The sequence below is a fragment of the Streptomyces griseoruber genome, from assembly GCF_001514205.1.
Classification (GTDB): domain Bacteria; phylum Actinomycetota; class Actinomycetes; order Streptomycetales; family Streptomycetaceae; genus Streptomyces; species Streptomyces griseoruber.
Map to the genome: position 1 here is coordinate 1 of NZ_KQ948775.1, position 201,463 is coordinate 201,463.

General features: G+C 71.3%; 179 protein-coding genes, 3 tRNA genes and 4 pseudogenes. 121 read left to right on the forward strand and 65 right to left on the reverse strand.

The annotated features are described in order from the left end of the window. Positions 1-93: 93 nt before the first annotated feature. Entirely contained in the window at positions 94-1,188 is a 1,095-nt protein-coding gene (locus AQJ64_RS29005; protein WP_079062010.1) for a DUF1152 domain-containing protein, read from the reverse strand. A gap of 81 nt (positions 1,189-1,269) precedes the next feature. Here AQJ64_RS29005 and AQJ64_RS29010 point away from each other — a divergent pair, with 81 nt between their 5' ends. From AQJ64_RS29010 to AQJ64_RS29020, 3 genes are all read left to right on the forward strand, one after another. Next, complete coding sequence (locus tag AQJ64_RS29010; RefSeq protein WP_055633151.1) at positions 1,270-2,010, forward strand: GntR family transcriptional regulator; 741 nt, start codon at positions 1,270-1,272, stop codon at positions 2,008-2,010. Positions 2,011-2,289: 279 nt separating this feature from the next. Beyond that, positions 2,290-2,727, forward strand: a complete 438-nt coding sequence (locus AQJ64_RS29015; RefSeq protein WP_055633154.1) for an ATP-binding protein — start codon at positions 2,290-2,292, stop codon at positions 2,725-2,727. Positions 2,728-2,819: 92 nt separating this feature from the next. Beyond that, the gene (locus tag AQJ64_RS29020; protein WP_055633150.1) at positions 2,820-3,548 is read left to right on the forward strand and encodes a GntR family transcriptional regulator; all 729 of its coding nucleotides are present in this window, start codon (positions 2,820-2,822) and stop codon (positions 3,546-3,548) included. Between the two features lie 5 nt (positions 3,549-3,553). Here the strand turns inward: AQJ64_RS29020 and AQJ64_RS29025 are convergent, their stop codons facing one another. Then, on the reverse strand, positions 3,554-3,769 hold the full coding sequence (locus AQJ64_RS29025) for a hypothetical protein (protein WP_157880894.1): 216 nt from the start codon (positions 3,767-3,769) through the stop codon (positions 3,554-3,556). 372 nt (positions 3,770-4,141) lie between these two features. Between AQJ64_RS29025 and AQJ64_RS29030 the strand changes: the two genes are divergently transcribed. The 11 genes from AQJ64_RS29030 to AQJ64_RS29080 all read left to right on the forward strand — a co-directional run bounded on the left by AQJ64_RS29030 (position 4,142) and on the right by AQJ64_RS29080 (position 10,522). Beyond that, on the forward strand, positions 4,142-4,492 hold the full coding sequence (locus tag AQJ64_RS29030; protein WP_055633148.1) for an SCO3933 family regulatory protein: 351 nt from the start codon (positions 4,142-4,144) through the stop codon (positions 4,490-4,492). Positions 4,493-4,497: 5 nt separating this feature from the next. After that, positions 4,498-5,871, forward strand: coding sequence for an FtsK/SpoIIIE domain-containing protein (locus tag AQJ64_RS29035; RefSeq protein WP_055633147.1), 1,374 nt, complete (start codon positions 4,498-4,500; stop codon positions 5,869-5,871). 83 nt (positions 5,872-5,954) lie between these two features. Continuing rightward, complete coding sequence (locus AQJ64_RS29040; RefSeq protein ID WP_055633146.1) at positions 5,955-6,215, forward strand: hypothetical protein; 261 nt, start codon at positions 5,955-5,957, stop codon at positions 6,213-6,215. Beyond that, positions 6,215-6,808 (forward strand): DUF2637 domain-containing protein, encoded by a 594-nt coding sequence (locus AQJ64_RS29045; RefSeq protein ID WP_059203131.1) that lies wholly within the window; start codon positions 6,215-6,217, stop codon positions 6,806-6,808. Before AQJ64_RS29040 ends, AQJ64_RS29045 begins: the two co-directional genes overlap by 1 nt. Before the next feature lie 92 nt (positions 6,809-6,900). Further along, on the forward strand, positions 6,901-7,029 hold the full coding sequence (locus AQJ64_RS51815) for a hypothetical protein (RefSeq protein ID WP_276206749.1): 129 nt from the start codon (positions 6,901-6,903) through the stop codon (positions 7,027-7,029). Beyond that, positions 7,029-7,220 (forward strand): mobile element transfer protein, encoded by a 192-nt coding sequence (locus AQJ64_RS29055; protein WP_055638780.1) that lies wholly within the window; start codon positions 7,029-7,031, stop codon positions 7,218-7,220. Before AQJ64_RS51815 ends, AQJ64_RS29055 begins: the two co-directional genes overlap by 1 nt. Before the next feature lie 10 nt (positions 7,221-7,230). After that, positions 7,231-7,425, forward strand: coding sequence for a hypothetical protein (locus AQJ64_RS29060; RefSeq protein WP_055638779.1), 195 nt, complete (start codon positions 7,231-7,233; stop codon positions 7,423-7,425). A gap of 17 nt (positions 7,426-7,442) precedes the next feature. Next, entirely contained in the window at positions 7,443-7,688 is a 246-nt protein-coding gene (locus tag AQJ64_RS29065) for a hypothetical protein (protein WP_055638781.1), read from the forward strand. Between the two features lie 151 nt (positions 7,689-7,839). Then, entirely contained in the window at positions 7,840-9,120 is a 1,281-nt protein-coding gene (locus tag AQJ64_RS29070; protein WP_055638778.1) for a replication initiator, read from the forward strand. Then, positions 9,117-9,332, forward strand: coding sequence for an excisionase family DNA-binding protein (locus tag AQJ64_RS29075; protein WP_055638777.1), 216 nt, complete (start codon positions 9,117-9,119; stop codon positions 9,330-9,332). The genes AQJ64_RS29070 and AQJ64_RS29075 overlap by 4 nt, the downstream gene beginning before the upstream one ends. After that, positions 9,332-10,522: a tyrosine-type recombinase/integrase gene (locus AQJ64_RS29080; RefSeq protein WP_055638776.1), complete on the forward strand. Its 1,191-nt coding sequence runs from the start codon at positions 9,332-9,334 to the stop codon at positions 10,520-10,522. The genes AQJ64_RS29075 and AQJ64_RS29080 overlap by 1 nt, the downstream gene beginning before the upstream one ends. 49 nt (positions 10,523-10,571) lie before the next feature. On the opposite strand, the gene AQJ64_RS29085 is transcribed toward AQJ64_RS29080, so the two are convergent. Further along, positions 10,572-10,645: transfer RNA gene (locus AQJ64_RS29085), tRNA-Gly, on the reverse strand. 522 nt (positions 10,646-11,167) lie between these two features. On the opposite strand from AQJ64_RS29085, the gene dcd reads away from it, so the two are divergent. Together dcd and AQJ64_RS29095 are read left to right on the forward strand one after the other, a co-directional pair. After that, the gene (dcd, locus tag AQJ64_RS29090; RefSeq protein ID WP_055638896.1) at positions 11,168-11,743 is read left to right on the forward strand and encodes a dCTP deaminase; all 576 of its coding nucleotides are present in this window, start codon (positions 11,168-11,170) and stop codon (positions 11,741-11,743) included. Positions 11,744-11,755: 12 nt separating this feature from the next. Beyond that, a complete protein-coding gene (locus AQJ64_RS29095; RefSeq protein WP_059203132.1) occupies positions 11,756-12,280 on the forward strand; it encodes a phosphoribosyltransferase in 525 nt (174 codons plus the stop codon). 422 nt (positions 12,281-12,702) lie between these two features. Here the strand turns inward: AQJ64_RS29095 and AQJ64_RS29100 are convergent, their stop codons facing one another. From AQJ64_RS29100 to AQJ64_RS29130, 6 genes are all read right to left on the reverse strand, one after another. Further along, positions 12,703-12,900 (reverse strand): hypothetical protein, encoded by a 198-nt coding sequence (locus AQJ64_RS29100; protein ID WP_059203133.1) that lies wholly within the window; start codon positions 12,898-12,900, stop codon positions 12,703-12,705. A 40-nt stretch (positions 12,901-12,940) separates the two neighbouring features. Next, complete coding sequence (locus AQJ64_RS29105; protein WP_159060313.1) at positions 12,941-13,123, reverse strand: hypothetical protein; 183 nt, start codon at positions 13,121-13,123, stop codon at positions 12,941-12,943. 513 nt (positions 13,124-13,636) lie between these two features. Next, on the reverse strand, positions 13,637-14,653 hold the full coding sequence (locus AQJ64_RS29115) for a Yip1 family protein (protein WP_055637060.1): 1,017 nt from the start codon (positions 14,651-14,653) through the stop codon (positions 13,637-13,639). Positions 14,654-14,886: 233 nt separating this feature from the next. Beyond that, positions 14,887-16,302, reverse strand: a complete 1,416-nt coding sequence (locus AQJ64_RS29120; RefSeq protein ID WP_055637059.1) for an FG-GAP and VCBS repeat-containing protein — start codon at positions 16,300-16,302, stop codon at positions 14,887-14,889. A gap of 46 nt (positions 16,303-16,348) precedes the next feature. Then, positions 16,349-17,716, reverse strand: coding sequence for an FG-GAP repeat domain-containing protein (locus AQJ64_RS29125; RefSeq protein ID WP_055637058.1), 1,368 nt, complete (start codon positions 17,714-17,716; stop codon positions 16,349-16,351). 156 nt (positions 17,717-17,872) lie between these two features. After that, positions 17,873-20,167, reverse strand: coding sequence for a heterodisulfide reductase-related iron-sulfur binding cluster (locus tag AQJ64_RS29130; RefSeq protein WP_055637057.1), 2,295 nt, complete (start codon positions 20,165-20,167; stop codon positions 17,873-17,875). Between the two features lie 188 nt (positions 20,168-20,355). Between AQJ64_RS29130 and AQJ64_RS29135 the strand changes: the two genes are divergently transcribed. From AQJ64_RS29135 to AQJ64_RS29155, 5 genes are all read left to right on the forward strand, one after another. Beyond that, entirely contained in the window at positions 20,356-21,507 is a 1,152-nt protein-coding gene (locus AQJ64_RS29135; RefSeq protein WP_059203136.1) for an MraY family glycosyltransferase, read from the forward strand. A gap of 95 nt (positions 21,508-21,602) precedes the next feature. Next, the gene (gene dnaK, locus AQJ64_RS29140) at positions 21,603-23,438 is read left to right on the forward strand and encodes a molecular chaperone DnaK (RefSeq protein WP_055636255.1); all 1,836 of its coding nucleotides are present in this window, start codon (positions 21,603-21,605) and stop codon (positions 23,436-23,438) included. Beyond that, the gene (grpE, locus tag AQJ64_RS29145; protein ID WP_055636256.1) at positions 23,435-24,094 is read left to right on the forward strand and encodes a nucleotide exchange factor GrpE; all 660 of its coding nucleotides are present in this window, start codon (positions 23,435-23,437) and stop codon (positions 24,092-24,094) included. Before dnaK ends, grpE begins: the two co-directional genes overlap by 4 nt. Before the next feature lie 42 nt (positions 24,095-24,136). After that, a complete protein-coding gene (dnaJ, locus tag AQJ64_RS29150) occupies positions 24,137-25,309 on the forward strand; it encodes a molecular chaperone DnaJ (RefSeq protein WP_055636257.1) in 1,173 nt (390 codons plus the stop codon). Between the two features lie 5 nt (positions 25,310-25,314). After that, positions 25,315-25,761 carry a heat shock protein transcriptional repressor HspR gene (locus tag AQJ64_RS29155; protein WP_055636258.1) on the forward strand — a complete coding sequence of 149 codons (447 nt, stop codon included), beginning with the start codon at positions 25,315-25,317 and terminating at the stop codon, positions 25,759-25,761. A gap of 61 nt (positions 25,762-25,822) precedes the next feature. Here the strand turns inward: AQJ64_RS29155 and AQJ64_RS29160 are convergent, their stop codons facing one another. After that, entirely contained in the window at positions 25,823-27,526 is a 1,704-nt protein-coding gene (locus tag AQJ64_RS29160) for a PA14 domain-containing protein (RefSeq protein ID WP_055636259.1), read from the reverse strand. Positions 27,527-27,837: 311 nt separating this feature from the next. Between AQJ64_RS29160 and AQJ64_RS29165 the strand changes: the two genes are divergently transcribed. Then, complete coding sequence (locus AQJ64_RS29165) at positions 27,838-28,947, forward strand: sugar ABC transporter substrate-binding protein (RefSeq protein ID WP_055636260.1); 1,110 nt, start codon at positions 27,838-27,840, stop codon at positions 28,945-28,947. 54 nt (positions 28,948-29,001) lie between these two features. On the opposite strand, the gene AQJ64_RS29170 is transcribed toward AQJ64_RS29165, so the two are convergent. The 3 genes from AQJ64_RS29170 to AQJ64_RS29180 are packed head-to-tail and all read right to left on the reverse strand — an operon-like array spanning position 29,002 to position 32,323. Continuing rightward, entirely contained in the window at positions 29,002-29,844 is an 843-nt protein-coding gene (locus AQJ64_RS29170) for a transglutaminase family protein (protein WP_055636261.1), read from the reverse strand. A 2-nt stretch (positions 29,845-29,846) separates the two neighbouring features. Next, complete coding sequence (locus tag AQJ64_RS29175; protein WP_055636262.1) at positions 29,847-30,779, reverse strand: alpha-E domain-containing protein; 933 nt, start codon at positions 30,777-30,779, stop codon at positions 29,847-29,849. After that, the gene (locus AQJ64_RS29180; protein WP_055636263.1) at positions 30,776-32,323 is read right to left on the reverse strand and encodes a circularly permuted type 2 ATP-grasp protein; all 1,548 of its coding nucleotides are present in this window, start codon (positions 32,321-32,323) and stop codon (positions 30,776-30,778) included. Before AQJ64_RS29180 ends, AQJ64_RS29175 begins: the two co-directional genes overlap by 4 nt. Positions 32,324-32,674: 351 nt before the next feature. Between AQJ64_RS29180 and AQJ64_RS29185 the strand changes: the two genes are divergently transcribed. Then, a complete protein-coding gene (locus AQJ64_RS29185; protein ID WP_055636264.1) occupies positions 32,675-33,799 on the forward strand; it encodes a helix-turn-helix transcriptional regulator in 1,125 nt (374 codons plus the stop codon). Here the strand turns inward: AQJ64_RS29185 and AQJ64_RS29190 are convergent. The 3 genes from AQJ64_RS29190 to AQJ64_RS29200 are packed head-to-tail and all read right to left on the reverse strand — an operon-like array spanning position 33,744 to position 36,709. Further along, on the reverse strand, positions 33,744-34,751 hold the full coding sequence (locus AQJ64_RS29190; RefSeq protein ID WP_055636265.1) for a helix-turn-helix transcriptional regulator: 1,008 nt from the start codon (positions 34,749-34,751) through the stop codon (positions 33,744-33,746). The genes AQJ64_RS29185 and AQJ64_RS29190 overlap by 56 nt on opposite strands. Further along, a complete protein-coding gene (locus tag AQJ64_RS29195) occupies positions 34,748-35,737 on the reverse strand; it encodes a helix-turn-helix transcriptional regulator (RefSeq protein ID WP_055636266.1) in 990 nt (329 codons plus the stop codon). The genes AQJ64_RS29190 and AQJ64_RS29195 overlap by 4 nt, the downstream gene beginning before the upstream one ends. Positions 35,738-35,764: 27 nt before the next feature. After that, on the reverse strand, positions 35,765-36,709 hold the full coding sequence (locus AQJ64_RS29200) for a helix-turn-helix domain-containing protein (protein WP_055636267.1): 945 nt from the start codon (positions 36,707-36,709) through the stop codon (positions 35,765-35,767). 350 nt (positions 36,710-37,059) lie between these two features. On the opposite strand from AQJ64_RS29200, the gene AQJ64_RS29205 reads away from it, so the two are divergent. From AQJ64_RS29205 to AQJ64_RS29220, 4 genes are all read left to right on the forward strand, one after another. Continuing rightward, on the forward strand, positions 37,060-37,398 hold the full coding sequence (locus tag AQJ64_RS29205; RefSeq protein ID WP_055636268.1) for a Rieske (2Fe-2S) protein: 339 nt from the start codon (positions 37,060-37,062) through the stop codon (positions 37,396-37,398). Positions 37,399-37,570: 172 nt separating this feature from the next. Then, positions 37,571-37,873 carry a hypothetical protein gene (locus AQJ64_RS49220; RefSeq protein ID WP_159060314.1) on the forward strand — a complete coding sequence of 101 codons (303 nt, stop codon included), beginning with the start codon at positions 37,571-37,573 and terminating at the stop codon, positions 37,871-37,873. 77 nt (positions 37,874-37,950) lie between these two features. Continuing rightward, the gene (gene clpB / locus AQJ64_RS29215) at positions 37,951-40,572 is read left to right on the forward strand and encodes an ATP-dependent chaperone ClpB (protein WP_055635544.1); all 2,622 of its coding nucleotides are present in this window, start codon (positions 37,951-37,953) and stop codon (positions 40,570-40,572) included. A 124-nt stretch (positions 40,573-40,696) separates the two neighbouring features. After that, positions 40,697-41,227, forward strand: a complete 531-nt coding sequence (locus tag AQJ64_RS29220) for a YbjN domain-containing protein (RefSeq protein ID WP_055635545.1) — start codon at positions 40,697-40,699, stop codon at positions 41,225-41,227. An 89-nt stretch (positions 41,228-41,316) separates the two neighbouring features. On the opposite strand, the pseudogene AQJ64_RS51165 reads toward AQJ64_RS29220, so the two are convergent. The 4 genes and pseudogenes from AQJ64_RS51165 to AQJ64_RS51170 all read right to left on the reverse strand — a co-directional run. Beyond that, positions 41,317-41,442 (reverse strand): annotated as a pseudogene (locus AQJ64_RS51165) (aminotransferase); the annotation flags it as partial. A gap of 161 nt (positions 41,443-41,603) precedes the next feature. Then, positions 41,604-42,368: a malonate transporter subunit MadM gene (gene madM / locus AQJ64_RS29225; RefSeq protein ID WP_055635546.1), complete on the reverse strand. Its 765-nt coding sequence runs from the start codon at positions 42,366-42,368 to the stop codon at positions 41,604-41,606. A gap of 3 nt (positions 42,369-42,371) precedes the next feature. Next, positions 42,372-42,806, reverse strand: coding sequence for a malonate transporter subunit MadL (madL, locus tag AQJ64_RS29230; RefSeq protein ID WP_240512719.1), 435 nt, complete (start codon positions 42,804-42,806; stop codon positions 42,372-42,374). Between the two features lie 84 nt (positions 42,807-42,890). After that, positions 42,891-45,812, reverse strand: coding sequence for an AMP-binding protein (locus tag AQJ64_RS51170; RefSeq protein ID WP_055635547.1), 2,922 nt, complete (start codon positions 45,810-45,812; stop codon positions 42,891-42,893). Positions 45,813-45,944: 132 nt separating this feature from the next. On the opposite strand from AQJ64_RS51170, the gene AQJ64_RS29240 reads away from it, so the two are divergent. Continuing rightward, the gene (locus AQJ64_RS29240; RefSeq protein WP_055635551.1) at positions 45,945-46,622 is read left to right on the forward strand and encodes a GntR family transcriptional regulator; all 678 of its coding nucleotides are present in this window, start codon (positions 45,945-45,947) and stop codon (positions 46,620-46,622) included. Positions 46,623-47,419: 797 nt separating this feature from the next. Here AQJ64_RS29240 and AQJ64_RS29245 read toward each other — a convergent pair. Continuing rightward, positions 47,420-48,616 (reverse strand): pyridoxal phosphate-dependent aminotransferase, encoded by a 1,197-nt coding sequence (locus AQJ64_RS29245; RefSeq protein WP_055635548.1) that lies wholly within the window; start codon positions 48,614-48,616, stop codon positions 47,420-47,422. Between the two features lie 141 nt (positions 48,617-48,757). Here AQJ64_RS29245 and AQJ64_RS29250 point away from each other — a divergent pair, with 141 nt between their 5' ends. The 23 genes from AQJ64_RS29250 to AQJ64_RS29360 all read left to right on the forward strand — a co-directional run bounded on the left by AQJ64_RS29250 (position 48,758) and on the right by AQJ64_RS29360 (position 73,935). After that, complete coding sequence (locus tag AQJ64_RS29250; RefSeq protein ID WP_059203138.1) at positions 48,758-49,159, forward strand: hypothetical protein; 402 nt, start codon at positions 48,758-48,760, stop codon at positions 49,157-49,159. A 348-nt stretch (positions 49,160-49,507) separates the two neighbouring features. Then, positions 49,508-50,065: a DUF2617 family protein gene (locus AQJ64_RS29255; RefSeq protein ID WP_059203139.1), complete on the forward strand. Its 558-nt coding sequence runs from the start codon at positions 49,508-49,510 to the stop codon at positions 50,063-50,065. 68 nt (positions 50,066-50,133) lie between these two features. Then, positions 50,134-51,738 carry a polyamine aminopropyltransferase gene (locus AQJ64_RS29260; RefSeq protein WP_059203140.1) on the forward strand — a complete coding sequence of 535 codons (1,605 nt, stop codon included), beginning with the start codon at positions 50,134-50,136 and terminating at the stop codon, positions 51,736-51,738. Positions 51,739-51,808: 70 nt separating this feature from the next. Beyond that, positions 51,809-53,392 (forward strand): SRPBCC domain-containing protein, encoded by a 1,584-nt coding sequence (locus AQJ64_RS52480; protein WP_059203141.1) that lies wholly within the window; start codon positions 51,809-51,811, stop codon positions 53,390-53,392. A 38-nt stretch (positions 53,393-53,430) separates the two neighbouring features. Continuing rightward, positions 53,431-54,219 (forward strand): aldose epimerase family protein, encoded by a 789-nt coding sequence (locus AQJ64_RS29270; RefSeq protein WP_055637162.1) that lies wholly within the window; start codon positions 53,431-53,433, stop codon positions 54,217-54,219. Positions 54,220-54,229: 10 nt separating this feature from the next. Next, complete coding sequence (gene pyrE / locus AQJ64_RS29275; protein ID WP_055637161.1) at positions 54,230-54,784, forward strand: orotate phosphoribosyltransferase; 555 nt, start codon at positions 54,230-54,232, stop codon at positions 54,782-54,784. A gap of 174 nt (positions 54,785-54,958) precedes the next feature. Beyond that, positions 54,959-55,981 carry a class II fructose-bisphosphate aldolase gene (gene fbaA / locus AQJ64_RS29280; protein ID WP_055637160.1) on the forward strand — a complete coding sequence of 341 codons (1,023 nt, stop codon included), beginning with the start codon at positions 54,959-54,961 and terminating at the stop codon, positions 55,979-55,981. Between the two features lie 60 nt (positions 55,982-56,041). Beyond that, the gene (locus tag AQJ64_RS29285) at positions 56,042-57,511 is read left to right on the forward strand and encodes an MFS transporter (RefSeq protein ID WP_059203142.1); all 1,470 of its coding nucleotides are present in this window, start codon (positions 56,042-56,044) and stop codon (positions 57,509-57,511) included. Positions 57,512-57,526: 15 nt separating this feature from the next. Continuing rightward, on the forward strand, positions 57,527-57,940 hold the full coding sequence (locus tag AQJ64_RS29290) for a DUF3151 domain-containing protein (protein ID WP_055638910.1): 414 nt from the start codon (positions 57,527-57,529) through the stop codon (positions 57,938-57,940). Positions 57,941-58,119: 179 nt separating this feature from the next. Next, the gene (locus AQJ64_RS29295; protein ID WP_055638911.1) at positions 58,120-58,959 is read left to right on the forward strand and encodes a tryptophan 2,3-dioxygenase family protein; all 840 of its coding nucleotides are present in this window, start codon (positions 58,120-58,122) and stop codon (positions 58,957-58,959) included. Continuing rightward, on the forward strand, positions 58,952-60,136 hold the full coding sequence (gene kynU / locus AQJ64_RS29300) for a kynureninase (protein ID WP_055638912.1): 1,185 nt from the start codon (positions 58,952-58,954) through the stop codon (positions 60,134-60,136). Before AQJ64_RS29295 ends, kynU begins: the two co-directional genes overlap by 8 nt. Positions 60,137-60,393: 257 nt before the next feature. After that, a complete protein-coding gene (locus AQJ64_RS29305) occupies positions 60,394-61,278 on the forward strand; it encodes an alpha/beta hydrolase (RefSeq protein ID WP_055638913.1) in 885 nt (294 codons plus the stop codon). Positions 61,279-61,437: 159 nt separating this feature from the next. Continuing rightward, on the forward strand, positions 61,438-62,496 hold the full coding sequence (locus tag AQJ64_RS29310) for an alpha/beta hydrolase (RefSeq protein ID WP_079062012.1): 1,059 nt from the start codon (positions 61,438-61,440) through the stop codon (positions 62,494-62,496). Further along, a complete protein-coding gene (locus AQJ64_RS29315; RefSeq protein ID WP_055636703.1) occupies positions 62,489-63,748 on the forward strand; it encodes an acyltransferase family protein in 1,260 nt (419 codons plus the stop codon). The genes AQJ64_RS29310 and AQJ64_RS29315 overlap by 8 nt, the downstream gene beginning before the upstream one ends. Before the next feature lie 21 nt (positions 63,749-63,769). Further along, a complete protein-coding gene (locus AQJ64_RS29320) occupies positions 63,770-65,272 on the forward strand; it encodes a sensor histidine kinase (RefSeq protein WP_079062013.1) in 1,503 nt (500 codons plus the stop codon). Then, a complete protein-coding gene (locus AQJ64_RS29325) occupies positions 65,269-66,003 on the forward strand; it encodes a response regulator (protein WP_055636704.1) in 735 nt (244 codons plus the stop codon). The genes AQJ64_RS29320 and AQJ64_RS29325 overlap by 4 nt, the downstream gene beginning before the upstream one ends. A gap of 68 nt (positions 66,004-66,071) precedes the next feature. Then, positions 66,072-67,424 (forward strand): sensor histidine kinase, encoded by a 1,353-nt coding sequence (locus AQJ64_RS29330; protein WP_055636705.1) that lies wholly within the window; start codon positions 66,072-66,074, stop codon positions 67,422-67,424. Then, on the forward strand, positions 67,421-68,089 hold the full coding sequence (locus AQJ64_RS29335; RefSeq protein ID WP_055636706.1) for a response regulator: 669 nt from the start codon (positions 67,421-67,423) through the stop codon (positions 68,087-68,089). The genes AQJ64_RS29330 and AQJ64_RS29335 overlap by 4 nt, the downstream gene beginning before the upstream one ends. Before the next feature lie 64 nt (positions 68,090-68,153). Next, complete coding sequence (locus AQJ64_RS29340) at positions 68,154-68,879, forward strand: response regulator transcription factor (protein WP_055636707.1); 726 nt, start codon at positions 68,154-68,156, stop codon at positions 68,877-68,879. Then, entirely contained in the window at positions 68,876-70,372 is a 1,497-nt protein-coding gene (locus AQJ64_RS29345) for a sensor histidine kinase (RefSeq protein ID WP_055636708.1), read from the forward strand. Before AQJ64_RS29340 ends, AQJ64_RS29345 begins: the two co-directional genes overlap by 4 nt. A 167-nt stretch (positions 70,373-70,539) precedes the next feature. Next, entirely contained in the window at positions 70,540-71,874 is a 1,335-nt protein-coding gene (locus AQJ64_RS29350) for a DUF3500 domain-containing protein (RefSeq protein ID WP_055636709.1), read from the forward strand. A 94-nt stretch (positions 71,875-71,968) separates the two neighbouring features. Further along, on the forward strand, positions 71,969-72,667 hold the full coding sequence (locus AQJ64_RS29355; protein ID WP_240512816.1) for a leucine-rich repeat domain-containing protein: 699 nt from the start codon (positions 71,969-71,971) through the stop codon (positions 72,665-72,667). Between the two features lie 44 nt (positions 72,668-72,711). Continuing rightward, positions 72,712-73,935: a cytochrome P450 gene (locus AQJ64_RS29360; RefSeq protein ID WP_055636710.1), complete on the forward strand. Its 1,224-nt coding sequence runs from the start codon at positions 72,712-72,714 to the stop codon at positions 73,933-73,935. An 87-nt stretch (positions 73,936-74,022) separates the two neighbouring features. On the opposite strand, the gene AQJ64_RS29365 is transcribed toward AQJ64_RS29360, so the two are convergent. Both AQJ64_RS29365 and AQJ64_RS29370 read right to left on the reverse strand, forming a co-directional pair. After that, positions 74,023-75,591 (reverse strand): ABC transporter permease, encoded by a 1,569-nt coding sequence (locus AQJ64_RS29365; protein WP_059203144.1) that lies wholly within the window; start codon positions 75,589-75,591, stop codon positions 74,023-74,025. Next, positions 75,588-76,478, reverse strand: coding sequence for an ABC transporter ATP-binding protein (locus tag AQJ64_RS29370; protein WP_059203145.1), 891 nt, complete (start codon positions 76,476-76,478; stop codon positions 75,588-75,590). Before AQJ64_RS29370 ends, AQJ64_RS29365 begins: the two co-directional genes overlap by 4 nt. An 82-nt stretch (positions 76,479-76,560) precedes the next feature. On the opposite strand from AQJ64_RS29370, the gene AQJ64_RS29375 reads away from it, so the two are divergent. After that, positions 76,561-77,091, forward strand: a complete 531-nt coding sequence (locus AQJ64_RS29375) for a GbsR/MarR family transcriptional regulator (RefSeq protein WP_055637790.1) — start codon at positions 76,561-76,563, stop codon at positions 77,089-77,091. Here the strand turns inward: AQJ64_RS29375 and AQJ64_RS29380 are convergent. Beyond that, the gene (locus tag AQJ64_RS29380; RefSeq protein ID WP_055637789.1) at positions 77,088-78,596 is read right to left on the reverse strand and encodes an APC family permease; all 1,509 of its coding nucleotides are present in this window, start codon (positions 78,594-78,596) and stop codon (positions 77,088-77,090) included. The two genes, AQJ64_RS29375 and AQJ64_RS29380, sit on opposite strands and share 4 nt — an antisense overlap. 149 nt (positions 78,597-78,745) lie before the next feature. Between AQJ64_RS29380 and AQJ64_RS29385 the strand changes: the two genes are divergently transcribed. After that, positions 78,746-80,140, forward strand: coding sequence for an ethanolamine ammonia-lyase subunit EutB (locus AQJ64_RS29385; RefSeq protein WP_055637788.1), 1,395 nt, complete (start codon positions 78,746-78,748; stop codon positions 80,138-80,140). Next, the gene (gene eutC, locus AQJ64_RS29390; protein ID WP_079062014.1) at positions 80,137-80,991 is read left to right on the forward strand and encodes an ethanolamine ammonia-lyase subunit EutC; all 855 of its coding nucleotides are present in this window, start codon (positions 80,137-80,139) and stop codon (positions 80,989-80,991) included. The genes AQJ64_RS29385 and eutC overlap by 4 nt, the downstream gene beginning before the upstream one ends. A gap of 1 nt (position 80,992) precedes the next feature. On the opposite strand, the gene AQJ64_RS29395 is transcribed toward eutC, so the two are convergent. Further along, on the reverse strand, positions 80,993-81,847 hold the full coding sequence (locus AQJ64_RS29395; protein ID WP_059203146.1) for a diacylglycerol kinase family protein: 855 nt from the start codon (positions 81,845-81,847) through the stop codon (positions 80,993-80,995). 224 nt (positions 81,848-82,071) lie between these two features. On the opposite strand from AQJ64_RS29395, the gene AQJ64_RS29400 reads away from it, so the two are divergent. Together AQJ64_RS29400 and AQJ64_RS29405 are read left to right on the forward strand one after the other, a co-directional pair. Then, positions 82,072-83,355, forward strand: coding sequence for an adenylosuccinate synthase (locus AQJ64_RS29400; protein ID WP_055639015.1), 1,284 nt, complete (start codon positions 82,072-82,074; stop codon positions 83,353-83,355). A gap of 183 nt (positions 83,356-83,538) precedes the next feature. Further along, on the forward strand, positions 83,539-85,326 hold the full coding sequence (locus AQJ64_RS29405; protein WP_055639014.1) for a bifunctional metallophosphatase/5'-nucleotidase: 1,788 nt from the start codon (positions 83,539-83,541) through the stop codon (positions 85,324-85,326). On the opposite strand, the gene AQJ64_RS52100 is transcribed toward AQJ64_RS29405, so the two are convergent. Both AQJ64_RS52100 and AQJ64_RS49225 read right to left on the reverse strand, forming a co-directional pair. Beyond that, on the reverse strand, positions 85,323-85,817 hold the full coding sequence (locus AQJ64_RS52100) for an SCO4225 family membrane protein (RefSeq protein ID WP_338060027.1): 495 nt from the start codon (positions 85,815-85,817) through the stop codon (positions 85,323-85,325). The two genes, AQJ64_RS29405 and AQJ64_RS52100, sit on opposite strands and share 4 nt — an antisense overlap. After that, entirely contained in the window at positions 85,814-85,966 is a 153-nt protein-coding gene (locus tag AQJ64_RS49225; protein WP_157881215.1) for a hypothetical protein, read from the reverse strand. The genes AQJ64_RS52100 and AQJ64_RS49225 overlap by 4 nt, the downstream gene beginning before the upstream one ends. 45 nt (positions 85,967-86,011) lie before the next feature. Between AQJ64_RS49225 and AQJ64_RS29420 the strand changes: the two genes are divergently transcribed. Both AQJ64_RS29420 and AQJ64_RS29425 read left to right on the forward strand, forming a co-directional pair. Beyond that, positions 86,012-86,260 carry a PIN domain-containing protein gene (locus tag AQJ64_RS29420; RefSeq protein ID WP_055639013.1) on the forward strand — a complete coding sequence of 83 codons (249 nt, stop codon included), beginning with the start codon at positions 86,012-86,014 and terminating at the stop codon, positions 86,258-86,260. Between the two features lie 117 nt (positions 86,261-86,377). Then, on the forward strand, positions 86,378-86,671 hold the full coding sequence (locus AQJ64_RS29425; protein WP_055639012.1) for a hypothetical protein: 294 nt from the start codon (positions 86,378-86,380) through the stop codon (positions 86,669-86,671). A gap of 9 nt (positions 86,672-86,680) precedes the next feature. Here the strand turns inward: AQJ64_RS29425 and AQJ64_RS29430 are convergent, their stop codons facing one another. From AQJ64_RS29430 to AQJ64_RS29445, 4 genes are all read right to left on the reverse strand, one after another. Continuing rightward, positions 86,681-87,331, reverse strand: coding sequence for a hypothetical protein (locus tag AQJ64_RS29430; RefSeq protein ID WP_055639011.1), 651 nt, complete (start codon positions 87,329-87,331; stop codon positions 86,681-86,683). An 18-nt stretch (positions 87,332-87,349) separates the two neighbouring features. Further along, complete coding sequence (locus AQJ64_RS29435) at positions 87,350-89,743, reverse strand: dolichyl-phosphate beta-glucosyltransferase (RefSeq protein ID WP_055639010.1); 2,394 nt, start codon at positions 89,741-89,743, stop codon at positions 87,350-87,352. Next, entirely contained in the window at positions 89,740-90,444 is a 705-nt protein-coding gene (locus AQJ64_RS29440; RefSeq protein WP_055639009.1) for a GntR family transcriptional regulator, read from the reverse strand. The genes AQJ64_RS29435 and AQJ64_RS29440 overlap by 4 nt, the downstream gene beginning before the upstream one ends. A 135-nt stretch (positions 90,445-90,579) precedes the next feature. After that, positions 90,580-91,935: an aspartate aminotransferase family protein gene (locus AQJ64_RS29445; RefSeq protein WP_055639008.1), complete on the reverse strand. Its 1,356-nt coding sequence runs from the start codon at positions 91,933-91,935 to the stop codon at positions 90,580-90,582. A gap of 157 nt (positions 91,936-92,092) precedes the next feature. On the opposite strand from AQJ64_RS29445, the gene AQJ64_RS29450 reads away from it, so the two are divergent. The 4 genes from AQJ64_RS29450 to AQJ64_RS29465 all read left to right on the forward strand — a co-directional run bounded on the left by AQJ64_RS29450 (position 92,093) and on the right by AQJ64_RS29465 (position 96,761). Further along, positions 92,093-92,704, forward strand: coding sequence for a DJ-1/PfpI family protein (locus AQJ64_RS29450; protein WP_059203147.1), 612 nt, complete (start codon positions 92,093-92,095; stop codon positions 92,702-92,704). After that, entirely contained in the window at positions 92,701-93,159 is a 459-nt protein-coding gene (locus tag AQJ64_RS29455; RefSeq protein ID WP_055638487.1) for a MarR family winged helix-turn-helix transcriptional regulator, read from the forward strand. Before AQJ64_RS29450 ends, AQJ64_RS29455 begins: the two co-directional genes overlap by 4 nt. Positions 93,160-93,237: 78 nt before the next feature. After that, positions 93,238-95,127 (forward strand): serine/threonine-protein kinase, encoded by a 1,890-nt coding sequence (locus AQJ64_RS29460; protein ID WP_059203148.1) that lies wholly within the window; start codon positions 93,238-93,240, stop codon positions 95,125-95,127. A 98-nt stretch (positions 95,128-95,225) separates the two neighbouring features. After that, entirely contained in the window at positions 95,226-96,761 is a 1,536-nt protein-coding gene (locus tag AQJ64_RS29465; protein WP_055633065.1) for a substrate-binding domain-containing protein, read from the forward strand. Positions 96,762-96,780: 19 nt separating this feature from the next. Here the strand turns inward: AQJ64_RS29465 and AQJ64_RS29470 are convergent, their stop codons facing one another. Continuing rightward, on the reverse strand, positions 96,781-97,524 hold the full coding sequence (locus tag AQJ64_RS29470; RefSeq protein ID WP_055633066.1) for an SLATT domain-containing protein: 744 nt from the start codon (positions 97,522-97,524) through the stop codon (positions 96,781-96,783). Positions 97,525-97,756: 232 nt separating this feature from the next. Here AQJ64_RS29470 and AQJ64_RS29475 point away from each other — a divergent pair, with 232 nt between their 5' ends. From AQJ64_RS29475 to AQJ64_RS29485, 3 genes are read left to right on the forward strand one after another with little or no spacing between them, the layout of a single operon-like run. Further along, positions 97,757-98,101 carry a YbaB/EbfC family nucleoid-associated protein gene (locus AQJ64_RS29475; RefSeq protein ID WP_055633067.1) on the forward strand — a complete coding sequence of 115 codons (345 nt, stop codon included), beginning with the start codon at positions 97,757-97,759 and terminating at the stop codon, positions 98,099-98,101. A gap of 60 nt (positions 98,102-98,161) precedes the next feature. Continuing rightward, on the forward strand, positions 98,162-98,761 hold the full coding sequence (gene recR / locus AQJ64_RS29480) for a recombination mediator RecR (RefSeq protein ID WP_055633068.1): 600 nt from the start codon (positions 98,162-98,164) through the stop codon (positions 98,759-98,761). After that, positions 98,754-99,407, forward strand: a complete 654-nt coding sequence (locus tag AQJ64_RS29485; RefSeq protein ID WP_055633069.1) for a DUF5063 domain-containing protein — start codon at positions 98,754-98,756, stop codon at positions 99,405-99,407. The genes recR and AQJ64_RS29485 overlap by 8 nt, the downstream gene beginning before the upstream one ends. On the opposite strand, the gene AQJ64_RS29490 is transcribed toward AQJ64_RS29485, so the two are convergent. After that, positions 99,400-103,518 carry a wHTH domain-containing protein gene (locus tag AQJ64_RS29490; RefSeq protein WP_055633070.1) on the reverse strand — a complete coding sequence of 1,373 codons (4,119 nt, stop codon included), beginning with the start codon at positions 103,516-103,518 and terminating at the stop codon, positions 99,400-99,402. The two genes, AQJ64_RS29485 and AQJ64_RS29490, sit on opposite strands and share 8 nt — an antisense overlap. A gap of 173 nt (positions 103,519-103,691) precedes the next feature. On the opposite strand from AQJ64_RS29490, the gene AQJ64_RS29495 reads away from it, so the two are divergent. Together AQJ64_RS29495 and AQJ64_RS29500 are read left to right on the forward strand one after the other, a co-directional pair. Further along, positions 103,692-103,874 (forward strand): hypothetical protein, encoded by a 183-nt coding sequence (locus AQJ64_RS29495; protein ID WP_055633071.1) that lies wholly within the window; start codon positions 103,692-103,694, stop codon positions 103,872-103,874. A 121-nt stretch (positions 103,875-103,995) separates the two neighbouring features. After that, positions 103,996-104,502: an SgcJ/EcaC family oxidoreductase gene (locus AQJ64_RS29500; RefSeq protein WP_055633072.1), complete on the forward strand. Its 507-nt coding sequence runs from the start codon at positions 103,996-103,998 to the stop codon at positions 104,500-104,502. Positions 104,503-104,680: 178 nt separating this feature from the next. Here the strand turns inward: AQJ64_RS29500 and AQJ64_RS29505 are convergent, their stop codons facing one another. Then, positions 104,681-106,042, reverse strand: coding sequence for a sensor histidine kinase (locus AQJ64_RS29505; protein WP_055633073.1), 1,362 nt, complete (start codon positions 106,040-106,042; stop codon positions 104,681-104,683). Continuing rightward, a complete protein-coding gene (locus AQJ64_RS29510; RefSeq protein WP_055633074.1) occupies positions 106,039-106,716 on the reverse strand; it encodes a response regulator transcription factor in 678 nt (225 codons plus the stop codon). Before AQJ64_RS29510 ends, AQJ64_RS29505 begins: the two co-directional genes overlap by 4 nt. A 178-nt stretch (positions 106,717-106,894) precedes the next feature. On the opposite strand from AQJ64_RS29510, the gene AQJ64_RS29515 reads away from it, so the two are divergent. The 4 genes from AQJ64_RS29515 (at position 106,895) to AQJ64_RS29530 (ending at position 111,360) form a co-directional block, all read left to right on the forward strand. Continuing rightward, the gene (locus tag AQJ64_RS29515) at positions 106,895-108,166 is read left to right on the forward strand and encodes an aspartate kinase (RefSeq protein ID WP_055633075.1); all 1,272 of its coding nucleotides are present in this window, start codon (positions 106,895-106,897) and stop codon (positions 108,164-108,166) included. Further along, positions 108,166-109,224, forward strand: a complete 1,059-nt coding sequence (locus tag AQJ64_RS29520) for an aspartate-semialdehyde dehydrogenase (RefSeq protein WP_055633076.1) — start codon at positions 108,166-108,168, stop codon at positions 109,222-109,224. The genes AQJ64_RS29515 and AQJ64_RS29520 overlap by 1 nt, the downstream gene beginning before the upstream one ends. A 400-nt stretch (positions 109,225-109,624) precedes the next feature. Continuing rightward, positions 109,625-110,218 (forward strand): SigE family RNA polymerase sigma factor, encoded by a 594-nt coding sequence (locus AQJ64_RS29525; RefSeq protein ID WP_055633089.1) that lies wholly within the window; start codon positions 109,625-109,627, stop codon positions 110,216-110,218. Further along, positions 110,215-111,360, forward strand: a complete 1,146-nt coding sequence (locus AQJ64_RS29530; RefSeq protein WP_079062015.1) for a hypothetical protein — start codon at positions 110,215-110,217, stop codon at positions 111,358-111,360. Before AQJ64_RS29525 ends, AQJ64_RS29530 begins: the two co-directional genes overlap by 4 nt. Here AQJ64_RS29530 and AQJ64_RS29535 read toward each other — a convergent pair. After that, positions 111,330-112,139 (reverse strand): SURF1 family protein, encoded by an 810-nt coding sequence (locus AQJ64_RS29535; RefSeq protein WP_055633077.1) that lies wholly within the window; start codon positions 112,137-112,139, stop codon positions 111,330-111,332. The two genes, AQJ64_RS29530 and AQJ64_RS29535, sit on opposite strands and share 31 nt — an antisense overlap. Before the next feature lie 161 nt (positions 112,140-112,300). Here AQJ64_RS29535 and AQJ64_RS29540 point away from each other — a divergent pair, with 161 nt between their 5' ends. Next, entirely contained in the window at positions 112,301-114,115 is a 1,815-nt protein-coding gene (locus AQJ64_RS29540; RefSeq protein WP_055633078.1) for a S9 family peptidase, read from the forward strand. Positions 114,116-114,190: 75 nt separating this feature from the next. Here the strand turns inward: AQJ64_RS29540 and AQJ64_RS29545 are convergent, their stop codons facing one another. Continuing rightward, positions 114,191-116,050, reverse strand: a complete 1,860-nt coding sequence (locus tag AQJ64_RS29545) for an NAD-binding protein (RefSeq protein WP_055633079.1) — start codon at positions 116,048-116,050, stop codon at positions 114,191-114,193. Positions 116,051-116,248: 198 nt separating this feature from the next. Here AQJ64_RS29545 and AQJ64_RS29550 point away from each other — a divergent pair, with 198 nt between their 5' ends. Continuing rightward, the gene (locus AQJ64_RS29550; RefSeq protein ID WP_055633080.1) at positions 116,249-117,274 is read left to right on the forward strand and encodes a permease; all 1,026 of its coding nucleotides are present in this window, start codon (positions 116,249-116,251) and stop codon (positions 117,272-117,274) included. Beyond that, complete coding sequence (locus AQJ64_RS29555; RefSeq protein ID WP_055633081.1) at positions 117,271-118,011, forward strand: TIGR03943 family putative permease subunit; 741 nt, start codon at positions 117,271-117,273, stop codon at positions 118,009-118,011. The genes AQJ64_RS29550 and AQJ64_RS29555 overlap by 4 nt, the downstream gene beginning before the upstream one ends. A gap of 24 nt (positions 118,012-118,035) precedes the next feature. Here the strand turns inward: AQJ64_RS29555 and AQJ64_RS29560 are convergent, their stop codons facing one another. The 3 genes from AQJ64_RS29560 to AQJ64_RS29570 all read right to left on the reverse strand — a co-directional run bounded on the left by AQJ64_RS29560 (position 118,036) and on the right by AQJ64_RS29570 (position 119,465). Further along, the gene (locus AQJ64_RS29560; RefSeq protein WP_055633082.1) at positions 118,036-118,377 is read right to left on the reverse strand and encodes a hypothetical protein; all 342 of its coding nucleotides are present in this window, start codon (positions 118,375-118,377) and stop codon (positions 118,036-118,038) included. After that, the gene (locus AQJ64_RS29565) at positions 118,374-118,874 is read right to left on the reverse strand and encodes a DUF6232 family protein (protein ID WP_240512558.1); all 501 of its coding nucleotides are present in this window, start codon (positions 118,872-118,874) and stop codon (positions 118,374-118,376) included. The genes AQJ64_RS29560 and AQJ64_RS29565 overlap by 4 nt, the downstream gene beginning before the upstream one ends. Positions 118,875-119,003: 129 nt before the next feature. Further along, positions 119,004-119,465 (reverse strand): hypothetical protein, encoded by a 462-nt coding sequence (locus AQJ64_RS29570; RefSeq protein WP_055633083.1) that lies wholly within the window; start codon positions 119,463-119,465, stop codon positions 119,004-119,006. Between the two features lie 276 nt (positions 119,466-119,741). Between AQJ64_RS29570 and AQJ64_RS29575 the strand changes: the two genes are divergently transcribed. Further along, a complete protein-coding gene (locus AQJ64_RS29575; RefSeq protein WP_055633084.1) occupies positions 119,742-120,131 on the forward strand; it encodes a luciferase domain-containing protein in 390 nt (129 codons plus the stop codon). A gap of 14 nt (positions 120,132-120,145) precedes the next feature. On the opposite strand, the gene AQJ64_RS29580 is transcribed toward AQJ64_RS29575, so the two are convergent. From AQJ64_RS29580 to AQJ64_RS29595, 4 genes and pseudogenes are all read right to left on the reverse strand, one after another. After that, positions 120,146-121,105 (reverse strand): sporulation protein, encoded by a 960-nt coding sequence (locus AQJ64_RS29580; RefSeq protein WP_055633085.1) that lies wholly within the window; start codon positions 121,103-121,105, stop codon positions 120,146-120,148. 146 nt (positions 121,106-121,251) lie between these two features. Continuing rightward, complete coding sequence (locus AQJ64_RS29585) at positions 121,252-122,541, reverse strand: sugar ABC transporter permease (protein ID WP_055633086.1); 1,290 nt, start codon at positions 122,539-122,541, stop codon at positions 121,252-121,254. Further along, positions 122,532-123,228: pseudogene (locus AQJ64_RS29590) on the reverse strand (sugar ABC transporter ATP-binding protein). The gene AQJ64_RS29585 and the pseudogene AQJ64_RS29590 overlap by 10 nt, the downstream one beginning before the upstream one ends. 24 nt (positions 123,229-123,252) lie before the next feature. After that, entirely contained in the window at positions 123,253-124,332 is a 1,080-nt protein-coding gene (locus AQJ64_RS29595; protein ID WP_055633087.1) for a sugar ABC transporter substrate-binding protein, read from the reverse strand. A gap of 227 nt (positions 124,333-124,559) precedes the next feature. Between AQJ64_RS29595 and AQJ64_RS29600 the strand changes: the two genes are divergently transcribed. The 3 genes from AQJ64_RS29600 to AQJ64_RS29610 all read left to right on the forward strand — a co-directional run bounded on the left by AQJ64_RS29600 (position 124,560) and on the right by AQJ64_RS29610 (position 127,019). Beyond that, complete coding sequence (locus AQJ64_RS29600) at positions 124,560-125,717, forward strand: hypothetical protein (protein WP_055633088.1); 1,158 nt, start codon at positions 124,560-124,562, stop codon at positions 125,715-125,717. A 57-nt stretch (positions 125,718-125,774) separates the two neighbouring features. After that, complete coding sequence (locus AQJ64_RS29605; RefSeq protein WP_159060315.1) at positions 125,775-126,176, forward strand: hypothetical protein; 402 nt, start codon at positions 125,775-125,777, stop codon at positions 126,174-126,176. Positions 126,177-126,371: 195 nt separating this feature from the next. Next, positions 126,372-127,019 (forward strand): thioredoxin-like domain-containing protein, encoded by a 648-nt coding sequence (locus AQJ64_RS29610; protein ID WP_055634512.1) that lies wholly within the window; start codon positions 126,372-126,374, stop codon positions 127,017-127,019. Between the two features lie 567 nt (positions 127,020-127,586). Here AQJ64_RS29610 and AQJ64_RS29615 read toward each other — a convergent pair. The 4 genes from AQJ64_RS29615 to AQJ64_RS29630 form a co-directional block, all read right to left on the reverse strand. Next, positions 127,587-127,808: a hypothetical protein gene (locus AQJ64_RS29615; protein WP_055634515.1), complete on the reverse strand. Its 222-nt coding sequence runs from the start codon at positions 127,806-127,808 to the stop codon at positions 127,587-127,589. A gap of 274 nt (positions 127,809-128,082) precedes the next feature. Continuing rightward, positions 128,083-128,156: transfer RNA gene (locus AQJ64_RS29620), tRNA-Pro, on the reverse strand. 42 nt (positions 128,157-128,198) lie between these two features. Next, a complete protein-coding gene (locus tag AQJ64_RS29625) occupies positions 128,199-128,987 on the reverse strand; it encodes a Pr6Pr family membrane protein (protein WP_055634511.1) in 789 nt (262 codons plus the stop codon). Between the two features lie 183 nt (positions 128,988-129,170). After that, a complete protein-coding gene (locus AQJ64_RS29630) occupies positions 129,171-130,097 on the reverse strand; it encodes a metallophosphoesterase (protein ID WP_055634510.1) in 927 nt (308 codons plus the stop codon). Between the two features lie 103 nt (positions 130,098-130,200). On the opposite strand from AQJ64_RS29630, the gene AQJ64_RS29635 reads away from it, so the two are divergent. Continuing rightward, a complete protein-coding gene (locus AQJ64_RS29635; RefSeq protein ID WP_055634509.1) occupies positions 130,201-130,665 on the forward strand; it encodes a GatB/YqeY domain-containing protein in 465 nt (154 codons plus the stop codon). 154 nt (positions 130,666-130,819) lie between these two features. On the opposite strand, the gene AQJ64_RS29640 is transcribed toward AQJ64_RS29635, so the two are convergent. Next, entirely contained in the window at positions 130,820-133,114 is a 2,295-nt protein-coding gene (locus AQJ64_RS29640) for a transglycosylase domain-containing protein (RefSeq protein WP_055634508.1), read from the reverse strand. A gap of 407 nt (positions 133,115-133,521) precedes the next feature. On the opposite strand from AQJ64_RS29640, the gene wblA reads away from it, so the two are divergent. Continuing rightward, positions 133,522-133,860 (forward strand): transcriptional regulator WblA, encoded by a 339-nt coding sequence (wblA, locus tag AQJ64_RS29645; protein WP_055634507.1) that lies wholly within the window; start codon positions 133,522-133,524, stop codon positions 133,858-133,860. A 32-nt stretch (positions 133,861-133,892) separates the two neighbouring features. On the opposite strand, the gene bagB is transcribed toward wblA, so the two are convergent. Together bagB and bagA are read right to left on the reverse strand one after the other, a co-directional pair. Beyond that, on the reverse strand, positions 133,893-135,284 hold the full coding sequence (gene bagB, locus AQJ64_RS29650; RefSeq protein ID WP_055634506.1) for an ATPase BagB: 1,392 nt from the start codon (positions 135,282-135,284) through the stop codon (positions 133,893-133,895). A 10-nt stretch (positions 135,285-135,294) separates the two neighbouring features. Further along, positions 135,295-136,272 carry an ATPase BagA gene (bagA, locus tag AQJ64_RS29655; protein WP_055634505.1) on the reverse strand — a complete coding sequence of 326 codons (978 nt, stop codon included), beginning with the start codon at positions 136,270-136,272 and terminating at the stop codon, positions 135,295-135,297. A gap of 152 nt (positions 136,273-136,424) precedes the next feature. Here bagA and sp36 point away from each other — a divergent pair, with 152 nt between their 5' ends. The 4 genes from sp36 (at position 136,425) to AQJ64_RS29670 (ending at position 138,819) form a co-directional block, all read left to right on the forward strand. Then, a complete protein-coding gene (sp36, locus tag AQJ64_RS48355) occupies positions 136,425-136,583 on the forward strand; it encodes a Sp36 family protein (RefSeq protein WP_020129281.1) in 159 nt (52 codons plus the stop codon). Continuing rightward, the gene (locus AQJ64_RS29660; RefSeq protein ID WP_055634504.1) at positions 136,580-137,044 is read left to right on the forward strand and encodes a RidA family protein; all 465 of its coding nucleotides are present in this window, start codon (positions 136,580-136,582) and stop codon (positions 137,042-137,044) included. The genes sp36 and AQJ64_RS29660 overlap by 4 nt, the downstream gene beginning before the upstream one ends. A gap of 72 nt (positions 137,045-137,116) precedes the next feature. After that, positions 137,117-137,992, forward strand: coding sequence for an NUDIX hydrolase (locus AQJ64_RS29665; RefSeq protein WP_055634503.1), 876 nt, complete (start codon positions 137,117-137,119; stop codon positions 137,990-137,992). Then, the gene (locus tag AQJ64_RS29670) at positions 137,989-138,819 is read left to right on the forward strand and encodes an MBL fold metallo-hydrolase (protein ID WP_055634502.1); all 831 of its coding nucleotides are present in this window, start codon (positions 137,989-137,991) and stop codon (positions 138,817-138,819) included. The genes AQJ64_RS29665 and AQJ64_RS29670 overlap by 4 nt, the downstream gene beginning before the upstream one ends. A gap of 22 nt (positions 138,820-138,841) precedes the next feature. Here AQJ64_RS29670 and AQJ64_RS29675 read toward each other — a convergent pair whose 3' ends face one another. Together AQJ64_RS29675 and AQJ64_RS29680 are read right to left on the reverse strand one after the other, a co-directional pair. Next, positions 138,842-139,690, reverse strand: coding sequence for a nucleotidyltransferase domain-containing protein (locus AQJ64_RS29675; protein ID WP_055634501.1), 849 nt, complete (start codon positions 139,688-139,690; stop codon positions 138,842-138,844). A 54-nt stretch (positions 139,691-139,744) separates the two neighbouring features. Further along, on the reverse strand, positions 139,745-140,419 hold the full coding sequence (locus tag AQJ64_RS29680) for a Crp/Fnr family transcriptional regulator (RefSeq protein ID WP_029382547.1): 675 nt from the start codon (positions 140,417-140,419) through the stop codon (positions 139,745-139,747). A gap of 315 nt (positions 140,420-140,734) precedes the next feature. Here AQJ64_RS29680 and nth point away from each other — a divergent pair, with 315 nt between their 5' ends. From nth to AQJ64_RS29695, 3 genes are all read left to right on the forward strand, one after another. Further along, entirely contained in the window at positions 140,735-141,547 is an 813-nt protein-coding gene (gene nth, locus AQJ64_RS29685) for an endonuclease III (RefSeq protein WP_055634500.1), read from the forward strand. A gap of 106 nt (positions 141,548-141,653) precedes the next feature. Continuing rightward, complete coding sequence (locus tag AQJ64_RS29690; RefSeq protein ID WP_240512656.1) at positions 141,654-142,463, forward strand: NUDIX hydrolase; 810 nt, start codon at positions 141,654-141,656, stop codon at positions 142,461-142,463. Between the two features lie 13 nt (positions 142,464-142,476). Beyond that, positions 142,477-143,676 carry a MarP family serine protease gene (locus tag AQJ64_RS29695; RefSeq protein ID WP_055634513.1) on the forward strand — a complete coding sequence of 400 codons (1,200 nt, stop codon included), beginning with the start codon at positions 142,477-142,479 and terminating at the stop codon, positions 143,674-143,676. A 49-nt stretch (positions 143,677-143,725) separates the two neighbouring features. On the opposite strand, the gene AQJ64_RS51180 is transcribed toward AQJ64_RS29695, so the two are convergent. The 6 genes from AQJ64_RS51180 to AQJ64_RS29720 all read right to left on the reverse strand — a co-directional run bounded on the left by AQJ64_RS51180 (position 143,726) and on the right by AQJ64_RS29720 (position 151,820). Then, positions 143,726-143,908, reverse strand: coding sequence for a hypothetical protein (locus AQJ64_RS51180; protein ID WP_079062021.1), 183 nt, complete (start codon positions 143,906-143,908; stop codon positions 143,726-143,728). Positions 143,909-144,048: 140 nt separating this feature from the next. Further along, positions 144,049-144,999 (reverse strand): alpha/beta fold hydrolase, encoded by a 951-nt coding sequence (locus tag AQJ64_RS29700; RefSeq protein WP_055634499.1) that lies wholly within the window; start codon positions 144,997-144,999, stop codon positions 144,049-144,051. Next, entirely contained in the window at positions 144,996-145,484 is a 489-nt protein-coding gene (locus AQJ64_RS29705; RefSeq protein WP_055634498.1) for a phage holin family protein, read from the reverse strand. Before AQJ64_RS29705 ends, AQJ64_RS29700 begins: the two co-directional genes overlap by 4 nt. Positions 145,485-145,552: 68 nt before the next feature. Then, positions 145,553-147,022, reverse strand: a complete 1,470-nt coding sequence (nhaA, locus tag AQJ64_RS29710; protein WP_055634497.1) for a Na+/H+ antiporter NhaA — start codon at positions 147,020-147,022, stop codon at positions 145,553-145,555. Between the two features lie 179 nt (positions 147,023-147,201). After that, a complete protein-coding gene (acs, locus tag AQJ64_RS29715) occupies positions 147,202-149,157 on the reverse strand; it encodes an acetate--CoA ligase (RefSeq protein WP_055634496.1) in 1,956 nt (651 codons plus the stop codon). Between the two features lie 197 nt (positions 149,158-149,354). Then, the gene (locus AQJ64_RS29720; protein ID WP_059203150.1) at positions 149,355-151,820 is read right to left on the reverse strand and encodes a SulP family inorganic anion transporter; all 2,466 of its coding nucleotides are present in this window, start codon (positions 151,818-151,820) and stop codon (positions 149,355-149,357) included. A gap of 336 nt (positions 151,821-152,156) precedes the next feature. Here AQJ64_RS29720 and AQJ64_RS29725 point away from each other — a divergent pair, with 336 nt between their 5' ends. After that, the gene (locus AQJ64_RS29725; protein WP_055638310.1) at positions 152,157-153,422 is read left to right on the forward strand and encodes a polysaccharide deacetylase family protein; all 1,266 of its coding nucleotides are present in this window, start codon (positions 152,157-152,159) and stop codon (positions 153,420-153,422) included. Positions 153,423-153,438: 16 nt separating this feature from the next. On the opposite strand, the gene AQJ64_RS29730 is transcribed toward AQJ64_RS29725, so the two are convergent. After that, a complete protein-coding gene (locus tag AQJ64_RS29730; protein WP_055638309.1) occupies positions 153,439-154,419 on the reverse strand; it encodes an ATP-binding protein in 981 nt (326 codons plus the stop codon). A gap of 101 nt (positions 154,420-154,520) precedes the next feature. Between AQJ64_RS29730 and AQJ64_RS29735 the strand changes: the two genes are divergently transcribed. Then, positions 154,521-155,345 (forward strand): Fic family protein, encoded by an 825-nt coding sequence (locus AQJ64_RS29735; protein ID WP_055638308.1) that lies wholly within the window; start codon positions 154,521-154,523, stop codon positions 155,343-155,345. A gap of 344 nt (positions 155,346-155,689) precedes the next feature. Here the strand turns inward: AQJ64_RS29735 and AQJ64_RS29740 are convergent, their stop codons facing one another. Continuing rightward, on the reverse strand, positions 155,690-156,520 hold the full coding sequence (locus AQJ64_RS29740; protein ID WP_055638307.1) for an HAD family hydrolase: 831 nt from the start codon (positions 156,518-156,520) through the stop codon (positions 155,690-155,692). A gap of 581 nt (positions 156,521-157,101) precedes the next feature. Here AQJ64_RS29740 and ssd point away from each other — a divergent pair. The 7 genes from ssd to AQJ64_RS46590 all read left to right on the forward strand — a co-directional run bounded on the left by ssd (position 157,102) and on the right by AQJ64_RS46590 (position 162,237). Next, positions 157,102-158,205, forward strand: coding sequence for a septum site-determining protein Ssd (gene ssd / locus AQJ64_RS29745; RefSeq protein WP_059203151.1), 1,104 nt, complete (start codon positions 157,102-157,104; stop codon positions 158,203-158,205). Then, a complete protein-coding gene (locus tag AQJ64_RS29750; protein ID WP_055637745.1) occupies positions 158,202-159,416 on the forward strand; it encodes a TadA family conjugal transfer-associated ATPase in 1,215 nt (404 codons plus the stop codon). Before ssd ends, AQJ64_RS29750 begins: the two co-directional genes overlap by 4 nt. Then, positions 159,409-160,269 (forward strand): type II secretion system F family protein, encoded by an 861-nt coding sequence (locus AQJ64_RS29755; protein ID WP_059203152.1) that lies wholly within the window; start codon positions 159,409-159,411, stop codon positions 160,267-160,269. Before AQJ64_RS29750 ends, AQJ64_RS29755 begins: the two co-directional genes overlap by 8 nt. A gap of 47 nt (positions 160,270-160,316) precedes the next feature. Further along, the gene (locus tag AQJ64_RS29760) at positions 160,317-161,102 is read left to right on the forward strand and encodes a type II secretion system F family protein (RefSeq protein WP_059203169.1); all 786 of its coding nucleotides are present in this window, start codon (positions 160,317-160,319) and stop codon (positions 161,100-161,102) included. Positions 161,103-161,199: 97 nt separating this feature from the next. Then, positions 161,200-161,409, forward strand: a complete 210-nt coding sequence (locus AQJ64_RS46585) for a DUF4244 domain-containing protein (protein ID WP_079062022.1) — start codon at positions 161,200-161,202, stop codon at positions 161,407-161,409. Positions 161,410-161,440: 31 nt separating this feature from the next. Further along, entirely contained in the window at positions 161,441-161,788 is a 348-nt protein-coding gene (locus AQJ64_RS29765) for a TadE family type IV pilus minor pilin (RefSeq protein WP_059203153.1), read from the forward strand. Between the two features lie 20 nt (positions 161,789-161,808). Then, the gene (locus AQJ64_RS46590) at positions 161,809-162,237 is read left to right on the forward strand and encodes an Rv3654c family TadE-like protein (RefSeq protein WP_425315619.1); all 429 of its coding nucleotides are present in this window, start codon (positions 161,809-161,811) and stop codon (positions 162,235-162,237) included. On the opposite strand, the gene AQJ64_RS29770 is transcribed toward AQJ64_RS46590, so the two are convergent. Beyond that, entirely contained in the window at positions 162,122-164,656 is a 2,535-nt protein-coding gene (locus tag AQJ64_RS29770) for a DEAD/DEAH box helicase (protein ID WP_079062023.1), read from the reverse strand. The genes AQJ64_RS46590 and AQJ64_RS29770 overlap by 116 nt on opposite strands. A gap of 80 nt (positions 164,657-164,736) precedes the next feature. Here AQJ64_RS29770 and bldG point away from each other — a divergent pair, with 80 nt between their 5' ends. From bldG to AQJ64_RS29850, 17 genes are all read left to right on the forward strand, one after another. Further along, the gene (gene bldG / locus AQJ64_RS29775; protein WP_055636390.1) at positions 164,737-165,078 is read left to right on the forward strand and encodes an anti-sigma factor antagonist BldG; all 342 of its coding nucleotides are present in this window, start codon (positions 164,737-164,739) and stop codon (positions 165,076-165,078) included. Positions 165,079-165,185: 107 nt separating this feature from the next. After that, positions 165,186-165,617, forward strand: coding sequence for an ATP-binding protein (locus AQJ64_RS29780; RefSeq protein ID WP_055636391.1), 432 nt, complete (start codon positions 165,186-165,188; stop codon positions 165,615-165,617). A gap of 308 nt (positions 165,618-165,925) precedes the next feature. Then, a complete protein-coding gene (locus AQJ64_RS29785; protein ID WP_055636392.1) occupies positions 165,926-168,331 on the forward strand; it encodes a sodium-translocating pyrophosphatase in 2,406 nt (801 codons plus the stop codon). Between the two features lie 193 nt (positions 168,332-168,524). After that, positions 168,525-169,124: a hypothetical protein gene (locus AQJ64_RS29790; RefSeq protein ID WP_055636393.1), complete on the forward strand. Its 600-nt coding sequence runs from the start codon at positions 168,525-168,527 to the stop codon at positions 169,122-169,124. Positions 169,125-169,413: 289 nt separating this feature from the next. Next, positions 169,414-170,943, forward strand: a complete 1,530-nt coding sequence (locus AQJ64_RS29795) for a DUF7059 domain-containing protein (protein ID WP_211286517.1) — start codon at positions 169,414-169,416, stop codon at positions 170,941-170,943. 397 nt (positions 170,944-171,340) lie between these two features. Then, positions 171,341-171,538 (forward strand): hypothetical protein, encoded by a 198-nt coding sequence (locus tag AQJ64_RS29800; RefSeq protein WP_055633809.1) that lies wholly within the window; start codon positions 171,341-171,343, stop codon positions 171,536-171,538. 292 nt (positions 171,539-171,830) lie between these two features. Continuing rightward, positions 171,831-174,674: a type I DNA topoisomerase gene (gene topA, locus AQJ64_RS29805; RefSeq protein ID WP_055633808.1), complete on the forward strand. Its 2,844-nt coding sequence runs from the start codon at positions 171,831-171,833 to the stop codon at positions 174,672-174,674. A 208-nt stretch (positions 174,675-174,882) separates the two neighbouring features. After that, entirely contained in the window at positions 174,883-178,224 is a 3,342-nt protein-coding gene (gene tmk, locus AQJ64_RS29810) for a dTMP kinase (RefSeq protein WP_055633807.1), read from the forward strand. 123 nt (positions 178,225-178,347) lie between these two features. Next, complete coding sequence (locus AQJ64_RS29815) at positions 178,348-179,553, forward strand: DNA polymerase III subunit delta' (RefSeq protein WP_055633806.1); 1,206 nt, start codon at positions 178,348-178,350, stop codon at positions 179,551-179,553. A gap of 135 nt (positions 179,554-179,688) precedes the next feature. Then, positions 179,689-181,290, forward strand: a complete 1,602-nt coding sequence (locus tag AQJ64_RS29820) for an alpha/beta hydrolase (RefSeq protein ID WP_055633805.1) — start codon at positions 179,689-179,691, stop codon at positions 181,288-181,290. Positions 181,291-181,397: 107 nt separating this feature from the next. Then, a tRNA-Thr gene (locus AQJ64_RS29825) sits at positions 181,398-181,474 on the forward strand. A 438-nt stretch (positions 181,475-181,912) separates the two neighbouring features. After that, on the forward strand, positions 181,913-183,199 hold the full coding sequence (locus AQJ64_RS29830; protein WP_059203155.1) for a CHAT domain-containing protein: 1,287 nt from the start codon (positions 181,913-181,915) through the stop codon (positions 183,197-183,199). Positions 183,200-183,234: 35 nt separating this feature from the next. Continuing rightward, positions 183,235-183,555 (forward strand): hypothetical protein, encoded by a 321-nt coding sequence (locus tag AQJ64_RS29835; RefSeq protein ID WP_055633803.1) that lies wholly within the window; start codon positions 183,235-183,237, stop codon positions 183,553-183,555. 74 nt (positions 183,556-183,629) lie between these two features. Next, positions 183,630-184,181: a hypothetical protein gene (locus AQJ64_RS29840; RefSeq protein ID WP_055633802.1), complete on the forward strand. Its 552-nt coding sequence runs from the start codon at positions 183,630-183,632 to the stop codon at positions 184,179-184,181. Positions 184,182-184,192: 11 nt separating this feature from the next. Further along, the gene (locus tag AQJ64_RS29845; protein ID WP_157880917.1) at positions 184,193-186,454 is read left to right on the forward strand and encodes a tetratricopeptide repeat protein; all 2,262 of its coding nucleotides are present in this window, start codon (positions 184,193-184,195) and stop codon (positions 186,452-186,454) included. A gap of 254 nt (positions 186,455-186,708) precedes the next feature. Then, positions 186,709-188,058, forward strand: coding sequence for a S8 family peptidase (locus AQJ64_RS46600; RefSeq protein ID WP_079062025.1), 1,350 nt, complete (start codon positions 186,709-186,711; stop codon positions 188,056-188,058). Between the two features lie 14 nt (positions 188,059-188,072). Then, entirely contained in the window at positions 188,073-188,327 is a 255-nt protein-coding gene (locus tag AQJ64_RS29850) for a hypothetical protein (RefSeq protein WP_055633800.1), read from the forward strand. Between the two features lie 179 nt (positions 188,328-188,506). Here the strand turns inward: AQJ64_RS29850 and AQJ64_RS29855 are convergent, their stop codons facing one another. Beyond that, entirely contained in the window at positions 188,507-189,067 is a 561-nt protein-coding gene (locus AQJ64_RS29855) for a VapC50 family PIN domain-containing toxin (RefSeq protein ID WP_055633799.1), read from the reverse strand. Positions 189,068-189,070: 3 nt separating this feature from the next. After that, the gene (locus tag AQJ64_RS29860) at positions 189,071-189,532 is read right to left on the reverse strand and encodes a helix-turn-helix domain-containing protein (RefSeq protein WP_055633798.1); all 462 of its coding nucleotides are present in this window, start codon (positions 189,530-189,532) and stop codon (positions 189,071-189,073) included. Between the two features lie 1,486 nt (positions 189,533-191,018). Between AQJ64_RS29860 and AQJ64_RS29870 the strand changes: the two genes are divergently transcribed. The 5 genes and pseudogenes from AQJ64_RS29870 (at position 191,019) to AQJ64_RS29885 (ending at position 195,044) form a co-directional block, all read left to right on the forward strand. Next, a complete protein-coding gene (locus tag AQJ64_RS29870; protein ID WP_055633796.1) occupies positions 191,019-191,360 on the forward strand; it encodes a PadR family transcriptional regulator in 342 nt (113 codons plus the stop codon). Beyond that, a complete protein-coding gene (locus AQJ64_RS29875; RefSeq protein WP_055633795.1) occupies positions 191,357-192,313 on the forward strand; it encodes a hypothetical protein in 957 nt (318 codons plus the stop codon). The genes AQJ64_RS29870 and AQJ64_RS29875 overlap by 4 nt, the downstream gene beginning before the upstream one ends. A gap of 94 nt (positions 192,314-192,407) precedes the next feature. Beyond that, positions 192,408-193,328 (forward strand): phosphatase PAP2 family protein, encoded by a 921-nt coding sequence (locus AQJ64_RS29880; protein ID WP_055633794.1) that lies wholly within the window; start codon positions 192,408-192,410, stop codon positions 193,326-193,328. A 734-nt stretch (positions 193,329-194,062) separates the two neighbouring features. Next, positions 194,063-194,317: pseudogene (locus tag AQJ64_RS51185) on the forward strand (GNAT family N-acetyltransferase); the annotation flags it as partial. 157 nt (positions 194,318-194,474) lie between these two features. Beyond that, positions 194,475-195,044 (forward strand): DUF4232 domain-containing protein, encoded by a 570-nt coding sequence (locus tag AQJ64_RS29885; protein WP_055633793.1) that lies wholly within the window; start codon positions 194,475-194,477, stop codon positions 195,042-195,044. A gap of 138 nt (positions 195,045-195,182) precedes the next feature. On the opposite strand, the pseudogene AQJ64_RS29890 reads toward AQJ64_RS29885, so the two are convergent. After that, positions 195,183-196,320, reverse strand: a pseudogene (locus AQJ64_RS29890) (IS30 family transposase). Positions 196,321-197,038: 718 nt separating this feature from the next. On the opposite strand from AQJ64_RS29890, the gene AQJ64_RS29895 reads away from it, so the two are divergent. The 3 genes from AQJ64_RS29895 to pstA form a co-directional block, all read left to right on the forward strand. Next, positions 197,039-199,102 carry an Ig-like domain repeat protein gene (locus AQJ64_RS29895; protein WP_055633792.1) on the forward strand — a complete coding sequence of 688 codons (2,064 nt, stop codon included), beginning with the start codon at positions 197,039-197,041 and terminating at the stop codon, positions 199,100-199,102. Positions 199,103-199,205: 103 nt separating this feature from the next. Further along, positions 199,206-200,216 carry a phosphate ABC transporter permease subunit PstC gene (pstC, locus tag AQJ64_RS29900; RefSeq protein ID WP_055633791.1) on the forward strand — a complete coding sequence of 337 codons (1,011 nt, stop codon included), beginning with the start codon at positions 199,206-199,208 and terminating at the stop codon, positions 200,214-200,216. A gap of 4 nt (positions 200,217-200,220) precedes the next feature. Continuing rightward, positions 200,221-201,463: phosphate ABC transporter permease PstA (gene pstA / locus AQJ64_RS29905; RefSeq protein ID WP_063808094.1), on the forward strand; the 1,243-nt coding region annotated here is incomplete at its 3' end.

A 201,463-nucleotide genomic window follows, 5' to 3' on the forward strand; every position in this document is an offset into this window, starting at 1 on the left:
CCAGGCTTGTTCTGACCTCATGCCCTGTGTGCCTAGCCCGCCCGGAGGAGCGAAGCGACGACGGGTGCTTGAACCCGTAAGGAAGGTTGTTACTCAGGTGGCGATTGGGATGTGCCACAGTGGGGCTGTGTACTGGTCCGGTCGGCTGTTGATGAGCAATCGACGCAGGTCATCACGCTGTGAGCCGTCGAGGTTCAGAATCTCGGTGAGGTGGCGGAACGTTGTGTGGGTGACTCCGCGGCTTCGGGCCTCTGCCTCGAACTGGGTGAGCTGCGGGAGTACCGATCCGGCGTCGAGCTTGGCCGGCCGTTGTTCCTTGAGCCAAAGGGCCTTGTTGCGCTCGTAGTCGATTTCGGAGAAGCCGCAGATCTCGCGACTCAGGTCCTCCACCTGGTCCAGGGTGGTAGTCGACATGATGGCGCGGGCCAGCTCGTTGCGGCTCAGGGCCTCGTCAAGATCGACCTTGTGGACCTTCGGACTCTCGTCGGTGAGGGGGACGGGGAGGCCGGCGTCACGGATTTCGCACGTGCCGCGTACGCCTCGGGCTGTCGCAGCGAGCATTCCGGTTGCTTCAGAAGGGTGCCAATCCAGGACCGAGCTGACTGGTTCGGTGTCCTTCGCCTTGAAGGTATGGACGACTGGGCCGAGCGTGCCTCGCAGGTCTTCGTGCGACAGTTCGCCGTCCAGGCCAGGGCCTGCGATCAACAGGCGGATGGGTGCGTTAACTTGGCCGCACGCTGCCAGCGTCAGGGAGTCTGCCAGCGGGCTCTTCAAGGTCGGTTCGTCGCCTCGGGCCAGTACATCGCCGCCGACGTCGAGGAGATCGATCGAGGTCGGCTCAAGGTGAGTGACCAGGTCTTCGAGTTGGCCCGTGACGCCCTCGGCGCCGTGCCTTGGGTCGATCAGTGCGAACGTGTGCGGGAGCTCCGCGGCGAGTCGGGGGAGCGTAGAGCCTGCCGGTGCGATCGGGCGGGCTTCCGCCGGCACCTTCCATACGATCGGGGTGAGCGGTTCGAGGCCGGTGAAGTCGTCGGTTCCTCGGGGGCCTGGTAGTGGGTCGATCAGCAAGCGGTCCCACGCATACGTGAGGATCACCGCCTGGTCCTCGTCGCCGTACAAGGCGGCGTCAAGCATTGCGGCGGCGACTGCGTCGCCCCCTCCTCCTGCTGCGACGATCAACCGCGTCATGGTCCCAAGACTACGGGGTAGGCCATTGACCACTCACCCTATAGTGGCTAGAGGCTATAGCCACTTGGACGAGGAGGGGACATGCCTCAGATCGAGGAGACGCAGCCGAAGTATCTCCAGATCGCTCACTTCATCCGCGATCAGATCCTGCGGGGTGATCTTCGGCCGGGGGACGAGGTTCCCTCGGAGAGGCAGTTGGCGGCGGACTGGAAGGTGTCCCGGCCGACGGCGGCGCGGTCGTTGGAGGCGCTGAGTCATCAGGGGCTCGTCGAGAAGCGGCAGGGGTCCGGCACGTACGTGCGGAGCCTCGAAGTGAATCGGCGGGCGCGGGAGTTGTACGGGCGGGCCCGGCAGACCGGGAAGATTTACACGCCTGGTGAGTACGCGGTGATCACGTCGGCCGGGTGGTTGGATGCTCCGGATCACGTTGCTGAGGCGTTGGGCTTGGTCAAGGATCGTCGGGCGGTGCATCGCCGACGGGTGACCAACAACCAGGACGGGCCGATCACGCTGTCTACCTCGTGGTTCGCGCCAGAGATCGGGCAGCGGGCGCCCAAGCTTCTGGAGCCTGAGCGGATTCAAGAGGGCACCTTGATGTACGTCGAGAACATGACCGGGCGGCAGGGGAGTTACGCCGAAGACCGCATGTGTGCCCGGCAGGCGACCGACGAGGAGGCGGCCGACCTCCAGCTTGAGGCGGGGTCTGCGGTGCTGATCGTGCATCACGTCGTCTTCGACCTCCAAGACCGGCCGTTGGAGTTCGCCGAAGCCACCTACCCGCCGCAGCGCTGGGCGTTCGAGCAGGGATATCCGCTCACCTGATGGGTCGTCACTTCAGAGAACCGCTTGCGCGTCGTGAGTGGCTAATGCCACTATCCAGTAAGTGGCTAAGGCCACTTGATCGGAAGGGGGCACGGGGTGACGAGTCAGCGGCCGGATCAGGGAGCGCACTTACCTTGCCGGGGTTGCCGGGGACGCGGCTGGAAGCGTGTCGGTTCGCGTACGTCCTTGGCGCTGGCCGCCGCCGCTGACCGCACCCGTGCCACATCGAAGCGGCGCTGTCTCGACTGCGATGGCAGCGGCAAGGAGTGAGCGCGAATGGTGGCTTACACGATCGACCGCTACCCCTCTGAGGACTCACCGCGGCTCGGAGCAATGACCTTGCATCCGACTCCGGAGTCCGTACCTCGGGCTCGACGCTGGTTCCGCAAGTTCATCACCCCGTACGACCCGGCCTGCTCGGTCGAGGACTGCGTGCTGATGATCTCGGAGCTCGTGACCAACGCGATCCGTTACGGGCAGGCTGATGACCCGTGGGTCGTACGGGTGGAGTGGTTCCGCGAGAAGACTTCGCTCCGGGTCGAGGTGCACAACCCCGGCTTCCCCGCGAACGTGCGGCTGCGGAAGCCGGATGCCAACGACGCGCACGGACGCGGTCTGCTGCTCGTCGACTCCATCGCCGAGTCGTGGCACTCGGGGCCCAGTCGGTTCGGCGGCACGCTGGTTTCCTTCGTGGTCGCCGATGCCTGGCCGGAGTGAGGGCAATACTCTCCGTTGGTACTGCGTCGGCGGATTCGTCGTTAGTCTGGTTGACCGGTTGACTTGGCCAATCTCGACAGGCGGCGGCGTTCATGGCGTATGAAGTGGAGGCACCGAAGTACGTACGCCTCGCCCAGATCATTCAGCAGCGCATCGAGGACGGGACGTACGCGCCCGGTACCCGCGTGCCCAGTGAGAATCAGCTGGTGCAGGCGTTCGGGATGTCCCGTCCGACCGTCGTCCGGGCGCTGGAGCTGCTGAAGCGTGACGGTTGGCTGGAGTCCCGGCAGGGGTTCGGCACGATCGTGCGCGGGCGTCCGGCCGTCGTCGAGCACAAGGACCGCCGGGGGAGCGAGGTACTCGCGCGTGACGAGTCGCAGGCCCCGGGGCGCGTGGTCGAGGTTGGTCATGTGACGGTTCCGGCGCGGGTCGCGTCCGTGCTCGGTTTGTCGAAGCGGGCGAAGGTTCTCGTGCGTCGATTCCTGGTCGAGGACGACGGGGAACCTGCTGAGCTGGTCTCGTCGTACTTCCCCGCCGGCCTGGTCGAGGGCACCGAACTGGAGAGTGCCGATCCTTTGAGCGGTGGCACTCGTGCACACCTTGAGGCACGCAAGAAGGTCCGGTTCGATCACGTGACGGAGCGGGTTTCGGCTCGACTGCCTGAGCGCGGTGAGGCTGAGCTGCTGGAGTTGCCGGACGGCGTACCCGTTCTCAGTGTCCTGGTCGTCGCGTGCGACGCGTCGGGCCAAGCGTTGCAGGTGTCTGACGTGCTGCTTCCTGCTGATCGGCAAGAGCTGGAAGATACCTATCGCCTGAGCTGACAGCTCTATGCGCGCTGCGGTCTCGTGGCCAGGCGGTAGATCAGGTACGTGAGGGCCAGGATGAAGTCGGCGGCCACCCAGAACCCGACGACGAGACCCACCCCGATCGTGGTTCCGATGTCGCCGGCGTCCTGGCACACCTTCAGGCTGTCGCCGGTCAGTCCATTGCAGGAGTCGGGGTTGTCGTCGTTGCTTGCGATGCCCGCGATCACCCAGATCAAGAACAAGATCTGGACGCCCAGGAAGAACCACAAGAAGACGCGACGGCGCTTCTTCGGTCGAGGTGGATGCGCACCATCTGCGGCGTGGTCGCTTACTGGTGGGCCTTGAGGTGGTGTTGGCCAGGCATCCGGCGTCGGCGCGGCTCCTTGCGGGTTCCGAGGGCCCCATGGCTGCGGTTCCTGAGCGCGGTGTCGTCTGCCCATGTCGCGCCCTCCTCTGTGCTGGTCGCTTCATGGTGCGCTTGCCTGGTTGGTTGTGCTCGGTGGAGCAAACCCAAGTCACTTGACAAGTCAACCTGGCATCCCTAACTTCGAACTTGCTAAGTCAACTTGTCAGGTGGCGAGTTGATCGACTCAGAAGGAGAAATCTCTGTGCGTGTTATCCGCGTTGACGCCTCGACCGCGACGATCCTCCTCACCGAAGCGCCGGCACCGAAGGTGCGCGACCGGCAGACCGGTGAGATCGCCAAGGACGCCGTGAGCGGTGAGGCGCTGATGACCATCGGCGTCGTCTACATCGACGAAGGTGAGTCGTCGCTGATCCAGGTCACCATCCCGGAGAGCGGTGTGACGGACGGCCTGACCGTCGGTGCTCCGGTCTCGCTGCCGGGGCTGGTTGCCCGGCCCTGGCAGTCCGTGTTCAACGGGCGTGAGCGGCACGGCATCGCTTACCGGGCGACGGCCGTCATGCCCGGTGTCTTCCAGATGGCTCAGGCGGGCTGATCGACGTGACCGAACTGGTGACGTTGGCCGAGCTGGGCGGACCGCTCGCCGTGATAGGCGGCGCGGCCTACGCCCGGCACGCCCACCCGGCGGCGTACTGGTCCACGGTCGGGCTGCCGCTCTCGGTGGCCCGGCTGCTGGCCTCGTACTCCTCGACCATGGACGCGTGCGGGCTCACCGTCGAGCCGTCCCGGTGGCGGGCCCTGGCCGTCCGGGCCACTACTCGGCGGGAGGTTCGGCCGGTTCCCCCGCGTCGCGGAGTGATCCGGCCCAACTCGACCGGTTTCCGGGTACGGCTGCGACTCGCTCCCGGGCAGGAACCGGCGGACGTCGCCGCCTCGGCTGAACGGCTGCGGCACGCCTGGGGCGTTCACGCTGTGTACGTGCGGGACGTGAAGCCCGGTGTCGTCGAACTCCGGCTCGTCGGCTACGACGTCTTACGCAAGGTGCGCATGCCGCGTCGTGTCGACAGCGGGCTTCTGCGCGTGCCGGTGGCCCTGCGGGAGGACGCGACCGCGTTCGTCCGCGACTACCGCGCCGTACCGCATGAACTCGTCCTCGGTGCCACGCTGTCCGGCAAGTCCATGTACCTGCGACATGTCGTCTCCGGCCTCGCACCACAACCCGTCGCCCTGGTCGGAATCGACTGCAAGCGCGGTGTCGAGCTGGCGCCGTTCGCCTCACGGCTCTCCGCGCTGGCGACCGACCCCGGTGAAGCGGCCGAGCTGCTGCCGGTGCTGGTCAAGGAAATGGAGGACCGATACGACCTGATCAAGGCCCGGCAGGGCATCGCCCCCGGCACCCCGGACGAGGAGATTACCTCGGACATCTGGGGACTGCCCGACAGCGAACGGCCCGTGCCTGTCGTCCTGTTCGTCGACGAGGTGGCCGAACTCTTCCTCGTCGCCACCCGCAAGGACGAGGAACGGCGGGATGAGATGGTCACTCAGCTCATCCGCCTCGCCCAGCTCGGCCGCGCAGCCGGCATCTACCTGGAAGTCTGCGGGCAGCGCTTCGGCGCCGAACTCGGCAGGGGCGCCACCATGCTCCGGGCCCAGCTCACCGGCCGCGTCTGCCACCGCGTCAACGACGAAGCCTCCGCGAAAATGGCGCTCGGCGACATCGCGCCCGAAGCGGTCTACGCGGCCTGCTCCATCGCCCCCGAACTGCCCGGCCTCGCCGTCGTCGGCGACACCTCCGGCGGCTGGTCCCGCATCCGCACCTCCTACCTCTCCCTCGCTGATGCTGCGGCCACGTGCCGTGAGTCGGCGCACCTGGCCCCGGAAGTTCCGGCGCTCACTCCCTTCCGGCCGTACGCCCCACCCCTACCCGTGGCGGCCCCCGGCACGGCGACCACTACCCGGCCCGTCACCGAGTAGCCCTACGCGATCCATCGGCTGGCGCGGCCGTCCCGCGCCACGTCCCTACCCGATCCATGTCTGAAACCAGGAGGGCAACCCCCGTGACCGCCTCGATGGCCTTCTACGCCGACACCCGGACGACCGTCCGCCTCAGCCAGTACGGCACGGATCGCGCGCCGATTCTGGCGCTCGACGGTGCGGACCACTCCTTGACCCTCTCGGCCTTCGACACGTTGCCCATGGCGGCTCACCTGGCCTTCGCCCGAGACCTGGCCGCCGCTTGCGCGGACTACGTCAAGGCGCTGGAGGTCTACGCCGCCACCGTGGCGGACAACGGGCAGGAATCGATCGAGGGGCCGTGATGCGGTTGCCCGTCCGCCTCGACGCCGTACTCGTCCAAGCCCTGATCGCTGCCGCGTTGTCCTTCGCCCACCTTCACGACCTGGCCGCGGCTGCTGGGCAGGACGGGTGGAAGGCGTGGGCCTATCCCGTCTCCGTCGACCTGCTGTTGGTGGCGGCCTGGCGGCGACTGCGGTCCGGCGGGTCGAAAGCGGCCGGGTGGTGCTGGTTTCTCGTTGCGCTGATTGCGTCGCTTGGCGCCAACATCGCCACGGCCGGCCTGCTCGACCTGGACGCCGTACCGGCCTGGCTGCGGATCCTCGTCGCCGGATGGCCCGCGGTCGCCTTCCTCGGCGGCACGCTCCTCGCCCACGGCTCGACGGAAGAGCCGGAAGCGGTGCCGACCCCGACGACGGAACTGGTCGCCGTAGAGGCTGCGCCGGAATCGGCTCCGCCTTCCGTCACCCCGGTCCCGCCCGCCCTCGTCACCCACGCCCGCAAGGTCGCCGACGAACACCACGCCCGGACCGGAACACCCATCGACACCCCGACCCTCCGCGCCCGGCTCGGAGTCCCGATGCCGCTCGCCGAAGCCATCGCCACCCAACTCACCTGAAATAAGGAGCACTTCAGCACATGCAGCCGTCCACGCTCCGCGCTCTCAACCGCGCCGCCGAGCTGACCCGTTAGAACCGCCTCACCGAAGCAATGCTCATCGCCGAACCCGTGATCCTCACCGCCGACGCGGTCGAGGGCGACGAGATCCGGCGCTGGCTGCTCGACCACGTCGCCGACTTCACCGGCGAGAACCACGACGAACCGAAGGGGCTGCCCTGATGCCCGCCAACCGCCGCTTCCGCCGCGTCGTCCGCATCGGCCCCGTCCAGGTCGGCACCTACTACGACGGCCGGGGCCGCGAGAAGCACGCCGCCGTCTGCACGGCTCCGCGCTGCGGCTTCTCCGCCGACTACGACAGCCGCACCGCCGCCGAGCTGGCCGCCCGCACCCACCGCTGCCGCGTCCGCTGAGGAGAACACCGTGACCGTCTCGCTCCCGCTCGTCTTCGTCCTGGGCGTCATCGCCTGGGCCGCGATCAAGTTCCTCGGCGTCCGCATCTGGGTCGCCGTCGTGATCGCACTGTTCGGCTTCTGGCTCTCGCACACCTTCCTCGCCCCCGCCATCGAAACCGGCACCCGTACCGGCGTCGGCGTCGTCAACGGCGACAACAAGTGACAAGGAGGTCCGCCGTGTTGTTCCGTCCGCAGCTGCCCGACACTCCGCACTCGCCCACGACCATCACCACGCACCACCAGGTGCAGGCTCCGGCGCCCTCCGCCGGCCTTCCCCTCACCCCCTACGTGGGCGCGGTCGCCGCCGTGGTCGTCGTCGGCATCGTCCTCACCGCGCTCCTGGCGGCCGTCGCCGTCACGGCCATTTCGGTCGCCATCGCTGCCGTGGTCCTGCGCTCCCTCGTCACGGGCGCCAACAGGCGCTGACCGGCCACCGGGGCGGCAAACGCCGCCAAGCATCCCGCCGCCCCGGGGCCGTCCCTCCCAACCACCGAAACAGCCGAAAGGGACTCCCATCCTTACCCACTCGACCCCGCCCCCGCTGGCGGAGCTGAGCACCCTCGCCGCCCTCGGCACCATGCCCGCCCTCGCACGGCAACTCTCGGGCCTGGGCGGCTGCACCAATCCCGTACGCCTCGACGGACACCGCACCGAGTACGACGTCGACACCCGCACGGGCGAGATCGGCCACGTCCTTCGCCGCCTCGACTCGGCCCCCCTTCCCGCCGGTCACCTTCTGGTCCGCTGCAACAACCGCCGGGCAACCCGCTGTGCGGCCTGTGCAGAGGTCTACCGCCGAGACACGTACCAACTGATCACCGCTGGGCTGCGGGGCGGCAAGGGCACCCCTGACCGGGTCGCCACCCACCCTCGCGTCTTCGCCACGTTCACCGCTCCCGGCTTCGGGCCCGTTCACAACCGCCGCACGGACGGCCGTCCCTGCCGCTGCGGCATCCATCACGACCAGGAGGACGCCGTACTCGGCACCCCGCTCGACCTCGACACCTACGACTACGAAGCAGCCGTTCTCTGGAACGCCCACGCTGGCGCTCTCTGGCGGCGCTTCTCGATCTACCTCCGCCGGGAAGTCGCCAAGCGCGCCGGCCTCACTCAACGCACCTTCCGCGACCACGCCCGCGTCTCCTTCGCGAAGGTCGCCGAGTATCAGAAGCGCGGAGAGGTCCACTTCCATGCGGTGATCCGCCTCGACGGCCCGGAAGGCGGTGACACCGCGCCCCCGGCCTGGGCGACAGCCGAGCTGCTGACCGACGCCATCCAGGCGGCCGCGGCTGCCGCACGCATCGACGGTCCGGAGATCGACGGACGGACCCATGCCTTCGCCTTCGGGCGTCAACTCGACGTCCGCCCGATCCGTTCCGCCGACCTCGACGGCGGCCAGGAGCTGACCGAGCGAGCCGTAGCGGCCTACATCGCCAAGTACGCCACCAAAGGCGCCGAGACGGCGACAGGCACCCTCGACCGACCGATCCGCTTCCTTGCAGAGCTGGCACAGGCCCGGCTCACCGAGCACGCCCGCCGCATGATCCGTACTGCCTGGGCTCTCGGCGCTCGCAAGGATCTGGAACACCTCCGGCTGCGGGCCTGGGCTCACATGCTCGGCTTCCGCGGCCACTTCTCCACCAAGTCCCGCCGCTACTCGACCACCCTCGGCGCCCTCCGCACCGCCCGCGCCGACTGGCGCCGTGCGCAGGCGGCTCCGGCTGTCCCGCAGGACGGCGAAACCACGCTCGTCCTCTCCCACTGGGTGTTTGCCGGAACCGGCCTCAGCGCTGCCGAGAGCTGGCTTGCCGCAACCCTCGAACCCGCCCCCGGAACGGAAGGAGAGCCGACCGCATGACGACCGACCGCTATCTGTCTGTCGACCAGGTCGCCGAGCTGCTTGGCACGACCGCCCGCTTCCCCCGGCGGCTGATCGAGGAACGGCGCATCCGGTACGTGAAGGTCGGCCGGCACGTCCGCATCCCTGAGAGCGCGGTCGCGGAGTTCATCCGGTCTCGGACGGTGGAGCCGTTGAGGCGTCCCCGTGCCCGCTTCGGGAGGGCTGCCTGATGGCCAACAACAGGGGTAGGCGTCGCCGCTTCGGCGCTATTAGGAAGCTCCCCTCGGGCCGCTATCAGGCGCGCTATCCGGGCCCGGACGGCGTCATGCGTCCCGCCCCGGAAACCTTCGCGACAACGGCGGACGCCGATGACTGGCTCGCCGAGAAGCAGACCGAGATCCGGCGCGGTGACTGGCGGGACCCTGAGGCGGGGGCCGTGCGCTTTCGGGCCTACGCCGACAAGTGGGTCGAGGAACGCGAACTGGCACCGCTGACGGCGGACCTTTACCGATACCTCCTCGACAAGCACCTGACCGCCTTCGAGGACGACGATCTCGACGAGATCACCGCACCCCGCGTGCGTGAATGGCGGGCCGAACGGCTGCGGGTGACCGGAGCCAAGACGATCACGGCAAAGGCGTACCGCTTCCTCAAGGCCGTCATGGAAACGGCCGTTGATGACGAACTGATCCAGCGCAACCCGTGCCGTATCAAGGGCGCCGGTAAGGAGAAGGCGGCTGAACGTCGTATCGCAACCGTCGTCCAGGTCGACGCCCTCGCCGAAGCCGTCGGGATGCGGTGGCGGCTCATGGTCTACCTCGGCGCCTACGGTCCGATGCGGCCTGAAGAGCTGGCCGGGCTTCGGCGTCGGGACGTCGACCTCGACAACCTGAGGATCCGGGTGCGCCTCGCCGAGCCGGAGCGGATGAACGGGCGCCGCGTCCAGGGCGACACCAAGAGCGAGGCTGGAACGCGGACTGTGATTCTTCCCGCGTTCCTCCGCCGGGAGCTCCGCTGGCACCTGGAGTCGTACGCCAAGCCGGGCCCGGACGGGTTGCTCTTCGTGGGGGAGAAGGGGGCGCCCTTCCGGCGGAGCACCTTCGGCCGGAAGTGGCGTAGGGCGCGGGAGATCGTCGGCATGCCCGAGGGCTTCCGGTTCTACGACCTCCGCCACACCGGACACACCCTGTCCACCCGATCGGGTGCCACCCTCAAGGACACGATGGTCCGCGCCGGCCAGTCCTCCGAGAAAGCCGCGCTGATCTATCAGCACTCCGACGACGACCGACAGCAGGAAGTCGCAGCCGGTCTTGACGCCACGGTGCGGAAGGCTCGGCAGGAAGCTGCGGCCGTGCCAGAACAGGAGAGACCCGCCCCGGACGATCAACGTTCTGGCACGAATCTGGCACGCGGCGAGTGATCACAGAAGACAGCAAAAAGGCCCGGGTCACTGACCTGGGCCTTCTCCATGGAGCGGGTGACGAGAATCGAACTCGCGCTCTCAGCTTGGGAAGCTGATGTTCTACCATTAAACTACACCCGCGTAAGACGCCGGCCGAGCCGGTGTCCGATTGCCTCGTCACTGTACAACATTCCGGGCCCCCGGCGCTGAAGCCGCGGGGTCCGGGTGCGTTTCGTGGGGTGGGATCCGGCTGCGGGGGGCGGGAGTTGGGGCGTACGGTGGGGGTGCCGAAGAGGGGTCGGGCGGGGTCGGAGTGCCGCCTGGAGGGTCTTCCCGTTCGTCCCGTAATGTGGCTTTCGTTGTCCGGCGAGCAGCAGCCGGACGCGGTTCTTTGGGGAAGGGACTCTAGGACTTGATGGAGCGCACCGTCGTCCGTTGTGCCGATGGGCACGTGTTCAGCACCGCTTCGTTCCCGATGCAGCAGGCCGAGCGGCTCGGTCCCGGGCGGCTCGTCCGGTGTCCCCGGTGCGCGCGGCTCCGCAGTGCCGTGCCGGTGACGCTCGAGAGGCGGTAGGGGCCGTACAGCGGTAGCCGCGCCAGCGGGCTGACGCGCGGGGTCGTCCTGATTACAGGGGCTCCGCGCGTCTTGCGTATCCTCGGGGCGTGCTTCTCTCAGACAAGGACATCCGGGCCGAGATCGACGCCGGGCGGGTGCGGATCGATCCGTATGACGAATCCATGGTGCAGCCGTCGAGCATCGACGTGCGGCTGGACCGCTTCTTCCGGGTGTTCGAGAACCACCGGTACCCCCATATCGATCCGTCCGTCGAGCAGGCGGATCTGACCCGGCTGGTCGAGCCGGAGGGGGACGAGCCGTTCATCCTGCACCCCGGTGAGTTCGTGCTCGCGTCGACGTACGAGGTCATCACCCTGCCCGACGACCTCGCCTCCCGGCTGGAGGGCAAGAGTTCCCTCGGGCGGCTGGGACTGGTCACGCACTCCACCGCCGGCTTCATCGACCCCGGCTTCTCCGGGCATGTCACCCTCGAGCTGTCCAACCTCGCCACGCTCCCCATCAAGCTCTGGCCCGGCATGAAGATCGGGCAGCTGTGCATGTTCCGGCTCAGCTCGCCCGCGGAGCACCCGTACGGCAGTGAGCAGTACGGTTCCCGGTACCAGGGCCAGCGTGGGCCCACCGCCTCGCGGTCCTTCCTCAACTTCCACCGGACCCAGGTCTGACGGGGGCAGGGGATGAGTGACGTGATGGCCCGGGAGAACCTCAGTTACGAGCAGTTCGGCGTCGCCGTCCGTGAACTCGCGCAGGCCGTCGCCGACGACGGGTACGTCCCCGATGTCGTCCTCAGCATCGCCCGCGGGGGTGTCTTCGTCGCCGGAGGGCTCGCCTATGCCCTCGACTGCAAGAACCTCCACCTGGTGAACGTCGAGTTCTACACCGGTGTGGGGCAGACGCTCGACATGCCCGTCATGCTGGCACCCGTCCCCAACGCGATCGACTTCACCGACAAGAAGGTGCTGATCGCCGACGACGTCGCCGACACCGGGAAGACGCTGAAACTCGTCCACGACTTCTGCCTCGACCATGTCGCCGAGGTCCGCTCCGCCGTCATCTACGAGAAGTCGCAGTCCCTGGTGAAGTGCGAGTACGTCTGGAAGCGCACCGACGACTGGATCAACTTCCCGTGGAGTGTTCTGCCGGTGGTGCGTAAGTCGGGCGAGCCGATCACTCCCTCGACCGAGGCACTCCGACCCGACTGACCTCTGTCGCGGGTACGTCCGGTCGCACCGCTGGTCGCAGGAGCAGCCGGCGGCCGGCGGGGCCTCCTCGGTGGACTCGCGCCGGCTGATGCAGCAGGCGTTGCCGGGGCGTGGAGGCGGCGCTCTCGGCGAGGGTGGCGGTGGCCTCCTTGCCTGTCGGAGCCGTCCCGTCGGCCACCGGCCACCGGCCCCCGCCCCGCCCGCTCCGAGCCGGCCCCCTCCGAGCCCAGCCCCTCCACGAACGCCGACGCCCCATCCCCCGGCCCCGCCGACGTCGGTGTCTTCTCGTCGGGGCTGCCTTTGGCGTCGTACTCGGGCTCTCGGTCGGTGGGTGGTTCGTGCTCGATGCGGGGAGGGATTCCCGGGCTGGACGGTGTGGTGCTCCCCGCACCCTCCGCGAGCCTCGGCACCCCTGCCTCCCCCTACCAGGACCAGGCCATCTGGTCCGCCAACACCGGCCACTGACCGGGCAGCCGGTCCGCCCGCCACGCGGCGAGTACCGCGGCCCGCGTCTCCTCGACCGACTCGACATCGACGCCCATACCGACGCCCACGCCGACGCCCACGCCGACGCCCACGCCGATTCCGTACTCCTGCTCGGCTTCCTTCTCGTCCGTCACGTCCCGCTCCCTTTCTCCCGACCCGTTCGACCCGTCACGATCACTCCGAGCGGCCGTCCCACCGGCCCCCGGCCCAGCCGGTCCCGCCCCGGGGCAGCCGATCCCGCTCGCACACCGTGCTCTCGTCCAGCCTTGAACACGTATCCGTGCCGCCGCCCCACGCCGGTTCCTGCGGGAACAACTCCCGCATCAGGACCAGCGGACCGAGGCCTCCATCCGTCACCCGCAGCACCTTGAACCGCGTACCCGGCAGAAACACCAGCCGGTCCGGCCGGTACGGATCGACGGCTCGGTACGACGCCCGGTCAGCGACCACACCAGGAACACCGGCGCCCCATCCGCCGCCCCCGCACCGGCCACCCGACATGGCAGCCGCTCCCGCCACGGCCGGTGACCAGGCCGCCGCTCTCGACGCCCTGCTGCTGGCGGTCCGCCCGGGGGTGCTGCGCCACTGCGGCCGTCTCCTGCCCTGCCGCGAGGACGCCGAGGCTGCACTCCGCGGTCGCCGACCGCGCCCGGCAAAGCCCCGCGAGCTGAAGCGCCGTTCCGCCGAGCAGCCGCACCAGCGTGATCGCGGGCTCGCGCGTCCACCTCTTGGAGGCACGGGAATGCCGGGAGCTCGCCCCCCGCGCCGACGGTCACATCCCATACGCCCATACGCACATACGCACATACGCCAATGGCCGGCCCCCACGCCCTGAACGGACGAGAAAGGCCAGCCACGGGTGCCGGAAGGCTAGAACGTGCCCAGCTTCACGATCGACAGCAGTGCGATCAGCTGGATCGCCGACGCGCCCAGCGCCTTCGGCCACGGCAGGTCGTGCGACTTGCTCACCATCAGGGTCAGCAGCGCGCCCGCCGCGACCCAGGTCACCCACCCCAGCAGCTGTACGAACGCCGCGTCGCCGCCCGCGAACATCGCGACCAGCAGCCGCGGCGCGTCGGTCAGCGACATGATCAGCATCGACAGCCCGACCGTCGGCTGCCACGCGCCGTTCCCGCCGAGCTGGCGGGCCAGTGTGTGCGTGACGGCGCCCAGGACGAAGGAGCTGATCACCAGCGCGACGGCCGTCGTCAGGACGATCGGGATCGCGTTGGAGATGGTGGCCTTTATGGCGTCGTCACGGGTGTCGTCGAACCCGAAGACCGCGAGCAGGCCGTAGAGGAAGGTCACGACGAGGGCGGGGCCCCACACCGTGTAGTCCCGCATCTGGAGGAAGGTCCGGTTGGGGGACAGGACGATCCCGCGCAGCAGGTCCTTCCAGGGCAGCCGGGGCCCGACCGGCCCGGCGGGTGCGGGCGCACCCGCGTGGTACGTGTCGCCCTGGCTGTACTGCTGGTGGTCGTCGACCGAGAACGCCTGGGTGTGCCCCGGGTTGTTCGCCGCGTACGGGTCGTGCGGGGCGCCGCCGCCGAAGTACTCCGGTTCGTCGCTGCCGCCGCCGTTGCCGTGCGGCGGCCACTGACCGCTGCCGCCACCGCCGTGCGGCGGCTGCTGTCCGCCGCGGAACTGCGGCGGGTACGGCTGCTGCGCCGGCGGCGCGTAGCCGTACGACGGCCCCGCGGGGCCCTGTCGGCCCTGCGGCGCCTGCTGCCCGTACGGAGGGTGTTGCGGTCGCGCTTGGGGGGCACGGTTGTCCCGGCCGCCACGTCCGATCCTGAATCCAGCCACGTCATCGAACGTACCCGGTCCGACTGACAGACGTGCCGGAGCCGGCCTCCGCGACCGCCCTTTGCGGCCGAGCTGTGACATCCCCTAAGGGATGTCATGGTGCTGTGTCAGTGGTTCGTCAGGGGCGGCCGGGCAACCCTGAGTGGGGTACGGGAGTCCGGGCGGGGGCGGCGCGCCCACGCCGGGCCGCCCGCCGGGCCGCCCGCCGCGACGCAGGGCGCCCGGACGGGGATCGGCCGACCGGGCGAGAAGCGCCGAAGTCCGGATGTCGGTCCCTCATGACGGTCCCTCAGAGGCGCCCCGGCGAAAGGGCGTCAGTCCGCCAGCGCCGCTCCGAAGTACGGCAGGCTGCCCAGACCCAGCCCTGCCGCGGTCAGGGTCGTGGAGCCCGTGCCGGTCGGGCCCGACGAGGTGCCGGGGAGCAGATGGAGGAGGCCCACCTCGGGTGAGGAGGCGACGAGCTCGGCGCGGCCGTCGCGGTTGTGGTCGCGCAGCAGCACCGACGCGCCGAACCAGGTGTCGCCCTGGTCGAAGGGGCCCTCGACGCCTGGGGTCGTGTAGTCGTACTGGCGGGAGCCCGTGCCGGTGAGGCCCGAGGCGCCGCCGCGCAGCACCGTGACGGCGCCGGAGCTCGCCGGACGGGTGCCGAGGACCTCCGTCGGCGCGCCCACGGCCAGGTCCGGGTAGCCGTCGCCGTTGACGTCGCCGGCCGAGACGTCGTAGCCGAAGTAGTCGTTGGCCTCGCGGGTGCCGGGGACGCCGGAGGTGTTCTGGCTGAGCGACGTCACGGTGGACGAGAATCCCGTGGAGGTGCCCTTCAGGACGTGCACGGCGCCGCCCAGGCCCGAGCGGGAGACGCCGACGGCCAGGTCGCCGTAGCCGTTCCGGTCGAAGTCGGCGATCGTGGCGCCCGAACCGACCAGGTCGGGGGAGGCGGGCAGGGCGACCTTCTTCGGCGGGCGGACCGGGCCGCTCGCCGAGCCCTTGTAGAACCAGACGCGGGTGCCGCGGGTGTCGGCGTCGTAGCCGATCACCGCGAAGTCCGCCGTGCCGTCCTTGGTGACCTTGCCGGAGACCACCAGCGAGGCGTCCATGTCCTCGCCGTGGACCGGGTCGAGGTTGGTGACCGTGCCGCGTGCGCCGGACTTGGTGAACGGGCCGCGCTGGTACCAGATCGCGTCGTCGTCCACCGAGACGACGTCCGGTCTGCCGTCGGCGTTGAAGTCGCCCACGGCGAGATCGGCGGCGAAGTTGCAGGTACGGCAGCTCGTGCCCGGGCTCGTGTACTGGCTTCCGCCGCTCACGCCGGCCCGCGAGCCCCACAGGACGGTGAAGGTGCCGGTCCGGGAGCCGACGCGTTCGCCGAGGGCGGTGACCAGGATGTCGGCGTAGCCGTCGGTGTTCAGGTCGGCGGTGGTGATCTTCGAGCCGAAGCGGTCGTTCGTCTCCGCCCCGCCCGCGACGTTCGGGCTGTTCTGGGTGATCACGGTCCGCCGGGCCGGGTCCGGGCCGCTCGCGGTGCCCCAGACGACCAGGACCGCCCCCGCCTGCTTCCTGCCGGCCACGGTGGCGAGGCTGTCGCCGAGGGCCAGGTCCGGGTAGCCGTCGCCGTTGAAGTCGTCCGCGTACCTCGCGGCCGCGGCGTCGGCCGGGGCGGACACGGCCAGTGGGGTGAGACCGGCCGCGAGGAGGGCGGCGGCCAGGAGGCTCGTGCGCTTGCGCGGGGGCATGGGGTGGGGATCCGTTCGGGAGAGGAACAGAAACGGGGGTGCCGGGTCAGTCGATGAGGTTCGAGCCGAACTCGGGCAGCACGGTCGCGCCGGTCGCCGTCGGGACCGTGCTCGTGCCGGGCAGCAGAACGCCGCCCTCGTTCGAGCCGATCGTCAGGTCCGCCCTGCCGTCCCGGTTCAGGTCGCGCAGCCGGACGGCGTAGCCGAAGTAGGCCTCGGCGGCGGCGGGACCCTGGACGGTCTGCGGGATCCAGGAGGAACGGGCGCCCGAGAGGCCGCCGGAGCCGCCGCGGAAGACGGTGACCCCGCCCTGGCTGTTGCGCCCGCCGCCGCCGTCCTCGCCGGGTACCCCGACCGCGAGGTCCGCGTAGCCGTCGCCGTTGGCGTCGGCCGCCGACAGGCTCCGCCCAAAGAGGTCCCCGGCCGCGGCGGTGCCGGGGACACCGGAGGTGTTCTGGGTGTACGTCGTCGAGCCGCTCGGTCCGGCGGAGGTGCCGCGCCACACCGTCACCGCGCCCTTGTCGCCGTTCAGGCCCGGCAGGCCGAGGGCGATGTCGCCGTAGCCGTTCTTGTCGAAGTCGCCGATGACGGCCTCCGGGTCGAGGCCCTTGTTCGCGTCGCCGAGGGTCTTGGCGGGGCCCGGGGCAAGACCGGAGGCGGTGCCCTTGAGGAACCAGGCACGTTCCTTGATCCTGCTGCCGTAGAACTGCACGCCGAGGACCACCAGGTCGGTCCTGCCGTCGCCGTCGACCTTGCCCGCGGCGAGCGCGGCCGAGTTCCAGGCGGGCTTGTCGATCTTGCTCACCGTGCCGGTGCGGCCGGTCTTCGTGAACGGGCCGCGGTACAGCCAGGCCTCGGAGCCGCCGATCACGGCGAGGTCGGGCGAGCCGTCGCCGGTGAAGTCGCCGACGGCCAGGTCGGAGCCGAAGTACATGCGGGCGCCGCTCTTCGGCGCGAGGTCGGTGCCGCCGGACAGGCCGGTGCGCGAGCCCCAGACGACGGTGACCGTGCCGCGGTACGCGCTGCTGCCCACCTTCTCGGAGTTGTTGCCCACGACGAGGTCGGCGTAGCCGTCCTTGTTGAGGTCGCCGCTCGCCAGGGAGGAGCCGAACTGGTCGTCGTCCTCGCCCGTTCCCGGCACCCCGGCGCTGTCCTGGTGGACCAGCCGGGTGCGGGAGGTGTCCAGGCCCTGCGCGGTGCCGTAGACGACCCTGACGGCGCCGCCCCAGAAGTCCTCGCCCTCCCCGCGGGAGCCCGAGATCATGTTGGAGTACGCCAGATCCCGGTACCCGTCGCCGTTGAAGTCGTCGTAGTGCTTGGCGAGGGCTGCCGAGGCGGGCGCGCTCAGCACCAGCGGGCTGAGGCCGGCCGCCAGCAGGGCGGCGGTGAGGGCGGCCGGGGTGGTTCTGCGCAACGGGTTCTCCTGCGGGCGGCGGCGGTCGACGAACGGAAGACCCGCTCCAACAGGTAAGGGTTGTACGGGAGTTCGGTAAATCTTCGCGCAGGGGAACGGCGGTGCCCCCAGGTCCGGGAAGGACCTGGGGGCACCGGGCGGGCGTGGCCGCCGTGGCTACTTCACCGGCTCCGGCTCCGGCTCGCTCTCCGTCTCCGTCCCGCCCGCCGGGGGCTCGTCGTCGGTGACGGGGGTCTTGACCGACTCCAGGAGGAGCTGGGCGACGTCCACGACCGTGATCGACTCCTTGGCCTTGCCGTCGTTCTTCTTGCCGTTGACCGAGTCGGTCAGCATGACGAGGCAGAACGGGCAGGCGGTCGAGACGATGTCGGGGTTGAGGGAGAGGGCCTCGTCGACGCGCTCGTTGTTGATGCGCTTGCCGATCCGCTCCTCCATCCACATGCGGGCGCCGCCGGCGCCGCAGCAGAAGCCGCGTTCCTTGTGGCGGTGCATCTCCTGCTGGCGCAGGCCGGGGACGGCGGTCATGATCTCGCGCGGGGGCGTGTAGATCTTGTTGTGGCGGCCCAGGTAGCAGGGGTCGTGGTAGGTGATGAGGCCCTCGACCGGGGTCACCGGGATCAGCTTGCCCTCGTCGACGAGGTGCTGGAGGAGCTGGGTGTGGTGGACGACCTCGTAGTCGCCGCCGAGCTGCGGGTACTCGTTGCCGATGGTGTTGAGGCAGTGCGGGCAGGTGGCGACGATCTTCTTGGCCGACCGGGGCTTGGCCGACTCGGGGACGACCTTGCCGTCGTCGTCCGTCTCCTCGCCGAACGCCATGTTCAGCGCCATGACGTTCTCCATGCCGAGCTCCTGGAAGAGGGGCTCGTTGCCGAGGCGGCGCGCGGAGTCACCGGTGCACTTCTCGTCGCCGCCCATGATCGCGAACTTGACGCCCGCGATGTGCAGCAGCTCGGCGAAGGCCTTGGTGGTCTTCTTGGCGCGGTCCTCCAGGGCGCCGGCGCAGCCGACCCAGTAGAGGTACTCGACCTCGGAGAGGTCCTCGATGTCCTGGCCGACGACCGGGATCTCGAAGTCGACCTCCTTCGTCCACTCCAGGCGCTGCTTCTTGGCCAGGCCCCAGGGGTTGCCCTTCTTCTCCAGGTTCTTGAGCATCGTGCCCGCCTCGGAGGGGAAGCTGGACTCGATCATGACCTGGTAGCGGCGCATGTCGACGATGTGGTCGACGTGCTCGATGTCGACGGGGCACTGCTCGACGCAGGCGCCGCAGGTGGTGCAGGACCACAGGACGTCGGGGTCGATGACGCCGTTGTCCTCGGCGGTGCCGATCAGCGGGCGCTCGGCCTCGGCGAGGGCCGCCGCCGGGACGTCCTTGAGAGCCTCCTCGGACGCTTTCTCCTCGCCCTCCATGGTCTTGCCGCCGCCCGCGAGCAGGTAGGGCGCCTTGGCGTGGGCGTGGTCCCGCAGGGACATGATCAGCAGCTTGGGGGAGAGCGGCTTGCCGGTGTTCCAGGCGGGGCACTGCGACTGGCAGCGGCCGCACTCGGTGCAGGTGGAGAAGTCGAGCAGGCCCTTCCAGGAGAACTGCTCGACCTGGGAGACGCCGAAGACGTCGTCGTCACCGGGGTCGGTGAAGTCGATCGGCTTGCCGCCGGACGTCATCGGCTGGAGACCGCCCAGGGCCGTCCCGCCGGTCGCCTCGCGCTTGAACCAGATGTTCGGGAACGCCAGGAAGCGGTGCCAGGCCACGCCCATGTTGGTGTTGAGCGAGACCACGATCATCCAGATGAACGAGGTGCTGATCTTCACCATCGCGGTGAAGTAGATCAGGTTCTGCAGGGCGCCGACGCCGAGGCCCTTGAAGGCCAGGACCAGGGGGTACGAGGCGAAGTACGCGGCCTCGTAGTGCTCCACGTGGTGGATCGCGCCCTCGAGGCCCCGCAGGGTGTAGATGGCGAGGCCGATGGTGAGGATGACGTACTCGACGAAGTACGCCTGGCCGGCCTTGGAGCCCGCGAAGCGGGACTTGCGGCCCGGGCGCGAGGGCAGGTTCAGCAGCCGGATCGCGATCAGGACGGCGATGCCGAGGATCGTCATCACGCCGATGAACTCGATGTAGAGCTCGAACGGCAGGAAGCCGCCGATGACCGGCAGTGTCCAGTCGGCCTGGAAGAGCTGGCCGAAGGCCTGCGCCAGGGTCGGCGGCAGCGTCAGGAAGCCGATCGCCACGAACCAGTGGGCGAAGCCCACGATGCCCCAGCGGTTCATCCGCGTGTGGCCGAGGAACTCCTTCACGAGCGTCACGCTGCGCGCGTAGGGGTTGTCGGTCCGGGTGCCGGCCGGAACCGGCTGGCCCAGTTTGAAATACCGGACGAACTGACCGATGGCGCGTGCCAGCAGCGCGACGCCGACCACGGTCAGGACCAGCGACACGATGATCGCGGCGAGTTGCATGAGGGGGCTCCTCGGGCCTGCGAGGGGTCGAAATTACTAAGCGGTAACTTATGCGGTCCGTCTGAGACTACCCCTATCCTCCGCCGCACTGTAGCTGGCAGTGAGGTGATCTGGATCGCTGAGGGTCACCTCAGAGTCTGACCGTGTTATTCGTACCAAATTGGTACATTTGTTACTAACTTATACGCGTGCTCTACGGGATCGCCGCCGCCACCACCGCCCTTCTGCTCTCCGCCGTCCTCGCCGGACTGCTGCGCGTGCCCGCCCTGCGTCTCGGGCTGGTCGAGCGGCGGCAGCGGCAGCGGCGGGTACCGCTGTCCGGGGGCCTCGCCGTCGTCCTCACCACCTGCCTCGTCGCGATCGCCGGGGACCGCTGGGGGTACGCCCCGCTCGGCGACGGCGTCGGGGCGCTGCTGCCCGCCGCGGGCGCCCTGGCCGGGCTGGGGCTGATCGCGGACGTGTGGCGGCTCAAGGCCCGCTTCCTCGTGCTCGGTACGGCGGTGGCGGCCGCCTTCGTCGTGCCCTACGGCGACACCGGCCCCTGGGCGGGGGCGCTCGCCGTCGCCTGGATCACCTTCGTGGCGCTCGCCTTCCGGTCCCTCGACCACGCGGACGGGGTGGCCGGCACGGTCGGGGTCGTCACCGCGTTCGGCGCGGCCGCGTGCGCCGCGCTGGAGGTGCTGGACGGGGTGGCCGTCCTGCTGAGCGTCCTCGCCGCCGCGCTCACCGGCTTCCTGATGCACAACTGGCCCCCCGCGCGTGTGGCGCTCGGTGCCTGCGGCTCGCTGTTCGCCGGGTTCCTGCTCGCCGCCGCCGCGGTCACCGTGCGCGCGGGCGGCGGCGCGGGCGAGGGGGCGGGCGTGCTGTTCGCCCTCACGGCGGTCGCCGCCGCGGACGCCGTCCTCGTCGCCGTGGCGCGGCGGCTGGCCGGGCGGCCCCTGCTGCGCGGCGGCCCCGACCATCTCGCGCACCGGCTGCGCCGGCTCGGGCTCACCCCGCAGGGGGCGGTCGTGCTGCTCGGGGCGGCGGCCTTCGCGGGGGTGGCCGTCGGGACGCTCGTGCACACCGGCTGGGCGGGGCCGCGGGCGGTGTGGTGGGTGGCGGGCGGCGCCCTGGCCGTCGTCCTCGGACTGCTGCGGGTCCCGGTGTACGGGCCGCCCCGCGCGCGGGGGAGCGCGTACGACGCCTCACGCGCGCGGGCCGCACGGCGTGACCCCCGGATGTACGGCCCCCGGCGTCAATCCGAGTCCCTGGGAGTACGCCCTGGATCGGGTGATCGCCGGGTCGGCCGGGATGAATCCGCGCAGGTCAACGGCTTCTTGCGTGTAAGGAACGGATAAGAGTTGAGCGGGTGTGACTCAGGTCTGTTGACCCAGCGGTGAGGGTCGTGCACACTTGAGTCCGTTCCACTCAAGTCAGCTGGAGGAAGATCACCATGGCACGTGCGGTCGGCATCGACCTGGGCACGACTAACTCCGTCGTCAGCGTTCTTGAAGGCGGCGAGCCCACCGTCATCACCAACGCAGAGGGCGCCAGGACCACGCCGTCCGTCGTCGCCTTCGCCAAGAACGGCGAGGTCCTCGTCGGCGAGGTCGCCAAGCGTCAGGCGGTCACCAACGTGGACCGCACCATCCGCTCGGTCAAGCGCCACATGGGCACCGACTGGAAGATCGAGCTGGACGGCAAGCCGTTCAACCCGCAGCAGATCTCCGCGTTCATCCTGCAGAAGCTGAAGCGCGACGCCGAGGCCTACCTGGGCGAGAAGGTGACCGACGCGGTCATCACCGTCCCGGCGTACTTCAACGACTCCGAGCGCCAGGCGACGAAGGAGGCCGGCGAGATCGCCGGTCTGAACGTCCTTCGCATCGTCAACGAGCCCACCGCGGCCGCGCTCGCCTACGGCCTCGACAAGGACGAGCAGATCATCCTCGTCTTCGACCTCGGCGGCGGCACCTTCGACGTGTCCCTCCTGGAGATCGGCGACGGCGTCGTCGAGGTGAAGGCCACCAACGGTGACAACCACCTCGGTGGTGACGACTGGGACCAGCGGGTCGTCGACTACCTGGTCAAGCAGTTCGCCGCCGGCCACGGTGTGGACCTCGGCAAGGACAAGATGGCGCTCCAGCGTCTGCGCGAGGCCGCCGAGAAGGCGAAGATCGAGCTGTCCTCCTCCACCGAGACCTCGATCAACCTGCCGTACATCACGGCGTCCGCCGAGGGCCCGCTGCACCTGGACGAGAAGCTCACCCGCGCCCAGTTCCAGCAGCTCACCGCGGACCTGCTCGAGCGCTGCAAGACCCCGTTCCACAACGTCATCAAGGACGCCGGCATCTCGCTCGCCGAGATCGACCACGTCGTCCTCGTCGGCGGCTCGACCCGTATGCCCGCCGTCGCCGAGCTCGTCAAGGAGCTGACCGGCGGCAAGGACGCCAACAAGGGCGTGAACCCGGACGAGGTCGTCGCCATCGGCGCGTCCCTCCAGGCCGGTGTCCTCAAGGGCGAGGTCAAGGACGTCCTGCTGCTCGACGTCACCCCGCTGTCCCTCGGCATCGAGACCAAGGGCGGCATCATGACCAAGCTCATCGAGCGCAACACCACGATCCCGACCAAGCGGTCCGAGATCTTCACCACGGCCGAGGACAACCAGCCGTCCGTGCAGATCCAGGTCTACCAGGGCGAGCGCGAGATCGCGGCGTACAACAAGAAGCTCGGCATGTTCGAGCTGACCGGTCTGCCCCCGGCGCCGCGCGGCGTCCCGCAGATCGAGGTCTCCTTCGACATCGACGCCAACGGCATCATGCACGTGACCGCCAAGGACCTGGGCACGGGCAAGGAGCAGAAGATGACCGTCACCGGCGGCTCCTCGCTGCCGAAGGACGAGGTCGACCGCATGCGCCAGGAGGCCGAGCAGTACGCGGACGAGGACCACCGCCGCCGCGAGGCCGCCGAGGCCCGCAACCAGGGCGAGCAGCTCGTCTACCAGACCGAGAAGTTCCTCAAGGACAACGAGGACAAGGTCCCCGGCGAGATCAAGACCGAGGTCGAGGGCGCCGTCGCCGAGCTGAAGGAGAAGCTCAAGGGCGAGGACACCGCCGAGATCCGCACCGCCACCGAGAAGGTCGCGGCCGTCTCGCAGAAGCTCGGCCAGGCCATGTACGCCGACGCCCAGGGCGCGCAGGCCACCGCCGGCGGCGCCGGTGAGTCCAAGGCCGACGACGACGTCGTGGACGCCGAGATCGTGGACGACGAGCGCAAGGACGGTGCCGCGTGACGGAGGAGACCCCGGGCTTCGAGGAGAAGCCCGACGTCCCCTCCGGCGCCACCTCCGACGACGCCGAGCCGAAGGCCGCCGCCTCCGAGGAGGGGGCGGCCCCGGCCGGGGACGCGAACCAGACTGCCGGGCTGGTGGCCCAGCTGGACCAGGTGCGCACCGCGCTCGGCGAGCGCACCGCGGACCTCCAGCGGCTCCAGGCCGAGTACCAGAACTACCGCCGCCGGGTCGAGCGCGACCGGATCGCGGTCAAGGAGATCGCCATCGCGAACCTCCTGACCGAGCTCCTGCCCGTGCTCGACGACATCGGCCGCGCGCGGGAACACGGCGAGTTCGTCGGCGGCTTCAAGTCGGTCGGCGAGTCGCTGGAGACCGTCGCGGCGAAGATGGGCCTCCAGCAGTTCGGCAAGGAGGGCGAGCCCTTCGACCCGACGATCCACGAGGCCCTGATGCACTCGTACGCGCCGGATGTCACCGAGACGACGTGCGTGGCGATTCTGCAGCCCGGGTATCGGATCGGCGAGCGCACCATCCGCCCCGCGCGGGTGGCCGTCGCCGAGCCCCAGCCCGGTGCCCAGGCGGTCAAGGCCGAGTCCTCGGACACGGCTCCCGCCGAGGCGGCGGACGAGAAGGACAACGGCCCTGAGGAGGGCTGACGTAGACAGCCAGCGGATCACCGGAGAGGGGGCGCGTCGAGGATGAGCACCAAGGACTTCATCGAGAAGGACTTCTACAAGGTCCTCGGCGTCCCCAAGGACGCCACCGAGGCCGAGATCAAGAAGGCGTACCGGAAGCTCGCCCGCGAGTTCCACCCGGACGCCAACAAGGGCAACGCCAAGGCGGAGGAGCGCTTCAAGGAGATCTCCGAGGCGAACGACGTCCTCGGCGACCCCAAGAAGCGCAAGGAGTACGACGAGGCGCGCGCCCTGTTCGGCAACGGGGGCTTCCGTCCCGGGCCGGGCGCCGGCGGCAACTTCAACTTCGACCTGGGCGACCTCTTCGGAGGCGGCGCCCAGGGCGGGGGCTCCGGCGGCTTCGGCGGCGGCATCGGCGACGTGTTCGGGGGCCTGTTCAACCGGGGCGGCGGCGGGACCACCCGTACCCAGCCCCGGCGCGGGCAGGACATCGACACCGAGGTCACCCTGACCTTCACGGAGGCCATCGAGGGCGCGACGGTACCGCTGCGCATGTCCTCGCAGTCCCCGTGCAAGGCCTGCTCCGGCACCGGCGACAAGAACGGCACACCGCGCGTGTGCCCGACCTGCGTCGGCACCGGCCAGGTGGCGCGGGGCTCCGGCGGAGGGTTCTCCCTCACCGACCCCTGCCCGGACTGCAAGGGCCGCGGTCTGATCGCCGAGCACCCCTGCCTGGACTGCAAGGGCAGCGGCCGCGCCAAGTCGTCCAGGACCATGCAGGTCCGCATCCCGGCCGGGGTCACGGACAACCAGCGCATCCGGCTGCGCGGCAAGGGCGCGCCGGGCGAGCGGGGAGGTCCGGCCGGCGACCTCTACGTCGTCGTCCATGTCGGTGCCCACCCGGTGTTCGGCCGCAAGGACGACAACCTGACGGTGACGGTGCCGGTGACGTTCGCCGAGGCGGCCCTGGGCGGGGAGATCAAGGTCCCCACCCTCGGCGGCCCGTCCCTGACCCTGAAGCTGCCGCCCGGCACCCCCAACGGCCGCACCATGCGGGCGCGGGGCAAGGGCGCGGTCCGCAAGGACGGCACCCGCGGTGATCTGCTGGTCACCGTCGAGGTGAGTGTGCCCAAGGACCTGCCGGGGAAGGCTCGTGAGGCGCTGGAGGCGTATCGCGAGGCGACCGCGGAGGAGGATCCGCGGGCAGAGCTGTTCGAGGCCGCGAAGGGAGCCTGACAGAGATGGACGGCCGTCGGCGTAACCCCTATGAACTGACCCAGGAGACCCCGGTCTACGTCATCTCGGTGGCGGCCCAGCTCTCCGGCCTGCACCCGCAGACACTGCGTCAGTACGACCGGCTGGGCCTGGTCTCCCCCGACCGCACCGCCGGCCGGGGCCGCCGCTACTCGGCCCGCGACATCGAACTGCTGCGCACCGTCCAGCAGTTGTCGCAGGACGAGGGCATCAACCTGGCCGGCATCAAGCGGATCATCGAGCTGGAGAACCAGGTCGCCGCCCTCCAGTCCCGGGTCGCGGAACTCCAGGACGCCCTGGAGGGCGCGGCGACGGCGATGCAGCAGCGCGAGGCAGCGGTCCACGCCTCCTACCGCCGGGACCTGGTCCCGTACCAGGAGGTCCAGCAGACCAGCGCGCTGGTGGTGTGGCGCCCGAAGAAGCCCAAGGACTAGTCATCCGCCCGAAGGGGCCCGGAGTTCTGACTCCGGGCCCCTTCGGCGTGCACCGCGTCCCCTACGGCGCGGTGACCGTCCAGTCGGCCGCCGGGACGGACTCCGTGCCGTCCGCCGAGACCGCGGTGACCCGGTAGAAGGACGCGGTTCCGCGCGGGGCGCCGGTGTCGACGTACTCCGCGGCGCCGCTGGGGAGTTCGGCGATCAGCTCGTAGGCGGAGGTCTGCGGGTTCCAGCGGTGGACGCGGTAGCCGCCCGCCTGGTCCGGGTCGGACGCGTCGAGGCCGTGCCAGGTCAGCCGGTTGCCCTCGTCGCCCTCGGCCGCCTCCGCGGTGAGGGTCAGCGGCGAACCCTCGGGGGTTGCCACGGTCGGTGTCATGTCGAGCTCGGTGGCCGTCACGATCTGGGCCTCGCCGGTCCACGCGAACGACGAGTTCCCGGCGTCGTCGAGGGCGTCGACGACGAAGCAGGACTCCTCACCGTCGGGGAGGGTGGTGTACGCGTACGAGGTGGTGCCGGCGGGCACGGAGTAGCCCGGGTACAGGGAGCACACCTGCTCGTCCCCCTCGTCGCCCCAGAGCTCACCGCGGCGGACCGTGTAACTCTCCAGGTCCGGGGTGGGGTTGGCGTCCCAGTGCACCTCGAAGCCGTACGTGGTGGGAGTGACCGTCACTCCGGTGACGGCGGACGGCGGGGTGACGTCCCGGAGCGTGCCGACCACGCCGGTGGACTGCGCGGACTCGTTGCCCGCCGCGTCCAGCGCGGTGACCCGGTAGTAGTGGCTGGTGCCCTCCACGGCGGTGGAGTCCAGGTAGGAGGTCCGGTCGCTGCTGCCGATGCGGGTGTAGGTGCCGCTCATGCTCGACGCCCGGTACACGTCGTACGACGCCGCCCCCGCGACCTCGCTCCAGGAGACCCGCAGCCCCTCCGGTTCGCTGGCGGTGGGGCGCAGGACGGGCGTGGCGGGGGCGGTCCGGTCGGCCGTGGTGACGGTCCGGGGGGCGGTGCCCGCCGACTCGTTCCCCGCCGTGTCGTAGGCGCGCAGCTCGTAGACGTAGGCCGCGCCGGTCACCGGGAGCGTGGTGTCGGTGTACGTGGTGGAGGCGGTCGAGACCAGCCGGGTCCAGGTGGAGCCGTCGGCGGGGCGCCGGTAGACCCGGTGGCCGGCCAGGTCCATCTCCTTGTTCTTCGTCCAGCTCAGCTTCGCCCGGCCGGTCGCGCCGTCGTAGGCGACCGCGAGGCCGGCCGGGGTGAGGGGTGCGACCTTGTCGACCGCCGCCGAGGTGCGGGGCGTGTAGGCGAACTTGACGTTCGCGCCGCCGGTCCAGTTCACGTAGTCCACGCGGACGGTGTGTCTGCCCTGGGGGACCGTGAGGTTCAGGCTCTTCGTCACCGTCGTGGAGACGTTCCGCCAGACGTCGACCTTGCGGACGCCGTCGAGATAGACGCGGACGCCGTCCTGGGCCGATACCGAGAAGGTGAAGGGGCCGCCGGAGCCGAAGTCGCGGGTCACCGTCCAGCGCACGCCGAAGTTGTTCGTGGGCAGGCCGGAGGCGGGGGCCTTCGCGCCCCAGTTCTCGCTGACCGCCGAGTCGCAGTCGGTCTTCTTCGGAGTGCCCGAAAAGGTGGTGTTCGCGAAGAACTGACGCTTGTACACCGGGGAGGTGCAGCTCGTCGCGGCCGAAGCGGGCGCGGCGGCGAGGGCGGTGAGGAGGCCGCCGGTCGTGGTGAGCACCACAGCCGTCGCGAGTCTGGCTGGCTTCATTCGATCCTCTGGTCGGGAAGGGCAGGCGTGTACGGGAAACCGCCTGTCGTGATCACGACTCGCGAGAACCGGCCTTGGTTGTACGGCTCTTTGCCTGCTGGTGACGTCCGCTTGGGGAGAGACCGTAAAGGGAGGTCCGTACCCTCTTCGCTCCGTCTCCATGCGTCTTCACCCGCTGAGCGGAGGGTGATGTTGTTACTTCGTTAAGCAGTTCGGCTTGACTCCGGTGGCCGCCGCCGCGTTGGCTTTTGGGACAACTGGGTCAACATGTCGCACCCAGGCACCGGAACGCACCTGAAGTGAGCCCCTCCATGCGTCGTATCGCCATAGCTGTGGTCGCCTCCACGATGTCCCTCTCGCTCGCCGGATGCGGGATGCTGGGGGCCTCGGAGGACAGCAGCTCAGCGACACCGACCCGTACGAACGACATCACCATCGGTGTGCTGATGCCGGAGACGACGAACACCCGGTACGCGGAGTTCGACTACCCGATCATCAAGAGGAAGGTCGCCGCCCTCACGAGCAACAAGGGCAAGACCGTGTACGCGAACGCGGAAGCCAGCGTCAAGAAGCAGAACGCCCAGATGCAGAAGATGATCGACGACAAGGTCGACTGCATCCTGCTCGACGCCGTCGACTCCCACAAGATCGCTCCCATGGTGAAGAAGGCCAAGGAGGCGAACATCCCGGTCATCGCCTACGACCGGCTCGCCGAGGGCCCGATCGACGCGTACGTCTCCTTCGACAACGAACTCGTCGGCGAGGTGCAGGGCCGTGCCATCACCGAGGCGCTCGGCTCGGCCGACACCTCCGACCAGATCGTCATGATCAACGGCTCGCCCACCGACCCGAACGCCGCCCAGTTCAAGGCGGGGGCGATGGACGAGCTCAGCGGCCGGGTGACCATCGCCGCGACCTACGACACCGCGGGCTGGAAGCCGGACATCGCCCAGGCCAGCATGACCAAGGCGATCCAGAAGATCGGCAAGGACAACATCGCGGCCGTCTACTCCGCCAACGACGCCATGGCCGGCGGCGTCATCAAGGCCCTGGAGGCCGCGGGCGTCAGCGACAGCAACCTGCCCCCCATCACCGGCCAGGACGCCGAGCTGCCGGCCGTGCAGCGGATCGTCAGCGGCGAGCAGTACATGACCGTCTACAAGCCGTACGCCGGTGAGGCGGAGGCCGCGGCCGAGGCGGCCGTCGCCAAGGTCCAGGGCCGTGAGCTCCAGTTCGAGGCGCTCACCCGCGACAAGGTCAGCAGCCCGACCGACAAGGACATCCCGGCCAAGCTGGTGACGGTGGTCGCGCTCACCAAGAGCAACATCAAGACGACCGTCATCGCGGACGGCATCTACAAGGTCTCCGACATCTGCACCGCGAAGTACAAGACGGCCTGCGACGCCATCAACCTGAAGTAGGCGGCGGGGCCCGGCGGGCGCCCCCCGCACAGGGGGGACCCCGCCGTGGGCCCGTCACCCCACCCGCGTGAACTCCACCGTCACCTCCGGCGGGCCGCCGGCCACGCCCCGGTAGATCCCCTTGTGCGGGGTGACGTCGTCGTAGTCGCGGCCCCGGCCGACCACCACGTGGGACTCGTCGGCGCGGGTCCGGTTGGTCGGGTCGTAGCCGTACCAGTCGCCCGCCCAGTACTCGATCCAGGCATGGCTCTGCCCGGCCACCGGGCGGTGCAGCTCCGCCTCCCGCTCGGGGTGGAGATAGCCGGAGACGTACCGGGCGGGCAGCCCCAGACCGCGCAGCAGCGCGATCGACACATGCGCGATGTCCTGGCAGACGCCCGCGCCCTGCTCCCAGGCCTCCGCCGCCGAGGTGTTCACACCGGTGGTGCCGGGGAGGTACGCCACCCGGTCGGCGACCAGGCCGGAGACGGTCACCGCCGTCGCGTGCGGGTCCAGGCCCGCCGCGGCCTTCCGCGCCTTCTTCACCAGCTTCGGCGGGACGGTCGTACGGACCGTCGGGGCGGCGAACTCCAGCAGCCGGGAGCCGGCGACCCGGCCGGCGATCTCCGGCCAGCCGGGGGCCGGGGGCAGCTCGCCCGGCGGTGCCGTCTCGACCAGGCTGGAGGCCGTGATCGTGAGATCGGCGTGCGGGTCCATCAGCTCGAAGGCGGTGACCTGAGTGCCCCAGTAGTCCCAGTACGACCAGGTGGAGGCCGCCGGACGGATCGTCACCCGGGAATCCAGCGTGGTCTGTCCGGGCAGGGTCAGGGGGGTCATCCGGACCTCGTTGTGCGAGGAGACCGCGGCCTGCGCGTAGGAGACGCGGGTGGTGTGCTCGATGCGGAGCCTGCGGGTCATGCTCAGACTCCTTCCTGGGCCCACACGACGGGCCCCTGGTACGGGAAGAACCGCTCGGCGACCGCCTCCGCCGAGGCCATGCAGGCGGTCTGGAGATCCCGCAGGAGCAGCGGCAACTGGTCCTCCAGGGCCTGGGTGTCGAGGTACTCCAGGCGGGTGCGCAGCCCGCCGATGGGGCGGCGGGCCGGGTCCTGGCGGGGGCGGCCGAGCGCGGACAGGCACTCCTCCGCCGTGGTCAGCGCGTGCAGCGCCGAGCGCGGGAAGTCCCGGTCGAGCAGCAGGAACTCGGCGACGCGCGCCGTGTCCCCGAAGCCTCCGTACACCCGCGCGAACGCCTCGTCGGCGCCGGACGCGCTCAGCAGCGTCGGCCAGTCCGGCGCGTGCACGGCGTCCAGGACGCGCACCGACAGCAGCCGTACGGTCATGTCCACCCGTTCCAGGCTCCGGCCCAGGACGACGAACCGCCAGGAGTCGTCCCGGCTCATCGTGGAGTCGGCCAGGCCGAAGAAGAGCGCGGCACGGCTGCGGACCAGTTCCAGATAGCCGTACGGGCCCGTGCGGCGGGCGGCGCGGCGCTGGTCGGCGAGGGCGTGCCAGGTGGCGTTCAGGCACTCCCACATGGCCGAGGAGACGGCCTCACGGGCGCTGCGGGCGTTGAGCCGGGCGGCGCCCAGGGCGCCTTCGATCGAGCCGGTCGAGCGGGCGTCGAACGCCAGTTGGTCGAGGACCTGCTGCATGTCGACCGGTGCGCGGCCCGCGTCCATGCCGAGGATCGCGTACAGCGACCGGCAGGCCAGGTCCTCGTCGCGCCAGGGGTCCTCCAGCATGCGGTGGAGGTAGGCGTCGAGGATGCGCGCGGTGGCGTCGGCCCGTTCGACATAGCGGCCGGTCCAGGTCAGCGCCTCCGCGATGCGGGAGAGGATCACGTCGTTCACTGCTGCTGCGCCCCTTCCGGTACGAGGGTGGGGGTCCCGTCGGGGCCGAGCTGGCGGGGGACGACGGACGGGAGCGTGCCGTCCTCGGCGCTGCGGGAGGGACCCTCGACAGGCCCCTCGGCGAGCACCCAGGTGTCCTTGGAGCCGCCGCCCTGGCTGGAGTTGACGATCAGGTTGCCCTCCTGGAGGGCGACCCGGGTCAGCCCGCCGGGCAGGACCCAGACCTCGTTGCCGTCGTTGACGGCGAACGGGCGCAGGTCGATGTGGCGGGGGGCCATGCGTTCGCCGGCCAGGGTGGGGGAGGTGGACAGGGCGACGGGCCGCTGGGCGATGAAGCCGCGCGGATCGGCGGCGACCGCCCTGCGGGTCTTCTCCAGGGTCTTCGCGTCGGCCTTCGGGCCGATGACGATGCCCTGCCCGCCCGCGCCGTCGACCGGTTTGACGACCAGCTGGTCGATCTGGTCGAGGACGGCCTCCAGCTGGCCCGGTTCGTCGGGGCGGTACGACTCGACGTTGGGGAGAATCGGTTCCTCGCCGAGGTAGTACCGGATCAGGTCCGGGACGTACGTGTAGAGCAGCTTGTCGTCGGCTACGCCGTTGCCGACCGCGTTGGCGAGGGTGACGTTCCCGGCCGTGGCCGCGCTCAGGATGCCCGGGCAGCCGATCACCGAGTCGGGGCGGAAGTGGAGCGGGTCGAGGAAGTCGTCGTCGAGCCGCCGGTAGACCACGTGGACGGGCACCTCGCCCCGGGTGGTGCGCATCCACACCCGGTTGTTGCGGCAGACCAGGTCGTGCCCCTCCACCAGCTGCACGCCCATCAGCCGCGCCAGCAGCGCGTGCTCGAAGTACGCGGCGTTGCTGGGGCCCGGGGTGAGGACCACGACCCGGGGGTCGGCGGTCCGCTCGGGCGCGGCGGCCCGCAGCGCGGCCAGCAGCCGTGCCGGGTAGCCGTCGACGGGCACGACGTGCTGCCCGTCGAAGAGCGAGGGGAACACCCGGGTCATCGCCCGCCGGTTCTCGATGACGTACGACACCCCGCTGGGCACCCGTACGTTGTCCTCGAGGACCCGGAAGTCCCCGGCCTCGTCGCGCACCAGGTCGATGCCCGCGACATGGATGCGGACCCCGTTCGGGGGCTCCACCCCGTGGGCGGCGCGGTGGAAGTGCGGGGAGGTCAGCAGCAGCCGCCAGGGGACGACACCGTCCTCGAAGGCCCGGCACGGCCCGTAGGCGTCGGCGAGATAGGCCTCCAGGGCCCTGACCCGCTGCCCGACCCCGCGTTGTATGAAATCCCACTCGAGCGCGTCGAGGATCCTCGGCACGAGGTCCAGCGGCCAGGGCCGCTCCTCGCCCGCGAAGGCGTAGGTCACGCCTCGATCGGTGAACGAACGGGCCATCTGGTCTGCTCGGAAGCGCAGTTCACCTGGTTCGATCGGCTGGAGCGCCGCCAGTACCGGCTCGTAGGCGGTCCTGACCTCACCCGGCCGTTCGAACATCTCGTCCCACGCGTCGGCCAACGCGTATGCGTCAAATATGTCCGCCATGGCCTGACGTTAAGTGCGGGACGTAACAGGGCGATCACCCGGCGGTTTCCGGGAACGCACGCCTCCGCAAGGGGTTCCCCGGGTCCGGCCGGGCTCCCCCGTCGTCCGGCCGGACCGACCCGGGTGGAGAGCACCCGGGGGGAAGTGGAATCAACGATGCCCGCCTCCTCTGGCGTGCGCCACCATCAGCTTGTTGCAGTGCGAGGGGCGGAGGCCGGGAGAAACCCGGGTATATGAGGGGTTTTCCGCTGCCGTGGCCGGGGGAGCCGTGTTGCGGAGCCGGTCCGCGCCGCGCATAGTGGCGTCCCGGAAGGCGCGTCAGAGAGGTGTCAGGCGGGGGTGGGATGGGCGATGGCCGGGCACGGGACGGAGGAGCATCCTCACGGTGCTGACCGACTGTGCGGGGCCGGGGATCGCGTGTATTCCCGGGCCGTACGGCGCGGACGCGTGCCGCGGTGCGACGCCGAGCAGGTTCCCTGTCTGCTGGAGCTGGCCCTGCTCCACCCCGATCCCGACGACATGGAGTGGCTGGTGCCGACCTCCCCGCAGGAGGTCATGACCCGGCTGCTGCGCGGGCTGCACGACGAGGTGAGCGCCAGCGAGCGGCGGATGGGCTCGGCCGTCGCCGCCTTCGAGTGGTACTCCGGTCTCGGCGGCCCCACGCCGGGCGCGCGGGCCCAGGAGGGCGCGGCGATCCGGGTCCTGGACGGGTCCTCGCGCATCCAGGCGGCGCTGGACCAGGCGACCGAGGCGTGTACGACCGAGGTGCTGACGGTGCAGCCGGGCGGCATCCGGCGTGAGCACGAACTGTCGGAGGGTCTGCACCGGGCGCTGGAGCTGCGCGGCCGGGGCGTGCGGATGCGCGATCTGTACAACCATGTGGCCCGGCACGGTCAGGGCCTGCTGAACTACCTGGAGCTGATGGGTGACGCGGTGGAGGCCCGCACCCTGGACGAGGTCGTCGACCGGCTGATCCTCTTCGACCGCAAGGTGGCCTTCATCCCGGCGAACGCCGACCGCACGATGGCGCTGGAGCTGCGCCACCCGGCCCTGGTCGCCTATCTGGTGACCGTCTTCGAGCGGCTGTGGCGGCTCGCGATCCCGCTCGGCGCCCAGCTCCCGGAGACCCGTGTCGAGGGCGTCTCGCACCGCGAGCAGTCCATCGCCGCGCTGCTGGCGGAGGGGCACCAGGACGCGGTGATCGCCGAGCGCCTCGGGATCAGCGTCCGTACCTGCCGGGCCCATATCGCCCGTCTCTCGGAGACCCTGGGCGCGGCGAGCCGGACCCAGCTGGGGGTGCGGATCGCGCAGGTGGGTCTGGACGGACCGGTGGAGGCGAGCGGGCCCGGCGCTCCGGTGGCGGGCGCGGTGCCGGGTCAGGTCCCCGGCCCGGGGACCGGGACCGGGGCCGGGGCCGGGGTCACCGAGGTGCTTCCGGATGCCCTTCCTGGTCGAGGATCCCCGACCGGGCGATGAGGTAGCCGAGCTGGGCGCGGCTCTCGCTGCCGAGGCCGGCGGCGAGTTTGGCGATGTGGACGCGGGCGGTGCGGATGTTCATGCCGAGGCGCGCGGCGATCACGGAATCGGTGTGGCCCTCCACCAGGAGGGTGGCGATGGCCCGCTGACGGGGGGTCACCCCGTTGAGGGAGGGGCGCTGCACGGCCTGGGGGTACATCGGGGTGGCCAGCCGCCAGAAGCGGTCGAACGCCGTGGCCAGGAAGGCGATCAGGGCGGGCTGGCGGACCTCCAGGGCGAGGGTGCCGTCCTCGTTGGCGGGGAGGAAGGCCACGGTGCGGTCGACGACGAGCAGGCGGTCGGTGACCTCGTCGAGGCCGCGGGCCTCGGCGTCGCCGCTCAGCAGCTCGTAGTGGCCGATGATGACGTGGATGTGCCGGGTGGTGTGCTGGTAGAGGGTGCGGATCCGGCAGCCGCGGTCGAGCACGGCCTGGTCGCGCCGGCGGGCGATCTCCATGGACGCGGCGGCCCGTTCGGTGTCGAGGCCGGTCCGCGGCTGGATGCACAGCAGTTCCTCGCGCATCTCGTCCATGGCCTCGCTGATGGCCTGGTTGATCTGCTCGTTGCCGCTGAGGATGCGCAGGGAGGCGGACTCCGCGGGGGCGGTGTGGCTGCCGGTGAGCCGCATGAGGGGTTCGAAGAGCGTGGCCAGCCGCTCCTCGTGGCGCCGTTCCTCGGCGATCCGGGCCGCGGAGGCGTTCAGCCGGCGGTGCAGGGCGACCGCGGGGGCGACGGGCTCCAGTCGGCGCAGATCGTCGACGGCCGGGTGGAGGAGGCCCAGGTCGAGCAGGCAGGGGGCGGTCTCGGCGTCGCCGGCGGCGAGGTGGCCCTCGCGCAGGGCGCGTTCGTAGAGGCGGCTGCCCTGGGCACAGAGTTCTGCCACGCCGTGGTGGGGGTGCTGCGGCGCGTTCACGTCGGGTCTCTTTCCTGGTCGAGGATTCCTGAGCGTGCGATGAGGTAGCCGAGCTGGGCGCGGCTCTCGCTGCCGAGGCCGGCGGCGAGTTTGGCGATGTGGACGCGGGCGGTGCGGACGTTCATGCCGAGGCGGTCGGCGATCACGGAGTCGGTGTGGCCTTCGACCAGGAGGGTGGCGATGGCTCGCTGACGCGGGGTGACGCCGTTCAGGGTGGGCTGCCGCACGGCCTCGGGGTACATCGGGGTGGCCAGGCGCCAGAGGTGTTCGAAGGTGGCGGCGAAGTACCGGATGAGCGTGGGGTGGCGTACTTCGAGGGCGAGGGTGCGGTCCTTGTTGGCCGGGACGAAGGCGACGGAGCGGTCGAGCAGGATGAGCCGGTCGGTGACCTCGTCGAGGGTGCGGGCCTCGACGTCGCCGCGGATCTGCTCGTAGCGTGCCGCGATGGTCGGGGCGTGCCGCAGGGTGTGCTGGTAGAGCGTGCGGATCCGGCCGCCGCGGTCCAGGAAGGCCTGGTCGCGTGCCATGGGGAGGAGGTGTACGACCGGTGGTCTGTTGATGTGGGCGGTGTGCGGCTGGATGCACCGCATGTCCCGGCGGGCCTCGGCCATGGCGGAGGTGATGGCGTCGTTGATGCGGTCCTGGCCGCTCAGGACGCTGACGGCGGGCGCCTCGGGTTCGACCGTGCGGCCCCGGGGGAGCCGCAGCAGCGGTTCGAAGGTCTCCACCAGCCGTGCCGTGTGCCGCCGTTCGTCCGCGACGCGGTCCGCGAGGGAGCGCAGCGCGCGGTGCAGGGCGACGGCGGGCGGTACGGGTTCCAGCAGGCCGGGGTCGTCGCGGTCCGGCCGCAGCAGTCCCGCGGCGAGCAGGCAGGGGGTGTCCTCGGCCTCGGCCCGGGTCACCCGGTCCCCGCGCAGGGCGCGGGCGTAGAGCCCCAGTCCCGGCTCGCACATCTCCTCGGCGTGCTGGTGCACCTCGCTCGTCATCCGCGCCCTCTTCGGAAGCTCGTCACCTCACTCGTCCCGGTCCAGGATCCCTGACTGCGCGATCAGGTAGCCGAGCTGGGCCCGGCTGCCGCTGCCCAGGGCGGTGGCGAGTTTGGCGATGTGGGCGCGGCAGGTGCGGACGTTCATCCCCAGCCGGCGGGCGATGGCCTCGTCGACATGGCCCTCGACGAGGAGTTTGGCGATGGAGTGCTGGATGTCGGTGAGGCCGTCGGGGGCGGTCTCGTACGGCGCGCCGGCGCTCAGCGGAACGGCCCGGTTCCACATGAACTCGAACACCTTGATGAGGTAGCGGACCAGCCCGGCGTGGCGGATCTCCAGGGCGACCTGGCGGTCGTCGCGGATCGGGATGAACGCCACCGTCTCGTCGCAGATGATCAGCCGCTCGACCAGTTCGTCGATGGTGCGGTACTCCGCCTTGCCGTCGGCGAACTGGTCCACCCAGGCGAGCCGTTCCGGGCTGTACCGGGCCGTGTGCTGGTAGAGGGTCCGGATCCGCACGCCGCGTTCGATCAGCGGCTTGTCGCGCTCCAGCGCCTCGATGAGCCTGCCCTCGGGGTGGCGGTGGCTCGGCTGGATCGAGAGCACTTCGTTCTGGCACTGAGAGGCGGCCAGGTCCAGGGCCGCGTTGATGTGGTCGAGGCCTTCGAGCAGGGTGATCGAGGGGGTGGAGGTCGTCGGCGGGGCGCTGAGCGTCATGAACGGCTCGAACGCCTCGGCCAGCTCGACGGAGAGCCGTCTGCGCTCGGTGATCTCGCGTTCGAGGGGGTTGAGCCGCTGGGCCAGGGCGACCGAGGGGGGAACCGGACGCAGCCAGTTCGCGTCATCGGCGTCGGGGTACAGCAGAGCGAGCTCCAGCAGGCAGGGGGCGGGCTCCACGTCCACGCGGGCGATGCGTCCGGTGCGAAGTGCGTCCGCGTATAGGCGGCTTCCTTCCTCGCACAGGGCGGTCATGGCATGGGGATGTGTCCCTTTTATTCGATTCGTTGCCAAATCTCCACCCCCCAGGGTCCTGAACATGCAGGAACATGATGCACCGATCGTGTGGCCATGACGTGCCCGAATGAGCCATCGTCTTACTCGACGGGGGAAAGGGGAACTTCAAGTGAGGACGAAGCCGAATATGCGGAACAAAATGCTTCGCTCAGTACTTGTCGCCGCCTTCTCCGCCGTTCTGGCCTTCGGAGCGCTGGCCGGCCTGTCCGGCGGGAGCAGCGAGCCGCAGCACGACACGGCGTGGTCGGCCGCGGCCGCTGGCGACGAGGATGCTTCTGTCTACCCGGCAGACACCGCGTGGAGCTGACGTGAGTACACCACCCGACGACCGCTCCTTCCGCCGCGAGATGGCCACCGCCTACCGCTCCGGCTGGCACTTCATCGACCTGGTCACCGCCATCCCCCACAGTGGTGACTCGTTGATGGTGACCGTGTTCGGAGAACCGGTGGTCGTCACGCGGGACGAGGAGGACGACGTCCGGGCCTATCGGTGCCTGCGGCGGCCCCGGGGGGCGCCGCAGCCCGTACGGTGCGCGATCCGGTACGGAATGATCTTCGTGAACCTGGATCGGCGTGACCACCAGTTGGCGGAACCGGCTCCCCAGGCCGCTCCGCACACCATCTCAGCCACCCCCCGCAGTGCCTGACGCGATTCCCCCGTCGTAACAGATCGCCTCAGGCGCTTCCCCCCGCAGCGGCGTCACCGTGACCTGAACACGGTGACGCCGCTGCAGTTTTGTGGGGACATTTCACCGTATCGGCGATTTTCGGAACCCCTGTGCCGTGGCCGGAAAACGCCGTACGGTGCGGGTGCCGGGTTTGGATCAGCCCGGGCCCGTCACCCCTGTCGCCGCCTCTGTTGCCGCCCCTGTCACCGCCCCGCGCTGCCCCGCCCCGCGCCGCCCCGCCCTGCTCTCCTGTCCCGTCCTGGCCTCCTGCCCCGCCCTGCCCTCCTGTCCCGTCCTGGCCTCCTGCCCCGTCCTGGCCTCCTGTCCCGCCCTGCTCTCCTGCCCCGTCCTGGCCTCCTGTCCCGCCCTGGCCTCCTGTCCCGCCCTGGCCTCCTGTCCCGCCCTGCTCTCCTGCCCCGTCCTGGCCTCCTGCCCCGTCCTGGCCAAACCTTGAGCGGAATAGACTCAACTTTGTGTACGCTGGCAGAGTCAGACAAGGGAGACGGCTGACGCAAGGAGGAGACAGCGAACGTGGACGCCGAGCTGACCAACCGGAGCCGGGACGCGATCAACGCGGCCAGTAACCGTGCCGTGTCGGGGGGACACCCCGACCTCACCCCTGCCCACCTGCTGCTTGCGCTGCTCCAGGGGCAGGACAACGAGAACATCGTGGATCTTCTCGCCGCGGTCGGCGCCGACCAGGCTGCCGTGCGCGCGGGAGCCGAGCATGTGCTCGCCGGTCTGCCCAGCGTGACCGGCACCACCGTGGCGCCCCCGCAGCCCAACCGCGAGCTGCTCGCCGTGATCGCCGACGCGCAGGCGCGGGCGAAGGAGCTGGGCGACGAGTTCCTCTCCACCGAACACCTGCTGATCGGCACCGCCGCGAAGGGCGGCCGGGCCGCCGACGTGCTCGGCCGGCACGGCGCCGGCCCGGACCGGCTCCAGGACGCCTTCCGCAAGGCCCGCGGCGGCCGCCGGGTCACCACCGCCGACCCCGAGGGCCAGTACAAGGCCCTGGAGAAGTTCGGCACCGACTTCACCGCCGCCGCCCGCGACGGCAAGCTCGACCCGGTCATCGGCCGGGACCAGGAGATCCGCCGCGTCGTGCAGGTCCTCTCCCGCCGTACCAAGAACAACCCCGTCCTCATCGGCGAGCCCGGTGTCGGCAAGACCGCCGTCGTCGAGGGACTCGCCCAGCGCATCGTGAAGGGCGACGTGCCGGAGTCGCTGAAGGACAAGCGGCTGGTCTCCCTCGACCTCGGCGCCATGGTCGCCGGCGCCAAGTACCGGGGCGAGTTCGAGGAGCGCCTGAAGACCGTCCTCGCCGAGATCAAGGAGAGCGACGGCCAGATCATCACCTTCATCGACGAACTGCACACGGTCGTCGGCGCGGGCGCCGGCGGCGACTCCGCGATGGACGCCGGCAACATGCTCAAGCCGATGCTCGCCCGCGGTGAGCTGCGCATGGTCGGCGCGACCACGCTCGACGAGTACCGCGAGCGCATCGAGAAGGACCCCGCCCTGGAGCGCCGCTTCCAGCAGGTGCTGGTCGCGGAGCCGACCGTCGAGGACACCATCGCGATCCTGCGCGGACTGAAGGGCCGCTACGAGGCCCACCACAAGGTCCAGATCGCCGACAGCGCGCTGGTCGCGGCCGCGACCCTCTCCGACCGGTACATCACCTCCCGCTTCCTGCCCGACAAGGCCATCGACCTCGTCGACGAGGCCGCCTCCCGCCTCCGGATGGAGATCGACTCCTCGCCCGTCGAGATCGACGAGCTCCAGCGGTCCGTGGACCGGCTGAAGATGGAGGAGCTGGCCATCGGCAAGGAGACCGACGCCGCCTCCCGCGAACGCCTGGAGAAGCTGCGCCGCGACCTCGCCGACAAGGAGGAGGAGCTGCGCGGCCTGACCGCCCGCTGGGAGAAGGAGAAGCAGTCCCTCAACCGGGTCGGCGAGCTGAAGGAGAAGCTCGACGAACTGCGCGGCCAGGCCGAGCGCGCCCAGCGCGAGGCCGACTTCGACACCGCCGGCAAGCTGCTGTACGGCGAGATCCCGGCCCTGGAGCGCGACCTGGAGGCCGCCACCGAGGCCGAGGAGGCGTTGACATCCACCGCCTCCGGCGGGGGCGCCAAGGGCACCATGGTCAAGGAGGAGGTCGGCTCGGACGACATCGCCGACGTCGTCGCCGCCTGGACCGGCATCCCGGCGGGCCGCCTCCTGGAGGGCGAGACGCAGAAGCTGCTCCGCATGGAGGCCGAGCTGGGCCGCCGGCTGATCGGCCAGTCGGAGGCCGTCCAGGCCGTCTCGGACGCCGTACGCCGCTCCCGCGCGGGCATCGCCGACCCCGACCGCCCGACCGGCTCCTTCCTCTTCCTCGGCCCCACGGGCGTCGGCAAGACCGAGCTGGCCAAGGCCCTCGCCGACTTCCTCTTCGACGACGAGCGGGCCATGATCCGGATCGACATGTCGGAGTACGGCGAGAAGCACAGCGTCGCCCGGCTCGTCGGCGCGCCCCCCGGATACGTCGGCTACGAGGAGGGCGGCCAGCTCACGGAGGCGGTCCGCCGCCGCCCGTACAGCGTGGTCCTCCTGGACGAGGTCGAGAAGGCCCACCCCGAGGTCTTCGACGTCCTCCTCCAGGTCCTCGACGACGGCCGCCTCACCGACGGCCAGGGCCGTACGGTCGACTTCCGCAACGCGATCCTCGTCCTGACCTCGAACCTGGGCAGCCAGTACCTGGTCGACCCGGTCTCCACGGAGGAGGAGAAGAAGGAACAGGTCCTGGAGGTGGTGCGGGCCTCCTTCAAGCCGGAGTTCCTCAACCGCCTCGACGACCTGGTCGTCTTCTCGGCCCTGTCCAAGGACGAGCTGGGCCGGATCGCCCGTCTCCAGATCGACCGCCTCGCCCGCCGCCTCGCCGACCGCCGCCTCACCCTGGAGGTCACCGAAGCGGCCCTCGCCTGGCTCGCCGACGAGGGCAACGACCCCGCCTATGGCGCCCGCCCGCTGCGCCGACTGGTCCAGACGGCCATCGGCGACCGCCTCGCCAGGGAGATCCTCTCCGGCGAGATCAAGGACGGCGACACGGTCCGCGTGGACACCTTCGGCGAGGGCCTGATCGTGGGCCCGAAGACCGGCAAGACGCTGTAGGCACGCCGGGCCGCACGCTCTCAGCGGAATTGCGCCAACCGGAGGTGAACCGTGGGGGGCGGGGCTTGCCACCCCCCTCCCCGGATGAGGGAGGATGGCGGGATCCGTACGAAGGGAAATTTCGGTGAGCATCGACCCGTCCTCGATTCCGAACTTCGGGGGCCAGCAGCCCGAGCCGCAGGGACCGGCGGGCCCCGTAGTCCCGGATCAGGACCTCGTGAAGCAGCTCCTCGACCAGATGGAGCTGAAGTACGTCGTCGACGACGAGGGTGACCTCGCGGCGCCGTGGGAGGAGTTTCGTACGTACTTCATGTTCCGCGGCGAGGGTGACCAGGCGGTCTACTCGGTGCGGACGTTCTACGACCGGCCCCACCAGATCGACGACAAGCAGCCGCTGCTGGAGGCGATCGACGACTGGAACCGGCGCACCCTGTGGCCCAAGGTCTACACGCACACCCACGACGACGGCACCGTCCGCCTCATCGGCGAGGCGCAGCTGCTGATCGGCGCCGGGGTGAACATCGAGCTGTTCGTCTCCTCCACGGTGAGCTGGGTGCGCGCGGCCATCGAGTTCGACAAGTGGCTGGTGGAGCAGCTGGGCCTGGAGAAGGACGTCGACGGCACGGACGGCGAGCCCGAGGAGGGCGACGAGTAGGTCCCGCGACCGGCCCGTCCGTCATGGCGGGGCCCCGTCCACAGGCTGTGGACGGGGCCCCGCCTGCCGTTTTTCAGCCCGTGAGCGCCTTCAGCCGGGTCACCGAAGACGGCGTCGGGGATCGCGACCACGCCCGCGCGCTCCGGCGGGGAGCGGCAGAAGGCGAAACCGTCGTTCTCGCCGAGGGGGCGGATGTCCGTGGTGACCGTCCAGGAGTGCCGACGCCATCGCCCCGTCCACTACGGGAACGAGTGTGTGGATGCCGTGTCGAGCACCGATGGAGGTGGGGTGGACCGATGCCCCGGAGCGGACCGATGCCTCGGAGCAAGCTCGGGCACCGACGTCGGCGCCCGGCTCACCCCACCGGCGATCGACCTCATCCACCGACGATCGCCCGCAGCACCACATAGAACAGCGACGGTCCGAGAAGGCAGCCGACGCCCGTGTAGAAGGTGGCTGTCATGGCCCCGTAGGGGACCAGGCGCTTGTCGGTCGCCGCGAGGCCGCCGGCCACGCCGGAGGTGGTCCCCAGCAGTCCGCCGAAGGCCATGGCGGACTTCGGATTGTTCAGGCCGATCAGCGGGGCGATGAGCGGTGTGCCCACCATGACCACCACGGACTTGACCAGACCGGCCGCCACCGACAGGGCGATCACGTCCGAGCTCGCGCCCACCGCCGTACCGGTCACCGGGCCGACGATGTAGGTGGCGGCGCCGGCCCCGATGGTCGCCAGGGATCTGGCGTCCGTGTAACCGAAGAGGGCCGCGACGACGGCCCCGACCACGAACGAGAGCAGGACGCCCAGCAGGATCGACAGCCCGCCGGACAGCCCGGCACGCCTGATCACCTTCAGGTCGACGCCGTAGGCGGTGGAGACGATCGCGAAGTCCCGGAGCATCGCGCCTCCCATCAGGCTCAGTCCGGAGAGCGCCGCGAAGTCGGCCAGGCCGTGCTGGCCGTCGGTCACGGTGCCGCCCCAGTAGGCAAGGACCAGGCCGAGGAGGATGGCGATGGCGGAGCCCTGCAGCCGACCGCGGGTCAGCTTCCTGGACAGCCACCCGCCGGCCAGCATCAGCGTGCCGACCACCGCGAAGGCCACGAGCAGGCCGTTGTCCGCCATGACGGAGGTGAACTGGTCCATGTCTCAGGCCTTCTGCTTCTCGTCCGAGGTCGGTGTCGTCAGTGGTTCCAGTGGCTCGCCCGGTTCGCCGATCCGCGCCATGGCGGGCACCACGGCGAACCCCAGTGCGGTGGCGCCGAGGCCCGCGAGGATCGCCATCGGGCCGCCGGTGACCGCCTTGACCACGTTCTGCGCGGAGGCCATGGCGACGACGATCGGTATGTACATCGCGCTCCAGAACAGCACGCCCTGCTCGGAGGCCTCGGGAAACTTGTCCCTCCGGCGGAGTTGGTGGGTGACCAGGATGAGCAGGATCATGGCGAAGCCGACTCCGCCGACATTGGCGTCGACGCCGAGGGCGGTGCCGAGCAGTTCACCGAGGAGTGTGCCGGCGAGCATGCACACCGCGAGTGCTGCGACTCCGTAGATGACCATCGTCTTCTCCACACTGAGAGACATCGGGGGACGGTTGAGAACGGGGCCTTGCGGGGTGGGACGGAGAGGGGGGCCGGCCGGGGAGACCGTCCACGGCCGGCCGGGAGATCAGGCGTCCTCGCCGGCGAACAGGTCGGCGTAGCGCTTGCGCAGTTCGGTCTTCTGCACCTTCCCCATCACATTGCGGGGCAGGGCGTCGACGACGCGCACCGCACGCGGGTGCTTGAACCGGGCGAGGTCCTTGGCGACGTGGTCCAGCAGTTCCGCCACCCGGGGCTGCTGGTCCGGGGCCGGTACGACGACGGCCACCACCGTCTCGCCGAAGTCCGGGTGGGGGACGCCGATCACGGCGGACTCCAGAACCGCGGGGTGGGCGTCGAGCAGTTCCTCGATCTCCTTGGGATAGATGTTGTAGCCCCCGGAGATCACCAGGTCCTTGCCCCGGCCGACGATGCACAGATGGCCGTCCTCGTCGACGCGGCCCAGGTCGCCGGTGATGAAGAAGCCGTCCTCGCGGAACTCCGCAGCGGTCTTCTCCGGCAACTGCCAGTAGCCGGTGAAGACGTTCGGGCCGCGGACCTCGATGCTGCCGACCTCGCCGTCGGGCAGCGGCCGGCCGGTCTCACCGTCCACCACCCGGATCTCGGTGCCGGGGAGCGGCCTGCCGACGGTGCCGGGCTTGCGCGGTCCGTCGGCGTAGGGGTTGGTGGTGTTCATGCCGGTCTCGGTCATCCCGTAGCGCTCCAGGATGGCGTGGCCGGTGCGTGCTTCGAAGGCTTGGTGGTCGCTCGCGAGCAGCGGAGCCGAGCCGGAGACGAACAGCCGCATCGAGGCGCAGACCTCGGGGGTGAGCCGGTCGTTCTTCAGCAGCCGGGTGTAGAAGGTGGGGACGCCCATGAGCACCGTGGCCCGGGGCAGCAGGCCGACGATCGTCTCGGCGTCGAACTTCGGCAGGTAGTACATGGAGGCGCCCGCCGTCAGCGTCATGTTCGCGGCGACGAAGAGCCCGTGGATGTGGAAGATCGGCAGGGCGTGGATCAGCCGGTCCTCTGCGGTGAACCGCCAGGCTTCCAGCAGGGCCCGGCAGTTGGAGGCGAGGTTGCCGTGGGAGAGCACCGCACCCTTGGAGCGCCCGGTGGTGCCGGAGGTGTAGAGGATCGCCGCCGGGTCGTCGGCCGATGCCTCGAAGACCTCCTCGTGCCGGCCGTCGCCGTCGAGGAGGGTGCCGTCGCCGGCGGTGCCCAGGGTCTCGACGACGAGCCCCTGCTCCGCGCGGTGCGCGTGCTCGGCCAGGCGGTCCGGAGAGCAGACCAGCACGCGGGGCTCGGCGTCGCCGATGAAGTACTCCATCTCGGCACCGGTGTAGGCGGTGTTGAGCGGCAGGAAGACGCCTCCGATCTGCAGGGTCGCCAGGTACAGCGCGATGGCCTCGGGAGACTTCTCCACCTGCATGGCGACCCGGTCACCGACGGTGACACCGTCGGCGACGAGACGCGCCGCGATCCGCCGCGCGGTCTCCGCGGTCTCGCGGTAGGTGATCCTCCGCCCGTCGGGCAGTTCGAAGAGCGCCTTGTCCGGCCGCCGCTCCACTTGCTCGGCGAAGGACCGGTGGATGGTCGTGAAGGGCGCCATCGGGGGTGTTCCTCTCTCGTCGTCCGATGTGGTGGACGCGTCCTGGGTGGGGGGAGCCGTCGGGGCATCCGGGAGGACGTCGCGCAGGGGCCGGCCCAGCGCCACGGTGCGGTGGCGGACGAAGTCCTCGTGCCGACGCTCCAACTGGCCCGGCTCGTAGCGGTAGTTGATCATCGCGCCGAAGGACTGGCGCCAGGCCTCCGGTGAGGGGTTCGCCGGCCAGTTCAGCCGCCAGGCGGTGGCCCCGTTCCCCAGGTGGAAGCGGGCGACGGGGTCGAGGGGGCGCCCGTCGTCGCGCCGCTCGACCGCGATGTACCGGGCCAGCGCGGGCAGAAGCCGGGGACGGATCCGCTCGATGTCCTCCGCGCTGAGGTCCGCCGGCTCCCCCGCGGCGTCCACCTGCCCAAGAAGCAGCCGCAGATCGGCGTCCTGCTCGGCCTGCTCGCCGAGCCAACGCCGAAAGCCCGGGATGGGCGAGAGCGTGACGAACTGCGCCAGGTGCGGCAGTTGCTCCCCCACCTGCTCGATGACCTGCTTGATGAGGAAGCTGCCGAAGGAGACGCCGACCAGGCCGTCCAGGGCGTTGTTGATCGAGTAGAGCGCTGCCGTGTCCGTCTCCGATGGGCTCAGCGCCGGGGCGGGCTCCAGCAGTGGGCCGATGCTGTCCGGCACACCGCGTACCAGAGCGACCTCCACGAAGATCAGTGGTATGTCCCCGGTGGCCGGGTGCAGGAAGGCGTAGACGCGGCGGTCCTCGGGCTGCAGACGACGGCGGAGCTCGGCCCTGCCCGCCATCGGGTGAACCTTCTCGTAGCGCAGCAGGTGTTCGTGCAGTACCGCCGGTGATTCCCAGGTGATCTCCTCCATGCGGAGGAAGCCACGGTTGAACCAGGAGGTGAGCAGATGATGGAAGTCGTGGTCGAGGACGCGCAGTTCCGGGTGACGGGGCGTCAGCCGACGCAGATCCGCGCGCATCCGGACCAGGTCGAGGGTGGCTCCGGATGCGTGGTTCATCCGGCGGAGCAGCTGCTGGCGGGCCGGCTCGACCACGTCGAAGAGCCGGACCAGCTCCTGTCCGCCCGCGGATCCGGAGTTCCTCGCGTGCTCCCAGCGACCGAAGGCGGCGCGGACCTGCTCGGCGTCGACGTCGTAGGCCGTGGTGACGTGGGTGAAGAAGGCGAGCCTGCCGGTGTCGTCGAGCGCGTCGTAGGCGGTCAGGGCCCGGGCGGCGACCGCCCGCATCGAGGCTTCGCCCACGTCGCTCATCAGGACTTCGCAGGCGGCGAGCAGTTGGTCCAGCGGGGTGTCGTGGCCTGGTGCGGTCGCGGCGTCCCCGCCGCGCCGTCGTCCGAGCGCCTGGAAAAGCTCGGTCAGCAGCCAACCGTCATGACGTCCCATCCCGCTCCTGCCCCACGCGTCTGGTTGCGGCCGGATTTCATATCTATGAAGCGGCATGTTGTATATAACAGCCCCCATGTGGGATGCGCCAGGCCTTGGGCGGGATGGATAATGCGGGCACTGGAGGTGTCCATGGTTCGAGTCCCGGAATCACAGCGCGTGCGGGACGCGCTCGAGAATGCGGTCATCGACGGCCGCTACCGACCCGGTGAACGCCTGGATCCGATCCAGCTCGAACAGGAGTTCGGGTGCTCTCGTACGCCGATCCGGGAGGCCCTCCAGGCGCTGGAGCGCTCCGGGCTGGTGCAGATCCGTCCCAAACGCGGCACCTATGTCACCGAGTTGAGCATCTCCGAGCTGGCCGAACGCTTCGAGGTCATGGCCGAGCTCGAAGGAATGGCGGCACGGCTCGCCGCCCGTCGCATCGAGCGGGAGTCGCTGGACGAGCTCGAACAGGCCCTACGGGAATGCGAGAAGCACGCCACGGCCGGCGACGCCGACAGCTACTACTACGCCAACGCGTGGTTCCACGGCATCGTCTACGACTCCTGCGGCAACGAGTACCTGCGGCACCAGGCCCATGCGCTCAAGCGAGCCCTGCAACCGTACCGTCGGCTGCAACTGCGCGTGCCGGACCGCATGCGGCGATCACTGGCCGAGCACCGTGAGATCGCCGACGCCATCGCCGGCGGCGACGCCGAGACCGCGGAGAACGCCGCCCGCGACCACGTGCTCGTCCAGGTCAAGGAGTTCAGCCAGCTGGTGCGGACTTGGAGACAACTGACGGGGCCGACACGCGGCACCGGGTGAAACGGGATGCGCCGGCACGGCGTGCTGCCCGGGCCGACCCCTGCCCCGATCATGGAACGCCGGCTGACCGGCCGCGCGCCCTCCGGCTCGGCCCGGGCCGCAGCCGCCCGTCATGCCCCCCTCGGACGACGCATCCCGCCGGTCGGTCGGGGCGTCGACGACCGTGGCACGGTTGCGCGCACTCACCGAGTGGGCGGGGCACGACGGCCGCCCCGTGACGGCGACGGGACGGCCGCGGATGGCGGATGCCCGCGATGGCCGATCCGGTGCTCTTCGACGTCGACCCCTCCGACGCCGGACCCGAGCTGCTCGCGGACATGCCGCCGGAGCCCGCGGAGCCCATGGGCGGCGCGGGAGCGTGCCGACGCCTGTGAGGAGCCGGCCGCCGGGCCGGTCGGCTCATCCGTCTCACCGAGCTCGGCACCCGGGCCGTACGACGGCTGTTGCTCGCTGTCGGCAGGAAAGCGCCGCTGGTCGGTGATCCGGCCCAGGCGCCGGCGGCCGGTCTGCCGGATCACGTCCCGCGGCGAGCGAGAAGCCGCACTGCGGCTCCGGGGACAGCGGCTCTCGCCGCACCGGCGCGTGCGGCGCCGGGGCGCCAGTGACATGACCGACGCCCAGCGGCCGCCGGTGCCGGCTGGGAATCCGCTCCAGCGCGTGCAGGCTCCGACCAGCGGCGCCGCCCAGTGCCCGCAGGCGGGGAGGGCGGGACGGGCGACGGCACGGAGCCGGAAAACGGACGGAGCCGGAAAACGAGCGCAACTCGGCCGAGCGGCGGGGACCGGCGCGGCGCGCGTTCAGGACGCCAGGCGCCGCAGGCGGCCCGCGGCCTCGTCGAGAACGTCGTCCCTCTTGCAGAAGGCGAAGCGGACCTGGCTGCGGCCGGCGTCGGGGTCGTCGTAGAAGACGGAGTTGGGGATGGCGACGACGCCGCAGCGTTCGGGGAGGGCGCGGCAGAAGGCGTAGGCGTCCTTCTCGCCGAAGGGCGTGATGTCGGTGGTGATGAAGTACGTGCCCTGGGGCTGGTAGACCACGAACCCGGCCGCGCGCAGGCCGTCGCCGAGCAGGTCGCGCTTGCGACGGAGGTCGGCGCGGAAGCCGTCGAAGTACGAGTCCGGCAGCCGCAGCGCCTCGGCGATCGCGTACTGGAACGGGCCCGCGCTGACGTAGGTCAGGAACTGCTTGACCGTCCGGACGGCGCTCACGAGTTCCCGGGCGCCGGTCACCCAGCCGACCTTCCAGCCCGTGAAGGAGAAGGTCTTGCCGGCGGAGCCGATCGTCACCGTGCGCTCGCGCATCCCGGGCAGGGTGGCCAGCGGGATGTGTTCCGCCTCGTCGAACACCAGGTGCTCGTACACCTCGTCCGTGACGACCAGCAGATCCCGCTCCACCGCCAGCTCGGCGATCGCGGTCAGCTCCTCGCGGGTGAGGACCGTGCCGGTCGGGTTGTGCGGAGTGTTGATCAGCAGCAGCCGGGTGCGGTCCGTGACCGCGTCGCGCAGCTCGTCCAGGTCCAGGCGGAACCGGGCCTGCCCGGGGTCCGGGCGCAGGGTGACCGGCACGCGCGAGGCGCCCGCCATGGCGATGCAGGCGGCGTAGGAGTCGTAGTACGGCTCCAGGGCCACCACCTCGTCGCCCGGCTCCAGCAGGGCCAGCAGGGTGGCCGCGATGGCCTCCGTGGCGCCCGCGGTGACCAGGACCTCGGTGTCGGGGTCGCAGGACAGTCCGTAGCGGCGGGCCTGGTGCAGGGCGATCGCCGTGCGCAGCTCGGGAACGCCCGGACCCGGCGGGTACTGGTTGCCGCGCCCGTCCCGCAGCGCCCGCACCGCCGCCTCCCGGACCTCCTCGGGGCCGTCCTGGTCGGGGAAGCCCTGCCCGAGGTTGATGGACCCGGTCGCCACCGCCAGGGCGGACATCTCGGCGAAGATCGTCGTCCCGAAGTCGGCGAGACGGCGGTTGAGGAAGGGGCGTGAACTGGAGGTCATGCCGGTCATCCTGCGCCGAAGCTCTGGAGTTCCTCAAGTGTGCTTTGGCAGGTGAGACGGGCGGGCATCCCCCGTTCACGCAAGCGCTCGGGCGCTGCGCGAGGCGCCCACGGGGGGCCGCTTCGGGGGATTCGGAAGGAGGGTGACGCCATGATCGTGGGCATCATCCTGGCGGTGATCGCAGTGCTCTTCGTGGCGGTGCTCGTCGGCAACGCCCGCCGCAGGAGCCACAGGCACCCCTACGGCCGTCCGGTGCGGTCGTACGGCGGCTCGGCGAGCCGCGGCCACTCCGGCAGCAGGTCCAGCGGCTCGGGCAGCGGCGCCGACACGGCCGCCGCGAGCTGGTGGGTGTTCGGCAGCGACAGCGGCTCGTCGTCCGGCGGCCACTCGGGCCACCACGGCCACTCGGGCCACCACGGCCATTCGGGTGACTCCGGCGGCCACTCGGGCCACTCCTGCGGTGGCGGTTCGTCGTGCGGCGGCGGGTCGTCCTGCGGCGGGGGCGGCGGCGGGTGCGGCGGAGGAGGCGGCGGATGCGGCGGAGGCAGCTGACACGGGGCAGCTGAGCTCCCCGAGGGGGAGCCGCATCCGGACCGCGGGGCCCGCCCCTGACCAGGGCGCCCCGCGGTCGCACCATGTCTCGGGGGCGTGCGCCGGGCCTGTCCGGCGCACGCTGTGGTTGAACAATTGAGCTGTGGAGCCCCCTGAGGGATGGAAACCCCACGAAGTTGGGTAAAAACGCTGTGGCGTCGCCACCGTTCATGATTCCCTCTACATCACCAACGCAGCCCCTCGGCCCCCTACGGACATTCCGTGAGGACGTCGCTCCCGGACCGGGCCGGCCGGGGCCGGGGTGCGTCACCCGCGCCCTCCCTCCTTGCGTCTTCGCGGAGCCGATCCATGCTCACGACCCTGAACACCTCCTACACCGACACGCGCGCGGCCGATCTCGCCTGGGCCCTGGGGCGTGAACCGCTGCCCGCCCTCGCCACGCTCGACCTCGAACTGTCGGGCGCCAAGCTCCAGTTGAGACTGCTGGGCGCCTCGCACCAGGTGCTGCTGGAGGAGGATCAGGGCTGTTGTTCGGAAACGGTGGCCTGTATCCCCGGCAGCAGCACCCCGCTCCCGCTGGGGGTGGCCAAACGCGTGGGCGACTGGGAGTACGAATTCGCCGCGCGCGTCGAGGTGCTGACGCCCGGCCAGTTCGCCGGCCGCGCCCAGGAACTCCTCGCCCTGGTCGCCGACCACCCCAACGGCCTGGCCGGTGTCTTCCCGGGCAGCCCGCACGCGTTCACCGCCCTCCTCGCCCAGCGCCACGAAGGCCACGTCCACTGGCGCACCTGGCACGCGTACCCGCAGGACGGGCAGCTGGTGGCGACACGAACGAGGGTCGGGGTGCGGGCGGGCGCCGGACAGGACAGCCCGTCGGGGAGCCTCAGGAGTCCGGCCGGGACGTGAGGTTTGAGGCCCAACTTCCACACGTGTGGGTGACATTGCGTCCCCGGCCCGTGACGTAACGTCGCACCGTGATCGAACCGCACGCACCGGCCCCGCCCGGCGCCCCACCGCCCTGGCGCGGCCCCGCGCGGCTGCCCGTCCGGCCGGACGTCGGGCGGTTCCTGGTCCTCGCGTGCGTGTTCGTCTGCGCGGCCTGCGGTCTCGTCTACGAACTGGAACTCGTCGCCCTCGCCTCCTACCTGATGGGCGACTCGGTCACCCAGGCCTCCGTGGTGCTGTCCGTGATGGTCTTCGCGATGGGCATCGGCTCCCTCGCGGCCAAACGGCTGCGCCGGTTCGCCGCGGCCGGCTTCGGCGCCCTGGAGGTGGCCCTCGCGCTGGTCGGCGGATGCAGCGCCATGGTGCTGTACGCGGTGTTCGCCTGGACGGGCGACTGGGGCGGTCTGTGGGCCGACGGCCCGCGCATCCTCCTGGTCGCCTTCTCCCTCGGCATCGGCCTGCTCATCGGCGCCGAGGTCCCCCTCCTCATGGAGCTCATCCAGCGCGTCCGCCGCCAGGACGCGGGCGGCGCCGTCGCCGACCTGTTCGCCGCGGACTACGTCGGCGGGCTCGTCGGCGGCCTCGCCTTCCCCTTCCTGCTGCTGCCGTTCTGCGGCCAGCTGACCAGCTCCCTGCTGACCGGCGCGGTCAACGTCGTCGCCGGGGGCGCCCTGGTCCTCGGCCTGTTCCGCCGTGACCTCGGCCGCCGCGCCCGCTGGCTGCTGCCGGTCGCCGGCGTCACCGTGATCGTCGTCCTCGGCTCCGCCGCCGTCCTCGTCGACGACTTCGAGCGGGCCGCGCGCCAGGCGGTCTACGGCGGCGACGTACGGGTCGCCCTGCGGACCGGCGTCCAGGAGGTCGTCCTGACCGGCGGCCGCCACGGCCGCCCCCTCGACCTCTACCTCGACGGCCGGCTCCGCGTCGGCGGCGACGAACGCCGCTACCACGAGGCCCTCGTCCACCCCGCGATGTACGGCCGCCACGCGCGCGTGCTCGTCCTCGGCGGCGGTGACGGCCTGGCCGCCCGTGAGGCCCTCACCCACCCCGGTGTGCTCCGCGTCGACGTCGTCGAACTCGACGCCGGCCTGGTCGGCCTCGCCCGCACCGACCCCGCCCTCTCCCGCCTCAACGCCCATGTCTACGACGACCCCCGCGTCCATGTCGTCACGGCCGACGCCTTCCACTGGCTGCGCGGGGCGCCCCCGGCGGCGTACGACGTCGTGCTCGCGGACCTGCCCGCCCCCGATGTCACCGCCAGCAGCAAGCTGTACTCCCAGGAGTTCTACGGCCTCGCCCGGCGCGCCCTCGCCCCCGGCGGGCGGCTCGCCGTGCACGCCGGGCCGCTCACCGGACGGCACCGGGCGTTCTGGACGGTGGAGGCGACCCTGCGGGCGGCCGGACTGCACACCGTGCCCTACCGCGTCGACGTCCGCGCCCCCGGCCGGCACGAGCGTGGCCCCGACGACTGGGGTTTCGTCCTGGCCGCCCCCGGCAGCCGCCCCTCCCTGCGCCTCGACCCCGACGAGCGGCTGCGCACCCTCACCCAGGCGGGCCTCCTGGCGGACGCGCGGGCGGCGCAGCGCACGCGCGTGGCGGGGGTGCCGCCCTCGACGCTGGTGCATCCGCGGTACTGACGGCCAATCGCTGTTTCGCCGGGTGCGCACCGGCGACCGCTGGGTAGGCTCCGGCCCTATGGAGCAAGAGGTGTTCGTTCCCGTTCCCGCCGAGCGGCTGAGGGCGGCCCTCGCCGACCCCGCCCAGGTGGCCCGCGCGGTGCCCGGCCTCCAGCAGGACGCCGGTACCGAGCCCGTCGCCGGCCGGCTGAAGATCCGGATCGGCGGCCACACCATCACCTACCGGGGGACCGTACGGCTCTCCGCGCGCGAGGACGGGGCGTACGCCGTGGAGGGCGACGCCACCGAGGCCCGCGGCGGCGGCGCAGTGAAACTCACGCTCCTGCTGCGGCTCCAGCAGACCGACGCCGGCACGACCCTCCGCATCGAGGGCACGGCGACGGCGGACGGCCGGGTGGCCGAGCTGCCCGGGGAACAGGTGCGGAGTGCGGTCGCCCGCCTGCTCAACCGGTTCGCGGAGAACCTGGGAGCAGGGGCCGCGGCGGGGGCGGCCGAGGAGGCCGTGGGGGATGAGCCGGAGGGGAAGGCCGTAGGGGAGAAGCCGGAGGGGGAGGCCGTAGAGGAGAAGCCGGAGGGGGAGGCCGTACCGGAGCAGCCGGAGGGGCCGGCAGGGCTGGAGGGGCCGGCAGGGCCGGAGGGGCTGGTGGAGCTGGAGGGGCCGGAGGGGCTGGTGGAGCCGGAGGGGCCGGCAGGGCTGGAGGGGCTGGTGGAGCCGGAGGGGCTGGAGGGGTTGGAGGGGCTGGTGGAGCCGGAGGGGCTGGAGGGGCTGGAAGGGCTGGAAGGGCTGGAAAAGTCCGAGCAGCCGGAAGGGGCCGAGGAGCCCGAAGAGCCCGCGGGGCCCACCGTGTCCGCCGAGGGGCCGGCGGCCGCGTTCGAGAACGAGCGCCTCGACGACCTCGCCGAGCCGGACGAGCCCGCCGAGTCCGCCTCGCCTGCCGAGCCCGCTGAGCCCGCCGAGTCCGCCTCACCTGCCGAGCCCGCTGAACCCGCCGAGCCCGCCGAGCCCGCCGAGTCCGCTGAACCCGCCGAGTCCGCTGAACCCGCCGGGTCCGCCGAGCCTGCCGAGCCCGCCGAGTCCGCCTCGCCTGCCGAGCCCGCCGAGCCCGCCGGGTCCGCCGGGTCCGCCGGGTCCGCTGAACCCGCCGGGTCCGCCGAGCCTGCCGAGCCCGCCGAGTCCGCCTCGCCTGCCGAGCCCGCTGAGCCTGCCGAGCCTGCCGAGCCCGCCTCGCCTGCCGAGCCCGCTGAGCCCGCTGAGCCCGCCGGGTCCGCCGAGCCTGCCGAGCCCGCCGGGTCCGCTGAACCCGCCGGGTCAGCTGAGCCCGCCGAGCCCGCCGAGCCCGCCGAATCCGCCGAGTCCGCTGAAGCTGCCGGGTCCGCCGAGCCCCTCGAATCCGCTGAACCCCTCGAATCCGCCGACGCCGCTGAACCCCTCGACTCCGCCCAGCCTCCCGCCGAGGCCGCGCATGCGCGTCGCACGATGATCGGGCGGAGTGCGGAGGAGGTCGACCACGCCCCGCCGCGCGGGCGGTACGCGCCGGTTCCCGCGCCGCAGACGATCGCCCCGAACAGCGCCCTGCGCTGGGCGGCCCCCGCCGCCGCGCTGGTCGTGGCGTCGGCGATCGTCGTGGGGCGGGCGCTGCGCCGCCGCCGGTAGCGGAACCGCCCTCTTGATCGGCCCAGTAGGGTCGTCCCGTGAGTGACGAAGACATCACGCTGACCGCGGGCGACGCGGAGGTGACCGTGCAGCCGGGCAACGGCGGCCGGGTCGGTGGACTGCGCGTCGACGGGCTTCAGCTGCTGCGGCAGGGGGAGCGGTTCGGCTGCTTCCCGATGGTCCCCTGGTGCGGGCGGATCCGCGACGGCCGGTTCCTCGACGGCGCGACCGTCCGCCAGATGCCGCTGAACGCCGCGCCGCACGCCATCCACGGCACCGCCCGCGACGGCGCCTGGAAGGTCGCGCGGGTCACGGCCGACGAGGCCGTCCTGACGTACGACCTGGTGGAGCCCTGGCCCCACCCCGGCCGGATCACCCAGATCGTCCGGCTGACCGGGGAGTCCCTGACCCTCACCATGGGCGTGGAGACGCACGGCTCGTCCTTCCCGGCGCAGATCGGCTGGCACCCCTGGTTCAACCGCACCCTGGGCGGCCCGGACGTCCAGGTCGCCTTCGAGCCCGCCTGGCAGGAGGAGCGCGGCGAGGACCACCTGCCGACCGGCAACCGCGTCGAGCCGAAGCCCGGTCCCTGGGACGACTGCTTCGGGATGCCCGGCGGGGTCGACGTCACCCTGACCTGGCCGGGGCAGGTCGCGGTGCGGGTGACCAGCCCGGAGAAGTGGGTCGTCGTCTACGACGAGCAGGAGGCGGCCGTGTGCGTGGAGCCGCAGACCGGGCCGCCGAACGGGCTGAACACCCTCCCGCGGCTGGTCACGCTCCTGGAGCCGCTGGAGGCCACGACCACCTGGTCCTGGACCCGCCTCTAAGCTGTTCGGCATGACGGACGTGGATGTACGCGGCGCGCTGCTGCAGCAGATCAAGGACAAGGCCGTGGTGCACGGCAAGGTGACCCTGTCGTCGGGTCTGGAGGCGGACTACTACGTCGACCTCCGCCGTGTCACCCTGGACGGCGAGGCCGCCCCGCTGGTCGGGCAGGTGCTGCTCGACCTCACCGAAGACCTGGAGTTCGACGCCGTCGGCGGGCTCACCATGGGCGCCGACCCGGTCGCCGCGAGCATGCTGCACGCGGCCGCCGCGCGCGGGCGCAGGCTGGACGCCTTCGTCGTACGGAAGGCGGCCAAGGCGCACGGCCTCCAGCGGCGCGTCGAGGGCCCCGAGATCAAGGGCCGCCGGGTCCTGGTCGTCGAGGACACCTCCACCACCGGCGGCTCGCCGCTGGCGGCCGTGGAGGCCGTGCGCGAGGCGGGCGCCGAGGTCGTCGCCGTCGCGACGATCGTGGACCGGGCGACCGGAGCCGACGAGAAGATCCGCGAGGGCGCGGGCGTGCCGTATCTGTTCGCCTTCTCGAAGGATGAACTGGGTCTGGACTGACCAGCCCTTTTGACCTGGACTTGGCCGGGGCGCGGACCAGGCATGGACCTTCCGCGCATCTCTGGAAAGATGGGGACGACGATGACGTCGCACCCAAGGTCTAGGTCAGGGCCGTAGCACTACGCGTACGCGTGTACGCACATCGCCAACCCGCAGATACCAAGGAGCGGACAGATGCCCATCGCAACCCCCGAGGTCTACAACGAGATGCTCGACCGGGCGAAGGCAGGCAAGTTCGCCTACCCGGCCATCAACGTGACCTCGACCCAGACCCTGCACGCGGCGCTGCGCGGCTTCGCCGAGGCGGAGAGCGACGGCATCGTCCAGATCTCCACGGGTGGCGCCGAGTTCCTGGGCGGCCAGTACAGCAAGGAGATGGTGACGGGCTCCGTGGCCCTCGCCGAGTTCGCGCACATCGTCGCCGAGAAGTACCCGGTCACCGTGGCCCTGCACACCGACCACTGCCCGAAGGACAAGCTCGACGGGTACGTACGTCCGCTGCTCGCGGTCTCCGAGGAGCGCGTGAAGGCCGGCCGCAACCCGCTGTTCCAGTCGCACATGTGGGACGGCTCCGCCGAGACCCTTGCCGACAACCTCGCGATCGCGCAGGAGCTGCTGGCCCGCGCCGCCGCCGCGAAGATCATCCTCGAGGTGGAGATCACCCCGACCGGTGGCGAGGAGGACGGTGTCTCCCACGAGATCAACGACTCGCTGTACACCACGGTCGAGGACGCGATCCGCACGGTCGAGGCGCTGGGCCTGGGCGAGAAGGGCCGCTACCTGCTGGCCGCGTCCTTCGGCAACGTCCACGGCGTGTACAAGCCGGGCAACGTCGTCCTCCGTCCCGAGCTGCTGAAGGAGCTGAACGAGGGCGTCGCCGCCAAGTTCGGCAAGCAGTCCCCGTTCGACTTCGTCTTCCACGGCGGCTCCGGCTCCACCGAGCAGGAGATCGCGACCGCGCTGGAGAACGGCGTCGTCAAGATGAACATCGACACCGACACCCAGTACGCCTTCACGCGTCCGGTCGCCGCCCACATGTTCAAGAACTACGACGGCGTCCTCAAGGTCGACGGCGAGGTCGGCTCCAAGTCGACCTACGACCCGCGCACCTGGGGCAAGCTGGCCGAGGCGAGCATGGCCGCGCGCGTCGTCGAGGCCACGCAGAACCTGCGGTCGGCGGGCCAGAAGATCAAGTAAACCCCCGCTTTCGCAGCGAGCCCGGTACGTCGGTACCGGGCTCGCGGTATACCTGGGGGCATGCCCGAAGTCCGGATGTCGTCCCCCCAGGGCAAGTGGATCCTGTTCACCACGGTGCTCGGCTCCAGCATGGCCCTGCTGGACTCGACCGTCGTCAATGTGGCCCTGCCCCGGATCGGGGAGGACCTGGACGCCGACCTCGCCGCGCTCCAGTGGACCGTCAACGCGTACATGCTGACCCTGGCCGGTCTGATCCTGCTGGGCGGCTCCCTGGGGGACCGCTACGGGCGCCGGAAGGTGTTCGTCGTCGGGGTGGTGTGGTTCGCCACCGCCTCACTGCTGTGCGGGCTCGCGCCGAGCGCGGGCGTGCTGATCGCCGCGCGGGCGTTGCAGGGTGTCGGGGGCGCGCTCCTCACGCCGGGCTCCCTGGCGCTGATCCAGGCGTCCTTCCACCCCGACGACCGGGGGCGGGCCGTGGGCCTGTGGTCGGGGTTCGGGGGCATCGGGGCGGCCGTGGGGCCCTTCCTGGGCGGCTGGCTGGTGGACGGGCCGGGCTGGCGGTGGGTGTTCCTGCTGAACGTGCCGTTGGCCGTGGTGTGCGTGCCGGTGGCGCTGCGGCACGTACCCGAGTCGAGTGCGGGAGGGCGGGCGCACGGCCGCTTCGACGTCCTGGGGGCCGTCCTGGGCGCGCTGGCCCTCGGGCTGGTGACCTACGCCCTCATCGAGGCGGGCGAGGGGTCCTGGGCCGTCGTCCTCACCGCGGTGGCCGGGGTGGCCGCCGGGGTGGCGTTCGTCCAGGTCGAGCGGCGCCGGCCCGACCCGATGATGCCGCTCGGTATCTTCGCGTCCCGCCAGTTCACCGCCGTCAACCTGGTCACCCTGTGTGTGTACGCGGCGCTCGGCGGTTTCTTCTTCCTCTCCGTGGTGCAGTTCCAGGTCGTCGCCGGGTACTCCGCGCTCGGCGCCGGTACGGCCCTGCTGCCCGCGACCGTGCTGATGCTGCTGTTCTCGGCGAGGTCCGGCGAACTGGCCAACCACATCGGCCCGCGCATCCCCCTCACGGTCGGCCCGCTGGTGTGCGCCACGGGCATGCTGCTGATGCTGCGGGTCGGAAAGGACGCCTCGTACCCCGCCGACGTGCTGCCCGCCGTCCTGGTGGTCGGCCTCGGCCTGGTCACCCTGGTCGCCCCGCTGACCGCGACCGTCCTGGCCTCGGTGGACGTGAGCCGGGCCGGGCTGGCCAGCGGGATCAACAACGCGGCGGCCCGCGCGGCGGGGCTCGTCTCCGTGGCCGCGCTGCCGCTGCTGACCGGGATGGGCCCGGACGCGTACCGTTCGCCGGACGCCTTCGACGACGCGTTCCGGCGGGCGATGGTGTGGTGCGCCGGGGCGCTGGTGGTGGGTGCCGTGATCGCCTTCACGACGGTACGGCGGCCCGCCCCGGACTGCACCCGGCCGGAGTGCCTCACCCACGGCAGCGTGACGGCACCGCCCCTGGAGGGGCGGCGGGCCCGGGGTCGGCTGCGGTAGGTCCACACTGGACCCATGTCGATTCACGAAAACCTCCTCGGGGGCCCGCCCCCGACCCATCTCCCCGACGACCCGGAGCCCCGCGACCTCCTGGCGAACGGCACCGCGCCCGCCGATGTCGCCGCGAAGTACCCGACGTCCTCGCTGGCCTGGGCCCAGCTCGCGGACGACGCCTTCGAGCGCGGCGGTGTGGTGGAGTCGTACGCGTACGCCCGTACGGGGTACCACCGTGGCCTGGACGCCCTGCGCCGGAGCGGCTGGAAGGGCCATGGCCCGGTTCCCTGGGAGCACGAGCAGAACCGCGGCTTCCTGCGTGCCCTGCACGCCCTCGCCCGCGCCGCGCAGGCGATCGGCGAGCAGGAGGAGTACGAGCGCTGCTCGCAGTTCCTGAAGGACTCCTCCCCGACGGCGGCCCGGATCCTGGGATAGCGGTTCGGTCCCGTCACGTCCTGTTGCGTCCTGTCACGTCCTGTTGCGTGGGCCCGTCCGTGATCCGGGCGGGCCTTGCGGGATCCGCTCCTGATGCGGAAGATGCGGGTGGGGACCGGGGCCCCCGTGTCGGCATCGGCAGGGGCGGACCGCTACCCGGAGTACAGCAGGAGACAGCGATGTCCCATGAGGCTCAGGAATCACAGGAGCCCGAGACCCCGCATCTCGACTTCAACGGCACCACGCCGTACGAGGACTACGTCAGGGCAGACGTTCTCACCCACCTCCAGCACACCCTCTCCGACGATCCCGGAGAGATGGTCTTCCTGGTCACGACCCAGGTCATGGAGCTGTGGTTCACGGTCATCGTCCACGAGTGGGAGACGGCGGCCCGGGCGCTGCGCGCGGACGACGTGCAGGTCGCGATCGACGCGCTGAAGCGTTCCGTACGGGAGCTGGAGGCGCTGAACGCCTCCTGGCGGCCGCTCGCCCAGCTCACCCCCGCCCAGTTCAACTCCTACCGGGGCGCCCTCGGCGAGGGCTCCGGCTTCCAGTCGGCGATGTACCGGCGGATGGAGTTCCTGCTCGCCGAGAAGTCCGCGTCCATGCTGGTTCCGCACCGCGGCGCGCCCCGCGTCCACGCCGAGCTGGAGAAGGCGCTGCACGAGCCCAGCCTCTACGACGAGGTGCTGCGGCTGCTGGCCCGCCGGGGCCACCCCGTCCCGGAGGCCGTCCTGACGCGTGACGTCTCGCAGCGCTACGAGCCCTCCGCCGAGGTCGAGGCCGTGTGGACGGCCCTGTACGCCGGTGACGGCTCCGACGAACTCGCCCGTCTCGGCGAGGCGTTGACGGATGTCGCCGAGCTGGTGTGGCGCTGGCGCAACGACCATCTGGTCGCCACCCGGCGGGCGATGGGCGCCAAGGCGGGCACCGGCGGCTCGGCCGGCGTGGCCTGGCTGGAGAAGCGCGCCCAGAAGAACGTCTTCCCGGAGCTGTGGACGGCGAGGTCGTATGTCTGACCTCGCACTCAAGGCACGGGAGCTGGACTCCGGTGACCAACTGGCTGACAAGCGCGCCGAGTTCGTCCTCGACGAGGTGGTCTATCTCGACGGCAACTCGCTCGGCGCCCTGCCCGCCGCCGTCCCCGGACGCGTCGAGGACGTGGTCCGCCGGCAGTGGGGCGAGCTGCGCATCCGCTCCTGGGACGAGAGCGGCTGGTGGACCGCGCCCGAGCGGATCGGCGACCGGATCGCCCCGCTGGTGGGTGCCGCGGCCGGGCAGATCGTGGTGGGCGACTCGACCAGTGTCAACGTCTTCAAGGCACTGGTGGGCGCGGTGCGGATCGCGGGGGAGGGGCGGGACGAGATCCTCGTCGACGCGACCACCTTCCCCACGGACGGTTACCTCGCCGGGTCGGCGGCCCGGATGACCGGCCGTACGCTGCGGCCGGTCCTCCCGGCGCAGGTGCCGGACGCGCTGTCGGACCGTACGGCGGCCGTCCTGCTCAACCACGTCGACTACCGCACCGGCCGGCTGCACGACCTGCCCTCGCTCACCGCCGCCGTGCGCGCGGCGGGCGCGGTCTCCGTCTGGGACCTGTGCCACAGCGCGGGTGCCCTGCCCGTCGGCCTCGACGAGCACGGCGTGGACCTCGCGGTCGGCTGCACCTACAAGTACCTGAACGGCGGCCCCGGTTCACCGGCATACCTGTATGTGCGCGGCGGACTCCAGGACCGCTTCGACTCCCCGCTGCCCGGCTGGAACTCGCACGCCGAGCCGTTCGGGATGCGCGGCGACTACGAACCGGCGACGGGCGCGGTGCGCGGCCGGGTCGGCACGCCTGACATCCTGTCAATGCTCGCTCTCGAAGCGGCACTTGACGTCTGGGAAGGTGTTTCGATCGAGGCGGTCAGGGCCAAGTCCCTTTCCCTGACCGACTTCTTCCTGGAGTGCGTCGCGGAGTACGTCCCCGAGGGGCGCGTCGAGTCGCTCACTCCGGCGCGTCACGAGGAGCGCGGCAGTCAGGTGGCGCTGCGCTGCTCGGACGCCGGCGAGGTCATGCGGCAGTTGGTCGAGCGCGGGGTGGTCGGTGACTTCCGCCGTCCTGACGTGCTGCGATTCGGGTTCACCCCGCTGTACGTCGGCTTCGCGGACGTCGAGCGGGCGGCCCGGGTGCTGGGGGAGATCCTGGGCTGACGGTCCTCGAACCCACGTACCGACCACCGGTGTTCTGAGTGAAGCCGGTGGTCGGCTGCGTATGGGGGTGGGGTGCGCGACGGGTACGGAGGTGGGCGCGAGGCGGTGGGTACAGAACCGTTTACCCTCACCGAGCGTGACATCCGCGTGTCCGCGCACGTCACGGGCCTGATACCGTCCCGGCCAACGGCCGAATTTCTCACCTGGTCCGCCACCCCGTACCGTCCAAAACCGTTTCGTCGCTGAGAGGTTGGAGCATGCCGGACGACGCCGTCGCTGCCCGGGCCGTTGCCGAGGAGAAGTCGGCCTTCTCGCATCCGCCCGTCGACCCCGACGCCACCGCCGCGTACGGCGACCACCCCGACCAGGTGATCGACTTCTACGCCCCGAAGGCACAGGCCGGTCCGGGCGGCTCCGTGCCCCTGGTCGTGGTGCTGCACGGGGGTGCGTGGCGGGCGCCGTACGACCGGCGGCACATCACGCCGTTCGCCGACTACCTGGCGCGCCGCGGGTTCGCCGTGGCCAACGTGGAGTACCGGCGGGGCGCGGAGGGGGCGGCCGGCGGCGGCACGCCCCCGGTCGCGGGCCGTTGGCCCGACACCTTCGACGACGTCGCCGCGGCCCTCGACGCGCTCCCCGCGCTCGCCCGACAGGCGCTGCCGCAGGCCGATGCCCGCCGGACCGTGCTCACCGGCCACTCCGCGGGCGGCCACCTCGCGCTGTGGGCCGCGGCCCGGCACGTCCTGCCCGCCGACGCCGCCTGGCGCACCGCCGGACCCACCGCGCTGCGGGGGGTCGTCGCGCTCGCCCCGATCGCGGACTTCACGGTCGCCGAGAAGCTGGATGTGTGCGGGGGTGCCGCCCGGCAACTCCTGGGCGGCGAGGAGCTGTTCACCGACCGCCTCCCCTACGCCGACCCGGCCCTCCTGCTGCCGACCGGTATCGCGACGACCCTCGTCCAGGGCCGCACGGACCTGGTCGTGCCCCAGCCGGTCGCCGAGGCGTACGCCGACGCGGCGGCCAAGGCGGGCGAGGTGGTGGGGCTGACCCTGCTGGAGGACGTGGGCCACTTCCCGCTGATCGATCCGGTGGCGGACGCCTGTGCGGTGGTGGCGGAGGAGATCGCGCAACTGGCGTGGTGAGCCGCCCTGGTGGGGCCCACCTGTCGTACCCGTAGTACCTGAGAGCTACGTCGCAGGACAGCTCCTCAGCGGGACGCGGACGACGAGCGGTGATCCGTAACTTCCAAGCCTGGAAGGCCCGAAGACGGGCGAACCGGCGCGGAGGGGCGGGCATCGGGCATGCGCGGGAGGGGGCGACGGAGTGCTGAGCGTGCACGGCGGAGCGAGGACGGAGCGGGGCGGGGCGAAGGGGGAGCGGGGCGGGGCCGTGAGGAGGGGGTGGGGCGCGGTCGGCGCCGGCTGAGGCTGCTGCTGGCCGTCCTGGTCACCGCCGCCGTGGTCGTGCCGCTCACCGCGGCGGCCCGGCCCGGTATCCCCGCGCCCGCTCCGGCGCACCTCGCCCCGCTGACGGCGGCGACGCTCGACGAGGCCTACGCCGCGAACCGGGCCAACGCCGCCCTGGCGTCACGGACGGCCGCGGCCCACGGCGACAGCCACCGCGCGGCGGCCGACCGGGAGATGGCCGCCCCCTCGCGCAGGCTGCTCGCCTTCGACGGCCGGGGTGAGGGCCGGGCCACGGAGGTGTTCGGGGATCTCGCCCACGCCGACCGGGTCGCGGTCCTGATACCGGGCTCCGACACCTCGCTGGACACCTACGGCCGCTTCCGCGCGGGCGCCTCGGCACTGTACGAGCGGCTCGCCCACGAGCACGGCGGCAGCCGTACGGCGGTGGTGGCCTGGCTCGGCTACACCACCCCGGCCACGGTCAGCACGACGGTGCTCACCCCGACCCGTGCCGAGGAAGCCGCCCCGCGGCTCGGGGAGTTCCTGCGCGAGCTGCGCGCCGTCACCGGTCCGGGCGCCCAGGTCTCCCTCCTGTGTCACTCGTACGGCTCGGTCGTGTGCGGCCGCTCCGCCGCCCGCCTGGACGTGGACGACATCGTCCTGCTCGGCAGCCCCGGCACCGGCGCGGACACGGCGGCCGGCCTCCACACCCGGGCGCGGGTCTGGGCGGCCCGCGGCGCCGACGACTGGGTGGCGAACGTCCCGCACGTCAGGGCCGACCTGTTCGGCACCACGGTCGGCTTCGGCACCGACCCGGTCTCCCCGGCCTTCGGCGCCCGTGTCTTCGGCGCAGGCGACGGCGGCCACAGCGACTACTTCTCCCCGGGCTCGGTCTCCCTGGCCAACCTCGCCCGGATCGTGCTCGGCGAGACGACGGAGGTGACCCGTGTCTGACATCCACGTGGCCTCGGGCATACGGCGTGCTGCTGCCCGGATCCACGACGGCACACCCCCGCACCGCGACCGTGCCGTCGACGCCCTGCGGGCGCTGGCCATCCTCGGTGTGGTCCTCGGCCACTGGCTGGTGACCGCCCTCGTCGCCGACGGCGACACCCTGCGCGCGGCGAGCCCGCTCGGCACCATGCCCTGGCTGGCGCCCGTCTCCTGGGCGTTCCAGACGCTCGCGGTGTTCTTCATGGTGGGCGGCCATGTCGCGACCCGGGGCCTCGCCTCGGCCCACGCACACGGAACGGCCTACGGCACCTGGCTGCGGGCGCGGCTGTCCCGGCTGTTCCTGCCGGTCACGGCCGTCCTGGCGGTGTGGGCGGTGGCCACGGCGGGCCTGCTGCTGGGCGGCGCCTCCTTCGTCACCGTGCACACCGTGGTGAAGCTGGCGCTGTCCCCGCTGTGGTTCCTGCTGGTGTTCGCCGCGCTGACGGCCGCGACCCCGCTGCTGGCCCGGCTCAGCCCGCTGTGGCCGCTCGCGGTCGTCCTCCATGTGGACCTGGTGCGGTTCGGCCTGGGCGGCCCGTCCTGGCTCGGCTGGGTGAACCTGGCGGCGGGCTGGCTGGTGCCGTACACCCTGGGCGCGGCCTGGTCCCGGGGTGAGCTGGAGCGGCCGCGCGCGGGCTGGACCCTGCTCCTCGGGGGTGCCGTGGCGACTGCGGTCCTGGTGGCCTTCGCCGGCTACCCGGCGTCGATGGTGGGCGTGCCCGGCGCGGCGGTCTCCAACCTCAACCCGCCGACCCTGGCCGCCGTCACCTTCGGCCTCGCCCAGTGCGGACTGGCCCTGCTGCTGCGGGACCGACTGCGCCGCGCCCTGCGGCGGCCGGTGGCCTGGGCGGCGGTGGCGCTGGTCAACCTCTCCGCGATGACGGTGTTCCTGTGGCACCAGACGGCGATGATGGCGACCACCGCGACGAGCCTCCTGGCCGGCCGCCTCCCCGGTCTGCACACCCGGCCCGACGGGCTGGACTGGGTCGTGGCCCGGCTGCTGTGGCTGCCGGTGTTCGCCCTGGTGCTGGGGGTGTGCTGGGCGGCGTTCCACGGTTTCGAGTCCGCGAGGGGACGGCCCGCGAGGGGACGGCCCGCGGCCGGACGGCGAGGGCGTGCCCGCGGGCGGGGACCCGGCCGGGTGCGGACCCGCGTGGTGCGGGTCGGAGGGCTGCCGGAGCCTTCGGGCGTGCGCGAAGCCCACCGTGTCTAGGGTGGTGCGGACGAACGGGGGGTGGAGAGGGTGCTGACCAGGGTGCAGAAGTGGGGGATCCGCGGCCTGCGGACGCTGCGCGACGACCTGTGGACGGCCCGGGCGGACCCCCTTCCGCCCTCCGTCTGGCTGCGCTGGCTGCCGCACGGGCTGGTCTGGCTGGTCGCGTTCGGCACCACGGTCGCCAACTTCGACCAGATGATCGACCGTTACCAGCTCGGTGTGCAGTACGGCACGGTGTGCGCGCTGGTGCAGGGAGCGGCGGTGGTGCTGGCGCTGTGGCGGCCGGTACCGGCGTGGTGGCTGTCCCTGGCGGTCACGGTGGTGGCCGCGGTGGGCGCCCGGGCCGAGGCGCTCGCGGATCTCCAGTTCGACACCCGTCAATGGCCGTTGGGCACGCCCCGCCCGGCCACGGTCACGGACTTCCCCGGCTGGCCCTGGGGCCCGCCCGGTCTGGTCGCGCACTGCCTGGTGATGTTGCTGCTCGCACTGCGGCTGCCCACCCGGGTCGCCGTCGAGGTGCTGGCCCTGACGGCCCTCGCCACCTACCTGGTCCAAGGGGTGCTGGGCGGCGCGAGCTACACCCCGACCGGCGTGCTCGCGGTGATCCTCTTCGCCGCCGTCGTCCTCGTCGGCACCGCACTGCGCGGCCGCCGCGTGGCCCGCACCCAGCTCGTCGAACAGGCCGGCATCACCGCCGAGGAACGCGCCCGCCGCACCCTCCTGGAGGAGCGCAACCGCATCGCGCGCGAGCTGCACGACGTGGTCGCCCACCACATGTCGGTCATCTCCATCCAGGCCCAGGTGGCCCCGCACCTGGTGGAGAACCCGTCCGAGGAACTCAGGGAGAACCTCGCCGGCATCCGGCAGAACGCGCTGGAGGCGCTCACCGAACTGCGCCGGGTGCTCGGTGTGCTGCGCTCGGAGAACCCCGAGGACCCCTACGGCCTCGGCGCGGCCGGCACCGGCAGCGCCCCGGACACCCCGCAGCCCACACTCGACCGCCTCGACGCCCTCCTGGAGAACACCCGGGCGGCCGGGCTGGACGTCGCGGCCACCGTCGAGGGCGAGCCGCCCGCCTACTCGCCGGGCGTGCAGCTGTCGGCGTACCGGATAGTCCAGGAGGCGCTGAGCAACGCCCTGCGGCACGCGCCGGGCTCCCAGGTCCGGGTACAGGTCGTCCACCAGGCCCGGGGCCTGTCCCTGGAGGTCACCAACGGCCGCCCGAGCGGCCCCGTCCGGCCCTCGCCGGGCGCCGGGCACGGACTGCTCGGCATGCGGGAGCGGGCGGCGATGCTCGGCGGCCATGTCGTGGCCCATCCGACCCTGCACGGCGGCTTCTCGGTCGTGGCGTTCCTCCCGAGGGACGGCGTCGCGCGCCCCGATCCGGACCCCGGGACCCCGGAGGACCTGGAACTCGTCTTCCCCGACGACCTGTCCCGGACAGGAGAATCCCGGACAGGCGAGTCCCGGACAGGCGAGTCCCCGACAGGAGAATCCCCGAAAGGAGAACAGGAACGATGACGAGCGGCGGCACCATCCGCGTACTGATCGCCGACGACCAGCAGATGGTCCGGCAGGGCTTCACCGTGCTGCTCAACGCCCACCCCGGCATCGAGGTGATCGGGCAGGCGGTGCACGGTCTGGACGCCGTCGCCAAGGTCGCCGAACTCGTCCCGGACGTCGTCCTGATGGACATCCGGATGCCCGAGCTGGGCGGTATCGATGCCACCCGGCACATCACCCTCGCGCACCCCGCCGTCAAGGTGCTGGTGCTCACCACCTTCGACCTCGACGAGTACGTGTACGAGGCACTGTGCGCCGGGGCGTCCGGCTTCCTGCTGAAGGACGCCTCGGCGGAGCAGCTCGCGGAGGCCGTCCGGGTCGTGGCGGCCGGTGACGCCCTGCTCGCCCCCGGCGTCACCCGCAAGCTGATCGCCGAGTTCTCCCGGCTGAACGGCACCCCGAGACCCCCGCAGAAGGAGCGCGTCGGCGATCTCACCGAACGCGAGACGGAGGTGCTCGCCCTGATCGCGCAGGGCCTGTCCAACGCGGAGATCGCCCGTGAACTCGTCGTCGCCGAGCAGACCGTGAAGACGCACGTGGGCCGCATCCTGGTGAAACTGGGCCTGCGGGACCGCACCCAGGCCGCGGTGTTCGCGTACGAGTCGGGACTGGTGCGGCCCTCCGGGTACGGAAACGGGAGCCCCTCGGGGAGTCCCTGGGGGAGTCCCGGGCGGACCCGTAGTACTTGAGAGGGATCCGCCGGAACCCCTCTCCATGGTGACGACCGCGCCCCCTCTGCCCGCCTACCGTTTTGACTGTGACCGAGACGACGCAGCCGCACCTGCCGCCCCAGGACGACCCGTACGGCGCCTATCAGCCGAAGAGCCCGGAGGTCCGGGCGGCCATGGACGCTCTGCGCGGGATGCGGAAAGACCTGTTCGACGACGCGCTGGCCTACCGCCCGCTGCCCCCGAAGGAGCCCACGGGCCGCTTCACCAGGGAACTGCGGGGCCGCAGGCGGGAGTACGCGACCTACTCGCGGCACATCCTGGTCGGGGCGGCCGGCGCGGTGGCGGTGCTGTCCTCCGTGATGCCCGCCGGGGCCGACTCGGTGTCCGTGCTGAGCGGCCTGCTGGTCCTGGCGCCGGTGCTGCTGACGCTGGTCCGGCCGGTCGCCGCGTTCTGGGCGTCGCTCGCCTCGACCACGGCGGTCGCCATGCTCGGCGAGACATACGGCAACTGGCCGTGGCTGCCGCCCAGTTTCCTCTCCCACCTGGTCGTGCTCACGGTCGTCGCGATCCGCACCCGCCCGCGCACGGCCGCCTGGATGTGGCTGTTCACGGCCGCCTACGGCTTCATCGCCGAGACCGTCTTCAGCTGGAGCCACTACGACACCAACGTCGGAGCCATGATGGTCACCTCCGCGCTGGTCCTGCTCGGCGTCACGGTCTGGCACATACGCCGGCAGGCCGAGCAGGAGGTGACGGCCCAGCAGACCGTGACCGCCCACGAGCGCTCCCGGCGCACCCTCCTGGAGGAGCGCACCACGATCGCCCGCGAACTGCACGACGTGGTCGCCCACCACATGTCGGTGGTCGCCATCCAGGCGGAGGCCGCCCCCTACCGGGTGGAGAACCCTCCGGAGGAGCTGGAGAAGGCCTTCGTGACGATCCGGGAGAACGCGGTGGCGGCCCTCACCGAGCTGCGCCGGGTGCTGGGCGTGGTCCGTGCCGAGGACTACGAGGCGCCGGACGCCCCCCAGCCCACCCTCGCCGACCTGGACGCGCTCCTCGCCAATGTGCGGGAGACCGGCCTGGACGTCGAGAAGGTGATCACGGGCGCGGCCCGCGAACTCCCGCAGGGCGTGGAGCTGTCGGCGTACCGCATCGTCCAGGAGGCCTTGAGCAACACCCTGCGGCACGCCCCCGGGGCGAGCGCCCGGGTGGAGATCGGGTATGTGCTCGGCGGGCTGGGGCTGCGCATAGTCAACGACCCGCCGCCGAACCCCGCCCTGGTCAAGCCCTCGCCCGGCGCCGGGCACGGCATCACGGGGATGCGCGAGCGGGTGACCATGCTGAACGGCGAGATGACCGCGGAGCCGACCCCGGCCGGGGGCTACGAGGTGACGGTGTTCCTGCCCGTACCGGCCGCGAGCGGGAGTGGAGCATGACGATCCGGGTTCTGATAGCCGACGACCAGATGATGGTGCGCGAGGGCTTCTCGGTCCTGCTGAACGCGATGCCGGACATCGAGGTCGTCGGCGAGGCGGTCAACGGCCGTGAGGCCGTGGACCGGGTCCGTGAGCTGTCCCCCGACGTGGTCCTGATGGACATCCGGATGCCCGAGCTGAACGGCATCGAGGCGACCCGGGAGATCGTGGCGGCGGACGGCACGGCGAAGGTCCTGGTGCTGACCACCTTCGACCTCGACGAGTACGTGTACCAGGCCCTGCGCGCCGGAGCCTCCGGCTTCCTCCTCAAGGACGCCTCGGCCCGCCAGCTCGCGGACGGGGTCCGTGTGGTGGCGGCCGGCGAGGCGCTGCTCGCCCCCTCCGTCACCAGGCGTCTGATCACCGAGTTCTCGAAGCTGTCGAACAACCCCGTACTGCCCCGCGCCGCCCAGGCCGCCGCCTACGGTGATCTGACCGAGCGGGAGACAGAGGTTCTGGTGCTGATCGCGCAGGGACTGTCGAACGTCGAGATAGCGGGCCGGCTGGTGGTCGCGGAGTCCACCATCAAGACTCATGTGAGCAGGATCCTGGTCAAGCTGGGGCTGCGGGACCGGACCCAGGCGGCGGTGTTCGCGTACGAGGCGAGGCTGGTGACACCGGGCTGACACAGGTCCGCTGGCTACCATGGCCCCGGTTTCCGGTGCTCGACCGACCGAGAGAGGGCAACGCATGTCCGGCGCTTCCGAGACGCGTGGCGGCGCGGTGCGGGTACTGATCGTCGACGACGAGCCCGAGCTGACCGAGCTGCTGTCCGCGGCCGTGACCGAGGCGGGCTGGCGGCCCTTCGCGGCGGGCGACGGACGCGGCGCGCTGCGGCTGGCCCGGGACTGCGCCCCGCATGTCGTCGTCCTCGACGGAATGCTGCCGGACCTGGACGGGATCCAGGTGCTGCGCCGGCTCAGGAGCGAGCGCCCACGGCTGCCGGTGCTGATGCTCACCGCCCGCGACGCGCTGGAGCACCGGCTGGACGGACTGTCGTCCGGCGCGGACGACTACATCACCAAGCCGTTCTCGCTGGAGGAGGTCATGCTGCGGCTGCGCGGGCTGCTGCGCCGGGCCGGGCTGCCCGACGAGGCGGCCGACGGGTCGGTGCGGACCCTGGGGGACCTGGTGCTGGCCGAGCTGACCCGTGAGGTGCAGCGCGGCGGGACGCCGATCGCGCTGACGACCAAGGAGTTCGACCTGCTGCGGTTCCTCATGAGCCATCCGCATCAGGTGCTGAGCAAGGCGCAGATCCTGGACCATGTGTGGAACGCGTCGTTCGACGGCGAGGGCAACCTGGTCGAGGTCTACATCCACGGACTCCGGGCGAAGATCGACAAGGGGCGGGTCCCGATGATCCGCACGGTCCGCGGGGTGGGGTACGCGATCCGGGCCGCGGACGACGGGGCATGAGGCTCCCCGGGCGCCGGGCGCGCTCCGGGGCCCGTCCGGGGTGGCGCTCGCTCAGGGTCCGGCTGGTGCTGTTCGTGTCCGTGACGCTGGCGGTGGTGTGCGCGGCGATGGCGCTCACCACGGTGTACGTGCAGCACGTGTATCTGCTGGGCGACCTGGACCAGCGGGTCACGAACGCGGCGGAGCGCAGCCAGGGCGGGTTGCAGCGCCGGACCGGCGGGGCGACGGACCTGGGGTTCCTCAACGAACGCGGGCAGCCGACCGGCACCCTGGCGGCGCGGTTCGCCGACGGGAAGGTCAACGCCGCCGAGGTGGTGACCGAGGACGGCCGTCAGCGGGTGCTCGGCGCCGCCCAGCGGGCCGCGCTGAAGGGGATCACCCCCGACGGCTCGCTGCACACCCGCACGATCCCCGGCCTGGGCGCCTACCGGGTGACCGCGATCGGCGGCGACGGGGTCCCCGTGCTGGCCGGGCTCCCGATGGACGGGATCCAGCAGGTGATCGACCGGCTGGTGGTGCTGGAGTCGGTGATCGCCGGGGTCGGTCTGGCGGCCGCGGCCTGTGCCTGCGCGGTGGTCATCCGGCGCCAGCTGCGTCCGCTCGGCCGGGTCGCGGCCACCGCCGCCGAGGTGGCCCGGGTGCCGCTGAACCGCGGGGAGGTCGCGGACCTGGCCCGGGTCGCCGCCCGGGACACCGACCCCGGCACCGAGGCCGGCCAGGTGGGCGCCGTGCTCAACCGGCTGATCGACCATGTCGAGGCCTCGCTGGCCGAACGCCAGCGCACCGAGCAGCGGATGCGCCGGTTCCTCACCGACGCCAGCCATGAACTGCGCACACCGCTCGCCTCGATCGCGGGCTACGCCGAGTTCATGAACGGCGGCAGCACGACCATCGAGCCGGAGCTGGCCTGGCACCGGGTCTTGGCGCAGTCGGCGCGGATGACCGACCTCGTCGAGGATCTGCTGCTGCTCGCCCGGCTCGACGAGGGGCGGCCCCTTCGGCGGGCCGAGGTGAACATCGCGACGCTGGTGGCCGAGGCGGTGTGGGACGCGCAGGCCGCGGGCGGCGACCACGACTGGCAGCTCGCGCTGCGTCTGGACACCCCGGTGACGGTCGTCGCCGATCCGTCCCGGCTGCACCAGGTGATCGCCAACCTGCTGGCCAACGCCAGGATCCACACACCGGCGGGCACGAAGATCACGGTGATCGTGGAGGCCGCCACCGACCCGGACACCGCCTCCGGGAAAGCCCCGCACTGCGTCATCCGGGTCCGGGACAACGGCCCCGGCATCCCGCCCGACCTTCTCCCCACCGTCTTCGAGCGCTTCACCCGCGCCGACGCCTCGCGCTCCCGGGCGGCCGGCACGGAGGGCGGTTCCGGGCTGGGGTTGGCCATCGCCGCGGCGATCACGGAGGCGCACGGCGGCCGGGTCGAGGTGACGAGCGAGCCGGGGTGCACCCAGTTCTCGGTGACGCTCCCGCTCGGAGTCTAAGGACTCTCACAGAACCCCAGGTCAGAGCCCATCCCAGGGTCTCCCGCGGGTCCCTTTCGACGGGCTTGTCCCCGGTGCTTAAGGCCTGCCTAAGTTGGCTGCTCCAGAGTCTTCGGCAGGCGGCCGGTCCGGTGGGGGCGGGCTCATGAAGAAGAGGATCAGGGACGATGACCGAGCTCGACACCGGTGAGCCGACGGCCCGCGAGCCGCAGTCCGAAACCGGGGGCCGTGCTCACGCGAGCCGCCGCAACTTCATGCGCAAGGTGTTCTTCGCGTCCGGCGCCACAGCCGTCGCGACCATGGCCGGCGCGGGCGCCTGGGCGGCCATGGCGGACGACGCGACGCCGACCGCCGAGGCCTCCGGTGCCCCGAGCGGTGCGCCGAGCGGCGGCCCGGGCGGCGGCACCGGCGGACCCGGCAACCAGTCGATCACCGAGGAGTTCTTCGGTCTGACCACCGACGGGAACCGGATCGACGACCTGTTCACGATCCACTCCACCAAGGTGGCCACCGCCCCGGTGATCTCCGCGGCGAACGCCTTCCTGGCCGGTCTCACCGACACCCAGAAGACCTCGACGCAGTTCACGGTCCACTCCACCGAGTGGCGGCTGTGGAGCAACATCGACTCCTACGAGCGCCAGGGCGTCTCCCTCGCCGATCTCAGCGACGCCCAGAAGGCCCTGGGCACGGCCCTGCTGAAGGCGGCCCTGAGCGCGGACGGCCTGGAGACGACGGAGAAGATCCGGAAGATCAACCAGGCGGCCGGCGAGGCGATCGGCAACACGAACTCCTTCAACGAGGACGCCTACTACTGGACCGTGATGGGCACCCCCTCGGACAGCGAGCCCTGGGGCTTCCAGTTCGACGGCCACCACCTGGTGATCAACTACTTCGTGCTCGGCGACCAGGTCGTCATGAGCCCCTGCTTCTGGGGCTCGGAGCCGACCTCGATGGAGATCGACGGCGAGACGGTGACCGTCTGCCACGAGGAGGTCGTCGCCGGCCTCGCGTTCATCAACTCCCTCACCACCGCCCAGCAGGCCGTGGCGATCGAGTCGGCGACCAAGTCCAACGAGTCGATGAAGGCGGGGGCGTTCTCCGACAACACCGTCCAGGCGTACACCGGCATCCGGGGCAACGCCCTGACCGCCGCCCAGAAGAAGAAGCTCCTCGGGATCGCCGAGGCGTTCGTGGGCCGTGCCAAGGCCGACGCCGCGAAGGTGCGCATGGCGGAGATCCGCAAGCACCTCGACGACACCTATGTCACCTGGGCCGGCGGCACCGGCGACGACGACGCCTTCTACGTCCGCGTCCACAGCCCGGTCGTCTGGATCGAGGTCGACTGCCAGGCCCCCGGCCCGCTCGCCGGCGCGTACGGCGCGACCCAGGGCAGCGGCGCCACCCAGAAGCACGTGCACTCGATCATCCGCACCCCCAACGGCAACGACTACGGACGGGAGCTCCTCAGGCAGCACTACCTGACGTCACCGCACCACCGGTGACCTCCCTCGCATGACCGACCGGGCCGGGCCCCCGTCATTTCCCGGCCCGGTCTCCCCATGGCCCCGGTCCGGGCCGCTGGGTAGGTTGTGCGCCATGACCGAGGGCGGGGAAGCTCAGGCGCGGCAGTGGTGCGGGTGCGCGTGGCCGCGGACGGACGTACCGCCGCCGGCCGGGACGCGGATCCACACCGAACGGCAGGACACCTCGGCGCCGGGCTGGCTGCGGCTGCTCGACCTGGTCGAGGAGGCGGCCGCCGACGGGCGCGAGGAGTTCGCACCGCTGCGCGGACTCCCTGTCGAGCAACGGCAGCAGATCGTCACCCTCCCGCCGACCATCGCCCGGCTGACGGCGGTACGGCACCTGATGCTCTACGGCAGCAACCTCGTGCGGATCCCGCCGGAGATCGGCGCCATGGAGAGCCTCGAGGAGTTCACCCCGTACACCTCCTACCGGCTGCACTGGTTCCCGTACGAGCTGACGCGGTGCCGGAAGCTGCGCGGCAGCACGGTCAGCACGCGCGCCCTGTACGGCAACTTCAAGACCCGGATGCCGTTCCCCGCGCTCCACGAGCCGGTCCTGCCCGGCCGGGAGTGCGGTGTCTGCTCCGGCCCGCTGCCCCCGACGGGCCCGCGGCAGGTCTGGATCTCCCTCGGCGTCGCCACGGACGTACTGCCCCTCCTGGTCGACGCCTGCTCGCAGGAGTGCGTCGACGCGCTTCCCGCTCCCGCCGCCCACCACGTCCCCACGGTCCACCGGGGCGGCCCGTCCGTCGCACAGCCACCCGCCCGCTGACCTCACCCCTGGTCAGCAGTGCGATCAGCGGTTAGCGTCCGTGCATGGCAGCAGCTGACGACCTTCGTTTCGACCCGTGGGACCCGGCGTTCCTCGCCGATCCCTACCCTGCGTACGCCGAGCTGCGGGAGCGGGGGCGGGTGATCCACTACGCGCCGACCGACCAGTGGCTCGTACCGCATCACGCGGACGTGTCGGCGCTGCTGCGGGACCGGCGGCTGGGGCGGACGTATCAGCACCGGTTCACCCACGAGGACTTCGGGCGGACGGCGCCCCCGGCCGAGCACGAGCCGTTCCACACGCTCAACGACCACGGGATGCTGGACCTGGAACCGCCGGACCACACCAGGATCCGGCGGCTGGTGTCGAAGGCGTTCACCCCGCGCACGGTCGAGCAGCTCAAGCCGTACGTCACACAGCTCGCCGGGGAGCTGGTGGACCGGCTGGTGGAGGCGGGCGGGGGCGATCTGCTGAGCGACGTCGCCGAACCGCTGCCCGTCGCCGTGATCGCCGAGATGCTCGGGATCCCGGAGGCCGACCGCGCGCCGCTGCGGCCCTGGTCGGCGGACATCTGCGGGATGTACGAGCTCAACCCGTCGGAGGAGACGGCCGCCAGGGCGGTACGGGCCTCCGTCGAGTTCTCCGGCTATCTGCGCGAGCTCATCGCGGCCCGCCGCAAGGAACCCGGCGACGACCTCATCTCCGGGCTGATCGCCGCGCACGACGAGGGCGACCGGCTCACCGAGCAGGAGATGATCTCCACCGCCGTGCTGCTGCTCAACGCCGGGCACGAGGCGACCGTCAACGCCACCGTCAACGGCTGGTCGGCCCTCTTCCGCAACCCCGGCCAGCTCGCCGCGCTCCGCGCCGACCACACGCTCGTCCCCGCCGCCGTCGAGGAGCTCATGCGGTACGACACCCCGCTCCAGCTCTTCGAGCGCTGGGTGCTCGACGACATCGAGGTCGACGGGACGACGATCCCCCGGGGCGCCGAGGTCGCGCTGCTCTTCGGGTCCGCCAACCACGACCCCGAGGTGTTCGCGCGCCCCGAGCGGCTGGACCTCGCCCGGACGGAGAACCCGCACATCTCGTTCTCCGCCGGTATCCACTACTGCATCGGCGCGCCCCTGGCCCGGATCGAACTGGCCGCCTCGATGACGGCCCTCCTGGAGAAGGCCCCGACCCTGGCCCTCGCGGAGGAGCCGAAGCGGAAGCCGAACTTCGTGATCCGGGGGCTGGAGGGCCTCAGCGTGACGGTCTCGGTGTGACGGTCTCGGTGTGCGGTCTCGGTGTGCGGTCTCGGTGTGCGGTCTCGGTGTGCGGTCTCGGTGTGACGGTCCGGGACGGACGGCGTCTCACGTCGTCATGTCCCGTCGCCGCAGCCCCGCCAGCCCCCCGGCCACCAGCACCCCCGCCAGCGCCGCCAGCACCCCCACCGGCCCCCAGCTCATCTCCCCGCCGGGCAGCTTGGGCAGATGGCCGAAGGGGGAGAGGTCCAGGACGAACTGCGGGGCGTCCAGGGCCGGCCCGATCCAGCCGATGAGCAGGACCGCGCCCGCCACCCCCCAGGCGGCGGGCGCCAGCCGGGGAGCCGTGCCGTACAGCAGGACCGCGAGTCCGCCGACCACCCACACCGCCGGGAGCTGCACCAGGCAGGCGGCCAGGATGGGGCCGGCCTCCTTGCCGTACCCCGCGACGAAACCGAGCCCGGCGAGCAGCATGATCAGGGCGGCGCCGCCGAAGGCGATCAGCAGATGGCCGGCGGCCCAGCGCAGCCGGCCCACCGCGTTCGCGAGGACCGGTTCCGCCCGGCCCGAGGTCTCCTCGCCGTGCAGCCGCAGCACCGAGGCGACCACGTACAGGGAGGCGATGAGGCCCAGCATGCCGACCATCGCCGCGAGGAAGGCGTCGGTCAGTCCCGACTGGCCGCCCATCCGTTCGAAGATCTCGCGTGCCCTGGCGTTGTCGGCGACGAGGTCGGCCGCGCCGTCCGTCAGCCCGCCGTAGACGACTCCGGCGAGGAAGAAGCCGACGCTCCAGCCCAGCACCCCGCCCCGCTGGAGCCGCCGGGCCAGCGCGCCCGCCGAGGCCAGCCGGCCGGCGGCGGGTCCCGGCCGGGTCGGCAGGAAGCTCATGCCGACGTCCCGGCGGCCCGCCAGCCCGTAGGCCACGGCCGCCTGGACGGCCACCGCGCCCGCGAACAGGCCCAGCACCCACCACCGTTCGTCCGCGAACGCCCGCAGGTTCTCCAGCCAGCCCAGCGGGGACACCCAGGTCAGCACCGACGATCCGTCGTCGGTCGCCGAGTCGCCCGCCGCCCGCAGGACGAAGGCCGCGCCCAGCACCGCCGCCGTCAGGCCCCGGGTCAGTCGCGCGCTCTCGGTGAGCTGCGCGACGATCGCCGCCATGGTGGCGAAGACCATCCCGACTCCGGCCAGCCCGAGGCCGAACGCGGCCGCCCCCGCCACGCCCTGTCCGGCCAGGCCCGCCGTCACGAGCAGCGCGAGGACCGCGTTCGCGACCCCCGCCGCGAGCAGCGCCGCCGTCAGCGAGGCCCGTCGGCCCACCGCGCCGGACGCGATCAGTTCCTGGCGGCCGCTCTCCTCCTCGTCCCGGGTGTGCCGTACGACGACCAGCAGGGCGGTGACGGCGGCGAGTCCGCCCGCGAAGACACCGACCCGCCAGGCGGTGAGCGCGCCGAGGGAGTCGTCGAAGACCGGCCCGATCAGCGCACGGAAGGAGGAGTTGGCGGACATCTGACGGAGCAGGTCGGCGCGTTCGACGGGGGTGCTGTACAGGCCCTTCAGGGTGGTCGGCATGGACAGGACCATCAGGGTGTTCACGGCCACCCAGACGGGGATCAGCACCCGGTCGCGGCGGAGCGCGAAACGCGTCAGCGTGCCGGTGCCCGCGAGGGCCGTCATCGCGCTTCCTCCTGGTAGTGGCGCAGGAACAGTTCCTCCAGCGTCGGCGGCGTCGAGGTCAGCGACCGTACGCCCGAGTCCGTCAACGACCGCAGGACGGCGTCGAGTTTGTCCGTGTCGACCTGGAGGCGTACCCGTCTGCCCTGGACGTCGAGGTCGTGGACGCCCGGGAGGTGGGCCAACCCGTTGGGCGGCCCCGCGAGTTCGGCCCTGACGCTGGTCCGGGTCAGATGGCGCAGGTCGGCGAGCGAGCCGCTCTCCACCGTGCGGCCCTTGCGGATGATGCTGACCCGGTCGCACAACTCCTCGACCTCGCTGAGGATGTGGGACGACAGCAGCACCGTCCTGCCCCGGTCCCGCTCCTCCTCCACACAGCGCTGGAAGACCTCCTCCATCAGCGGGTCCAGGCCCGAGGTCGGCTCGTCCAGGATGAGCAGGTCGACGTCCGAGGCGAACGCGGCGACCAGGGCGACCTTCTGCCGGTTGCCCTTGGAGTAGGTCCGGCCCTTCTTGGTGGGGTCCAGCTCGAAGCGGTCGATCAGGTCGGCGCGGCGGGCGGGGTCGAGGCCGCCGCGCAGCCGGCCGTAGAGGTCGATGACCTCGCCGCCGGAGAGGTTGCGCCAGAGGGTGACGTCCCCGGGGACGTACGCGATCCGGCGGTGCACCTCCACGGCGTCCGACCACGGGTCGCGGCCGAGGATCTGCGCCGCGCCGGCGTCGGCGCGCAGCAGGCCGAGCAGGACGCGCAGGGTGGTGGACTTGCCGGCGCCGTTGGGGCCGAGGAAGCCGTGCACCTCGCCGCGCTCGACCTCCAGGTCGAGGCCGTCGAGCGCGTGGGTGCGGCCGAAGGACTTGTGGAGTCCGGACACCGTGATGGCCTTCGTCATGCCTCCGAACGTACGCTTCTTTCAGAAATTTGTGAAGTTAAGGAAGTGAGTGAAGCGACGTTAGGATGGAGCGATGGAGCGCATGAGCGGAACAGCCCGGGACGCGGAGGCCGTGTCGAGGTTCGTGGAGACCTTCGCCGCCCAGCTCGTCGAGGCCGGGATGCAGCGCATGGCCGCCCGTGTCTTCGCCGCGCTCCTCTCCTCCGACGAGGGCGCGATGTCCTCGGCCGAACTCGCCGAACAGCTGAGGATCAGCCCCGCCGGGGTCTCCGGCGCCGTGCGCTATCTGTCCCAGGCGCACATGGTGGCGCGCGAGCGGGAGCCGGGCTCGCGCCGGGAGCGCTACCGGGTGCACGGCGACCAGTGGTACGCGGCCCTGACCAACCGGGACGCCGTCATCAGACGCTGGGAGGGCGCCCTGCGCGAGGGCGTCGAGAGCCTCGGCCCCGACACCCCCGCCGGCCGGCGCATGGCCGAGACACTCGCCTTCTTCGAGTTCATCGAGGGCGAGCTGCTGACCATGATGGAACGCTGGCGGGTCCACCGCGAGCAGCTCTTCGGGGAGCCCGGGGAGCCCGGGGAGCCCGAGCCCGGGGAGCCCGGGGAGTTCTAACGCTCCTTGGTCTCCTCCAGGACCGTCCGGCCCAGCAGCAGGTAGCGCTCGGGCGAGCGCCGCTTGAGGTACTGCGCGTAGCCGATGCCCGCCACCGCGATCAGGGCGACGAGCCAGGGGGTCGCCTTCAGTACCAGCGAATCCGACTCCGTACCGGCCGCGACGCCCATGTTGGACACCAGCAGCGCCACCACCGCGAGCATGGCGATGCCGCCGGTCAGCGGGGCGGCGAAGGTCCGGAACCAGTGCCGGCTCTCGGGGTGGTGCGAGCGGAAGTACGCCAGCACGGCGAACGAGCACACCGCCTGCACGACCAGGATCGCCATGGTGCCGAGGATCGCGAGCAGGACGTACGTCCCGGTGTACGGGTCCTTGCCGGCCGCCCAGAACGCCCCGATCAGGACCGCCGACACGATCGTCTGGACGAGGCCCGCGATGTGCGGGGAGCCGTGCCGGGCGTGGGTGCGGCCGACGGTGTTCTTCAGAGACGGCAGGACGCCCTCCCGGCCCAGGGCGTACATGTAGCGGGCGGCGCAGTTGTGGAAGGCCATGCCGCAGGCCAGCGAGCCGGTGATCATCAGCCACTGCATGACGACGACCGCCCAGTGGCCGACGTACTGCTCGGTGGGGTTGAAGAACAGGGCCAGCGGGTCGTCGGTCGCGACCTTCACGGCCTGCGACTCGCCCGTGCCGGTGATCGCCATCCAGGAGACGAAGACGTAGAAGACGCCGACGCCGAGCACGGAGATCATCGTCGCCTTGGGGATGATCTTCTTCGGGTTGCGGGACTCCTCGCCGTACATCGCCGTCGACTCGAAGCCGACCCACGACCAGAAGGCGAAGAACAGCCCGAGGCCGGCCGAGGTGCCCTTGAAGGCGTTGACCGGGTTGACCGGGTCGATGCTGAAGCCGTCGGGGCCGCCGCCGTGCAGGGCGACCGAGACCGCCATCGCGGCGAGGATCGTCACCTCGGTGGCCAGCAGCACGACCAGCAGCTTCTCGGCGACCGAGACGCCGAACCAGGTACCGGTCGCGTTGACGGCGAGCATCAGGATCGCGAACGCCCACCACGGGATGTGCAGCCCCGTCTGGTCGTTCAGGGTCGTGGTGGCGAAGGTCGAGAAGATACCGATCAGCGCCGGCTCGAACACGACGTACGCGAAGGTCGCGAGCAGCCCGGAGGCGAGGCCGACCGAGCGGCCGAGGCCGTAGGAGATGAAGCCGTAGAAGGCGCCCGTGGACGTGATGTGCTTCGCCATCGAGGTGAAGCCGACGGAAAAGATCGCCAGGACGACCATTGCGACGAGATAGCTCGCCGGGGCGCCGGTGCCGTTCCCGGCGGACACCATGAAGGGCACGTTGCCCGTCATCGCGGTGATCGGCGCGGCCGTCGCGACGGCCATGAAGACCACGCCCAGCAGGCCCACGGCGTTGGGCTTGAGCCGGTGAACTGTGCCTGTGTCGCTCGTCTGCGCCGCCGGGGCGACGCTCTCGTCCACTGCCATCGGGTGGCCCTCTCCTGATCCGTCCGTCTGTGTGCTGGACCGGAACTCTTCAGTCCGAATGAGTCGGGCAAGCGGTTCGCGGCGTTAAATGTATGTCAACCAGACCTTTAGAAATCTGAGGGAAACACCGGACTCGTACGGTCGCCGCCATGAGCGTCTACACGACCGTCCTCGGCGGCGAGCGGCACCGCTTCGGCTCCCTCGCCCGCCTCCTCGCCGCCGCGAGCCCCGAACGCTCCGGCGACCGCCTGGCCGGCCTCGCGGCCCGTACGGCCAGGGAGCGGGTCGCGGCGCGCTGGGCGCTCGCGGACGTCCCCCTGACCGACTTCCTCACCCAGCCCCTCATCCCGTACGAGGACGACGACGTCACCCGGCTCATCCTCGACACCCACCAGCGGGCCGCGTTCGCGCCGGTCGCGTCGATGACGGTCGGGGAACTGCGGGAATGGCTGCTGTCCGAGGCCGCGGACACGGCCGCGCTGACCGCGCTGGCGCCGGGCCTGACCCCGGAGATGGCCGCCGCGGTGTCGAAGCTCATGGGGAACGCGGACCTGGTGGCGGTGGCACGCAAGGTGTCCGTGGTGACGGCCTTCCGTTCGACGATCGGGCTTCCCGGCCGCCTCGCGACCCGCCTCCAGCCCAACCACCCGACGGACGACCCGGCCGGGGTCGCCGCCGCCCTCCTGGACGGGCTGCTGCTGGGCTCCGGCGACGCGGTGATCGGCATCAACCCGGCCACCGACAGCCCGAAGGCCGTACGGGACCTCCTGGAGCTGCTCGACGGTGTGATCGGCCGCTACTCCATCCCCACCCAGTCCTGCGTCCTGTGCCATGTCACGACGGCCGTCGACCTGATGGCCCAGGACGCCCCCGTCGACCTCGTCTTCCAGTCCATCGCCGGCACCCAGGCCGCGAACGCCTCCTTCGGCGTGACCCTCGGTCTGCTCGACGAGGCGCACGAGGCCGCCCTCGCCCTGGGCCGGGGCACGGTGGGCCGCAACGTCATGTACTTCGAGACCGGCCAGGGCAGCGCCCTCTCCGCCGGCGCGCACCACGGGGTGGACCAGCAGACGGTGGAGGCACGGGCGTACGCCGTGGCCCGCCGCTACGATCCGCTGCTGGTCAACACGGTCGTCGGGTTCATCGGCCCGGAGTACCTGTACGACGGCCGGCAGATCCTGCGCGCCGCGCTCGAGGACCACTTCTGCGGCAAGCTGCTCGGTCTGCCGATGGGCCTGGACATCTGCTACACCAACCACGCCGACGCCGATGACGACGACATCGCCACCATGCTGACCGTGCTCGGCGTGGCCGGGGCGTCCTTCGTGATCTGCACCCCGGGCGGCGACGACATCATGCTCAACTACCAGTCGGCCTCCTACCACGACGCGCTCTATCTGCGCGAGGTGCTCGGTCTGCGCCCGGCGCCCGAGTTCGAGGCGTGGCTGGGCTCGGTCGGGCTCCTGGACGACCGCGGCGGCATCCGCGAGATCTCCGGTACGGCCCACCCCCTCACGGCGATCGGACGGGAGCTCGCGGCATGACGGAGGTATCCGTACCCCACGACGATCTGTGGCCGGCCCTGCGCCGCCGCACCCAGGCCCGTATCGGCCTCGGCCGGGCGGGCGGCGCGCTGCCCACCCGCCACCGGCTGGAACTGCAGGCCGCGCACGCGGCGGCCCGGGACGCCGTGCACGCGCCGTTCGCCCCGGACCGGGTCGCGGCCGAGCTGCCCGGCATGCCGACGGTACGGGTCCGCAGCGCGGCTTCCGACCGGTTCACCTACCTCCAGCGCCCCGACCTGGGCCGCCGGCTGGAGGCCGTGGACCGCGCGCATCTCCCGGTCGGCGACTGGGACGTCGTCTTCGTCGTCGCGGACGGGCTCTCCAGCCGGGCGGTGCACGCTCACGCGGCGGCGATGGTGCGGGCGACGGCGGAGCGCCTGCCCGGCTGGAACGTGGCCCCCGTCGTCCTCGCCGAACAGGCCCGCGTGGCCCTCGGCGACGACGTGGCGGCGGCGATGGGCGCGACGACGGTGGTCGTCCTCGTCGGCGAACGCCCCGGCATGTCGGCGGCGGACTCCCTGGGCGCGTACCTGACCCACCGGCCGGTGCCGGGCGTCACGACGGACGCCGACCGCAACTGCCTCTCCAACATCCGGCCGCCGCTGGGGCTCGACTACGAGACGGCGGCGGGGAAGCTGGCGGCACTCATGGGCAGGGCCCGGGAGCTGGGGAGGTCGGGGGTGGGACTGAAGGACGAGATCGACCCGGAGAAGGGGTACGAGGTCCGTTTCAGCAAGCCCTTCGGTGAGAAGCTCCCCATCCCGGACCCCTTCGACCGCACCCTCGACACCACCGGCTTTCAGGCCCCCGAAGGTGATGCGGGGGAGTGACTCACCGTCCCGCCGGCAGCACCAGCCCCAACGCCCCCTCCCGCACCGTCCACGTCCGCCTGCGCACCGGCCCCACCACCCCCGCGTCCGCGCGGTAGCGGAAGTCGCTGCCGGAGACGGTCACCGTGCGCCCCCTGGCCTCCAGCGGCGCCGCCTCCGCGCCCACCGACAGGGGCCGTACGACCACCTCCGCCTCCCCGGACGCCCCCGGGGCCACCGACACCGCCTCCACCGGCTGGTCGAGGTCGACCAGGGTCACCCCGTCCACCTCGACCCGCAGCCGGGCCGGACCGGTCGGCTGGGGGGCTGCGGCGGGGCGCGGCGGACGCGAGGGGACGAGCGTGCGGACCAGGGACTGGAGCCAGGGCCGCCCGGCGGCCGCCGCTCCCGCGGCCTCCTCCTGCGCGGCGAGCTGCTGGAGCGGCGGGATCCGCAGCGCCCCCAGCACCACCCCGTCGCTGTCGTCCACCAGCAGGTCCAGCCGCCGCTCGGCGCCGTCGAGGACGGCCCGCGCCGCCGCGACGGCCCCCGTGGGGATCCCCAGGGCGTGCGCCACGCCCAGCACGGTCCCCACCGGGACCATCGACAGCACACATCCGGCCAGCTCCCGCTGCCGGTGCAGCAGCGACACCGTCCGGGTCAGCGTGCGGTCGTCACCGATCACGACCAGCCGCCGCGAACCCCGCCGCGCCAGCACCCGGGCGAACTCCTCCGGACTCTCCGGAAGACACACCTTCGTACTCGCCGCACCCGCGCTGAGCACGTCTTTCGCGATCCGTACGGACTCCCCGTCGGCCCTCCGGGCAATCGGATCGATGATCACCAGCAGCTGGTCCGGCGTCGCGAAAGTCGCCACCTCGGTCCTGCCTCGCTTCCTCGGGTAGCATCTTTGTGCAAGAGCCCCTTGCGCTATTGCGCCAGGGGCTTCGTCTATTCCGGGGCATCCGGGTCCGACGGTGTGCGACCTACGACGGTCGCGGAACTGCGGCCAACGACGGTCGCGGTGCACGCGGTGGTGGAAAAGGCCTCCGCGTACGCCCCTGACCTTGGACATGCCCCACCCGGAAGGGGTGTACGCGCGTGCCCGCACTTGTGCTGCTCGGTGCTCAGTGGGGTGACGAAGGCAAGGGAAAGGCCACCGATCTACTCGGCGGCTCGGTGGACTACGTAGTGCGCTACCAGGGCGGCAACAACGCCGGCCACACGGTCGTCGTCGGTGACCAGAAGTACGCACTCCACCTTCTCCCTTCCGGAATCCTCTCGCCCGGCTGTACGCCGGTCATCGGTAACGGCGTCGTCGTCGACCCGTCGGTCCTGCTCTCCGAGCTGAGCGGTCTGAACGAGCGCGGCGTCGACACGTCGAAGCTCCTGATCAGCGGCAACGCGCACATCATCACCCCGTACAACGTCACTGTCGACAAGGTGACGGAACGCTTCCTCGGAAAGCGCAAGATCGGCACCACCGGGCGCGGGATCGGTCCGACATATGCGGACAAGATCAACCGCGTGGGCATCCGCGTCCAGGACCTCTACGACGAGTCGATCCTCACCCAGAAGGTCGAGGCGGCGCTCGACGCCAAGAACCAGCTCCTCACCAAGCTGTACAACCGCCGCGCGATCGCCGTGGACCAGGTCGTCGAGGAACTGCTGGGCTACGCGGAGAAGCTCGCTCCGTACGTCACCGACACGGTCCTGGTCCTGAACCAGGCCCTGGAGGAGAACAAGGTCGTCCTGTTCGAGGGCGGCCAGGGCACCCTCCTCGACATCGACCACGGCACGTACCCCTTCGTCACCTCGTCGAACCCGACCGCGGGCGGCGCCTGCACCGGCGCCGGCGTGGGCCCGACGAAGATCAGCCGGGTCATCGGCATCCTCAAGGCGTACACGACCCGCGTCGGCTCGGGTCCCTTCCCGACCGAGCTGTTCGACGAGGACGGCGCGGCGCTGCGCCGGATCGGCGGCGAGCGGGGCGTCACCACCGGCCGTGACCGCCGCTGCGGCTGGTTCGACGCGGTCATCGCCCGCTACGCGACCCGCGTGAACGGCCTGACCGACTTCTTCCTCACCAAGCTCGACGTCCTGACGGGCTGGGAGCAGATCCCGGTCTGTGTGGCGTACGAGATCGACGGCAAGCGCGTCGAGGAACTCCCGTACTCCCAGACGGACTTCCACCACGCGAAGCCCATCTACGAGACCCTCCCCGGCTGGTCCGAGGACATCACCAAGGCCAAGTCGTTCTCCGACCTCCCGAAGAACGCGCAGAACTACGTCAAGGCCCTGGAGGAGATGTCCGGCGCCCCGATCTCCGCGATCGGCGTGGGCCCGGGCCGCGACGAGACGATCGAGATCAACTCGTTCCTGTAGTTCGCGGCAAGTCGCCCTGCGGTAACGGGGGCTTGGGCCGGTCTTGGACATCCTTGACCGGCCCATGGGCTGTTCACGGTTACGCCCGTAACTGGCGGAAGGCAAGCATCTACGCGAGTAGCTGCTCCACTCCTTCCCCGCCCGTTCCAGGAGCCCCGAATGCCCGTCAGCCCCGTACCTCCCATGAACCGCCGTGAGTTCGTGCAGAAGTCGGCCGTGACCGGTGCGGCGGTGGCCGTCGCCGGGACCGTCGGCGTCGGTACCGCCGAAGCCGCCGACCGCGAGCCCCCCAAAGCTCCCCGCACCTGGACCTTCTCCATCCTGGGCACCACCGACCTGCACAGCCACGTCTTCGACTGGGACTACTACAAGGACGCCGCCTACTCCGACGCGAAGGGCAACTCCGTCGGTGTGGCCCGGGTCGCCACGCTCGTGAAGCAGCAGCGGGAGGCGAAGGGCGAGGACCACGTCCTCCTCGTCGACGCCGGCGACATCATCCAGGGCACGTCCCTGGCGTACTACTTCGCGCGCGTCGACCCCATCACGGACGGCGCCAGACACCCCATGGCCGTCGCCATGAACCACATGCGCTACGACGCCGCCGCCCTCGGCAACCACGAGTTCAACTACGGCATCGACGTACTGCGCAAGTTCGAGAAGCAGTGCCGTTTCCCGCTGCTCGGCGCGAACGCGCTGGACGCGAAGACCCTGCGGCCGGCGTTCCCGCCGTACACCGTGAAGAAGATCCGCGTCCCGGGCGCGCCCGACATCAAGGTCGGCATCCTCGGCCTCACCAACCCCGGCATCGCGATCTGGGACAAGGACAACGTCAGCGGGAAGATGGTCTTCCCCGGGCTCGTCGAGCAGGCGAGGAAGTACGTGCCGAGACTGCGGGCGCTGGGCTGTGACGTGGTCTTCCTGACCGACCACTCCGGCCTGGACGGCTCCTCGTCGTACGGCGACGCGCTCCCGTACGTGGAGAACGCCTCCAACCTGGTCGCCGAGCAGGTTCCCGGCATCGACGCGATCCTCGTCGGCCACACCCACGTCGAGGTCCCCTCGTACACCGTGAAGAACGCGGAGACGGGGGAGGAGGTCCTGCTCTCGGAGCCGTACTGCTGGGGCTACCGGCTGAGCGTCTTCGACTTCGAGGTCGAGCTGGAGCACGGCCGCTGGAAGGTCGTGAGCAAGACCGCCCAGACCCTCAACCCCCACACGGTCGACGAGGACCCGGAGATCAAGCGGCTCCTGGAGGCCGACCACGAGTTGGTCGTCGCGTACGTCAACACCGCCGTCGGCACCTGCACGGCCGACCTCTCGGCGGCGGAGTCCTGCTGGAAGGACGTCCCGATCATGGACTTCATCCACGAGGTCCAGATGGAGACGGTGAAGGCGGGTCTGTCGACGGCGGACGCGGCGCTGCCGCTGATCTCGGTCGCCGCGCCCTTCTCCCGCACGGCGGACATCCCGGCGGGGGCCGTCACCATCAAGGACATCGCCGGGCTCTACATCTACGACAACACGCTCTACGGCAAGAAACTCACCGGCGCCCAGCTCAGGGACTACCTGGAGTACGCGGCGAAGTACTACCACCAGGTCCCGGCGGGCACCGCCGTGGACACCGCCACCCTCACCAACGCGAACAGCTTCTGGGACTACATGTACGACACGGCGGCGGGCGTCGACTACGAGATCGACATCGCCGCGGCCGAGGGCTCCCGGATCAAGAACCTCACCTACGACGGGGCCGCGGTCGCCGACGACCAGGTCTTCGTTGTCGCCGTCAACAACTACCGGGCCAACGGCGGCTCCGGCTACCCGCACATCGCCTCCGCCGCCATCGCCTACAGCTCGACCAACGAGATCCGCCAGCTGATGATCGACTACGTCACGGCCAGGGGCACCCTGAACCCGGCGGACTTCGCCGTCACCAACTGGAGGCTCACGCAGGCCGGTACGGCCGTGTTCTAGCCGGCGGTCACGGGGCGGGTCCGGGTGAGTCCCTGGTAGGCGGCGCCGAGCAGGGCCACCTGGACCACCGCCCCGATCGGCACCCCGATCAGCGCGAACTGGCTGGGCACCACCAGGAACAGCAGCGAGGTCGGGGCGGTGGCGAAGAACAGCCACATCCCGGCGAAACTGGCGTCCGCGTGCGAGATGAACAGCGTGTCCACCGCGACCCAGGCCGCGAGCGCGCCCACGAGGAACAGATAGCCGAGGGCGGCGGGGGTGCGCAGGGCCGAGACGAGCGAGCGGTAGCCGTTCATGATGAAGAAGCCGCCGTCCACGAACGCGTGCTTCGCCCCCTCGTCGGCGTCCTGGTAGGAGGGGCCATGCAGGTGAAGGGCCTCGGCCGCTCTGACCAATTCGTCGACCCTCTTCTCGACCTCGGCCAGGAAGGCGGGCGGTGCCCCGGCTGCCACCGTCGCCTCGTCCGGGACGCACTCCCAGGTCCAGCTCACGGGTTGTGCAGCGCCTTGGCCGCCTCACGGTAGATGCCGCTCGCGGTGGCCAGGTGTCCGCGCGCCTCACTCGGGGCGCTTGCGAGCCGGGCCAGGTACTCGGCGCGGTGGGGGACCTTCGCCGCCTCGGGGTGCCGTTCGATCTCCATCAAGGTTGCCCAGTGGGCGAGATAGGCATGGACGGGCCTGACCGCATGCGCAAGGGACTCGCGGAGCACGTCGGCGCGTTGCCCGCCGTCGAGATCGTCGAGTTGGACTTCGCCGGTGCCTCCACCGTGGGCGCGCTGCTGCGTGACGGCGTGGAGTGGCGGCTCGGCCACGCGATCCATCTGTCGCGGCCCACGGTCGACTGGCCGGACGGGCGGCATGTGGTGACCGTCGATCCCGACGCGTACGCGGACATGCCCCTCGTGCGGACGATCAGGTTGCCGTACCAGAGGTGAACCAGGGGCGCCCCCGACCAGGGGCGCCCCCGACCAGGGGCGCCCCCCTGCACCCGGGCATATCCTGAAATCGCCACCCGCGCGCGTCGACCCGAGAAGCAGAAGAAGGTGACCGCGATGCGCATGATGATGAGGGCGTCCATGGACACGGAGAAGGCCAACGAGCTGATCCGGAACGGGACTCTCGGCAAGCTGCTCCAGGAGTCGATGGAGCAGATCAAGCCCGAGGCGGCCTATTTCACGGCAGACGGCGGCCGGCGGACCGCCTATCTGTTCTTCGACATGGCGGACCCCTCCGACATGCCGGTGATCAGCGAGCCGTTCTTCCTCGAACTGGGTGCCGACATCAGCTACACACCCGTGATGAACAGGGAAGACGTTCAGAAGGGGCTGTCCCGGCTCGGGCGTTGACCTCGGGCGTCAGCTGAACACGATCATCGACCCCTGCGCCAGACTCCGGGTCGCCGCCGCGTGCAGCCCCAGCCAGACGTGCCGCTCACGGGCGAAGGGGCTGGGATCGTACGGCGCGGGGACGGCCGGTTCCTCCAACTCCGTCGGCGCGGAGGGCGCCTGGGGCGGTGCCGGCGGGTTCGCCGGGTCGATGCCGATCGACGGGGCGACGAACTCCAGCTCCCGGAGAAGGGACTGGGCGGACCCCAGGGGGCCGCCTCCGGCGAGAAGGTCGTCGTTCGACAAGGGGTGCGGGAAGTCGACCGGGACGTACGCGCCCGCGTGGTCGTAGTGCCAGACCAGGTGGGACTGCTGGGCGGTGGACTCGAACATCTCCAGGAGCTGTTCGTAGTCGCCGCCCAGTTCGTCGACCGGGGTCACCGGCAGCCCGCACACCTGGAGCAGATAGGCGCGGCGCAGGAAGTGCAGCGCGTCGTAGTCGAAGCCGGCCACCGGGGCGACCTCCCCGGACAGCCCCGGCATGTACTGGAACACCGGCACCGGCGGCAGCCCCGCCTCCGCCAGCACCTTGTTGTACTGCGCGAGTTCGTCGGCGAACGGGTTGTCGGGGGTGTGGCACAACACGTCGACGAGCGGTACCAGCCACAGGTCACAGGCCAAAGAAGGCTCCTCCAGTCGTCAGTCGTGCAGGTCCCATACCCACACTCCGTCCACCCGCCTACCGGGTCGGCCCAACAACTTGTCCACGGTCTCACGCAGGACGTCCGCGTGGTGCTGCGGGGCCAGCACGAGTGTGCCCGCCCGCCAGTACGCCAGATCCTGTGCCGCCGCCTCCCGGGCCGCCGTGTCGATCACGGGGGCGACCCCCGTGAACCGGGCTTCCCGGAGCAGGCTCGCCGTGAAGCGGAGCGGGACGCCGTACACGCCGGTGCGGTCGCCGTCGCCGTACGGCCCGTTGAAGTAGCCGCCCGGCATCCGGAAGCCGAGGCCGGTGGCGGTCTGCCAGTGCAGGGCCTCGGCGGCGCCGGGCTCGGCGAGCGGCACCGGCACCAGGGTCTCGCCGTCGCGGACGTACGACCGCCAGGTCCCGTCCGTGAAGAAGGCGGGCACCTCGGCGCGCGGCTCGGACCGCAGCGGGGCGGGGATCAGGGGGAGCAGGGCCAGGGCCACGGCGGCCAGTCCGCCGTACCGGAGCAGTGGTCGTGTTCCCGTCAGCTCCGCGACCGCGAGCGCCACCAGCATCCCCAGCACCGGGCCGCAGATCATCGCCACCCGGCTCTCGATCACCGACTCGAAGAGGGGGAGCCCGTCGAGGAGGGCCCAGGGGCCGGGGACGCCGCCGATGCGGGGGCCCATGGAGAGCAGGGCCGCCCCGAGGACCGTCGCCGCCAGGGCCCGGACGACCGGGCGCCGCCGCCACAGCAGCACGGTGATCGCCAGGGCCAGCAGGGCGAGCGGCCAGCCGTAGAAGGCGTTCTGCTCGGTGGCGTTGAGGGAGAGCGCCTTCGTGGTCTCGGCGTCGCCCGCGAGCAGGGAGCGTTCGGCGAAGGTCAGCAGTGCGCGCAGGGAGTTGGCGGTGCCGGGGGCCGTGCCGTGGTCGATGCCGTCGTAGGACTGCGGGCCGGAGAACTGCCAGGCCAGCGGGTAGACGAGGAGGGGGAGGCAGACGGCCGCCCCGATCGCCAGGCCGCGCAGCAGGGGGTGTACGGCCGCCGCAGCCTCTTTCGGGCGTACGGCTGTGTGGGCCAGCGCGAACAGGAGCATGCCGATCGCCGCGAGCAGCAGCGGCTCCTCGCCCAGGAAGCACTGGTACGCCGCCATCAGACCGAGGATCACGCCGTCCCGGCCGACCCGGGTGCCCGTGCACAGCCGCAGGGCGCGGTCGACGATCAGCGGGATCATGAAGAGGACGACGAAGTTGGGGTGCGCGTTGGCGTGGCTGACGAACGGGGGCGCGAAAGCGGCCAGGACGGCCCCGGCGAAGGCGGCGCCCCGGTGCGGGGTGAGGCGTTTGGTGATCAGCCGGTACCAGGCGGCGGCGGTCGCGGCCAGGCCCAGCGTCATCACCAGGCTGAGCGTGACCGCCGGGCCGCACAGCAGCGTCACCGGGGTCAGCGGCACGGAGAGACCCGGCATGGCCGTGTTGGCCATCAGGTTCACCCCGTCGGGGAAGCCCTGGAGGTCGCTGAAGAGCGGGTTGCGCAGATGGCTGACGTTGTCCGCCGTCACCGCGAAGAACCACTCCCACTGGTTCTGGTCCTGGAGCGAGTCCGTGAGATAGCGGTGCGCCGGGTCGAGGACGCGGCCCGAGTAGAGCGCGAGGGAGAAGAACAGGAAGAGCAGGACGGCCAGGAGGTCGGCCCGGCGCAGGCGGGCCAGGTCGCGCAGGAAGCGGAGGTAGTCCGGCGGGCGGACCTTCGAGCCGGGCCGGTGCGACCAGCGCACCGGCACCTCGGCGACCGGCCAGTTCGCCCGCTGGAAGTGCCGCAGCACCTCCACGTCGATGGCCCAGCCGTCGACCCGTGAGGCGGCGAACGCGGTGCGCGCCTTGTCGCCGTCGAACAGCTTGAACCCGCACTGGGTGTCGCGGATCCCGCGCACGGCGGTGGCCCGTATGAGCAGGTTGCCGGCCTTGCCGAGGAGTTCGCGGGCCCGGTGCTGGCGGTCGCCCAGGGTGGCGCCCGGCACGGCGCGGGAGCCCACGGCCGCCGCATGGCCCTCGGCGAGCGCGTGCTCCAGCCGCGCCAACTCGGCCACGGGGGTGGCGAGATCGGCGTCGGTGACGAGGACCCGGCGGCCCCGGCTGGCGGCCACCCCGAGCCGCAGCGCGTGCCCCTTGCCCCGGCCCGCACCGGTGACGGCGCGGATCCGTGGATCCCGGCGGGCCGCGACCAGGTCACCGGTGGCGTCCGTGGACCCGTCGTCGACGACGACGATCTCCCAGCCGGCGCCGGTCTGTTCGAGATGGTCCACCAGGGCGTCGAGGGTGGGCCCCAGCCGCCGCTCCTCGTCCCGGGCCGGGACGACCACGGACAGCTCGACGGTCTCCCGGTCGGTGGCCGTCGCCGTCATTCCTCGGCCAGCCGCTCGACCAGCGCGACGGAGTCGGCGTTGTACTCGGCGAGCATCCTGCGGGCCGTGGCGGTGTCGCGCCGGTACAGGGCGTCGACGAGATCCGTATGGCCGGACCACAGATGCCCGCGCAGATCGGTCAGCCGCCGCAGGTGCTGGACCGCGCACACCCAGGTCTGCACCCGCAGCCGGTGCAGGAAGTCGGCGAGATAGGGGTTGCCGAAGAAGTCGCTCAGTTCTCGCCAGAAGCGCAGGTCGTAGCCGATGAGGACGGTGAGGTCACCGGCGGCGGCGGCCCGCTGGGCCTCCTCGCCGCGCCGGCGCACCCCGTTGATGGCGGCGGCGACCCGCTCCGGGGAGCCCGACTCACGGACGGACTCCCGGCCCTCCTCCAGCTGCAGGAACATGCCCTCGATGATCAGCGAACGCGCCTCGATCATCCCCCGGTAGTCCTCCACCGAGTACTCGTGGACCCGGAACCCCCGGTGCTGGTCGGCTTCCAGCAGCTCCTGCGCGGAGAGATCCACCAGCGCCTCGCGGACCGGGGTCGCCGAGACGCCGTACTGCTCGGCGATCTCCTTGACCGTGAACTCCTGCCCGGGTTGCAGCCGCCCCGCCAGCACCTCGTCGCGGAGCGCGTCGGCGATCTGCTGCCGCAGGGTGCTGCGCGTCACGGCGCCGTTGCCGCTGCTGCCGGGCATCTTCGGGGCGTCTCCCTCGGGGCGTACGGACGGAAAGGGGCGTGCTCGTCGATATGTACGAGCACGCCACCTTACGCGTTCGAAGATTTCAAGCCCCTACACGCGTAGCGTGCGTCCGCTGTCCCCGCTCTGTGCCTACCCGGTGTACTCGTCGGCGACCGAAAGGGCCTGGTCAAGGGCCGCGAGGCCCTCCTTCACCTCGGATTCCGAGGCGTTCAGCGGGGGCACGAAATGCGTCCGGTTCATGTTCACGAAAGGCCACACCCCGGCCTTCTTCGCCGCCGCGCCGAAGGCCGCCATCGCCGCGTTCGCCTCACCGGCCGCGTTGTAGGGGACGAGCGGTTCCCGGGTCTCGCGGTCCTTCACCAGCTCAAGGGCCCAGAACATGCCCACGCCCCGCACCTCGCCGACACTGGGGTGCCGCTCGGCCAGCGCCCGCAGCCCCGGCTCGACGACGGACGCGCCCAGGTTCCGCGCGTTCTCGACGATCCCCTCCTCCGCCATGACGTCGATCGTGGCGACGGCGGCGGCACAGGCCAGCGGATGCCCGGAGTACGTCAGCCCGCCCGGGTACGCCCGCCGGGCGAACGTCTCCGCGATCGCGCCGGAGATCGCGACCCCGCCGAGCGGCACATAGCCGCTGTTCACGCCCTTGGCGAAGGTCATCAGGTCGGGGACGACCCCGAACAGGTCGGCGGCGAACCACTCACCGGTGCGCCCGAACCCGGCCATGACCTCGTCCAGGACGAGGACGATCCCGTACTTGTCGCAGATCTCCCGGACCCCGGCGAGATAGCCGGGCGGCGGCACCATGATCCCGGCGGTGCCGGGGACGGTCTCCAGGATGATCGCGGCGATGGTCGCGGGACCCTCGAAGGCGATCGTCGTCTCCAGGTGCTCCAGCGCCCGCGCGCACTCCTGTTCCTCGGTCTCGGCGTAGAAGCGGGAGCGGTAGAGGAAGGGCGCCCAGAAGTGCACCACTCCGGCGGAGGCGCTGTCGGAGGCCCAGCGGCGCGGGTCGCCGGTGACGTTGATCGCCTGCTGGGTGCCGCCGTGGTAGGAGCGGTAGGCGGAGAGCACCTTCGGGCGGCCCGTGTGCAGCCGGGCCATGCGCAGGGCGTGCTCGACGGCGTCCGCGCCGCCGTTGGTGAAGAAGATCTTGTCCAGGTCGCCCGGGGTGCGCTCGGCGATCAGCCGGGCGGCCTCGGAACGGGCCTCGACGGCGAAGGCGGGCGCGAAGGTGGTCATCCGCGCGGCCTGCTCCTGGATCGCGGCGACGACCTTCGGGTGCTGGTAGCCGATGTTGGCGTAGACGAGCCCGCTGGTGAGGTCGAGGTACCGCTTGCCGTCGTGGTCCCAGAAGTACGACCCCTCCGCGCCGGCCACGGCGAGCGGGTCGATGAGCTCCTGCGCTGACCAGGAGTGGAAGACATGCGCACGGTCCACGGCCTTCACGGCGGCGCCCGCCCGGGGGTCGGTCTGAGGGGTCATGGCCGGTGAGCGTAGGAGCGGGGTGCGGGGCGGCGGTACCGGCGTTCTGTTCCGTGGGCGGGGGGATTCCACGACAGGTTGTCGGGAGTCGGGGAGGGGTGAGGGGCCGGGGCGGCCCTTGTTTGACAGCTTGCTGTCGAAATGACAGTCTGTTGTCATGAATCTCAAGCCCGTGCATCTCGCCGTGTACGACACGCTCGCCGACTGGGAGACCGGGTTCGCCACGGCCCACCTCGCCCGGGGCGGGTATCCGGTCCGCACGGTCGGCGCGTCCGGCGCCGGGCCGGTGGCCAGCATCGGGGGACTGCGCGTCCTGCCCGACCTCGCCCTGGACGCCGTACGGCCCGAGGACAGCAGCCTGCTGATCCTGCCGGGCGCCGACCTCTGGGACACGTCAGACGCCCTCGCGCCCTTCGCCCGCAAGGCCCGGGAGTTCCTCGCCGCCGGCACCCCCGTCGCCGCGATCTGCGGCGCCACCGCCGGGCTCGCCCGCGAGGGCCTGCTCGACGACCGGGCCCACACCAGCGCGGTCTCCTTCTATCTGGCCGCGACGGGATACGGCGGCGGGGAGCGGTACGTCGACACGGACGCCGTGACCGACGACGGCCTGATCACCGCCGGACCGACCGAGCCCGTCGCCTTCGCCCGGGAGATCCTCGGGCTCCTCGGGGTCTACGAGGGGGAGGTGCTGGACGCCTGGTACCGGCTGTTCCACGACTCCGACGCCTCGGCCTACGCCGTGCTGGAGAAGGCGACGGCCGGCCGGTGAGCCGACCGCACCAGGAGCTGCTCAGCCGCGCCGCCCTCGGGGTGTTCCGGCTGAACGGCCAGTTCCTCGCGGTCGCCGAGGAACTCGCCCGGCCCGCCGGGATCAGCGCCGCCTGGTGGCAGGTGCTGGGGGCGGTGCTGCGGGAACCGCTGCCGGTGTCGGGCATCGCGCGGGTCATGGGCATCACGCGGCAGAGCGTGCAGCGCATCGCCGATCTGCTGGTCGGCAAGGGGCTGGCCGAATACCGGCCCAATCCCGCGCACCGCCGCGCCAAGCTGCTCGCCCCCACCCCGCAGGGGCGCGCCGCGATCGCCCGCGTCGACCCCGGGCACGCGGCCTTCGCCGACCGGCTGGCCGCCGCCTGCGGGGAGGCGGAGCTCGCCGAGGCGGTCGCGGTGCTGGAACGGCTGAGCGAGGTACTGGACGGCCTGGAGCCCCCCGTTACGGAACCGTAGACATCGCGCCACACGACTCCCCGAACGGCCGGTTTATTCTCGGCTCGACCACACATGGGGAGGAAAGGCGGCGCTGCGATGGAGAAGCTGGGCCCCGAGGACCCGCAGCGCATCGGCGGCTACCGGCTGCTCGCGCGGCTGGGTGCAGGGGGCATGGGACAGGTCTACCTGGCCCGTTCCGACCGCGGGCGGACCGTCGCGGTGAAGCTGGTCAAGCCGGAGCTGGCCGCGCGCGAGGAGTTCCGGGCCCGGTTCCGGCAGGAGGTGCGCAACGCACAGCGGGTCGGCGGCTTCTGGACCGCGCCCGTCCTCGACGCCGACACCGAGGCCGCCGTGCCCTGGGTCGCCACCGGCTATGTCGCGGGCCCCACCCTCCAGCAGGTCGTCGGCCACGACCACGGCCCGCTCCCCGAGCGCTCGGTGCGCATCCTCGCCGCCGGCCTCGCCCACGCCCTCACCAACATCCACGCCGCCGGGATCGTCCACCGCGACCTCAAGCCGTCCAACGTCATGGTCACCATCGAGGGCCCCCGCGTGATCGACTTCGGTGTCGCGCGGGCCCTGGAGTCGGTGAGCGACAGCGGCCTCACCCGCACCGGCGCGGTCGTCGGCTCACCCGGCTTCATGGCCCCCGAGCAGGTGCGCGGCGAACCGATCACCCCCGCCAGCGACGTCTTCTGCCTCGGCTCCGTCCTCGCCTACGCGGCCACCGGCGTCCTCCCCTTCGGCGGCACCGAGGGCGGGGCGCACGCCCTGATGTTCCGCATCGCCGAGGAGGAACCCGACCTCTCCGGCGTCCCCGAGGGCATCGCCGAGCTGGTCCGCGCCTGTCTGCGCAAGGACCCCGCCGCCCGCCCCTCCCTGCCCTGGATCCTGGAGCGCACCGGCACCGGGGACACCCTCGTCGACGGCCACTCCCGCGACCCCTGGCTGCCGGGCGCGCTGGTCGCCCAGCTCGGGCAGCACGCCGTACGGCTGCTGGAGACGGAGGACCCGGAGGGCACCCCGGAGCACAGCGGCCGGCAGGGCTACGCCGACGGGCCCGCGACGCCGGGCCCCGGACCGCGCACGAGGGCCGCGGGCCCCGGCACCCCGGCGTCCCCCGCCCCGGCCGCCGTACCGCACCCGGCGTACGGCCACACCCAGCAGCACCCGCAGGCCGGTTACGGCCCCGCCGGTGCGCCGCACAACCCGTACTCGGGGGAGGCCTCGGGCTACGGGAACACCGGGTACGGGAACACCGGATACGGCACCTCGCCGTACGGCGGCCCGACCCCGCCTTCCCATGACCCCTCCTACGGCCCCTCCCACGGCCCTTCCCACGCTCCCTCCCACGACCCCTCCTACGGCCCCTCCTACGACGCCTCCTACGACGCCTCCTACGACGAGGAGCCGGAGCCGTCGCGGCGCAGTGGCCGGACGACCGTGCTGCTGATGGCGATCGCGCTGGTCGTCGCGCTCGCGGCCGGCGGGTCGGTGTACGCGTTCCTCAGCGGTGACGACTCCTCGGACGGGAAGGCGGGCCCGGCGCCGAGCCGTACGGCGGGCACCGGGCCGTCCGACCCCACCCCCTCGAAGAGCGCGTCCTTGTCCTCCCCCTCGCCGTCCGCCTCCGAGACGGGCGGCGGAGCGGTCCCGGCCGGCTACCTCGGCACCTGGACCACCACGATCGACAACGAGACCGGCAAGAACACCCGTCAGCTCACCATCAAGCAGGGCAAGGTCGGGGACGCCGTGCTCTCGCTCGTCGCCGACGGGGACGCGTACCACTGCGAGTTCACCGCCGAGCTGACCGAACGCCCGGCGGGGAAAGGCCCGTTGGAGATCGGCCCGTCCACCGTCACCTCGGGGCGGCCCCGTTCCTCCTGCACCGCGGGCGCCGCCACCGAGGTCACCCTGCTCGCCGACGGCAGGCTGCAACGCGTCAACGCCGACACCGGGGAGAAGCTGACGTACAGCCGTCGGTGAACGTCCGGCGAACGTCCGCCGACCTGAGCGGAATCCGCCCTCGGGCAGTCGTACGGTGAACTCACGAGCGACTGTCGGGAGTTGCGGGGGCACCCACAGTGGACTGGCTGAACGCGGAGAACGTCGTCGCCATCGGGACGGCGGTGCTCGGCATCGCCGCGTCCGGTGTCATGGTCTGGTACGAGCGCCGGGTGCCGCGCCGCAAACGGATCGGCTACCGGGTGCAGATGGACAACCCGATCGGCGACGACGCCAGATCCGGCCGCGCCAACCGCCGCCTCGGCCTGTTCGACGAGACCCCGAACATGGCCGACGCCACCCTCGTCCTGCTCCGCATCGAGAACGACGGCTCCCAGGGCATCGCCCGTGACGACTACACCGGGCCCGAACGCCACGGCCTCACCGCCGTCTTCACCGGCCGCGCCATCCGCGGGGTGTCGGTCACCCAGCCGACCGACACCGACCACCTCATGGACCACTTCACCGCGGACCGGGGCTTCGGCTACGACGGCAACACCCTGCGCATCCCGCGCGTCCCGCTCAACCGCGGCGACCACTTCAAGCTGCTCGTGCTGCTCTCCGGCGGCGACGTCGGCCATGGCATCCGGCTCTACGGCGGGCTGCGCGACGGCGAGGTGCACCCCAACCGCAGCGCCACCCCCGACGACACCCCGCCGCTGTTCAGCCGCGCCGCCCGGCTGATCTCCCTCATGCTCACGCTGTCCGTGGTGACCCTGGCGACGATCGTCGTCGTCCGCGACGACACCCCGCCCCCGATCGGCTGCGAGCGCGGCACGCTCACCGTGACCGGCTCGACCGCGTTCGCCCCCGTGGTCCGGGAGGTGGCCCGCGCTTACGCGGAGGACTGCGAGGGCGCCAGCGTCACCGTCGACGCGCACGGCTCCACGGCGGGCATCCGCGAGCTGACGGACGACGGCGCCGGAGCGAAGAAGGGCTCCCCGCCGCTCATCGCCCTCTCCGACGGCCCCAAACCGGCCGGCCTGGAGGAGCTGCGCGAGAACCGGGTCGCCGTGTCGGTCTTCGCCCTCGTCGTCAACGACGACATCCCTCTGAAGAACCTCTCCACGACCGTCGTACGCCGCCTCTACCGGGGCGAGATCGCCAACTGGACGCAGCTCGGCGGCCCCGACCTCCCGGTCGTCCTCGTCAGCCGGGACGCCAACTCCGGGACCCGGCAGGTGTTCCAGCGGCGGGTGCTGGGCCGGGGCGAGATCGAGAACTCCTCCGCCGACTGCGCGCACAAGGACTATCCGTCGTCCCCCGTCGTGCGCTGCGAACTCGACTCCACCGAGCAGGTGCTGAGCACAGTGGCCGCCACGCCGGGCGCCGTCGGCTACAGCGAGCTCAACCTCGCCGACCGCGCGAAGGGGCTGCACCCCCTCGACCTCGACGGCGAGCCGCCCTCCGTGGACGCGATCGAACACGGCACCAGCCACTACCCGTACCGCGAGATCGAATACGCCTACACCTACGGCCGCCCCCCGGCCGACTCCCTGGCCTCCAGCTTCCTCACCTATCTGACCAGGGGGAACGGTCAGGACGTCATCCGCACCCACGGCCATCTGCCGTGCTGGTCCCCGGAGGGACTGAAGCTCTGTGCCGACCAGGGGTAGCCGTGGGCAGTCGTGCCGCTCACCGCGGCTCCGGCGGACGCTGCCTGGGCATGTTCGGCCGGGAGTTCGCCCCCGGCGGCAGGGGAAACCGCGGCGCCCCCGCATCCTGCCGCCCCCCGGACACCACCGCCGACTGGATCCCCAGCGGCGCCGACCCGGTGCGGAACTCCACCATCCAGTCCGCCGTCTCCGCCCGGACCAGCTCCATCACGTCCTCGGAGAACCGCCGCAGCACCGCCAGACACCGCTCCGCGGCCTCACTCGCCGTCCCCTCCGCCGGTCCCAGCACCTCCCGCACACTCTCGCTCGCCCAGTCGAACTGGAGCAGCTGAAGCCGCCGCTGCACGGCCTGCGCCGTCGCCACATCCCTTATCCACCCGGACGTCACCCCGAAGAACCGGTCCACCGCCACACACGACACCGCGAGCAGCAGGGCCAGATAGCCCCACGGCGCCACCCCGCCGAGCACCCCGGTGAGATCGAGCAGCGGCAGCCCCGCCCCGGCGACCGCCCCCGTCGCCGCCCCGCCGCGCAGCACCCGCGCCCCCCGCCGCTTCCACACCCGGTCCGCGAGGTACCAGGTCGCCGTCTGCAGCGCCCCCCGCTCCACCCACCGGTACAGCTCGTCCAGCCGCTCCGCCGGTTCGCCCCAGTCCCCGAGCGGAAACGCCCGCCCGGTCAGATCGCCCGGCCGCAGCCCGGCCGCACCCTCGCCCCACCCGTCCTGAGGCGGACCCTCGGGCTGCATCTCCGGCTGACCCACGGCACTCCCTTATGACTCAGTGACTCCGCGTAACGTCTGATGCTGATGTGCCGGGACCCTTCCTACCGCCCAATGGGTGGCGAAGGGGAAGCTTTCATCGCTTTTCCGCCCGGAAGTGGGCCTTGATCAGGTATACGCCACTGGGCAGACTCACTCGAAAGAGTGGCGGGGCGATGCGCTCATCGAGCACGTAGGCTCGTGCCAGACAGGAAAACGCAGACAGGAGCTGATCGTGATTCCCGGTGGTGGCCAGCCCAATATGCAGCAGCTGCTCCAGCAGGCCCAGAAGATGCAGCAGGACCTGGCCCGTGCCCAGGAGGAGCTCGCGAACACCGAGGTCGACGGGCAGGCGGGCGGCGGTCTGGTGAAGGCGACGGTGACGGGCTCCGGCGAGCTGCGCGCGCTGCGGATCGACCCCAAGGCCGTGGACCCCGAGGACACCGAGACCCTCGCCGATCTGATCGTCGCCGCCGTGCAGGCCGCCAACCAGAACGCGCAGACGCTCCAGCAGCAGAAGCTCGGCCCGCTGGCCCAGGGCCTCGGCGGCGGCAGCGGCATTCCCGGCCTGCCTTTCTAAGACGGGCCCCGGCCAACTACCGTACGTACTGCAAGGAACCCCAGGAAGGACGGCAGTCCGTTGTACGAAGGCGTGGTCCAGGACCTCATCGACGAGCTGGGGCGGCTGCCCGGCGTCGGTCCCAAGAGCGCGCAGCGGATCGCCTTCCACATCCTCCAGGCGGAACCGACGGACGTACGGCGGCTCGCGCAGGCCCTGATGGAGGTCAAGGCCAAGGTCCGCTTCTGCGCGACCTGCGGGAACGTGGCGCAGGAGGAGCTGTGCGGCATCTGCCGCGATCCTCGCCGCGATGCATCCGTCATCTGTGTCGTGGAGGAACCCAAGGATGTGGTGGCGATCGAGCGGACCCGTGAGTTCCGCGGCCGGTACCACGTCCTGGGCGGAGCGATCAGCCCGATCGAGGGCGTCGGCCCCGACGACCTGCGCATCAGGGAGCTGCTGGCCCGCCTCGCGGACGGCGCGGTCACGGAGCTGATCCTCGCCACCGACCCCAACCTGGAGGGCGAGGCGACGGCCACGTACCTCGCCCGCATGATCAAGCCCATGGGCCTGAAGGTCACCCGCCTGGCCAGCGGCCTCCCGGTGGGTGGCGACCTGGAATACGCGGACGAGGTCACCCTCGGCCGCGCCTTCGAGGGGAGACGACTCCTAGATGTCTGACGCCACGCTGCACGCGACCGACCAGAACCCGGACGACTTCGCGGTCCAGATCGCGGACCAGGTGGAGAGCTTCCTGGTGGCCGTCACGGAGGTGGCCAAGGGCGACGAGCCGGGCTCAGCCGTCCCCTTCCTCCTCCTGGAGGTCTCCCAGCTCCTCCTCGCGGGCGGTCGTCTCGGCGCACACGAGGACCTCGTCCCCGACGAGCGCTACGAGCCCGACACGGGCCCGGACGCGGACGTGGACGAACTCCGCGAGAACCTCGCCCGGCTGCTCGACCCGATCGACGTGTACTCCGAGGTCTTCGACCCCTACGAGCCCCGCAAGGCGCCCGTCCCGGCCCGGATCTCCGACGACCTCGCCGACGTCATCACCGACCTGCGCCACGGCATGGCCCACTACCGGGCCGGCCGCACCACGGAGGCCCTGTGGTGGTGGCAGTTCTCCTACTTCTCCAACTGGGGCTCCACCGCCTCCGCCACGCTGCGCGCCCTGCACTCCGTCCTCGCCCACATCCGCCTCGACCAGCCCCTCGAGGAACTCGACGGCCTGGACACCGACCAGGGCATGGGCGACGACACCCTGGAGTTCGAGGCGGGCAAGGTGATGGAGGTGGAGATCGGCGAACAGCTGGGCCGGGTCAGGTAGCGTCCGCGGCCGCGCGCATCACCAGCCCGGGAACTCTGGGGAGAGCGGCCCGTACGGCTTCCCTGACCGGGTCGAGGTCCACGCCGAGGCGTTCGAGACGGGCGACGAGGTCGGCGACCGGTCCGGGGTACGACTCCGTGAGGCGGAGGTAGTGCGGGATCGGGGCACGGCGCCGGCTGCTGCCTTGTTCCCGATCCAGATCCCCCAGACAGAGTTCCAGGTCGACGGCGTCGAGGGCGGTGGTGTGGTCGCCGCGGATCACGAAGCCCAGGGACCGGAGCTGCCGTACGGCTTCCGGCCACTCCATCTCCAGTCCGACCGCGGCCTTCACGAGGCGGTGCAGCGGCAGGGGTTCCTCCAGCACCCGCCGGCCTCCGTGCCTGTGCGCGGATCGTTCCAAGAGGTACGGATCGACGGAGTCCAGCGTTTCCGGTGACACCTCGCCCTTGACCGGCACCCCGTACTGCCTCATGCGGTGGAGGACGGCACTGCGAGGCATGTCGAGCTGACGGGACAGCTGCATCACAGTCTGGAGGGGCCGCGGGTTGCCGGGCCAGATCTGGCTGGGCCTCAGAAGGATCGCGTCGCTCGGAGCGGCCTCCTCCGGGAAGGGGGCGTCGGGCGGCAGCAGGCCGTACGCGCGCAGACGGGACGCCACCGCAGCGGGCGACAGCCCGGTCTCGAGGGCCACTTCTGCCACGTGACGCGGTGAGACCCGGCTGTTCGCCCCGAGCCATCGGCGGCGGCCACCTTCCCTGACAGGGGCCGTCAGCACGCTCATGTCCGTGTCCTCCGCGTGCTCGGGGAGCGGCGCGGGCGGGGTGAGCCCGAGCGAGCTGACGAGGTGTGCCGTATCGGCCAGGGGCTCGCCCCGCCGGCGCGCGGCGAGCACCAGCAGTCCTGGTGGGACGGTCTCCTCATGGCACAGCACCTCCCAGTCGCTCCGCTCCCAGCCCCATTCCCGGCTCTTCGCGAGGACGTCGTCCGTGAGCTGTTCGAGAACCGGATGGCCCGCGATGCGGAAGCCGTGAGCGCGCAGTTCCCGCGTGACCTCCGGCACCGGCCGGTCCCACTCGGCGGCGACCGCGAACACATGCCGGACCGGAACAGGCAGGGAAGGGGCCAGGGGCCGCTCGGTGTCCGGACCGTTGCTGAGGAGGCGCAGGGTGTCCGCCGGGGGAGTGTCCGTCGTCGGCACGTCCAGGACGGTGAGGCCGAACCTCCGCAGCCACTGCGCGGCTGTGTCGACGGCGATGCCGAGTCGGAGATGTGCCTTGACCAGATGTCCCGGTGCCACGGTTTCGGCGGTGGTGAGCCATGAGCCCGTGCCGTTCAGGTCGTCACTGAGCAGGCGCAGTACCTGTTCGTCGGCGTCGTCCACGGACGGATGGAGGTCCGGGGTGACGAAACCGAAGACTTCCAGGCGTCGTGCCGCCTCGCTGACGCCGATGCCGAACTCGAAGTGGGCCCGCAGCAGATGCCCCGGCGGCACGACGTCCCTGAGGGGGCTCAGCAGCGTGAGATTGATGTCGTCGACGACGGGCTCGCACTCCGGGACCGGCGGCGTCGGCAGCCGCAGCTCGGTCAGGCGACGGACGACCGACCCGTACGAGGCGCCGCACGCCTCGGCGAGCGACAGCACGTACCCCGGCGTCGCCCGCGAGGACCGGATCCGGGCGTCCGAGGGACGTGCGGGCAGAACGCGCTCGACCTCGTTCAGCTCGGGTACCAGCTCGGCCAGTGCGGTGAGCATGGGGTGAGGCCGGTGGGCGAGCAGCCGCCACAGCCGGGTGACATCGTCCGCAGGGTCCTCCATCTCGTCGGGGACATCGCCGCGATAGCCACCGAGGTCCGTCCCGTGCAGGATGTGGACGTCATGCGGGAAGTGACCCGCGACGGCCATCTCCGACGCGATCCCCCGCAGGTCCAGCACACGGCCCGCGGCCCCGCCCGCCTCCGTCACGATGTCCGCCAGCCGTGGGCTGCGGTCCGCGACGGCGGACAGCCACGTGTGGGTCAGCAGGGCCGGTTGTGACGACAGCAGGGTCGGCAGCGCCGCCCTGATCAACCGCTCCACGTCCGCGCCGACATCGTCGAGGACCTCCGTCCGGTCCACCGACAGCCGCCGTGGCCGGGTCGCGCCGGCCAGATTCACCACGGCGCCCCGCAGCCGACCGGTGCCCTTCGGGTCGCTCAGGATCCCCTTCAGTACGCGCGTCTCCGTATGGATCCCGTCGACCAGCACCCCTCCGCCGTGCTCGCACCACACCACCTGGCCGTCCACCCCCTGCGGGCCGTCGGACCAGGACGCGGTACACCCGTGTGCCTCGTAGCCGTCGCGGTTGCTGGTCAGGTCCTCGCGCGGTCGCAGCACACCCGGCTTCCACTCCACCGACCGTGAACCGTGCAGTGCCGTCGTGGTGAACTCCGCGACACCCAGCAGCCTGCGCAACTCCCGTACACAGGAAGGGGCCTTGTCGCCGTCCCGCAGGTACAGCCGTACCGTCGTGCCGATCGTCCCCGATGCCTCGGTGGGCCGTACCCGGAAGTAGTGGCCCGGGCCCGTGATGAGGACCGTCAGTTCGCGGAAACGGCCGTTCAGGCGGTCCATGTGACACGTCGTCACCCGGACCTCGTCCGCCAGCATGAAGTAGCTCAGCACGCCGATCCCGAACCGGCTGTTGGGGTGCATGGTCACCCCCCGCCGCTGCCACTCCTGCCGTTCCTCCTGGTACCGGGGAAGGTCCGTGAAGCGCACGCCCGCCTGGGCGAAGACCTCGGAGAGGGTGAGTTCGTCCATGCCGACGCCGTTGTCCCGGCACTCGAGGTAGTGGCGGCCTTCCGTCTCGTCGTAGCCCTGCCGGAACTCGATCCTCCCCCGGTACCCGCTGGACTCGTCGGCGGCGAGGGAGCGCGCCCTGCGGTAGCGGCAGGCGTCCAGGGCGTTCTGGTACAGCTCCCGGATGGCGAGGGAACGGTCGCGGTAGAGGTTCTCGCCCATGAGGAGTTCCTGCACGCGCTCCTCGTCCAGCCGGAAGCGCACCAGCCTGTCGACCGGGACGCGCGCACCCCGGCCGTCCACCTCGTGCACGCCCTCGGCGCGGGTGTGGAGCGGCAGCGCGGCGAGTTCGGGTGTGCCCGATGCCCGTACCGTCCGCAGCAGCGACTCCAGCCGCCGGGTGTGCTCGCTCAGTGCCGCCACCACGGCCGGATGGTCGCAGGTGGCCTTCAGCCCGAGGTCGTCCGTCCCGAACAGCCATGTGGCGCTGTTGACCGTGGCCTGGAGTCTTTCGGTGTCCAGCGCCTCCGGGATGCCCACGTGCCGCACGATCACCGAGGACAGGTCCGTGACCTCCACGGCCATCGCGTGGGCCACGGCGAACAGGGGGCCGACGAGACGTTCCCGTACCGACTGGAAGTCCCGCCCGTGGAAGTCCAGGGGGAACGGGTCCGAGGGGAGGTGTCCCGCGAGGGCCGGGTCGAAGAGGTCCGAAGGGCGCGCCGACGCGCAGGACAACAGCCGTGACAGCAACTCCGGTTCGAGGAGAACCGCCACCGTGTCGAGGTCCGCGGGGTGCGCGAGCCGACTGCCCTGCCGTGTCCTCGCCCACTGGTGGAACAGCCACCAGCCGATCTCCGGGCGGCCGTCCGGGCGGTCGTCCAGGTCGCCCAACTCGGCTCGGCGGACGAGCCGTTCATGCGACCCGAGGACCAGTTCGTAGGCCTGCCGGTCGGCGTCCGCCGCGCTCCGGCGGCGCAGATCCGTGGGGCCCACATGGGCCAGTTCGACAGCGGTGGCCGACCGGTGGGCCTGGTGGAGGAAGGGCAGCAGCGCGATCAGCGCCGCTTCGGAGGGCGAGAGGAAGCCCTCGCGGTCGCTCCACAGCTTGTGGATCAGGAGGTTGGTCCGGGCGGCCGTCCGGGAGGCGAGCCGTTCGTCGTGCCAGGGGTCGTCCAGCAGCGCCGACCGGCGGCTCTCGGCGTAGGAATCGGCCAGCCGGTCGGCGAGTTCCCGTGCCTCGTCCTGAAGGTGTTTGCTCCGCTCCCGGGCGTCCGGGCTGATCAGTTCCCATACCAGGGACCCGGCCACCTGGGTCCGCCACTGCGCCATTGCTTCCGTCCCCCTCGTCCCCGAAACGACGACCCAAGCTACCCGCCCCCTCGTGGTGTAGTCGGCCACACCATCGGTTCGGGAGTGTGCTCCCTCCTTTGCGCAGGTCGGAGACGGGATCGTTGTTTCTGCAAGCAGAAGTCAACGGTCACCGAATCTCCAAGGACCCCGCCATGAAGTCGCTGCTCTCCTCCCGTCCCGTCCTGTGGTTCCTCTTCCTGTTCAACCTCGCCGTCGCCGCCGTCGCGCCCTTCGTGGTGGACGGGTCGCAGGGGGTGATGACCGCGGTGGGCATGGGCGTCGTGTCGCTCGGGGCCGGGGTCAGCCTGGTCCGGGGCCGACGGGCCGGTGCCTGAGCGGGGAGCCGCAGAATTGGGAGCGTCCTGGACGTCCCCTGTACGACCGCTGCACGGGCCCTAACCGGCCGGACGCGAGTCTTGAGTCATCCCAACAGGCACCATCCGCACAGGAGTTGCGATGACCCGAAAGACCCGCATACGCGCCGCCCTCGTCACCGCCACCGCCCTCGTCACCGCCGCCACGGTGACGGCGGGAGTCAGTGCGGCCGGCCCCGAGAAGGCGCACCAGACCCACAAGCCGGGCAAGAAGCAGATCGCCGCCCTCTTCGACGGCTGGAACGCCGCGCTGCGGACGGGCGACCCGGAGAAGGTCGCGGACCGCTACGCCAAGGACGCGGTCCTGCTGCCCACCCTCTCCAACAAGGTCCGCACGGACCGCGCCGGCATCGTCGACTACATGGAGCACTTCCTCCAGAACAAGCCGGTCGGCAAGAAGATCGAGACGCACATCAACGTCCTCGACGGCAACTCCGCCCTCGACTCCGGTGTCTACGAGTTCACGCTCACCGACCCGGCCACCGGCAAGAAGCGCGCCGTCGAGGCCCGTTACACCTACGAGTACGAGAAGCGCGGCGGCAAGTGGCTCATCGTGAACCACCACTCCTCCGCGATGCCCGAGGGCTGAGAACCCCGGGAGGCTAGTGCCGCGGCAGGCAACGTTCGCCCCGTCGCGACGCCCGGCACGCACTCTCGCCGCACCGGCCGAAAGCCCAAGTACGTCCAGTACGAGGACTTCCGGCCGGCACGCCGAGACCACGCACCGGACGCCGCTCCTTGACGGGCAAACGTTGCCTGCCGCGGCACTAGGAGCCCGAGCGCGGTGCGGCCCGCAGCGTGATCCGCACGCACAGGCCCCCGCCCGGCGCGTCCGTCAGGGCCACCGTCCCGCCGTCGTCCGTCACCAGCTGTTTGACGACGGCGAGGCCGAGGCCCGAGCCGGAGCGCCCGGTCAGGCCCTGACCGCGCCAGAAGCGGTCGAAGGCGCGGGACTTCTCCGCGTCCGACATGCCCGGTCCGCCGTCCGTGACGGAGAGGACCACCTCCCGCGCACCGGAGCCCGTCTCCAGCCGTACGGTGATCGTCCCGCCGTCCGGTGAGACCTCCAGCGCGTTCGAGAGCACGTTGTCCAGCACCTGGTCCAGATGACCGGGGCTGGCCAGCACAGACGGCCGGTCGTCGACACCACTCCCCCTGAGCGCGATGGTGACTCCGCGCTCGTCGGCGGCCGGTCTCCACACCGTCAGGCGTTCCGCCACGATGTCCCCGAGGGGCAGCGGCTCCGCGGCCGTGACCTTCGCCTCGGCCCGCGCCAGCACCAGCAGGCCGTTCACCAGCCGGCTCATCCGGACCACTTCGGCCGTCGCCTGCTCCACGTCCTCCCGTACGAACTCGTCGTCCACCCCGTCCGCGATGTTGTCCAGCGACAGCCGCAGGGCCGTGAGCGGGGTGCGGAGCTGGTGGGAGGCGTCCGCGACGAAGATGCGCTGCGAGGCGACCAGGGTGTCCAGGCGCTCGGCGCCCTGGTTGAGGGTGCGGGCGAGGGTCTGGGTCTCGGCCGGGCCCGTCACGGGCGAGCGCGCGGTGAGGTCGCCGTCGCTGAACTTGCTCGCCATGGAGTTGAGTTCGCGCAAGGGGGCGGTGATCCGGCGGGCGGCGTACGCACCGATCGCGGCGGCCGCCGCCAGGACGAGCGCGGCGAGCCCGGCCCGGAAGCCCCAGATCGACCACAGGCGCCGGGTCATGTCCGAGGTCGAGTAGACGATCCGTACGGCCGCGTCGCCCTCGGCGGGGACGGTGACCGTCAGGTTCCGGCCCCAGATGAAGTCCGAACCCCAGTCGGTGGTCGGCCTGTTGCGCTCCACGGCCCGGGTCAGTGCCGCGTCGGTGGCCGGCTCCGGCAGGTCCGGGGCGCAGGCGCCGGTGGGGGTGACCCGGACGGCGCCCGGGGTCTCATGGCTGTACGCCCTGGCCACCTTGGTCAGGGCCTCGCAGGAGATGCGGTCGCCGTTGCCCAGCAGCAGCGCCATGGTGTTGGCCTCGCGCAGGACGGACAGTTCGGTGTCGTCGCGCAGCTGCTTGGTGAGCGTGAAGGCGACCGGCACCGTGAACAGCAGGATGGCGACCGCGACGAGCAGGATGTAGCTGCGGATGAGTTGCCGGTTCACGGGGTGTCTCCGGCGACCTCCAGGCGGAAGCCGACTCCCCGGACGGCCTCGATGGTGATCGCGCCGGCGAGCTTGCGGCGAAGGGCCGCCACATGCACGTCCAGGGTCTTGGTGGGGCCGAACCAGTTGGCGTCCCAGACGGCCTCCATGATCTGCTCGCGCGACATCAGCGCGCCCGGCTCCTCGGTGAGGAAGGCCAGCAGGTCGTACTCCTTGGGGGCCAGTGCCACCTCCGCGCCGTCCAGGTGGACGCGGGCGGCCTTGCGGTCCACGGTCAGGCGCGTGCCGTAGCGGTCCGGGCCGGCGTCGGCCGGTGTGCGGGGCCGTACCCGCCGCATCACGGCCCGTATCCGCGCGATGACCTCGCGCACCCCGAACGGTTTGGAGACGTAGTCGTCCGCGCCCAGCTCCAGGCCGACCACCCGGTCCGTCTCGTCGCTGCGCGCGCTGATCACGATGATCGGCACGTCCCCGCGCCCGCGCAGCGCCTTGCAGACGTCCAGGCCGTCGGTGTCGGGCAGTCCGAGGTCGAGGAGCACGACGTCGTAGGGGCCGGGGTGGGCGAGGGCGGCGGCGCCCGTGGTGACCCAGTCGACCTCGAAGCCGTAGCGCTTCAGGCCGCGCCGCAGGGACTCGGCGACCGGCTCGTCGTCTTCCACCAGGAGTACGTGCACGCGACGCAGATTAGTCCTTGAAACTTAATTCACAGCCATCACTTGCGTATCAGTGGGCAGGTACCTCCCGAGCGGTCGCCCGGCCACCGCCGGACATCTCACCATGCGGTACTCCAGAGGTGGATTTCGGGCGCTCGTTAGACTGAGCCGACAGAGACGAACTGAGCGAGGAGCGCACGTGGGCCTTGTCGTGCAGAAGTACGGAGGCTCCTCCGTAGCCGATGCCGAGGGCATCAAGCGCGTCGCCAAGCGGATCGTGGAAGCGAAGAAGAACGGCCACCAGGTGGTCGTCGTCGTTTCCGCGATGGGCGACACGACGGACGAGCTGATCGATCTCGCCGAGCAGGTGTCACCGATGCCTGCCGGGCGTGAGTTCGACATGCTGCTGACCGCCGGAGAGCGGATCTCCATGGCCCTGCTGGCGATGGCGATCAAAAACCTGGGCCACGAGGCCCAGAGCTTCACCGGCAGCCAGGCAGGCGTCATCACCGACTCGGTCCACAACAAAGCCCGGATCATCGATGTCACGCCGGGCCGCATCCGGGAGTCCCTTGACAAGGGCAACATCGCCATCGTCGCCGGGTTCCAGGGCGTCAGCCAGGACAAGAAGGACATCACGACCCTGGGCCGCGGTGGCTCCGACACGACCGCCGTCGCCCTCGCCGCCGCGCTCGACGCCGAGGTCTGCGAGATCTACACCGACGTCGACGGTGTGTTCACCGCCGACCCGCGGGTGGTCAAGAAGGCCCGGAAGATCGACTGGATCGCCTTCGAGGACATGCTGGAGCTCGCGGCCTCCGGCTCCAAGGTGCTGCTCCACCGCTGTGTGGAGTACGCCCGCCGTTACAACATCCCGATCCATGTGCGGTCCAGCTTCAGCGGACTTCAGGGCACCTGGGTCAGCAGTGAGCCGATTGGGGACCGCAAGGTGGAGCAGGCCATCATCTCCGGTGTCGCGCACGACACCTCCGAGGCCAAGGTCACGGTCGTCGGTGTGCCGGACAAGCCGGGCGAGGCCGCCGCGATCTTCCGGACGATCTCGAACGCCGAGATCAACATCGACATGATCGTGCAGAACGTGTCCGCCGCCTCCACCGGGCTGACCGACATCTCCTTCACGCTCCCCAAGGCGGAGGGCCGCAAGGCCATCGACGCGCTGGAGCGGAACAAGGAGGGCATCGGCTTCGACTCGCTGCGCTACGACGACCAGATCGGCAAGATCTCGCTGGTCGGCGCGGGCATGAAGACCAACCCCGGGGTCACCGCGGACTTCTTCACCGCCCTGTCCGACGCGGGGGTGAACATCGAGCTCATCTCGACCTCCGAGATCCGGATCTCGGTCGTCACCCGCGCCGACGACGTCAACGAGGCCGTCCGCGCCGTGCACACCGCCTTCGGGCTGGACTCCGACAGCGACGAGGCCGTCGTCTACGGAGGCACCGGGCGCTGATGCCCCCCACCAGCCGGCCGACGCTCGCGGTCGTGGGGGCGACCGGAGCCGTCGGCACCGTCATGCTCCAGATCCTGTCCCACCGGGCGGACATCTGGGGCGAGATCCGTCTCGTCGCCTCACTGCGCTCGGCCGGCCGCAAGCTGGCCGTGCGCGGCGAGGAGGTCGAGGTCACGGCCCTGTCGGAGGAGGCCTTCGACGGGGTCGACATCGCCCTGTTCGACGTGCCGGACGAGGTCGCCGCGCAGTGGGCGCCGATCGCCGCCGCCCGGGGCGTGGTCGTCGTGGACAACTCCGGCGCCTTCCGGATGGACCCGGACGTGCCCCTGGTCGTCCCCGAGGTCAATCCGCACGCCGTGCACATCCGGCCGCGCGGGATCGTCGCCAACCCCAACTGCACCACCCTGTCGATGATCGTCGCCCTGGGCGCGCTGCACGCCGCGTACGGGCTGCGCGAGCTGGTGGTGTCCTCGTACCAGGCGGTCAGCGGGGCCGGGCGGGCCGGGGTGGAGACGCTCCGGCAGCAGATCGCGCTGGTCGCCGGCACCGAGCTGGGGACCTGCCCCGGTGACGTGCGGCGGGCCGTCGGCGAGAACACCGGGCCGTTCCCGGAGCCGGTCGCGCTGAACGTCGTACCGTGGGCCGGGACGCTGCGCGAGGACGGCTGGTCGTCGGAGGAGATGAAGGTGCGGGACGAGTCCCGCAAGATCCTCGGACTGCCGAGGCTGCCGGTGGCCGTGACCTGTGTCCGGGTGCCGGTCGTCACCACGCACTCCCTCACCGTGCACGCCCGCTTCCAGGACACGGTCACCGTGGACGGCGCCCGCGAGATCATCGCCACCGCGCCCGGGGTCGTCCTGTTCGACAACCCGGAGGCGGGGGAGTTCCCCACGCCGGCCGATGTCGTCGGCACCGACCCGACCTGGGTGGGCCGGGTCCGGCGGGCCCTGGACGACCCGACCGCCCTGGAGCTGTTCGTCTGCGGGGACAATCTGCGCAAAGGGGCCGCTCTGAACGCCGCGCAGATCGCCGAACTGGTGGCGGCCGAGCGGAACTGACCCGCCAGTCAGGAACGGTCGGCAAAAGCCCTGGCCAGGGGCGTGGCAAAGTGTGAGCCGGTCGATGGTTCAGGCCACTTGTCTCGGACAGCGTTGTCGTCTGAAGATTGCCGAAGACTTCCTCCCCGTTCTGTGCAACCGCGCGCAGGGCGGGGAGCGTCTTTGCGGTCCCGGCGTGGGGACGCCGTGATCCGGGCGTGGGGACGCCCGTTCATATGGGATACAAGGGAAGAGCGGGACACATGAGACGGGTAGGCGTGGCCTCGTCCGACGGAAAAGTGACGCCCGGCACGTACAACCTCCACGGGGGGACGTGTGTCCAACTGGCGTGGCAGAGGTACTCGAACTCCCCCTGGCTCGCGCCGTCCTCCGACCCCGGGTCGCCGGGGCGCCCGGCGGCATGCCGGTGATCGCGCCCATGCCCGCAGCGCGGCCCACCCGCATCCCCAGCCAGCGTGACGGCGCCGAGCAGCCCGCCTCCGCCGAGAACGCCGTGGCCGCCGGTACCACCGTCGACCACCTCACCGAGACCTACCGGGCCCACTACCGGTCCCTGCTCGGTCTCGCCGCCCTCCTCCTCGACGACACCGCCTCCTGCGAGGACGTCGTCCAGGAGGCCTTCATCCGGGTCCACTCCGCGCGCAAACGCGTCCGCGACCCGGAGAAGACCCTCGCCTATCTCCGCCAGACGGTCGTCAACCTCTCCCGCTCCGCCCTGCGCCGCCGCATCCTCGGACTGAAGCTGCTGTCCAAGCCGATGCCGGACATGGCCAGCGCGGAGGAGGGCGCCTACGACCAGCTGGAGCGCGACTCCCTCATCAAGGCGATGAAGGGCCTCCAGCGCCGCCAGCGCGAGGTCCTCGTCCTGCGCTACTTCGCCGACATGACCGAGGCCCAGGTCGCCGAGACCCTCGGCATCTCCCTCGGGTCGGTCAAGGCGTACGGCTCACGCGGCATAGCCGCCCTGCGCATCGCGATGGAGGCGGCGGCGTGAACGGCGAGGCCGAGGGCCGCGACTCGCACGAGCGCCACGAGCCGTACGCATGGCACGAGCCGATGCGGCCGGAGACAGACGATCCGAAGCACTCGCACGCTGGGAACGAAACCGTGAACCACCACCTCGACGACCAGGGCCGGGGCGGGCTCGACGCGGACGAGCTGGCACTGCGCCGGATGCTCCACCAGGCGGTCCGGGAGATGGAACCGCGCGACGGGACGCTGAACCATCTGCGCCGTGCCGTTCCCGCCCGCCGGGCCCGCAAGCGGCAGGCGGCCGTCGGCATGGCGGCCGCCGCGCTCTTCGTCGGCACCGCCGTCCCCGCCGTCCTGCACGTCTCCGCCGCGGGCGGCTCCGACGCCACCCCCGCCATCGCCGGCCAGGCCTCCCAGGCCCAGGGCGGCACCAGCCAGGGCAAGGGGCCCGACGGGAGCACCGGCGGCAAGGTCGGCGACTCCGCCGGCAAGACCGACGAACAGGGCAAGAGCGGCAGCACCGGCTCCGGCGAGAGCAAGGGCACGGCCGGCACCGGCGCCTCCAGCGGCAGCGAGTCCTCCACCAGCACCGCCCAGGCCGCCCCCGCCTGCACCGCCTCCCAGCTCGGCTCCACCTCCGCGAACGTCGCGGGCGCCGACTCCGCCGGGATCGTCTACGGCACCTTCCGCGTCGCCAACGTCTCGGGCGCGGCCTGTACCGTCGCCGGCGCCGTCACCCTCACCCCGGGCGCCCAGGGCGCGGCCGACCCGACGAAGATCACCGTGGTGCAGCACGCCTCCGGCGACGCGGCGGCCGGCCTGCCCGACCCCTCCCTCTACGTCACCCAGTACGTCCTCGCGCCGGGGTCCGCCTACGAGGTGAAGTTCGCCTGGCAGCCGACCGAGACCTGTCCCACCACGAGCACCACCGGCGGCACCACCGGAGGCGAGTCCTCGCCCTCCCCGACGCCGACCGAGCAGGCCGCCACCACCGGTGACACCTCCGCGGGCACCACCACCCAGCTGCTCACCGAGGACGGCACCGCCGACGGCAGTGTGCTCGTGACGTACACCACGGACGACGGGTCCACGACGGTCTCGGCGACCGTGTCGAATGCCTGTGCGGGCACGATCTACCGGACGGGCGTGCTGGCGTCCTCCTGAACGCCGAGGGGCGCGGTCTCCTCGGGAGCGATCCCGAGGGCCGCGTCCCGCGCGAACTCCACCTCGCGGCGCAGCAGCCGGAACCACATGAACACCACGAACCCGGCGAAGACGAACCACTCGCCGGTGTAGCCCAGGTTCTGGAACGCCTTCAGGTCCAGCCCGGTGTTCGGGGCCGCGCTCACCGGCACCGTCCTCATCCCGCCGTCGGCGGAGTCGAGGGTGACCCAGGCGTCGTAGACGTCGTACGGCACGAGGTTGATCAGGGACGCGGCGCTGATCGCGGCGGTCTGGCCGGACGGCAGGCCGCCCTGGGCGCTCACGCCGTTGTCGCCCGGCTGCTCGGAGGCCTGGAGCGAGCCGGTCACGGTGACCTCGCCGGAGGGCGGTGCGGGGGCCTTCGCGGCGTCCGCCGTGCCGGGCAGCCAGCCGCGGACCACGGGCAGGGCCTCGCCGCCGTCGGTGCGCAGCAGGGTCAGCACGTAGAAGCCGCTCGTCCCGTCCAGTTCCCGGCCCGGGACCAGCAGCTGCCTGCCGTACCGGCCGGTGGCGGTGACCTGCTTGCCGACGGTCGCCTTGTCCACGGGCAGCAGCTCGGCGAGCGGCCGGGCCGCCTCCTCGCGGTCGGTCTCGGCCTGCGCCTTCGCCGTCCGGTGGTCGTCGACCCGCGCCTCGAACCGGCTCAGCTGCCAGGACCCCATGAACACACAGAAGGGGATGGCCAGCAGCACGAAGACGTTGATCCCCCACCAGCGGGGCGTCAGCAGGAACCGGTACACGCCACCACGGTACGTGGCACGGCTCCGGCGCCCGGGCGCGGGGTGGGGCGCACTGGTTGCAGTCACCACAGACATTGGTCTGACCTGCGCGGATGTAAAGGTTATCCACAGGCCGTGCTCAGCGGAGGTCGTTTGTCGCCGAGGGCGGGCAGTATGGGTCCATGACTGAGAGCTACGGGTCCGCCGCGCCGGGGCGGTACGAGGAGATGCCGGACTGGGAGAAGCGCTTCAGGGCGCCCAGGGTGTCATTGCCGGACTGGGCGGAGGACACGCCCGACCGTTCCCTGTTCGTCTCCAATGCGACGGGTACGTATGAGCTGTACGCCTGGGACCGGGCCACCGGCGAGCAGCGGCAGGTGACGAAACGGGCGAACGGCACGACGGACGGCGTGCTCTCCCCGGACGGCGCGTGGATCTGGTGGTTCGACGACAAGGACGGCGACGAGTTCGGCGTCTGGCGCCGGCAGCCCTTCGAGGGCGGCGAGGACGAGCTGGCCACGCCGGGCCTCGACCCCTCGTACCCGGCGGGTCTCGCGCTCGGCCGCGACGGGCGGACGGCGGTGGTGGGCCGTTCGACCGACGAGGAGGGGACGACGATCCATGTGGCGCGGGTCGGCGAAGCGCCCTTCGAGCTGTACCGCCACCGGGAGTCGGCGGGCGTCGGGGACCTCTCCCACGACGGCACGCTGATCGCGATCGAGCACACCGAGCACGGCGACGCCATGCACTCCGCGCTGCGGGTGCTGCGCCCGGACGGCACACGGGTCGCCGAGCTGGACGACACCGACGGCGGCGAGGAGGAGCTGGGCCTGGAGGTCCTGGGCTTCGCCCCGGTGGACGGCGACACCCGGCTGCTGATCGGACACCAGCGGCGCGGCCGCTGGGAGCCGCTGGTGTGGGACGTGGCCACCGGCGAGCAGACCGACCTGGCGCTGGACCTGCCGGGCGACGTCAGCGCCGAGTGGTACCCGGACGGCTCCGGGCTGCTCATCGCGCACAGCTTCGAGGCGCGCAGCGAGCTGTTCCGGTACGACCTGGGGGGCGGCGCTCTGGAGCGGGTGCCGACCCCGCGCGGCACGGTCTCCGGGGCGACGGCCCGGCCGGACGGCAGCGTGGAGTACCTGTGGTCCTCGGCCGCCGAGCCGCCGGTGGTCCGCTCGACGAGCGGGCAGGTCGTCCTCGACCCGCCCGGGATGAAGTCCCCGGGCTCGGTCGCCGTGGAGGACGTGTGGGTGGAGGGCCCCGGCGGCCGGATCCACGCCCTGGTCCAGAAGCCGGCCGGTGCCACCGGGCCGCTGCCGACCGTCTTCGACATCCACGGCGGTCCGACCTGGCACGACAGCGACGCCTTCGCGGCGGCCCCGGCGGCCTGGGTGGACCACGGGTACGCGGTGATCCGCGTCAACTACCGCGGCTCGACGGGGTACGGGCGGGCCTGGACGGACGCGCTGAAGGTGCGGGTCGGCCTGATCGAGCTGGAGGACATCGAGGCGGTACGGCAGTGGGCGGTGGGCTCGGGACTCGCCGACCCCGCCCGGCTGATCCTCACCGGCGGCTCCTGGGGCGGCTACCTCACCCTCCTCGGCCTCGGCACCCAGCCGCAGGCGTGGACCGTCGGGATCGCGGCGGTGCCGGTCGCGGACTACGTCACGGCGTACCACGACGAGATGGAAGCGCTGAAGGCGATGGACCGCACGCTGCTCGGGGGCACCCCCGAGGAGGTTCCGGACCGCTTCGAGGCCTCGTCCCCCTTGACGTACGTCGACGACGTCAAGGCACCGGTGTACATCTCGGCGGGGGTCAACGACCCGCGCTGCCCGATCCGCCAGATCGACAACTACGTGAAGCGGCTGGAGGCCCGGGGGGCGGTCCATGAGGTGTACCGGTACGACGCCGGGCATGGATCGCTGGTCGTGGACGAGCGGATCAAGCAGGTGCGGCTGGAACTGGAGTTCGCGGAGAGGTACGTGAAGTAAGCAGGGACCGGCGGTCGGGTGCGGGTGCGTGGGGGCTGATCGCGCAGTTCCCCGCGCCCCTTCACCCCCGTTGGCCTACCGCCCCGTCGTCCGGCTCCGCCTTCCCAGGAGCTCCGCCAGCCCCCGCCGGGTGGCGGCCAGGACCACCCGGTCCTCGTTCCGCAGGACATAGGTGTCGGGCAGGTCCCAGACCAGCCCGTCCCGACCCTCACCCGTGTCCAGCGCCAGCACGCGCCACCTGCCCGCCCGGAAGGCCTCCCCGACCGTCCGGCCCGCGAGCTGGGCGCACTCCCCGACCGTCAGCGCCGCGAACAGCAGCACCCGTCGCTCGACCGGGATCGCCCCCAGGATCTGCCGCCCCATCATCGCCCCGGCGAACGACGGCGCCGACAGGTGCGACACGCTCCGGCTCCGGGTCAGCGCCTGGGGATGCGCGGCCCGCAGGGTGCGGTACACGGCGGTCGCGAAGTCGTCGTCGTACAGCCGCAGCACCACCCGCAGATCGGGCCGGAGCGTCCGGGCGTACAGCGCGGCCTCCAGGTTCGTCGTGTCGGAGCTGGTCACCGAGAGCAGGGCGTACGCCCGGTGGATCTTCGCCGCCTCCAGCACCCCCTCCTGGGTGGCGTCCCCCAGCACCACCGGCACCCGGAGCCGCCGCGCCACCGCGAGCCCGCGCGCCTCGGGCCCCGCCTCCACGCACACCACGGGGATGTTCAGCTCCCGCAGCCTCACCAGCACCCGGGTGCCGATCTTCCCCAGCCCGAGCAGCACGACATGGCCGCCCATCCCGCGCGGCGGCCGCCGCAGCGACCCCGCGCCCCGGAACGTCCCGAGCGCCTCCAGCACCGCCGCCAGCAGCACCGGCAGCAGCAGCAACCCCATCAGCCCGGACAGCAGTTGCAGTACCTGACGGGCCGTACTCGCCCCGATCGCCGGGTCGTTGATCGCGAACAGGTCCAGCAGGGTCAGATACAGCGCGCCCAGCGGATGGATCCTGGTCACCACCCACAACGCCACCGCCAGCGCGAACACGCATCCCACGAGGCCGGCCAGCGACAGCCGCAGCCGTCGGGAGAAGAGGGTGGTGATCGGGGCCATCGTCCCGAGACCCCGGCTCGTCTGGGGGGCGGGGCGGGTCGCGTACGCCACCTGCTCCAGCTCCACCGACCCGCGCCGCCCGGCCGCCTCCCGCACCGCCTCCGCGTCCGGCAGCAGCAGCGGCCCCTGGTCCCCGGTGCTCTCCGAACCGTCCGCGAAGGCGGGATCGGCCGTGTTCGCGGACAGCAGCGCCAGGGTGGGCCGACCGCCGGGGGGCTCACCCGGCGGGCGTTCCACGGCGCGCAGCAGCAGCCCGTCCGTCTGGACGATCTTGGTGGTGCCGGCGACGGCGGACGCGGCCAGCGCGGGCGCGGCGGTGTCGGCGTCGGACAGCACGGTGGTCGAGGCGTCGCTCCCGGCCGCCGGACCGCCACCGGCGGCCAACGCGGCCGCCTGGTCGAGGAGTTCCTCGATGTGCAGGCCCAGCCGGCGGTTGTACAGGCGCAGGACGAGCCGCAGGTGGGGGTGGAGGCGGCGGGCGGTGAGGGCCGCGCGGATGTTGGTCTCGTCGTCCTCGTACACGAGGGCCAGCGCGGCGGCCCGCTCCACGCCCGCCTCGGCGAGTACCGCCTCGGTGGGCTCGACGGCCTCCAACGTCCGCTGTCCGTTGCCGGGTTCACCGGTGGCGGGGGCCGTGCCGTTGCCGGCGGCCCGGCTGACCGCCGCGCTCACCACCCGGTCGAGCAGCGCCGCCGACACCGCGCGGGCGCGCCCGACGACCGGCGGCCGCACCGAGCGTTCGGCGGGCGGTACGACGAGCGTGACGTGCTCCTCGTAGACCCCCCGCAGTTCGGCGGCGAGCCGGTGCGCGAGCCCGTCGTCGCCGCACACCACCATGTGCGCGCCGGTGTCACCCGTCGCCCTGCCCTGATTCGGAACGCTCCCCACGAGGGAGAAGACTGCCTCACCGGGACGGAGGTTCCACGGGAGGCCCCCCGCTGTGAACACCGGGCACCCCGGCACCGTAGAAAAGGGGAGGGAATGCGAGAAACAGGGATCAGGCAGAACAGCACGGAACGCGGAGGTGCCAGACCTGTGGCCATCACCAAGGCGGCCCCGCGGGACGGGGACACCCACGCGGACGCCGCGGCCCCCGCGCCGGACGAGGAGCCCCGGCGGCTGACCTCCCCCCTCGCCCTGACCCTGCTCCTGCTCCTGCTGGTGCTGCTGCAGAGCCCGATCCGCCGGGCCCTGTCCGCGCCGGTGATGCAGAGCTGGACGACGGTGTTCGTGGCGGTCGTGATCCAGGCCCTGCCGTTCCTGGTGCTGGGCGTGCTGCTGTCGGCGGCGATCGCGGTGTACGTCCCGCCGTCGTTCTTCGCCCGTGCGCTGCCCTCCCGTCCCGCGCTGGCCGTGCCGGTCGCCGGGATGGCGGGGGCGGTCCTGCCGGGCTGCGAGTGCGCCTCGGTGCCGGTCGCGGGGGCGCTGGTCCGGCGGGGCGTGACCCCTGCGGCGGCCCTCGCCTTCCTGCTCTCCGCCCCGGCCATCAACCCGATCGTGCTGACCGCGACGGCCGTCGCCTTCCCCCGGAACCCCGAGATGGTGCTGGGCCGTTTCGTCGCGAGCCTGCTGGTGGCGTGTGCGATGGGCTGGCTGTGGCAGCGGGTGGGCCGCACGGACTGGATGCGGCCCCCGGCGCACGCGCATCACGAGGGGCAGACCAAGGGCGCCGCGTTCTGGGACTCGGTGCGGCACGACGTGATGCACGCGGGCGGCTTCCTGGTGGTGGGCGCGATGGCGGCGGCCACGCTGAAGGCGGTCGCGCCGGAGAGCTGGCTGCGGACGGCGGCCGGCAACCCGGTCGTCGCGGTCCTGGCCCTCGCCCTGCTCGCGGTGATCCTGTCCATCTGCTCGGAGGCGGACGCCTTCGTGGCCGCGTCCCTCACCCAGTTCTCCCTGACGGCCCGGCTCGCGTTCCTGGTCGTCGGCCCGATGATCGACCTCAAGCTGTTCGCGATGCAGGCGGGCACCTTCGGCCGCGCCTTCGCGCTCCGCTTCGCCCCCATGACCTTCGTTCTGGCCATCGCCTCGGCCGTGCTGACAGGAGCGGTCCTGCTGTGAACCGACAGTCCCAGGCCGCCGTCCTGTTCCTCCTCGGCGCGGCCCTCCTGCACGCCGGCACCACCGACCTCTACCTCCGCTACGTCAAGGCGGGTCTGCAACCGCTGCTGCTGGCGTCCGGCGCGGTCCTGATCGTCGCGGCCCTGGCGACGGCCTGGTACGAGTGGCGCAGGGGGAGGAAGGGACACGGGGAGGCACCGGACGAGGGCCACGGCGAGAAGCACTCCCACCCCGAACCCCGTATCTCCTGGCTCCTCGTCCTCCCCCTCCTCGCCCTGATCCTGGTCGCCCCGCCGGCCCTCGGCTCCTACAGCGCGACCCGCACCGGTACGGCCCTCCAGGAACCCCTCGCCTACCCGGCCCTCCCGGCCACCGACCCGCTGCCCCTCGGCCTCGTCGACTACGCGGGCCGCGCGGTGTACGACCACGGCCGCACCCTCGAGGGCCGCCGGGTCAGGCTCACCGGATTCATCGCCCTCGACCACGACGGCACCCCCTACCTGGTCCGCATGGCCCTCAACTGCTGCGCCGCGGACGCCCAGCCGGTCAAGGTCGCCCTGACCGGTGCCATCCCCCCGGTCCTCCAGCCCGACACCTGGCTCACCGTCACCGGCACCTACACCCCCCGCCGGACCCGGGACCCCGTCAACAACGGCCCCATCCCCTACCTGAAGATCACCTCGGCCGCACCGACACCCGAGCCCCGGGACCCGTACGACGAGTCGTACAACAACTGATCCGGCACCACTGGTCCGGTCGCCTCACGAGGAGCCCATCAGGGCCATCACGGCGGTGACGACCGGAGTGCCCACGGTGCCGAGGACGGCGGCGATCCCGGCGATCCGCTCCAGGACCCTGCGCAGACCCTCGCCGGACGGATGGGTGCCGATCTCCCGCACGGCCGCGTCGACCTCGGCGCGCCGACCGGCGTCCAGATGGTGGCGCAGGGCCTGGAGTTCGGTGAGGAGGGTGTCGAGGGCGGCCGCGTGGGCGTCCGGGCCCGCGGCCGTGTACTTGCCGCCGGTCACGATGTCGCCCGAGCCGCTGTGCACGACCTTGCCGAGGTTGCCGGAGCCGTACTGCCGGATGTGGTCGCCGCTCATCGCGACCCCACGATGTTCCCGGAACCGCTGTGCTGGTTCTTGCCGACGTTGTTGTCGCCGTACTGGTTGATGATGTCGCCGTGCACGGCGTGCTGCACGTTGTAGGTGATCTGCGCGATGTCCGGGTGGCCGATCGCCTTGGTGATCTCGCCGACCAGGTACGTGATCTCGCTCCGGTCCGTGGACCACACGGCGTCGCGCTGGGTGCCGGAGGTGTTGAGCACGAGGCCGTACAGGGTCGGCTTGTTGAGGACCTTGACGAGCTGCCAGATCAGGAGACCCTGCACGGCGAGCCAGATGGCGAGGCCGTAGGCGCCCGCACCGGCCCCGATGAGTCCGCCGACGAAGAAGCAGATGAGGGAGCGCTGGATGAACCTCTTCCAGGCCGCGCGCCGGTTCACCTCCAGCACCCGTTGGCCGACATGGGAGATGTTGCGCAGGGGGTAGGCCTCTCCCTCCACCCACAGCACACCCTCGTTGACCCGTACTTGAACCACAGTCGGCCTCCTCTGCTCGGTGATGGCGGCGACTGGATGGACAGTAGGGGTGGGGGCAACCGGTCTACGGTATTTGCCAGTTATTCACTCGAACTGATTGATTCGGGCGCAATGCGGGACGGAACTGACTCAGCCGGCCGAGGGGGAGGCGCCGTTCAGGCCGTTCGCACTGGCGTCCTCGACGGTGCCGCCGAGTTCCTTGCGGAGCTTCTCCATCTCCGAGCGCGGATCGGCCGAGAGCACCCAGCGGTTGCCGACGAGGTACACGCCGCCGTACATCTGCGCCGTGTCGAGCCAGCCGCGCTGGCCCTCGGTGGTGTCGAAGGTCAGCAGGACGTACTCGGCGTCCGCCGACCCGCAGACGCCCTGCCGGAAGTCGAGGGTCTTGCCGGCCTCCTTCGGCGCCGTCGTGCAGCCGACGGCCTTGCCCAGCGCCTCCAGGGTCATCGGGCGGGCGGTCGGCGCCGCGCTCTTCGAGGCGGCCGTGCGCTCCTCGCCGCCGTCCCCCGAGCCGCCGCATCCGGCGAGCAGCAGCGCCGCGGTGAGCGCGCACACCGGAACACCGAGGAGACGACGGACGTGACGGTGCATCGGGACTCCGTACGCGACTGGGGGATCGGTCCCTCAGGAGTACGAAAGCCGTTCTTCGGCCGTTCAGTGTGCCGCCTTCGCGCCGCATCCGGCCGGCCAGGGCGGCCGCCCCCGGGGCGTACGCCGCCGTACGACTCGCCCTGCCCTGCCTCCAGCGGGCCGGGACCGGGCGCCACCTCGCCCCGGCCGAGCCGGGATCCGTTGCTGGGCGCTGCGCCCCGGTTACGTCTCCCTCAAACCCTGGTGTCCGTGCGGTGAGCGCCCCATGATGGGCGTATGACGACGGCCTGGCATGCCCTGGCACAGCTGGTGAGTTGGCCGGACCTCACGGAGGTCCGGTCCAGTTGCGGTACCGGCCGGGCGCTCGGCTCGGCCGGCGGCGAGATCGCCCACTTCCACTCCGAGCACAGCGTCGATCTGCACCTCACGGCCCGGGCCATCCGCCGCTACGAGCGTGACCTTCGGCGGTCCACCGCGATCCGGCTGATACCCGGCTCGCACTGGGTGACCGTCCGGCTGGAGTGCGAGGCGGACGTGAGCCTGCTGATGACCCTGATGAGCGCCGCACTGCGGGCCCACCAGGAGCGGCCGGACACCCTCGCCGCCTCCGCCGCCCGCTGCAACGACCGGCTGGAGACGGTACTCGCCCACCGCGAGTGTCTGTAGCGGGATCAGTGGGATCAGTCCTCTTCCTCGTCGCCCTCGAAGAAGTCCCCGACCTCGTCGACGACCTCGGCCGCCACCAGGCCGCCGACCACACCGACGGCGAGCCCGGCCGCGCCCGCCGCGACGGCGGTCCCCATGCCGGGGCCAAAGGAGCGGTGCTCCTCGTGACCGCCGTACGCGTGGTGATCGTGGTGGGAGGTGTACGACGCCCGGCGCTCGGCCAACTGCCGGATCCAGCCGTCGACTTCGGTGTTCCAGTCCCGCATGTCGTGATGCCCGACGGTGAACCGGGTGAGCACGTCCTGGCCCTCGGAGAGGAACCCGCCCCGCTGGTCGGCCTCCAGGACGATCTCCAGGCCGCCGGGGTGCGCGAGGAAGGTCAGCTCGATCTCGTTGATCTGGTGGGCGTACTGCGGGGCCGGGGTCAGCTCGATCTCCTGGTAGAAGGGGAGCTGCTGGCCGGTGCCGCCGATCCGGCCGTACTCCAGGTCCGCCGACCTGAAGCCGAAGCCGAGCTGACCGAGCGCCTCCAGGATGTGCTCCTGGGCCGCCAGGGGAGCGACGGTGAGCCGGTCGAGGTCGCCCTTGTCCTTGGCGCCGGCCACCGACAGCTCGGTGCGCACCCCGAGGACGATGCCGAGCGCCTGCCCGTACAGCTCGGTGATGGGCGTCTCCCACGGCAGGGTCAGCCCGAAGGGCACGCTGCGGTGCTCGCCCTCGCCGAGCCGGAAGCCGCCGCCGACCGTGACCCGCTCGAAGACGACGGCCCCCTCGCTCTCGCCGTCCCCGTGTTCGGCCTCGACCCGGGCCACCAGCTCCAGGGTGATGTGCTCGATGTCGTGGTCGGCGTTGCCGCCCTGGAGGTGGACCTGCCCGGTGAGCGTCCCGCCGGGCCGGACCGGCGCGGGATCGAGGACCGTGTCGACCGTGGGGCCACCCACGCCGAGCGAGCCGAGCAGTCGTTTGAACACCATCGTGGCGTCCACTCCTTCACGTGCAGTGTGCTTCTACAGCAGAGTAGAAGCAGCATAGGCCGCGAGGTGGCACCGGGCGCGGCGGTCCTCACCCGTCCGGCGGGATCGACCGAAAATCGCCGCCCCGGCGCCGGGGGGCCGGGGCCTCAGACCCGTCCGTGGGTCTCCGCCGAGCGGCGGGTCAGGGCGTCGAGCATCACCGCCGTGTAGAGGACCCCACCGGTGATCATGAACTGGACCGGCGACCCGACACCCAGCAGCGCCATGCCCGAGGCGATCGACTGGATGATCAGCACCCCCAGCAGCGCGGACCAGGTCGACCCCCGTCCCCCGAACAGGCTCGTGCCCCCGATGACGGCGGCGGCGATGGCGTTGATCAGCAGCATTCCGGAGCCCGGCACCTGGCTCGCCGAGGTCAGCCGCGAGGCGATGAACAGACCGCCGACCGCCGCCAGGGTCCCCGACACCATGAACACCGCGATCCGTACGCGCGTCGCGTCGATCCCGGCCCGCCGCGCCGCCTCCACCCCGCCGCCGAGCGCGAAAATCTGCCGGCCGTACGGGGTGCGGCGCAGGAAGAGGTCCGAGACCACGACCACCGCGAGGAAGATCAGCAGCGCCAGCGGCAGGCCCTCGAACTGGTCCAGGACGTAGACGGCGGTGAAGGCCGCCGCCGCGAGCAGGACCGTACGGATCCAGATGCCTGCCGCCGGGCGGTACGGCATCCCGGCGGCGCCACGGCGTCTGCGGTCGCGCAGGCAGAAGGTGAGGTACGCGGCCGTGGCGAGCGCCGCCAGACCGTAGCCGACGGCGGCGGCGCCGAAGTAGCGGCTGGTCAGCTGGGCCACCAGCCCCTCGTCGCTGAAGCTGATGGAGGTCTCCGTGCCCAGCAGGTAGAGCATCAGGCCGTTCCAGGCCAGCAGGCCCGCCAGGGTGACGACGAACGCCGGTACGCCGATCCTGGCGAAGGAGACCCCCTGGAGCCCCCCGGCCGCCGCACCGCAGGCCAGCGCGATGAGCACGGCGAGCCACTCCGGCATCCCGAGGTTCACGTTGAGCGCCGCGAACACGGCCCCGGCGAGGCCGGCGAGCGACCCCACCGACAGATCGATCTCGCCGATCAGCAGCACGAAGACGATGCCGACGGCGACCATGCCGGTCCCGACGATGTCCACGCTGAGGATGGACAGATTGCGCGGGGACAGGAAGTTGTGGTTGAGCGCCTGGAACACGATCCAGGTCAGCGCGAGGGCGAGCAGGACGGGCGTAGGGCCGAGGTCGCGTTGGCGCAGCCGGTGGCGTACCGCGTGGGCGTACGACGTGAGAGGGGCGGCGTACCGGCCGTACCGCCGGACCGGGCCGCCCGGGCCGCCGTCGGGGACGCCGCCGTTCGGCGGGCTGCCGTCGCCTCCCGGGGTGGGCTCCCTCACTGCCAGGCCTCCTCGGGGCGGGTCGGGCGGTGGGCGGAGGCGTTGTCGGCCGCGCCGGTGATGGAGGAGATGATCTGCTCCTGGGGGGCGGTGTCCACGTCGAGGAAGCCGTTGTTGCGGCCGAGGCGCGGGACGGCGACCCGGTCCGCGCCGGCCTTGATGTCCCCCATGTCGTGGCTGATCAGCAGGACCCCGATGCCCCGGTCGCGCAGCTCCTCCAAAAGGTCGAGGCGCTGACCGGTCTGCTCGGCGCCCAGGGAGGCGGTGGGCTCGTCGGGCAGCAGCAGCCCGGGTGTGCCGCGGAGCGAGCGGGTGATCGCGACCACCTGCCGCTGGCCGCCCGACAGCGCGGCGACCGGTCCCCGTACGCCGGGGATGCGGATGGACGGGGTGCGCAGCGGTTCGCGGGTGCGGTGCCCCGTCTCCACCTCGTCCAGGACGCCGAGCCGGTGGATCTCGGGGCCCGGGAAGGGATTGCCCACGGCGTCCAGGTCGTCACACATCGCGAGGTCCTGGTGCACGGTCGCGATCCCCAGGAGCCGCTTGACCAGGGTGGACCTGCCGGCGGCTTCGTCGCCCGTCAGGGCGACCACCTCCCCGGCCCCGATCTCCAGCTCGACGTCCACCAGCGCCTGGACGGCGGCGAAACCGCTGGGAGACGCCGCGCAACGCCGGCAGGGGCTGAACCGGCACCGCCCACCTCCTTCCCCGGGTTCATCAGGTGAGCCCCTCCTTGGCGCAGGCGGCCCGGAGCTCAGGGGTACAGATCTGATCGATGGTGTACAAACCATCCTTTATCAGAGTGTCCTTGATGGTGCCGACGGTCACCGGCACGGACGGCAGCAGGACCGCCGGGACGTCCTTCGTGGTGGCGTTGTCCACGGTGGAGGTGGCGATGGACCCGAGCGGCTCGTCGCGCCCCAGGGCCACGGCCATCCGCGCGGCGGCGTCGGCCGCGGACTTGTACGGCTTGTACACGGTCATGTACTGGTCGCCCTTGACGATCCGCTGCGCGGCCACGAGGTCGGCGTCCTGCCCGGTGACCGGCGGCAGCGGCCTGACCTCGGTGGCGTTGAGGGCGGAGATCACGGCGCCGGCGAGACTGTCGTTGGCGGCCAGGACGCCGTCGATACGGTGGGCGCCCAGGGCGGCGATGGCGCCGCGCATGTTGACGAAGGCGTTCTCGGGGCGCCAGTCGACGGTGTCGTACGACTTTCCGATCTTCACCTTGCCCTTGAGGACGGAGAGGGCGCCCTGCTTGAACCACCCGGCGTTCGGGTCGGTCGTGGCGCCGTTCATCATGACGATCTGCGCGCCGTCCGCCTTCGCGCCCAACGCCTTGAGCAGCCCCTCGCCCTGGAGCCTGCCGACCTCGGCGCCGTCGAAGGTGACGTAACCGGAGATCGGCCCCTGCGCCAGCCGGTCGTAGGCCACCACCGGGATGCCGGCCCGCTCCGCTGCCACGACCGACGGCCGCAGCAGCTCGGGGTCGACGGCGGCCACGATCAGTACGTCCACCCCCCGGGTGATCATGGCCTCGAGCTGCTGCCGCTGGACCGCCGGGTCGGGCGTGGCGGCGACCTGGACCGCCGGGCAGGACGGACACAGCTCCTTGACCCGCTGCTCGATCAGGGGCCGGTCGAACTGCCCGAAGCGGGAGGCCCCGCCGCCCGGGAGCAGCAGCCCGATGGTGGGGTTGCCGTCCTTGTCGTTCCCGTCACCGCCGCCGCCTCCGCCGCAGGCCCCTACGAGGGCCAGCGCGGCCGTGACGGCGACGGCCAGCGAGGCACGCCCCATCAGCCTCCACCCCCGCTTCCTCGAGCGCTGCCCGAATGTGCATGGATTGCCCTTAATGGGTGCATGCTGCCCAGCGTAGCCAAGCTGCCGGTTTCGCGTTCAACAGCACGGGGGACACAGCGGCCCCTCGGACAGGCCCTCGACGGGCCCTCGGACAGATCGAAATTCATGGCACGGATGTGTGCGCACTCTCGCGCAGGGCCGTTCCTGCTGTAAGGCTCGGACGCGTGACGTACGTAGTGACCGTGGAGACCTGCATCCCGGAGGGCACTCCGGAGATGGACCCGCTTCAGCGCGCCGGCGCGGTGGCGCTCATCGAGGACGGATTCGACTCCGTGCGGGCCGTCGAAGGGCCCGACGGACTGGAGGTGGACATCCTCGACACGATCGTGGCCGTCCACCCCGGCGGAGCCCTGCTGAAGGTCGTCGTGGACGCCCCGGCCCTGGAGTTCGCCGAAGACTCGGTACGGGTACTCGTCGACGAACTCCTGGAGCGCACCGAGCTGCTGGCCGACTGGGAGATCGAGCGCTGCGAGGTCGAACTCCACCAGGACCTCGCCCTGGCCAGCCTCGAAGCCGCCGACGGCCCCGACGCACCGCCCGACGACCCCGTCGCCCGCAAGGCCCGCCACGCCGAGGCCCCGACGGACCACGCCACCGGCACGGGCCCCGACGCCGCACGCAGATCCGCGACCGTGCGGAACCGGATGCTGGAGCTGGCCGACGAACTGCGCTCCCTGCCCCCCGCCCGGTTCGGCGTCCTGGACGACGAGGAAGGGCTCGCCGTCCCGCCGGAGAGCGCCAGGCTCGCCGCCGGCGCCCTCGTCCACGCCACCGACGTCCTGGTGGACGAACTCTTCGAGGACGTCCAGGTCCTGACCCAGGAGGACGCCACCGTCGCGGAGTGCGAGGGCCCGCTGTGGCACCTCGAACGCCTCCCCGACCGCTACGCCCTCCAGTACGACGCCCCCTTCGCCCGCCGCTTCCTGGTCACCGTCATCGCCCTGACCACCCGCTTCACCGACGGCAGCTTCCAGCGCCTCGGCTGTGTCGCCGAGGAACTCGCCCTGCGGCTGCTCCTGAGCCAGACGACCATGATCCTGGAGCTGCACGACCTCCTCGACGAGGACGTGTCGGCCGCCCTCGACGTGCTCACCGACCACCTCTACGAGGACATGGACCACGAGTACCTCTACGACGACGGACAAGACGAGCACGACGAGCACGGCGAGCACGGCGAGCACGACGAGCACGGCGAACGGGTCGCCGCCGACGCCCCCCTGGGCGTGGCCCCCGTGCCCTTCGACGCGTGGTTCACCCCGTTCAACCGCGGCAGGTACATCCACCCCTCGGCGGCGGACGAACCCGACACGGCAGCCCGCTGAGCCCCTGAACCGCCGGGCGGTCCCGGCCGTCGCCCCGGCTTGGCTACGATCTGCGCGATGAGCGAGCGCGGGGAGGGCCTTTGGGGCGCGGCGGGACGCGCGGCCCCGGTTCTCGTGCTGCGCTGGGCCGTCCTGCTCGCCGTACTGCTGTGGGCGCTTCCCGTGTGCGCCCACGGTGCCGGGGAGCCGTTCGCCGCTCCGGTACCGGCCGTGTCGGCGAGTGCCGTGGACGGGGACGCACAGGTGTGTCCCGACCGGGAGCACGGGCCGGGCGGCACGCACTGCCGTCCCGTGAGCGCGGCGGTCGCGGGCACCACCGGGCCGCTGGCGGTGCCGTTCCGCCCGGTGGCCGAGGAGACCGCCCCGGACCCGGCCCCGCACTCCCCGCCCTCCCGCGGGACCCCGGGCGCTCCCGCCCCTACCCCCGACATCCATCAGCTGCAGGTGCAGCGGACCTAGGAACAGCACCCACGGCCGATCCGAGATCCGATCCCAGATCCGATCCGAGATCCGATCCGAGATCCGATCCGAGATCCGATCCGAGATCCGATCCGGGTTCCGATCCGAGATCCGACCGGTGATCCGCCGTGTCCGCCGTTCCTTCCTGCCCCGCGGTCGCGGCGCAGGTCCGTACTCACCGCAGAAGGACATGCCATGGGGTCTTCCCGAGCCAAGGAAGAGCGCGCCGCCCGTCGCGCGAAGACAGAGGAGATGCGCAGGGCCGAGGTGGCCCGCGAGCGCCGTAACCGGATCATCACCTGGACCCTCAGCGGCGTCGTCCTGGCCGCGGCCGCCGGTGGCGGCTGGTACGTCGTCCAGGACGCCCGGCAGGAGCAGAACGCCAGGGAGGCGGCGGTCGCCGCGCCGGTGAAGGGGGTGAGGACCTTCAAGGACCTGACCCAGAACCACGTCACCACCCAGGTCGACTACCAGACGTCCCCCGGTGTCGGCGGTGACCACAACCCGGTGTGGATGAACTGCGACGGCGACGTCTACACCGAGGAGATAGACGAGACCAACGCCGTCCACTCCCTCGAACACGGCGCGGTCTGGATCACGTACAACGACCAGGCGGCCGACGACGACGTCCGCACCCTCCGGGACCGGGTGGAGAGGACCCCGTACACGCTGATGAGCCCCTACGCCGGCCAGACCTCCCCGATCACCCTGTCCGCCTGGGGCAAGCAGCTGGGCGTCGAGACGGCCTCGGACCCACGGGTGCGGCAGTTCCTCGACAAGTACGTCCAGGGTGAGCAGACCCCGGAGCCGGGCGCCGCCTGCACGGGCGGCAAGTCGGCGTGAACCACGCCCCTGCCCGCCGCCGAGTCCGGGCGCCGGCGGGCAGGGGCGCGCGCGGTCTCACCGCGACGCCTTTGGCGCCCGCGCGAGTGCCCTGCGTGCCGCGTCGGCCGGACCGGCTCCGCGCGGCCACCGCTCCGCAGCGGTGCTCGTGGTGCTGTCGGCAGCCTGCTCATCGGCGACGGCACGGGCGACTCCGAGATCACCCTCGCCGGCGACCGCACGGTCGGCGCGGACGGCGCCCGACGACGACTCCCGGTACCGACAAGCCCGACCCGCTCGTCGTCACCGCCCAGACCGTCTAAGCCGCCCTGGTGCGCAGGGCCCGCACGCCACCCGGGGCAGGCCTCTCCCCCTCCTCGTACGGGAAGGGCTCGTCTTCCCCGAAGTCCGGGGCCTGGAAGGGGTTCGTCGCCGGAGGCGGGGATGCCGCGGCGTTCGAGCGGGGTTGCCCTTCCAGGGCGGAGAACAGCGACGTCAGATCGATGAGAGGACTCCCTTGTGTGACAGGTCCCCGACGGGACCTGGCGTGCCATGACCGGGCACGGCGGTGGTGCGGGTTCTGCGGTTCTACAGCTTGGTCATCTTGGCGTACGGGCTCAGGATCCGCATTTGCGCCGAGCCGAAATCCACGAGCGCTGCGATTCCTTCCTCGATGCCGATCACTCGGCCGAGGCCGTACATGTCGTGTGTGACCTGGTCGCCCACGGCGAAGTGCTTGGGAGCCGGCGCGACAGGAGCCTTGAAGGGACTGGTGGGCAGGTGACGCTTCGATGCAGCAGGCTTTGTCATTGCCCCCAGTATGCGCCTGCCCCGGGCCCGCCGACCGTGGCTGTCCACGTCCACTCTGCGGCCCGCCTCCGCGGACGCCGGGGACCGCTCGGCAGCGATACCGGACGACAGTGTCACTGACCTGCGATTTGTCGTCCCGCGTCGTGGGTCGGGAGACATTCGCGAACAGCCCCCTCACGCCGGCCTTCCGCGAAGGGTTCGCTCTCCTGCCCGGCGATCGCCAGAGGGCCCTTACCGAAATCCGGTAAGGGCCCTCTGGACTGCTCTTCAGCTGTCGGGGTGGCGGGATTTGAACCCACGACCTCTTCGTCCCGAACGAAGCGCGCTGCCAAGCTGCGCTACACCCCGATGTCGCTGCTTGTCCTGCTTGTCGCGGCGACGTCGTTTACTTTAGCCCACTGGTGGCTGGAGACGAAATCCGGTTTTGGCGCGGTGGCGGACCGGGTTGGGGCGGACGTGGTCGAGGGCCACGAGGAGGACGGCGAGGGCGTAGAAGGAGAGGCCGAGGAGGAGGGCGTTGGCCAGCGTGTGCCTGAAGCCGTGGGCCTCGGCGTCGAGGAAGGGGTAGAGGTAGCGGCCCGGGGCGGTGGGGGTGATCAGTTGGCCGCGGAGGAGGAGGAAGAGCAGGTAGGCCGTGGGGTAGAGCATCCAGGTCGCCGCCCGGCGCAGGCGCAGGCGGCCCGGTGGGGTCAGGAGCAGCCAGTCGAGGGCGGCGGCTGCCGGGGTGACCGTGTGGAGGAGATGGGTGGTCAGTGACGCCCAGCCGGTCGGGGCGGCTGCCGGGTCCGTCGCCAGGAGTTGGGGTGCCGGATCCGTCAGGAGCAGGTGGTACACCAGGCCCGTGATCGTGATGTAGAGCAGCGCGGCGCCGGTCAGGGCGGAGGGGAGAGGGGCCCGGGCCGACCAGGTACGGCGGGCCGAGAGAAGGGTGACCAGGGCCAGCAGCACGTTGCTCTGGAGGGAGAAGTGGCTCAGCGTACGCAGGGGGGCGTCCGTGATCAGGAGCGCGAGGGCCACGCCTGCGGCTGCCGTGCCGGCCAGCAGCAGGCGCAGTACGGCGGCCAGGGGGCGACGCACGGGGGGCACCACCGCGGAGGCGGGGACGAAGGAGGGCAGGAGCGCGTGGGTCCGTGGAATCGCGGGCAGCTCCGGGATGTCCCGGGGTATCGGCGCGGTCATGCCCCCAAATTAGGCAAACGGGGGAAAAGGGGCGATATGGGTGGACCGGATGGGGGAGCCCTTCCGGCCGATTCCTTTAGTCCTTCCTGGTCCTTCCCGGTCCCTCTTGGTTCCCCTGGTCCTTCCCGGTCCCTCTTGGTTCCCCTGGTCCCCTGTTGGTCCCTCTTGGTTCCTCCGGGCTTTTCAGTCCTTCCCGACCAGCGTGAGCAGCGTCACTTCCGGCGGGCAGGCGAACCGCACCGGTGTGTAGCGGCTCGTGCCGCAGCCCGCCGAGACGTGCAGGTAGGAGGTACGGCCCTCCGCCGTGTGCGTCGACAGGCCCTTCACGCGGTCCGTGTCGAGGTCGCAGTTGGTGACGAGGGCGCCGTAGAAGGGGATGCAGAGCTGGCCGCCGTGGGTGTGGCCGGCGAGGACCAGGGGGTAGTCGTCCGCCGTGTACGCGTCGAGGACGCGGAGATACGGCGCGTGCACCACGCCCATCGAGAAGTCCGCGGAGGCCGAGGGGCCGCCGGACACCTGGGCGTACCGGTCCCGCTTGATGTGCGGGTCGTCCACGCCGGTCAGCTCGATCGACATGCCGTCGATCTTGAGGACGCCACGCGTGTTCGTCAGGTTGAGCCAGCCCGCCCCGTCGAAACCGTCCCGCAGGTCCTCCCACGGGTTGTGGACGACGCCGACGGCGGGCGCGTTGCCGTTCAGGCCGTGCCGGCCCTGGACCTTCTCCAGGAGGTAGCGGGCCGGGTTGCGCAGGGTGGGGCCGTAGTAGTCGTTCGAGCCGAACACGTACGCGCCCGGGAAATCCATCAGGGGGCCGAGGGCGTCCAGCGTCTCCGGGACACCCTCCGGGTCGGAGAGGTTGTCGCCCGTGTTGATCACGAAGTCGGGGCGCAGACCGGCCAGCGAGCGCAGCCAGCGCTGCTTCTTGCGCTGGCCGCCGACCATGTGGATGTCGGAGACCTGCAGTACGCGCAGGGGGCGCATTCCGGAGGGCAGGACGGGGACCGTCACCCGTCGGAGGCGGAAGGAGCGGGCTTCGAAACCCGCCGAGTACACCAGACCGGCGGCGCCAGCCGCCGCGATGGACAGAGGTACTGCGTATCGCGCGCGCATACCTCCATCGTGTCAGACCCGTTGGGCCCGGCTGACACCCCGTCTGCCGTCACCGCTGAAATGAGCGGGCGTCGGGCCTGCCGCACCTGCGACAATCACACCCATGACCACGCTCAAGTCGAAGCTGCAGGAAGACCTCAACGCCGCGATCAAGGAGCGCGACGAGCTGCGCTCCTCGACGCTCCGGCTGACGCTCGCCGCGATCACCAAGGAGGAGGTCGCGGGCAAGGAGAAGCGCGAGCTCTCCGACGACGAGGTGCAGAAGGTGATCACCCGCGAGGCGAAGAAGCGCCGGGAGGCCGCCGACGCCTTCGCGCAGGGTGGGCGCCCCGAGTCCGCCGAGCGGGAGAAGGCGGAGGGCGTGGTGCTCGCCGCGTACCTGCCGAAGCAGCTCAGCGACGAGGAGCTGAACGACATCGTCGCCCAGGCCGTCGAGGAGGCGAAGGCGGCGGGTGCCGAGGGGCCGCGGGCCATGGGCGCCGTCATGAAGATCGTGAACCCGAAGGTGGCGGGGCTGGCGGAGGGCGGGCGCGTCGCCGCGTCCGTCAAGAAGCTGCTCGCCGGCTGAACCCGGCCCCGGGCGACCCCGGGGTGCGCCGTACAAGCGAAACGGCCCCTGCTTCCCGTACCGCACGCGTTGCTCTGTGCGTCGTACGAGGAGCAGGGGCCGTCCCCTTGTCGCCTGTCGGCGTCCTGTCCGCTACCGGCGTCGGAGCCGGTGCTCAGCCACGCCCGCCCCCGTTGCCGTTCCCGTTGCCGTTGCCCTGGAACAGGTTGCCGAAGTCGGTCGAGGTGTCGCCGCCGGTCGAGGAGGAGCCGCCGTCGGTCGAGGTGCTGCCGTTGGACGTGCCGCCGTCGAAGAGGCCGCCGATGAAGCCGTTGTCGCCGCCGTTGTTCCCGTTGTTGTTGTCGTCGTTGTTGTCCTCGTCGCCCTTGTCCTGGTTGTTGCGCGGGATGGAGACGAGGTTGAAGTTCGGGTCGTCCTTGCCCTCCAGGGCGCCGTTCATGGCGTCGCGCCAGATCGGGCCGGGGGTGTCACCGCCGTAGACCTGGGAGTGGTAGACGCCGCCGATGTAGATGTCGGTCATCTGCACCTTCTGGGTGGCGCTGCCGACCCAGACGGCGCCCGCGAGGTTCGGGGTGTAGCCGACGAACCAGGCGTTCTTGCGGGAGTCCGTGGTACCGGTCTTACCGGCGTTGGCGCGGCCGGAGAGGCCGGCCTGCTGGCCCGTACCGGAGTCGATCACACCGCTGAGCAGGGTGTTGATGGTGTCCGCGGTCTTCTCGCTCATCGCCCGCGAGCAGGTCGACTTCGGGACCTCCAGCGACTTCTTCTTGCCGCCCGCGGTCTGGGTGATCGACTCGATGGCGACCGGGGTGCAGTACATGCCCCGGCTGGCGAAGGCCGCGTACGCGCTCGCCATGGTGAGGGGGGAGAGACCGGTCGAACCGAGGGTCATCGAGGACGGCACCTCGGGGACCTTGTCGCCGTTGCCCTGGACCACGCCGAGCGCGTCGGTCATCTTCACCACGGGGCACATGCCGATGTCGGCGAGCATCTGTACGAAGTAGGTGTTGACCGACTTCGCCATGGCGGTCTGCAGGTCGTACGGGCCCTTCTCGGACGCGCTCTCGTTCTCCAGCTTGTAGCCGCCGTCGTTGCGCCAGGACTTGCCGCTGCACGTCTGGACGGTCTCCGGGTACGACATCTCGTACGGCGCCGAGTACGTCTGGTTGGCCGGACGGCCCTCCTCGATCGCGGCCGCGGCCACGAACGGCTTGAAGGTCGAACCGGTCGGGAAGCCGAAGTTCGAGCCGCCCATGGAGGCGTTGACCGAGTAGTTGTACTCGGTCTCGTTCTTGCCGTAGCCGTACGGCTTGGACTGGCCCATGCCGAGGATCTTGCCGGTGCCGGGCTCGACGAGCGTGGCGGCGGCGGCGACCTTGTCCGACTTGTAGACGTGCTTCTTCAGGCTGGCCTGGACGGATTCCTGGGCCTGCGGCTCGAGGGTGGTCCGGATGGTCAGGCCGCCCTGGTTCCAGAGCTTGGCCCGCGCCTCCTTCGTCTTGCCGAAGACCGGGTCGCTGAGGAAGACCCGCTCGACGTACTTGCAGAAGAAGCTGGCGCCCTGGACGGCGGTGATGCAGCCGTTCTTCGGCTGGGTGACCTTCAGGCCCAGCGGGGCCTTCTGCGCCTTGGCGGCCTCGGCCTCCGAGATGTCGCCGACCTCGGCCATGCGCTGGAGCACGGTGTTACGCCGCTTGGTGGCCTCGGTCGCGTCGTTGACCGGGTCGTAGCGGCTCGGGGACTGGACGATGCCGGCCAGCAGGGCCGCCTGCGGGAGGGTGAGCTTCTTGGCGTGCGTGGAGAAGTAGCGCTGCGAGGCCGCCTCGACGCCGTAGGCCTGCTCGCCGAAGAACGTGATGTTCAGGTAGTTCTCGAGGATCTTCTTCTTGCCCAGCTCCTCCTCGACCTGGATCGCGTACTTCAGCTCCTTGATCTTGCGGCCGATGGTCTGCTGGGTGGCCTGCGCGACCTTCGTCGGGTCGTCGCCGGCCTCCTCCACGAAGACGTTCTTCACATACTGCTGGGTGAGCGTCGAGGCGCCCTGGGAGACGCCGCTGCTCTGCACGTTCTTGTTGAGGGCGCGCAGGACGCCCTTCAGGTCGATCGCGCCGTGCTGGTAGAAGCGCGAGTCCTCGATCGCGACGATCGCCTTCTGCATGTACGGCGAGATGTTCTTGAGGTCGACCACCGTGCGGTCACGGGAGTAGACCTGCGCGATCTTGGATCCCTTGGAGTCGAGGATCGTGGTGCGCTGGCTCAGCGGCGGTGTCTTCAGGTTGGCCGGGAGTTCGTCGAACGACTCGACCGACCCCTTGGCGGCCAGTCCCAGGGCGCCGAACGCGGGCAGCGCGATACCCGCCAGCACGGCTCCGGAGAGGACACTGACACCGAGGAACTTGGCGGCCTGCTGCGTGGCGGACAGGCCACCGCCCGAGCGCTTGTTTGGCATGGGGGCAGCCTACGTTCTCATTCGCCGGACACGCGTATATGCCTTGGCCTAAGCTGCTCCCAACTGTCACAGCAGTAGGGCCACGTATCAATACGTCCGGCGACCCCGAATCGTTCCGGAGGTTCTCCAACTTTTTTGGTGGAGGCGTGCCCGAATCCGCCTTGTGTGTCATCCGGCGTCCGTTGTGACCCAAGTGAACTGTCCCGTTTGCCGGGAAAGTCGCGCATGTCGCAGGCTCACTCCCCCGGGTGATCTGCCGCTTACCCATAGTCCGTTCGGGCCATTCAAGATTGGGCCCGAAGGGGGTGTTGCGCTGTGCCCGCCTTCCGTAACGTCCTCAACTGGCGGCGGTGAATATGCCGCTGCCGCCGTGGGGGAGCCTCGATTCGGGAGAGGACGGCGCCGGTATGGGCTGGGTTACCGACTGGAGTGCGCAGGCCGCCTGCCGCACTACCGATCCGGATGAACTGTTCGTTCAGGGAGCAGCGCAGAACAGGGCCAAGGCGGTGTGCACCGGATGCCCGGTACGCACCGAATGCCTGGCCGACGCGCTCGACAACCGCGTCGAGTTCGGCGTGTGGGGAGGCATGACGGAGCGCGAGCGCCGCGCTCTGCTGCGCAGGCGACCGACCGTCACCTCGTGGCGCCGGCTGCTGGAGACCGCGCGCTCGGAGTACGAGCGCGGCTCGGGCATCGTGTCGCTCGACGACGACGAGATGTACGAGAACTACGCGGCGGTGAGCTGAGAAGAGGCCTTCCGCACGGGGGACCTTCCTGTTCAGTCGTCGGCAGTCTCGGGCAGCTCCGGCCGGTTGGCCGCGAGCCGGCTGCCGATGTCCCGCAGTCCCGTGAGGTCGTGCACATCACCGGGCAGCGCCGCCACTTCGGCCACCGCCACCTCCGGATGGAGGGCGGTGAAGCGATCACGGGTGCGCTGCTCACGGGAGAGTAGATGCATACGCTCGGCGTGCAGCCTCAGCAGGCCTGCGGTGAGCTGATCGGCGCTGGGGGAGCCGGACCCCGGATCGGTGGCGGGACCGGTGGCGGCATCGGTTGCGGGTGATTCTGAACTGCCGTGCGTGTCGGGAGAGTTACGAAGTCCAGCTTTCCCGCCGTCCTGATCCACAATGCGGGGCTCTTCAAGATTTTCCGCCGCGGGGGAATCGGGAGCGGCGGCGGTACCCCCGTCGTCGCTCGGGTCGGTGTCGGCCAGGTCGAGATTCTCCGCGGCGGCGAGTGCCCGCTCGGCGGACAGCTGGGCCGCGCCGCTGCCATGGACCCGGTTGAGCACCAGACCGGCCAGCGGCATGCTCTCGGCGGCCAGCCGCTCCACGAAGTACGCGGCCTCCCGCAGCGCGTCCCGCTCGGGGGCCGCCACCACGAGGAACGCCGTCCCCGGCGCCTGGAGCAGTTTGTAGGTGGCGTCCGCGCGCGTGCGGAACCCGCCGAACATCGAGTCCATCGCCGCCACGAACGTCTGCACGTCCTTCAGCAACTGCCCGCCCAGCAGCTTGCCGAGCGCGCCGGTCATCATCGACATCCCGACGTTCAGGAACTTCATCCCCGCGCGGCCGCCGACCTTCGCGGGTGCGAGCAGGACCCGGATCAGCTTGCCGTCCAGGAACGAACCGAGCCGCTTCGGCGCGTCCAGGAAGTCCAGCGCGGAGCGGGACGGGGGAGTGTCGACCACGATCAGGTCCCACGCGTCCCGGGCGCGCAGCTGGCCCAGCTTCTCCATCGCCATGTACTCCTGTGTGCCGGCGAAACCGGCGGAGAGCGACTGGTAGAAGGGGTTCGACAGGATCGCGGACGCCCGCTCCGGATCCGCGTGCGCCTCGACGATCTCGTCGAACGTGCGCTTCATGTCGAGCATCATCGCGTGCAACTCGCCGTCGCCCTCGACGCCCTTGACCCGGCGCGGGGTGTTGTCGAGCGAGTCGATGCCCATCGACTGGGCGAGCCGGCGCGCCGGGTCGATGGTGAGCACCACCACCTTGCGGCCCCGCTCGGCCGCTCTGAGACCCAGCGCCGCCGCCGTCGTCGTCTTGCCGACCCCGCCGGATCCGCAGCACACCACGATCCGGGTCGCCGGGTCGTCGAGCAGCGGGTCGAGATCGAGCACGCGCGCGGGGGGGAGCCGGTGCTGTGCCTGGCCCTGGTCCCGACTCATACCGTCCCCCTCATACGATCTGCTGCTCGCGCAGCTCGGTGGCGAGGTCGTACAGGCCCGCCAGGTCCATTCCCTCGGCGAGCAGCGGCAGTTCGTGCAGCGGCAGGCCCAGCTCGCCCAGGACCGCCCGCTGCTCCTGCTCCAGCGCGTGCCGCTCGGCGTACTCCTCGGCCTGCTGGAGGAGCGGGTCCACCAGCCGCTCGGCGTGCCCGCCGCGCCGCGCCCCGCCCAGCCCGGCCGCGGACAACGACCGCGCAATGGATGAACGTGTCACGGTTCGTACGAGTTCCAGCCCGTCCGTGCCCAACACCTCGGGCCGCACCATGTTGACGATGACCCGGCCCACCGGCAGCTTCGCCGCCCGCAGCTCGGCGATGCCGTCCGCGGTCTCCTGGACCGGCATCTCCTCGAGCAGCGCCACCAGGTGCACGGCCGTCTCCGGCGACTTCAGCACCCTCATCACGGCCTGCGCCTGATTGTGTATCGGACCGATCTTGGCCAGCCCCGCGACCTCGTCGTTGACGTTCAGGAAGCGGGTGACGCGGCCGGTCGGCGGGGCGTCCATGACGACGTAGTCGTACACGAACCGCCCGCTTCTGTCCTTGCGCCGGACCGCCTCGCACGCCTTGCCGGTGAGGAGGACGTCCCTCAGGCCGGGCGCGACGGTGGTGGCGAAGTCGATCGCGCCCAGCTTCTTCAGGGCCCGTCCGGCGCCCCCCAGTTTGTAGAACATCTGGAGGTAGTCCAGAAGGGCCAGTTCGGGATCGATGGCGAGCGCGTACACCTCACCCCCGCCCGGCGCGACGGCGATCTTGCGTTCCTCATAGGGCAACGCCTCTGTCTCGAAGAGCTGCGCGATGCCCTGCCGGCCCTCCACCTCGACGAGAAGCGTCCGCTTCCCTGCCGTGGCGAGGGCCAGCGCGAGGGCGGCGGCGACCGTCGTCTTTCCGGTCCCGCCCTTGCCGCTGACGACCTGGAGCCTGCTCACGTCTTCGAGCGTAACCAGTCCATGCCCGAGGCAATCGGGAGGCTGTGGACAACAGGGGGCGGTATCGGCCACATGGCTTGTGGACAACCGGGCCGGAACCAGCCGCCCGGCCTGTACGGGAGCCCCCGCGCGACAGCGGATACAGTCGCCCCATGACCAAGTGGGAATACGCAACCGTGCCGCTGCTCGTCCATGCCACGAAGCAGATTCTGGACACCTGGGGCGAGGACGGCTGGGAGCTCGTCCAGGTCGTGCCCGGGCCGAACAACCCCGAGCAGCTCGTGGCCTACCTGAAGCGGGCCAAGGCGTGAGCGGCGTCGAGGCGAAGCTCGCCGAGCTGGGCCTGACCCTGCCGGCCGTGGTGCCGCCGCTCGCGGCCTACCAGCCCGCCGTGCAGTCCGGGCCGTACGTGTTCACCTCCGGCCAGCTGCCCATGGTGGACGGCAAGCTGCCCGTCACCGGCAAGGTCGGCGCCGAGGTCACCCCCGAGGAGGCCAAGGAGCTGGCCCGCACCTGCGCCCTGAACGCCCTGGCCGCCGTGAAGTCGGTCGCCGGTGATCTGGACCGCGTCGCGCGCGTGGTGAAGGTCGTCGGCTTCGTCGCCTCGGCCTCGGACTTCACCGGCCAGCCCGCCGTCGTCAACGGCGCGAGCGAGCTGCTCGGCGCGGTCCTCGGCGACAAGGGCGTGCACGCGCGCAGCGCGGTCGGCGTGGCGGTGCTCCCGCTGGACGCCCCGGTCGAGGTCGAGATCCAGGTCGAGCTGGTCCCGTAGGGGCCACCGCGGGGGTGCCCTGACCTCGGGCACCTCTCGAACATTCGCTCACCAGGGGATAGCCTCGCGCCCATGGCGAATGGGCAGTGGTTTCCCTCGGACTGGCCGGAACGCATCCGCGCACTCGCGGACGGGACACTCACGCCCGTCACGCCCCGACGCGCGGCCACCGTCATGCTCGTGAAGGACGGGCCGGCCGGGACGTTCGTCCACATGCTGCGCAGACGCGCCTCCATGGCCTTCGCCGGAGGCGCGTACGCGTACCCGGGCGGCGGAGTCGACCCGCGCGACGACGAGCGCCCGGTGCGCTGGGCGGGCCCCACGCGCGCGTGGTGGGCGCAGCGGCTCGGCGTCGAGGAGACGGTGGCCCAGGCGATCGTCTGCGCGGCCGTACGGGAGACGTACGAGGAGGCGGGCGTCCTGCTCGCGGGCCCCGACCCCGACTCGGTCGTCGGTGACACGACCGGCCCCGACTGGGAGGCGGACCGCGCGGCCGTGGCCGCCCGTGAGCTGTCCTTCGCCGAGTTCCTCGACCGCCGCGGGCTCGTCCTGCGCTCCGACCTGCTCGGCGCCTGGACGCGCTGGATCACCCCCGAGTTCGAGTCCCGCCGCTACGACACCTGGTTCTTCGTGGCCGCGCTCCCCGAGGGCCAGCGCACCCGCAACGCCTCCACGGAGGCGGACCGTACGGTGTGGATCCGCCCGCGGGAGGCGGCGGCCGGGTACGACAAGGGCGAGCTGACGATGATGCCGCCCACGATCGCGACCCTGCGCCAGCTGACCCCGTACGCCACCGCCGCCGAGGCCCTCGCCGCCGCCCCCGGCCGTGATCTGACCGCCGTCCTGGCCGAGGCCCGGCTCACCGACGACGCGATCGTCCTGACCTGGCCGGGCCACGGCGAGTTCACCAAGCACATCCCGATCCCCTCCGGTGGAGGCCCCGCATGACCGACGCAGCAGCCCTCCCCGGACAGCCCCGCGGCGGCGTCCTGAGCGGACCGGCCACCCCGCGCGCGGTCAACGTCCTCGCGCCCAACGCCTCCGCGATGACCCTGGACGGCACCAACACCTGGATCGTCTCCGAGCCCGGCTCCGAGCTGGCGGTCGTGGTCGACCCGGGCCCGCTGGACGACGGACATCTGCGGGCGGTCGTCGACACCGCCGAGCGGGCCGGCAAGCGGGTCGCCCTGACCCTGCTGACCCACGGCCACCCCGACCACGCCGAGGGCGCCGTCCGCTTCGCCGAACTGACCGGTACGCGGGTGCGTGCCCTGGACCCGGCGCTGCGGCTGGGCGACGAGGGACTGGGCGCCGGTGACGTGATCACGATGGGCGGCCTGGAGCTGCGGGTCGTGCCGACGCCCGGCCACACCGCCGACTCGCTCTGCTTCCACCTCCCGGCCGACGGGGCCGTCCTGACCGGCGACACGATCCTGGGGCGCGGCACCACGGTCGTGGCGCACCCCGACGGCCGGCTGGGCGACTATCTGGACTCCCTGCGGCGTCTGAGGTCCCTCACGGTCGACGACGGCGTCCACACGGTCCTCCCGGGCCACGGTCCCGTCCTGGAGGACGCCCAGGGCGCCGTGGAGTTCTACCTCGCCCACCGAGCCCACCGCCTCGCCCAGGTCGAGACGGCCGTCGAGGACGGCTTCCGCGCCGCCTCCGAGGTCGTCGCCCATGTGTACGCCGACGTCGACCGCTCCCTGTGGCCGGCGGCGGAACTCTCCGTACGGGCGCAGATCGAGTACCTGGAGGACCACGGGCTCATCTAGCACGCGCTCGTCCGGCACGCCCTCATCCGGCGGCCGCCCGCCGGCTGCCGTCCTCCGGCCGGGGAGCCTTGATGCCGTGCACGCGTGCGTACTCCTCCGCGAGCCAGGGCCCCAGGTCGTCCACGTACGACGTGAGGACGGCCGCGTCGCCCGTCGGCTCGTAGCCGCGCACCGCCGCCGTACGCACCTGGTCGGCCCGCTCGGGGTAGGAGGCCGCGAACGCCTCGGCCATCTCGTGCAGATCGCTGGTCCAGCCGTTCCAGCGGGGCATGACCAGGGTGAACGCGGTGCGCACGAGGTGGCGGGACATGTACCGGACGAGGGGCCGGAGGGCCTCCTCCGTACCGGCCGTCTCCGCGATGCGTGCCCGCCAGCGCGGCAGCAGCAGGGCGAGCTCGCCGTTCGTCTCGCGCGCGAGGAGCGAGTCGGGGCGGTAGCGGGGCAGGTACTCGGCGAGGTCCTCCCCGAGGAGCGGCGTGCACAGACAGGCGACGAAGAACCCCAGGTCGTACCGCTCCAGGTCGCTCAGCACGCGCGTGCGGCTCGACAGCAGCACTCCGCCGCCGTCGATCTGGGGGAACCCCTGGTCGAGGGATGCGAGCAGGGCCCGCGCGCCGGCCCGGTCCACCTCGGTCGGCTCGTCGCCCAGGACGGCCAGCAGGTCCAGATCGCTGCGCCCCACGCGCGCGGTGCCGCGCGGGATCGACCCGTAGAGGTACGCGCTGTGCAGCCGTGCCCCGAACAGCTCCAGGATCCCGTCCCGGGCGGCCGCGACGACGGGCCGGAAGGCGTGCGGCACGCGCGCGAGGGAGCCTTCACGGGCGAGGAAGCCCTGGGCGTCGAGCCCTCGTGGAGGAATCGTTTCAGCCATGGGGCCACTGTGGCAGGGGTTCGGGGGCGGCAGCCCCCGGTGGCCCCGGTGCCGTTACCGCGACCGCTTGGCGAGCCGCTCCACGTCCAGCAGGATGACCGCCCGCGCCTCCAGGCGCAGCCACCCGCGCTGGGCGAAGTCGGCGAGCGCCTTGTTGACCGTCTCGCGCGAGGCGCCGACGAGCTGGGCCAACTCCTCCTGCGTGAGGTCGTGGACGACGTGGATGCCCTCTTCGGACTGCACGCCGAAGCGGCGGGAGAGGTCCAGCAGGGCGCGCGCCACGCGACCGGGCACGTCCGAGAAGACCAGGTCGGACATGGCGTCGTTGGTCTTGCGCAGACGCCGGGCGACGGCGCGCAGGAGCGCGGCGGCCACCTCGGGGCGGGCGTTCAGCCAGGGCTGGAGGTCGCCGTGGCCGAGGCCGAGCAGCTTGACCTCGGTGAGGGCGGTCGCCGTCGCCGTACGAGGGCCCGGGTCGAAGAGCGACAGCTCGCCGATCAGCTCGCCGGGGCCCACCACGGCCAGCATGTTCTCGCGGCCGTCGGGGGACGTGCGGTGGAGCTTGACCTTGCCCTCGGTGACGACGTAGAGCCGGTCGCCCGGGTCGCCCTCGTGGAACAGGGAGTCGCCACGGGCGAGGGTCACCTCACTCATGGAGGCGCGCAGCTCCGCGGCCTGCTCGTCGTCGAGTGCCGCGAAGAGCGGGTTGCGCCGCAGAACGTCGTCCACGAGTTCTCTCCTTGTCGCCTGCTCAGGGGATCTTGTCCCCCGCTTACCAGGGGACCTGGTTCCCCATTTTGCCGGACGGTCCAAACAGTGTGATCTGTCACAAGGATGCCGCACACATGTCCCGAGGTAAGCGGCAGGGGTCCAATTGGGGGCCGATCTTCGGGGTCCGGGGCGGATGTCGGTGCCGGGCTTTAGGCTGGCCGAGTGTCCAAATCGCCGGTGAGAGCACAGGCCAAGGGGGCTGGGCGGGTGGTTGTACGTCGCGATTCCGCTGTGGGCGAACAAGAGTCCGGTGAGGGTAAGAAAACGGCAAAAGTGACGACAAAAGGTACTTCTGGTAAATCGGCGGGAAATCCCGAGTCGCGGACCGCGCTCGTCCGCCGGGCCCGCCGCATCAACCGAGAACTCGCCGAGGTCTACCCCTACGCCCACCCCGAGCTGGATTTCGAGAACCCCTTCCAGCTCCTGGTCGCCACGGTCCTGTCCGCCCAGACCACCGACCTCAGGGTCAACCAGACGACTCCCGGCCTCTTCGCCAAGTACCCCACCCCCGAGGACCTGGCCGCGGCCAACCCGGAGGAGGTCGAGGAGATCCTCCGCCCCTGCGGGTTCTTCCGGGCCAAGACCCGGTCGGTCATAGGGCTCTCCAAGGGCCTGGTGGAGCAGTTCGACGGCGAGGTCCCCGGGCGTCTGGAGGACCTGGTCACCCTGCCCGGCGTCGGCCGCAAGACCGCCTTCGTGGTCCTGGGCAACGCCTTCGGGCGTCCCGGCATCACCGTCGACACCCACTTCCAGCGGCTCGTACGGCGCTGGCGGTGGACCGAGGAGACCGACCCCGACAAGATCGAGGCGGCGATCGGCACGCTCTTCCCCAAGGGCGACTGGACGGACCTCTCCCACCACGTCATCTGGCACGGCCGCCGCATCTGCCACGCGCGCAAGCCGGCCTGCGGGGCCTGCCCCATCGCCCCGCTCTGCCCGGCGTACGGCGAGGGCGAGACGGACCCCGAGAAGGCGAAGAAGCTCCTGAAGTACGAGAAGGGCGGCTTCCCCGGCCAGCGGCTGAACCCGCCGCAGGCCTACCTCGACGCGGGCGGCCGGCCGGCCCCGCCGCTGGGGGCCGGATGACCGGGCGACGACGGAGGCAGGACCGGCGGGCGACCGGGGCGCGGCCGGCGGAACGATCTACGGGTCCTCGGGCGTTGGACCCGGCGGAACGGGGGGTGGTGCGGCGATGACACGGGTGAGTGACACGGCGAGCGGTACGGCCAGTGACGCGGACGGGGATACGGCGGACGCCGGGTCCGGCGGTGCGGGCCCCCGGCCCGGAGCCGCGGCGGGCGCGGGGGAGGGCGGTCCGGGCGGCGTCCGGGGCGGCGCGGTGCCGCTCCGCAAGCACGGCCTGCCCGGCTGGCTCGACCCGGTCGTGCGGGTCGTGGAGACGGTCCGGCCGCGCCAGCTGAGCCGTTTCCTGCCGCCGCAGGACGGCGCGGGACGCCAGTCGGCGGTCCTCGTGCTGTTCGGGGAGGGCGAGCAGGGCCCCGAGCTGCTGCTGATGGAGCGGGCCGGCTCCCTGCGCTCGCACGCGGGACAGCCCTCCTTCCCCGGTGGCGCCCTCGACCCGGAGGACGGCGATCCGCAGGGCGACGGACCCCTGCGGGCCGCCCTGCGCGAGGCCGAGGAGGAGACCGGACTCGACCCCTCGGGCGTCCAGCTCTTCGGCGTCCTGCCCAAGCTGTACATCCCGGTCAGCGGTTTCGTCGTGACGCCCGTCCTGGGCTGGTGGCGCGAGCCGAGCCCGGTGGGAGTCGTCGACCCGAACGAGACGGCCCGGGTCTTCACGGTCCCCGTGGTCGATCTCACGGATCCGGCCAACCGGGCCACCACCGTCCACCCCAGCGGCCACCAAGGTCCGGCATTCCTGGTCGAATCGGCCCTCGTCTGGGGCTTCACGGCCGGCATCATCGACCGCCTGCTCCACTTCGCGGGCTGGGAGCGCCCCTGGGACCGGGACAAGCAGGTCCCGCTCGACTGGCGGTCATGACAGGGTGAACCCCGTGAACGTGCTGGACATCTTGTTGCTGGTCGCGGCCGTCTGGTTCGCGGTGGTCGGCTTCCGCCAGGGCTTCGTCGTCGGCATCCTGTCGGTGATCGGCTTCCTGGGCGGCGGCCTGGTCGCCGTCTACCTGCTGCCGCTCATCTGGGACTGGCTCACCGACAACGCCGAGGTCAGCACCACGGCGGCCGTCGTCGCCGTCGTCGTCGTGATCGTCTGCGCCTCGGTCGGACAGGCCCTGACCACCCATCTCGGCAACAAGCTGCGCCGGTACATCACCTGGTCCCCGGCCCGCGCCCTGGACGCCACCGGCGGCGCGCTGGTGAACGTCGTCGCCATGCTGCTGGTGGCCTGGCTGATCGGCTCCGCCCTGGCCGGCACCACCCTGCCGACCCTCGGCAAGGAGGTCCGCAACTCCACGGTGCTCCAGGGGGTGTCCCGGGCGCTGCCCGCACAGGCCGACACCTGGTTCGCCGACTTCTCCTCCGTCCTCGCGCAGAACGGCTTCCCACAGGTCTTCAGCCCGTTCGCCAACGAGCCGATCACCGACGTCCAGCCGCCCGACCCGGCCCTCGCCGGCAGCCCCGTCGCCACGCGCGCGCAGCGCTCCATCGTCAAGGTGATGGGCACCGCCGAGAGTTGCGGCAAGGTCCTGGAGGGTACCGGCTTCGTCTTCGGCGAGCGCCGGGTCATGACCAACGCGCATGTCGTGGGCGGCGTCGACGAGCCGACCGTGCAGATCGGCGGCGAGGGCCGCAAGTACGACGCGACGGTCGTCCTGTACGACTGGAAACGCGACATCGCCGTCCTCGACGTACCGGACCTCGACGCGCCCGTGCTCCGGTTCACCACCGCGGACGCGAGCACCGGCGCCGACGCGATCGTCGCCGGGTTCCCGGAGAACGGGTCGTACGACGTCCGTGCCGCGCGCGTGCGCGGGCGCATCACGGCCAACGGCCCGGACATCTACCACCGCGGCACCGTGCGCCGTGAGGTGTACTCGCTCTTCACGACCGTCCGCCAGGGCAACTCCGGCGGCCCGCTGCTCACCCCCGACGGGCGGGTGTACGGCGTGGTGTTCGCGAAGTCGCTCGACGACGCCTCCACCGGGTACGCGCTCACCGCGGACGAGATCCAGCAGGACATCACGGACGGACGTACCGCGGGACAACAGGTGGACAGCGACCGCTGCGCCCTCTAGGCGTGGGCGCGGTGGTCAGCCGGTCAGCCGGTGGGGACGGTCGTGGGCGTCAGCCTCGAGGGTGACGCAGGCGTACCGAGACCCAGCGGGCCCGGCGGCGCAGGATGCGCGGAATGCCCACCCGGAGGTCGGAGCCCGTCAGTTGCGGGTCGGTACCTCGTTGGTGGGAGCTCAGACCAGCGGCCGAGCGGCGGTTGCGTGCTGCGTCACTGTAGTCGTGCGTCCAGCCCATACCCCGACGTCTGCCCCCGCCCCAAGGTCGATAACCGCCCGGAGGCCCGCCAATTGGCCTATGCGCCGGGCAAGTGGCCGCTTGTCGTACAGGCGTTTCATGCGGGCATCTCGCGGCGGACACCGGGCGCGACGGCCCGGTCACCGATCAGGTTCGGGATCCTTCAGCCAGTTGACCAGTTCGGTGGAGAAAGCGACCGGATCCTCCTCGTGGGGGAAGTGGCCCAGCCCGTCGAAGAGCCGCCAGCGGTACGGCGCCTCCACGTACTCGCCGGAGCCGGCCGCGCTGCGGGTGCGCATCACCGGGTCGAGCGACCCGTGCAGGTGGAGCGTGGGAACGCGCACGGGCCGCTTCATGCGCCGGTAGAACTGGATGCCGTCCGGCCGGGCCATCGAGCGCACCAGCCACCGGTACGGCTCGACCGAGCAGTGCGCGGTGGAGGGGATGCACATCGCGCGCCGGTACGTCTCCAGCGCCTCGTCCTCCGGAGGCTGGGGCCCGGACCACTCCCGGATCAGGCGGCCCACCAGTTCCCCGTCGTCGGCGGTGAGCTGCCGCTCGGGGATCCACGGCCGCTGGAACCCCCAGATGTGGGAGCTCGCGGCCGACTGCCGGACGTCGGCGAGCATCGCCGAGCGCCAGCGCCGCGGGTGCGGCATCGAGGCCACCGCGAGCCGCCGGACCAGCTTGGGGCGCATCACGGCGGCCGTCCACGCCAGATAGCCGCCCAGGTCGTGGCCGACGAGCGCGGCGTCCGGCTCGCCGAGCGAGCGGATCACACCGGTGATGTCGAGGGCGAGGTTGGCCGGGTCGTAGCCCCGGGGCGTGCGGTCGCTGCCGCCCACGCCCCGCAGATCCATGGCGACGGCCCGGAAGCCGGCGTCGGCGAGCGCGCCGAGCTGGTGCCGCCAGGTCCACCAGAACTGCGGGAAGCCGTGGACCAGCATGACCAGCGGCCCGTCACCGGCCTCCGCGATGTGGAAGCGGGCGCCGTTCGCGGCCACCTCACGATGGGTCACCTTGGTGCCGTCGGCGTATTCCGGTCGTACGACCGAGGTGGGCTGCGCCGAAGGGGTGGCGGGGTCCGTCATGACGTCGAGCGTGCCACAGCCTCGATGGCCTCCGGGACCCGGTCCTGAGACAGCTCCGGCCGCGGGTGCGGCTTGGCGTTCTGCAGGACGCCCGCGCTCTCCTTCATCGACGCGGCCACCTTCTGCGGGCCCTGGCTCCTCTTGGCCTTCTTCGCGAACGCCACGCCGATCAGCGCCAGGACGACCGCGACGAGCACGTTCGCCGCGAAGGACAGCAGGAAGCAGATCGCGAGATTCCAGTCGCTCCAGGTCCGGATGCCGTACGCCAGCGCGAAGTTCAGCATCGGCAGCGAGAACACCAGGACCGCGCCGGCCACCGTGAACGCCCCGCCGCTCACCGCGCCGCGCTTCACGTCCTGCTTGAGCTGCGCCTTCGCCAGCGCGATCTCGTCGTGCACCAGCGCCGACATCTCGGTCGTCGCCGAGGCGAACAGCTGGCCGATGCTGGCTTCGGCGCCGACCGGGCTGCCGTCGGGTGCGCTCATCGCGGTCTCCCTCTTCTGCTGCTCTGTGCTGCTGGTCCGTCTGACTTCTTTTGTACCGTCCCGTCAGATCATGCCGGACCGCCGCCGTCCTCGCCTGCCCCGCCCGGCACTTCGGCCGCCATGCGGGGCGCGGGATCCGTCCCCGCGGCCGTCCCCGTACCCCCCGCGCGGGTGATCTCCGCGGCGATACGGCGGTGCTCGGCGGCCTTGCGGTCGTGGATCGCGGCCATCCGCAGGTGGTACGCCGGGTCGTCCTGCTCGTAGACGTCCGGGATGCCGTCGCTGTCCTCGTCGCGCTCCTCGGACTCGTAGAGCCGGCGGTAGCGGGCGTTGCGCAGCTTCAGCAGGACGGTCGCGCAGGTCGCCGCGATCAGTGAGCCCGTCAGGACGGCGGCCTTGACCTCGTTGGTCAGGGACTGGTCGCCCTCGAAGGCCAGTTCGCCGATCAGCAGCGACACCGTGAAGCCGATGCCGGCGAGCGAGGCGACGGCCAGGACGTCCGCCCACGCCAGGTCCTCGCTTAGGGAGGCCCGGGTGAAGCGGGCGGTCAGCCAGGTCCCGCCGAAGATGCCGACCGTCTTGCCGACGACGAGACCGAGGACGACCCCGAGGGTCTCCGGCCGGGTGAACACCTCGCCGAGCGCCCCGCCCGAGATCGTCACCCCCGCGCTGAACAGCGCGAACAGCGGCACGGCGAGACCGGCGGAGAGCGGGCGCACCAGGTGTTCGATGTGCTCGCCGGGGGAGTGCTCCTCGCCCTCGCGGGTGGTGCAGCGCAGCATCAGGCCCATGGCGACGCCGGCGATGGTCGCGTGGACACCGCTGTTGTACATCAGCGCCCAGATCACCAGAGCGAGCGGGACGTACACGTACCAGCCGCGTACGCCCTTGCGCAGCAGCACCCAGAACACGGCGAGGCCGGCGACGGCGCCGCCCAGCGCGGCGAAGTGGATCGTGTCGGTGAAGAAGACCGCGATGATCAGGATCGCGAACAGGTCGTCGACCACGGCCAGGGTGAGCAGGAAGGCGCGCAGCGCGCTCGGCAGCCAGGTGCCGATGACGGCGAGCACGGCGAGCGCGAAGGCGATGTCGGTGGCGGTGGGCACGGCCCAGCCGCCCAGACCGCCGCCGCCGACGAGGTTGGTGAGCACGTAGACCAGCGCGGGTACGGCCATCCCGCACAGCGCGGCCACGACGGGCAGCGCGGCGGCCCGGGGGTCCCGTAGCTCCCCGGCGACCAGTTCGCGCTTGAGTTCGATGCCGGCGACGAAGAAGAAGACCGCGAGGAGGCCGTCGGCCGCCCAGTGCTCGACCGACAGGTGCAGACCGAGGGCCTCGGGGCCGAGGTGGTAGTGGCTGACGGTCTCGTAGCTGTCGTGCAGCGCGGGGACGTTCGCCCAGAGCAGTGCGGTCACCGCGGCGAGGAGCAGCAGGACACCGCCGACGGTCTCGGTCCGCAGCGCGTCCGTGAGGTACGTCCGCTCGGGCAGGGAGAGTCGTCCGAAGACCTTGCGGGCGGTGGTACGGGGCGCGGACACGGTGGAGACCTCCGGTCGGTGGGCATGGCGTAGCGCATGCCGACCAGACTTCCCGGCGCACCTGTTTTGCTTAGTTTACCTAAGATGCGCGAGGTATGGCCAGATGATCCCCACGATAGGGGGGAAACGGGCACCCGGCGCGATCGTCCGCGTCGCCGGGTGCCCTTCGGGGGACGTGCTCAGTCCTCGCTCGGCGCCGCCGGCAGCTTCGCCTGGATGAGGTCCATGACGGTGGAGTCGGTCAGCGTCGTGACGTCTCCGAGCTCACGGTTCTCGGCGATGTCCCGCAGCAGACGGCGCATGATCTTGCCCGAGCGGGTCTTGGGCAGTTCGGTGACCGGGTGGATCTGCTTGGGCTTGGCGATCGGGCCGAGCGTCGCCCCGACGTGGTTGCGCAGCTCGGCCACCAGGTCCTCGGACTCGGCGGCGGTGCCGCGCAGGATGACGAACGCGACGATCGCCTGCCCGGTCGTCTCGTCGGCCGCGCCGACCACGGCCGCCTCGGCGACCGACGGGTGCGACACGAGTGCCGACTCGACCTCGGTGGTCGAGATGTTGTGCCCGGAGACGAGCATGACGTCGTCCACCCGGCCCAGCAGCCAGATGTCCCCGTCGTCGTCCTTCTTCGCGCCGTCGCCCGCGAAGTACTTGCCCTCGAACCGCGACCAGTAGGTGTCGAGGAACCGCTGGTCGTCGCCCCAGATGGTGCGGAGCATCGACGGCCACGGCTCGGTCAGGACCAGATAGCCACCGCCGCCGTTCGGCACCTCGTTCGCCTCGTCGTCGACGACGGTCGCGGAGATGCCGGGCAGCGGGCGCTGGGCCGATCCCGGCTTGGCCTCGGTGACGCCCGGCAGCGGCGAGATCATCATCGCCCCGGTCTCGGTCTGCCACCAGGTGTCCACGACGGGGGTCAGGTCGGCACCGATGTGCTTGCGGTACCAGACCCAGGCCTCGGGGTTGATGGGCTCACCGACCGAGCCGAGGACGCGGAGCGAGGACAGGTCGAACTTCGCGGGGATGTCGTCGCCCCACTTCATGAACGTACGGATCGCCGTCGGGGCGGTGTACAGGATCGTCACCCCGTACTTCTGCACGATCTCCCAGAAGCGCCCCTGGTGCGGGGTGTCCGGCGTGCCCTCGTACATCACCTGTGTCGCGCCGTTCGCCAGCGGCCCGTAGACGATGTAGGAGTGCCCGGTGACCCAGCCGACGTCGGCGGTGCACCAGTACACGTCGGTCTCCGGCTTGAGGTCGAAGACCGCGTGGTGCGTGTACGCCGCCTGCGTGAGGTAGCCGCCGGACGTGTGCAGGATGCCCTTCGGCTTGCCCGTCGTGCCGGACGTGTAGAGGATGAACAGCGGCTGCTCGGCGCCGAAGGCCTCGGGGGTGTGCTCGGCGGACTGGCGCTCGACGATCTCGTCCCACCACACGTCCCGGCTGTCGTCCCAGGCGACCTCCTGGCCGGTACGGCGGACCACCAGCACATGCTCGACGTTGTCGACCTTGCGGATCGCGTCGTCGACGGCCGGCTTGAGCGCGGACGGCTTGCCGCGCCGGTACCCGCCGTCGGCCGTGATGACGACCTTGGCGTCCGCGTCCTGGATCCGGGTCGCCAGCGCGTCCGCGCTGAAGCCGCCGAAGACGACCGAGTGCGCGGCGCCGATCCGGGCGCAGGCCAGCATCGCGATCGCCGTCTCCGGGATCATCGGCATGTAGACCGCGACCCGGTCGCCCTTGTGGACGCCCAGCTCCAGCAGCGCGTTGGCCGCCTTCGACACCTCGTCCTTGAGCTCGGCGTAGGTGAGCGCGCGGCTGTCGCCCGGCTCGCCCTCGAAGTGGATCGCGACCCGGTCGCCGTGCCCGGCCTCCACATGGCGGTCGACGCAGTTGTACGCGACGTTGAGTTCGCCGTCCTCGAACCACTTCGCGAACGGCGGGTTCGACCAGTCCAGCGTCTGCGTCGGCTCCTTGGCCCAGGTCAGCCGACGGGCCTGCTCGGCCCAGAAGCCGAGCCTGTCAGCCTTGGCCTGTTCGTACGCCTCCGCCGTGACGTTGGCGTTCGCGGCCAGGTCGGCGGGGGGCGCGAACCTGCGCTCTTCCTTGAGCAGGTTGGCCAGGCTCTCGTTGCTCACGACATCTCCCAATCGAAGGGTGTCCGTTGTGTCCCAGGCCACAGCTCATCAGAACCGGGGGCCCGGTGACAAGGGTCGACGGAAAATTGGTTTAGACCTGTCCTGGTCCTGGTCCTGGTTCTGCTGGTCCTGGTACGGGCCCGGTCATCCGTACCCACGGACGGGGGTCGGACGGAGTTCATCCGGTGTAACGCCTTTCACACCCGATGGCCCACATGATCGAACAGTTCGCCGCCGTCGTTCCCGGTGAGCAGATACGTCTGTGCCTCGCCCACGTGGAAGTACAGCCCGTGCAGCTCCAGCGCCCCGGCCCGCAGGGCGCGCGCCACCGACTCGTGGGCCCGCAGATGATCCAGTTGCTGGACCACGTTCGTCAGACACAGCTGCTCGACCGCGTCCGCCGGCGACCGCCCGGCCAGCCGGGCCCAGGGGCGGCCGTCGTCGGCCATCCGCTCCAGACTCGGCAGCCCGTGCCGCAGCCACCGCTTCAACGGCGTCTGCCTCCCGCCGGGTTCGGAGCCCAGCAGCGCCTGCATGGCCCCGCATCCGGAGTGCCCGCACACCGTGATGGACCGGACCTTCAGCACGTCCACCGCGTACTCGATGGCCGCCCCCACCGAGTCGTCCCCGTTCTCCTCGTCCGGCGGCGGCACCAGGTTGCCCACGTTGCGCACCACGAACAGGTCGCCCGGACCACTGGAGGTGATCATCGAGGTGACCAGCCGCGAGTCGGCGCAGGTGAGGAACAACTGCGTCGGCTGCTGCCCCTCCCGGGCCAGCCGTGCCAACTCCCCGCGCACCAACGGAGCGGTGTTCCGCTGGAAGGCGCTGATGCCGCGGACCAGGGGGTGGTGGCTGCCGTCGGCCCCGGGGCCTGCGGGGCCGACGGGGCCTGCGGAGCCGGCGGTGTCGCTCGCCTCGTTCGGCTCGTGCGGCTCCTGCGGTGTGGGCGGCGCGCTGGGTTCGCCCGGCTGCTCCGGGCTCTCGGAACCCGAAGCGCGTGCGGAGCGCGGGAGCTCGCACTGGTGGTTGCGCCAAGGGGTCCAGGGCCGGCAGCGGCAGTCGGCACCGGCGCCGGTGGGGGCCGGAGCCGTGGCCGCCGCGTTGAGTCTGCGTCCGGTCAGTTCGACGGTGCCGCCCTGGGCGGTGTGGGTCTTCTGCCAGTCCTGCAAGGTCTCGTACGCCGCGTGGTCCATGAAGGAGCCGTCCAGCTCGACCACGACGGGCGTGCCGTGGGGTACGAGGTGCAGGGCCCGGCTGAGTCGTGGCACCGCGAGGAACGTCAACTGGCCTCGCACATGGACGTGATGGACTCCTCCCTGCTCGTGGTGGGTGATACGGGTGTGGGTGAGGCGGTTGAGGGCGACGGCGACGGCGACCGCGATCCCCAGCGTCACGCCTTGCAGAACGCCGAGGAACACCACGCCGAGGGTGGTGACGGCGTACACCAGCACCTCCCGGTGGCGGGTCACCGTACGAATGTGGTGCAGGGACACCATCTGGATGCCGACGGCCATCACCAGGGCGGCGAGCGAGGCGAGCGGGATGAGCTCCAGGACCGGGACCATCAGCAGCGCGGCGATCACTACGAGAACGCCGTGCAGCATCGTGGAGTTCCGGCTCACGGCACCCGACTGGACATTCGCCGAACTGCGCACGGCCACACCCGCGACGGGCAGTCCGCCGAGCGCGCCGGAGACGATGTTGGCGGCTCCCTGACCGAGCAGCTCACGGTCGAGGTCGGAGCGGCCGACGCGCGGGGCGCGGCCCGTGGGTGAGGAGATGAGGTCGGCGCGGGAGGAGATGAGCTTGTCGACGGCGACCGCGCCGAGCAGCGACTGCACGCTGCACACCAGGGTGGTGGTGAGGACGGCCGCCGCGACGCCGAGCGCCGGGCCCTCGGGGAGCCCGGCCAGGGCATGGCTGCGCCAGGAGGGGAGGTCGACCTTGGGCAGGGTGAGGCCGGCCAGGGACGCCGCGGCCGTGGCCCCGGCGACGGCGACGAGTGCGGCGGGCACCTTGCGCAGCAGTCGGCCCGCCCGGCCCGGGATCCGTGGCCAGAGCAGCAGCAGGCTCAGGGTCAGGGTGCTCACGGCGACCGCGGCGGGCTGGAGTCCGGCCAGCTGGGCGGGCAGGGCGCGGAGGTTGGCCAGGACGGAGCTCTGCGGGGTGCCGCCGAGGACGATGTGCAGCTGGGCGACGGCGATGGTGACGCCGATGCCGGCGAGCATGCCGTGGACGATGGCGGGGCTGACGGCGAGCGCGGTGCGCGCCACGCGCAGACAGCCGAGGCCCAGTTGGGTGAGTCCGGCGAGGACGGTGACGGCACAGGTCGTCCGCCATCCATAGCGCTGGATGAGGTCGGCCGTGACCACGGTGAGCCCGGCGGCTGGGCCGCTGACCTGGAGCGGGGAGCCGCCGACACAGCCGGCGACGATCCCGCCGACGGCGGCGGCGACAAGACCGGCCTGGAGGGGGGCTCCGGTGGCCAGGGCGATGCCCAGCGACAGGGGGAGGGCGATCAGGAAGACCGCGATCGAGGCGGACACGTCGGCGCCCGCGACACGGAAGCGGCGGTGCGGGCCCGACGGGGGGCTGTGGGGCGGGTGGGCGCGCCGGGCGCGCGTCGAGTCGGACGTACGAGTGGGGACGCAGGCTGACATGTTCCCGTCTCCTCCGGGGCAGCGCGGTCGCGGAACTGGTGGTCCCCCGTCGATGGCGGGGGCGGTCGCGGCCGTGGGTCACGGCGTACAGCGGCGGGATGAAAAAGCAACGCTCGGTAAAACGATCGTAATGCAGAGTAAAGGTCAGGCATGGATTTATGCGGCAAATGGGGCAAGAGATCACTCTCTCGGATGAAGTGAGCATTTCATCGGCTTGTCGTATTAATTCCTTCTCGGTCCCGTGCGACCTTGACCGCGCTGCCGGCTCGCCCCGGCACGCACCGACAGAACGCCCTCGTCGGCGTGGGCCGAGAGAAGGAAGAAGGTGGGCGGAACATGACCGCCACCCAGAGGATCGCCGCGGCCGTCGTGGTCGCCGCGACGGCCGCCGTGTCACTCGCCGGCTGTGCGACCGGAACCGATGCTTCCAAGGCGGGAACGCAGACCCCGCGCAAGGGCGCCCCGGCGCCCAAGCACGTGGTCCGGCTGATCGGCGACGGCTCCACCGCGTACACCGGACCGCAGCCGCACCTGCCCAGACCGCAACGCCTGAAGCCCGGTCAGAAGCCCCCGCAGTTCGTGGTGTTCTCCTGGGACGGCGCCGGAGAGGACAGCCAGAAGCTGTTCTCCCACTTCCGCAAGGTGTCCAAGGCCAACCATGCGACCATGACGTACTTCCTCAGCGGCGTGTACATGCTGCCGGAGGAGAGGGCCGACCTGTACCGGCCCCCGCAGCACTCGCCCGGCCGCTCCGACATCGGCTTCAACGACGAGCAGGGCATCGCCGACACCGTGCAGCAGCTCCGGCTGGCGTGGCTGGAGGGCAACGAGATCGGCACCCACTTCAACGGCCACTTCTGCGGCAGGAACGGCGGGGTCGGCGAGTGGTCCCCGGCGGAGTGGCGCGACGAGATCGCCCAGGCCAAGCAGTTCGTGAAGACCTGGAAGACCAACACCGGCATGACGAAGGCCGCCCCGCTGCCCTTCGACTACGACCGGGAGCTGATCGGCGCCCGCACCCCCTGCCTCGAGGGCCAGAAGAACTTCATGAGGGCGGCGAGCCGGCTGGGCTTCCGCTATGACACCAGCGGCGTCAACCAGCAGGTCTGGCCCCGCAAGCGGATGGGGCTGTGGGACCTGTCGATGCAGCTCGTGCCCTTCCCGGGACACACCTACGAGCAGCTCACCATGGACTACAACTTCATGGTCAACCAGTCCGGCACCAAGACCCAGGGCGACCCCGCCAAGCACGCGTACTGGGGCGAGCAGATGCGGGACGGTCTGCTCCGGGGCTTCCACCGCGCCTACAACGGCAACCGCGCTCCGCTGATCATCGGCAACCACTTCGAGTCCTGGAACGGCGGAACGTACATGCGCGCCGTCGACGAGGTCGTCGAGACCGTCTGCAACCAGCCCGACGTGCGCTGTGTGTCCTTCCGGCAGCTGGCCGACTGGCTGGACGCCCAGGACCCGGAGACCCTGAGCAGGCTGCGCTCGCTGGACGTCGGCGAGACCCCGAAGCAGGGCTGGGCGTCCTTCCTGTCCGACCGGCCCGCTCCGGCCCCCAAGGGCGTACCGGGCGCCCCGACGGCCCGGCGGTAGCCGCCGTCCGGGTGGTCTAGACGGCGGCGGCCACCCCCTCGCCGAGGACGAAGTCGGGGTCGACCTGTGCCGCCAGGTCGGCCCCGGTGCGTTCGTTGCCCCAGGACCGGGCGTTCTTCAGGTGGAAGTGCACCATCTGGCGCGTGTAGCGGTCCGGGTCGCGCCGCTCGTGGGCGGTGTCGACGGTCGTCCGCAACAGGCGCAGGGCGTCGCGGTCGGCCGCGTCCAGGAGGTCGAACCGGGGCGGCCGGCCCTTCTCCATGGCGCGCACCCAGTCCGAGTGCCCGACCGTGACGAGCAGGTCGTCACCGACTTCGGCGCGGAGGAAGTCGAGGTCGTCCTGCCCTTGCACCTTGTTGCCGACGACCTTCAGCTCGACGCCGAAGTCGTGGGCGTACTCCTTGTACTGGCGGTAGACGGAGACCCCCTTCCGGGTCGGCTCGGCGACGAGGAACGTCACGTCGAAGCGGGTGAACAAGCCGGAGGCGAAGGAGTCCGAGCCCGCCGTCATGTCGACCACGACGTATTCGTCACGGCCGTCCACCAGGTGGTTCAGGCACAGCTCCACCGCTCCCGTCTTGGAGTGGTAGCAGGCGACCCCCAGGTCGGCGTCCGTGAAGGGGCCGGTGACCATCAAACGGACGGCGCCGCCGTCGAGTTCCACCGGCCGGGCGCAGGCGTCGTAGACCGGATTGTCCTCGCGCACCCGCAGCAGCCGGGAGCCCCGGCCGGGCGGGGTCGTCTTGATCATCGACTCGGCGGAGGCGATGCGCGGGTTGGAGCCGCGCAGGTACTCCTTGATCAGCGGGAGGTGCTCGCCCAGCGCGGGCAGGCCGGCGGCCTCGCTCTCGTCGAGGCCGAGAGCGGGTCCCAGATGCTGGTTGATGTCCGCGTCCACGGCGAGTACGGGGGCGCCGAGGGCGGCGAGATGGCGGATGAACAGGGACGACAGCGTGGTCTTGCCGCTGCCGCCCTTCCCGACGAAAGCAATTTTCATGTTCACCAAGAGTAGTGCGGCGATGGCTGTACGTGGCGGGGGTGCGTGAAGAAGACCACTCCTTCGAGGGGTGCGGCCCCTGGGTGCGTAATGTCGTACTCATGAGTACGACAGGCGCGTCCGCCGATCCGCTCGCGGCCCTGGGCTCGTTGCCCGGTGTGGCCGAGTCCGTGGAGTCCGTGCGCAAGGCCGTGGACCGGGTCTACGGACACCGGGTCATGCGGCGCCGCAGCAACGCGATCACCTCCGAGGCCGCTCTGCGCGGCGCCCGTGGCTCGGCGGCGCTGTCCGGCGCGGACTGGGCCCTGGAGGAGGTGCGCCGACGCAGCGACTTCGGCGTCGACGACGAGGCGCTGGTGATGGGTGCCGCCCTGCGGCTGACCGCCGAGGCGGGGCAGTTGCTGTCCATCTGGCGGCAGTCGCCGCTGCGGGTGCTGGCGCGGCTGCATCTGGTGGCCGCGGCGGGCGGCGGCGACGAGATCGGACGGCCGCGGCAGGCCGGGGAGCCGGTCGACGAACCGCTCGTCGAGCTGCCGCTGCCCGCCGCCGATGAAGTGGCCGGCCGGCTGGACGGGCTCTCCGAGCTGATCATCGCGGGGAGCTCGGCGCCCGCCCTGGTGACGGCCGCCGTGGTGCACGGCGAGCTGCTCGCCCTGCGCCCCTTCACCTCGCGCAACGGCCTGGTCGCGCGCGCCGCCGAGCGCATCGTGCTGATCGGCAGCGGACTCGACCCCAAGTCGGTCTGCCCGGCCGAGGTGGGCCACGCGGAACTGGGCCGCGCGGCCTATCTGGCGGCGCTGGAGGGGTATGTGTCCGGCACTCCGGAGGGCATGGCGGCCTGGATCACGCACTGCGGCAGGGCGGTCGAGCTGGGCGCCCGCGAGTCGACGGCGGTGTGCGAGGCGTTGCAGCGCGGCGCGGCATAGGGGCGGGAAAGTCCCCGAACAGGGGTTGCGGCGGTACGAGAATTCGTACCGCCGCTGGCATGTTCACCGGGTTACCAAGCGTCCTCGATATGGTGCCCATCAGGCCGGGATCCTTGCCCGTGACCTGGTGCGGCTGGCCCGTAATCGACGGGTCGACGTCGCGTGGGTGCTCGATGTTCATGCATCGGTCCGTGGGGCCAAATGCGTTATTAAGGTGATCCTTTCGGATGTCCTTGGTCTCGCGGGCCGTTGAGTCCTTTCTACTCCGGCACCAGGGCAAGTGGAACCCCCGCCGCCAGTTCTTTACTTTTGCGGCCACATGGGTTTGAAAGGGTCCTCGCAGCTCAGGCGGTCGCCGCCCGGCGCCGGCTCGCGTACCAGACCAGGCCCGCCGTCGCCGCCGCCGCGCCTATGGCGGCCGCCGCGACGAGTGCCGGCGGCGGGACGGAGAACGAGGGGATCCGCTGCTTGAGCCGTACGGGCCGGTGGAAGTCGAGGATCGGCCACCCGCGCGCGACGGCCTCGCGCCGCAGGGCCCGGTCCGGGTTCACGGCGTGCGGACGGCCCACCGCCTGGAGCATCGGCAGATCGGTCGCCGAGTCGCTGTAGGCGAAACAGCGCTCCAGGTCGTACCCCTCCGAAACGGCCAGCTCCTTGATCGCCTCCGCCTTCGTCGGGCCGTAGGCGTAGTACTCCACCTCGCCGGTGTAGCAGCCGTCCTCGCCCACCACCATCCGGGTGGCCACCACACGGTCCGCGCCCAGCAGTTCGCCGATCGGCTCGACCACCTCCGCGCCCGACGTGGACACGATCACGACATCGCGGCCGGCCGTGTGATGTTCCTCGATGAGGGAGGCCGCCTCGTCGTAGATGAGCGGGTCGATCAGGTCGTGCAGGGTCTCGGCGACGATCTCCTTCACCTGCTGCACGTTCCAGCCGCGCACCATCCCGGACAGGTACGTGCGGGTCCGCTCCATCTGGTCGTGGTCCATACCGCCCACGAGGAAGACGAACTGGGCATATGCGGTCCGCAAGGCGGCCCTGCGGTTGATCAGACCGCCTTGGTAGAAGGACTTGCTGAAGGTGAGCGTGCTCGACTTCGCAATGACCGTCTTGTCCAGGTCAAAGAAGGCCGCTGTGCGGGGCAAGGAGTGGTTTTCCACAACCAAGAGCATAGGGGCAGCCCATTCGGCGTAAGGTGGGCGCGTGGGTTTGCCTGAGAGGGCTCTCGGGTACACCATGGAAGTCACGGATCGTTCGCGACCGTGCTAACGCGGTCCGGCTCCTCCCCCCCCCGAGTCGGCCGTGAAGACGACCCCCGCTCTCCCCCCCGGCGGGGGTCGTCGCATGTCCGGGTGCGTTTCCCCTTCTTCGCGCGGTGCGGCCGCGTCTGCGAGGCGGCTCAGGCCGCCTCTTCGGCATGTCCGTGATCCGTCACGTTGGGTAGCGGTCGGACTGTCCTGCGGGAGTCGCACAGGAGACGGGTGGCCATCACCGGTATGGGTGGCGGCGATATTCACAACCGGCTGCTCGTCCACAGATTTTCGCCAAGATCCACAAGATTTCCGGGTTCGCTGCACCGTGATTCCGACGCGTCCGCTCGGGCCGGGAGTTCACGGCCGGTTCCGTTTGCCGGGTGCGCGCGGCCGGATTCTGTCGGCCGTTCCTGCGGAGGCCGGTTGTCCGGTTCTTCACACGCTCGGTAATCGCGGGGCCGCACAGGCTGCGCGACCCACGACAAAGGGGGACGAAAAACATGGCCGGAGCCGTCACGCACGACCCGCCGCCCGCCGCTTCCCACCGGCAGGGCAAACCGCTGATCGTCACGGAGGACGCCGACCTCCTCGACGACCTGCTGCGCCTGTGCGCCGCGGCCGGCGCCACCCCCGAGGTGCATCCCTCGGTGCCGGAACGCCGCGGCAGCTGGGAGACCGCGCCGCTCGTCCTCGTCGGCGACGACGCCGCCCGGCGGGTGCGCGGGGCCACCCGCAGACGGGGAGTGGTCCTCGTCGGACGCGACCAGGACGACTCCGGCGTCTGGCAGCGCGCCGTCGAGATCGGCGCCGACCACGTCCTGATGCTGCCCGACGGAGAACAGTGGCTGGTCGACCGCATCGCCGACGTCGCCGAGGGCGTCGGCCGGCCCGCGCTCACCGTCGGCGTCATCGGCGGCCGCGGAGGTGCCGGAGCGTCCACGCTCGCGTGCGCCCTCGCCGTCACCTCCGCGCGCGAAGGCCTGCGCACCCTGCTGGTGGACGCCGATCCGCTCGGCGGCGGACTCGACGTACTGCTCGGCGGGGAGACCACCGAAGGACTGCGCTGGCCCGCCTTCGCCGCCTCACGCGGGCGGGTCGGCGGCGGCGCCCTGGAGGAGTCCCTGCCCGAACTGCACGCGCTGCGCGTGCTCAGCTGGGACCGCGGCGACTGTGTCGCCGTCCCGCCGCAGGCCGTCCGCGCGGTCCTCGCCGCAGCCCGCCGCCGCGGCGGCACGGTCGTCGTGGACCTGCCGCGCCGCCTCGACGACGGGGTCGCCGAGGCCCTCGCCCAGGTCGACCTCGGACTCCTCGTGGTCCCCGCCGAACTGCGCGCCGTCGCGGCCGCCGGCCGGGTGGCCGCCGCGGCCGGGATGGTCCTGCGCGACCTCAGGGTCGCGGTACGGGGCCCGTACGCACCCGGCCTCGACGACCGCGAGGTGGCCACACTGCTCCGGCTGCCGCTGGCCGGCGAGGTGCCCGTCGAGCAGGCACTGCTCCGCCCCGACGGTGGCAAGGCACCCCCGGGCACCGCCGCGCGCGGGCCCCTCGCCCGCTTCTGCAAGCAGTTCTGGGAGCGGGCGCTCATCGAGGCGGGTGGCGCGTGAGCACGGCACCGGCACTGGAAGGCGCGCTGCTGGACGGCGTACGGCAGTGGCTCGCCGCGCGCGGGGCCGAGCCGACGCCCGCGCGCGTGGCGCAGGCCCTGCGGGAACAGGGGCGGGTGCTCGGGGACGCCGAGGTGCTCGGGGCGGCCGAGCACCTGCGCTCCGAGCTGATCGGCAGCGGGCCCCTGGAGCCGCTGCTCGCCGACCCCTCGGTGACCGACGTCCTGGTGTCGGCCCCGGACCGGGTCTGGGTCGACCGGGGCGGCGGCCTGGAGCTGACCGCCGTCTCCTTCCCGGACGCCGCGGCCGTACGACGCCTCGCGCAGCGCCTGGCCGCGGTCGCCGGACGGCGCCTGGACGACGCCCGGCCGTGGGCCGACGCCCGGCTGCCCGACGGGACCCGGCTGCACGCCGTGCTGCCCCCGGTGGCCGTCGGCTGCACCTGTCTGTCGCTGCGCGTGGTGCGGCCGCGGGCGTTCACGCTCGACGAACTCGTGACCGCGGGCACCGTGCCGCCGGGCGGCGACCGGGTGCTGCGGGCCCTGCTCGGAGCACGGCTGTCCTTCCTGGTCAGCGGCGGTACCGGCAGCGGCAAGACGACCCTGCTGAGCGCACTGCTCGGCCTGGTCGGACCCGGGGAGCGGATCGTTCTCGCCGAGGACTCCGCGGAACTGCGACCGGACCATCCGCACGTGGTCCGCCTGGAGACCAGACCCGCCAACCAGGAGGGCGCCGGGCTCGTCACGCTCGAGGACCTGGTGCGGCAGGCCCTGCGGATGCGTCCGGACCGGCTCGTCGTGGGCGAGGTGCGCGGGCCGGAGGTGGTCCATCTGCTGGCCGCGCTCAACACGGGCCACGAGGGCGGGTGCGGGACCGTCCACGCCAACGCCGCGGCGGACGTCCCCGCCCGGCTGGAGGCGCTCGGCACGGCGGCCGGACTGGACCGGGCCGCACTGCACAGCCAGTTGGCGGCCGCGCTCTCGGTGGTCCTGCACCTCGTCCGCGACCCGGCCGGACGGCGCCGGATCGCCGAGGTGCACGTGCTGGAGCGGGACCCGACGGGCCTGGTGCGGACGGTACCGGCACTGCGCTGGCAGCCGGACGCGTTCGCGTACGAGCGGGGGTGGGGGCGGCTGCGGGAGCTGCTGCTGAGCGGTGCGGAGAGCGGGGCGGGCGAGAGGAGTGGGGTGAGTGAGGTACGTGATGGGTGAGGTGTCGGCGGCGGCGGCCGTCGCCTGTGCCGGGGCGGCGGCGTGGCTGCTGGGCGGTCCGTACTCCGGGGGCCGGCGGGCGCGGTTGCTGCTCGCCGGCGGCGAGGTGGTCGGCAGTGGACCGCCGGCCTGGCAGGACCTGGCCCTCGGACTGCGCAGGCTGCGCGCGCGATGGCGGCCCGAGTGGTGGGCGCCGGTCGTCGGGGCGGTTTTGGCGGTGCTGGGGGCCTCACCGCTTCCGGTCGTCGTCGGGGCCTGCGTGGTCCCCTTGCTGCGCCGGGCGCGGCGCGCCGCACAGGCCCGCCGGGCCGGGGAGCGCCGGTCGGACGCCGTGATCGCCCTCTGCGCGGCGCTCGCCGGGGAGGTGCGGGCCGGACGGCAGCCCGGTGCGGCGTTGCAGCGGGCCGCGCGGGACTCCGGCGGGCTGGGCGAGGCCCGGGCGGCGGTGCTGGCGGCGGCGCGGTTCGGCGGCGACGTGCCCCAGGCGCTCGCGGTCGCCGCGCGGCAGCCGGGTGCCGGCGGACTGCTGGGGCTGGCGGCGTGCTGGCGGGTGGCCGTGGACCAGGGAGCGGGCCTCGCGGCCGGACTCGACCGCCTGGAGGGGGCGTTGCGCGCCGAGCGCGATCAACGGGCGGACCTGCGCGCGCAGCTGGCGGGACCGCGTGCCACCGCGGTGATGCTGGCCTGCCTGCCGGCGCTGGGGCTCCTCCTGGGCGCCGCGCTCGGCGCCGACCCGCTCCAGGTGCTGTTCCACACCGTGGCCGGGCTGGGCTGCCTGCTCGTCGGGGGGCTGCTGGAGGGCGCGGGGGTGTGGTGGGTGCTGTGGATCGTGCGGAACGCGGAGGGGGCGTGAAGGGGCGTGCGGGCGACCGTGTGGTGGGGGACGAGAAGGGAGGCGTCATGAGCGCGGAAGGTGTCCACAGGCTGGGGGTGGCCGTGGGGATCGTGACGGTCCTCGGATGGCCGGTGTGGTGGCTGGAGCAGGTGCGGCGCGCCCGTGGGGCCCGGGGGCGGGCGGCCGAGCTGCTGGGGCGGGAGCGGGCGCCGGACGTCCCGCGCGCGGGGTTGCGGGACGCCGTGGGGGCCTGGCTGCCGGTGGGGGCGGTGGTGGGCGCCGGATGGGTGCTGATCGGCGGTGTCGTGGGGGCCGTGGCCGGGGTGGTCGGCGCGGTCGCGCTGTGGCGGTGGCGCGGTCGGCAGCGGGCGGCGGGAGCCGTCAGCGAGGCCGACGCACGGCTCGCCGCCGGGCAACTTCCCCTTGCCGCCGATCTGCTGGCCGCCTGCATCGCGGCGGGCGCCGCCCCGGTGATCGCCGCGCAGGCCGTCGGCGAGGCCCTGGGCGGGCCGGTGGGGGAAGGGCTGGCGCGCGGCGCCGCCGAGGTGCGGCTGGGCGGCGAACCGGCCACGGCATGGCGGAGGTTGGCCTGTGCGCCGGGCGCGGCGGCCCTGGCACGGCTGTTGGAACAGGCCGACGTGACGGGGATTCCGGCGGCCGGCCCCGTGGCCCGGCTCGCCGGGGACGCCCGAGCCGAGTGGACCCGGGCCGCGACAGCCAGGGCCCGCCGCGCCGGCGTCCTGGTCGCCGCGCCGGTGGGGCTGTGCTTCCTGCCCGCCTTCATCGCGGTCGGCGTTGTACCGGTCGTGATCGGGCTCGCGGACGGGGTGATGGGAGGAGGCGGCGGATGACGAGGTGCTGAACCGGCGCCGAGGGCGCCGAGCAGGGACAGGACACGACGGATCGAACAGTCAGAGGCCGACAGGGCCGAACGTTACGGGGGTTGAGATGTACAAGGCGGTACGGGCGCGGCTGCGTGCCCTGGTGTGCGGGATGCGGGGCGCACGCAAGGACGCCGGAATGGTGACGTCCGAGTACGCGATGGGGATCGTGGCGGCGGTGGGGTTCGCCGTGCTCCTCTACCAGGTGGTGACGAGCGACGCCGTCAGCACGCAGTTGCAGGACCTCGTGAGGCGGGCGCTCAGTGGGGGGATGTGAGCGGCGGCGGCTCGGTGGGGACCGGGGTTTCGTGACGGCGGAGTCGGCCGTGGTGCTGCCGGTGCTGGTGGTGTTCGCGATGGCGCTGGTGTGGGGGCTGCTCGTGGTGGCCGCTCGGATCCAGTGCGTGGACGCGGCCAGGACCGGCGCCCGCGCGGCGGCCCGGCAGGACCCCACCGGGGCGGTCGTCGAACTGGCCCGCGCCGCGGCCCCGCGCGGGGCACGGGTGACGGTCGGCAGGGAGGGCGACCAGGTGCGGGTGGTGGTCGTGGCGAGTCCACCGCTGCTGAGGGGGCTGCCCTTCGAGGTACGGGAGGAGGCGGTGGCGGCGGCCGAGGAGGCCGTGGGAGCCGGGCCGGACGGCGGGGGTGGGCCGTGAAGGGGGATCGTGCCGTCGTGGTGCGGCCGCGGGGGCGGGGCGACCGGGGCTCGGCCACCGTCTGGAGTCTCGGGGCGATCGCGGTGCTGTGCGTGGTCTTCGGTGTCGTGCTGGCCCTGGGGCACGCTGCCGTGGTCCGGCACCGGGCCGCCGGGGGCGCGGACCTCGCGGCGCTCGCGGCGGCGGACCACTGGACGGACGGCGAGGAGCGGGCCTGTGCCCGGGCGGGGCGGGTGGCGCGGGCACAGGGCGTACGGCTGGTGCGCTGCGCGGTCGCGGGGGAGATCTCGGACGTGACCGCGGCGGCGGGCCGGGGACCCTTCACGGCCGAGGTCAGGGCACGTGCGGGCCCTCCGGGGCCGGTATCGCCGGTCCCGGCCCCGCTTCCACCGCCTGCGGCGCAGGCCCCGGGACCGCCTCCTGCGGCACCCCCCGGAGCAGTTCCGTGAGGAGTCGCACCGCCCCCCTCTTGTGCAGCGGGTCGTTGCCGTTGCCGCACTTGGGGGACTGGATGCAGGACGGGCAGCCGGCGTCGCACTCGCAGGAGGCGATGGCCTCGCGGGTGGCGGTGAGCCAGGCACCGGCGGTGTGGAAGGCGCGCTCCGCGAAGCCCGCGCCGCCGGGATGGCCGTCGTAGACGAAGACCGTCGGCAGGAGCGTGTCGGGGTGCAGCGGGACCGACACGCCGCCGATGTCCCAGCGGTCGCAGGTCGCGAAGAGCGGGAGGAGCCCGATGGAGGCGTGTTCGGCGGCGTGCAGGGCGCCGCCGAGGATCTCGGGGTTGACGCGGGCGGCGTCGAGCTGGTCCTCGGTGACCGTCCACCACACCGCGCGGGTGCGCAGCGTACGAGGAGGGAGGTCGAGCTTCGACTCGCCCAGGACTTCACCGGTGATGACGCGTCGGCGCAGGAAGGAGACGACCTGATTGGTGACTTCGACGGAGCCGTAGCACAACCGGCCCTGGCCCCAGGGGATTTCGGTGTCGGTCTCCAGGACGGCGATGGAGGTGGTGTCGCGGGCGACGGTCGAGTAGGGCGGGGCGGCCTCCTCGACCAGCGCGACCGAGTCGTCCAGGTCCAGGGAGCGGACGAGGTACGTACGGCCCTGGTGGAGGTGGACGGCGCCCTCGTGGACGGTGGCGTGGGCGGCGCCCGCGTCGACCGTGCCGAGCAGCCGGCCCGTGCCCTCCTCGACGATCTGCACCGGCCGGCCGCCCTCGCCGCGGATGTCGGTGAGGTCGGCGGCGCGTTCCCGGCGCGTCCAGTGCCAGGCCTTCGTGCGGCGGCGCAGCAGCTTGGCGGCCTCCAGTTGGGGCAGCAGGGCCTCGGTCTCCGGGCCGAACAGCGCCAGGTCCTCCTCCGTCAGCGGGAGTTCCGCGGCGGCGGCGCACAGGTGCGGGGCGAGGACGTAGGGGTTGTCGGGGTCGAGGACCGTCGACTCCACCGGGCGGTCGAAGAGGGCCTCCGGGTGGTGGACGAGGAAGGTGTCCAGCGGGTCGTCGCGGGCGACCAGCACCGCCAGCGCGCCCTGCCCGGACCGCCCGGCCCGGCCGGCCTGCTGCCACAGGGAGGCGCGGGTGCCCGGATAGCCGGCGATCAGGACGGCGTCGAGGCCGGAGACGTCGATGCCGAGTTCGAGGGCGGTGGTGGCGGCGAGGCCGAGGAGCTCGCCGGAGTGGAGGGCCTGTTCGAGGGCGCGGCGTTCCTCGGGCAGATAGCCGCCCCGGTACGCCGCGACACGCCGGGCGAGCGAGCGGTCGACCTCGGCGAGCCGTTCCTGGGCGATCACCGAGATCAGCTCGGCGCCGCGCCGGGAGCGGATGAAGGCGACCGTGCGTACGCCCTGGACGGCGAGGTCGGTGAGGAGGTCGGCGGTCTCGGCGGTGGCGGTACGCCGGACGGGGGCGCCCTTCTCGCCCTGGAGCTCGGTGAGCGGCGGCTCCCAGAGGGCGAACACCAGTTCACCTCGGGGTGAGGCGTCGTCGGCGACCTCCACCACCGGCAGGCCGGTGAGGCGGCCGGCGGCGACCGCGGGCTCGGCGGCGGTCGCGGAGGCCAGCAGGAAGACCGGGGAGGAGCCGTAGCGGGCGCACAGGCGGCGCAGCCGGCGCAGCACCTGGGCGACATGGGAGCCGAAGACGCCGCGGTAGGTGTGGCACTCGTCGACGACGACGTACTTCAGCGACTTCAGGAAGGAGGACCAGCGGGAGTGGGACGGGAGGATCCCGCGGTGCAGCATGTCGGGGTTGGTGAGGACGTAATTGGCGTACTGGCGGACCCATTCGCGTTCCTCGAACGGCGTGTCGCCGTCGTACACGGCCGGACGCACCGCGTTGCCGAGCGGGTGTGAGAGTTCTTTCACAGAGCGGCGCTGGTCGGCGGCGAGGGCCTTGGTGGGGGCGAGGTACAGGGCGGTCGCGCCGCGTCCGTTCGGGGCCTCCGAGCCGTCCAGAAGGGTGGACAGTACGGGCACGAGATAGGCCAGGGACTTGCCGGAGGCGGTGCCCGTGGCGACGACCACCGAGTCGCCGTCCAGGGCGTGCTCGGCGGCGAGCGCCTGGTGGGCCCAGGGGTCGGCGATTCCGTAGGTCTGGACCGCCGCGATCACTTCCGGGCGAATCCGGTCAGGCCAGACGGCATGGCGGCCCTCGCGCGGGGGCAAGTGCTCCGTATGAGTGATGCGCGAAGCCCGGCTCGGGCCCGGGGCGAGCCGGTCCAGGAGGGCACCCGGCGACAGGCGCGGGGCGGGCTGTGCCGAGGATCGATCGGATCGGTGATTCTTGGCCATCGGCACCGAGTGTGTCACTGGCGTGACGGACAATGGAGCCAAGGCGTCGTGCACGCCTGCCGGTAAGTGATTGAATGCCATCGCGGCTGGCGAACCGTCCAGGGGGCTCTGCCGAGGTGTCCCGAGGGGCGACCGCTCGATAGCAAGGTGCTGGAGGATCCGTGGACCTGTCCCTGTCGACCGAGACCGTCGGCGATCGCACGATCGTCAAGGTCGGTGGCGAAATCGACGTATATACCGCGCCCAAGCTGCGCGAGCAGTTGGTCGAGCTGGTGAACGACGGGAATTTCCACCTCGTCGTGGACATGGAGGGCGTGGACTTCCTCGACTCCACCGGGCTCGGCGTACTGGTCGGCGGCCTGAAGCGTGTGCGTGCCCACGAGGGCTCGCTGCGCCTGGTCTGCAACCAGGAGCGCATTCTGAAGATCTTCCGCATCACCGGCCTGACCAAGGTGTTCCCGATTCACACCTCGGTCGAGGACGCGGTCCAAGCCACCGACTGACCCGTCCGTCCGGGTCCGGTGACCCGGACGGCCCAGTTGTACACCGGGGGACCGGGCTTTCGGCAGCCCGGCCCCCCGACAGCACGCCCGAGTTCCGAGGGGGACGCATGGCCACCGTTGAACTCCGCTTCAGCGCGCTGCCCGAGCACGTCAGGACCGCCCGACTGGTGGCGGCAGCGGTGGCGCGCAGGGCCGGAGTGGACGAGGCCGTCCTCGACGAGGTGAGGCTCGCCGTCGGCGAGGCCTGCACCCGCGCCGTCGGCCTTCACCAGAGTGGCGGTATCACCGCTCCCGTGAAGGTGGCGTTGATCGAGGAGGAGAAGCAGTTCTCCATCGAGGTCGGCGACGAGGCGCCCCGCTCCGCCCCCGGGGACCGGGTTCCCGGCTCCGGCGCGGACGACGTGGACGCCGAGGAGGACGAGATGGGCCTCGCGGTCATCAGCGGCCTCGTCGACGACGTGGAGGTCACCGCCGGTGAGAACGGCGGTCTGATCCGTATGACCTGGCCGAGGACACCGGCGGCGGCGACGGTCGGCTGAGCCGCTCCCGCCGTATCCGTACCCGAAGGGCCCCACTCCGGTGGGGCCCTTTGGCATGCGCCCACCCGGGTAGTCGTGCTTACAGTTGTCTCAGCCGTTCCAGGAAGTGAATCTTGAGCCGAGGAATCACTTCCTGGATTTCGTGAATCAATTCACGATCAATGGTTCCGTTCAACGATCGGAGAATGCCCCGAAGGCATTACTGGACGTGTAGGCGAATTCTGTTTACCGCGCACTGTTTTGATCAGGTTCCGGTACCTACAATCCGTCCACAATCTTGAGCTCAGCCCAAGCGTCAAGGAGGACGAATGGCGGGGCTTTCTACCCCTCATCGGTTGGACCATCCGACAACCTTCGCGGCCGCAGTGCTGACCGACGGCAACCGTCTCCTCGTGGTGGTCATCGGGCTCGTCGCCCTGGCCGCGCTCGTGGTCGCGGGCGTCCTGCTGCGCCAGGTGCTCGCGGCCGGCGAGGGTACCGACAGCATGAAGAAGATCGCGGCAGCGGTCCAGGAAGGCGCCAACGCGTATCTGGCCCGGCAGTTGCGCACCCTAGGCGTATTCGCCGTCGTGGTGTTCTTCCTGTTGATGTTGCTGCCCGCGGACGACTGGAATCAGCGCGCCGGACGATCATTGTTCTTCTTGATCGGCGCCGCGTTCTCGGCGGCCACCGGTTATATCGGCATGTGGCTCGCGGTGCGCAGCAATGTGCGGGTCGCCGCAGCAGCCCGTGAAGCCACTCCGGGGCCCGGCGAACCGGAAAAGGATCTCACCGCCGTCTCGCACAAGGCCATGAAGATCGCATTTCGCACAGGCGGCGTCGTCGGTATGTTCACGGTGGGGCTCGGGCTGTTCGGCGCCTCCTGCGTGGTGCTGGTCTACGCGGCCGACGCGCCCAAGGTGCTGGAGGGCTTCGGCCTCGGCGCGGCGCTCATCGCGATGTTCATGAGGGTCGGCGGCGGCATCTTCACCAAGGCCGCCGACGTCGGCGCCGACCTGGTCGGCAAGGTCGAACAGGGCATTCCGGAGGACGATCCGCGCAATGCCGCGACCATCGCCGACAACGTGGGCGACAACGTCGGTGACTGTGCGGGCATGGCCGCCGACCTGTTCGAGTCGTACGCCGTGACCCTGGTCGCCGCGCTCATCCTCGGCAAGGCGGCCTTCGGCGACTTCGGGCTGGCGTTCCCGCTGCTCGTGCCCGCGATCGGCGTGCTCACGGCCATGGTCGGCATCTTCGCCGTCGCCCCCCGCCGCAGCGACCGCAGCGGCATGTCCGCGATCAACCGGGGCTTCTTCGTCTCCGCGGTGATCTCGCTCGTGCTGGTGGCCGTCGCCGTCTACGTCTATCTGCCCGGCACGTACGCCGGCCTCGACGGCGTCACCGACCCGGCGATCACCGGCAAGGACGGCGACCCGCGTGTCCTCGCCCTCGTCGCGGTGGCGATCGGCATCCTCCTGGCCGCCGTCATCCAGCAGTTGACCGGCTACTTCACCGAGACCACCCGCCGCCCGGTCCGGGACATCGGCAAGTCGTCCCTGACGGGCCCCGCCACGGTCGTCCTGGCCGGGATCTCCGTCGGTCTGGAATCGGCCGTCTACACCGCCCTGCTGATCGGCCTCGGCGTGTACGGGGCGTTCCTGCTCGGCGGCACGTCGATCATGCTGGCGCTGTTCGCGGTCGCACTGGCCGGCACCGGCCTGCTCACCACGGTCGGCGTGATCGTCGCCATGGACACCTTCGGGCCGGTCTCCGACAACGCGCAGGGCATCGCCGAGATGTCGGGCGACGTCGAGGGCGCGGGCGCGCAGGTGCTCACCAACCTCGACGCGGTCGGCAACACCACCAAGGCCATCACCAAGGGCATCGCCATCGCCACCGCGGTCCTCGCGGCGTCGGCGCTCTTCGGGTCGTACCGTGACGCGATCACGACCGGCGCGAACGACGTCGGGGAGAAGCTCTCCGGGCCCGGGGCGCCGATGAGCCTGATGATGGACATCTCGCAGCCCAACAACCTGGTCGGCCTCATCGCGGGCGCGGCGGTCGTCTTCCTCTTCTCCGGGCTGGCGATCAACGCGGTCTCGCGGTCGGCGGGGTCCGTGGTGTTCGAGGTGCGGCGGCAGTTCCGCGAGCACCCCGGGATCATGGACTACAGCGAGCAGCCGGAGTACGGCAAGGTCGTCGACATCTGCACCCGCGACGCCCTGCGCGAGCTCGCCACGCCCGGTCTGCTCGCCGTCCTGGCTCCGATCTTCGTCGGGTTCACCCTCGGCATCGGCCCGCTGGGCGCGTACCTCGCGGGCGCGATCGGCGCGGGCACGCTGATGGCGGTCTTCCTCGCCAACTCCGGCGGCGCGTGGGACAACGCCAAGAAGCTCGTCGAGGACGGCCACCACGGCGGCAAGGGCAGCGAGGCCCACGCGGCCACGGTGATCGGCGACACCGTCGGCGACCCCTTCAAGGACACCGCAGGGCCCGCGATCAACCCGCTGCTCAAGGTCATGAACCTGGTCGCGCTGCTGATCGCGCCGGCCGTGATCAAGTTCAGCTACGGCGACGACAAGAGCGTCGGCGTACGGATCCTGATCGCGATCCTCGCGCTCGCGGTGATCGTCGGCTCGGTGTACGTCTCCAAGCGGCGCGGCATCGCCATGGGGGACGAGGACGGCGCCGACAGATCGTCCAAGTCGGCCGATCCCGCGGTGGTTTCGTAGACCGGCCGTCGGGGCCCGGCGCAAGGAGCGGGCGGGCGGCGCGTGTTGACGCGCCGCCCGCCCGCTGTGCCGTGCGTGTGCCGGAGCCGTGAGCCTTCTCTCTCCTGGTGCAAATGGCTTCAAACCGCCATGGAGTGGATATTCGGCCTGGGGTTGTCCACCGGTGGGCGTGTATGTTCCGGGGCCGAGGGCCATGGAAGGGACCAAACCGGTGAACAAGAAGCTCGCGGCCGCGCTGTCCGGCGGTGCGGTACTGGTACTGGCGCTGTCCGGATGCAGCAGCGACGAAGGCAACAAGGAACTCGACGCCTGGGCCAAGAGCGTCTGTGACGCACTGCCGGCGCAGGACGCCAAGGTCGACGCCGCCAATGCCGCGATCAAGCAGGCCGCGACGGACAACAACGCCCCGGTGAACGTCCAGAAGACCGACTCGCAGGCCTTCCAGGACATGTCCGACGCGTACGCGGCGCTCGCCCAGGCCGTCCAGAAGGCCGGCACGCCGCCCGGGGTCGAGGGAGGCGCGAAGAAGCAGACGGACGCCGTCGCGGCGCTCAACACGCTCTCCACCTCCTACGCCGACCTGAAGAAGCAGGTCGACGCGCTGGACACCAAGGACCAGGCCAAGTTCGCCGACGGCCTCGCGGACATCGCCACCCAGCTGGGCACCCTCAGCCAGACCGGCAACACCGCGCTGAAGAACCTGGAACAGGGCGACGTCAAGGACGCCATGGCCAAGCAGGACAGCTGCAAGAAGGTCGCGGCGTCGGCGTCGGCGCGGGCGACGACGAGCTGAGCCGCGCGGGGGGACGGCTGAGGCTCGCGCTGTGACGGCTGAAGCGTGCGCCGTGAGGGCCGGGGTGCGCGACGAGGAGCCCAGGCGCGCGCGATGACGAGCCCAGGCGCGCGCTGTGACGGCTCAGAGCCACCACGGGGACGGCTGAGGCTCGCTCCGTGACCCCTGTGGCTCGCCGCAGCGGCGGCTGAAGCTCGCGTGGGGCCGGCTGGGGCTTGGCCGGAGGCGAGGAGGTTTCCGGGGCCGAGTGGCTGAGGGGGCGGGGACAAGGCGTGGGGGAGCGGGGAGAATGGGGGGCGTGAGTGACGCCACCCTGTCCCCCCTGCCCTCCGCCGACCGCCCCGACGTGGCCGCACGGCTGCGGGAGGCCCTGCTCGCGGCCTCCTTCACCGCCGACGGCCTGCTCGACCTGCTCGGCGCCCCCGCGTACGCCGCCCTGGCGCGCAGCGAGACCGTGCCCGCGCTCCGGGCCACCCGCGGGGACACCCCGCTGGAGACGCTCGTCCGTCTCTTCCTGCTCCAGCAGCCCGTGCCGCACGCACGCGTGGAGGAATTCCTGCCGGTAGGCGCGTGCGTGGAGAGCGGCTGGCTGGCCCGGGTCGGCGCCGACGAGGTCACCGCGACCGTGGACGTCCGCCCGTTCGGCGGACCGGACGGCGAGGACTGGTTCATCGTCTCCGACCTCGGCTGCGCGGTCGGCGGCGCCGGCGGCATCGGCAGCCGCGACGAGGGAGTCGTCCTCGGCGTCGGCGGCGCCTCGACGACCCTCGCCGGGATCACCGTCCGTACGCCCGTGTCGTCGGCCCTGGACCTCGGCACCGGCTCCGGCATCCAGGCGCTGCACGCGGCCCGGCACGCCACGCGTGTGACGGCGACCGACCTCAACCCGCGCGCCCTGCACATCACCGCGCTCACCCTGGCCCTGTCCGGGGCCCCGGCCGCCGATCTGCGCGAGGGCTCCCTCTTCGAGCCGCTCCCGCACGACGAGCGGTACGACCTCGTCGTGTCCAACCCCCCGTTCGTGATCTCGCCGGGCGCCCGGCTGACGTACCGGGACGGCGGGATGGGCGGGGACGATCTGTGCCGCTCGCTCGTTCAGGGAGCGGGGGAACGGCTGACCGAGGGCGGGTTCGCGCAGTTCCTCGCCAACTGGCAGCACGTGGAGGGGGAGGACTGGCAGGACCGGCTCAGGTCGTGGGTGCCGCGCGGCTGCGACGCCTGGATCGTCCAGCGCGAGGTCCAGGACGTCACGCAGTACGCCGAGCTGTGGCTCCGGGACGCCGGCGACCACCGCGGCGACCAGGCCGAGTACCAGGCGCGCTACGACGCCTGGCTGGACGAGTTCGAGGCGCGCAAGGTGAAGGCCGTCGGCTTCGGCTGGATCACCCTGCGCAGGACCGCGGCGGCGGAGCCCGTCATCACCGTCGAGGAGTGGCCGCACCCGGTCGAGCAGCCGCTCGGCGACACCGTCCGCGCGCACTTCGAACGGCTCGACTACCTGCGTGCGCACGATGACGCGGCCCTGCTCGCCGGTCACTTCAGGCTGGCCGGCGAGATCGTCCAGGAGCAGGTCGGCATGCCCGGCGCCGAGGATCCGGAGCATGTCGTGCTGCGCCAGCACCGCGGGATGCGCCGCGCCACGAAGGTGGACACGGTCGGCGCGGGCTTCGCGGGCGTGTGCGACGGCTCGCTGAGCGCGGGCCGCATCCTGGACGCCATCGCCCAACTGGTCGGCGAGGATCCGGTGTCGCTGCGCGACCGCACACCCGCCCAGATCCGGCTGCTGGTGGAACAGGGCTTCCTGGAACCGGCGCGGTGAACCGGCTCGCCACCCGCCCCACCCCGGGACCCGCCACCCGCCCCACCCCGGGACCCGCCACCCGCCCCACCCCGGGACCCGCCACCCGCCCCGCGCCAGGAGGGGAAACCGGCCAACATCCTCGGTGACGGCCGTGGGCCGGGCAGCGGCGCGCGGCAAAAAGAGTGACAAGAACATGCCCGCGTCGAGCTTCGGTGTGAGGCCCGTCGCAGTCCAGGGCGCCTTCCCCGGGGCAGGGGAGAGGCCGTCGGGGCGGTCGGCCGTGGGCCCCGGCGGCAGCCCGTCGCCCCCGTCCGGAGGTCTCTCGTTCACCTCGGGTTCGCCCAGGCGCCGCCCGTGCGTGTCAGCCTGCCGGGGGCGATGCACGCGCGGGTGGGAGCAAGGGGGCGGGGCGATCATGGAGAGCGGGCCGGCGATCTTCGCGGGGATGGTGTTCGCCCTGTTCGGAGGCGCACTGCTGGTGTGGACCGCGGTCCGGGTACGGCATCGCGAGCCCGTCGTCCAGGGTGTGAGACCCGTCGCATCGGCGACCCTCGCGACCCTCGCCGCGCTCGTCGCGCTGGCCGTCGGAACGTGGTGCTTCACCCGCCTCTGAATCCCCCTCCGGGACCGACGTCGAGGATCCTGCCCCGGCCCCCGTTTGAACCGCGTAAGCAGGGTCACGCAGGTAAAGGAGAGGACGGGTTCCGCTCCGGCGGAAAAGGACAGGTCGGCACTCCGGGCGGCAGGAATGGCGGTAGTCGGGTTACCGTTCGAGTGGCCGTTGCGGGCTTTTCCCGTTTGACACGGGGGCGGGATGTACCGTCACACTCCGCAGCGTCACCATGACCCGACCCCGGGAGCAAGGCCTGGGGAGGCCCCAGCGTCGACCGGAGAGAAGAGCGAAGTTGTCCCCGACCAGCGAGACCGCGAAGGGCGGCCGCCGACTCGTCATCGTCGAGTCGCCTGCCAAGGCGAAGACGATCAAGGGTTACCTCGGCCCCGGTTATATCGTCGAGGCCAGCGTCGGGCACATCCGCGACCTTCCGAACGGCGCCGCGGAGGTGCCGGAGTCGTACACCGGTGAGGTCCGCCGCCTCGGCGTGGACGTCGAGCACGACTTCCAGCCCATCTATGTGGTGAACGCCGACAAGCGGGCGCAGGTCAAGAAGCTCAAGGACCTGCTCAAGGAGTCCGACGAGCTGTTCCTCGCCACCGATGAGGACCGGGAGGGCGAGGCGATCGCCTGGCACCTCCAGGAGGTCCTCAAGCCGAAGATCCCCGTCAAGCGGATGGTCTTCCACGAGATCACCAAGGACGCGATCCGGGCCGCCGTCGCCAACCCGCGCCAGCTCAACCAGAAGCTCGTCGACGCCCAGGAGACCCGCCGTATCCTCGACCGCCTCTACGGCTACGAGGTCTCGCCGGTCCTGTGGAAGAAGGTCATGCCGCGCCTGTCGGCCGGCCGTGTCCAGTCCGTCGCGACCCGGCTCGTCGTCCAGCGGGAGCGTGAGCGCATCGCGTTCCGCTCCGCCGAGTACTGGGACCTGACCGGCACCTTCGGCACCGGCCGCGCGGGGGACCCGTCGGACCCGTCGTCGCTGGTCGCCCGGCTGCAGACCGTCGAGGGCCGGCGGGTCGCGCAGGGCCGCGACTTCGACTCCCTCGGCCGGATCAAGAGCGAGAACACCCTCCACCTCGACGAGGCGAACGCCCGTGCGCTCGCCGCCGCCCTGGAGAACACCCGGTTCTCCGTCCGGTCCGTCGAGTCCAAGCCGTACCGCCGCTCGCCGTACGCCCCGTTCCGTACGACGACGCTCCAGCAGGAGGCCAGCCGCAAGCTCGGCTTCGGCGCCAAGGCCACCATGCAGGTCGCGCAGAAGCTGTACGAGAACGGCTACATCACGTACATGCGTACGGACTCCACGACGCTGAGCGACACCGCCGTGGCCGCCGCCCGGGCCCAGGTCACGCAGCTGTACGGCGCCGACTACCTGCCGGCCCAGCCGCGCACGTACGCCGGGAAGGTCAAGAACGCGCAGGAGGCGCACGAGGCGATCCGCCCCTCGGGTGATCGTTTCCGCACCCCCGCCGAGACGGGGCTGACCGGCGACCAGTTCAAGCTCTACGAGCTGATCTGGAAGCGGACCGTCGCCTCCCAGATGAAGGACGCGACCGGCAACAGCGTGACGGTACGGATCGGCGGCACCGCCGCCGACGGCCGGGACGTCGAGTTCAGCGCCTCCGGCAAGACGATCACCTTCCACGGCTTCCTGAAGGCCTACGTCGAGGGCGCCGACGACCCGAACGCCGAGCTGGACGACCGCGAGCGCCGGCTGCCCCAGGTCACCGAGGGCGACCCGCTCGCCGCCGAGGAGATCACGGTCGACGGGCACGCCACCAAGCCCCCGGCCCGCTACACCGAGGCCAGCCTGGTCAAGGAGCTCGAAGAGCGCGAGATCGGCCGCCCGTCGACGTACGCCTCGATCATCGGCACGATCCTCGACCGCGGCTATGTGTTCAAGAAGGGCACGGCGCTCGTCCCGTCCTTCCTGTCCTTCGCCGTGGTCAACCTCCTGGAGAAGCACTTCGGGCGGCTCGTCGACTACGACTTCACCGCCAAGATGGAGGACGACCTCGACCGCATCGCGCGCGGCGAAGCGCAGTCCGTGCCGTGGCTCAAGCGCTTCTACTTCGGCGAGGGCACCGCTGACGGCGGCGCCGCCGACGCCGGCAACGGCGACGGGGACCACCTCGGCGGCCTCAAGGAGCTCGTCACCGACCTGGGAGCGATCGACGCGCGCGAGGTGTCGTCGTTCCCCGTGGGCAACGGCATCGTGCTGCGGGTCGGCCGCTTCGGGCCGTACATCGAGCGTGGCGAGAAGGACGCGGAGGGCCACCAGCGCGCCGACATCCCGGAGGACCTCGCGCCCGACGAGCTCTCCGTCGAGCTGGCCGAGGAACTGCTCGCCAAGCCGAGCGGCGACTTCGAGCTGGGCACCGACCCGGCCACCGGCCACGAGATCGTCGCCAAGGCCGGCCGCTACGGCCCGTACGTCACCGAGGTGCTCCCCGAGGGCACCCCGAAGACCGGCAAGAACGCCGTCAAGCCCCGTACGGCCTCGCTGTTCAAGTCGATGTCCCTGGACACGGTGACGCTCGAGGACGCCCTGCGGCTGATGTCCCTGCCGCGCGTCGTCGGCGCGGACGCCGAGGGCCAGGAGATCACCGCACAGAACGGGCGCTACGGGCCGTACCTGAAGAAGGGCACGGACTCGCGGTCGCTGCAGACCGAGGACCAGCTCTTCACGATCACCCTCGAAGAGGCGCTGGCGATCTACGCCCAGCCCAAGCAGCGCGGCCGGGCCGCCGCCAAGCCGCCGCTGAAGGAGCTCGGCGAGGACCCGGTCAGCAAGAAGCCGGTCGTCATCAAGGACGGCCGCTTCGGGGCGTACGTCACCGACGGGGAGACCAACGCGACCCTGCGCTCCGACGACAGCGTCGAGACGATCACCCCGGAGCGCGGCTTCGAGCTGCTCGCCGAGAAGCGGGCGAAGGGGCCCGCGAAGAAGACGGCGAAGAAGGCGCCCGCGAAGAAGACCACGACCGCGGCCAAGAAGGCGGCTCCGGCGAAGAAGACGGCCGCCAAGAAGACCGCGGCGAAGAAGACCACGACGGCGGCCGCCGCCAAGAAGACGACGGCCGCGGCCGCGAAGAAGACGACGGCCTCACGGACGACGTCGGAGGACTGAACCGGCTGACGGACCGTCGGCCGGACCGGCCGACGGCGGGACCACCGACCGGTCGTACTGAACCGACCGGTCCAGGGGGCCTGGTTCGGCCACGGTTTCCCCACAGTGGCTTCACGAAGCGAACGCCCCGGCATCACTTTGGTGTCGGGGCGGTCGTACACCAGGGCAGACGCCCCAGGCTGTCAGTCGCTGCCGATAGGCTGAAAGCATGACGCGAGCCGAGCAGCCAACGGCCCTCCCCCCGGCACCGGACGACGCCCTGGTGGCGGACTCCCGCGAGCGCGCCGTGCGCGCCCTGTTGCGTGAGCCCCAGCTGAAGCGGCTGTGGAGCGCCCAGTTGGTGGGTGGTGTCGCCGACGCGCTCGCACTCCTGGTGTTCGTCCTCCTCGTCCTCCAGGCGGCCATCGCCGAAGGCTCGTTCGGGGGCGGCTACCGGGGCGTGGCGTTCGCAGTGGCGACCGTGTTCGCGGTGCGGATTCTGGCCACCCTGCTCTTCGGCGCCGTCCTCCTGGGCCCGCTGACCTCGCTCACCTCCCCGGAGGGCCCGCTCGACCGCCGCTGGACCATGGTCGGCGCCGACGGGCTGCGCGCCGCGCTGCTGCTCGTCGCGCCGCTGTGGATCGACTGGACGCCGGACGACGCGCTGGCCTTCCTGCTCGTCACCGCGTTCGTCACCGGTGTCGCCGAGCGCTTCTGGACGGTCGCCCGGGAGAGCGCGGCCCCCGCCCTGCTGCCCGCCCCACCGCTCGAGGGCGCGACGGTACGACCGCTGCCGGACCACCTGGACGCCCTGCGCCGGCTGTCGCTGCGCACAGGCTTCCTGGCGATCCCGCTGGGCGCCGCCACCCTGGTCGTGGCGGCATTGTTCAACAATCTTCTGGGCGTCGGGATCGAGTGGTTCGCCCAGCACCAGGCGGCCCTCGCCTCCTATGTCGCCGGGGGGCTCTTCGCCGGGTCCCTGTCGGTCGTGGTCTTCCTGGAACTGCCCTCGGTGCGCACCCCCCGCGCGCGGTCCCCGCTGGAGGGGCTGCGCCGGCCGAAGACGGCGGCGGGCGTCGACAAGGGCCGCACGGGCGTGATCCCGCTGCTGGTCCTCGCCTGCGCGGCCGTCGCCGGCGCCGTCGCCGCCGCCGCGGCCGTCGCGGTGCTGCACGCCAAGGACCTGGGCGGCGGCCCCGTGCTCTACGGACTGCTGGTGCTCGCCCTGACCGGCGGAGTCGCCCTCGGCATCCGTACGGCACCCAAGGTGCTGGTGGCGCTGTCGCGGCGCCGGCTGCTCGCGCTGGCGATCGCCGTCACCGGCGTGGCCCTGCTGGCCGCCGGGCTCGTCCCCGACGTCACCAGCGTGCTGCTGATCACCGGGCTGGCCGGAGTCGCCGCGGGTGTCGCGGCGAACACCGGGCACGCGCTGCTCGACCAGGAGACCGAGGACAGCCGCCGTACCCGCACGACGGAACATCTGCACGCGGTCGTGCGGGTCTGCGTGGCGCTCGCCGCGGTGGGCGCCCCGCTGCTCGCTGCGCTGATCGGACCGCACCGGCTGGAGAACGGCAGGTTCGTGTTCGCGCACGGCGGCGCCGCGTTCACCCTGATGCTGGTCGGCGCCCTGCTGCTGCCCGTGGCCGTGCTGGTGCTGGCCAAGGTCGACGACCGCTCCGGCGTCCCGCTGCGCCTCGATCTGCGGGACGCGCTGCTCGGCGGCGACGACCCGGCCGAGGCCCCCGCCGCGAACGGCTTCTTCATCGCCCTGGAGGGCGGCGACGGCGCCGGCAAGTCCACCCAGGCCGAGGCGCTCGCCGACTGGATCAGGGCCAAGGGCCACGAGGTCGTCCTCACCCGCGAGCCGGGCGCCACGCCCGTCGGCAAGCGGCTGCGCTCGATCCTCCTCGATGTCTCCAGCGCCGGCCTGTCGCACCGCGCGGAGGCCCTGCTGTACGCGGCGGACCGCGCGGAGCACGTCGACACCGTCGTCCGGCCCGCCCTGGAGCGCGGCGCCGTCGTGATCAGCGACCGGTACATCGACTCGTCCGTCGCCTACCAGGGCGCCGGCCGCGATCTGTCCCCGACCGAGATCGCCCGTATCTCGCGCTGGGCGACGAACGGCCTGGTGCCGCACCTGACGGTGCTGCTGGACGTCTCCCCGGAGGCCGCCCGCGAGCGCTTCACGGAGGCACCGGACCGGCTGGAGTCCGAGCCCGCCGAGTTCCACACGCGCGTGCGTTCCGGCTTCCTCACCCTGGCCGCCGCCGACCCCGGCCGCTATCTGGTGGTCGACGCGGGCCAGGAGCCCGAGGCCGTCACCACCGTCGTACGCCACCGGCTCGACCGGATGCTGCCGCTGTCCGAGGCCGAGATCAAGGCCCAGGAGGAGGCGCGGAAGAAGGCCGAGGAGGAGGCCCGCCGCAAGGCCGAGGAAGAGGCCGCCCGCAAGGCCGAGGAGGAGCGCCTGGAGCGGGAGCGCCAGGAGCAGCTCGCCAAGCTGCGCGCCGAGGAGGAGGAGCGCAAGCGGCGCGAGCTGGAGGAGGCGCAGCGCCGTGAGGCCGAGCGCCAGGCCGAGGAGGCCCGGCTGCGCGCCGAGGAGGCACGCAGGCGTGCGGAGGAGGAGCGGCAGCGGCTCCTCGCCGAGGAGAAGGCCCGCGCCGAGGCCGAGGCCCGCCGCAAGGTGGAGGAGGAGCGGCGCAGGGCCGAGGAGGAGCGGCAGCGCAAGCTGGCCGAGGAGGAGGCCCGGCGGCGCGCCGAGGCCGAGGCGGTCCGCCAGGAGGAGCAGCGCAAGGCCGAGGCGGTCCGCCTGGAGAAGCAGCGCAAGGCGGAGGAGGCCCTGCTGCGGGCCGAGGAGGCGCGGCGCGCGGCGGAGCAGGCCGCGGCGGCGGCCCAGGTCGGCCCCCGGTCCAAGCCGCCGACCGCCCCGGAGGCGGTGACCGTGCCGACGCCGGTGGTCACGCCGAACGCCTCGGGCGGACCGGTGGAGGAGACGACGGTCCTGCCCCGGGTGCCGATGGGCAAGAAGCCGGACATGAACAAGCGGCCGGTCATGGACAAGAAGCCGGTCATGGACAAGCGGCCGATGGAGGACACCACTCCGCTGCCCCGGATCCGCATGGACAAGGACCCGGAGCCCTCGCGGTCGGCCGGGAACACCTCCGACGCCGAGGTGACGGCCGAGCTTCCCCAGCCGTCGGCCCCGCCCGTCGGCGCGGCCGACGAGACGGCCGTGCTGCCTCCCGTACGACAGGACGCTCCCGGGGCCGCGGACGAGACGGCCGTACTGCCTCCGGTACGGCAGGACGCTCCCGCGGACCGGATGCCGCGGGGGTTCTTCCGCGACGAGCGGGAGGGCGCCGGGCCCGACGGCTCCGAGGGCCGGACGCGCGAACTGCCCCAGGTCGACGAGGCGGGCGCGCCCCGGCAGCGGCCCCGGCCGGACTGGGCCGAGGAGACACCGCTGGACGACCTGCCGTCCCTCGCGGACGAACTGCTGGGACCGCGCCACGACGACGACGGGTTCGACGAGGACCAGGGCGGCGGCCGGGGGCGGGGCCGGCGACGCTGAGCACGACGAGTGCCGGAGCGTCACGGGGGTCATCCGGCCGTTTCGGCCGGTGGCCCCCGTTGTCAGTGGGGGCCCGCACAATGGAGACCGGCAGCGGAACGTGACGGAAGGGCGGCGTGACCCATGAGCGTGTGGGACGACCTCGTCGGGCAGGAGAAGGTGAGCGAGCAGCTGACCGCTGCCGCCCGGGACGCCGACGCGCTCGTCACCGCGGCCGTCGACCGGACTCCGCCGCCCGAGGCCTCGAAGATGACCCACGCCTGGCTGTTCACGGGCCCGCCGGGCGCCGGCCGGACGCAGGTGGCGCGGGCGTTCGCCGCCGCGTTGCAGTGCGTGAGCCCCGACCGCGCGCTCGGCGGCGCCCCCGGCTGCGGCTTCTGCGACGGCTGTCACACGGCGCTGATCGGCACCCACGCCGACGTCACCACCGTCGCCGCCGTCGGCACCCAGATCCTCGCCGAGGACATGCGGGACACGGTCCGCAAGTCGTACACCTCGCCGGCCACCGGCCGCTGGCAGGTCATCCTCGTCGAGGACGCCGAGCGGCTGAACGAGAAGTCCGCGAACGCGGTCCTCAAGGCGGTGGAGGAGCCCGCTCCCCGCACGGTGTGGCTGCTGTGCGCGCCCTCCCTGGAGGACGTGCTGCCCACCATCCGCTCCCGCTGCCGCCACCTGAACCTGCGGACGCCGTCCGTCGACGCGGTCGCCGACATGCTCGTACGGCGCGAGGGCATCGAGCCCGGCGTGGCCGCCGCGGCCGCCCGCGCCACCCAGGGGCACGTGGACCGGGCCCGCCGGCTGGCCACCGACCCGGCCGCCCGCGAGCGCCGCGCGGCGGTGCTGAAGCTGCCGCTGCGGATCGAGGACGTCGGGGGCTGTCTGAAGGCCGCCCAGGAGCTGGTGGACGCGGCGGCGGAGGACGCCAAGGTGCTCGCCGAGGAGAGGGACGGCAAGGAGACCGAGGAGCTGAAGGCGGCGCTGGGCGCGGCCCAGGGCGGCCGGATGCCGCGCGGTACGGCGGGTGTGATGAAGGACCTGGAGGACAAGCAGAAGCGCCGGCGCACGCGTACCCAGCGCGACAGTCTCGACCTCGCGCTGACCGACCTCACCGCCTTCTACCGGGACGTCCTCGCGCTCCAGCTCGGCTCCCGTATCGCGATCGCCAACGCCGACGCCGAGGACACCCTGGAGCGGCTCGCCCGAGGGACCACCCCCGAGTCCACCCTGCGCCGTATCGAGGCCATCGGCGCGTGCAGAGAGGCCCTCGACCGCAATGTGGCGCCGCTGCTGGCCGTGGAGGCGATGACAATGGCGCTGAGAGCGGGCTGACCGCGGCGGGGTGAGCCGGGGTGCGGCGAGCGCGGGACACGGGTGAACGCCGGCCCGGGGTTGACGGTGTCGCTCGTCCGTGGCTGATCGCGCACGTACAGCACTCGCCTCGTAGCGCAGAGTTAGGCTCGCTGGATGCACATCAGGAGCTGTCCCCGCAGGCCCCGTAAGCCCCGCAGGACCCGCACCGGCACCGCCCTGCGTGTCCTGTCCCTCCCCCTCGCCGCACTGCTCGCCGTCTCCGCCTGTTCCGCCGGCGGCTCGACGACCACCGGCGGCTCCGCGGCGCGGGCGGAACTGGCGGCGCTGCCGAAGGCGACCCCGTCGGCGCTGGCGCCGTACTACGGGCAGAGGCTGTCCTGGCGGCCCTGCGGAACCCCCGGCTTCCAGTGCGCCACGATGAGGGCGCCGCTGGACTACGCCCACCCGGGCGCGGGGGACCTCCGGCTCGCCGTGTCCCGCAAGAAGGCGACGGACCCCGCCAAGCGGCTCGGATCACTCCTGGTGAACCCGGGCGGACCGGGCGGCTCGGCGGTCGGCTACCTCCAGTCGTACGCCGGTGTCGGCTACCCGGCCCCGGTCCGCGCCCGGTACGACCTGGTCGCCGTCGACCCCCGGGGCGTGGCCCGCAGCGAACCCGTGGAATGCCTCGACGGGCACCGGATGGACACGTACACGCAGACCGACACGACCCCCGACGACCGGCGGGAGACGGACGGGCTCGTCGACGCGTACCGGGGGTTCGCCGAGGCCTGCGGCGCGCACGCGGCCCGGCTGCTCCGCCATGTCTCCACCGTCGAGGCGGCCCGTGACATGGACATCCTGCGGGCAGTGCTGGGGGACCGGCGGCTGACGTATGTGGGGGCGTCGTACGGGACGTTCCTCGGGGCGACGTACGCGGGCCTGTTCCCGGACCGGGTGGGGCGGCTGGTCCTGGACGGCGCGCTGGACCCGTCGCTGTCCGCCCGCGAGCTGAACCTGGAGCAGACGGCGGGCTTCGAGACGGCGTTCCGGTCCTTCGCCAAGGACTGCGCACGGCGGCGGGACTGCCCCCTCGGCTCCAAGGAGAGCGGGATCGGGCCGCGCCTCAAGGCGTTCTTCGGCGCGCTGGACCGGCGCCCCCTTCCCACCGGCGACCCCGACGGCCGCAGGCTCGGCGAGGCGCTCGCCACGACCGGGGTGATCGCGGCGATGTACGACGAGAGCAGCTGGGAGCAGCTGCGCGCCGCGCTGACCGCGGCGATCGAGGACCGGGACGGCGCCGGTCTGCTCGCCCTGTCCGACAGCTACTACCAGCGCGACCCCGACGGCCGGTACACGAACCTGATGTCCGCCAACGCGGCCGTGAACTGCCTCGACCTCCCGGTCGCCTTCGCCACGCCCGAGCAGGTGGAACAGGCCCTGCCGTCCTTCGAGAAGGCCTCCCCGGTCTTCGGCGAGGGCCTCGCCTGGGCCTCCCTGAACTGCGCCTACTGGCCGGTGAAACCCACGGGCCGGCCGCACCGCATCACCGCGAAGGGCGCCGCCCCGATCGTCGTCGTCGGCACCACCCGCGACCCCGCCACCCCCTACCGCTGGGCCGAGTCCCTGGCCCGCCAGCTCTCCTCCGCCCGCCTCCTCACCTACGTCGGCGACGGCCACACCGCCTACGGCCGCGGCAGCACCTGCATCGACTCCACGATCGACGCCTACCTCCTCCACGGAACGCCCCCATCCCGGGGAAAGCGCTGCTCATAGCCCCTTCCCCGCCCCCGGAACGGCCCCCTCCGGGGGTGGTACGGAGCACCCCCGGAAACTGTGTAGACTTACCGACGTTGCCGATCGCACCATAGTGCAGACGGCGCGCCGCCTTAGCTCAGATGGCCAGAGCAACGCACTCGTAATGCGTAGGTCTCGGGTTCGAATCCCGAAGGCGGCTCCATAGCAAACCCCAGGTCACGCCTTTGACCTGGGGTTATTTGCATTCGTTGACCTTGGAATTCGGGCGAATCGGATACCTGTACTCTGTGGATCGTAATGCGTAGGTCGGTTGTTTGTGTTCGGCGACGAGATCCGTAATCTGAGCCTCTGACCTGGCCTTTCTCCTCGAAGCGCATCGCGAGGGGCCTCCTCCGTGAGCCAAGGGGAACGCAGGGGGAACATGGCGTCGGGTGGTGCCCTAGTCGGGAGCGTCCGATGGGTCGTTGACGTCCTCGTCCTAGCCCTGTCCCGAGCGGTAGCAACGACCACCGGCGCTGGAACGTGGCGTGGGTGGCCGCTGTTGTTGGGCTGCCCTCTTTCTCTTTCGGGCGGCGTCCCGCGCGGTGCGAGGGCACGCCCCTACGATGGCGTTCGGTACCGCGGCAGGCAGGGGTGGCAGTTGGCGCAGGAGTATCTCTCCACGCAGACGGACAGAAGGATGTCGCTCTCGCGTCAGTGGTCCGATCTCGTTGCGGAGATCCGCACGCTTGATGGGTTCGAGCACTTCAGACGGCCTCTGACGGCGGCGGAGTTGCGTGAGGCGGCGAGAGACGGGCCTGTGGTAGCGGTCAACGTCGCGCGGTCCCGGTGCGATGCGATCGTTGTACGACCAGACGCCATCGCCTCGGTGCCACTCGAGGGGCTGACGGCCGTGGACATTCACACGGTCGCATTGCGCTACGTCGAGGCAATCGAGCACCATCAAATCCGCCTCGCCACACTTGGCGAGGCGGGGGTCGAGGCTGCAGCAACGCCGAACGTCATGACCTTTCGCGCCTACCAGCGGGCGGCAAAGGACGTGCTGCGCGCCGAGGCAGTGATGCAGGACGTCCTCAGCACGACGTTGGCCTGGTTGTGGGACACCATCGTGGAACCGGTGTTCATGGCCTGTGGGCTATCCGGCCCACCGCCTTCCGGCACCGCCTGGCCACGGCTTTGGTGGTGCCCCACCGGCATATTGACGCTGCTCCCCCTCCATGCCGCAGGGCGACACACGCAACCGGGGCACAGCGCGATGGACCGGGCTGTGATGTCGTACGCGCCCACCCTGCGTTCGCTCCTGGAGGTCCGCTCGTCGGCCACCGAGTCTCCCGGAGGCCGCATGCTGCTCGTGGCCATGCCCCACACACCGGGGCAGACTGACCTGCCGCAGGTCAGACGCGAACAGCGGTTGCTTGCCGCGCTGTTCGGCACGGACGGGCTGACCACATTGGAGGGGCCCGCCGCATCGCGCGAGGACGTCTTGGGGGCGCTGCGCGGCCACGATCGGGTGCACTTCAGCTGTCATGCGACGTCGCATCCCACCCGCCCCGCCGCCGGCGGAGTGCTGTTGGCCGACGGGTTGCTGTCGGTGGCGGAGCTTGCCGCAGACCATCACCCGCGGGCATTCGCTTTCCTGTCCGCTTGCAAGACGGGTCTGGGCGGCATCGTGCTGCCCGATGAGGCGATGGCTCTGTCCGCCGCGCTCCACTTCACAGGGTTTCGGCATGTGATCGCGACCCTGTGGTCTGTCGAGGACGATGCGGCGGCCGAGGTGACCGAGGGTGTCTACAGATCTCTGTTCACCGGGGGCACGTTTACCGTCGAGGACGCGGCTCTCGCACTGCATCGCGCCGTGCTCGAACTGCGGGCCCGTTCACCGGAGCGGCCGAGCAGCTGGATGGCCTACACGCACACCGGCCCCTGAGGCAGCCGACAGCTCCCGCTCGGAAGGAATTCACGATGTCGACCGCACACGATCCGGTGCCTTACGAGGAGGGGAGCTCGCAGGGCTACTCCGAGCGGGCCGCCGATCGTTTCGAGCTGGTGCGGCACGCACGGCGCTATCTGGTGGCGTCCGGTCCGTGCCCGCGCTGCAACGCCCACCTGGAAATCCCAATCGTCACGGAGGCCGTCCGGGCGCTCGGAAACGGCGGCCCGGCGTCCGGCGGGACCGAGGTTCCGATGTACTGCGAGTGTGAGGGGGAGCACCCAGGGCGTCCCGACGGCGAGGAGGGCTGCGGTGCGTACTGGCTGCTGGTGGTTCCCGGGGATCTGACGTGACGGGCCGCCGTCCGCTGCCGGCGGCCCGCGCGGCGGGACCTGCGGATCTCCGGCGGGCCCGGGCGCACCGGAGGATGATGCGCGAGGAGGTACCGAGGGTCCGTGCGGCGGCTCTCGCATGGCGCAACGGGCTGGCGGCGCTCCTCGCGGCGTTGCTGGGTTTCGGCCTGATCAAGGGCAGGTCCGATATTGGCCAGCTGGAACGGGGCTGGGCCGAGGCCGTGGGATGGCTGCTGCTGCTCTCCCTGCTGGTCGGGGCGGTTGGCGCGCTGGCTCTCCTGCATGCCGCGCACGGGCGCCCCCGTGTGATCTCGCTAAACGAGGTGCTGCCTGGCCCGCTCGCCGACCATGACGAGGCCAGACGCGCGGCGGGACAACTGCGCCTGGGTATCGTGATGACGCTGGCCTGCACCGCCCTCCTCGTCGGCGCCGTCGCCGCCACCTGGTACGGGCCGGAAAAGGGCGCCCCACAGCTTCGTATCTCGATCCCGGGCGTCGTTGTGTGCGGCACCATAGAGGAGGTCGAAGCCGACGTCGCCAGAGTTAAGACGGACGACGGGGTGGTATCGATACGCCTGTCCACCGTGCAATCGATGACTGCGGTCACCAGCTGCCCGAAGGTGTAATGGACAGGGCCATGGATCCTCAGAAGGCGTACGACGCGGCGCTGGCCGTGTGGCAGCGGTTCGCGCAGGACGAGACCGATACTGCCCCGCTGTTCAGCTCTGTCATGACCCAACGGCTCGAGTGTCTTTCCCAGTGGTTGATTGAGTCCTCACCTATAGTCCCGGGGCCACCGAGGGGCCCGGTCGCTTACCTCCTCACGTGGGTGCACTGGGCCCGCTGGCATGTCGCATCGAGGACTGAGGAAACGGCTGGACCGAAAGCCGAGCATGCGGGGGAGGCTGATCGGGCCTTGGCGGCGAGCTGGTGGTTGAGCGACCTCGACCTGGCTCCGGAACCGCTCCGCCCGCTTGCCAGGCTGTTCCAGGAGCTCGTTGCGGAGGGCTGGGCCGATCCCGAGCAGGTGCAGGACTACGCCGGCCTGATGCTGGACTTCGCCCGGAGGACGGGCAGCGAGAGGGCGTTGTACGAGGCAGCCCGCCGTTGCAGACAGGCGCTCGGTCTCGTCGAGGAGGCCGACGAGCGGTGGCCCGTTATCGCCTCGAACCTGGCCGCAACCGTGCTGGCGCTTGCCGAGGGGATAGACGACCACGACGACCTGGACGAAGCCATCCTCCTCGCCAGCCAGGCCCTCGGCAGACTTGACGTGCCGCCGGACGAGCTAGGGCACTACACGGTTCAGCTGGCCCGGCTGCTACTGATCCGCTATGACGCGTCGGGTGAGCAGGCCGACCTGGACGAAGCGATCGAGATCTTCTCGCCACTGGTGTCCCGCGAACCGGTACCGGCGCCGGTGGACGACACCGCACTGTACGTACTCGTGTCGTTGCTGAGATCCCGCTACCAGCTGACCAGCGACCCAGCGGATCTGCCCCAGGCCATCCAACTCCAGGAACAACTCGTGGCTCGGCGCGGCGAGCAGGACGACCACTACGTCCTGGCACAGCTCCTATCCCGGCACTTCAGCCACACTGGCAGCACCGAAGCCATGGACCGGTCCATTCACCACTACGAGAAGGCCTGGACGATCGGCGAGACCCACAGCACGCCGTTGCCCCCAGCACTCAACGGACTAGCCTGGATGCTGAACCGGCGCTTCGAGCACACGGGTGCCAGCCACGACAGGGATGCCGCGATCCTAACGGCGCGTCAAGCGGTCTCCCTGATGCCGGACGACGATCCGACCTTGCCGTCGGCGCTCGGGATCTTCGCCGCAGCCCTGCACTCACGGGCCCGGGCTACAGGCAGCATGCCCGACCTAAACGAGGGGCTGGAGATCGTCGAACGGGCACTGTCCCTGCCGGGCGTCGCTCCCACCGACCGCGCGATCCACCTGCTCAACAAGGCCGCGCTGGTCACCCTCCGCCACCGAGGCGAGTGGCGGGCGGCGGACAACGAACTTGCGATCGCCCTGTGGCGCGAGGCGGTAGACCTGCTGCCCCCGGGACACCCAAAGAAGAGTGCCTACCGCATCAACCTGATCGGTGGGCTCTTGGACCGGGTCAGACACACCAACGATGACGACCCCCTCGACGAGGCGCTGGGTGTTGGTACGGTGGCGCTCGCCGAACTTCCCTCGGAACACCCGCATCGGGCCGGGCTCTGCTCCAACCACGCGATGGCGCTGCTGCTGAGCGCCAGACGAAGGCCCGACGACGAGAAATTGCGCAGCGCGGTTGCCCTGCTTGATGAGGCGCTGAATCTACTACCCGTGGATCACCCGAACATCGCGTTGCTCCTGGTAAATCGGGGAGCGGCACAGTCGGCCTTGTCCGAGGGCTCTATTTCTGTCGAGGCTGGCCGGGACTGGAGCGCGGCGGCCCAGCTGGAGTCCGCGCCGCCGTCCGTACGCATCACCGCGGCAACCGAGTGGGCCAGGAACGCCGTCGCACGAGGGGACGACCGAACAGCCGTTACCGCGTACACGCTTGCCGTTGGCCACCTCACTAACCTGGCCGATCCGGGGCTGGAACGCGGTGACAAGGAACTGCATCTCCTGGACTGGCGCCACCTCACCGCCGAGGCGACCGCAGCGGCAGTGGCCGCGGACGATCCAGAGTCCGCCCTCGCCTTGCTCGACTCAGGGAGGTGTGTCCAGTGGAACGCCCGCCTGCAGAGTGCCGACGAGCTAGTTCGGCTGGCCGAGGTCCGTCCTGATCTCGCGGCGTCCGTGCAGCGGTTGACGGCCCTGTTCGCCGCACAGGACACCACCGACAGCATGCTGCCTACCGTTGATCCGTCAGAGCCCGACGATGCGAGCCTGCATTTGCCATGACCTCGCCGACGGCGCGGTGGCGGGCCTGGTGCCGCAACTACTGGTCGCCGTCGCGACAATACTCGGCCCGGGTGACGACCGCCTCCCCCGAAGTATCGGGCCAATAGCCGCGGCGCTTTCTGGCTGCGCCTCGGAGGGTCTCCCACAAGAGGCTGGAGTACCCGTATGGGCTAACCCCTCTCGCTGCTTGCTTAGTTGCGGAGCACGCTGAACCTGTACTTCGGTGCTCCACTCATGCCTCTAGGCGGTGCCCCGTGCGCATTCTGATCCAGATCCGCCAGACCCCGGATGTCACGGCCGCAGTCATTGATGAGCCGTACAAGCAGAGTGTCCCAGCGGTAGTTGGTGACCTTCCTGGCGTTCTGATGGATGAGAGCTATTCCCCAGTAGCTATGCCGAGGCCGCTCCGTAAGGATGCTGGTGGCGACCCGCTCTCACTCCGGGGGCCATTGACTTTTTCATGGGAACCGGAGGAAGCGAGCGTACTGGTCCGGGGGGAAGTCGCCGACGACGAGTTGGGACCGCGCCTAGCCGTTCTTGCTGCGAATCGGCCTGACATCGTGGGTGTGTTTGCTGATCCCGTTATCAGCACGATGCCGTGTTGCGATGGGGATCCTATCGGCACCTGGGAAGATGTGGCTGACCTCTTGCACGTCTCTGAACTGCAGAAGCAGGGCCTAGAAGGGACTTCGGTCCCCGTGGCGGTAGTGGATACCGGCATCAAGGCAGCACATCTGGGTTCTTCAGGTGCAGTCCTACCGGTTGACCGTAACCGCAGCTGGAGCCCAGCGGGCGTAGGGCAACGCCCGGGAGAGCATGAGGTGGGCCACGGTACGATGTGCGCGTTCGACATCGGCATTGTCGCACCTAAGGCGGAACTCCTCGACATTCCTGTGTTGCTGTCGAACCGCGAGGGGCGCACGCTGATGGAAGGGCTCACCTCAGATGCCATCGCCGCATACAGCCACCTGCGCCGAGTTTTCGACATGATGCCGCATAGCAGTCGCGCGCTCGTCGTGAACAACAGCTGGGGTTGCTACTCACCCCAATGGGACTTCGCTCCGGGGCAGCCGGGAAATTACTCTGACAGTCTCGCGCACCCCTTCAACGTGGCTGTCGCTGCCCTTGAGAGCGCCGGTGCTGACATTCTGTTCGCCGCTGGAAACTGTGGTAGGGACTGTCCATCGCCGAAGTGTGCGTATGACCGGCAGCCTATCGGAGGGGCCAACTCACACCCGCAGGTGCTATCGATCGCCGGAGCGGACGTCAAGGGGCAAAGGGTTGGGTATTCCTCACAAGGGCCAGGGCGTCTGGATCGTCGCAAGCCCGACGTATGCTCTTACACACACTTCCTGGGTTCGCAGGCGCTGGGGGCGGGGAAGCCTGATAACGGAACGTCCGCCGCGTGCCCAGTCGCGGCCGGCGTAGTGGCCGCGCTCCGGACGGCGTGGCCGTCGTCTCAGGTCAGTCCCGAACAGATGAGACAGATGATCCAGCGAGCTGCAAGCGATCCCACCGGCTCGGGATTCAGCGACGACTACGGATACGGGGTCATCAACGTACGCGGTATCCTGGACAGCCTCCAGCGACGCCGACCCATCTAAGCTGGCGGTTTCGGATGATCAAGGAACGTACGCTACTCATCACTGTTGATCTCCCTCAAGGGGCGACCTTCCAGCAAGCTTTGGACCAGCTGGGGCTGTCCGCGGGCGAGGTCGACGAGGAGTACGGCCTGGTTGCGCTGGACCCCGACCGCGGAAAGTACGTTCTCCTGGTGGCTGAGTCGGCGGCTGCCCGGCAAGGATGGAGCGAGGCGGAAGGAGTATCTGGCCCCTTCGCCGACCCTAAGATCGAACCCTTCTGGCTTCCCTGACTGCCCGGTGAGGCTCGGTAACCAGCCGCTGGAACTTGCACAGGGTGGGCGACTGTCGTATTCGGCGCTTGGGCGATCGCAGCTGGGTCAGTGAACCGGACGGCCGATGCGGAGAGCCTGCGCTGCTTCGTTGTACGGCAAGGCCCCAGGTGTATCGCCTGGGGCGGGCCAGGAAGATCTCAGGTCAGGGCTCTCAGCGCCGCTGCCGACGCCACCAACCCATCCCGCTCCAATGAAGCGATCACATCGCCGACGACGGCATTCGGCGGGTAGCGCCACGAGTCCGCTATCCGCTGAAGTTCCGCATACACCAGGCGTGGGGACAGATCCACCTGCGCCTCGATGAACGCATCGGGGTGCACGGCCTGAACATCCCACGGTGCGAGCTTGTCGGCAGGGAAGTCCTTCGCGTTGAAGGTGACAATCACCTGTGCTTTGGCACGGATGGCGGCCGCCAGGACATGCCGGTCGTCGGGATCCGGCAGATCGAGAATGTCGATCAGCGGCTCGTACCCCTTGACCAGCACGTCCCGGATTGCACCGGACATCCTTTCCCGAGTCAGGTCCAGCTTTGTCGGGTCCAGGTCAGGGCGGTTCTCCTTCAGGTTGCGGAAGGTCTCATCGAGGATCTGGTCCGTCCACTTCGCCTGTACCAGGCCGGCCTGCGCGACGCGGATCAGCACGTCGCGCAGGGTGCTCGGGTAGAGGACGTTGGCGTCGTAGACGGCGACGAAAGCCATGGCCTAGATCATTCCCATCTCCTGGCCGAGCTGGGTGAGCTCATCGGCCACCAGTCGGCGACGGTGGTCGTCTTCACGCTGGTAGGCCAGCAGGGACGACGCGAGGATTCTGCGGTGCGTGCCCACGGTCCGGTACTCGATCTCCCCGGCGTCCAGCAGGCCGACGAGGAACGGGCGTGACACGTTGAGCAGGTCGGCGGCCTGTTGCGTGGTCAGCTCTGCGTCGGACGGCACGATCGACACGGCCCGGCCCGCGCCCAGATGGGCGAGGAGGGAGGCGAGGAGTTCTACGGCCTCGCGGGGCAGTGCCAGGGGCTCACGGTCTCCTCCGTCCTGAACGGTCACTGTGATCTGCGTAGCGTCCTTGTGCTCCGCCAGATAGGCGCGGACGCGAGTGAGGGCGTGGGTGGCGGTTTCCTGCTTGTCGTCCGGCAGCCGAACCGGACGAATGTTCGTCTTCGTCATGGTGGTCGCCCCTAGGTGGTGTGCGGGCAGGCCAGCAGGGGTGCATCCGCCGCCAGTGGTAGGAAGAAGGCGACGGGCTGGCTCCTGAGGTGGAGCAGCAGCGGGGGCTGCTCCTGGCAGGTGGCGGCGCGCGTGCGGGTAGATGCTCGGGTCTGGTCGTGGGCGGTGGCCCTGGCTATTGGTGTCTCACAAAGTCCAGTATCCGCAACAATCGAAGTATCCGCAATAAGTGAAACCAGGCTGGCCAGAGACAGCCCCTGGGGGAGTATCGGTAGAGACGGCGGCGGGCGAGGGAGATCAGAGGTCGCAGGGCCTGGGGCGATGCGGGGCGACCATGGGCTGGTGAGGGCTCTTTCTCTGCCGCTCGGGCGGTTTCGAAAGCTCCTCCGGAGCGACCCAGCTGGTGCCGGTCCGCCGCCTGCACCAGCTCAGGATGCAGCGCGGCGAGCGGCTGCGCTCTCACCGCCGACGGTCTCCGCTCGGGACTCCCGCCGGCTGTCGGTCACCTGTGGTCGCCGAATCCACCACGCTCGGGGTTGGCTGCCCAGTCGGTCTTCGGGAAGTCGCAGGCAACAACCTTGCCCGACTGACAGCCGAGAGAGGGTTCGCTGTCCTTTGCTGCACGACGCTGCTGCCTCGGCTGACCTGCGGCAACGGTCACAGGCTCTACCTCGGGTGCGGGGGGTGTGAAGCCCAACTCGCCTCAATGGACGTGCGTAGCTCCGAGGTTGGTATTCCCTGCTTCCGCCAGTGGATCTGCTGCCGATGGCTGCCGGGGCGGCTCTGCGTGGGGTCGTTTGGGGAACCAGGGGGAACGCAGGGGGAACAGAAGGACCGGGAAGGATCGAGAAAGACCCAGCAAGGCCGGTACGCCGCACTCTGTCTGACCTGCTGAAACGCTATGAATCAAGCAGGATCGAGGAAGATCGTCAAGAGGTTCTTTCGACTCGTAATGCGTAGGTCTCGGGTTCGAATCCCGAAGGCGGCTCTTTTGAAGCCCAGCCCAGACATTGTCTGAGCTGGGCTTTTGCGTTCACTGGATGCGGCGGTGACGTAGGGAGCGTGCCGCACGGGTGTCGGTGGTCTCACTTCTGGTCTCCGTGGGGCCCGGAGTCGGGGCCGACGGGAGCGACTGCGGCGACACAAAGATGCGCTTCTTGGAGGCACCGGGGAAGCGCCCGCTCGGGTCGGGCCTCATCGAACCCTGCCTCGCCGACTTCGCCCGGCCGGTCCGGGCGAGCAAGGTCTGGCCCATGGGCGATTCAACGGAGGCGAGTCGGGTCTGGCGGACACGGTGGGAATGACATTCCGCTCGGCCCGGACCAGGTTGCGGTGAGCATCCGCCATCGCCGCGCGGGTGCGTCGAGGAGACCGCCGTCGCGCCCGCCGGCCGGGAGAGGGGGGCGCTCACCGCGGGCGTGGAGGTGCTGCCGGCGATCATCCAAGACTGGCAGATATATTTCGTAGCTCGATATATGCTCGATGCATGACCAGACGGAACCCGCCCTTGACGGAACCGCAGTACTTCATCCTTGCCGCGCTCATGGATGGTCCGTTGCACGGTTACGGCATCATCAAGGCCGCCGAGCAGGCCACCGACGGGCGGCTCCGGATCGCTGTCGGCACGCTCTACGGCGCGCTGGAGCGGATGGAGCGGGCCGGGTTGGTGGCCCCCGGCGACGAGGAGATCGTGGACGGACGGGCGCGGCGCTACTACCGGCTCACCGAGGACGGCACCCAGGCACTCGGCCGGGAGGCGCTCAGGATGCAGCAGGCGGCGGCCGTCGTCATCGGACGCTCACGGAACACCGGAGCGGCCCCCGCATGAACCGTCTGCTGCTCGCGGCCTATCCCAAGTCCTACCGTTCCCGGCAGGGCAAGGAGTTGCTGACCTGCCTGGCCGAGGCGTATCCCGGCCGCTCCTGGCCCCCACCGCGGGAGGTCGTCGCCCTGGCGCGTGCCGGGGTGCGGGCCCGCGCGCGTGCCACCGCTGACGACACCACTCGGCCGTGGTGGCTGGACGGCATACATCTGGCCGCCCTGGCCCTCGCCGCGCTGGCACTGGTTCCGTACTTGCAGGATGTGTGGCACTGGGCACTGCGCATCGACCCCGGACAGCACGCCATCGCCTTCCGCTTCTCCGGCTGGTATCCGTGGGCCGGAGGTCCCACTCGGATACGGCTGCTGCCCTACGGGCTGCTCCCGCTGGTCTGCCTAATCGCTCTGCTGCGTGGCAGAGCGTGGATCGCGCTGCCGGCCGCGGCAGCCATGATCTGGGCCGGCGCCACGACCCACGGCCGCACCCTCTTCGGCGACGAGGGCAAGGCGGGCTTGAGCTACTACGGGTTGGGCGCCCCGATAACCGCCCGTGACCTGGCGCTCTCGGGGACACTGTGCGCCGCGTGCGCCGTGTTGGCGCTCTGCCGACCCAGCCGTCTGCGACGCCGCTCGTACCGTTGGCTGGCCCCCGTCGTGCTCGCCATGTTCGTGGCCGGGGGCCTGCACATCATCTCTGTCAGTCCGGCTTTCCAGCGCGGCTTGTTCGTCCTCGAGGTCGCCGCGCTGCTCGGCGCGTGGGTGGCGACGGCAGCCACCGGCGACCACCGGTGGCTGATCCCCGTCGCGGCGGTCGCGATCGTCCGCACGCAGGCGATCGTCGTCCAGCCGGACGTGTTCATGCAGTCCTTTCCGGACCTGGTCGTTCTCCTCCTGCTGATCGCGCCCCTCCCCGCCCTGGCGATCACCGCCCAGCGCCGGCAGGGGCAGGCACTCCCCGAATAGGAGCGGACCCCCGGTGGGCCGGCCGAGCCCGGCGGCCCACGTCGTGCCACAAGACGTGCGTGACCCAACTCTCCCCGACGGAAGAAGCAGAGCGATGACTCAGCACGATTCTCCGACCCTGCCCGCGCACCGTCCGGGGGCCTCGAGGCAGGCCCCCGCCGCCCCCGACGCCCCCAGCCTGTCGCGTACGACGCGGCCGTGGATGCCGGCTCTGCTGTACACCCTGGGGTTCCTGACGGTCTACCTGCTCGCCATCTGCACCCCGTGGGGGCAACGAGCTGAGAACGCCCTCTTCGGTCTCGGTAAAGGGAACCCCGAGGCTGCATGGTTCTACCCCCTGTCAGGAGCGGCCTACGGCTCGACGCCCCTGCCGCCGCTGGAATTGAGCGCCAAGCCCACCCTGATGGTGGGCCTGGCCGTCATCGTGGTCCTCACCCTGGTGCGGCGGTGCTGGTGGCAGGGGTGCGCGGCGCTCGGGGTCCTCATTCTCACGACCGGAGGCAAGGAGGTGCTCAAATCGAGCCTGCCCCGCCCCGATCTGGTGGGAGCGCCCGAGAATCTCCTTGATCAGGGTTTCCCCAGCGGGCACACGGCCATCCCCGCCGCGCTGACCCTCGCCGCCGTCCTCGTGGTCTCCCCCCGCATCCGCCCCTACGTCGCCACGGCCGGTGTGCTGTGGCTCGCCTGCATTGCCGCCTACAGCGCGACCAACGGCGGCCACCGGCCCAGCGAAGTGCTGGGGGCCACACTGCTGGCCTGTGCCTGGTACGGCCTCGCAACCTGGCTGCTGCCGTCGGCCGCCGCGCCAGGCGCCACCCGGAGCCCCCGGGCGCTGCCCGTCATCACCCTGACGCTGGCACTGGCCGTCGCCCTCGTCTCCGGCGCACGGAACGACACCCTCACCAGGTCACTGGTCTCCGCGGCGACGGCCTTCATATGTGCGGCCCTGGTCTGGTACGCCGCAGTCGGACGGCCCGCACACACCGCACGCCGCACACGCCCCGCACGGGGCTGACCACCCGGTGGCGGGCAGCGGGGCGGTCGGCGGGAGCGCCCCCGCCGGGAGTCGAATCCGGCGTTGCGACCATCGGGGCGGATCGGTCAGCGGCCGGTCACCACAGGGACGGGTGCGGGCCGCGGGGGCGCCGCGGGAGCGGTCCCTGGGCCGGCGGACCGGTCCGGACGGCACCGGTGGCGAGCAGATCTCGTTGCAGTTCACGACGACGAGGTGTGCGCGAGGCCGCGAGCGCGGACCTGACGCCCTACGACTCCCAGCACGAGGGCCAAGGGTTACATGGGCAACAACGGCAACACGCTGGACCGGTGGTGCCGGTGGTGCCGGTGGTGCCGGTGGTACCGGCGGCCCGCGGTTGTCGTGTGACCGCGTGAGCGGGCCTTCGCGGCACGCGGCGAGGCCGGATCACGGTGGGCCCTGGAGGAACTGCGCTCCGACATCGGCGGGGTGACCTGGACCGGGCGCGGGACAGGCCAGGGCCCACTCCCTCACACCGCTCTGGAAGTACACCCACCCGCACCCGAGCTCCTGGACTGCGCGTTGCAGGTGGTGGCTGCGGACCTGGATGCGGCCGGGCCCGCGGCGATGCCGCTGGAGCCGTTCCCGCGTCAGACGCTTGCAACTCTCGCGCCCGGCGCACGAGTTCGAGGAGCAGATGCGCCGGCTCCTCGGCTGAGGCCGCAGGCCCCGTACGATCCCCGGTTGCCCACTCCTCTCACCGTCCCCCCCGGCCGCCCGGGGAGCCGGCCGCCGAGGCCGGGTACTGGACGGCCGCGCACGCCCGGGGACGCGGGGTCGCCCCCCGTGCCCTCGTCGCCCTCACCGACTGGGCGTTCGACGCCTCCGCTCCCGCCGGGCTGAGCCGGCTGGAACTGCTGCACCAGGTCGGCAGCGCCGCCTCGTGCCGTGTCGCGGAGAAGGCCGGGTACGGCGTGCAGGCCGTACTGCCCGCCATGCCTCCCGCGGATCCCGAGGACGGCCATCTGCACGGGTGCAGCCTGTCGTCACCGTTCCGTCACAAGGAATCGCCGCACGGAACGCTGCCGCTCTCCCGCCCTGTCTGCACTCACGTACCGACCACGCGTACCGCGGGGCAACAACCGACGACCGAAACCCGCGGACGAGACGACTCAGGGGGACGACAGCATGCGGCACAGCAACGGCATTCGCAGGGCGGCTCTGGCGACGACGGCGGTCACGGCCGTCGCGGCGGCGGTGACCGGCATCCTGCCCGGCACCGCCATGGCGGCGAGCACCACCACCTCCACCCCGCCGCCCGCCTGCTCGGCCTCCGCCCTCCAGGTCAGCGCCCGGCAGGCCGTCCACCGGCCCGTCGGGACCGGGACCGGGGCGGCGGTCGTGCAGTTCACCAACGTCTCCCGGAGGACGTGCGTCCTGAAGGGCCATCCGACGGTCGCGGGCGCCGGCAACGGCTCCCCCGCCCACAACACCCCGCTCAAGGTCACCCGCACCGGCAGGGCGGCCACCGTGACGGTCCGGCCGCACGGCAAGGCGTGGGTGAAGCTGACCTTCGTCCAGGTCCAAGGGGAGGCCGACGGCTACTGCGTGTCGGGCAAGGACCCGGTGGCGTATCCGACGATGGTCATCGGGCTGCCGCACTCCGGGAAGCACCAGGTCGCCCTGGACGACGGGTGGTGGGCCGAGTGCGACAACAAGGTGACCGTCACTCCGGTCTCGGCGGTCAAGCCTTCCTGACCCCACCGTCCCCACACATCGAGCAGCCTGCACGACGATCGTAACGCTCTGACCTGCTGCTCTTTACGCGTCAGAAGGTTGTGAGGCCCTCCGCCGGGGGCGTTTTCCAGGGGGCGTCGCAACACGTGGTCGTGTTGATCAGGCCGCGGGCAGTTCATGCAGGCGCTCGGCTGGGGTTTCCCAGCCGAGCGTTTTGCGTGGGCGTCCGTTGAGTTCGGCGGCCACTGTGTCGAGGTGCTCACGGGTGTGGACCGTGAGGTCGGTGCCCTTCGGGAAGTACTGCCGCAGCAGGCCGTTCGTGTTCTCGTTCGAGCCGCGCTGCCAGGGGCTGGCCGGGTCGCAGAAGTAGACCGGGACGTCGGTCGCGACGGTGAAGGAGCCGTGGGCGGCCATCTCGGCCCCCTGGTCCCAGGTCAGGGAGCGCACCAGATGGGAGGGCAGCGTCTGGACGGTCTCGACCAGGGCGTCGCGGACAATTTCGGCGCTGCGGCCGTTGGGCAGGTGCAGCGACATCACGTAGCGGGTCGCGCGTTCGACGAGGGTGCCGATCGCGGAACTGCCGTCCTTCCCAATGATCAGGTCGCCTTCCCAGTGACCGGGCACGGCCCGGTCTTCGGCTTCCGCCGGACGCTCACTGATCATCACCTTCGGGGTGGCGAACCGTGGGGTGCGCTGCTGGGCCTGGCGGCGGGGCTTACGCCGCACCCGGCCCGTTGCGCAGTGCCTTGGCCAGCTCTCGGCGCGGTTCGCCCCGGCCCTGGACGTAGAGGGCCTGGTAGACGGTCTCGTGTACCACGTGCATCTCCGGCCGGTCAGGAAACTTGGTCCGCAGAGCCTGGCAGATCTGCTCGGGGCTCCACCGTAGGTCCAGGTGATGCTGGATGAAGTCCCGCAGCCGTGGGTTCTGGCCGATCTTCCCCGACTCGGGGCGGGGCCGGCGGGCGTCGGCGCGGGCCTGGGCGGCGTAGGGCCGGTAAGCCCAATGGGAAGCGTCCCCGCGCAGCGGCATGCCGCTGCGGCGTATCTCGCGGCTGATGGTGGAGGGGCTGCGGCCCAGCTCGGCCGCGATCTGCCGGACGGACGCCTTCTCCCGCAGCCGGTCGGCGATGTGGATGCGGTCCGCTTCCCGCAGGTACCTCGACGGGCCCTCGGGCGCTGTCACGGCACAGACCGGCGGTCTCGCCCTGTCCCTGCCCGAGGCGCCCCGGCCGTTGCGCCACCGCTTGCCCGTCCGGTAGTTGATCCCGACGCGTTTGCAGGCTTCGGCGCTGCTCAGGCCCTGATCCATGAGCCGGAAGTATTCCTCCCGCTCACGGACCAGGATCTTGCGGCCCTGAGCCTTACCCCGGTTCTCCCGGATCTTGAAGTCCATCGCACCCCTTGAACTGGGGTGTTGCAATGACTCCTAGAACCCAAGGGGTTGGCGGAGGGCCTTTTTCGTGCCCGGGGGGAACATTCGGGGAACGAGCGGCGCCCCTTGTGTTCTGCCGGGGCCAGAGGGTCGACGACGAGATGTGGGATGGGGTTGTCTCAAAACCGTTGTGGGTAAATCGGTGCGAACAGGTTTTTTCCGAACGGCTTTGTATCGGCATATGAGATGATGCCGGAGTTGTGCTGTTCTCGTGTGGGCCGCTGCTACTGTTCCCGCCGTGATCAGGACATCCACCCCGGCACTGACGCGGCGTCGTGCCGTCGATCTGATGCGTGTGCGCAGCGCGAGCTGTTGTCGCGGCGTCGCCGTGGCCTGCTGCTGAGTCTGAACGACACTCACACGCGCGCTCACTCCTCCCGGCCGTGACCCCCACGTGCGCGGGCACGCCTAGGCGAATTCTTCTCCCGGACGTTCGGCCAACGGCCGTTCGGCTTCCGGTGATTCAGCCCTGCGGTCATCCGCCTTCCCGCTTTCTGCGCCTGCCTGCCCGCACCACGTCCGCGCTCGCTGTTCCCTGCGCGGACGCGGCCTGCCCGTGGGCCGCCTTCCGAGGAGTTCAACCATGAGTCCGAGACGTACCTCCGTCGTGGCGACCGCTGTCGTCGTCGCCACGCTCGCCTCCCCTCTCGCCCTGACCTCGGGCACCGCGTTCGCCGATCCCGGCACGGGGATCACCGACCACCAGTTGGTCGGCGTCGGTTCCGACGTCACCCAGGACGTCCTGGACGCGCTGGCCGGTGAGACGGTCAACGGCACCAGCTACGCCGCGACCGCCGTCACCGCGGACGGCTACACGCTGGCGTCCTACGACGCGACCGAGCCCGGCACCGGCTCCACGACCTCGCAGATCAAGACCCGGGCGAGCGGACCGACGTTCCTGCGTCCCAACGGCGCCAACGCAGGCCGCCTCGCCCTGAGCGACGCGGTCGCGGGCGGCAACTACGCCGTCTCCTCCAGCGCGAACGACGGCACGGTGGACATCCAGGACCAGATCGACTTCGCCCGCAACACCAGCGCGCCCGCCGTCTCCGGCACCGCGCTGACCGCAGTCCCCTTCGCCCGTGACGCCGTGGGCTACGCCGCCAAGGGCTCGGTACTCGCCCAACTGACCAAGCAGCAGCTGCACGACATCTACACCGGCGCGCTGACGGAGATCAACGGGGTGAAGATCCACCCGTTCATCCCCAACTCCGGCGCCGGTACCCGCACCTTCTTCCAGAAGGCCATCGGGGTCACCGACGCCCAGCTCGGCAGCAACGTCGACACGCTGGACTACGACGGCAAGGCGGTCCAGCAGAACCGCCTGAACAAGGTCATCGAGAACGACGGTGACATCGTCCCGCTCTCCATCGCCAGCTTCGTCGCCCAGCACAACGGCACCGCCCCGGACCGCAGTGCGACCGCCGTCGCGGGCGGCGCGTTCGTCGGCTCGCTGGACGAGACGAACAGCGGCACCTACACCGCGCCGGTGATCCAGAACGCCGACGGCACGATCTCCTCCAACCCCGACTTCTTCGGCGACGCCACCTTCGGCCGCGACGTCTCCAACGTGGTCTCCACCCGGGCGATCGACCCGACCAGCGTCTTCTTCAACCAGCCTCTCTACGACGTCTTCGTGACCGACGACAGCCACACGGCGGCCCTCGCCTCCGGCGCCGCCCAGTCCGTGATCGCGAAGTTCGGCTTCCTGAACGTCAGTTACAACGGCGTCGCCGACCCGACCAACAAGCACGTCAAGCTGGGCGGCCTGGAGGACAACAACCTCTCCAAGGCCGTCCCGGCTGCCCCGTCCGTGACCGCGACGCCGGGCGCCGGTGCGCTCACCCTGTCCTGGGCCCCGAACTCCGGTGCCGCGGTGAGCGACTACCGCGTCACCGTGCGGGACACCACCGGCGCGGCCGTGGGTGGCTACTCCTACAAGGACGTGCCCGCCTCCACCACCGGAGCCAACCTGACGGGCCTGGCGGCCGGTTCGTACACCGTCACGGTCTACGCCGCCGACATCAACGGCAACAGCGACGCGACCACGACCGGCGTGGTGGTCGGCGCCGCGAAGACGGCGACGACCGTGACCGCCTCGGCCGCGGTGGCCAAGCCCGCGTACGGGACCACCGAGTCGATCGCGGTGACCGTCGGCCACACCGACGCCACCGCGCCGACCGGCACCGTCGCGGCCTACTACGGCAGCACCAAGGTGGGGTCCGCCACCCTGAACGCCTCCGGCAAGGCCACGGTCAAGGTCGCCACCACGAAGCTCGGCGCCGTCGGTGCGAAGACCCTGAGCATCCGCTACGGCGGCGACAGCGCCCACAACACCTCCAGCAAGAACGTCGGCTTCACCGTCGTCAAGGCCACCCCGACCCTGACCGTCACCGCCCCGGCCCGGATCAGCCACACCAAGCACGCCACGATCACCGTCAAGGTGAGCGCCACCGGCGTGACCCCGACCGGCAAGGTCCGGATCTACAAGGGCACCACGCTGGTCGGCAGCGGCACCCTCAGCGGCGGCAAGGTCACCCTCACCATCGCCAAGCTCGCCAAGGGCAGGCACACGCTCAGCGTCCGCTACGCCGGCAGCAGCGTCGTGAACGCCAAGTCCAAGAGCGTCATCGTCACCAGCTACTGACGCCCACGCAGCACCCAGAAATCGCCTGAAGGGGATGGAGCCGGCCGATGCGCCGGCTCCAGCCCCGGGCGCCGCGCAGCCACCACCAGAAAGGAGCACGACCTTGGGCCTCCCAGTGACCGCGCCGCCGCCCGGCGAGGACACGCCACGACGGCTGTCCACCGCACGGGGCACCGGCGACCGCCTCTTCCGGGGCGCGCTGCGCGGCTCCGGTCTCGCCGTGCTCGCCATCATGGCGGCCGTCGGTCTGTTTCTGCTGCTGCGCGCCGTCCAGGCACTGCGCACCGCCGGGTTCTCCTTCCTCACCACCGAGCGGTGGGAACCCGACACTCACGACTTCGGCATCGCCGCCGTACTCACCGGCACCCTGCTGATCGCGGCCGTGGCCGTGGTGGTGTCGGTGCCGCTGGCGCTCGGGACCGCGCTGTACATCTCCGAGATCGCGCCGGAGCGGCTGCGGCGCACCCTGATCGCGCTGGTGGACCTGATGGCCGCGGTGCCGTCGGTGGTCTACGGCCTGTGGGGTCTGTTCTTCCTGCAAGGCGAGGTGATCGGCCTGTCCCGCTGGCTCTCCACCTGGTTCGGCTGGATCCCGTTCCTGCACGTGGACGGGGCGCACCAGGACGACCCGCTCGCGTCCGCCAGTGTGTACACCGCCTCGACGTTCGTCGCGGGCATCGTGGTCGGGCTGATGGTGGCGCCGATCCAGTGCTCGGTGATGCGCGAGGTGTTCAGCCGCGCTCCCGTCGGCGAGAGGGAGGGCGCGTACGCGCTCGGTTCGACCCGCGCCGGCATGATCCGCAGCGTGGTCCTGCCGTACGGGGCCGCCGGCATCATCGGCGGCACCATGCTCGGGCTCGGCCGCGCCCTGGGCGAGACCATCGCGGTGTACCTGATCATCTCGCCGGTCTTCACCATCCAGCCGCACATCCTGCAGACCGGCGCGAACTCGGTCTCCTCCCTGATCGCTCTGCACTACGGCGACTCCTCCGGCTTCGGCGTCTCCGCGCTGATGGCGGCCGGGCTGGCCCTCTTTCTGCTGACCCTGGTGGTCAACTTCACCGCGTCGTCGATCGTGGCCCGTTCTCGGTCCGGCGCCCAGAGCGAGGCGTGAGCACATGACGACCACTCTCGACAAGGCCGGCACCGTCACCACCGTCGTACCGCGCCCCGAGCCGCCGGACGAACCGGAGGAGCACAGACGCCTGGGCGGACCGCGTCGCGACGACCTGCTCGCGCTCGGCGGCGCGGCCACGACCGGCCTCAGCCTGGCCTGGCTGCTCTTCGGTGAACTGGCGCCGCTCTCGGGGCCGTTCGGCTTCGTCGTCGTTGCCTGTCTGATCTTCCTGCTGGTCTACGCGGTGCTGGTGTGGATGGACACCTCGGCCGCCGGCGGCTTCTCCGCCGGGCCCCTGGTGAGGGACCGGCTGCTGACCGTCGTACTGCACTGCGCCGCCGTGCTGCTGTTCGCCGCGCTGGTCCTGGTCATCGGCTTCACGGCCGTCCGCGGCTGGCGCGCACTGCCGCACGCCGGCTTCTACACGCAGGACATGCAGGCGGCGGGCCCGCTGGACCCGATCACTGTCGGCGGTGTCCGGCACGCGGTCGCCGGCACCCTGATCCAGATCGGCATCGCGCTCGCCATCACCATCCCGCTGGGCATCACCTGCGCCGTCTACCTCGGGCAGGTGCCCGGACGGTTCTCCCGGTTCGTCCGCACCATCGTCGAGGCGATGACCGCGCTGCCCTCGATCGTGGCCGGCCTCTTCGTTTACGCGAGTTGGATTCTGATGCTGGGCTTCGAGAAGTCGGGCCTGGCGGCGGGGCTCGCCATCAGCGTGATGATGCTGCCGATCGTCATCCGCGCCGCCGACGTGGTGCTGCGCCTGGTGCCGGGCACGCTCACCGAGGCCGCGGAGGCGCTGGGCGCGCCGCGCTGGCGCACCGTGTGGCACGTGGTGCTGCCCTCCGCGCGCTCGGGCCTGGCCACCGCCGTCATCCTGGGCACCGCGCGCGGCATCGGCGAGACCTCCCCGGTACTGCTCACGGCGGGTGCGACGGCCGCGCTCAACGTCGATCCGGCCCGGGGCCCCATGATGTCGCTGCCGCTCGCGGTGTTCACCTTCATCAGGTCGCCCCAGCCCGCCATGATCACGCGGGCCTTCGGCACCGCGCTCGTGCTGCTGGCACTGGTACTGCTCCTCTTCACGCTCGCCCGTGTCGTCGGCGGCCGCGGACCCGGACACCTGAGCCCCCGCCAGTCCCGCCGCGCGGACCGTCGCTCACAGCGTGACCTGCGCCGTTTCGAGGCCCCGACCTCTGCTCTCGCGGAACCGACCTCTGCTCTCGCGGAACCGGCCT

Bases quoted from the DNA above. Each gene is read 5' to 3' on its own strand.
- AQJ64_RS29005 (WP_079062010.1), bottom strand. From the start codon at position 1,188: ATGACGCGGTTGATCGTCGCAGCAGGAGGAGGGGGCGACGCAGTCGCC.
- AQJ64_RS29010 (WP_055633151.1), top strand. From the start codon at position 1,270: ATGCCTCAGATCGAGGAGACGCAGCCGAAGTATCTCCAGATCGCTCAC.
- AQJ64_RS29020 (WP_055633150.1), top strand. From the start codon at position 2,820: ATGGCGTATGAAGTGGAGGCACCGAAGTACGTACGCCTCGCCCAGATC.
- AQJ64_RS29045 (WP_059203131.1), top strand. From the start codon at position 6,215: ATGCGGTTGCCCGTCCGCCTCGACGCCGTACTCGTCCAAGCCCTGATC.
- AQJ64_RS51815 (WP_276206749.1), top strand. From the start codon at position 6,901: ATGCTCATCGCCGAACCCGTGATCCTCACCGCCGACGCGGTCGAGGGC.
- AQJ64_RS29055 (WP_055638780.1), top strand. From the start codon at position 7,029: ATGCCCGCCAACCGCCGCTTCCGCCGCGTCGTCCGCATCGGCCCCGTC.
- AQJ64_RS29070 (WP_055638778.1), top strand. From the start codon at position 7,840: ATGCCCGCCCTCGCACGGCAACTCTCGGGCCTGGGCGGCTGCACCAAT.
- AQJ64_RS29075 (WP_055638777.1), top strand. From the start codon at position 9,117: ATGACGACCGACCGCTATCTGTCTGTCGACCAGGTCGCCGAGCTGCTT.
- AQJ64_RS29080 (WP_055638776.1), top strand. From the start codon at position 9,332: ATGGCCAACAACAGGGGTAGGCGTCGCCGCTTCGGCGCTATTAGGAAG.
- AQJ64_RS29095 (WP_059203132.1), top strand. From the start codon at position 11,756: ATGAGTGACGTGATGGCCCGGGAGAACCTCAGTTACGAGCAGTTCGGC.
- AQJ64_RS29115 (WP_055637060.1), bottom strand. From the start codon at position 14,653: ATGTCACAGCTCGGCCGCAAAGGGCGGTCGCGGAGGCCGGCTCCGGCA.
- AQJ64_RS29120 (WP_055637059.1), bottom strand. From the start codon at position 16,302: ATGCCCCCGCGCAAGCGCACGAGCCTCCTGGCCGCCGCCCTCCTCGCG.
- AQJ64_RS29130 (WP_055637057.1), bottom strand. From the start codon at position 20,167: ATGCAACTCGCCGCGATCATCGTGTCGCTGGTCCTGACCGTGGTCGGC.
- dnaK (WP_055636255.1), top strand. From the start codon at position 21,603: ATGGCACGTGCGGTCGGCATCGACCTGGGCACGACTAACTCCGTCGTC.
- dnaJ (WP_055636257.1), top strand. From the start codon at position 24,137: ATGAGCACCAAGGACTTCATCGAGAAGGACTTCTACAAGGTCCTCGGC.
- AQJ64_RS29155 (WP_055636258.1), top strand. From the start codon at position 25,315: ATGGACGGCCGTCGGCGTAACCCCTATGAACTGACCCAGGAGACCCCG.
- AQJ64_RS29160 (WP_055636259.1), bottom strand. From the start codon at position 27,526: ATGAAGCCAGCCAGACTCGCGACGGCTGTGGTGCTCACCACGACCGGC.
- AQJ64_RS29165 (WP_055636260.1), top strand. From the start codon at position 27,838: ATGCGTCGTATCGCCATAGCTGTGGTCGCCTCCACGATGTCCCTCTCG.
- AQJ64_RS29170 (WP_055636261.1), bottom strand. From the start codon at position 29,844: ATGACCCGCAGGCTCCGCATCGAGCACACCACCCGCGTCTCCTACGCG.
- AQJ64_RS29180 (WP_055636263.1), bottom strand. From the start codon at position 32,323: ATGGCGGACATATTTGACGCATACGCGTTGGCCGACGCGTGGGACGAG.
- AQJ64_RS29185 (WP_055636264.1), top strand. From the start codon at position 32,675: ATGGCCGGGCACGGGACGGAGGAGCATCCTCACGGTGCTGACCGACTG.
- AQJ64_RS29195 (WP_055636266.1), bottom strand. From the start codon at position 35,737: ATGACGAGCGAGGTGCACCAGCACGCCGAGGAGATGTGCGAGCCGGGA.
- AQJ64_RS29200 (WP_055636267.1), bottom strand. From the start codon at position 36,709: ATGACCGCCCTGTGCGAGGAAGGAAGCCGCCTATACGCGGACGCACTT.
- madM (WP_055635546.1), bottom strand. From the start codon at position 42,368: ATGGACCAGTTCACCTCCGTCATGGCGGACAACGGCCTGCTCGTGGCC.
- madL (WP_240512719.1), bottom strand. From the start codon at position 42,806: ATGTCTCTCAGTGTGGAGAAGACGATGGTCATCTACGGAGTCGCAGCA.
- AQJ64_RS51170 (WP_055635547.1), bottom strand. From the start codon at position 45,812: ATGGGACGTCATGACGGTTGGCTGCTGACCGAGCTTTTCCAGGCGCTC.
- AQJ64_RS29240 (WP_055635551.1), top strand. From the start codon at position 45,945: ATGGTTCGAGTCCCGGAATCACAGCGCGTGCGGGACGCGCTCGAGAAT.
- AQJ64_RS29245 (WP_055635548.1), bottom strand. From the start codon at position 48,616: ATGACCGGCATGACCTCCAGTTCACGCCCCTTCCTCAACCGCCGTCTC.
- AQJ64_RS29250 (WP_059203138.1), top strand. From the start codon at position 48,758: ATGATCGTGGGCATCATCCTGGCGGTGATCGCAGTGCTCTTCGTGGCG.
- AQJ64_RS29255 (WP_059203139.1), top strand. From the start codon at position 49,508: ATGCTCACGACCCTGAACACCTCCTACACCGACACGCGCGCGGCCGAT.
- pyrE (WP_055637161.1), top strand. From the start codon at position 54,230: ATGACGGACGTGGATGTACGCGGCGCGCTGCTGCAGCAGATCAAGGAC.
- fbaA (WP_055637160.1), top strand. From the start codon at position 54,959: ATGCCCATCGCAACCCCCGAGGTCTACAACGAGATGCTCGACCGGGCG.
- AQJ64_RS29285 (WP_059203142.1), top strand. From the start codon at position 56,042: ATGCCCGAAGTCCGGATGTCGTCCCCCCAGGGCAAGTGGATCCTGTTC.
- AQJ64_RS29290 (WP_055638910.1), top strand. From the start codon at position 57,527: ATGTCGATTCACGAAAACCTCCTCGGGGGCCCGCCCCCGACCCATCTC.
- AQJ64_RS29295 (WP_055638911.1), top strand. From the start codon at position 58,120: ATGTCCCATGAGGCTCAGGAATCACAGGAGCCCGAGACCCCGCATCTC.
- kynU (WP_055638912.1), top strand. From the start codon at position 58,952: ATGTCTGACCTCGCACTCAAGGCACGGGAGCTGGACTCCGGTGACCAA.
- AQJ64_RS29305 (WP_055638913.1), top strand. From the start codon at position 60,394: ATGCCGGACGACGCCGTCGCTGCCCGGGCCGTTGCCGAGGAGAAGTCG.
- AQJ64_RS29310 (WP_079062012.1), top strand. From the start codon at position 61,438: ATGCGCGGGAGGGGGCGACGGAGTGCTGAGCGTGCACGGCGGAGCGAG.
- AQJ64_RS29325 (WP_055636704.1), top strand. From the start codon at position 65,269: ATGACGAGCGGCGGCACCATCCGCGTACTGATCGCCGACGACCAGCAG.
- AQJ64_RS29335 (WP_055636706.1), top strand. From the start codon at position 67,421: ATGACGATCCGGGTTCTGATAGCCGACGACCAGATGATGGTGCGCGAG.
- AQJ64_RS29340 (WP_055636707.1), top strand. From the start codon at position 68,154: ATGTCCGGCGCTTCCGAGACGCGTGGCGGCGCGGTGCGGGTACTGATC.
- AQJ64_RS29345 (WP_055636708.1), top strand. From the start codon at position 68,876: ATGAGGCTCCCCGGGCGCCGGGCGCGCTCCGGGGCCCGTCCGGGGTGG.
- AQJ64_RS29350 (WP_055636709.1), top strand. From the start codon at position 70,540: ATGACCGAGCTCGACACCGGTGAGCCGACGGCCCGCGAGCCGCAGTCC.
- AQJ64_RS29355 (WP_240512816.1), top strand. From the start codon at position 71,969: ATGACCGAGGGCGGGGAAGCTCAGGCGCGGCAGTGGTGCGGGTGCGCG.
- AQJ64_RS29360 (WP_055636710.1), top strand. From the start codon at position 72,712: ATGGCAGCAGCTGACGACCTTCGTTTCGACCCGTGGGACCCGGCGTTC.
- AQJ64_RS29365 (WP_059203144.1), bottom strand. From the start codon at position 75,591: ATGACGGCCCTCGCGGGCACCGGCACGCTGACGCGTTTCGCGCTCCGC.
- AQJ64_RS29370 (WP_059203145.1), bottom strand. From the start codon at position 76,478: ATGACGAAGGCCATCACGGTGTCCGGACTCCACAAGTCCTTCGGCCGC.
- AQJ64_RS29375 (WP_055637790.1), top strand. From the start codon at position 76,561: ATGAGCGGAACAGCCCGGGACGCGGAGGCCGTGTCGAGGTTCGTGGAG.
- AQJ64_RS29380 (WP_055637789.1), bottom strand. From the start codon at position 78,596: ATGGCAGTGGACGAGAGCGTCGCCCCGGCGGCGCAGACGAGCGACACA.
- AQJ64_RS29385 (WP_055637788.1), top strand. From the start codon at position 78,746: ATGAGCGTCTACACGACCGTCCTCGGCGGCGAGCGGCACCGCTTCGGC.
- eutC (WP_079062014.1), top strand. From the start codon at position 80,137: ATGACGGAGGTATCCGTACCCCACGACGATCTGTGGCCGGCCCTGCGC.
- AQJ64_RS29405 (WP_055639014.1), top strand. From the start codon at position 83,539: ATGAACCGCCGTGAGTTCGTGCAGAAGTCGGCCGTGACCGGTGCGGCG.
- AQJ64_RS49225 (WP_157881215.1), bottom strand. From the start codon at position 85,966: ATGGAGATCGAACGGCACCCCGAGGCGGCGAAGGTCCCCCACCGCGCC.
- AQJ64_RS29420 (WP_055639013.1), top strand. From the start codon at position 86,012: ATGCGCAAGGGACTCGCGGAGCACGTCGGCGCGTTGCCCGCCGTCGAG.
- AQJ64_RS29425 (WP_055639012.1), top strand. From the start codon at position 86,378: ATGCGCATGATGATGAGGGCGTCCATGGACACGGAGAAGGCCAACGAG.
- AQJ64_RS29435 (WP_055639010.1), bottom strand. From the start codon at position 89,743: ATGACGGCGACGGCCACCGACCGGGAGACCGTCGAGCTGTCCGTGGTC.
- AQJ64_RS29440 (WP_055639009.1), bottom strand. From the start codon at position 90,444: ATGCCCGGCAGCAGCGGCAACGGCGCCGTGACGCGCAGCACCCTGCGG.
- AQJ64_RS29445 (WP_055639008.1), bottom strand. From the start codon at position 91,935: ATGACCCCTCAGACCGACCCCCGGGCGGGCGCCGCCGTGAAGGCCGTG.
- AQJ64_RS29450 (WP_059203147.1), top strand. From the start codon at position 92,093: ATGAATCTCAAGCCCGTGCATCTCGCCGTGTACGACACGCTCGCCGAC.
- AQJ64_RS29460 (WP_059203148.1), top strand. From the start codon at position 93,238: ATGGAGAAGCTGGGCCCCGAGGACCCGCAGCGCATCGGCGGCTACCGG.
- AQJ64_RS29485 (WP_055633069.1), top strand. From the start codon at position 98,754: ATGTCTGACGCCACGCTGCACGCGACCGACCAGAACCCGGACGACTTC.
- AQJ64_RS29490 (WP_055633070.1), bottom strand. From the start codon at position 103,518: ATGGCGCAGTGGCGGACCCAGGTGGCCGGGTCCCTGGTATGGGAACTG.
- AQJ64_RS29495 (WP_055633071.1), top strand. From the start codon at position 103,692: ATGAAGTCGCTGCTCTCCTCCCGTCCCGTCCTGTGGTTCCTCTTCCTG.
- AQJ64_RS29500 (WP_055633072.1), top strand. From the start codon at position 103,996: ATGACCCGAAAGACCCGCATACGCGCCGCCCTCGTCACCGCCACCGCC.
- AQJ64_RS29520 (WP_055633076.1), top strand. From the start codon at position 108,166: ATGCCCCCCACCAGCCGGCCGACGCTCGCGGTCGTGGGGGCGACCGGA.
- AQJ64_RS29525 (WP_055633089.1), top strand. From the start codon at position 109,625: ATGCCGGTGATCGCGCCCATGCCCGCAGCGCGGCCCACCCGCATCCCC.
- AQJ64_RS29540 (WP_055633078.1), top strand. From the start codon at position 112,301: ATGACTGAGAGCTACGGGTCCGCCGCGCCGGGGCGGTACGAGGAGATG.
- AQJ64_RS29545 (WP_055633079.1), bottom strand. From the start codon at position 116,050: ATGGTGGTGTGCGGCGACGACGGGCTCGCGCACCGGCTCGCCGCCGAA.
- AQJ64_RS29560 (WP_055633082.1), bottom strand. From the start codon at position 118,377: ATGAGCGGCGACCACATCCGGCAGTACGGCTCCGGCAACCTCGGCAAG.
- AQJ64_RS29570 (WP_055633083.1), bottom strand. From the start codon at position 119,465: ATGCACCGTCACGTCCGTCGTCTCCTCGGTGTTCCGGTGTGCGCGCTC.
- AQJ64_RS29575 (WP_055633084.1), top strand. From the start codon at position 119,742: ATGACGACGGCCTGGCATGCCCTGGCACAGCTGGTGAGTTGGCCGGAC.
- AQJ64_RS29580 (WP_055633085.1), bottom strand. From the start codon at position 121,105: ATGGTGTTCAAACGACTGCTCGGCTCGCTCGGCGTGGGTGGCCCCACG.
- AQJ64_RS29595 (WP_055633087.1), bottom strand. From the start codon at position 124,332: ATGGGGCGTGCCTCGCTGGCCGTCGCCGTCACGGCCGCGCTGGCCCTC.
- AQJ64_RS29605 (WP_159060315.1), top strand. From the start codon at position 125,775: ATGAGCGAGCGCGGGGAGGGCCTTTGGGGCGCGGCGGGACGCGCGGCC.
- AQJ64_RS29610 (WP_055634512.1), top strand. From the start codon at position 126,372: ATGGGGTCTTCCCGAGCCAAGGAAGAGCGCGCCGCCCGTCGCGCGAAG.
- AQJ64_RS29615 (WP_055634515.1), bottom strand. From the start codon at position 127,808: ATGACAAAGCCTGCTGCATCGAAGCGTCACCTGCCCACCAGTCCCTTC.
- AQJ64_RS29625 (WP_055634511.1), bottom strand. From the start codon at position 128,987: ATGACCGCGCCGATACCCCGGGACATCCCGGAGCTGCCCGCGATTCCA.
- AQJ64_RS29630 (WP_055634510.1), bottom strand. From the start codon at position 130,097: ATGCGCGCGCGATACGCAGTACCTCTGTCCATCGCGGCGGCTGGCGCC.
- AQJ64_RS29635 (WP_055634509.1), top strand. From the start codon at position 130,201: ATGACCACGCTCAAGTCGAAGCTGCAGGAAGACCTCAACGCCGCGATC.
- AQJ64_RS29640 (WP_055634508.1), bottom strand. From the start codon at position 133,114: ATGCCAAACAAGCGCTCGGGCGGTGGCCTGTCCGCCACGCAGCAGGCC.
- wblA (WP_055634507.1), top strand. From the start codon at position 133,522: ATGGGCTGGGTTACCGACTGGAGTGCGCAGGCCGCCTGCCGCACTACC.
- bagB (WP_055634506.1), bottom strand. From the start codon at position 135,284: ATGAGTCGGGACCAGGGCCAGGCACAGCACCGGCTCCCCCCCGCGCGC.
- sp36 (WP_020129281.1), top strand. From the start codon at position 136,425: ATGACCAAGTGGGAATACGCAACCGTGCCGCTGCTCGTCCATGCCACG.
- AQJ64_RS29665 (WP_055634503.1), top strand. From the start codon at position 137,117: ATGGCGAATGGGCAGTGGTTTCCCTCGGACTGGCCGGAACGCATCCGC.
- AQJ64_RS29670 (WP_055634502.1), top strand. From the start codon at position 137,989: ATGACCGACGCAGCAGCCCTCCCCGGACAGCCCCGCGGCGGCGTCCTG.
- AQJ64_RS29675 (WP_055634501.1), bottom strand. From the start codon at position 139,690: ATGGCTGAAACGATTCCTCCACGAGGGCTCGACGCCCAGGGCTTCCTC.
- AQJ64_RS29690 (WP_240512656.1), top strand. From the start codon at position 141,654: ATGACACGGGTGAGTGACACGGCGAGCGGTACGGCCAGTGACGCGGAC.
- AQJ64_RS51180 (WP_079062021.1), bottom strand. From the start codon at position 143,908: ATGGGCTGGACGCACGACTACAGTGACGCAGCACGCAACCGCCGCTCG.
- AQJ64_RS29700 (WP_055634499.1), bottom strand. From the start codon at position 144,999: ATGACGGACCCCGCCACCCCTTCGGCGCAGCCCACCTCGGTCGTACGA.
- AQJ64_RS29705 (WP_055634498.1), bottom strand. From the start codon at position 145,484: ATGAGCGCACCCGACGGCAGCCCGGTCGGCGCCGAAGCCAGCATCGGC.
- AQJ64_RS29720 (WP_059203150.1), bottom strand. From the start codon at position 151,820: ATGTCAGCCTGCGTCCCCACTCGTACGTCCGACTCGACGCGCGCCCGG.
- AQJ64_RS29725 (WP_055638310.1), top strand. From the start codon at position 152,157: ATGACCGCCACCCAGAGGATCGCCGCGGCCGTCGTGGTCGCCGCGACG.
- AQJ64_RS29730 (WP_055638309.1), bottom strand. From the start codon at position 154,419: ATGAAAATTGCTTTCGTCGGGAAGGGCGGCAGCGGCAAGACCACGCTG.
- AQJ64_RS29735 (WP_055638308.1), top strand. From the start codon at position 154,521: ATGAGTACGACAGGCGCGTCCGCCGATCCGCTCGCGGCCCTGGGCTCG.
- AQJ64_RS29740 (WP_055638307.1), bottom strand. From the start codon at position 156,520: ATGCTCTTGGTTGTGGAAAACCACTCCTTGCCCCGCACAGCGGCCTTC.
- ssd (WP_059203151.1), top strand. From the start codon at position 157,102: ATGGCCGGAGCCGTCACGCACGACCCGCCGCCCGCCGCTTCCCACCGG.
- AQJ64_RS29755 (WP_059203152.1), top strand. From the start codon at position 159,409: ATGGGTGAGGTGTCGGCGGCGGCGGCCGTCGCCTGTGCCGGGGCGGCG.
- AQJ64_RS29760 (WP_059203169.1), top strand. From the start codon at position 160,317: ATGAGCGCGGAAGGTGTCCACAGGCTGGGGGTGGCCGTGGGGATCGTG.
- AQJ64_RS46585 (WP_079062022.1), top strand. From the start codon at position 161,200: ATGTACAAGGCGGTACGGGCGCGGCTGCGTGCCCTGGTGTGCGGGATG.
- AQJ64_RS29770 (WP_079062023.1), bottom strand. From the start codon at position 164,656: ATGGCATTCAATCACTTACCGGCAGGCGTGCACGACGCCTTGGCTCCA.
- AQJ64_RS29780 (WP_055636391.1), top strand. From the start codon at position 165,186: ATGGCCACCGTTGAACTCCGCTTCAGCGCGCTGCCCGAGCACGTCAGG.
- AQJ64_RS29785 (WP_055636392.1), top strand. From the start codon at position 165,926: ATGGCGGGGCTTTCTACCCCTCATCGGTTGGACCATCCGACAACCTTC.
- AQJ64_RS29790 (WP_055636393.1), top strand. From the start codon at position 168,525: ATGGAAGGGACCAAACCGGTGAACAAGAAGCTCGCGGCCGCGCTGTCC.
- AQJ64_RS29795 (WP_211286517.1), top strand. From the start codon at position 169,414: ATGGGGGGCGTGAGTGACGCCACCCTGTCCCCCCTGCCCTCCGCCGAC.
- AQJ64_RS29800 (WP_055633809.1), top strand. From the start codon at position 171,341: ATGGAGAGCGGGCCGGCGATCTTCGCGGGGATGGTGTTCGCCCTGTTC.
- tmk (WP_055633807.1), top strand. From the start codon at position 174,883: ATGACGCGAGCCGAGCAGCCAACGGCCCTCCCCCCGGCACCGGACGAC.
- AQJ64_RS29815 (WP_055633806.1), top strand. From the start codon at position 178,348: ATGAGCGTGTGGGACGACCTCGTCGGGCAGGAGAAGGTGAGCGAGCAG.
- AQJ64_RS29820 (WP_055633805.1), top strand. From the start codon at position 179,689: ATGCACATCAGGAGCTGTCCCCGCAGGCCCCGTAAGCCCCGCAGGACC.
- AQJ64_RS29835 (WP_055633803.1), top strand. From the start codon at position 183,235: ATGTCGACCGCACACGATCCGGTGCCTTACGAGGAGGGGAGCTCGCAG.
- AQJ64_RS29840 (WP_055633802.1), top strand. From the start codon at position 183,630: ATGATGCGCGAGGAGGTACCGAGGGTCCGTGCGGCGGCTCTCGCATGG.
- AQJ64_RS29845 (WP_157880917.1), top strand. From the start codon at position 184,193: ATGGATCCTCAGAAGGCGTACGACGCGGCGCTGGCCGTGTGGCAGCGG.
- AQJ64_RS29850 (WP_055633800.1), top strand. From the start codon at position 188,073: ATGATCAAGGAACGTACGCTACTCATCACTGTTGATCTCCCTCAAGGG.
- AQJ64_RS29855 (WP_055633799.1), bottom strand. From the start codon at position 189,067: ATGGCTTTCGTCGCCGTCTACGACGCCAACGTCCTCTACCCGAGCACC.
- AQJ64_RS29860 (WP_055633798.1), bottom strand. From the start codon at position 189,532: ATGACGAAGACGAACATTCGTCCGGTTCGGCTGCCGGACGACAAGCAG.
- AQJ64_RS29870 (WP_055633796.1), top strand. From the start codon at position 191,019: ATGACCAGACGGAACCCGCCCTTGACGGAACCGCAGTACTTCATCCTT.
- AQJ64_RS29875 (WP_055633795.1), top strand. From the start codon at position 191,357: ATGAACCGTCTGCTGCTCGCGGCCTATCCCAAGTCCTACCGTTCCCGG.
- AQJ64_RS29880 (WP_055633794.1), top strand. From the start codon at position 192,408: ATGACTCAGCACGATTCTCCGACCCTGCCCGCGCACCGTCCGGGGGCC.
- AQJ64_RS29885 (WP_055633793.1), top strand. From the start codon at position 194,475: ATGCGGCACAGCAACGGCATTCGCAGGGCGGCTCTGGCGACGACGGCG.
- AQJ64_RS29895 (WP_055633792.1), top strand. From the start codon at position 197,039: ATGAGTCCGAGACGTACCTCCGTCGTGGCGACCGCTGTCGTCGTCGCC.